We start from the raw sequence: 230,686 nt of genomic DNA, 5'->3' as shown, positions 1-230,686 counted from the left end.
TCCGTTTATTTTTAATTGACGCTTCTCCTTTTGCAGATGATGAGAATTTATCAGAGGAAGATAGAAAAGCTTTCGAAAACTTTAATCGTGTATTTATTAATGCTAAAATTATTAAAGAAGAAGGTGAAGAATGGGCTTTTAACGAAGGTTGTTTAAGTATTCCTTCTGTTAATGAAGATGTTTTTCGTCAAGAAAAAATTACAATTGAATACCAAGATGAAAACTTCGAAAAGCATACGGAAATTTTAAGTGGTTTAACAGCAAGAGTTTTTCAACACGAATACGATCATATTGAAGGTATATTGTTTACGGATAAATTATCTTCTTTAAAGAAAAGGTTAATTAAGAAAAAATTAGAAAATATTTCTAAAGGAAAAGTTAATGCTGATTATAGAATGCGCTTTCCTAATGCAAAGAAAAAATAAAATATAAAGACATTAAAACATATGGAATTTAACAAAATTATATCTGTAACAGGAAAACCTGGTTTATTTGAAATTTTATCACAAACAAAAACTGGTGTAATTGTAAAATCAATTATTGATGGTAAACGTTTTCCTATAACAGCTACTCATAACGTAAGTTTATTAGAAAATATAGCTATCTATACTTATGAAGAAGAAGTTCCTTTAGCTAAAGTGTTAAAAAACATAGCAGATAAAGAAGATGGTAAAGAAGCTATATCTCATAAAGAAAGTGCTAAAAAATTAACATCTTACTTTAGTGAAGTTTTACCTGGATTTGATGAAGAACGTGTATACGCATCAAATATTAAAAAAATTATTCAATGGTATAATACTTTAGCTAATTCTGATTTTGACTTTAGCTCTTTAGTAGAGGTAGCAACAACTGAAGAAGAAGAATAAAATATGAATACTCGTAAGCAACAATTAGACGCTTTTAATCGTTTATTAGATATTATGGACGAACTTCGTGAGAAGTGTCCATGGGATAAAAAACAAACCTTAGAAAGTCTACGTCATTTAACTATTGAAGAAACTTACGAACTAGGAGATGCTATTCTAGAAAATGACTTAGAAGAAATTAAGAATGAATTAGGCGATGTGTTATTACACATCGTCTTTTATGCTAAAATAGGTAGTGAAAAAAAATATTTTGACATTGCTGATGTTGCTAATTCAATTTCTGATAAATTAATTCATCGCCATCCACATATTTACGGCGATGTAGTTGTTGAAAATGAAGAAGAAGTAAAACAAAACTGGGAAAAACTAAAGTTAAAAGAAGGAAAAACATCTGTTTTAGAAGGAGTACCTAAAAGTTTACCTGCCTTAGTAAAAGCTAGTAGAATACAAGAGAAAGTTGCTGGTGTTGGTTTTGACTGGGAAGAACCACAACAAGTTTGGGAAAAAGTACAAGAAGAAATTTCTGAGCTTAATGAAGAAATAAAAGCTGGTAACATAGAAAACACCGAAAAAGAATTTGGCGATGTATTATTTTCTTTGATTAACTATGCCCGCTTTATTAAAGTAAACCCTGAGAATGCTTTAGAGAAAACGAATAAAAAATTTATCAACCGCTTTCAATACTTAGAAAAAGCGGCAAAAAAAGAAGGGAAAGAACTTTCTGATATGACTTTAGGTGAAATGGATATACATTGGAAAAACTCAAAAGAGTTTTTCAATTAATAACCTACACTACTCTTTTTAAGGTTACTCTTTATCTTATTAAATAATTAAACATCACATTTAATAACACTTAAAAATATACATAATTAATCAATTATACTTACAAACTTTCTGTAGGTACTAAATTACTTTAAATGAGTAAATAACCTTATAGAAAATCAACAAAAATGAAATTACAAACAATACTTTTTTTGGTTATAACAATTGTTTCTACATTTCTTTGCGTTAGAAGAATGAATTCTAAAGGATGTATTTCTTTTGGTTATATTGGTTTACTTATTTTAAGTATTAACGCCTTCACTATTTTTTCATGGTTATTTATGTGTAATAGTTTGAAAGATATTTATACTGTATCAGTGTCCGAAAATAAATATTATGCTGAAGTTGTTAGTACAACTAGTGAAGAGCATTATAATGATGAAAGTGGTGAATACCAAACAATGTATACACCTACAGTTAAATTTACGACCAATACAGGGAGTTTAATTCATAAAGAGTTAAATTTTTCTACATCAAATAAAAAAATTGGTAAAACATATAAAGTCCATTATGATGAAACAAATGATACTATCATTACTCTTGGCTTTACAATGATTATTAAAACTGTTGGCGCTTTTATTTTTTGCTTTGTTTTTTCGTTCTTATTTATAGGACTTTTATTTTTTATTTTAAATCACCCGATGGATAATTATAAAAACCTAGCATCATTAATTGGTTTTTATTTTTTCGTTCCTTTTCTAATGATTGGTTTTGATTCATTACTTATTTACAGTATTTTTTATGGTAATTCTGTTCCTTTCTTTGTAATAATTTTATTACTCTTCTTTATTTCTATTTTATCCTTAGCTATAGTCGGTTATATAAAAATGTTATTATCAGAAGGTATGCCTAAAATGAAACGTGCTGGGCCTGGTAAATGGGTAAGTCGATAATATTATTTTACTCTTTTCTAACCGTTTTCAAGCTTAATAAATCAATAGGATTAATACCTAAACCTTTTATATTTTTTTGACTAAAACGAATTACTTCATCATAATATAGTGGTATTATCGGCGCTTCTTCAATTATGATACTATCCATTTTTTGATATAATTGATAACGTTTTTTAACATCAACTTCTTTTATTGACTCTTCATATAGATTATCGAAAATTTCATTTTTAAAATGAGTGTAATTTGGCCCATTTGGGGTAAAATTCTTACTATAAAACAATGAAACATAATTTTCTGCATCAGGATAATCAGCAATCCAACTCGCTCTAAAAACAGGTAATTTACCACTCGCCTTCCCTTGTCGTAAAGTAGAAGGTGGAATTACATCTACCTTTGTTTGTAATCCTATATTTTGTAATTCACGTTGAATAAATTCACATAAATCTAAATAATTTCCATTTGTAGTTATAGTTATTTCAGGGTTTTCATCTCCCGTTTCTTTTACATATTGTAAAACTAAAGCAGCAGCTTTTTCAGGTTGATATGTATATCCTTTTTGGTTATTAAATGACGGTAATCCTTTAGGGATAAATCCACTCGTAGCAGGTGTTCCTATTCCATTACGTAAAAATTTAATCATTTTTTTACGGTCAAATCCGTAATTTATAGCCTGTCGTATTAATTTTGATTTTGTTGGATATTTAACTTCCCCCTCCATATAAACACCTAAATACTCTGTATTTAAATAAGCTCCCGTTTGCATTATAATTTTACCTTTATGCTTTTCCTTTAATGTTCCATTAGTATTTAAAATATCATCTTTATAAGAAGCGTCTAAACTTTTCATAAAATCGATATTCCCTTGAATAAACTGTAAAAATTCACTTTGTTTATCTGGTAAAAAAGTAATTGCAACTGCTTCTAAATATGGCAATTGTTTTCCTTTTATATCTTTTTCATAATATAATGGGTTTTTACGTAAAACTAACTTGGTGTTTTCAACCCATAATTTAAACTTAAAAGGTCCTGTACCAATAGGATTTGCTCTAAAATTATTACCAAAATACCTTACCGCTTCTTTAGGAACTACTGAACAATATTTCATTGCTAGTAAACCTAAGAAAGGCGGAAAAGCTTGCTTTAAATTTATGATAAAAGTAGAATCATTTTCTGCTTTAAAACTAGCTACATTTTGTAATACCCAACCTCCAGGAGAAGCTACTTTTTTATTTAATAATCTATTAAATGAAAATTCAAAATCATTTGCCTTAACTATTCTTGTTGAATCTTTTCCAAATAATAAATGTTTATGAAAATACACATCATTTCTAAGCGTAAATTTATAGGTCTTTCCATCTTCAGAAATCGTCCAAATTCTCGCTATATCAGGTTGTACACGTAAACTATCGTCTAACTGTACTAACCCATTAAATAATTGATTTACCGCCCAAATATTACGCTGATCTTTTGCAAATACAGGGTCTAGTGATGTTATATTTGAATGTTCATTATAACGAAAAACCTGTGAGTCAGCAAATTGATTCTTTTCTTTTGAACAAGAAGAAATTATTATTAAAATAAAAAGTATCCTACTAAATAGCTTACTTCTTTTTACGCTTGTCTTTATAGTATATTTTATCTGCAATGTATATCGTTTTAGAAACTTCTGCATAAACAGTTGAAGCCTCTTTATTTGTTATCTTAATGTTTTTTATTAAATCTATTTCTTTTTCACGAACTACTCGTTCTTTTATTTTTTGAATTTCATCTTTAGTGAAAATAAAATCAACATATGAGTTTTCTTTTGCTGGTCTTTTAAACTTAATACTTGCACTTTTGTCCCAAACTACGTAATCATTCCCTAAAACATTCATTAACTGAATCATAAATATAGGATCAGTAGCTGAGAACAAACTTCCGCCAAATATAGAACCTACATAGTTTTTATTTTTATAACTAATCGAAATTTTAACTTTCACATTAAGTAAATCATCAGATACTTTAATAATCTTACCTGTAGACCGACGATACATTGGTGATATATTAAACCCGTATTTAAAAATAACATGCTGTTTTAAAAACTTATTTAATACTTTTGAAATTGCTGCGTACATTTATTTGTTACTATTTTAAGTCTATATTCACCTTCTACCTTACAAATTCGTAGTTGATATTATTCATATCACTTTTCTCTTCTCATATCTCTAGATTCTGTATGTTACATATTGTTTTTCCTTTGAAAAATTACAGCTAACATAATATGATGACATTAAAAAACTTCTATCATAGGAGTAATTCATATTTTGTTTCAGGTAAGCCTATATCTTCACTTATAAACTTTTTAACTTCTACAAAATTAAATCTTTTTAAGATTTTAGAGGAAGCGATATTAGCATCAACAACATAAGCCACAATTTTTTTCATTCCTACAGATCTACAATAAGTAATTAATCCTTCACAAATTTCAGTAGCATAACCATTACCCCAATATTCTTCAATAAATCGATACCCTATCTCGTCATCTATATTATCCTTTACTAAAGCTACTGTTCCTATAAAAACAGTATCATTTTTTCTTTCTACTGCATAAATAAAAAAATAATTTAATCTCTTTTCATACCTCGCTATTAAATTTTTTAATTCTTTTTCACATGTAATAATTGTTTTTATATCGCCTGTTGCATATTTTAAAACTAACGGATTACTTTCTAATTTAAAAAAGCTGTCTAAATCAAACATAGTAAGTTTTCTAATCAGTAGTCTTTCAGTTTCAAAAATCATGAATAAAATTGTAATTTTGCAGTTAATAAATGCTGTATAAAGCAGGTTTATAAAAATACACTATACGAACTTCTAAAAAAATAAAGACTTATACAAGACTTTTGCTTTTTATTAAGGATATTAAAAGAATGAATGCAGATAAAAAAGTAGCTTTTTATACGTTAGGATGTAAATTAAATTTTTCTGAAACCTCTACCATTGCTAGAAGCTTTGTAAACGAAGGATTTGATCGTGTTGAATTTGATGAAAAAGCAGATGTATATGTAATTAATACATGTTCTGTTACAGATAACGCTGATAAACGTTTTAAATCGATTGTAAAATCTGCTTTAAAACAAAACGATGATGCTTTTATAATTGGTGTTGGTTGCTATGCACAATTAAAGCCTGAAGAGTTAGCAAATGTTAATGGGGTTGATTTAGTTCTAGGAGCTACCGAAAAATTTAACGTTACTAGCTATATTAATGACTTAACCAAAAATGATATTGGTGAGGTACATTCTTGCGAAATTGAAGAAGCTGATTCTTACGTAGGTGCTTATTCTATTGGAGATCGTACACGTGCTTTCTTAAAGGTACAAGATGGTTGTGATTATAAATGTACTTACTGTACTATTCCACTTGCTCGTGGTATTTCTAGATCTGATACTTTAGAGAATGTGTTAAAAAACGCCAAAGAAATTTCAGAAAAAGGAATTAAAGAAATCGTTTTAACTGGTGTTAATATTGGTGATTATGGTAAAGGTGAGTTTGGTAATAAAAAACACGAACATACTTTTTTAGAACTCGTAAGAGAATTAGATAAAGTTAATGGAATTAATCGTTTGCGTATTTCATCTATTGAACCAAATTTATTAAAAGATGAAACAATTGATTTTGTTTCAAATTCTAAAACATTTGTTCCTCATTTTCATATCCCATTACAATCAGGTAGCGATGATTTATTAAAAAGAATGAAGCGCCGTTATTTAACGAGAACCTACACTAATAGAGTTTTTAAAATAAAAGAAGTAATGCCAAATGCTTGTATTGGTGTTGATGTTATTGTTGGTTTTCCTGGTGAAACAGATGAATTATTTTTAGAGACTTACAATTATTTAAACGAAATGGATATTTCGTATTTACATGTATTTACCTATTCTGAAAGACCAAATACTGAAGCCGTTGAAATGGATGGTACAATTCCTAAAAAAACACGTGCAAAACGCAGTAAAATGTTACGTGGCTTATCCGTTAAAAAGCGTAGAGCTTTTTATGAAACTCAAATAGGAAATACATTAACAGTACTTTTTGAAAGTGAAAATAAAGAAGGTTACATATATGGTTTTACAGAAAATTATGTAAAAGTAAAAACCCCTTGGAATCCTGAATTAATAAATACCTTACATACAGTAACTTTAACTAAAATTGATGAAGATGGTTTAGTTCGCTTTAACTTTGTTAAAAACCAAGTTATTGCTTAAATTGTGAGTAGTTATTAAATTACTAAAAATAAAAATATGAGATATTTATTACTATTATCTTTTGCTTTAACATTAGCTTGTAGTGTTCCTAAAAAGGAAACAAAAATAAAATCTACAAAAATTGAAGAAAAAAAAGTTATACTAAAGAAAACTGTTGATATACCTAAAACAATAGAAAACGAACTTATTGTTATTTTTAAAAACCCTAAAAATATTGAAGGTGCTAAATCTTTAATTGAAGATAGTGGTTTATCTTTTCAAAAAATGGTGTATGATAAAAATACATCAAAAATTGGAGTTATTACTGTACCTGAAGGTAAAAGAGCTTTTTGGTTAGAGAAATTAAAAAAAACAAACGCTTTTAAATTGGTTAATATCAATACTGATAAAACAGTAAGTAATTTAATTAAAATAGAAGAAAATACTCTTGTAAGTATAAAAAAAACACCCTGTTCCGGTGATTGTGCTGTATATGAACTTTCTATTGATAAACAAGGAAATGTAATCTACAAAGGTATAAAATACGTACTTAAAGAAGGAAAACATGAATTTAAGCTTTCTGAGAAAGAATTTGAAAAGCTAAATACTATGTTTAGTGCAAAAGGCTTTGAAAACTTTAAAGATGAATATGACGACCCTAGTATTGTAGGTTTAGCAAATACTTTTATAACCTATAATGACAAACAAGTTAAAATTCGTTTATGGAGAGATATTCCTGATGAGTTAATTAATATTCATGAATATATTGAAAGTATTTTGTTAAATAAAAAAATGATAGAATAATGCAAAAAACTCACGTGTATTTTGTGCCTGGTTTAGCTGCCAATTCAAAAATATTTGAGTATATTTCTTTGTCTGAAGATCATTTTGAACTTCACTTTTTAGAATGGTTATTACCTAACTCTATAAATGAAAGCATACAAGAATATGCACAGAGAATGTGTAATAACATTCAACATACAAATATTATACTCGTAGGTGTTTCTTTTGGAGGTATTATGGCACAAGAAATGAGTAAGCTAATTCCTTATGAAAAGTTAATTATAATCTCTAGTATAAAAAGCAATAGTGAATTACCTAAACGCTTAAAATTAGCTCAAATAACAGGTGTCTACAAACTTTTTCCTTCAAAAATCATAGCTAATATTGAAAGTTATGAGCATTATTTTTTTAATGATTATTTAAAAAAAAGAGCCGAATTATACAAAATATACTTATCAATAAGAGACAAACAGTATTTACAATGGGCTATTTATAATGTATTACACTGGCAACAGGAAAAAGCAATACAAAACATAATTCATATACACGGAAATGATGATGAAGTTTTTCCTGCAAAACATATAGAGAATTACATTGAAATTGAGAATGGAACTCATATCATGATTTTAAATAAAGCTAAAAGTATTTCTAAAATTATAGAAAAGGAATGTTTTAATTTATTAACTTGTTAATTGAAAAGAAAAATTAAATAAAATGAAAAAATATATACGATTATTCTCATTTATAGCCATTGTTTTTGTAACGATTTTATTTACAAATACAATAAGTAAATCTAATGAGCCTGAAATAAAAAATGTGGCTGAGAGTTATGAAATTAGAGCTGTTAAAACACCTGATAATATGGAACTCGCAGGAGAACCTGTACCCTTAAATAAAGCTGATATTAAAGAGCGCATGGATCGTGAACTATTAGTAAATACCTATTGGCAATCTAACGGGCTACTACTTATAAAGCGTGCAAATAAGTTTTTTCCTATTATCGAACCTTTATTAGAAAAATATGGTTTGCCTGATGATTTTAAATACTTATGCGTTGCTGAAAGTGGTTTGATTAATATTCCTTCATCAAAAGGAGCTGCTGGATATTGGCATTTTATGCCTGCCACTGGTCGTGAGTATGGTTTAGAGGTAAACAAAAATGTTGATGAGCGTTATAATCTAGAAAAATCAACAAGAGTTGCTGCAGAGTATTTAAAAAGGGCAAAAAGAAAATTAGGTTCTTGGACCTTAGCTGCTGCTGCTTATAATGCTGGTAATGGTAGAATATCTCAACGTATGAGACAACAACAAACCAATAATTATTATGATTTACTTTTAAATGCTGAAACAGGTAGGTATATTTTTAGAATTTTGGCTTTAAAAGAAGTATTATCAAATCCAAAAAAATATGGTTTTGTTTACGATCAAGAAGATTTATATACATTCCCTCATACCTATGAAGTTAAAGTAGATACTACTATAACTAATATTGCAAACTTTGCTAAAAATTGCGGAATTACTTATAAAGATTTAAAGCTAGTGAATCCTTGGTTACGAGAAATAAGGCTTAATAATAAAAGTAGAAAAACTTATACTATAAAAATCCCTGTTCATTAATGAAGAAAGTAATGCCTTATGTATATCTAATTATAGGTTTTTTTATTTTATTTGGAACTATTTCTATTTTTTTTAATAATCAAGAAGAATACAGAGTCTTATTCAATTTTAAAACAGATAATAAATATATATTCTTACTTGTAAGACTATTATTTGCAAGTTGGTTTTTAATAGATGGTGTAAAAAAACTAAAACAACACAAGGTTTAATAATAAAAGCTCATTCTATATAGAATGAGCTTTTATTATATATTTCATTAACAAAGTAAAAATATTAAACTTATTCTTCTAATACCTTTTTTACTCTCCCTACAATACCTGATTCTAGTTGAACTTTAATTCCGTGAGGATGTTGTGCTGAGTTTGTTAATATTCTACTCACAATTCCTGAGGTTAATTCTCCCGTTCTTTGGTGATTTTTTTGCACCACATCAACGCTCCCCCCTATTTTTATATTAGTTCTATTTTTCCCGTCCTTCATTATAACTATTTACTTATTAAAAATAAGGAAGCCTATCAACTAATTGATAGGCTTCTCTTAAAAGTTTATTCTGATAATAATAATATATTATAATACTCTTACGTCTACAGCGTTTAATCCTTTTTTTCCGTCTTGTAATTCAAATTCAACTTCGTCATTCTCGCGAACTTCGTCAATTAATCCTGAAACATGTACAAAATGTTCTTTGTTTGATCCTTCTTCTGTGATAAATCCAAATCCTTTTGATTCGTTGAAGAATTTTACGGTACCTTTATGCATAATAAAAAATTATATGTTGTTTAGCTTAAGTGCTTACAACGTTTATTGAATTGCAAAGATAATGCCAACTTTTTGATTTTCACTTACAAATATTATTTCTTTCTAAAAAAACATACCTAATGTAAAACTTAGGTATCTTACAGAAAACGATAAGTTTATTTAAAAAACAAAAAAGCCTATCAATATTGATAGGCTTTTTTTAAAAAGTTTACTCTGGTAATAAATAATATATATTATAATACTCTTACGTCAACAGCGTTTAATCCTTTTTTTCCTTCTTGTAATTCGAATTCAACTTCGTCATTCTCACGAACTTCGTCGATTAATCCTGAAACATGTACAAAATGTTCTTTGTTTGATCCTTCTTCTGTGATAAATCCAAATCCTTTTGATTCGTTGAAGAATTTTACGGTACCTTTATGCATAATAAAAAATTATATGTTGTTTAGCTTAAGTGCTTACAACGTTTATTGAATTGCAAAGATAATGCCAACTTTTTGATTTTCACTTACAAATATTATTTCTTTCTAAAAAAACATACCTAATGTAAAACTTAGGTATCTTACAGAAAACGATAAGTTTATTTAAAAAACAAAAAAGCCTATCAATATTGATAGGCTTTTTTTAAAAAGTTTACTCTGGTAATAAATAATATATATTATAATACTCTTACGTCAACAGCGTTTAATCCTTTTTTTCCTTCTTGTAATTCGAATTCAACTTCGTCATTCTCACGAACTTCGTCGATTAATCCTGAAACATGTACAAAATGTTCTTTGTTTGATCCTTCTTCTGTGATAAATCCAAATCCTTTTGATTCGTTGAAGAATTTTACGGTACCTTTATGCATAATAAAAAATTATATGTTGTTTAGCTTAAGTGCTTACAACGTTTATTGAATTGCAAATATAATGCCAATATTTTAATTTTCACTTACAAATATTACTTTTTTATAAAAAACATATTTTCTGTAAAACTTAAGTGTCTTACAGAAATAGATTCGTTTATTTAAAAACAAAAAAGGCTATCAATTAATTGATAGCCTTTTTTTAAAAAGTTTACTCTGGTAATAAATAATATATATTATAATACTCTTACGTCAACAGCGTTTAATCCTTTTTTTCCTTCTTGTAATTCAAATTCAACTTCGTCATTCTCACGAACTTCGTCAATTAATCCTGAAACATGTACAAAATGTTCTTTGTTTGATCCTTCTTCTGTAATAAATCCAAATCCTTTTGATTCGTTGAAGAATTTTACGGTACCTTTATGCATAATAAAAAATTATATGTTGCTTACTTAAGTGCAAACAACGTTTATTGAGTTGCAAATATACTGCCTATATTTTAAATTCTACCTATAAAATAATTTTATTTCTATTTATTTTCTAATATGCCTATTTATCTTTTTTAAATTTTTAGAAGAACAGCTATTAAAGCAGCATACTTATAATATAGATTATCAATAATATCATAGACTCTATTTTAAAGTTTACTTTAGTAATACTTATACGTTAACAGCGTTGAACCCTTTTTTTTCTTCTTACAATTTGAATTAAACTTTTTCACTCTCAATAACCTCGTCTATTAATCCTTAAAATTTTACAAAACGTTATCTCTTTAATTCTTCTTCTTAAGTTACAATCCCAAATCCTTTTAATTTATTTAAAAACCTCCTGTATATTATCTTTTATAATATTTATTAAACTTTAAATATAAAACTCATTTTCATTAAAATAAATACTAATTGAATCACAAACACGAATTAAGTATTTCGTAATATTTAAACTATTTATTTCACTTATCAATAATAAAACTAAACTACTCACTACATATAGTCATATTACACAATGTATTAATAAAAATATACCATCATCAGTTTTACCTAAATTGATTAATAAATCATGGAAATTTTGTTAATCTAAACTAAATATTATCTATTACTAATACTATATATCCTTAACAATTACTCAAAGCATTCATATCACAGGTATTTTTGTATCATTATGCATTAACTACCTTTTTATCAGAACAATATCACTCATAACTGAAATGAATTAAATGATAAAAAAAGCATATTAGATTTAATTTAAAAGTTTAATACGTTAAAAATAAATATAACAAAAACCAAAATGTAATCATGATTAAAAACTTTTTATTAGTCGCATTCTTTACCATTTCTGTGAGTGGAACTTTTGCTCAGAAAAAAGAAATTGGATGTGGTGTGAAATTATCACTAAAAGAACAAAAAGCTTACAAAAAAGCAATTTTAAAGAATAAACAACTAAAAAGCAGAAAAAGAGTACAAGGATCATATAAAATACCTGTTGTTTTTCATGTATTAAATAACGGAGGGTCTGTTACTCGAAAAAATATGGAATGTCGAATTAATGATGTCATGGAAGTTGTTAATAAAGATTTTCGTGGAGAATTCCCTGGTTTTAATACAACTGATTCTAGATTTGATGCCGTAAAAAGCAAGATGGATAATATTGAATTTATCTTAGCGAAAGAAGATCCTGATGGTAATTTATTAGAATACCCAGGAATGAATTGGTTAGCAGATAGCAATCTTGTTCAAGATGGTTATGATAACAAAATCACAGGAGATCAATGGTGGTGGGGTAAAAATGGTAAATACTATTTACAAGTATTTATTGTATCACACTCTAACGGAATGGATGAAGGTGAATATCAATCTGGACATGCTTTTTTACCTGTTCAAGATGCATTTCCTAGAGTAGTATTTAATTGGAGATACGTAGGTAGAGCTTCTGCTTGTCCTGATAATCCTTCTGAAAGTAATATTGGTTTTGAAAAAGTTATGACTCATGAATTTGGACACTATTTTGGTTTAAAACATACTTTTAATGACAGTAATAAAACGGAAGGAACGTGGACTGAAGAAAATGATGGTATTGATGATACACCTCCTACTTTAGGCTCTGAAGGTTGTACTAGAGATGTATTAAATGTGCCAGGAGTATATCCTAATTTAGAAAACCACATGGATTATAATACTTCATGTCAAAACATGTTTACTGTTGATCAAGTTGCAATGATGAATATGTGGTTAGAAGATACAAATACAGCTCCACACCCAAGAAGTTTACTTTGGCAATCTAACAACCTTATTGCAACAGGTATAACACCAAGAGTTCCAACAGCTATATTTACTAGTAATGAAACTGCTGTATGTATTAATAAGAATGTTATTTTCAATGATGTATCTACAGGTTTACCTAGTTCTAGATTTTGGACTTTTGAAGGCGGAACACCATCAACGTCTACAGCCATAAACCCTACAGTTACTTATAATACTGTAGGTAAATACAAAGTGACCTTACAAGTAACAAATACCTCTGGAACAAACACTACCGAAGCTGTAAATTATATTGATGTTAACCAATACACAACAACTGATACAACTGAAGACTTCTCTAGTATTTTTCCTGCTAAAGGATGGACTATTACAAATCCTGACGGAAAATTAGCGTGGGAAAAACGTACCGATGTTGGTAATGGTGATTCTTATTGTATTATAATGAATAATGCAGATAATGCAGTTACAGGAGAAGAAGATTATTTAAGATTACCTTTTTATGATTTTACTGGAGCAACAAAGGCGCAAATGTATTTTGATGTAGCTTATGTTAAATTTGACGCTAATAGTCCTGATATTTTAAAAGTAGAAGTATCTACAGATTGTGGAACAAATTGGAATGAAGTGTATTCAAAAACTCATACCGAACTAGAAACTACCATATCTGCATTATCTCCAAATGATTGGATTCCTAATGAAGAATCACATTGGAGAAAAGAAATTGTAGATTTAAGTGCTTATGACGGTTACTCTAATTTAACATTTAGATTTAAAAATATATCTGGATACGGAACTAGAATTTGGTTAGATAACGTTGCTATTTCTTTAAAAAATGATATTGCTCCAGAAACTGGCTTCTATACCAAAACAAGAAACTCATTATGTAGCAGTGAACAGGTCGCATTTTTTGACACATCAAATGCTACTCCAACTTCATGGGCTTGGGAATTTCCTGGAGGAGTACCAGCAACTTCTAACCTTCAAAACCCTATAGTTGATTATAATGGTGCAGGTTCTTATGATGTTACGCTTACAACAACAAACATATATGGTAGTAATTCTGTTACTCAAACAGCTTTTGTTGTTTTAAAAACACCCAAATCACAATCATTTACTGAAGATTTTTCTGGCACCTTCCCTCCTACTGATTGGCAAATTCGAAATTTTGATAGTGGATTACAATTTGAACAAGGAAACGCAGGAAATGGCGATAATTTATGCATGATAATGAATAACGCTGACAACTCTACCATAGGCGAATTAGACGAAATTTTATTGCCTTCATTAGATTTATCAGTAGGTGCTACTGACTTTTATTTTGATGTAGCTTATACTAAATTCGATAATGATAGCCCTGATAAACTAAAAGTTTTAATATCTAAAGATTGTGGTGTTACTTGGGTTACATTGTATGAAAAAACTCATACCGAACTAGAAACGACAGAAGTTTTAGATAATCCAGAAACACCAAATAATGAAGCCAACGACTGGGTTCCTTCGCTACCTGAACATTGGAGAAAAGAAAGAATTATTCTTAATGACTATCAAGGAGAATCGAATGTATTAGTAAAATTTGTAAATGAATCGGGATACGGAACTCGTATTTGGATTGACAATGTAAGTATTACAACTGACAGTCAAGAAACACCTTCTTCTGATTTTGAAAAAGAAGACAAAGGAGTTTGTCAAGAAAGTAATGTTCAGTTTACCGATTTATCTACAGGAATACCTACCGCATGGACCTGGATACTTGAAGGGGGAACACCTGCTACTTCTACAGAACAAAACCCTTTAATTACTTATAGCCAATCTGGTGTTTACAAAGTTGAATTAACAGCTAGTAATACTTTTGGTACAGGAACAACTACTATTAAAACATCATACATTACCGTAAAAGGAACTAACTCTTTACCATATACTGAAAGCTTTGAAGGAGCATTTCCTATTTCAGACTGGGAAATTATTAACCCAGATGATGATGCTATTCTTTGGGAAAAAAGAAGTGATGCTGGTAACGGAGATTCTTCATGTTTAGTTATTAACAATGCAGATAGTCCTACTGGTAAAGTAGATGAATTAATATTAAAACCTTTTGACTTTTCAGTTATTGGAGATAAAAAAATGGAATTTGATATAGCATACACTAAGTACAACAATACACATACACCTGGTGTTATTAGCCCTGATAACTTAATCATTCTAATTTCGACAAATTGTGGTGCAACATGGACTGAAGCATACAACAAAGATCAAAATGAATTACAAACTTTTGAAGTTTTGGATGATGTTTCAACTCCAGATATAACAGAACCTAATGACTGGATTCCTACATTGCCAGAACACTGGAGAAAAGAAACTATCGATTTAAACACTTTTGATGGTAACCCTAATGTTTTAGTAAAATTCAAAAATATTTCGGGATATGGAACAAGAATTTGGATTGACAACTTAAGTTTAAATTCTACCATTGACGCTACTTATATAACTTGGACAGGGAATACTGATAATGATTGGAATACATCAAGTAATTGGAGTAGCAATACAGTACCAACAGCTACAAGTATTATTACTATTCCTAATGGTTTAACTAATTACCCAACAGCAAATACGGCTGTAAATTTTAATACTTTAACGATTAACTCTGGTGCTTCTTTTATTCCACAAAGTACAGTTACAGGTTCAGTAACATACAGAAGAAATATACCAAGTACTAATTGGTATTTAATTTCTTCACCTCTTGCTGGTCAAACTATTGAAGATTTCATTACAAATCCAAATCATACTTTAGCCTCGGGAACAAGCACCAACATAGGTATTGCTCCTTTTAATAATAATAGTCTTACAAGTGCTTGGGATTATCAATCAGCAACCTCAACTGGAGCTATTCAAAATGCTAAAGGCTATTCTTTAAAATTAGCTAACACTGGTGATATTTCATTTACGGGAACATTAAACACTTCTAATGTAAATATTAATATCAATAACGGCGCTAGAAACGATTTTAATTTACTTGGTAATCCTTTTGCAGCATATCTTAGTTCATCAATATTAGCATCAACGAATACACTTGAACTTTCAGAAGAAACAGTTTGGTTATGGAATGGTACTCAATATGTAGCTCATAATACTTTAAACCCTATTCAAATTGCACCTGCACAAGGTTTCTTTATAGAAGCAAACGTAAGCCCTAATACGAGTACTATTTCTTTTGCTGCTTCTAATCAAACACACCAAAATACTAATACATTTAAAAGAGAAATTCCTAAACAATCTTTAGAGCTATTTGTAGAAAACGGGACTCATAAAAAATCGACTAAAGTGTTTTATATTGATAATAAAACTACTGGTTTTGACAATGGTTATGATTCTAAATTGTTTGGAGGAACTACTAATGAATTTGAATTATTTACAGAATTATTATCAAATAATACAGGAAATAAACTAGAGATTCAATCTTTACCAAATAGTAATATTGAAACAATGGTAGTTCCTGTTGGTTTAACAACTGAAGCTGGTAAAGAATTAACATTTTCTATTAATTCTAAAAATTTCCCTGAAGGAATTAATGTTTACTTAGAAGATAGGTTAACGAATACATTTATTAACCTATCAGAACAAAGTCATAAAATAGTTCTAGAAAATGCAGCCAAAGGAATTGGGCAGTTTTACATTCATACTACATCTAAAAAATTAGAAAACATAATTATTACACAAGATTTGCAAAATGTAAGCATTTATAAATCGGGTAATGATAATTTAACTATTGCGGGGTTACAAACAGATAAAGCATCATTAAGTATGTACTCTATATTAGGTAAGAAAATTATAAGTACACAGTTTAAATCAACTGGAGTTCATGTAATTCAACTACCAAAAACTTCTGTAGGTATTTACATTATTGAATTAACGTCTAGTTTAGGTAAAATTAATAAGAAAATTATTATAGAGTAATTAAACACAATCTCATGAAAAAACAAACTAAACATAAAGATGAAAAGATCTCTAGAAAAGATGCCTTAAAAAAGATAGGAGGTTATGGTAAATATGCTACTTTAACCGCCTTAGGAACTTATATGATTTTAAACCCTCAAAAGGCACAAGCCCAAAGTCCAGAAGCTCCTGGAGGCGGTTTTTAATATTCGCATACTTCTGTATAAATAATAAAACCCCGATTATTTCGGGGTTTTATTATTTATACAACTTTCGATTTCACAAAAAAGAGAAGACAAAACTCCTTTTGGTTAATATTCAATATATCTAAGATTAGAGAAGCTATTTTAATATAAACATCTTTAATTTAGGCCTCTTAAAATGAAATTTTTATTTTACTTTAGTTTAAAAATACACTATGAATGATTTCTTAATTGGTATTGGTAAACGAATCAAAACCATCAGAAAAAAACAAAAGCTAACTATCAGCCAAGTAGCCGCTAATGCAGGTGTTTCCAACGGACTGATTTCTAGAGTTGAAAATGGTAGAACTATTCCATCTTTACCTGTTTTATTGGAAGTCATTGGTGCTTTAGAAATTGATCCTAGTACTTTTTTTGAAGGTGTCGAAAAAAGAACTAATGAAAAGTTTATTCACGTCAAAAAGGAGAATCTACAATTAATAGAAAAAGAAGTAGAAGCAGAAGGTTTTACTTATTTTCAAATTTTCGGAAAAAGTTTAAATGCGGTGGGCTTTGAAGCTGTATTATTAAATGTATCTCCAGGGTCTAAAAGAGAAAAAGTTATTACAGATGCTTGGGAATTTAAATATGTTATTAAAGGAGAATGTACTTATTTAATAGATGACACGGAAGTAACCGTTTCGGAAGGTGATTCTCTTTATTTTAATGGAAGGTTACCACATGTTCCCGAAAATAGAAGCAAAGAAGATTGCCTAATGTTGGTGTTCTACTTTTATTCTGAAAATAACTAACAGGGCTATTTTTAGTATATTTAATAACCCTGTTTTATAAATATTATTTAAGTAGCCCTGGCCAAGTACGATTATTCGTCGGCCTTGGATAGTTTAACTCTGCTCTATCTAATGTTTTGCTATATTTCACGTACGTATTATCATTTAAAAATAAATAGCAGTGCACTGAATTCCAGTTAACTGCTGCGGTAATTTTACTAGCTACACTTCCTAAGCCTGGCCACGTTGTATTATTAATTGGTTTTGGGTATCCAGAATCTACTCTATCATTAGCTATACTATATCGAAGATAGGTACCATCATTTAAAAAGAAATATGCTTTTTTATTATTCCATTTAAAAGCTGCTCGAATTTTATTCTTATGTGCCTCTAAACCTGGCCAATTAGAATTATTTATTTCTAAAGGATATCCTGAATCTATACTATCACTATTCATATCATATCGAATATACCTTCCATCTTTCAAAAAGAAAATGCATTTTGAACTATTCCATTTAAAGGCTGCAGAAATTAAATTTTTATAACTTTCTAAACCTGGCCAATTAGAGTTATCTATTTCCACAGGATAGCCATTATCGGCCTTGTCAAGAATTTTATTGTAACGAACATACTTATTATCTCCTCTAAAAAAATATGCTTTATTATTTAAACCATCATTCCAATCTAAACCTGCAGTAATCGTTAAGTTATTTATAGTTGTAGTTGCTGTTTGGCCATTTAAAACTAGTGTATAATTGAGTAATCCATCTGGCTGATCATTATCTAAAAAATATCCTTGAGATGCGTTAACGCTATTTATATACTCGTTATTACGATACACTTCTATGCTTCCTAACGAATTTGAATCCCAATAAATAGTATTGTTATTTTCCATCATTACCTTTCTAGCACCAACATTTCCTATTAATGATGTTGATGATAATTGCCATTCTTTTTTAATAGGAATTTCTAAATGAGTTAAAATAGTTGGTACTATTGAAGTTTGTGATACATGCCCATACAATCCATTAAAACCTTTATTAGGAACCGAAGAAGTATATGAAGTAAATTCTTCATTCCCAATTTTATTCATTCCTATAAAAATAGTTTTCTCTGAATTTGACTGGCTTCCATGCCCATAACCACTTGGCTGTCTTCCATGGTCTGTTGTTAAAATAATTAACCAATCTTCATTTCGTTCCTTAGCTCTATTTTTAACAGCCGCTACCAAAGTACCTAATCGTTCATCTGCTCTTTTAATTGCATTATTATAGAGTCCTCCAAATCCATTTCCATGACCAACTGAATCGGGTTCATCTATATCAATAAATAAAAAATCAGGATTATGGTTGTTAATTTCATTTACGGCATTCATAATAGCCTTATCATCTCCATATCCTTCAATTTTATAATCTATATAATTTAATTGCTCTCTTAAAAAGTCATGGATGGTTTTCCAAGTAACAATACTTGTTGTTTCTAGATTTGGATTATGTTCTTTAATTCTTTGAAAAATACTTTTTGTAGCTGATTTAAAAGAACTATTATTATCTAAAACACGGTGTTTATTAGCCCAAACACCTGTTAGAATAGTTGTCCAACCTGGTCCACTATTTGTTTTTTGTTCTGAAATAGCTCCTTTAATTCCACCTGTGTAGGCTTTTACAATATTAAATTCATCTAAGTTAGGTGTAAATACATTCACCATTTTTTCAAATTGAAGACCATCTATACCTAATAATAAAACTTTCTTCTTAGCCACACCTCTGGAAGACAACTTTCCTTTTCCTAACTTTAAAACGGCTTCTTGTTCTTCTAAATTGTTCTGACAATTCGATAGTAAAACCACAAAAGTTAATACGACTAATTTTATGAAGGGTAATTTTTTCATGTTTAAATATTTTAATATTAGTTAATAATCAAATCAAAAATATACTATTAGTAAACAAAAATTACCCTTTAAAATCATCCTTAAAAGAATGATAAACTACATAACATTAAAAAAACATTATACATACAAATGATTTACAATTAACTAACTTTTAAATCTGCTAATGAATCAATTATAAAATCTGGTTTCATAACAGCTATCTGCTCTTTAGTTTGTGCACCAGATAAAACTCCTATTGTTACACCACATTTTGCATTTTTTCCTTCTTCGATATCAATTGCAGAATCTCCTGCTTTTAAAACTGAGGAAGCATCATCAATTTGAAACATTTTCATTGCCTTTTCTATCATTTCTGGATAAGGTCTACCAACCTCTACATCACTTGCAGTAATTAATGCATCATAATGCACTCCTTCTTTCCATTTCATTTTACCTAACAATAAGCTTGCTATTTCTCTATTATACCCTGTATTTAAAACAACAATGATATTCTTCGAACGTAACTCTAATATTACTTTTTGTACTCCCTTTATTGGTTTCACCTCTAGAACCTCATAAGCTACATTCAACATCTTTTTAAAGTTTTCAAAAATCACATTTGAATTATTTACGTCATAATTCAAATGATTTAATATATCTTTAATTGCCTGATGTTTTTCTTTACCTGCACCGAATTCTAAAACTGTTGCTAAACTTGTCTCAATTCCGTAAGCTACAATAGCTTTATGTAATGTTTTATAAACTACATTTTGTTCATCTACCGTTGTTCCTGCCATGTCAAAAACAACCATTTTTATCGTATCTTTTATCATTTAATAATTAAATATTTTATTTATATTTTCTTTTGAATAACCAGCACTACCTGTCATTCCCTTACCTCCTATACCAGTAACTATATGTATATTATTACTTATGGTATGTTCAAAAATATCTTTTGTTTTACATTGGCTGTAAAAACCTGCCCAACGATGTTGAATTTGATATGTAGGCAGGTTTATGATTTTTTTCGCTTCTTCAATCATAAAACTATCTATGTCTTCTTTTAAATCAAACCCTAAATCATCTACATTTTTTGCATCTGCATACTCATGAGAATCTCCTATAATCACAGAACCATCTAATGCTTGTTTGAATAAAATATGTATCCCATATTTCTTACCAAAACAATTTGGATCTTCCTTAATCTTTATACTTTCCCAAGAAGCACATTCTTCAAAAGCCTCATATCTACGAATTGTTAATCCTGTTAAAATGGAACCATCTAATTTATAGCTCCCTTGTGATTTTGTTTGTAGCATTTGTAATTTAGAGACAATTAAATCACTCTCATTATAAATTTTTGGATAAAGTGTTTTAAAATCACTTCCATTACAAACAAGTATCTTATTGCCTTTATATATTTTCCCTTCGGAAGTAATAGCAATTGTTTCTACTGTAAGTTCCTCTACATCTATAACTGTTGTATTATAATAGATATCTACAGTTAAATTTTTCGTCATAAAAGTATGTAGTCTATGTATCATTGCTCTTGGCTCCACCGTTACTTCTTCTGGAAAAAACAGACCTGCTTTACAATAATCATTTCTCAAACCACTATACTTTTCTAAACATTGATTTTTAGTTAATAATTGTGATTTATAATTATTCGCTTTGTTTATTTGATGTAGCTCTTCAATCAATTGTACCTCCTCGTCATTTGAGGCTAGATATACTGTTCCATTCTGACGAATCGTAATATCAAACTCTTTTTGTATTGACTTGTAAATGTTTAAACTTTCTCTTCCATAATTTTGCCATTTTTGATTCATTCCAGAAGGCACTACTTGTCCGAAATTTCTCACAGTCGCTCCTTGTGGTTCACTATTTTTTTCTAAAATAGCCACGGTTAACCCTTTTTGTGCTGCGTGATACGCATGAAATGTTCCTAAAACACCTCCTCCAACAATAATAAGATCGTATTTATTGTTCATATATTAATTCGTTAATTTTTACTGGTTGTTTATATTTTTTCTTAAAGAAATGGTAGCAATACAGTGTTATTCCCAAGCCTGAGAAAGCTAAAAAGTATAAGCTTGTAGTAAAAAAGGATAACCAAGAAAGTTCCTCTTTAGCAAAGTTTTTGAATAGTAAAATAAAAATGCTTCCTAAATAACCGAAAGCATCTGCTATATATATTAAGAAACCTACATTTCCTTCTATTTTGAAAGTTGCTATCATTCTATCAAAAAAGATTCCATTAAAAGGTACATAACAACTATACAGTCCCAAGCCTGAAATCATCATCCAAGCAATTGGTGATATTAATTCTAATTGAAATAAATAGGTAGAAATTAAAATAGATAAGCATCCAATAAACAATACATAATGATAAAAGATAAAAGCTTTATAGTTTTTAGTAATACTACCAATAATTCCCAAAACTATTAATACTATTACCGCTATTGGAATTTCAGAAATACTATAAATAGAAGCATCCTTATAATTTAAGGTATCCCATATTTCACGAGCAAAATTATCTCTAAAATCTCTAATGGATGTTAACATCATAAAGAAAATAACAATTATTATTAAGGGTACTGAAAACTGTCTAAATAGTTCTTTCCGTCCTTCTTTATCTAATGGTTTCCTAGCTATTTTCAACGCATTATCTTCCTCTGTGGGCTTTGGCAATTTTTCTAATAAGTAGGTAAAAAAAACCAATGGTATTATAAAAAACAATCCTGTAATAAAAGGCATCCAATACTCATTAAATTGCAATTTATCCATGACTAATTTACCTACCGATTTTACTGCTCCTGAAGAAACTATAAAGCTTGATGATAATATAACACCTAATAACTCCGTTGCTTTTCTCCCTTCTAAGTAAGAAAAAATAATTCCCCAAATCATTCCAAGTGGTAATCCGTTTAAAAATAAAAACAAGATATTATATGGAGCTGGAACTAATGCAAAACCTAACAATGCTAGTTCAGCAAATAAGATAAATGCTATTAAAGCTATCATTCTTTTTGAAGATGTCATTTCAGAAATAACTTTTATACCTATAAACTTTGACAAAGTGTACCCTAGAACTTGTGCTATAATCAATAAAATTTTATAATCTATTCCGAAAAAAAGCTCATTAGAGAAGGTAGCTACTGTAAATGGTTTTCTAAAAGCATACATACAGAAATAAGTACCGAATGCCGCTAAAGAAGCTTGTATTATGAAACGTAAATTCATATTCTTTTTTTAATAAGACAAGCTCTCTTTAATAAAAAGAGACTTGCCTAACATTTAATTCAAACAACACAACTTGAGTTTATCATTCCTGAATGAATGGTAAGCTTTTTTTATTTGCCTTACTCCCTAAAACACTAATATTCAAAGTTTTTTCTATAGTAGAAGCTATTTGACTTGTATATAGTTGGCTTTTTATTTTCATTTCTCCTTGCTTTTTTACGCCATTACCAAAAGCAGCGATCCAAACTTCATCAGCTCCCTTAATTGTATATGTATTTCCGTGATATTGTAAATTATTACCATGATGTTTCCATGTTTCTAAAGGTTGTGTACCACGCCCATGATCTGTAGTTATAATAAAAGTAGTATTGTCTTTATAGTATGTTTCCTTCTGTACAAAATCCCATAGATTTTTTATAAACGCATCCGATCTTTTTATAGCATTTAAATATTGATCATACTCCCCATCATGTGCAAAATCATCAGTTTCTCCGTAGGCTATATATATTAAATCAGGGTGTTTCTCTTTCATATAATTAATAGCATAATTATGTGTAAAAACATCTAATCGTACATTGTGCCATGGACTCGGTGTTTGAGATTGATATCTATTTAATTGTTTTTCTTCTTCGGAAGCATCTTCTCTCAGAGCAGTTTCAAATCCTGCATTAAGATGTATTTTACTTCTTGTTCTATTAATAATACTAGGAAAAACATCCCAACTACCAAAAGCAGCTACTTTATTTTTATAGTCATTAGAATTATTTACTAATTCTAAAATAGTTTTATTCGGGTTATCAATTTTATCATTACTTTTTACGCTTTCATCATCAGCAAAACCGCAAAGAATTTCACTATATCCTGGATACGAAAACCAATGATTATTGGTTAGGTTTACATTGTTTTCATAATTTCTATTTCCGTAGACAACACCATTTTTTGCTATATGGTTCCAAAAAAAAGGCAATAATGTTTCTCTTCTTTTATTTGGAGTGTTTTTCCAAAAATCAGCAGCTAATGCAACGGTATCTTTTACATATTTACTATTTGTAACTAACAATGAATCGGCTCCTGAAAATAATTCTTGCCAACGAACTCCATCTAAAGTTATTAAAACAACTTTGGGTTTTATTATTTTTTCAGGTATTGATTCCTTATTATTTTTTTTACTACAAGCTGTTAGTATAATAATAAACAGCGCTAATAATACTCTTATTTTTACCATAATTTTTGTTATTTGATAAACCTGTTGCTATTGTTAGGGGAAACAAAAATTGCAACAGGTTATCTTAAAAATCTTATTAATTATTTATCCCACCACGATTTAGCATCGTAATTATTACCTCCTAACCAAGAAACAGCCTCTGCATTGTTTATCTTATTTGTAAACGTTTCTTCTGATGGATATTTAAATCGTACTGGTATTTTATTTGAGTTTGTATTATTTAAAGCAGGCGTTAAAGTCGGGTAACCCGTTCTTCTATAATCAAACCAAGCCTCATGCCCTAACATTATATTCGCTAAATATTTTTGTGTAATTACATTCTCTACCGTACCCTTAAACGCTCCTTTTGATACTGCTGTTAAATAATTTACTGGAAGACTAATATTTCTATACTCAAAATTGGCTTTTATGGCATTTTCATAATGCATTTTAGATTCTGAAACATCAATAAGACCTTTTATAGCTGCTTCTGCTAAAATAAACTCTTGTTCAAAATAGGTAGCAAAAACCATATCTAATACATTATCAGCTCTCATTACATCTCCCAATCCTGTATAATTACCAGACCTATCATTTGAACCAGGTATAATTCCTACGTAAGTATTGGTCATATTGGGCTTATAGTAAAAAGAAATTCTAGGGTCTTCTCTATCACTTAACATTTCTAAAATAGTTGTTGTAATACTGTATATTTTAAAATCACCTTCTCTTACTTTTGATAAAAACCAATTATTTGGTTCTGAAGTAAATGGTAAAATGGCATTATCAGCATTCGAATTAAAAATATTTCCCGAAGCAATTATCTGATTCATTTCTATAGCTGCATTTGCATATTTATCGCTAACTCTAAGTAAGTATCGCAATCTTAAAACATTTGCAAACTTTATCCATGCATTATTATCACCATTAAATAATACATCACCAGTTATTGCTGCATTACTGTTAGATAAAGTAATAACTGCCTGAGAAAGTAAATCTAACACACCATTTGAAGCCGTATATATTTCTTCTTGGGTATTATATTTGGGTGTTAAATTATTGATATCACCAGCTTCTAAAAAAGGAACAGGCCCATACAAATCGGTAAGCTGCGCCCCTATATAGGCTTTCATAATTTTTGTTACAGCTTTCATTGATGTATTTACCTTTTCTTCTTTTAAAATATCATTCATATCACCCAAAAGCCTATTGTTAGTAACCCAGAGTGAATTATTTGAATCTATTTTATATTGATCTATTGTATTAAAATCATACTTTCCTTGGTACTGCATTAATATACTAGCATAGTTAAACCCACTAGTAGCAGTTTGGTTTCCTAAGGTATAAATAGCATTGGTTATTAAGTACGTTGCTTCAGCAGCTGTAGGTTCGTTTGGGTTTATATTAATATTGTCAAAATTATCGCAAGAAATAAAGGTGGTTATTGCAACAATCAATAATCCTTTAAAAATTTTAGTAAGTTTCATAGTTTCTAAGTTTCTTTTAATTAAAATTTGAATAAAAAGTTAACACCATAACTTCTTGATGATGGATACGAAACATCCTCTATACCAGGAACAATATTAGATCCTTGCATCGCTAACGTTTCTGGATCGAAATGAGGATTTGAAGACGGTGTCCATAAACCTAAATTTCTACCTACAATAGATATTTTTAATGATTCCATTCCTAATTTTTGTACGAAGCTAGTAGGAACATCATATCCAAATTTAACCTCTCTTAGCTTTACATACGTTGCATCTACAATTCCTGTTTCTTGTTGATTTCTTCTATCGTACATTGGCTTATAATAAGTCCACCAACCTACAGCATCAGCATCTGTTAAAGCAACATATTCATCACCTACTTGCTTTACACCATCAGGTACAATATCTTCATAGTTGTTTCTATTCTCTGACCCTTCTAGATTACCAGCATACGTTGCTATTTGTTTTGTTCTAGAAATAATAGTTCCCCCTTGTTTCCAATCTACTAAAAAAGAAAAATCGAAGTTTTTATACTTAAAGCTATTTTTAAAACCTAAAGAAAAATCAGGATTATAATTGCCTAATAACTGTAACTCATCATTAACCAACGGCTTACCATCTTTATAAACTATTTTACCGTTATAACGTTCAAACTTTCTTCCGTACATGTTACCTAAACGTTCTCCTTTTCTTGCCTGTACAAATACTTTTGATGTTTCTGCTCCATATACAGAAGCATATCCCATTGTTAAAACATCTGTGTTTTCTGCTAACGCTAATACTTTGCCTTCATTTTTAGAAAAATTGATACTAGAGGTCCATGCAAAGTTTTCGTTTCTTATTGGTTTTAATGTTAATAAAGCTTCAATTCCTTTATTTTCAATTTTACCTGCATTAATTACCTGTGCACTATAACCAACTGTATTGGTAATTGGCACTGTCATGATTTGATTTTCTGAAGTAGATTTGTAATATGTAAAATCTACACCTACTGCTCCATTAAACATTTTTAAATCTGTACCCACCTCAAATGAAGTACTCATTTCTGGTTTTAAATTTTCATTTAACAATATGGTACTTCTACTTAATGTTTTATTACCAGCATATGGTGTTTGGTATGAATATGGTGTTTTTAAATTATAAGGAGAAGTGTCATTACCTACCTTAGCCAAAGAACCTCTTATTTTAAAGAAACTAAACGCTGCTGGCATTTCAAAAATTTCATTCATTAATAAACTAACAGATGCTGAGGGATAGAAATATGAATTGTTTTTTTCTGGCAATGTAGAAGACCAGTCGTTTCTTGCTGTTATATCAACAAATACTTTATTATCATATGAAATGCCTAGAGTACCATATAAACTATTAATTTCTTTTTCTTCCTTATACTGTTCTGTTACCAAATTAGATACAGAGTTTTGAAGATTATAAAGTTCTGGTATAACCAAACCATTGGCAATATTTGACAAAAAATTAATTTCTTGCTTCATTTGATTACCTCCAAAATTTGCATTCAATCCCCAAACATCATTTAAGTTTTTATCATAAGAAAACAAAAAATCTGTATTTACTTCTTTAAAATCAGCCCTTTCATCTTTATAAGCGCCTTTTAAAAATCGTTGAGTACTATATGCTCTTTTAGATTCTCTTCTATCAGTATAATAATCCATACCGCTTTTTGCTTGAAATTTTAAATTTTCAGAAAATTGATATTCTAATTTAATATTTCCTAAAACTCTATGTTTATTAAAAGCATTGGTATTTTCATTCAACATAAAATATGGATTATCATGCCATGCATAATTATAATTATACTGCTCTAACCCTTCATAACCTCTTTGCCAATATTCTTTTAAAGCCTCTGTATTTACAGTTCTTCCATACCAAGTAAACATATACATTGCCGATTCTGAACCGTATCCAGAGCTTGGTCGATTAGTACTATTTGAATTTATATAATTAGATTTTAATGAAATTTTTAATTTATCTGTTACATCAATACTTCCATTAACTCTATATGATCTTCTTTTTAATCCAGTATTGGGAATAATACCTTCGTTATCTAGCAATCCGAAGCTGAATAAAAAATCTGATTTATCTGATCCGAAACCAATTGCGGTACTAAATGTTGTAGTATGCCCTGTTCTGTAGAAATTTTCAACATTATTTGGCCTTGCTGTAAAAGGAGTTGCTGTTACATCATTAGGTATGCTCGTTGGTGATATTACTTTACCATTAGCATCTCTTACCCATCCTCTAGAAAATATATCTCCTGCTCTTAACCCTCCTTCTGCAGGACTATCGAATTGAGTAATTAACTGACCGTTGGCTTCTGGTCCCCAAGAAACATCTTCTTGATCATTTTTTCCTAAACTATTATTTAAACCATCAGCGTATTCAAATTCTCCTGACCAGCCTTGCCCATATTTATTTTGATATTTAGGCAATCTTAACGCCTCTTCTAAAGTAGTACCCGTATTTATAGATATACTTAAACCTTTATTACGCCTTGCTGTTTTGGTATTTATTAATATAACTCCGTTAGAACCACGTGAACCATATAATGCTGCTGCGTTTGCTCCTTTTAAGACACTAATACTCTCTACACTATCTGGATCTATTTCGGAAGCACCATTACCATAATCGACCTCTTGCATTTCACTACCTCCGGTATTTTCACCACTTCCAAAAATGGTATTATTATGTATTGGTACTCCATCAACCACAAATAAAGGGCCATTACCACCTAAAGTTAAAGAAGATTCTCCACGAATTACAACTCTTGATGTTGACCCTACTCCCGTAGATCCGTTTGTAATTTGTACTCCTGCAATTTTTCCATTTAAAGCATTCACTAAATTGGTTTCCTTAGCTTCATTCAATTCCTTTGCCTTTAAGTTTGAAACCGAATACCCTAGTGATTTTTCTTCTTTTTTAATTCCTAACGCAGTAATAACAACTTCTTCTAATTGTTGTGCAGATTCTTTTAAAATAATCGTTCCTACATTTGTATTTTCTCCTTTATTTAATTGTAATGGTACTAACTTATTTACATAGCCTATAAAAGATATTTTTAGCGTTACTTTTTCTGATGTTATTTTCTTTAATGTAAATTTACCATCAAAATCTGTATTCACTCCAGTAGTCGTTCCATCTAGTATTACACTAGCTCCTGGTAACGGAAAACTACCATCGGTAATTACACCTGAAATAGAAGTATTTTGTGCTAAAATTGTTCCCCCAATAAAAACACTAATTAATATGCTTACAAAAAGCCTAAAATCATTCATTTGTTTAAATTTTACAATAGTTAAATATTAAAGACCAAATTAAATGATATTTTTACTATTTGTAAACTTATAGAAGTTAAGAAAACTTATACAAAAAGATACTTTCTTGTAAGATAATTGTTAATTACAGCATGCTAAAATTAAGTTAATGTTGTCGTTTCAATTAAACATTTGACCAACAAAAATTTAACAAAAAAAAGCTCTTAACTGTATAGTTAAGAGCTTTTCCTTTTATTATTTATTAGTTTAAAAATTAATCAAAACTTGTGTTTAGTTTTAAGTAATCTAAAAACTCACGTTTTGTATCTTTTTCTTTAAATTTACCGCCAAATTCTGCCGTAACCGTAGAACTTTCAATATCTTTTATTCCACGAGAGTTTACACATAAATGCTTTGCATCAATAACACAAGCAACATCATCAGTACCTAATGCTTCTTGCATTGCTTGTACTATTTGCATTGTTAAACGCTCTTGTACTTGTGGTCGTTTTGAAAAATACTCCACAATACGATTCATTTTAGAAAGTCCTATAACTTTTCCATCAGAAATATAAGCAACATGCGCACGACCTACAATTGGTAATAAATGATGTTCACAGGTAGAATATACAACGATATTCTTTTCTACCAACATTTCACCATAATTATAATTATTATCAAATGTTGATGCCTTTGGCATATTTGCAGGATTTAATCCCATAAAAATTTCATTTACAAATGATTTTGCTACACGCTTAGGTGTTCCTTGCATACTATCATCTGTTAAGTCCATTCCTAAAGTGATTAAAATATCTTTAACACTTTCTTCAATTCTTTTAATTTTTTCATCATCAGATATATCAAAAGCATCTGCACGTATTGGTGACTTTGCTGATGTACCTATGTGATTCTCTCCTATCTCCTCTATCCTTTCGTCATTCATTTTGTTGTTGTTAACTTCAAACATTTCTTTCAATTATTTGGGCGCAAATTTACACTTTTGTTGTTAATTTACTGTACTTTACTTATCAATTCATCTAAAGAGCAAGTAGTTTGCTCTCCGTTTATCATGTTTTTTAAAACATATATATTATTATCTACATCTGTTACAACAAACTCTATGCCCCTATTACTAACATATTTCCATTGTCTCTTCTCTTGCTTATTACTTGTTGCTGAATCAGGATATAATTCTGATTTAATATTATTTTCTCTTAATTTTTTAATTGCTATAATCTTTAAAAGATTCTGATCTTCTTTAAAATTTAAGAACAATACTTTTGGTTTTGGCAGTTCAACAGTTTTAAACAAACCTAATTCTTCCATTACCAAGTAAATTCTATCTAATCCGAAAGAAATACCAACACCACTTACATCTTTTAAACCAAAGATACCTGTTAAATCATCATAACGACCTCCACCACCGATAGAGCCCATTTTTACACCTTCTGGAGCCGATACTTCGTAAATAGCACCTGTATAATAATTTAATCCACGAGCCAAAGTAACATCTAGTTCTAGGCTTGCAGATGCTAAACCGATTTCTTCTACCATACTTACAACAGTACGTAATTCTTGTACGCCTGCTTGTCCTTCTTCCGAAGACTGTAACATACCTTCTAAAGAAGCTAATTTATCTTGATTCGTTCCTGAAAAACTAAATAAAGGGTCTACTTTAAGAATTGCATCTTCTGAGATTCCTTTCTCTAACATTTCTTTTACAACCCCTTCTTTACCAATCTTATCTAACTTATCTAAAGCTACCGTAAAATCAATTAATTTATCTTTTGCACCAATTACTTCGGCGATACCAGATAATATTTTTCGATTATTAATTTTGATAGTCGTACCGTTTAAACCTAACTTACTAAAAACAGTATCATATAATTGTACAAACTCTACTTCTTGTAATAATGATTTACTCCCTACTACATCTGCATCACATTGATAAAATTCTCGAAAACGTCCTTTTTGTGGACGATCCGCTCTCCAAACTGGTTGAATTTGATATCTTTTAAAAGGAAAAGTAATGTCGTTTTGATGTTGTACTACGTAACGTGCAAATGGTACCGTTAAATCGTAACGAAGTGCTTTTTCAGATATTTTTGATATTATTTTTTGACTATTTTTTTCTTCTAATAAATTTCCATCAACCTTTTTTAAATAATCTCCAGAGTTTAAAATCTTAAAAATTAAACGATCACCTTCTTCTCCATACTTTCCCATTAAAGTTGAAGAGTTTTCGAAACTTGGTGTTTCGATAGGCTGAAATCCAAAATTTTCAAACGAATGTTTTATTATATTAAAAATATAATTTCTTTTTGCTACTTCGTTTGACGAAAAATCTCTAGTTCCTTTTGGGATTGATGGCTTCATTATTAATTATGAATTATAAAAATGATTATTTATGAGTTTTAATTTTTACATCAGTAAATACTTAAACACGCTGTGATGGCAAATATCTGAATTTAATAACAAATTATAACGTTTTATTTCTACGTTTTAATCGATAAATAGATGCATTTAATTCGAAGCCTAAAAGTAAAATAATTGCGTTTAACCAAACGAATAACATTAAAATTAACAAAGTACCAATAGAACCATATAATTCATTGTAAGTTGCAAATTTAACAACATAAATTCCGAAAAGATAAAATGTAAAAAGCGATAAAAGCGTTGTTAAAATTGCACCTGGAGAAAAGAACTTTACTTCTTTACCTTGCGTTGTCCCAAAACGAAACAACAGTGAAACAATGGTAAAAATCATAATTAAAAACAACACCCCTCTACCCCAATACAGTAAATCTAAATCACCTGTATCTAACCAACCTACATTACCTATTCTAACCAAAGCTACTTGGTAAAAAATAATTGCAACAACGGTTATTATTAAGAAAAAAGACATTAATAATGAAACCCCTAATGAAACAATGTAAGCTCTAAATACATTTCTCATTTCGGTTACATGATATGAATATTCAAATCCTCCGAAAATAGCATTTACCCCATTTGTCATTAAAAAAATAGACGCTAAGAAACCAAAAGATAATAAACCTCCATATTGGTTGTTTATAATATCTTTTAAAACTAAATCTACAGCGTCAAAAGTTTTTGGCGGTAACATTTCTTGAATTAACCAAAAGAGATTGTCTTGAAACCCCTCAATAGGTATGTAAGGAATCAATGATAAAATAAATAGCATAAATGGAAATATTGCCATGAAAAAACTAAACGCAATTCCACCTGCTCTTGTCGTTAAAGCGCCTTTTACAATACCAATAACATACATTTCTAACACATCATATAAAGACATACCTTGCAGTCCAGGAATTTTTATTTTCTTCCCGAAAGCTACCAGTAAATTTAGTACAGGTATTTTATCTAATTTTATTTCTATTTTTTTTGTCATTCAACAATTATATTATACTGCTGTAATAATCCAATTATATTTTCTTTTGAGAATTTTGCTTTTTTTAACCTATTGCTATCAGGGTTTATTAAAAAACCAGCAGCCGTTTTAAAATCAGACTTCTCTAAAATTGTATTCTCGAATATTGCTTTTTGTAAATCACAATTATCAAAAAGTGAATTTGTGACATCAGTTTCAGTAAAATCCACTTCTTGTAAATTACAATTAACAAATTTCGTGTTTTGCATTTTTAATTTATAAAATGAAGAAAAATTTAATTGACATTCTTTAAAGCTAAACTGCAATAAAAACGGATCACATTCATTAAACTTCACCCCTATCATCTTACAGTTTATAAAAAAAACTTCTTTAAATGCTGCATTTGTTACAATTGCGTTACTAAAATTACAATCGATGAACTCACATTCTATAAACTGAATATTTGATGCATGTACATTTTCGAAATTACAGTTTGTAAACGTACAATTATCATACTCTCCTTTTTTTATTTTAGTCGTATTAAAATCAAGTTTTGTAAACACCTCACTATCAAAATAATTATTCACGATATAAATATTAACCTCTTTGTTTGTACTTATTTAACACTTCTAAACTATGCAAAACATCTTTAACTGGTTCTTTAGATTTAACACTAAGAGGATAATAAGAATTAGGTGCTATCACTAATTCAACCTCTTGCTTTTTATATAAAAGAGGTAAATTATCATACCCAATAAACTCAATTCTATTTACATTTTTATACGCTGGTTTAAAATAAACTTCTACCTCTTTAGGACCTTGTCCTTTCTTAGGAATTACATTCATTATTACCACATTAAGAGTTACCTTTTTTAAATCTACAAGGTCTTTTAAAATTTTTAAATATTTGTAAGTATAAAGTAAATAAAGAGTTATTATTCCTGAAATAACTGACATGATTAGTATTGTCTGAAAAACACCCATAGATTCAAAAATACTCATATCAGGATTTGATAAAACAACTCTTCTCTTATTAGGTATTAAGCCCATAGGAATAATTGAGATAAACAAGAATAATATAAAACTACCCCCTCCCCAACTTACTATTAAGTTCGTTATCTTTTTTTTGTAACCTTCTAGTTTTACTTTCTCTAAAAACGTTAGTTTTTCTAACTTCATATAATTTACTTTAATCCTCTAGCTTTTAACATTGGCGCTGCTTTTGGATCTCTTCCGGCAAAAGTTTTATACATTTTTGCATAATCCATTGTATTTCCTTTTGATAAAATTTGCTCACGGAATTTCTGTCCATTTTCACGAGTTAATAATCCGTTATTCTTAAACCAATCATAAGCATCATGACTTAACATTTCTGTCCATAAATAAGAATAATATCCGGCTGCGTAACCACCACTAAAAATGTGTGCAAAATATGTTGAACGGTATCTTGGTGGTACTTCAGATACTTTTAATTTCATTTTAGCTAAAGCTTCCTCTTCAAATTTGGCAACATCTGCAATATTTTCATCAACTGATACTGTGTGCCATTTCATATCTAAACTAGATGAACATAAGTTCTCTATCATAGAATACCCTTGATTAAAAGTACCAGCATCTTTAATTTTCTTTAATAACGCTGCAGGAATAACTTCTCCTGTTTTATAATGTAGCGCGTAATTATTTAAAACTTCTGGATGTGTAGACCAGTTTTCGTTAAATTGAGATGGAAACTCCACAAAATCTCTTGCAGTACTTGTTCCTGAAATTGATGCGTATTTTTGATTCCCGAATAAACCATGTAAAGCATGTCCAAATTCATGAAACATAGTTTCTACTTCATCAAAGCTTATTAAAGCAGGTTCTCCTGCTGCTGGTTTAGGTGAATTACACACATTGTAAATAACAGGTTTCTGATCGCGTAACTTAGATTGTTTTACAAAAGCACTCATCCATGCTCCTCCACGTTTACTATCTCTAGCAAAAAAGTCTCCGTAGTATAATCCTAACTTACTACCATCTTCTTCAAATAATTCATAAACAACTACATCTGGGTGGTATACTGGTATATCAGTACGTTTTTTAAAAGTAATTCCGTATAATTTTGTTGCGGCATAAAAAACTCCTTTTTCTAATACATTTGTAACCTCAAAATAAGGTTTTACTTCCTCTTCATTTAAATTGTATTTTGATTTACGAACTTTTTCAGCATAGTGATTCCAATCATATGGACTTAGTTTAAAGTCTTTTCCTTCTTTAGTTATTTCTGCTTGAATCTCTTTCGTTTCTGAAGCTACTTTTTCTAAAGATCCTGGAATTAATCCATTAAACATCTCAAAAACTTTATCTGGTGTTGCTGCCATTGTACCTTGTAAACTCCAGCTTGCATAATTATCAAAACCTAAAATTTGTGCTTTTTTTGCTCGTAAAGCAACCATTTCTTGCACTAATTTACTTGTATTATATTCACCCGCATCTGACCTATGAATAGATTTATTGAACAATTCTTTACGAATTTCTCTATTTTCTAATGTTTGTAATGAAGGTTGTTGTGTTGTGTTTATTAACTGAATTTCATACGTACCATCTTTTTCTAAAGATTTAATTTTCTCTTCTGAAAATCCTTTTAATTTTTCTTTATCAGAAACTACAACGCCACCTTTTTTACTTGCATCTAGTAACTTCTTTCCAAACTCGTTAGATAAACTTGCTATTTGTGAATTTATATCTTTTAACTGACTCTTTTTATCTTCTGATAAGTTTGCTCCTGCTTTTGTAAAATTTTTATAATATTCTTTTACTAAATGATTAGATTCTGCATCTAATTTAAAATTTTCTAAATCATTATATACTTTTTGTATTCTAGCAAACAATGCTGTGTTTAATAAAATATCATCATTATGCTTAGAAAATTTAGGCGCTAACTCTTTTTCGATCGTTTTAATAACATCGTTTGTATGTGCCCCTGCTAATCCATAAAAAACAGCCGTTACATTATCTAAAGTACTACTACTTTCCTCTAGTGCTAAAATTGTATTTTTAAAAGTTGGGCTTTCAGTATTTTTAATAATTACCTGTATCGTTTCATTTTGCAATTTCATTCCTTCTAAAATAGCAGGCATAAAATGCTCATTCTTTATTTTAGTAAAATCAGGAGCACCATAATCTAATGTACTCTTAACTAATAATGGGTTCTCTACAGCCATACTTTTTTCACTTTCTTTTTTTGTTTCTTTAGTTTTATCTGTGTTACAGGCTATTGCTAAGACTAAAACTGCCCCCAAAATTATATGTTTTTTCATTTTACTTATTTTTAATTAAAATTGAATCATCTATTAAAAAAACATTACATGCTAAAAAAAAACATGCTTTTTTTTATAAATCACTATTTATATTTTCGTTTAATTTTTTATAACCTCTTTTAAATTTTATGGTTCTATCAAATACTTTATTGACAAATCCATGTATTTTTTTCTATTTCCGACCCATTTATCAATAATAATTCCGTCTTTATTTATTATAAAAAAAGTAGGATATTGTTTTATTTTATAAATCTCTTTTATCTTCTCTTTTTCCTGTATATCCCATATAGTTGCAGCTTCAAAATTTATTTTTAAACGTTTCGCTATCCTATACCATGTATCTTTCTTTTCATCTCCATGTATAGAAATCACTTTTAAATCTGCTGCATATTTTTTTTGAATTTTATCCATCTGAGGATATGTTTTCCAACATGGCCCACAATAAGTTGCTGTAAAGTTTAACAACACATTTTTTTTATTTTTAAACTGAGAAAGTTTAATTTGTTTTTTTGATTTGACATCATATCCCTTAATATCAACAGCTTCACTACCTATATCAATATTCTGACTAGTTAACGGAAAACAAAAACCTAACATAAATAAAAAATTAAAAAGGATACTTACTCTTTTTATCATCTGACTTTGATTTTTATACTAATTTATAAATTATACAACTTATTAAAATTAAAACATTCTTTTTTAAACATAGTATAATTTTATTTACTAAAATTATTTCCTTTTCTAAAAATTGCAAAAATATAAAATATTAATTTACAGCCTTTAAACTTAGGTCTAAATTATATACCGAATGTGTTAATGCACCTGATGAAATAAAATCTACCCCACACTCTGCATACTTACGAATAGTTTCTTCGTTTATTCCGCCTGAAGATTCAGTTAAACATGTGTCTCCTATTAAGGCTACTGCTTTACAAGTATCTTCATAATTAAAATTATCTATTAAAATTCTATACACACCTTCATTAGCTAAAATTTCTTTAATTTCCTCTAAACTACGTGCTTCTACTATAATTTTAATATCTAATCCTTTGTTAGCTAAGTATTTCTTTGTTTTAGTTATTGCTTGTGTTATTCCACCTGCAAAATCAATATGATTGTCTTTTATCATTATCATATCATATAACGCAAATCGATGGTTTTTTCCTCCACCTATTTTTACTGCCCATTTTTCTAAAGCACGAATACCTGGTGTTGTTTTACGTGTATCTAATACTTTGGTCTTAGTACCTTCTAATAAATTTGCAAAAAACTTAGTTTTAGTTGCAATTGCACTCATACGTTGCATTGCATTTAAAACCAAACGCTCTGCCATTAAAATTGATTGTGATTTTCCTGACACGTAAAAAACGATATCTCCATATTTTACTTCATCACCATCATTAATTAATGTTTCTATTTCTAAATCAGCATCTACATAATTAAAAACCTTTTTAGCAAACTCTACTCCTGCAATAATACCTTCATCTTTAACTAACAATTTAGCTTTTCCTATTGCTTCATTGGGGATACATGATAAAGATGTATGATCTCCATCTCCAATATCTTCACGAATAGCATTGGTTATTATTAGCTCTAGCTCTTTATTAAATTGTTCTTTTGATATCATTCTTCTCTTTTATTATACTGTAAAAATACGGATTGATTTTATTCTATGGAATTATTTTGTTAATTCAACTGAATTTATGCTTTAAAACAAATAAATTTGCGCCTATTATTACTTTAAAAACGTTTTGAAATAAATTTATTTCAGAAAACATTTCGAAATGAAAGCTTATGAAAATAAAACTAATCGCTATTGGTAAAACTGATGACAAAAATTTGATTCAGTTAATTAATAACTATCAAAATAGATTAAAACATTACGTTAAATTTGAGTTAGATATTATACCTGACATAAAAAACGTAAAGAATCTTAGCGAATCTCAGCAAAAAGAAAAAGAAGGTGAATTAATTTTATCTAAACTTCAAAATACTGATCAGTTAGTTTTACTTGACGATAAAGGGAAACATTTTTCATCTATTGAGTTCTCTCAATATTTACAAAAAAAAATGAATTCAGGTATTAAACAATTAGTATTAGTTATAGGTGGGCCTTATGGGTTTTCTGAGGCAATATATAAAAAAGCATTAGGCAAAATATCACTTTCTAAGATGACTTTTTCACATCAAATGATTCGATTATTTATTGTTGAACAAATATATCGAGGTTTTACAATTCTACGAAACGAACCTTATCATCACGAGTAGTGATTGTTACCTACTTATAACGCTTCTATCAAACACTTTTTTTCATAAAAACAAATCTATACTTTTTTTTAAAAAAATATTTTCTATATTAATAGCCTTTTTCTATTCTAAATTTTATAATTTTGTCGCCCCTAAAAACACACAAAATTAAATTAAAATGAAAACATTAAAATTTTTAATATTTGCTATTTTATTTACTAGCTTAGTTACTGTACAAGAAGCATCTGCACAAGATGAAATTAAAGTTTTAAAGAATAAAGTTAAGGATAAGAAAAACCAAATTAGTGCTAATGAAGAATTCTTAATTAGTGGAATTAGTGCTCTAAAACGTGTAAACTCAAATTTAGAGAACTTTAAAAAAGATAAAAAAGCAACTAAAAAAGAGGTTAAAAGAAAAGAAAAAATCGTAGCTAATGTTCAAACGAGGTTAACGAATTTAAAGAATTTGATTAATGATCGAAAAGGTGAATTAGTTGCTCTTGAAAAAAAGTTAGCAAGAAAACAAAAAAGAGCTACTCCTAAAGAAGTTAAGACTGTTCAAGAAACAGAAACTGAATCAGCTGCTCCTTTAACGGATGCTAAAAGCGAATTAGCTTTACGTAAACAAAAATTAGAAAACGCTCGTAAGAAACTAGAAGATGAACGTAAAGCTAAAGAAATAGCTTACTTAAATCAGCAAGAAGAACTACGTTTAGAAGCAGATAAACTAGCACAATTAGATAATCAAATTAAAGCTGAAGAAGAATCTATTATTAATGAAAACAAAACTTTAATAAGCGATTATGAAGATGACATTAGTATTAATGAAGAAATCTTAATTAGTGGTAAGAAGGATTAGCTAGAATGAAAACAAAGTTAAATAGCTAAAAAGACTCTACAACTTCTAAAGTATTTCGTAAAGAATCTATTATTTTAAAAATTCAGGACCGTTTAAATAAAATAGAAAAGAAATATATTAAAAGTAGAAATGAATAAATTAAAGTCTTAAAACTTATAACCTTTTATTCTTAAAAACGAAATTTAGAAACTTCTAAATTTCGTTTTTGTTTATACTTCACTACGCTATTCTTTATAAAGAAAATATAATATTTAGGCATAATTGCTACCTTACTCTTTCACTTACTAAACATTTTGCACTTTTATAAATAAATTAATTAGCTTTTAGCAAACTTATATAAAACTACAACTTCTATAATTATAGTAGGTATTAAAAAAAATAATCCAATAGAAGACAAAACTACTGTTGCAACACAAATACCTGTTATAATCTCCAAAATTCCATTAACCTTTATAAGGCTATCAAATTTTGTTTTTAATTGCAATAAAGATAATCCGAATATTATTTGAATTGTTCCAAAAATAATTAGCTCAACAATACTCATTAGTTCAACAATACTCGTTACAATTATTGTTTCGTTAGACGAACTAATTAAAAAGATATCGTATAGTTCTGAAAAAACATAAGTAATCATAAAAACATATACAATTACCTCTAATAATTTACTTGAGTATTTTTTTGCTAATTTTATAAACCCCATAAAAAAGAGCACAAATGTTATTGCAGAAATTACTTTAATACATGCATAAGATGTTATTCCAAAAATCATTTCATTTTGAGTAATATGATATACATCTGCAATTGTTTCAATAACTCCAAAAACAAAATATATAATTCCAAAAATCCAAGCTAAGTTTAACACCTTTCTATCATTATTGCTTATTTCAATTTCATTTATAATGTTATCTACATTAATATCTGCATCCAAAGCTTGCAATATTGTTTTAATAGTAAAACTTCTAGGTATTGTTTCTCCTGCCTCTATTCGTTGAATAGTACGCACATTTATATTGCATTTTTCTACTAATTCTTCTTGAGTTAATCCTTTTTGTTTTCTTAATTCGGAAATCCTTTTTCCTAATGCTGGTTGTTTCATGGTAAGTAAATTTTTATTTTCCATACAATGTTACTTTAGCTTTTCTTTTTGATGAAACATTTTAATTGATTTTAACCCGACATTCACACGACATTCCTTTAAATTCAATGGATGTAAGGTTTTTTAAGTTTTTTATAAAAACAAGAATATTAATTACAAAGATGATAAAAATTGATACATTTGTTTCTATAATTTCTGAACAAATGAAACTCGTTTTCGCTACGAATAACAAAAATAAGTTAGCTGAAGTACAAAAAATGCTTCCAGACACTGTAGAATTACTTTCTTTAAATGACATTAATTGTTTTGATGATATAGAAGAGACCGCGACTACATTAGATGGAAATGCAAAAATTAAAGCCAATCATATTACCGAAAAATTCGAATATAATTGTTTTGCTGATGATACCGGTTTAGAAGTTGAAAGTTTAAACGGTGCTCCAGGAGTATATTCTGCACGTTATGCTGGTGAACCGGCAAATACAGAAAATAACATGCAAAAATTACTTACCGAACTAAATGAAAAAGACAATAGGTCTGCACAGTTTAGAACCTCTCTTTGTTTAAATTTAAATGGAGAACAATTTTTATTTAATGGTATTTGTAAAGGTAAAATATTAACTCAAAAGCAAGGTGAAAAAGGTTTTGGGTACGATCCTATATTTCAACCTGAAGGATTTGATAAATCATTTGCACAAATGACTTCTGAAGAAAAAAATATTATTAGCCATCGTGGATTGGCTATTCAACAATTGATTACTTTTTTAATTAATTTAAAATGAAAAATAAAATTTTATTTTTTGCTTTTTGGATTATTGCACCACTCCTCTTTTCTCAAAAAACAATAACAGGAACTGTATTAGATAAACTAACCTTAGAACCGATTGAGTTTGTTGATATTTACAATAAAGATAGTTTTACAATTACAAATGAAGAAGGGAAGTTTGATTTCGTTTCAAAAAGCGATTCTATTAAATTTCATTTTCTAGGTTATGAAAATATAAAATTAAGAATAACCGATTTCCCTTCTAACTCAATAATTTATCTTGATCCTAAATCTTTTAATTTAGAAGAGGTTATTGTAAATAACAAAGATTCTTTTTTTAAGAAGATGGTTTCAACTATAAAAAAAGGTTTTTCACCAAAAAGTTACAATGAAGAGTTTTTTTTAAGAACTATTTTAAAAAGAAACGATTCTATCATTAAAATTCAAGATTTAAATGGGATCGTAAATAGAAAAGTTCTTTTTTCGACAACTGAAAACCCAATTTCTAAAAAAAATTATACTGTATATATTAACAATATGCGTAAAGCAGCATATGATAAAAATGATGTGTATTTTAAATTATTGAGCTTTAATGAGCTTTTAACAAACTTTGTTAGAATTTCTGTATCTCCAAAATATTTTAAAATTAAAAAATCATTTTTGAAAGAAGACTCTTTAATTAAATTAGATTTTAACTCCAAGTCTAATAACGATTCAACAAAAGGTTATTATATTTTAAATTCAAACGACTACTCTTTAAGTAAAGTGATGTGGTCAAATAATAATAAATCTAAATTTACAGTAAAAAGACATATTAAATATAGAGATTTAAAAAATAGTTTATTTATAACTTTTATTAAAAAAGAGATAACAAATAAATATCGCATAGATAACGCCAAATTAAAGTATTCTGTAGAGTGTTTTTATAAAGGCAGAGAAAACCCTATAAATTATGATATAACGTATATTTATAAAACAGCTACAGAAAATCATAAAAAAATCAATAAAAAGAATAAAATATCTAATAGAAAAGATATATTTAAAATAAAACACCCTTTTAATAAAAATTATTGGAATAATAATGAGCAGTTAAAATTGACTAGTGAAATGGTTGAATTTTTAAAAACACTTGAAACAACGAATTCTAAGACTATTACTAATTTCCAAAAATAAAACTCTTTTTTGAACACACACCAAAAAAAATACACAAATCAATTTATACTTTTATCAATATTATTGGTTGTTTTTTTATTTCTTAATATTAGCTTAGGTTCGGTGACAATTCCTTTTAAAGAAATTTTAAATTCGTTAACTGGCGGTATTGCTTCTAAAGCTAGCTGGGAAACAATTATTATAAATTTTCGTTTACCAAAAGCAATGACTGCTATTATGGTAGGTTCTGGCTTATCTATTTGCGGGCTACTAATGCAAACATTATTTCGAAATCCTTTAGCAGGTCCTTTTGTACTTGGTATTTCTTCAGGATCAAGTTTGGGAGTAGCCTTACTTATTTTAGGTTCTGGATTATTTGGAGGTGTTATTTCTGCTATTTCTTTTTCTAGCTGGGCATTACCTATAGCTGCTAGTTTGGGTTCTTTTCTCGTATTATCTGCAGTAATTATTGCTGCTAATAGGGTTCGAAATACCATGTCTATTTTAATTATTGGATTAATGTTTGGTTCATTAACTTCCGCTATAATAAGTGTATTATCCTATTTTAGTGAAGCAGAACAAATTCAACAATATCAATTTTGGAACTTTGGAAGTTTAGGTAATTTAACTTGGAAACAACTTATCGTTTTTGGAATTATTTATACCATCTCTGTTTTTGGTACATTCACTGTAATTAAACCTTTAAATAGTTTTTTACTAGGTGAAAGTTATGCAAAAAGCTTAGGTATAAACATTAAAAAAAGCAGAAATATTATTTTATTAATTACAAGTTTACTTACTGGTGTTATCACTGCTTTTTCAGGTCCAATAGCTTTTATTGGTCTAGCTGTACCGCATATAGCTAAAATATTTTTTTCAACATCTAATCACAAAATATTATTACCTGCAGTTGCACTAATTGGTGCAATTGTATTATTAATTTGCGATTCAATCGCTCAATTACCAACAAGTGAATATACCTTACCTATTAATGCCATAACATCATTATTTGGAGCACCTGTAGTAATTTGGCTATTAATTCGTAAGAAGAAAATATATGTATAGGTTTGACTGATTCTAAAAAAAATATCGTTCTTAAAACTGATAATCTATCAATAGGTTATCAAACAAAAAAAAAGCAAACAATAATTGCTTCAAATATCAATCTATCTGTTGAAAAAGGGACGTTTGTTGCTCTTTTAGGTAAAAACGGAATAGGAAAATCAACTTTATTGCGCACTTTATCTAAGGTTCAAGAACCATTAAGTGGAACCATAGAGATTAATCAAAAGAATAGTGCTGATTATTCATATCAAGAATTAGCAACCAAGTTAAGTTTAGTTTTAACCGAACGTATACCACAAAGTCAATTAACAGTATTTGAATTAATTGCTTTAGGAAGACAACCATACACAAATTGGATAGATCAATTATCAGCAAAAGATATTAAAAAAATTCTTTGGGCAATTGAAGAAACAGCAATTAGTCATTTAAAAAATAACAGATTTTATGAGTTAAGTGACGGACAGCTTCAACGAGTTCTTATTGCTCGTGCTTTAGCACAAGATACTGAAATTATTATTTTAGATGAACCTACTGCCCACCTAGATATTCACCATACTTTTAAAGTATTCTCATTATTAAAAAAGCTAGTTAAAAATACGGGGAAAACTATTATTATTTCAACACACGAGGTAAATCTTGCCATTCAGCTTGCTGATGAATTTATTTTACTTTCTGAAAAACAGATATATAGTGGAACTTCAGAAGAATTAATCAATAATAATGCATTTGAACAATTATTTCCTAAAGAACTCATAAGTTTTAACAAAACATTAGAACAATTCGTTATAAAGAAAAATTAAATTTGAACCTCTGTAACAATTTGTTATTTTTAAGAATTAAATAAAACCTAATTTCAATTAAATATCGATGAAAAAATTACTTTATATAGCAAGTGCCGTAGTACTTGCAGCTTGTGGAGTTAGTAAAGACACTACTACGAGTATTAATAATGATTCTAATATAGATTATGCTGCTAAATTTGCAAAAACGATTACAGCTAAAGATTTAGGTAAACATTTATTTATATATGCCTCAGATGAATTTGAAGGCCGTGACACAGGTGAACCTGGTCAAAAAAAAGCGGTTAATTATTTAAAAGATTTTTATATAAATCAAGGTATTAAATCACCTTTAGGTGGTACTAAATATTTTCAAGAAGTACCTTCTGCTTACTTAAGTAACAACCGTAGAGGAATGATTTTAAAAGATTCTGAAAACGTAGTTGCTTTTATTAAAGGAACAGAAAAACCAGATGAAATTGTAGTAATTTCTGCCCATTTAGATCATGAAGGTGTTAAAAACGGAGAAATTTATAATGGTGCTGATGATGATGGTTCTGGTACTGTTGCTATTTTAGAAATTGCTGAAGCTTTTAAAAAAGCTGCAGATGCTGGTAAAGGACCAAAACGTTCTTTACTTTTTTTACATGTAACAGGAGAAGAAAAAGGATTGTTAGGTTCTAAATATTATACAGAAAATCCAATTTTTCCATTAGCAAATACTGTTACAGATTTAAATATTGATATGATTGGTAGAGTTGATGACCGTCATAAAGGAAAACCTAATTACATCTATTTAATTGGAGCTGATAAGTTGAGTACTGAGTTACACAATATATCTGAAGCTATGAATAAAAAATATACCAATGTTAACTTAGATTATAAGTATAATGAAGAGAACGATCCTAATCGTTTTTATTATCGTTCAGATCACTATAATTTTGCAAAGCATAACATTCCTGTTATATTCTATTTTAACGGAACACATGCTGATTATCACCAACCTACCGATACGCCTGATAAAATTAACTATGAGCTATTAGAAAGCAGAACTCGTTTAGTTTTTCATACTGCTTGGGAGGTAGCTAATCGTGAAAATCGCTTGATTGTTGATAAAGTAGTAACTGAAAAATAAATAACTATAAATAAAACAAAAGACTCGCTAATTGGCGAGTCTTTTGTTTTATCTATAAGTTTTGTACTGAAATAACCTTAGACTAACATAGTTTGTTAAATCGTTATATTTCTTTTTAAATAGTAATCCTTTATTTATTAGTCTTAAAATTACTCTTTATTCACAAGACTTATGACAGAAAATTATTTCAATAAAAAACCACAACTTTCGTTATGGTTTTATTTTTTATTATGCTAATTAACTTTTGCTACCAGTAATATTCTTAGGTTATCAAAAGTTGCTACTACTCTTCGTCGTCACCTTTACCAAAAAAACGATCATAAATACCGTACAGTATAAACAAAGCCAAAATACCTAAAAGTCCTTTTCCTACGAATTTGTCAAAAAACGAAACTTCTCCTTTTTTCGGAATAAGAACTCCTGTTATTTCTTCTATTTTTTTTAAATCCTCAGCACTCAATTTTAAAAAAGTATTTTCATCTCCTTTTATAAAACCTACTATTTCAGGCTCTGTATTACTATAAGACAGCCATAATAAATGACTTTTAGTATACTTACTTCCAATATCAAAATATCTCCCGTCTTTTAACTTAAAATCTTCTGTATCTGGTAAATCTTGTATTTTTATAATCTTTTCTACTGTTCCGTAAGGAACTGGTATTCTAGCTTTTGAGAATACACTTAGTGAACTTAATGAGCATATTAAAAGTAAGGTTGTAATTTTCATGTTTTTTCTTTTTTATTGGTTATTTTTCTTTTTATTTACTTAATCATTTACGGTAGAATTATAAATTCTACCAAGAACTTAATTTCTTAATTTTTTTTATCTCTTCATAAGAAGAAATTCTATCAGTAATTGCAATTGTTTTTAGTATTTAAAATCACATTTTTGGTTATAACTTATTTTTTATCATAGTTGATCCTTACAGTAAACTAATACCAATGTGAACAAAAAAATATTTTATCAATAAACGTAAGATTTACTTATTTTTTAACACCATTTATTTCGTTGGCTACTTCCAAAAACTTAAATGAATTAAGTTTTTGGAGAATAAAAAATAATTTTTACTGTGGTTTTATATTATGCTATTGAAAAACAACTTTTTTAAAGTGTTTCATATAATAAGTTGCTATTCTATTTGCTATTTTTTTGCGTTGCTTTTTACTTGTTTTTTTGCCTGTGTCCCATCTTTTTGGTAAACATTCAGTAAAAATATCTTTATTCATTAAATGGTGTAATTCTAACCTTGCTATTAAGGCTCTATCTTTTTTTTTGTCATGATAAAATAAAAAAGAACCATCAAGTATCGATTTTATACGATATTCTTTTTCTAAATTTTCTTCTACTGTATCATCTACAGAAGTATCCGATTTTAACGAAGCTAATCGTTCTTTTTTCTTTAATTTGATCTGTTCTTCTATTGTATTGAAATCCATATACTAATTGTTACTTTTCTTAATCATTTTTTTTATTTTATAATATTAATAAAAAAACATAACTTTTACATTATACTTCTTACCTTTTATTAATACTTTGCATATTTACTATCAATACTAGTTATAATGAAAACATAAAAATTAAGTCATCCATTTCCTAGTTTAATAGGATACTAAGAAATGTACTCAGCAATATCAGAGATATACTATTTAAAGGTGTTAGACCTCTATTGCTTTTAAAGAACCTTTTTTTTAATAATATTATAACAAAGTAAAAACCACAATTTTTATATTGTGGTTTTTATCTTTTAATACATATTACAAACTAAGAAATATCTTTTTTTGCAAAACTAGAAAAATCTGAATCATCTAAAAATAATTTTAAAATATTATTCTTATCAAGCTCATTATTAATCCTTAGAACACCTGAATAAGCATTATGTCGTATATCAATATCTTCTTTTGATAAAACTATTTCACTAATCAAATTCTTAATTTCTTCACTATCATTAATCAAATTTCTCGAAGCTATAAAAGCATAATTTCTTACGTCATAATCTTCTTCATTTTTTAATAATTTTAAAATTAACTTACATCATTTATTTAGTATAATTTTATGTACATCAATTATTTCTATAACTTTTAACGCTTCAATCCTTACTAAATCATATTCATTTTTATCCTCTATAACCTCCAAAATTAAATCCCACTTATCTTCATAATCATCAAAATTCAAACTATTAATTAATTCAACTTTATCATCATCATCTTTTGATAAAAAAATTTCTTTTATTTTCATATTTATTTATATTTTATTTAAAAATATCAATGTCCATAAGTTTCTAACTCTGTAAATAATTCATCTGCATTTTGCTTTATTTCCTCTCTAAACTTTGCTGGTATTTTACTACTACAACGTTCGTACCAATCAAAAAAAATTACTTTCCATTCTTGAACTCGGTCTTTTTTGATACTTAAATTAGCATCAGTTCTAAATTTTCGTGATAATAACAAAAGTATGTCAATATGAGCCAAAACTGCTTGTACTGGTTTTTTAGCAGTTTTTAGCCATTCAATATGTTCTTCTATCTGTTTTAATGCTAAGTTAAAATACCTAGCATTCGCCATATCAGCCATTTCGTTACCATCTGGTGCTACACTATATATTTTCATAATCTTTTATTCTTGTTTTTTAGTATTTATTAATTATAATCGGCAGGGGTTATAAATCTGCGCTATCGGGTTTTGATTTAATTTATTCATTATATATTAAATTTGACAATTATAAATTAGTATAAATACTATGCCCTTCTTCTATAAATTCAATTCCTTTTAGTTTAGCTTCTTTACAACGTTTTTTAAACTCTTCTGAAACTATAATGTATGATTTATGTTCTTCCATTCTTACAATAGAATATTCTTTTAATGAATTAGGTTCTATGTATAATTCCTTAATACTAATTGTCTCATAACGAGTCTTTTCAACAATATATTTTTCATTATCCATACAAGAAATAGAATTTATTATATTAAAGCAATAAAAATCTTTATTTATATTTCCTTTTTCGTCTTTAATTTCTACTTCAAAAAAATCAATTTTTTCTCTCAATAAATGATTAAATGTATTTTTAAATTTTTCACTAACCAATGGAGCACCCATTGTTGGAAGAATATCATAATCATTAATATATTTATCTAATTTATCAACATCATAATAAATCACCTTTTCATAATTAACCTTATCCCCATTCATTAAGCCAAAATAATCTAATCCATTAGTTTCTTCATTAAAAACGAAACTAACATCTCTTTTATAAAATTCTGATAATTGATAATACATATTTAATGACATTTAATTTTACCTTTCCTTAATCCTTGTTTTGTATCCCCTCTTAACCCTTCTATTGCTTCTGAATATTGGGCCTTATTCCAATTACTAGCTTTTCCAATTTCATCTATTTCTTTTAATTTCCCTAAAATACTTTTGTTATAATCGAAATGCCCCTTATTCCATCCTTTATGCTTACTTCTCGTTGGGTGTGTACCGTTTTCTTTTGGCAAATAAATTAAATTACTTGGTTTATTTACATCTAAACCAGCTGCTTTAATAGCGAAAAGATAATTCACTTAATTAAACGTCCTTAATATTTACCAAAATAAAACTAAAGCATTACTAAATAAAAACCACAACTTTTACATTGTGGTTTTATCCTTTATTATTTATAACTCTTCGTTTAGTTAGAAAACTCTTCTACTAATTCTAAGTAATAATTTTTTCCGCCCTCACTATTAGCTATTTTTACTTTATCTCTAAAAAATTCAGCAACATTTTTTTTATATTCAACAGGTAACTCATCTTTCTTATTTAATACAATAGTTTGAAATGATGATTCCCCTATTTTTTTAGGTTTCATGTCTTTTATCGACATAACGTAGCTCCATTTATCAGGATAATTTACAAAATATTTCAAATCAGTAAAAAATAAAGAGACATAAACAGAAAGTCCTTTTTCATGTAAATTTCCTAAAAAATATTCATAAATATTTTTTGTTTCTTTTAGTTTGTATCTACTCATCATGTTACCTAAAGAGGAAATTATATAAACATTCATTTTAGTATTAAGTTTATACTTTACTGATATATCTAATAAAACTTGAGCAAATTTACTATCCGTAAAAACTTCATGATAAAATGAAGAACCTTCATCTCTTGGTGTTTTTTCAAATTCTTTTATCAACTTAAAAGTTTCTTCTTCGCTCAAATCTCTCCAAGATAAAAGCTTAGTTTTTAAATTATTTATATTATCAAGTTTTCTTTTTATTTTCGTACTTATTTTATTTAATGACATTTTATTTTCCCTTTACCATCGACATCCGCTACTTTTGCATTTTTCATTTTAGCATCTATTTCTGCTTGTGACATGAACTTACGTCCTGGTTTTACATTATCTGGATCATAAGAATGGTAGAAACCTCTATCTAATCGCCTTTTATTCAATTGACCTCTATTTCCTTTATTATGGGCAAGCGAGGAACCTTCCATATTTCTGGATGCTATACGATTATCCAAATCATCAACATATTTTACTTTTGAAACCCCCTTACCGTCACCTACATGTTCAGTTAATCTATCTTGTATATTTCTTTCTGTAATTCCTTCATAGACTAAATCTCCACTATTATTAAAAAGTTGGTAAAATGTATCTAATCCAAAGACATCAATCCATGAATTAATATCCTTTACATAAGCATAAAAATTAGGTTCTCCTGAAGCCAATCCAATCGGGTCTTGATTTATATAAGTTCCGCTATCAGGATTATAATATCTAAAACGATTATAAGCTAAGCCTGTTTCTTCATCGTGATACTGCCCTTGGTATAAGAAAGGTATAAAATGATTATCGCCTTTACGAACATTACCATAAATATCTAACTCTCGCTCCCAAACCTTATTTCCTTTTTCATCAAACGATAAAATAGGTGTGCCTAAGTAATCAGAAATAATACTAAATGTACCTTCATCAAACTTCCAAGTAATTAGGTTTATTGTTGGTTCTTCTTTACCAAAAGACAGTCTACCTACATCATCCGCTATTAGCCTAGCAGGAGGGCTTACTCTTTTATTCTTTTTAACTATTATCGGTACTAATTACAAAATAGCACTAATAAAGTTTTTTTTTATTTCCAAAATTTTTCTAATTGAGGATACTCCCCAAACCAAAATCTAAATGCTTCTTTATTAATACCATCTTTACCTAACCAAAGATCTACTGGATAACTCCAATCTGAACTATGTGATTTTTTAGGAGCAGAAGCAAAATTAGTATACTTTTTAAGAAAACCTTTATGTTCATCCGTTTCTAAAATACTACAATACCCTAAAGTTTCTAATGAAGCCTGTCTTTGCTCTTTATCTGACTTAAAGCCTTTTATTTTACCAATTTTTGATAAAACAATTTTCTTAACAGTCTCTTTTTCATCCGCTTCTAACAGAATAGTAAGAACTTCTGAAAAAATCCGAAAATCTTCTTCTTTTGGCTCTAGATAAATCAACTCATTAGATTGCTGTAAGTAATAATAATAGTCAAATAAGCTAAATCCTGTAATCCCTCCAACATCATTAAAACACTCAATTATAAATTCTTTTCTGTCAACGGGATCTTTAACATCAGCACAAAATTTACAAGGAAGACGGCTTAATCTAAATTATTTATCAGAAGGGCTCATCTTTTCAAAAAAAGCATTATTCAAAGAATTGTCCTCTCTAAGTGTGTATTCATGTTTTGGAAAAGTTTGCATAATAGCATATGCAGATAGTCCACTACGCCAGTTTAAATTTTTAGAACTAAAACTTGATAAAAATAAAGATGTAATTTTATGCTTGTCTATTGCTTTGTATTGTTCAAATATTTTATTTATTAATAAATTGTGAGTCATTTTTTCCTCTAAAAAAATTTCATTCATAATTATTTACAACCTAAGTCTTTAAATTCTAATTCGTCTAAAGAAGGCATTTTACTTGGTTTTTTACCACCTAATTCAGCATCCGCGAGATTAAGCCTATTCTTCCCTTTTGCTTTTCCTTGTTTAGCTTCAGCAACTCCCCTCTGCTCTACACCTCTAACAGCATTAGCATCAGTCCCAACTTCTGTAATTCTTCTCATTTTATCTCCTTTTCCAAACCTAGCTCCGTCAGTACCATTAGTATTAGCATATCTTCTCCCCACATCTTTCATACTAGCATTATCAGAGGCTCTACCGTGATAATAAGAATTTCCATTAGAATCTGTTAAAACATAATTCCAATCTAATCCAAAAGGATCAATGATTGAGTTAGTATCAGATACATAGGTGTATAAATTATATTCTCTACTATTAAGCCCAATCGGGTCTTAACTTATATAAGTTCCGCTATCAGGATTATAATATCTAAACCTATTATAAGCTAAGCCTGTTTCTTCATCGTAATATTACTATATTACCAAATTTATGCATTATTAATTTTTAATAAATCATAATTTTTTAATTTAAAGGGCTCTTTATCCTTAAAAGGGTTCTTACAATTTAAAACAGAAATACTTTTTAAAGTTTTTATTTCAAGTAATCGATCTATATTAAGTATATTACTTACATTTAAAATTTCTATTTCAATAAGTTCAGAGAGATCTAATAACCAACTACAATCGAAATCAACTGTAATGTTATTAATACGTATGTATTTTAAACCCTTTAACTTTTTGATATTCTCAATAGGAAATTTTTTCCCCTTACATGCAAAAAGTTCTAATGTTTCTATATTATGATTTGAGAAATATGTGAATACATCAAAATTTTTGGCTTGTTTAAAATTTAAATGTTTTAATGTTTTAATACTCGCTAATTCTTCTAATTTAGAATCTTTTTTTTCAGATTTTAAATCTATTTCAATCCATTCTAGGTTTGGAACATTATCAAAATTGATATCAAATGGTTTTATTTGTTCTGGAATACTTAAAAATTTTAAACTCTCTAATGCTAAATCTTCACACCAATGGAACTTATCTTTTAATCGTATTGAATTTACAAGAGAAATTGCTTTAATATTAGGTGGTATATCTAAAGAACAGAGCCAATCTATTGGAATATCTAATATTTCTAAATTTAATAATTCATTCAAAAAATCTGGTTGTTGCTTTACATTATCTAAATCATCTTCAAATACTAAAAAACTAATAGCCTCAATTTTTGGGTATGATTCTTTTTTAGGGAAATTATTAAATTCTCTATATATAATTCCATTTTCTTCTCTTTCATCTTCTACAAAAGAAAATGACCATTTATTTTTTCTGGATTTTAAAAAATCCATTTTTAATCTACTAAAAAATGTTTGCATTATTTAATTACATTTTATACGTTTACCTGCTGAAGCTCCTTTGTCCTTAGCAATACCTTTATTTCTTGCGTTTTTACTAGTTGCTTCAGGGTTATTTGAATTTGTCATATCAAAACCTGCATTTTCCATCCTCATCTTTTCTTTTTGTTCATAATGCCTCAGTATCCTATTTTGATCTTTCCACTTATCTGCATCTCCCAAATCCACAGGAGTAAACTCAACCTTTGTATCTGGATGCCCCAGTAAATCTTGTGCCTTTGTATGGCTAGTATTTGACATTCTTCCGTTTGCATCTAAAGCAGAACCCGCATAAGCTTGATTTGTTGTTGTATTTGATAAAGAATAGATACCTGGAGAATTTGGTACAGTAGAAGGAGCTCCAATTAAACCTAATGGATCTATCCAACTATTACTATCATGCGTATATGCATACATATTCGGCATACCTCCAGCCAACCCAATCGGATCTTGAGAGATATAACTTCCTGTATCTGGAGAATAGTATCTAAACCTGTTATAAGCTAATTCAGTTTCTTCATCGTAATATTGACCTTGGTACAAGAACGGAATAAACTTATTATCTCCTCTACGTACTTTACCATAAATATCTAATTCACGCTCCCAAACTTTATTCCCTTTGCTATCAAAACTTAGTATTGGAGTACCTAAATGATCGCTTATTATACTATAAGTTTCTCCATTTACTATTTTTGCTTGTGGTATAAAAGTACCTTCTTCAAATACCCAAGTAATAAGATTCTCTGTTACTTCTTCTTTATCAAAAGAAAGCCTGCCTAAATCGTCTGCTATAACCTTTGGCTTATCTGCTATCTTGTAGCTAAACTCATGTAAAAGAACGTTGTTACGTAAATATAATGGTTAATTTATTTTTTAACAACATTTATTTTAAATGTTCGATACTCCAAGACTTTAAAACAAAATTAGCTTTTGTAAAGTAAAAACCACAACTTTTACATTGTGGTTCTTCTCTTTTATTATTACTTAAACTTACACACTTGGCACAAGCAAAATGCTTACGCTAGCGAGGGCTTTTGTTTTATTTCCAAAATTTTTCTAATTGAGGATATTCCCCAAACCAAAACTTAAAAGCTTCTTTATTAATACCCTCTTTACCTAACCAAAAATCTACTGGATAATTCCAATCTGAACTATGTGATTTCTTAGGAGCAGAAGCAAAATTAGTGTACTTTTTAAGAAAACCTTTATGTTCATCCGTTTCTAAAATACTACAATACCCTAAAGTTTCTAATAAAGCCTGTCTTTGCTCTTTATCCGACTTAAAGCCTTTTATTTTACCAATTTTAGATAAAACCGTTTTCTTAACGGTATCTTTTTCATCTGCCTCTAACAAAATAGTTATAATTTCAGAAAATATTCTAAAATCTTCATTACTTGGTTTCGCATCTATAAACTCATTAAATTGTTCTAAATTATAATAATAGTCAAATAGACTAAATCCAATAATTCCTCCTACCTCATTAAAACACTCAATAGTAAACTCCTTATTACCAGCAAGTTGATTGACATCAGCACAAAACTTACAAGGAAACCGACTTAATGTAAACTCTTTATCAGATGGGCTCATCTTTTTAAAAAAAGCATTGTTTATTGAAGCATCTTCTCTAAGTGTATATTCATGTTTTGGAAAAGATTGCATTATAGCATATACAGATAATCCACTACGCCATTTTAAATTTTTAGAACTAAGACTTGATAAAAATAGAGACGTAATTTTATGTTTATTTATAACCTCATATTGTTCAAATATTTTTTCTATTAGTATGTTATGAGTCATTTTTTCTTCTAAAATACTTTTATTCATGATTATTTACAACCTAAGTCTTTAAAGTTTAATTCATCTAATGAAGGTTTTTGACTTGGTTTTTTACCTTTTAATTCAGCATCAGCAAGATTAAGTCTATTCTTTCCTTTAACTTTTCCTTGCTTAGCTTCAGAAACACCATTAATTTTATTTCCTCTTGCCTTATCGCTTCCTCTACCTAATAAATCATTTTCAGCAATACCTCTTTGTTCTACTCCTCTCACAGCATTTGGATTCGTTCCAACATCCGTAACTCTTCTCATTTTATCTCCTTCTCAAAATCTAGCCCCATCTGTTCCATTTGTTTTAGCATGTCTTCTTCCTACATCTTTCATACTTTGATTATCAGACGCTCTACCATGATAGTATGAATCTCCATTTGCATCTTGCAAAACATAATTCCAATCTAAACCAAAAATATCTATAATTGAATTTGTATCTGAAACATAAGCATACAAGTTATATTCTCTACTATTTAGTCCTACAGGATCTTGAGAAATATAACCACCTGTTTCAGTATTATAATATCTAAACCTATTATAAGCTAAGCTGATTTATACATCATATATAAACTAACATTACATCAATTTTATTCCAAGGAAATTTGAACTTCTCCTTTTTTTGAAACTAATTTTAAACACTGGTATTTAACCTGTAACTCCTTTATATTTTCAATATATTTATAGGGAATAAAATTAGTTTTTATTTTAAAATTTTCTTTTTCATTTATTCCCCTGGAAATATTCAAAATACTATCTTGTAGTTCAAGTTTTTTTCGTGCAAAAAACACAAACTTTTTTTTATCAATAAAATTGATTTTTGGTACAACAAACAAATCAGCTTCTTCAAATAATAAATCGTCTTTATCATCTATTACTAAAAAATCTACTAATTTTAAATCATCTTCAAGCCAATTAAAAAAGTTTTTTCCTGTCTTATATAAATCTATCGAACCTATAGCTCCTAAATCAAGATAATATACTTTTAATTCACCATCTGCTTTATTAATGAATATTCCTTGACCAGAACCATCATCACCAATTAGAACGAAGCTAGGTAAGTAATTTGATATTTCATATTGTAAATTTCGTTCTTTAGCCAATTCAAATCCATAAATTGAAATACCGCTATCAAATAAAATATGTTCATAAGTATTCCAAAAAGATAGCATATCATTACTTATCTCAAAATTTAAATCTTGTAATACTTGTTCCTTATTTATTTCAAATTCTTTCTTACAAAAGATTATTGAATCAGGCTTTTCTTTTAAATTAAAATTCATTTTTTATTAATACTATGACATATCAATTACATCTGCGCAACATTAAAATTATATTTCTCGTCTTCTCTTGGATCTTTATATCCATCAAAATTTTCTATTTTTTCTAATTCAAATAAAAAACCAAAATTAGCCTCTGGGTATTCTAATGCCACTTTACGTTTAAAACCTTTAACATTCACTAAGTACCTTCCTTTAGAAATATTGAACCTAAATGAAGAATAAAGTGTTTCATCATCTAATGTTTCATAAGAATTATAATCTTTAGAATTATCATAATCTTTCTTGTTCCATGTATGTAAATTACTTAAAGAACCTATCCATAGATCATTATCTTCTTCTATTTCAATATTAAATCCTTTAATTTCAAATAATTCAATCCAATTATCATTAAACTTTTCATTCAGTTTAATAACATACTCTATTGAATCAATAGGCAAAATTGGTAACCAAACTCCTTCTTGGATAGATTCAATATAAGTTTCTTGGTTCTTTTGAAAATAATTTAGAATTTTTTTACTCTTATTTTTTTTGTTTTTAAAAAAAGAAACTACTTTTTTAGGTGATAATATATAAATTCCATAATCACTTATTTCTAATTTTCTCTCTTTTATATCATTTACTTGCATGGTATTTTCCCTTTTTTATGTAAATCTTGTAACTTTTCTAATCCTTCAAGTGGAGTTACGTTTTTAAGTAATTTGTTATCCGTTCCTGGTATTTTCATAAACCCTTTAGTATCCATATCTTTGTAAGCTTTCTTAGCTGCTTCAAAAAACTCATCAGATGTTCCTTTAAATTTTGATCCATGAAAAGGAATTCCTTCATCTATTAAATTCCTATGCATTTGTTTATGTAAATCTGCCGTTCCAACTCCATTATTTGGATACCATGCTATTGCATGGTTAGGAGATAAGTCAGCTATACCTAAAGATTTTGCAATACTTCTTGGCATTAAATGATGTCCCATACCAGAACCTAATAAATCTGAGTATAATCCAAATTTATCTATATAAGCATTAGAATTACGTACATAACTATACATATTCGGCATTCCACCTGCCAACCCAACCGGGTCTTGACTTATGTAAGTCCCACTATCAGGCTTATAATATCTAAACCTATTATAAGCTAAGCCTGTTTCTTGGTCGTAATATTGCCTTTGATAGAGGAATGGTATAAAATGATTATCGCCTTTACGAACATTACCATAAATATCTAGCTCTCGCTCCCAAACCTTATTTCCTTTTTCATCAAATGATAAAATAGGGGTACCTAAGTAATCAGAAATAATACTAAATGTACCTTCTGATGTAATTTTTGCAGAGGATATAAAAGTACCTTCATCAAACACCCAAGTAATTAGGTTTGTTGTTGGCTCTTCTTTATCAAAAGACAACCTACCTACATCATCGGCAATAGGTTTAGGCTTTTCTGAAATAGCATACGCAAACTCGTGTAACAGCACGTTTCCGTCGTAAATGTAACGGTTTATTTCTTTTTTACCAATATTTATTTTAGCTGATAATCAAGCTAATGCACATCCTTTACTGTTATTAAAAAACAGAATATTATAATTGTAATGTTTTAAATAAAGAGTTTTGTAACAAACAAAAACCACAACTTACATTGTGGTTTTTATTCTTCTTAAAATACTAGTTATAAACTAGCATCAACAAAGATTTTGATTTAAATTTATTAATTTTCTTAGCTATTAAATTTGACAATTATAAATCAGTATAAATACTATGCCCTTCTTCTATAAATTCAATTCCCTTTAGCTTAGCTTCTTCGCAACGTTTTTTAAAGTCCTCTGAGACTATTATATAAGACTTTTTTTCTTCCATTCTTATTAAACTCAAATTATTTAATGAGTTAGGCAAAATGTATAATTTTTTAATATTCATTAAAACAGCCTCACCATAAGTCTTTGTTTCAATAATACTATTTTTTTTATCCATACAAGGAATAATATTTAATATATTAAGCAACAAGAAATTTTTATTTTCATTTCCTTTTTCATCAAAAATACTAGTTTTTATAAATTGGATCTGTTTAGCATCAACCAACTCTTGAAAAATAGCAGCAAATTTCTGACTCACTAAAGGCGTATTGAAAGTTGGTAATATATCATAATTACCTATATAATTATCTAACTTGTCAATATTAAATACTAATGGTTTTGAAACTTCTAGTTCTTCACCGCAATTAAAATTATTGTTCTGAATAGGACTCTTTTCATTATCGTATTCAAAGTAAATATCTCTTTTATAAAATTCTGATAATTGATAATACATATTTAATGACATTTAATTTTACCTTTCCTTAATCCTTGTTTTGTATCTCCTCTTAATCCTTCTATTGCTTCTGAATATTGGGCCTTATTCCAATTACTAGCTTTTCCAATTTCATCTATCTCTTTTAATTTCCCTAAAATACTTTTGTTATAATCGGAATGCCCCTTATTCCATCCTTTATGCCTACTTCTCGTTGGGTGTGTACCATTTTCTTTTGGCAAATAAATTAAATTACTTGGTTTATTTACATCAAAACCAGCTGCTTTAATTGCTGGTTGATTAGCCATTGACTTTGGAATTACGTGATGATTTTGATAACCATCAATTTTTGGCATATTACTATAATTCCAACCATTTTTTGGCATTCCCGCTAACCCAAGTGGGTCAATAAAATAATTTGGATTATTTACATACGCATAAAGATTAGCACCACCTTGCAACCCAATCGGGTCTTGACTTATGTAAGTCCCACTATCAGGATTATAATATCTAAACCTATTATAAGCTAAACCTGTTTCTTCATCGTAATACTGCCCTTGATATAAGAAAGGTATAAAATGATTATCGCCTTTACGAACATTACCATAAATATCTAGCTCTCGCTCCCAAACCTTATTTCCTTTTTCATCAAACGATAAAATAGGGGTACCTAGGTAATCAGAAATAATACTAAATGTACCTTCTGATGTAATTTTTGCAGAGGGTACAAATGTACCTTCGTCAAACACCCAAGTAACTAGATTTATTGTTGGCTCTTCTTTATCAAAAGACAACCTACCTACATCATCGGCAATAGGTTTAGGCCTTTCTGAAATAGCATACGCAAACTCGTGTAACAGCACGTTTCCGTCGTAAATGTAACGGTTTATTTCTTTTTTACCAATATTTATTTTAGCCGTTCGCCTACCCAAAGCATCGTACTCAAAAACAGTTGTTTTTCCCTTGGGATCTTTTACCTGTTTTAACATACCATTGGCTTGCCAAGTGTAAAACCACTCTCCATACTTCCAATGTGTTAATGGAGTATCTGGTTTTAAATTTGGTTGTGGTGCTTCATCAGTGTAGCCCAAAACTTTATCGAACCAAGTATTTTTTGTTGGAGGATTTTCTTTTTGTTCTTTTTTAAAGTCTGCTACTATTTGATCTGTATTATTTTTTGTTTTCTTAATTAGGTTTCCTTCGGAATCGTACAAATATTGCCAATTTTTATCTTGTAGTAATTGTCCTCCTTTTCCGTATTTAAGTTTGTCTTTTTCTTTATTCTTGTATAAGTTACCTACCTCATCAGGTAATTTATAATCATAACTATTATCTACATATTGTGCACTAGCAAGGCTACCAAAAGCGTCGTAAGTAAATTGGGTGTTGGTACGGCTTGTTACATCAAAAATTTGTTCTAATTGATGATTCGGGTTCCAAGTATATCGAGTACTTCGGTAACGTTGTTTTTTACCGTGTACTTCATGACTATTCTGCCTACCTTTCCAATCATAACCTCGGCTAGAGGTAATACCACCTGTTACTACACGTTCTATTTCTTGCCCTAACGGATTGTATTTTTTTTGCGCTGTATAGGCATTTCCCTCATTTTCTGCTTGGGTATTTACACATTGCCCTTGGGTATTATACTTATGCTGTATGTTAGCGCCTAAACTAGAGGTTAATGCAATACGGTTACCATTGGCATTATAGGCACTTTGCATGGTATACCCTTTTTCGTTAGGCAGCCCTGTACTTTGCTTTTCTGTTACAATACGCCCTACATTATCGCGCTCTAAACTTACGGCGCTGTTTTGGTTTCGGGCTGCTATTAATTGTCCGTTTTTATTATAAGAAAAGGTTTCCCAAGTGCCATCGCTATACTCAGTACGAGTTATTTGCCCTAAAGCATTGTATTCGTATTCGGTAAATTGATTGTTAGGGCGTTCTACTTTTATTACTTTACCTGCACGGTCTCTTCTATAAGTACGTTGCAATGCATCAAAACCTGTTTCGGTAATTATTTCACCATTTTTATTGCGTTTAAAATTATAGGTTTCGTTGTGTTCGTTTTTAATACTTTTTAACTGCTCCATTTTGTCGTAGCTAAAAAATACTTTGGTACCGTTTTCTTGGCGCATTTTTAAGCTACCCATTGGGGTATATTCAAAATCTACCTTTGTTTTATTATTAAAGGCTTGTAATACCTCGTTATAGGCATTGTATTTTAACTGAGTTTCTTCTTGCCCTATATTTTCTACACGTATTACACGTCCTAAATTATCATAACCAAAATTTTGTTGTATATGTCCGTTTGCAGTAATATTTAATACTTGCCCTCTACGATTATAAACCCAACTAGTTATGTTACCATCTTGATTGGTAAAGGTTTCTAAATTGTGTTGTTTATCGTATTTTAAATTGCTTTTTTGGTCGTTGTTTTTTACTTCGCTAACAAGTTGCTTGTTATTGTAAGTAAAAACAGTCATACTATTGTCTGGCTCTACAATACTATTTACTAAGTGCGGAGCTTCTTTTTTATAGGTATAATTACGTTTGTTTCCTTCAGGATCTATAGTTATTAGTAACCGTCCTTCTTCATTGTACATGTATTGTGAGGCTGCTCCGTTTGGATACACGACGCTTGTTTGGTTACCTTGTTCGTCATAAGTATATCCGGTAACATTACCTTCTTGGTCTATATCTCTATAAACTTCCCTAAATTCGGTATACTCAGTATACTCACTATCTCCTTCTCCGTTTTTAATTTCGGTAACCAAGCCTTCGGGTGTGTAATAGTAATAAGTTACGATGCCATTAGCATCTGTAATTTTATTATAGCCTTCGTCTGTGTGGTATTCCATCCAACCTTCTTGCCAACCGTTATCTCCCCAAGTATGTATACATTTTGCTGCGGTACCTTCTCCTTCATATTCCCAATAAAAAGCTTGTCCGTTACGGTCTACTTTTTTAATCATTAAATGATCTTGGTACTCCATGATGGTTTGCTGTTCTAAAGCATCAGCAATACCAATCATATTACCCAAAGTATCGTATTGGTAAGCTACTAAAAGTTCTTTGTCTGCATTTTTATTTAAATAAATATTACTTACAAAGCCTTCTGTAGTATACGCTAATGTTAATTCTCTATTTGATGCATCAATAATTTGAGTTAATTGATGGTGTTTAAAAATAAACTGGGTTTTAAAACCTCGTAAATCTTCAATTTTTGTCAGTTTATATAAGGTTTGTTCCTCTTTAACTGTTTTATGCTCGAAATAATAATGTAATTCTTCGGTATGTGAATAAGCTACAAAATGTCCTTTTAATGTTCTGGTTAGGGTAGTTTTTTCTTGACGCATGTAATACGACTCTCCTAAATCTAATAACGGAAAGGCTAACATTCTTCCGTCATCAAATCGTAATCCGACCGCCTCTTCTTCATGAAAAATTTGTACTGCTCTATCGTATTTACAGTGCACGCCATGCCCAAGTATACCTACGTAATCTGAATCTGAATCCCATGTGCGTTCCCATGCAAATGGTATAGGACTTGGTAATTCAAAATCTAATCCGTCATACACTACAGCTCCTGTAACTAAATTAATTGGTTCGAAACCTAATTTACACAGCCATTTGCTCATTTTATTAGAGCCATTTCCTATTTTTTTTGCTAGTTTATTTAACAACTTACCAGCGTAACGCATAATGGCTCCAAAACCAAAACTCATTGCTAGTCCCATAACCATACCCATCATATCAGGGCCATAAGGTGCGCCAACAATAACAGGTTTTCCTGTCGGAATAGGTAAAGAATATGAAGTGGGTGCAAATATGGTAGGTACTAATTTTGTAAATTTCTTTTTTCCTGGTTGTATTGATAATGGTATTCCTACATCATTACAACTCATTACCATATATCCTTTTGGACTTAAACGTGTACCATCTGCTTTTACGGTTTCACTTGCAAAAAAATTCATGCTTTCGTGCCCAATAATAGGTGCTGCTGCAAATGGCCCAACAATAGGTATATGAAATAATGTAGCTAAAACGCCACTGGTATCTGAGACCCCTCTTTTAGATCCGTTAATGTTTACAGTAGCTCCGATAAACGGAATATAATCCATAGGATCCATTACAACTCCTATAAAGGGTTGAAACGGATTAAAGGGCGGTAAGGTTGTAAAATGTATATCTATACCTACAATAGGTGTAAAATGATTGTCTGCTAGTAACATAGTTTTTTTTGGTTATGACACAAGTTCTTTATTTTTTATTTGTTTTCTTAAGTTGATAACTTGTGTTTCCCAAGTATCACCAAATAAGAATGACATACGTGTGTTTATTGCTGTTAGTTCCTTTTTAATTTCAATGGTTTCCTTTTCTTCTCTTAAGGTATTAACATAATGACTTGCGATGTAAGCAAACTCAGTAGTCTTTAATAATTCATCGTCAATCGCAAAACCTAATTTAAAAGCTGTAGGAATTGTATCCTCTACGGCACTCATCATACTACTTTGTTCTGCTAATAATAGTGCATTTTTATAAGCAGTTATCATTACCAGTTTTTCATCATTTTCATTGGCAAGTGTGGCTTGTTTTATAAACCATTCTAAAGCTGCTTCTTTTTTATTTATAAAACTATAATAAGCTGCTTTGTAACTGTATAATTGCAAGGTAACGCCTAACAGTGCTTTATCTTTTGGTTCTTTTTGCCCTATTCGTATACCTTTATCTAATAAGTTAGTAATACGATCGGTATCTCTAAAACCAAATAAATAGCCTGCATAAATTAAATGTGCCGATGCCCAAAAAGGTAAATTTGTAGTTTGTTTTGTTATGTTCAACCCTTTTTCTCCCCAAGATATTAATTCGTTTTTTTCTTGGTTGCCTGCTGCCTCTCCCATTTTTACCATGCACTTTCTAAAAGCAACTTGTGGATCATTAGGATTTCCCTGAGTCATTAAATTAGTATAAGCTCCTTGTATATCTTGATTTTTTAAACGGAGAGTTTGCTTTTCAAAAAAAGCATCTTCGTTACTAAATATCTCTTCAAAAAAGGCATCTTTTTTATAGTCTACCACCACAAGGCCTATATTTTTAGGTAATTGTGCTATCAAACTACAAATCCAACTACATAAAGCATCATAAGCTGCTACTTTTCTTGGATGTATACCTATATACATACTGTTTTCTTTTCCTTCGTAGTCTTTAAATTGCTTTAATAACTTTACAAAAAATGTAGTTGCTTGTATGGTGTTATCGCCATCTATCTTGTTAAACTCAGTTTGTAAACTTTCATATGCTGGCCATTGTAATTCGGGGTATTTTTCTGTATCTTTTTTATAAGCCGCTAACCAGTCGTTGGCTAATTGATATGAAAAAGAATCTTCAGAATCAAAATCAGTAAGCATTACTACAATTGTTTCTTCTATTTTACCATAAGGTGACGATTCTAATTTATAAAATCCATTAATTAACGGTATGTCTTGTTCATCAACCATCCATCGTACAAATTGTGCTTTTGGTTTTAATGATCGTTGCTGCATCCAAAAATTTTGAAGATAATTAATGCGCTGTGCTATAGGATTGTGCTCATTACTCATAAAAACATCTAGTTTAAATTAACAATAGTTCCTTTTACATTGGTCATTAACTTTCCTTCAATATCTACTGTCATTTTAGCAATTATTTCTGTTGTATCTGAACTTGCTGTTATTTTTGGTGATTGAATATCAACTAAAGTATCACTTGTTTCTTTAATACTATTTGTACCAACAATGGTTACTTCTTTGCTTTCTATATGTACTTTGTCTTTTCCTAAAAGTGTAATTTCTGCTGCATCTAATAAAATACTTTTTGGTGCAGATATGGTAATAGTTTCGTCACCATTTAACGTTATAGTGTTTCCACTAGGGTCGCTTACTGTTATTTTTCCATCTCCTTCATTATCATCTATTGTTATAGTTGCTCCACTACGTGTCGTAAGGCTTTTTGTTTTATTTGCTTCACTACCTCCTGCCCCTGTAGTACCATTAAACATACTTCCCATTACAAAAGGCCTGTTTGGATCGCTATAACGAAAGCCTACCATAACTTGATCATCGACCTCTGGTACAAAAACAAATCCTCGGTTTGTTCCTACTAAATCACTTTTTCCGGCATCTGGTGTCATTACGCGAAGCCAAGAGGTTTTCATTTGATTTTTTTGCCATTGAAATTGCACTTGAACACGTCCTTTATTTTTTGGGTCTTCATTAGATAAGACGGTTGCAATTTGTGGCTGTGCAATTGGTAACGCTACATCTGGTGCTGGTAATACTTCTACTCCCGATGATATCGCTTCGAAGGTATTACTATACACTCCTTGAGAAGTAGCTGTGTGCGTTATACCAATAATCATATACTCACCATAGCTTTTTACATCATAATTCTTTTTATCATATTTAGCTGAGCTAACCTTTATAGTACTTCCAATACCTAATCCTTGTTTTTTACTACATGCAGTAAGTGTACTTAAAGAAGCAACTGCTTCAGTTTGTACCTTTTTCATTTGCATGTCTATTTGACTTTTGTCTAATACACGAGCAGATGCTATATTATTAGGTACTATTTTAAAAATTTCATTTGAAACATTAAAAGAGTGTACTCCTAACTCATTAAGCCCTCCAAGAACATCATCTTTAGATTTCACCTCACTTCTTGCATCGTCTAATGCATTATATGAAAACATATTAGCTTTATTAGGCACTGCTTTTATAGCTATTTTAACATTAGATAAATCGCTACCATACTCAACTTTTATTGGGTCTGATGGTGATGGTTTACCAAAAATAAGTTTAAGCCCATCGTAATAGAAAAATTCACCATATTGTTTTGCCAATCTTTGAATAAATTGATAATGAGTTTCATTATATTGTGATTGGTATTCAATTGTAGATGTAAACTCTGGTGAAATATTAGCATCTACACCAGCTGCATCAATGGTTTCTGTAACAATATTAACTAATGTTTTATCTAACCAAGAATGCATATGCTTACCTGATTCTAGTAATATAGTTTTAGAATAACCGCTTACTATTAACTCACCACTATGCCCGTCTTCATGACTTAGTGCTATATCTGTGGCTACACCAATAAATTCTTTTTCTTCAAAAGAAATAATTACCGGTTTACCAAGCCAATCTTTTGATTTATCAATGGTGTGACCTCCAACTTCTTCTATTGTTTCTTGGTCTAAAATAATTTTAAAAAAATGATGACTATTTATATGCTGTACAAGGTTTGCGCTTTTAAAAACATCTATTTGTTTATTGTCTATAATTATTCTTGTTTTTACTTCCATTTTTTCTATTTTCTTTTTAATAGTTTTAAAAACTAAATATCTTTTCTTTTTTAAGTTTATTTTTTACTCAAAATAATATCCCTAAAATTATACATTATTTAAAAAAGCATATTTAGATATATGTACTGTTTTAATAACAAAACATTGTTTTACTATTGTATCATATATAAAAAATATAGTAAGATAAAACACAAAATAAGACTTGCTATTGCAATATTATAGTGCTTCATTTAAATGTGAAGAAATAAAAAAATCTACATAAGAATAATACAAAACAATGGTATTATCAACTATTTTGTTTTCATCTTTATTATTAATTAACTGAATATATAGTGCAGTTAAGGATAAGGATTAAGCAATGTTTTTTTTATATAAACACGAATACATGTTTATTTCATCACTCATTCTTGTGAGTATTTTATATTCTTTTTCTTATACATATTTTACAGTAACTTTTTGCTTTTGCTTTTTTTTAAAATTTTAACTAAAGGTATGAAAAATAATTAAATACAGATTCTATAAAAATCTAAAATAATTTAAAAACACTAAATCTTATATTTAGTTTTTTTATGCAGTTTTCCTTACGTATAATAAAATCATATACGTATAGTAGTTTAATAAATAAAGTTTACTTTTTTTTTACAGGCTTCTATTCTTAGTCAAGAACACACCTGATTGTAGTAATATACTAACAAGTAGTAAAGAGCAAACCCATAAGATTTGCTCTTTCTAAAATAATATTTATGCTACTGGCCAACGGTTGTCGATAGCTGCATTACCAATAGTCATTTCTTCTGCTGAAATAGTAAAATTAATAGTCATTGGTACGTCTCCGTTTACGTTTAAAGTTTCTTTATAATATACGATATACGCATTCTTCAACTTCTTTCATTTTTGAATCTTCTTCAGATTTCTTAAAAATGATTTTTCCTTCAATAGCTTTAAATTGGCTATTTAACATCGCTTCGATTACAGATGAATCTGCTGTAGACTCTATTGTTACATTGATTCTTCCTCCGTAAACATTAGATGCAATTTTACCTTTCTTATCAGTATCTCTACTAAAAGCGTATTCTGTTGCTAATACGTCAAATTCTTTACCTAACTCTAATGATGCTCTAAATGATCCCATAATGTTTGTTCTTTTTAATTAATAATTTTTAAATTTTCCTTTTGCTTTATGCATAGCGTAACTAGTATTATACAAACATAAAACTAACTCTCTACAACAATAGATAATTCTCTAAACTAAAAAAAATAAACGTGTTTTACTGGGAGAAAATCCCGAATAGGTATACTTCATTATACAGATTAAGAAATCTATATATATACAAGTATGACAGTTTATTTTACAAAGAAGAAGAAAATTCTAAATTGTCATTTGTGCTGTAAATATAATCACTTTTTCTTTATAAAAAAATAAATTTGTGTTTTTTTTATATTATTGCCTAATTCCTTTCAAAAACCTTATTTACAACTTATTAATTTCTTATAATTCTATTTTTAAGTATTGGTATGATTAAAATGTAGTTTTTTTAACTGCTATTTAGTTTACATATAAAAATGTGCCTTACACCATAATTACTTACACTTTTCGCTTATGCAACAACAAAATAATATTCTCTATAAATTAAAATAAAACACACTAAAGTGTATCGTTTTAATTATTTTTGAGATTCATAAATTAACCCTCGTATTTTATACAAAAGGTTTCTAAAAAATGGAAAAAAATGGAAAAATTCACTCTTGCTAGAGTAATACATATAATTGCAGTTATATTATGGATTGGTGGAGTATCTATGGTTACTACAGTTATCATTCCTGCTATTAAAAAACTAAAATCAAAAGAAGATCAAATAAATACCTTTGAACAAATAGAAGGAAGATTCGCAACACAGGCTAAAGTCACAACATTACTAACAGCTTTAACAGGGTTTTACATGTTGTACGAACTTAATGCCTGGGACAGATACTTTGATTATAGATTTTGGTGGATACACGCAATGACTTTAGTTTGGATACTATTTACATTAGTTTTGTATGTTTTAGAGCCTCTTGTATTGCATAAATTATTCAAAAAATATGCTAAAAAGAATCCTGAAAAAACATTTTCATTTATGCACAGAGCTCATTGGGTATTACTTATACTAAGTTTAATAACCACCGCAGGAGCTGTTGCTGGTAGTCATGGATGGTTTTTAATTAAGTAAACTAAATTTACTTAGCTAGAAAAAAGGTTAGTAAAGTGGTTATGAAAATAGCTAAGTAAAAATTAATACTCTCTTTACTCCTACTCTAAAATTTATAAATTAGTTTTCAGATAATATCCAAAATCTTCAAACTTATTCACTTTTAATTCATTCTTTGAAAAGTATTCAATAATTTTTAAAATTGCAGGGTTCCCTAAACTCTTTCTCGGATATGATAAACCAACTTCTCTAAAATATTTTGGCCCTTTAAATTTTTTCACTTCAAAACCATACCAACCATCAACAAATGCTTTAGGTAAAAAAGTAACACCTAAACCAGCCATAAGCATTGTTAAAGTTTCTGTTTTTGAAGAACAATTAGCAACTGTTACCATTTTATTAGTTTCATTATTTAAAATAGATAAACACTGTTGATGTGCTTCACATGATGGACAATGAATAAAGGTTTCTTTTTCTAAATCTTTTAAATTAATAACCTCTTTATTTAGTAAATGATGCCCATTTGGAATACACAATACATAATCTTCTTTCCAAAGTGGTAAGAATAAATCTTCTTCATTCTTCCATTCTCTAACCAATAGATTTATTTCATTTTCTCTTCCAATCCCGTTTGTCGTCCATGCTATAGATTCACATAGATTAGATACAGTTCTAAAAAATTGCTGCTTATGTTCTTGTGGTAAACCATCAGCGACACCTATTTTAATTTTATTTTTAAATTCTTGCTCATTAAAAATACTATTTAAAGAATTTAACTCCCCTACCAAACGCTTAGCAATTGGATATAAATAATGTGCTTCTGTTTTTAATTCAACTCCTTTTTTATGACGCTCAAAAAGTATTTGACCTAGTTCTTCTTCCAGTTGCTTTATTCCATTTGAAATATTTGGTTGTGATACAAAACATTGCTTTGCTGCTCGTGTTAAATTTTTCTGTTCATAAACAGCTATAAAAAATTTCAACAATCTTCCATCCATAATTAAAAGTTATGATTAACATAAAAAAATAGTATTTCCATTAATCCAATCAACACTATAAATTTGCATTAACAAATGTAATCAAAGGAATTACAACAAAAACATCATTTAAATTAACTATAATAAAAAACACATAAATGTTAAATAAAAAATTGATTATCATTACAGGGGCAAGTTCTGGAATAGGTGAAGCTACCGCAAAATTATTTTCAAAAAAAGGACATCCTCTTTTATTGTTAGCTAGACGTATAGACATAATTAAAGCATTTAATTTACCTAATGCTTTATGCGAAAAAGTTGATGTTACAGATATTAATGCTGTTAAGAATGCCGTTATTAAGGCAGAGACACAATTTGGAAATGCAGATTGTATAATTAATAATGCAGGTTTAATGCTTTTAGGAGATATAGCAACACAGGATCCTTTGGAGTGGAAAAAAATGTTTGATGTAAATATTCTTGGCTTATTAAATGGTATGCAAGTTGTGCTTCCAAAAATGAAAGCAAACCAAAGCGGAACAATTATCAATATAAGCTCTATTGCTGGAAGGAAAACATTCCCCAACCATGCTGCATATTGCGGAACAAAATTTGGAGTACATGCTATAACAGAGAATGCTCGTGAAGAAGCTGCTTCTGCAAATGTTCGAATGGTAACTATTGCGCCTGGTGCAGTAGAAACAGAATTATTATCACATACAACTTCTAACGAAATTAAAAATGGTTATGAAGCTTGGAAAAATGATATGGGAGGAGTATTAAACCCTAATGATATCTCTAATGCAATATGGTATGCTTATAAACAACCACAAGGTGTAAATATTAGAGAAATTGTTATTGCAGCAACTAAACAACAACCATAAATTTTATTATAATCTAGCGACTAAAGCCAATATTTATTTTCTTTATAAAATAAATATTGGCTTTTACTGTATTTAACTTTTCCTCTTTCTTTTGTTCTTTCTAAATTATACTTTACATTTATAAAATGTAAAACTTAAGCTATCGTATAATTATAAATCTTAGTTAAGTTTTAAATACATTTAATCCTTTTTTTCTTGATATCTAAAGGATATAAATTATCTCTTTACTTAAAAAAATAAAAGCATGATCGAAAATAGCATTGATGTTTTCAAAGCAATACTAAATGGTGATATTACAAAAATTAAACAAGCGCTCATTAATGGAGAAAATGTAAATATAACAAGGGTCATTGATGCCAATCAATCTATGCTTCATTATGCTACGAATGATAAAAATACTGAACTTATTAAATTACTTATTGAGCATAAAATTAATATTAACATAAAAGATGAATACGGAACAACCGCACTTCATAAGGCTGCTAAAAAAGGATTTATTTCAATAGTAAAAATGTTGATTGAGAATGGTGCACTGGTTGATATAAAAGATAACAAAAAAGTAACTCCCTTTAATGATGCCATTTATAATAATGAAATAGAATGTGCTGAATTCTTATTAAAAAATGGTGCTAATATTGATAATAAATACGACTCAAATTATGTTAAAGGAATCACTTCCCTTCTATTTGCTGTTGAAGATAGTTTTGTTTATTCAAAAAAATTGGTTGAATTCCTTACAGCGAACGGAGCTAATCCTGATATAAAAGATAGTAAAGATAATTTACTTTTAACAAGTGCAGTTGAACAGAATACATTAACAGATGAACTAGTTAAAGCTACTTCAAACATAAATATTCAAGATAAAGATGGTAAAACAGTACTTCATCATGCTGCTGCTTCAGATAGTATAAATCCTTTAAAAAAATTAGTTAAACACGATAGTCTAGACTTTAAAATTTTAGATAACGATGGTAAAGTTCCATTATACTATTCAATAAACGAAGCTAGAGCTGCTTTCTTTATAAAAAATGGTGCTGCATATGATAAAACTAATGAATATAGCGATTTATTTAGGAGCTTATACGGCGAGCAACATATTGATTTAGAAAAGCTAAATAAGTTAATTGACTCAGGCGAAGAAGAAAAATTTGAAATACCTAAATTAACAAATCAATTAAAGAACGCTATAAAAGATTTTGCAAAGAAGCATCAAAACGAAACATTTTATATTTTAACAATAGAAGGAAACTCAATATCTTTAAATTCGGAAGAAGCGTTTAAAAAAACTTTAAAAGAATATCAAAACAAATATCCTGAATTTTATAATGAAAAAGATGCCATTGAAAATTTAAAATTCAATACCGGAGATTTTAAGTATCAAGGGGTTTGTTTTCTCCAAGAGGGCTATATTCATCATTATTATGAAGAACATTGTAGCTTACCTGATGAAGAACAAAATACTAGTGAGTATACTATTGCTATGGAAACTTTATTAAAAGAACTACAAGATAAAGATACTTTTAAACCTTTAAAAATATCTCGCGATTTTAAAGCTACTCAAGTAGCACATACATATTAAAAATAATTATTCAGAAATAATTAATATATAGTAGCATGAATAATAAACAAATAATTGCTGAAATAAAAGAAATAACACTATCATTATTAGAACCATCACTTGAGCAAGTTAAAGTAGAAAAAGGATTAAACGATATTCATCTTCATTTTCAAAAACTTACAGAAATTACTGGTTTTGATACTAAAATTGAACATTTAGCAGCGATTCCTTCTTCTAAAGGAAAAGCTTTAGGGTTAAATCATGCAGCACAATGTTTGTTAGATTATAAGAGAACTGTTAAATTTTTAAATGCTGTTATCTTAGCTATTAAAGAAAAACAAAAAGAATATCCTAATGAGGTTATCCATTTTTTTTATGCAGGCTGTGGACCGTATGCGCCATTTATAACTTTAATAGCACCTCATTTTTCTCCTGAAGAAATACAATTTTCTTTATTAGAAATAAATAAAGCATCACTTGAATCTGCTAAAAAATTAATTCATTCATTAAATTTAACCACATACATTCAAGAATTTCATTTAGCAGATGCAGTAACATTTAAAGTTCCAAAAGCTACTAAGTTTCATATTCTTTTTAGTGAAACTCTTGATGCCTTACTCTATAGAGAAAGCTATGTTCCTATACTTTATAACTTACTTCCTCAATTTAACAAAGAAGTTGCCTTAATTCCCGAAAATGTGCTTATAAACATGAGTCTTTCAAATAAACCTGAAACAAACTCAAGCTATCAGGAACATAATATAGCTACTATTTTAAATGTAAGAGAATCAATCTCATTACATAAAAAAGAGCAACCTATTCCGTTACAATTACCTGATAAAAAAATAGATTTAGCCCCATTAGATATGAGTAAATATGATCGTATGATATTAGATACACAAGTTCATGTTTATAATAATATTTGGTTAAACAGAAGTGAATCTTCCTTAACACTTCCTCTAAAAATGACTTTAGAACAACCTTTTAAAAATAAAGCTATCCTTTTTACCTACTTTATAGAACCTAACATAGAGTTAAAATGTAAATTAGAATAAACGGAATCCAAATTTATATTCAAGTAAAATAAATACATGAAGAACAACTTACTCTTAAATTTAATGAAGAAGTGTTTGTTACCAATAGTTTTAAAATACTATTTTATAGATTGTAAACTCCAATTATGTATAAAAATTTGCTATTTTAGTAGTTAACCAAGCGCTTTTATTAATTTTGTGAAAAAATACTATTTCCTACAATTAATTATTTTGTAAAAATGGTACAAATAATACAAAATTGCTTGAATAATTCTTAAAATATTAAGATTACTAATGCAAAATAATACAAAATTTTTAAAACTACCTTTTCAATTTAACATAAAAAAGTTGATAAGTGATTTATCTTTAATTCTTGATAAAAACTGGGTTTCTCATTTTAACACCGATGGCTATAATGGAGACTGGAAAGCTATTTCTTTATATGCTCATAACGGTGAAGAGTCTAATATATTTGCCTTATCTACAGCCACTTCAATAATATCAGAAACCTCAATTCTTAAAAAATGTCACTATTTTAAAGAAGTTATAAATTCTTTTAAATGCACTATACTAACTGCACGTATTTTACGACTTAATGTTGGTGCAGAAATTAAATCCCATAGAGATTATGAATTAGGCTACGAAGACGGTAATTTCCGTTTACACATACCAATTATTACCAATTCTGGTGTTCAATTTATTTTAGATAATACCCAATTAACAATGTTACCTGGTGAATGCTGGTATACCAATGTAAATTACGTGCATTCTGTTAAAAATACAGGACAAGAAGACCGTATTCATTTAGTAATAGATTTAATTAGAAATAAATGGACAGATGAATTATTCTTTTCATTAGCTCCTAAAGACAGTTTTAAACCTATACCCAAAGAAAATGATTCTCCTGAAACTATTAGACAAGTTATTGAAGAATTAAAACGTAGTAAGGAACCCGCTGCGAAACAATTGATTAATGAACTACAGCATAAATTAGATAACCTAAACATTATTTAAACGGTAATTATAAAAACTTATGGAGACAAAGCAACATTTTAAAGATAGAATACGATTACCTTTTAAGTTTGATGTAGAAAAAATGCTTAAAGAAGCAAATGCTTTTAAACAAGGAAATTACGAATATTATAAAGTTATTTCATTACGTGGTCCTGCACATTTAGTTGATAAATCACTCCCCTTCCCTCCGCCTGCAAATGATTATGCTGATGGTTCATGGACAGATTGGATGAATACACCAAACTTAGAAAAATCACCTTATTTAAAAAGTATTGTTAACCAATTTAGTGAATATACAACTGTAAATTTGGTAAGGTTATTATTTTTAGCTCCAGATTCTGTTGTTAAAGAACATACAGATCCTACTTTAGCTTTAGAAGAAGAAAAATCGATGATTCGACTTACCATTCCTATAGATAATAATGATGGTGTTGAATTCTTCTTGAATAATAAATTAGTAGAAATGAAAGTTGGGGAGTGTTGGTATTTACGTTTATCTGACTCTCACCGCGTTATTAATAAAGGAACCTTCGATCGTATTAATTTAACGATAGATGTTATACCTAATGACAAAATTATTGAAATGATTAACAATGCTCGTTAAACCACGAATATCTATAATTTAATCTATGAAAGGAAAAATACCTTCATTAATCTTCTTACAAAAACATATTAAAATTGGGTTAGCATACTTTCTTATGATTGCCTTTTTAGGGGTGTTGCTTCGTTTTTTTTCAATAATAGATTTGCCTATAAACTATCGTTTTACAGTACACTCACATTCTCATGTTGCCTTATTAGGTTGGATTTATACTGCTTTAACTACACTTATTTTTAAAATGTATTTAAGTAAAACAAATGTTTATATTAAATACAAACGGTTATTTTGGGCTACACAACTTACCATTATTGGTATGTTAATTAGTTTTCCTTTTACAGGATATGCACTATTTTCTATTGTATTCTCTACGCTTTTTTTAATAGCTTCTTATTTTTTTGCTTATTTTATTTTTAAATATACTCCAATATCATACAAGCAAACAAATTCTTATAAGTGTATTCGTGTTGCATTATGGTACATGATTATTTCGAGTATTGGTCCTTGGGCTTTAGGTATTATTATAAAAACTGTAGGAAATGATTCTGATTTATATAGAAATGCCATTTATTTTTATCTTCACTTTCAATACAATGGTTGGTTTATTTTAGCTTTATTAGGAATTTTCTTATACATTTTAGAGCAACAAAAAATTACACTTACAAAGAAAACGTTTCAATCATTTTTTTGGTTGCTAAATAGTGGCGTTCTTTTAACTTTCGGTATTTCTTTATTATGGATGAAGCCTACTATTACCATTTATATTATTTCTGGTTTAGGCGCTCTATTTCAGCTAGTTGCTTTTTATTTTTTATTAGAAGAATTACGTTCTTTTAAACAACAATTAATTACCTTTTTTTCTAAATTTTATTTTCAATTATTAAAAATTACTGGGTTATTATTTTTCTTAAAATTGGTATTTCAAATAATTGGGTCAACTCCCTATTTTGCAAAAGTAATCTCATCAAATGTTGATTTAATTATAGGATATTTACATTGGACATTTTTAGGGGTTGTTAGTATTGCTATTTTACTTTTTTTATATCAATTTAAATTGATACAACTATCTAAAAAAAGTGTTTATATTTATTTGATAGGCTTTATTTTAACTGAAGCATTTATATTTTATAAAGGTATTGTTGTTTGGGGCAACTTTTCTTTAGCTAATAATTATTTTGAATATTTAGTAATTGTAAGCTGTGTTCTTTTAATCGGAATTTTCAACCTTTTTATAAATCAGTTTAAAAGAAAATAATTAGGATTAAAAACATCTTTTTTACTACTTTTATATAAAAATTATAAATGCTATCTAACGCTTGTAAATATGCTATTCGGTCGGTACTTTACCTATCAATTCACAATACAGAAAATAAAAAAGTTGGGGTTAAAAAAATTGCAGAAGAACTAGAAGTACCTCAACCTTTTTTAGCTAAATTATTACAACAACTTACTAAAAATAAATTGGTTTCTTCTTCAAAAGGACCAACTGGTGGTTTTTATTTGAACGAAACTAATTTAAAAAATACAGTTTGGGATATTATAATATGCATAGATGGCTCTACAAAATTTGATAATTGTTTTATGGGACTGTCATCTTGTAGCGACTCAAATCCTTGCCCTGTACATTTTACTGTTGCTCCGTTTAAACAAAAGTTAATGGCAGATTTTAAAGACAAAAACATTAAAGAATTTACAGAGAATATCAAATTAAAAGGAAGGTATATTTCCTTAAAAGATTTTGAAGTTTAATGAATTATCAAAATTAAAGCAGTAAAAATCAGTACAAAAATTACAATAGATGACTTCCAAAAAGAATGTGCTTTTTTTAATTCCATAAATTGAAAAGCAACCCCTAAAAACTTCATAGCTGCTAACCCTATAATTAAAAATACTACAAACCTGTTTTCAAAACCAGAAAACAACGCTGCTATAATTGTTAACATCAATAAAATAACCCAAGTAATAATCGCTGATTTATTCATAATTAAAAAAGTAAATAGATTATTGGAAATAATAACAACCAAATTAAATCGCACATGTGCCAAAAAGTAGCACTTGCTTCTACATCTTCAATATTAGTAGTACTTTTTTCTTTTTTTATTCCAAAATACACAGAAATTAAGATCACTAATCCTACAATAACATGAATTACGTGAAATAAAGTAAGCATCCAATAAAAGCTAAAAAAGGTATTATAACTCATGTTTAAACCTGCTTCAATTTTATCGTAATATTCTATACTTTTCAATCCTAAAAACAGCATTCCAAAAAACATTGTTACTAATAAATATTGTTGTGCTTTTTGCTTGTTTTTATGCTTTAATTCTTTTACTGTAACTGCCATAAAAAACCCACTAGTTAACAAAAAAATCGTATTAATAATTCCGTAAGTTGGATTCAATAATTTACTAGAATCAGCAAAAACTACTGGTTCTTCAGTTCCATAGTAAACCATTGCAATTAATGCCATTCCAAAAGTAAATAACTCTAAATAAATAATAATCCACATAAGAATTCCTCCTGGTGGATAATAAATATTTTTATGATCTATAACTGAAGTATTCATTTATTGTTGATGTTTTATTTTTTCGTACAGTTTCACTAATGATTGTAATAGTTCTACAGGTGTTGTTAAAATTTGATAATGGTTTTCTCCAAACATTTGTGGTAAATAATACTTTGCCTGTGCTTCAATAGCCAATGCATACGAGTTTATTTGACGTTCGTTCAATTCTCTTAAAGCTTGTTTAACATCATTCACTCCATATGCACCTTCATACTTGTCATAATCATTTGGCTTACCATCAGAAATTAAAATAATCCATTTGTTTTTGGTGTCTCGTTTATCTAATAAAGCTCCAGAATGTCTAAGTGCAGGACCAATACGAGTGTAACCACTAGGTTCTATAGCACCTATTCTATGTTTAGCTTTATTCCAATCTTCATCAAAATCTTTCATTGTTATATAACTAGAATGATTTCTAGTTTTTGAGTAAAAAGAATTGATAGAAAAATCGATATTAAACTCCTCTAAAATCTCCCCAAAAAGAATAGAAACCTGTTTTTCTACATCAATTACTCTATTATTAGCTGCGTAACCATCACTTGATAAACTTGAGTCTAATAATAATAAAATAGATAAATCTTTTTCCTTTTTTCGTTTCGATAAATAGATTTTCTCTGAAGGTGTAATTTTAGAATGTACATCAACAAACAAATCAGTAATAGCATCTAAATCAAATTCTTCTCCTTGGCTCTGTCTTCGTTGTAATTGATACTTATTATTAACATTCGTTAGCATTTTACGCAACCCTAATAAAGTAGAACGGTTTTTAGAAATTGTATTTTTATAGTACGAAACATCTGTTTTTAAGATACTTTTAGGATACACTTTACAAAAACGATCTTTATAAGCACGTTTATTATAGTCCCATTCATCATAAGGTACAAAATATCCCTTTTCATTTGTTTCAGCACTTTCTGCAATTGTTGTATTCTCTACAAAATCTGCCTGATACACAGAATGAGCAACATCATCTACACGAACCGTATATTTCATATTTAAATCTTCTAAAGCATTAGCATGATCATCTAACTCATCTTCACCGTCCATGTCTCTAAAATTACCTCCAAATTCATCTGCTGTTTCTACTTTTTCAAATTGATGTTGTAAAACGGCATCTTCTAATTGTTTTTCATCTACTTGAACAGAAATAATTTCTTCTACTGCTCTTGCTTTTAAAATTGTTTTTGCTTGATCTTGATTCGCTTCTTTTACTTTCTCTGAAAAGTTTTTTAAAGTATCTTTTGATGCTTCTTCTTTCGAATTCACCATCCATTTTCCGTAGATAAAAGAATAATCTACTGCATCTTTTTTAGAAGACTTCTCTACATAGTGAGTATTAAATTTCTGATAATATTTTTCTGTAATCGGGAATTCTTTAAATAATTGTTGCAATACCTTAGTTGAATTTTCTTTCGCTTTTTCTTGAGATTCTACTAATGAATATTCACTTATTATCTTCCAGTTTAGTTCTAAATTTTTCTGAACAGACAAGTATAAAATTCTGAATAAATAGAAAGAAGTATTTTCTTCTATGGTTAGAAATTCAGCAAATTTTGAAGGCAAAAAAAAGTTATTATTTTTATAACCACCTTCTCTTTCAGCATCATAAATTTCAATGGTCTTACCAGTAATTGCACGTGCAAAAATCGTTAATCGAGGTTTTACCTCTTGTAAAGTTACCGCATGTGCTAAATTTGCTTCTTTATTTTTACGACGTCGTTTAAAATAATGAGCAAACTTGGTAAATATGTATTCATCTGGTTCAAATTCAAACATAATTTAGTTTTCAGTATGTAGTAAGTAATTAAATAGTTGGAATGACTACCAACTGTAAACTGTTTTACTACCTACTTAGTTATTATATCATTAAATCACATAAATCATTCAGAGCACTTACTACATCTGTATCATCGGTAAGTGGTTCTACAACCGCAACATGAACTGCTAATCGTTTTGGTAAGCCTGAAGTTATTAATTTGGCTGCATCAATTAACAATCGTGTAGAAACAGTTTCTGTTAAACCTAATTCTGTTAAGTTTCTAATCTTATTGGAGATGTTAACGAGTTTCTTTGCATCAGATTCCTGAATTTTAGTTTCATTTACCAAAATTTCTATTTCAGATTTCATTTCAGGATAATTGAAAGAAACTGCAACAAAACGTTGCCTTGTTGATGGTTTTAACTCTTTAAATCCGCGTTGATAACCAGGATTAAAAGAAGCTACCAAAGTAAAATCTTCGTGTGCTTTTATAGTGATTCCCAATTTATCAATAAATAACTCTCGTCTATGATCAGTAAGTGAGTGAATAGCTACAATTACATCAGGTCTTGCTTCTGCAATTTCATCTAAATATAAAATTGCTCCTGTTTTTACAGCAATGGTTAACGGGCCATCTAACCAAACTGTTTCAGCTCCTTTTATAATGTAACGTCCAATCAAATCTGTTGATGAAGTTTCTTCGTGACAGCTAACAGTAATTAAATTTTTATTGAGTTTATACGCCATAAACTCAATAAATCTAGATTTACCAGTTCCTGTTGGTCCTTTTAATAAAAATGGTATTTTTTGCTTGTAAGAGTGCTCGAAAACGTCAACTTCTTTACCTATCGATTTATAATAAGGTGCTTTTTTTACTCCGTTTAAAGTAGTGATTTTTTCAACTGAATTCATATAGAGTTTATTTAGTAACTGTTTCCTTAATTTTTAAAATTGTCTCTTTGTTATCAACTCCTAATCCTTCTTGTTGATGTACCAACTCTCCTTCTGAATTGAAAACACTTATTATATTTGAATGTGAAAAATCTAACGGAGATATTTCTTTATATTTTACAGCTAACACATTAGCAAATTCTCTAACACTTGTTTTTGTTCCTTGTAAAAACGTCCAATGTTCATCATCCATTAAATTCTCTTTCGCAAAAGCTTTTAGTTTTTCTGGAGTATCCGTTTCTGGATCTATACTTACCAATACATAACGTAAATCATTATTATATTCTTTCGGAACTTGTTTTTCTATATTTCTCATATCAGCAACTAATCTTGGACAAGCTGCTTTACAAGTTGTATAAATCATTACCATTACCAATGTTTTCCCCCTTAAGTCTTTTAACTCAATCACATTTCCTTCTTCCGTGTTCCATTTAGAAGTTAAATTGAAAATAGACTCATCAGAAATTTCATTGCTAACTACTTTTTTTGAAACAGTTGCTACTAGTTTTAAATCCATTTTACAAACCGAACAACTTCCTTTATCTGTAAATGTTTTTTCGCCTTCACATTTCATCGGACATTGATACGTTATATCCTTATTCGTAATTGATTCAGTTGTACTATTTTTGCATGACACAAAAGTTATGAATAACAGTAGTACAACTAATATTGTTTTATTTTTTTTCATCTTTTAAATCTTTTACACAACGAAATCCTAAGTTTTTCATAGTGTATTTTGCTTTTAAACTTCCTCTAATTGCATAGCGCATAAAAGCGGCATAATTCATTAAATCTGTTGCATTTATTGCCGCACTTCCACAGAATAAATTACTATCATTATCTACATCTTTTCTTGACTCACCTGATACTAAAACCGAATTAAAGTCTGATGTCCATTCCCAAACTAAACCGTGTAAATCATATACATTCCAATAATTCTTAAAGGTAGAACCGATATCATTATTAAAAGTTTTAGGTTTTTCATACCAACTTAAAATAAATTCATTATACGTTTTTAATTTTCTTGCATCTGGCATTTTTTTGTTTGCCATCGCTACATATTCCCATTCATCAATAGTAGGTAATCGCTTTCCTTGGCATTCACAGTACGCATTTGCTACAAACCAACTAATACTAGTTATTGGTGCTTTTACTGATTGATTTCTGCCTAATTCTGTATCTGATTTCCAATTTCTAAGATAACTAGCATCTGCAAATATTTTTTTTACAGCTGATTTTCTCCACTTCGGATTTTCTTTTACAAACTGTACAAATTCTTGATTCGTAACCGGATATACATCCATAAAAAAATCTGAAATACTAACTTTTAAAGAATCTCTACCGTATAAAGGGATATAACTATCTCCTTTAATTTTAACCATTTTAGATTGACAATTCACATTGACTGTAAAAAATAGTAACATACAAATTGCCAATCTTAAAATGGTTTTCATTGAATTTGAATTTAGTGAGCGTTTTTAACTTCTTGTACTGTTGATACTTTTACGTTTGTTTTATTATTATCCCAAGAGTTATATACATATGTTAGTACATCAGCAACCTCTTCATTTGTTAAGGTTTGTTTAGTCATAACACTATTGTATTTTTTACCATTTACTGTAATTTCTCCTGTTTTACCATGTATAACAGTTGCAATAGCTCTTTTTACATCAGCATTTAAATAATCCGATTTTGCTAAAGGAGGAAAAGCATTCGCTATTCCTTCTCCGTTTGCTTGGTGACATGCAAAACACGTTTGTGTATATATTTGCTTACCTGAAGCTATTTTTTCTGCTAATGTTTTATCAGAACTTTTCTTAACAACTACTTTTTTACCATCATCTGGCATTTCTTGAAGCGTTCCTCCTTCTGGATTATAGATACCTTCTTGTTTTACACCAGAATATAATTTTTTATCTTCTACTCCTTTTACTTTTAACATTCCTAAAGCTCCTTTATTGAAAGCTCTAAAAATTGCATGATCAACTAATATAAAAGTTCCAGGAACATCTACTTTAAAATCTACAATTGCTGCTCCTCCTGCTGGTATTGATGTTGTTTGCACATTTGTATTAATTAAATCTCCTCCTTCAACATGAACATTGTCAAAAATTTCTCCAATAACATGAAAAGACGATGTTAGGTTCGGTCCACCGTTACCAACGAATAAACGAACTGTTTCACCAACATTTGCTGTAATAGCATTGTCTCCTGTTAAAGCTCCTACTTTACCGTTAAACACTACATAATCAGCATCTTCATCAACTGCTTTTTTCATATCGAATGCTTGTAACCCAGGTTCTCCATTTTCACCTTTCGTATAAAAATCACCTTGCATTATATAATACTCTTTATCAACTTTAGGCAAACCTCCTTCTGGTTCAACTAAAATTAACCCATACATACCATTCGCAATATGCATCCCTACAGGAGCTGTTGCACAGTGATATACATATAGCCCAGGATTTAACGTTTTGAATGAAAATACTTTTTCATGACCTGGAGCTACAAATGATGATGTTGCTCCACCACCTGGACCTGTAACGGCATGTAAATCTATATTATGAGGTAGTTTATTATCTGGGTGATTTGATAAAGTAAATTCGACTTCATCTCCTACTCTTGTTCTAATAAAACTTCCAGGAACTGAACCTCCAAAAGTCCAATATACATACTTAACCCCATCGGTCATTGTACCCTCTTTTTCAATAATTTCCATGTTTACCAGCAGTTTTTTTGCACGTCTATCTCCCACTGGTGCTGGTACATTTGGTGGAGCTGTTAATTCTGCTTCCATAGTACCTTTAACAACTATTTCTGCAGAGTTTGTCATTGCTAAACTGTGTCCTTCTTTTTTATCACTATTACAACTAGTAACTAATGTAGTTGCTGCTAGTAATAATAAACCTAATTTTAAATGTTTCATTTTTTAACTTTTTTAGTTTTGATTAACTTCTAATGCTTCGTCTGTAGGTCTTCCGTGTTTATAAAAATCTATGAAGTATAAAATAATACCTGTCATGAATAATGTTGCACAAAGAATAAGTACTATAAAATGAACTTCAACTTCTTTCTGAACTTCCATAAATTCCATTTTCAATTTTCGTTCTAAATACACTTGAACAACTCCAGCAACACCAAAAGCAACTGTCATACCTATCATACCTATATTAGAGAACCAAAAAGCCATTCGTCCTCTTGTACTTTCATACAATTTTCTACCTGTCATGTTTGGTAAACTATAACTAATAATAGCTAAAACAATCATAGCATAAGCTCCCCAAAATGCAAGATGACCGTGCATTGCAGTAACTAAAGTTCCGTGAGTATATAAATTTGTTTGTGGTAATGTATGTGCAAAACCTAGCAAACCTGCTCCTATAAAAGATACAATTGCGGCTCCAAGTGTCCAATACAATGCTAATTTATTTGGGTGCTTCTTTTCTCCTTTTCTATACATATTAACAGCAAATAATGCCATTGCCAAAAATGCTAAAGGCTCTAAAGCAGAGAATATTCCACCAACAATTAACCAAATTTTATTTACTCCAATATAATAGTAGTGGTGACCTGTACCTAAAACTCCAGATAAAAAAGTTAATCCAACAATTACATATAACCATTTTTCAATTACTTCTCTATCAACACCGGTTAATTTTATTAATAAGAACGATAAAATACCTCCCATTATTAATTCCCAAACACCTTCTACCCATAAGTGAACAACCCACCATCTAAAGAAAGAATCTGTTACTTGACTATCAAATGGTAACATACCTGGTAAGTATAATAAAGCTGCAAATAATAACCCCATTGATAGTACTAAAGATGTTGTCGTTCTCCGTTTTCCTTTAAATAAGGTTAATAAAATAATCCCTAAAAACAGCAACACATTTACTACCACTAAATAATCTAAGGGTCTTGGAATTTCTAAAAACTTACGTCCTTCCCAAATATTAAAGTGAAAACCAATAATAGCTACAACACCTACTAATGCTAATGATATTAATTGTACATAGGCTAATTTTACACTTACTAATTCTCGTTGTGCTTCTTCTGGTATAATGTAATAAGCGGCTCCCATAAAACCAGATAATAACCATACTACTAATAAATTAGTGTGTACAGCTCTTGCTGTATTAAAAGGTATAATACTATGCAGTCCATCGAATCCTGCATGTGCAAATCCCATTATAAAACCGTATATAATTTGAAGACCAAACAGTAACATTGAAAGGGCAAAAAACCAATACGCAACTTTTTGTGATTTATATTTCATAATTTCTTTAGTTTAGTTATTGTCTTTTGATAATGGAGATACAACTCTATCAAACCCGTTTAAATCAATATCATCAATCCAGTCAAAAAAGTTGATTACATCGTTTGCTTCTTCTTCTGAAAAACCATAGGCTACCATTTTTCTTCCATTTGGTGCCCAATCTACAGGCGTCATTAAAACGGCTTTAATATAGCCCTTACCTCGTCGGTCTATTACTTTAGTTAGTTCAGGAGCATAATAGGCTCCTTCTCCTAAAATTGTATGGCACCCCATACAGTTGTTTTCTTCCCATATTTTCTTTCCGCGAACTACAGATTCTGTTATTTTCCCATAATTTGATTGGTCTTGTCCTTTACTAAAAGAATAAATGGTAAGACCAATAAAAATTAAAAAAGTAACCACTGTTCCGCCAAGAAAAAATGCACGTGCTTGTTTTTTTGATAACATAGTTAATTAGTTTTTGTACAGTAAAAGACCTTTTTATCTTTTACTTGATAAAACTAACACTATCCTAAAAAAAAAATCATGATATTTATCATGATTTTTAAGTTTATAATAATAACGAGGTTAAAAATCTTTCTTTTTAGATTTTGAAACAATTCTCCAAGTAGGCAAAACAGTCCATAGCATTAAAACCATTGTAGATAACACCATTCCGATATTTGTTCCAAAAAACTTTTGAAATACCGCACCTGTATAACCTAATAAGGCAGAAATATCTAATTTTAAAAGTATTAGTATTCGCGATAAATCTACAGGGTTAAACATCGTAGCTATTAAAGAAAATTTATCCAACGGGTATTCTTGTAACATTACTAAAGAAATTAAAAATAAGCCATCATAGATTACAGCCAAAAACAGCCATAATAAAATAGCATATCCGAAGCCTTTAATTTTATTTTCATTTGATAATGCAATATTAAATGCCAAAGCCACAAAAATAAAAGTCAAAAAAGCTCCTACGGCTATAAGAGATACAAAGTTAAAAATATCATTAGATTCTAGTAAACCATAAGCTAAAAATGGAATACCTAAACCTATAACTAAACTTAATGAAAGCGATATAGAAACGCCTAAATACTGCCCCATAAAGATTGTAGATCTTTTTAAAGGTTGTGCTAATAATAACTCAGTAAATTCACGCGAATTATAATAATACATTACTCCAAAAATTGTTCCGATTAAAGGTGTAAGCACTACAATAACATTCATTAAAGTAATTACAGCTTTTGAAACATCGTTATTTAAAAACAATAACACAAAACCGAGTGCTAAATAGAATAAGAAGTACACATAACTCCAACTACTACGCATTAAATCGTAAAAACTATATTTTAATATTTTAAACATCTTCTTTAATTAAAATTGCTGCAATAGCATGTTCAAGATCATTTTGTTTGGTTTGTTCTTTAATAGCAGTTAATGTACCTTTAAAATAGATTTTACCATCTAATAAAAAAACTATTTCATCTGCCATTTCTTCAACAAAACTCATAATATGAGAGGTTATTAAAATGGTTTTACCCTTTTTCTTTTCAGCTAGAATTATTTTTTTTAAATTTAATAAAGAGATTGGGTCTAAACCCGTAGTTGGTTCGTCTAATATGATTAATTCACTATCAAACATAAAAGTTAATACTAGATTTACTTTTTGTTTGGTTCCTCCTGATAAGTTACCTAATTTTTTATCTAAAAATGGTTGCAAACGAAACAACTCAATCAAATCTTGATCTACTGCTGGTTTAGATCGCAAATTTTTGACCATTTTTATTAATTCATTTACACTTAAGTTACTAGGAAAATTAGCTATCTGTGGTAAATAATTAATGTTATTTCTGTATTCATGCTTTTTTAAAACACTATTGCCATCAATAACAATATCTCCTTTATTAGGAATTACCATTCCTAAAACACTTTTTATTAAAGTTGTTTTACCTGAACCGTTGGGTCCTAATACAGCAAAAATTCCACCAGATTTAATACTTAAATCCAATCCTTTAAGGACTTCTACTTTTCCGAATTTTTTATATAAATTTCTTATTTCAATCATTTAAATGGCTTCATTAATGGGTTACTGTCAACCAATTCATCTGGTGTAAATACAGGTGATACTTTTTCTGAGAAGTTAATAATATCAACAAACAAACTTCTCATTAAAATAATTGTTTCAGGTGTTTTATTAACTATATAAGAAAATAACTTTACTGGTCTATATGGTATATCTCCAACACCGTTTTTATCTAAATCGTACCCTGTGTATGAACTCCAGTAATTATTATCAAATTTATTATCGTTTATTTTACTATTGTAAGAGATATCAAATGAGTTGTTCAAAAAATTATTGTCTTTAAAAATATTAGTGTAACATGCCCCTGCAATTTTTATTGACCAGCCATTACTTATAAAATTATTTTTAAAATAATTAATTCTTGTAGATCCCTCTACGTTAATACCTATTGTATTTTCTTTAAAAGTATTATTCTCTATTTCTGCATCATATATCTCTTTTAATAACAATCCGTATGAAGCTGTTCCCCAATTTTTTGTAAATGTATTTCCTGTCATTTTTATAAATTTAGAAAACATTACAGCAACTCCTGCCCCATTATTTTTAAAAATATTGTTATGGTATTCGTTTTTATTAGAAAACATGAAGTGCAAACCATAGCGCATATTATCATGACTATTGTTATTTAAAACTTTACTCTCTTTAACAAATTCTAGATAAATACCATCTCTTAAATTATGTGCCTCATTATTTTCAATAAGCATGTTCGAACAATTCCATAAATGAATACCATTTCCTGATGCTGATTGATCTACTGCTTGACTTGAAACATGATTATTAATAATTTTTCCATGATGAGATTTTTCAATTAAAAAACCAAAAAATACACTTTCCAATCTATTATTTTTAAAAGTAAAATGATTGCTTTTAGAAATATAAACTGCTGCATAATCTTTGGTATAACTTTTCCCTGGATTTATAACATTTAATCCTGATACCGAAACACTATCAGATTTTACTACAAGTACATATCCTTTATATTCACCATCAATAATAGGTTTACCCTTACCAATTATTTGCAAAGGTTTATCTATTAATATATTGCTTTCTAAATAAGTACCTTTTTGTATAATAATTTTATCATGAGGTTTTGCTTTAACAATGGCATCAGTTAAAGTTTTCACCTTACAAGATTTACATACTTCAATAGTTTGAGCGTAACCATTTAAAGTAAAAAATATGATTCCTAAAAGTTGAACTATTTTATTTTGCATTTTGTTATCTAATATTCAAAGATTAGTATCTTCATTACCTGAAACATTTGCCTTTTTTTAAACTACAACAGCATTTATGTTTCTATTATTTTAAAAATCTGCCCTAAAAATTAAATTTCAAGACAGATTTATTTAATTTTAAAAATATATTCTATTTAGAAAACCAACTCGTTTTAATTTCTTGCCAGTTAAATATTTTGTCTGCATCAACTTTAACAAATTTCTCTGCATCTTTTTTTGATAAAAATGCTGATAAATTAGCTCCCATTGGGCTTTTTATTGATGGACTCACTAAATATGTTGCTGTTTTTGCATCAATTAATAGTGTTGGTTTTAAATAATCTGTAACTAAAAACAATGCAATTTTATCAATCTTTCTATCATCTAAATCATTTAACATACATTCAATAGCATCATATTTATAAGGTTTCCCTTTTTTTGTTACTATTTGTGCTGCATGTGCTTTCTCTACAATATTCATTTTACAAAAAGAGCAAGCGTCTTTACCGTATTCAATTTTTGAGGGCGCTATTGAACAAGCTAGAATTAAAGTTAACATCAATAAAAATATGATTCCTTTTCTCATAGGTGTTTGGTTTCTTTTTTTCCAACAAAAAATGCAACAATAGTAAGCGTCATACCAACAAACATTAAATAACCTCCTGTGTGTGGTAAAGAAGTAACATCAAAATTTAACATTTTTTGATATCCTAATAATGGTGGCTTATAGCTCATAGGGCTACCATCTGGATTTACTACTTTTATAATAGCATGTGGGTCTAAATCACTTCCATATGCTGTTAACCATTGATTAAAATCATACATACCTAGCACTCCTAAAACAGTCATTAATATAAACCAACCAATAAACCATTTATAGGAAACTTTACCAAAAAAACCAAGTAAACCAATTAACACACCCAATCCTGCCATACCTCCAATTACTTTCGGAAAAACCGAAAATTCCCACATATCTGCTGGTTTAGGTATTACTTTCATACCAATGTAATGATTAAGGCCATCAATATTTGTTAAATCAAATTCAGAAACTCCTTTAATACCGTCTATATGAATGTTCATTCCTAAAGGGTCTGGATATTGCGGAGCACCAAGCATAATGTTCCATAAAGGAAACTTGAATAAACTCAATAATAGTAAAGAGCCGATAATCATAATAATACCTGCTTTTTTCATCTGTGTGTTTTTTAAACCTAAAAAAGTTTTTATTTAGTATCTTTAGTTTTTTAAAAAGGCTGCTTGATAACTAAATATCAACCTATAAAATCAAGCAGCCAAATCAACTAAAAATCAATTATAATTTATTATTCACCATCTAAAGACCAAGATAATTTTATGTCTGAGTTTTTTGGTGAAACTCTAATATATCCTTGCATTTCTTGATGTAATGCTGAACAGAAATCTGTACAATAAAAAGGCCAAACACCTACTTTTTTAGGATACCATGTAAGCGTTTTTGTTTGCCCTGGCATTATTAATAATTCCGAATTATTAGCTCCAATCATTGCAAATCCATGCGGTACATCAAAATCTTGTTCATGATTTGTAATATGAAAGTATACTTTATCTCCTACTTTAACACCTTCAATATTATCTGGCGTAAAGTGAGATCTAATCATAGACATATAAATGTGTACGTCTTTCCCTTCTCTTACTACTTTTGCATCTGCTGGAGACGTAATAGCGTATGGATGCTTATTTTCATCTAATCTATAGAATTTTTTAGAATTGTTTTTTATAATATCTGCTGGTATTGCAGCAGCATAATGTGGCTCTCCATGGGTTGGAAAATCTAATAATAATTCCATTTTATCACCTGATATATCATATAATTGCGCAGAATGTTCTAATTCTGGACCCGTTGGTAAATAACGGTCTTTTGTAATCTTATTCATCGCAAACATATACTTACCAAAAGGTTTTCTTGAGTTTCCTCCAGGAATTGTTAAGTGACCAACTGAATAATATGTTGGTTTTCTATCAATTACTTCCCATGTTCCTATTTTCCATTTTACAACTTCAGAAGAAATAAAGAAAGTAGTATACGCGTTACCTAAACCATCAAACTCTGTATGTAACGGTCCTAAACCTCCAGACTTAACAGAACCGGCTAAAACATCTTCATAATTTAAAATAGGAATTCCATAAGCTTCACCATCAAATTTTTTATTTTCGATAGCTTCTAACATTTTAGAAAAAGAGTGAATTGTTAAATCTGCCGATAACTTTCCATTACCAATAATATACTCACCTGTTGGGTCTACATCACAACCATGTGGTGATTTTGGAGTTGGTAAAAAATAAATAGCTCCAGGAATATCTGCCGGATTAACCGTTAATACTTCTTTTACCATTGTAGAAGTTGCAGTATGTGTATGCTCATCATATACATTATGCGCATAGTTTGTTGGCATTTTAGTACCACCTCCATTATCTACATATTCTTCAATTTTTTTCCAGTTAATAGCTGCAATAAAATCTTTATCATTTTGTGAAGCATTTACTTCTAATAAAGTACTTGCTTCCTCAGTATTATAGGTAGTAAAGAAAAACCATCCATGAGATTTATCTCTACCAGGGTGAGAAAGATCGTAGTTAAAACCTGGCATTAGTATTTGGAATTTAATTCCCATTCTACCTGTTTCTTTATCTACTTTTATAAAAGATAAAGCTCCTTTAAAATTCCCTTTATATTCATTAATAGGCACATCAACCTGTGGTACTGGAACAGAAAAACGTGTTCCTGCAACGACATACTCTGTATTTTCAGTAATAAATGAAGAGCTATGGTTACCTGCACTATTAGGTACTTCTATAATTTCTTCAGTCTCAAAAGTTGTAAGACTAATCCTTGCAATACGTGGTGTGTTATTACCATTTATAAATATCCAACGTCCGTCTAAAACTCCATTCGTTTGAGAAATATCTGGATGATGAGAATCATCCCAAGGTATTTGACCAAAAGAAGTATTTAACATTGGTTTTGTTTCTTCAGAATATCCATAACCTGTAGTTGGGAATTGAGAAAAAACAGGAATTTCTTTAAACATTCTACCTGAAGGTAAACCGTAAACTGTTAAGTTACCACTATAACCTCCTGATATAAATGCATAATGCGAATCGTGTTCACCTGGTGCAACATATACCTTTTCTGCTTTACTACTATTTAAAGCACTTTTATTACTATTATTACCTTTATTACCACAACTTACAAACAAAAAAGAAGTTGATAAAATTAATATTAAAAATTTAAAACTTGTTCTCATCAGTGTTTATTTTATAATTAATTATTATAATGTTCTAAAAAACTCTAGAACCTGCCTCGCTTCTTCTTTAGAAAGATTTTGATTGGCCATAGGTGAACCATTAAACTTCATTAATAACTCTTTTGCTATTGGATCATTCTTAACCATTTCGTCAGGATTTAAAATCATATTCATTACCCATTCAGGTGAACGTCTTTTTAAAATACCTGTAGGGTTTGGTCCAATAAATTTTCTATTTGTTCTATGACAAGCTGAACATTTACTTTTAAAAACTTTAGCCCCTTTATCTGCCATAGCTTTATCTATTGTTTCAGTTAATTCTACCGATTTAATAGGACCAATACCTTTGTTATTTAAATCTACAATTCCTTCTTCTTTAACTTTTTTAGTTGCTACTGTTTTAGTTACTGTTTTTTTTACTGCCGCTTTTTTTGCAGGTTTTTTATTATTTGAGGTATCCTTTTTTTCTCCACCTCCACAACTAACAAATAATGTAATTAACATTATCATTAACACATTTTGTAATCTCATTTTATATTGATTTTTTAATTATTATTTATCATTAGGCACTAATACATCTCCAATAACATGTATCCAACCATTACTAACTTTTACTGATTTTAAAATTTTGGTCCCCCCAACAAATAAACCATCTTCCTTTTTAGTAACTTCTAAATATTTGCCAGATGCCATATATAATTTTCTATTTTTACGTACATTTTTCTCTAAAGTAGCAACTGTATAATTTGCAGGAGCTACATGATTTTTTAAAATGAACGATAGTTTTGATTTATTTTCAGGCTTTAATAATGTTGCTACAGTTCCTTCTGGTAGTTTATCAAAAGCTGCATTTACAGGAGCAAAAACAGTTAATGGACCTGCATTTACTAAAGTATTTTCTAAATCAGCAGCTTTAACAGCAACAACCAATGTTTTAAAGTCTTCTAAAGAAGCTGCTACTTGTAACGCATTAGGTTCAGAATCTTCATCTACCACAGCTGATTGCCCTTTATCTACTTTCTCTGTAGTTGCATTAGTACTATTAATAGTTTCTTTTTTTGTCTCTTTACATGAAAAAAATGCAAAACATATAAATAGTGTTAAAATTGAAATTTTTGTTCTCATCAGTTGACTTTTTAAATTCTATACAAAATTAAAGCAGCTGATTCTTTAAAAATATGATTAATATCATATAAAAAGACTTTTTTATCTTTTATTAATTTATAAAAATTTTAATACTTGTTTATCTAAATGTTTCCATGAATTAACATTGATAGTTTCAAAAACAGCTATCATTTTAACTCCATAAGGTGTTAATTTTGTACCTCCCCCACTAACTCCTCCAACACTTTTAATAACCACAGGTTCAATTGCATTATTATTAACAGATTCGATCAAGATCCAAGCTTTTTTATATGAAATTCCCAGCTCTTTTGCCGATTTAGATAAAGACTTAGTAGTGTTTATCGACTTTAATAATTTAACCCTTCCGTCTCCCAAAAAAACATTACCATCTACTTCAATCCAAATCTTACTTTTAATTTTATACTCCATAAATAAATATTAGTTCATCAAAAATAATAATACAGATAAACCTAAACTATGACATAAATCATGCATTAGGCTACTTATTTATAATCATAACAAATTGAATACTTATCTCTTTTTCAAATAATTGCTAAACACCTACTAAACAAAGGGATTAGATAGTTTTCGTTATTTCTAAAAAAACATAACGACTTGACTTAATGATAAATATCATGTAAATTATGTTTTTAAAGTCTCTAATTTGTACTAGAATTAAACATCTATTTTATGCCTATTAAAAGTTATTTAGCACACCCTCATGACGGAAAGAAGGAAGAACTTCAACAAGCAATTTCTATTTTAAAAGGATGTGAAATAATTCCTGCAGAAAATGAAAATTTACTTGTTGTTCTTACTGAAACACAAGATGATGCAGAAGATAAAAGTTTAAAAGAAACTATAGAGACCATAAAGAGTTTAAAATTACTTGCATTGGTTTCTGGATTTAATACACCAATAAAATAAATAAGATATGAGCGCCTCTTTAACAAGTAGACGAAGTTTTATAAAAAAAATGGCTGCTACAGCAGCAATGACAGCTGCAGCAACTATGTTTCCTGGAATTATTTTTGCTAATGAACAATTAGCAGGAATCTCAAATGGAAATTTAGATTGGAAAAAAGGACCTTGTCGTTTTTGCGGTGTAGGTTGTGGAATTTTAGTTGGTGTAGAAAATGGAAAAGCAATAGCCGTAAAAGGAGATCCTAATTCTAGCGTTAATAAAGGATTACTTTGTGTAAAAGGATACCATCAAATTATGTGTATTCAAGCCAAAGATAGATTAGAGTATGCTTTAGTTAAAAAAAACGGTACCTATGTAAAAACTCCAATTAGTGAGGCATTAGATATAGTTGCTAACAAGATGAAAGAAACCATTGAGAAACATGGTAAAGATTCTGTTGCTATGTACACTTCTGGTCAATCTACAATTCCAGAAGGCTATGTAGCTTCAAAGTTTATGAAAGGAGCTATTGGTACAAATAACTTAGATTGTAATGCTCGTTTATGTATGGCCAGTGCTGTTACAGGTTTTTTAACCACTTTTGGAGCTGATGAACCAATGGGCTGTTATGAAGATTTTGATCATGCAGATTACTACATTACTTGGGGAAATAATATGGCTGAAATGCACCCTGTATTATTTTCTAGAATGTTAGAGCAAAAAAATACGAGAGGTGCTAAAATTATCGATTTTGCTACTAGAACAACACGTTCTAGTATGGCTGCAGATAAATCTATTCTATTTGAACCTCAAACAGATTTAGCTGTTGGTAATGCTATTTGTTATGAAATAATTAATAATGGCTGGGTTAATAAGTCATTTGTAGAGAAACATTGTAACTTTAGTAAAGGACTTACTAAAATGGGGTATGGTTTAGAAGATAATTATAAATTTAAAGACAAACCTACCAAAATAAATTTTGACGATTATAAAACCTTTTTAGAAGATTATTCTCCTGAGAAAGTTTCAAAACTCACAAAGGTTTCTGTTAAAGACATAAAATATTTGGCAGCTATTTATGGTGATCCAAACAAAAAAGTAATGTCACTTTGGTGTATGGGGGTTAATCAACACACAAGAGGTACCTGGATGAATAATATTATTTATAACATTCACTTATTAACAGGTAAAATATCGCAACCAGGTAATAGCCCGTTTTCTTTAACAGGTCAACCTTCTGCTTGTGGTACTGCTCGTGAGGTAGGGACTTTTACACATAAACTACCGAAAGGGGTTGTAATGAATCCAAAGCATAGAGCTAAAGCTGCTAAAATTTGGAAAGTTCCTGTAGAAAAGATTCCATCAAAACCAACCTACCATGCTACTGAAATGTTTAGAGCTGTTGATAGAGGTGATATTAAATTTATTTGGACACAAGCTGTAAACCCATTAGTGTCTTTACCAAGAACAAGTAGATTCCGCCCAGCAATGGAAAAAGATTCTTGTTTTGTTGTAGTTTCTGACGTCTTCCCTACTCCAACTTCAGATGTTGCTGATGTAATATTACCTGCATCTTGGCACATAGAAAAATCTGGGCTTTATGGAAACTCAGAAAGAAGAACGCAACACTGGGATCAAATGGTAGAAGGACCTGGCGATACTACTCCTGATGCTTGGATGTTTATAGAGGTTGCTAAACGTATGGGATATGGAGATTTATTCCCATATTCTAAAGAAAATCATGTAGAAGAAATTTATAATGAATACCGTCAGTTTCATGAAGGAAAAAAACACGGTATGGCGCCTCTTGAAGTTCTAAAAAAGGAATCTGGAGTAATATGGCCATATGTAGACGGTAAATCAACTCAATGGCGTTTTAATTCTAAATATGATCCTGCATGTACAAATGGTGAAGAGTTTCATTTTTATGGAAAACCAGATGGTAAAGCAATTATTTGGCAACGTCCTTATGAACCAGCACCAGAAATGCCTGATAAAGAATATCCTTTTTGGTTAAATACTGGTCGTGTTATTGAACACTGGCATACAGGTTCTATGACACGTAGAATTCCTGTATTACATCAAGGAATGCCAAATGCATACCTTGAATTTCATCCAGATGATGCAAAAGCTTTAGGTATTAGAAATGGTGAAAAAGTAAAGGTATCATCACGAAGAGGTTCTTGTATTATGCCTGCTTCAATTAACGAAAGAGGTTTACCTACCAAAGGACAGGTTTTTGCTCCTTTCTTTGATGAAAGCATGTTAATTAACGATGTAACTCTAGATGCTTTTTGTCCTATTTCTAAAGAACCAGATTATAAAAAGTGTGCAGTTAAAGTAGAAAAAGCATAAATTATGAGAAAACGATTAGGTATCATATCGCTATTTGTAGTGCTATTCATTGCTTTTATTACTATTTGGAATTATAGTTATTACCAAGGACAAGAAGAAGCTTATATTCCTATAAAAAAGAGTAACGTTATTCCTACAATCCCTACAGAAGCTGGTGTTTTTAAACGTTCTGAACATGCATTAGACTATACTAATATGCCTGTAGATTTTGAACATCAAAGAACATTAGAAACATATTATGATAATAGAGCATATCATGGAGCACCACCTAGTATTCCGCATCCTGTAAACGAGCATCAAAGCTTAGGAGCAAATGATTGTTTAAAATGTCATGAAAACGGTGGTTTTGTTGAAAAATATAAGGCATACACACCTGTTACACCGCATCCTGAATTGGTTAATTGTAGACAATGTCATGTTACTCAAAAATCTAAAACATTATTTAAAGCAGGTAATTTTGCAAAAGTACATGCACCGAAAGTAGGAAATAATAATGCTTTAATTACGAGTCCACCTGTTATACCTCATCAAACACAATTACGCGAAAACTGTTTAGCATGTCATGCAGGCCCAAGTGCTCCAAAAGAAATAAGAGTATCACACCCTGAACGAGTTAATTGCAGACAATGTCATGTACCAAACACTAAAGAACTTACAGAGATAAAAGCTTTTATACGAGAACAATGATAAATACAAATTACATAAAACAAGGTTGGTTTTTAAGTATCGCATTTTTATTTATTGCTACATCTTGTAAGCATAAAGAAGACGAATATCATAGCGTTACTGATAAAATTGAGGCTAAAAGTAAACATTATAAAGGTATTTCTATTTCTTCAGAAAAATATACAGGGAATTTAAAGTTATTAGAAATAACTGAAAATGGAATTACCTTCTCTATCCCTGAACGAAAAGGTGAGATAAAATCATATGCCTGTACTGAATGTCATTCTAAACCTTTACAGCAAATGCAACGTAAAGATTTAAAAAAAGCGCATTGGAATATTAAATTAAACCATGCTAATGCTAATACAATGAACTGTACTACTTGTCATGATGGAAACAATATGGACAATCTTAAAAGTATAACAGGACATAGTATTGATCTTAATAATAGCTATAAACTGTGTAGTCAATGTCATCAAAAACAATATAAAGATTGGACAGGTGGTGCGCATGGAAAACGAATTGGTAGCTGGGCTCCTCCAAGAGCTTCTTTAACTTGTGTGAATTGTCATAATCCACATTCACCAGGTTTCGATACCAAATGGCCTGCAAGATTTAACACACAAGTAGCTAAAGAACGAAAATAACCTAACATTTCTTTAATATCAATTTATTTGATGTTGATGATTTTATAGAAAATATAATATTATGAGTGGAATTGGTAAATATTTTAGGTTGAACTTAAACAGCACAACCAAACAAGAATCTTCAGGTGGCGGTTGTGGTTGTGGTAGTACTTCTGGAGGTTGTAACTCTCATGCTCCAAAAGAAGAATTAAATAATGAAGAATTTTTTGAAGCTGCTGTAGATGCTTCTATAGGAGAAGAAAGACATAAAGATGGATTTGAACAGGTTTTTGATGTAAAAATGGATCGTAGATCTGCATTTAAAAAACTAACTGCTAGTTTATTAATCGGTGCTGGAGCTGCTGCTTCTTGTACAAGTGTTACTTCAAGTGAAGAATCTAAAGAAAAAGCACAAATAGATTGGGAAGAGCAATTTAAAGGAAACTATAAAATGATGGATGATAAAGAAAAGAACGCAACTGTAGATAGGTTGGTTCGATCTTATCAACTACGAACAGGTAAAAATGTTAGTATGTCATCTAAAAATGCCGAAGATGATGTGTTATTCGGTTATGCATTCAATATATCAAAATGTCAAGGGTATATGGATTGTGTGAGTGCTTGTGTTGAAGAAAATAATCAAGATAGAAATTCACAAATGGAATATATCCGTATTCATGAAATGAAAGACGGAAAAGGATTTAATTTTAATGAAGCGGATGATAATTATTATCATGAAGTTCCAGCCGAAGGTCATTTTTATATGGGAACTCAATGTTTTCATTGTGATAACCCTCCATGTGTAGAAGTATGCCCTGTACAAGCTACTTGGAGAGAAGAAGATGGTATTGTGGTAGTAGATTACGATTGGTGTGTAGGTTGTAGATATTGTATGGCTGCCTGCCCTTACGATGGTCGTCGTTTTAACTGGAGTAAACCTGAAGTTCCTGAAGAAGAAGTAAACAAAAATCAGCATTATTTAGGAAATAGAATGCGTAAGAAAGGTGTAATGGAAAAATGTACTTTTTGTGTACAACGTTCTAGAGCTGGTAAAAACCCCGCATGTGTTGAGGCTTGCCCTACTGGTGCACGTATTTTTGGTAATTTACTAGATCCTGAAAGTACGATTCGTTGGGTACTAGAAAACAAAAAAGTATTCAGATTAAAAGAAGATTTAGGTACAGAACCTAAGTTCTGGTACTTTATGGATTAAATACTATTGCGTTAGGGATTGCAGTGATATCCTTTTATTTGTCTCTTTGAGCGGAGTCGAAAAGTTGTCAAATAAAAGATTTAACGGAAAGCCCGACCTTTAGGAGACGGCCTAAAATAAGATATATACTAAGAGTTATAATAAAAAATAAAATGAGAAGACTTAAAGTTTTTGGAAGTTTAATTAAAGACAGTCTAGATGTTATTACACATGGATCTAAGAAGTATCATTTATGGATGGCTTTTTTAACCTTTATAATGTTAATTGGAATGTACTGCTATTCTATTCAGTTAGAACACGGTTTAAGTGTTACTGGAATGACAGATCGTGTAAGTTGGGGTTTGTATATTTCTAATTTTACATTTTTAGTAGGTGTAGCAGCAGCAGCTGTTATGTTAGTTATGCCAACCTATGTTTTAAAAGATGTAGATTTTAAGCAAGCGGTACTTATTGGTGAAGGCTTAGCTGTTGCAGCACTTATAATGTGTTTAGCTTTTGTTGTTGCCGATATGGGAGGGCCTTCTGTTTTATGGCATATGATGCCTATTGTGGGTGTTTTTAATTTCCCTAATTCTATGTTAACTTGGGATGTTATTGCTTTAAATGGATACTTATTTATTAATATTAGTATTCCTTTTTACATATTATTTAGACATTATCAAGGTAAAGAGTCTAAAAAGAAAGTATACCTTCCTGGTGCAATCATTTCAGTTTTTTGGGCTGTTGGTATTCATTTAGTTACTGCCTTTTTATATCAAGGTTTACAAGCAAAACCTTTTTGGAACACAGCATTACTTGGGCCTCGTTTTTTAGCATCAGCTTTTGCTGCTGGTCCTGCACTAATTATTTTGGTATTGGCTATTATTAGATCACATACCGAATTTAAAATAGAAGATAAGACTATTAAAAAATTAGCTTTAGTTGTTACTGTTGCCGCTCAAATTAACTTAATTATGTTAATTTCTGAATTATTTAAAGAGTTTTATGCACCAACTCATCATAGTGAAAGTGCTTATTATTTATTCTTTGGTTTAGATGGTAAAACAGCGTTGTTACCTTGGATTTGGACGGCAATAACCTTAAATGTTATAGCAACTGTTATATTAACTTTTCATAAACTTCGAAATAATTTTAAAGTACTATTCTTTGCTTGTATTATTTTGTTTATAGCTATTTGGATTGAAAAAGGTTTTGGTTTAATTATTCCTGGATTTATACCTGGTCCTTACGGTAAAATAGCAGAATATACTCCTACTGGAATAGAGATTGGAGTTACTATAGGTATTTGGGCTATGGGAGCGCTAATTTTCACAATACTAGCTAGAACTGCTATTCAAATAGAAATAGGTAAGTTGAGGTATAAAAAATAAAATATTATATACTTTATAAGTAGTTTTAGTGTTGTTTACCAAATAAAAGTAAAGAACACTAAAACTATTTTAGTTCTGGCACACTTGCTTTATATATCTCGACTCCTTTAGTAGATACTATTGTGTAATTAGCATTTGCTTTTATTAAAACTGATTGTCCCTTTTCTATATTAATACGATTCCCTTTTTGTATAACAGTAACCGAACCTTCTAAAATAATTAGTATTTCTACTGATTTTGATTTAGACTTATAATTTAAAGGTGTTTCTGATTGGATTTTACTTAATTTAAAATCCTTCACTTTTGTTCTATAAACCAATTCACAATTACTCGGATCTTCAAGACCATATAAAATATTTGGTATGGTCTCTTCAAATTTTGTGTTTTTTAAAAGTTCTTTAACATCAATATGCTTCGTTGTTAAACCACCTCTTAATACATTATCTGAATTAGCCATTAACTCAATGTTTCTTCCCTCTAAATAAGAATGCGGAACTCCTGCATCCTGAAAAATTGCTTCTCCTTTAGATAAGCTTACTATATTAAAAAAATAGATAGAAAATATGCCCCTATCAATATCTTTAGACTTTTTATTATTCAATACTTTCGCCGACCAATATTCAGGAGATGATTTATCTAGTTCGTTATTTAAAAACTTTGGTAAAATTTTTTCTGCCAACGGTTTTAAAATGGTATTTACTTCTTTCTGCGGAAATTCCATAACCTTTTTATACAATTCGAAATAATTCCCCTCTTTAAAAGTATCTAATAAAAAGTTTAATTCATTCGTTTTTTTTAAGTTTTCTAGTAGCTGTTTTTTTTTTAAAAAACCATGTAGCAACCAAAAATCACCTAAAGCTACCATTATCTCTGGCTTATGATTTTTATCTTTATAGTTTCTATTTTTTGCTGTTAAGGCAATCCCTTTTTTATTTTCAAGTTCAAACCCAATTTCTGCCGCTTCTTTTGTTGGATGTACTTGTATTGATAACATTTTGTTTACATCTAAAACTTTAAATAAATAGGGTAGTTTACCAAAAGTATTCGCAACTCTTACCCCTAAAGTTTCAATTGGTTTTTGTCGTAAAAAGAAATCTAAAGTAAAATTACCTCTTTTTGTTTTTATAATCGAAGGAGCTTTTAAGTGTGCTCCTAACCAATATTCTGCGCAAATGGCAACCTTTTTATTTCTACGAAGTAAATTTGATATAAATTTTCTCCCTCCCCAATCATAGTTTTGTATTTTTCCTTCAATTAAGAAAATTTTCTTAATAGTTTTTTTTAAAATTATCATAGTATTTTTATATTATTGTAATTTCAAGAGACGTAGTTACAAATCTTATTTTTACAAATCTTTTATTCTTTTTTCATACTATACTTTGAAGTAAAGATTGGTTTTCTTTATTGAATTTTATATTTTGAATTTCTTCTTCTTTTACTATTATAATACCAAGCTATTTGACCTAACTGCCCAATAATTTTCACAGAATCTCTCATTGATAATTTAGATCCATCTGCATGCACCCATCTTTTAAGTGGTTGTTCACACAATATTTCTTTTGCTTTTTTTAATCCAAAATGAAGTGTAATTCTTCTAAAAATTTCTACATCAAAAATCCATTGTGTTATAAACTTTTTACCGAATGAAATTTCGATAACATCTTTCTTAAAAATTTTTGCTCCACATTGTGTGTCGTTAAAGTCCATTGAAAGAATTTTTCTAATGACATAGTTTATTGTTAAGCTGATTATCTTCCTTGCAGATTCTTTTGTAATGTTTGCTCCCATTCTACTCATTCTAGAGCCACTTACTATTTTATACTTAGAGCTTTCGATAGTTGAAACTAAATCATCAAAATCTGTTAAATCTGTAGATAAATCTGCATCTAAAAAACCTATATAATCTAAATCTTCTTGCTTAGCCATATATAGCATTCCTTGTCTTACTGCTTCTGCCTTCCCTCCGTTTTTTTCACAGTTATACACCGTAATAAAATCTTCTTTTCCTTTTCTTAAGCTATTTAAAACCTCTAATGTTTTATCTTTACTACCATCATTTACAAAACATAAATGATACCCTGAATTTTTACCTATAAAATCTATAAACTCTTTACTTAGTAATCTTTTTTCTTCGTTATAACAAGGTATTACTACCCCAACACATCGTTGTTGTATAATTACACTATTATATTTTATATCTTTATTTGTTGTTTCTGGTATCCCTATTAATCTTTTTACTCTAGCACAGACTTCAGATAAACTTAAAGGTTTTTTCATATAGTCATTTACCCCTAAATCAAAACCTTTTGTTATCATTTGATCATCAGTATTACCTGACAAAATCATAATAGGTGTAGAAGATTTTTTAAAATCTCTAATATGCTTTACAACCTCCATTCCAGAAACTAAAGGCATATTTAAATCTACAATTACTAAATCTGGCTCAAAAGAATCATATAATTCAATTCCTCTTAACGCATTAGATTCTGTAATAACTTCATATCCTAATTTTTTTAATCGACTTTCTAAAGGAATTAATACTAATTTTTGGTCATCTATAGCTAATATTTTCATAGTTAAGTTTATATAACTGTTGGTAATGTACTAATATAGCGTATTTTATACATTTATTAATATAATTTACTATAATTATAATTTACTATAGATGAATGGTAATTTGCTTCTGTTTAATGTATGTTATACTTTAATTAAAAAATTATATATTTACTAATAAGAACCATTTGAAATAATTAACAAACAATTATTTACTAAAAATTATTAAATTTTAGTAAAAACTATAAGTCAAAAAAAACAGCTTATATCTAAGACAATTTATTTAAATAAAAAAAGCCTTTTGAAAGAAACTTCTAATAAGTATTTAATTACCGCTTTGCTATTAGGGCTTGCATTTCATGGTACTTCTATCTTCTTTACTTTAGAAACCACCTATGATGCATTAATTCATTTATTTTTTGCAGATCATTACGCTAACAGTTGGTTTGAACCCTGGAATTATAAATGGTACACAGGGTTTACCGTTATGAGTTACCCTCCTTTAGTACATCAATCTATTGCCGCTTTATCATTTATTGGTGGTTTAAAGTTTGGAATGTTCTCAGTAGCACTTATTGCTATTGTTTTGTTTATTACAGGTGTATATCGATTTTCTTTATTAATTACCTCTCATAAACAATCGGCAGGGTATGCAGCTATATTAGCTGTATTTTCTTCCTCTTTTATAGAAACCTTGCATATTTACGGGCAATTACCAAGTATTATCGGAATTTCCGTCTTAATGCATGCCTTACCCGAAGTCTATTTATGGTTAAAAACAGGTAAATACTGGTATTTAGCAACGTCACTTTCTTTAATTTCGGTAACGGTTACCTCACACCATGTAACTCCTATATTTGGAATGATTTTTTTTATTTTTCCATTGATAGGTTTAGTTATTATGGACGCTTCTAAAGAAGAAGTAAAAACCATGGAAGCAGTAAATTTTAAAGTGTTCTTAAAATATTTCACAAAGCTTTTTAAGCGTATGATTGCTTTTGGAGGTTTATCTTTAGTAATTATTATTGGTTGTTTACTACCCTATTGGATCAATTCTAAAAAGAATCCAATTACCCAGGTTCCTATTCCGCATGGGTCACGTGATAATTTTTTAGAAATCACCTCCTCTGGATTGGTGTTTTTTGTAATTCCTTGGGGAATACTATTAATTCTTTTACCTTATTTTTTTTACAGATATTATAGTAAACGATACTTATTTTTTGGTCTTTCATTTACTATCTGTGTTGTTTTAGGTACCGGTGGTACGACCCCTATTCCAAGAATGGTTTTAGGAGAAACAGCTTTTAATATTTTAACATTAGATCGTTTTACTTTATGGGCATCTATAATGGCACTGCCTTTATTAGGTGAATTTACTTTTCGGTTTGTAAACGGTGATTTAAAAACATTAATTCAGGCTAAATTTGGTGCAATATATCATCGTATTATTGGTGGAATTTTGGCATGCTTATTTGTATTCATGACTATTTTCACCATGAGTTTAGGCCATTTTAGACCATCACAACCTCAGAAAATAAAAATGTTACCTATTGTTAATTTTTTAAACCAAGATGATCATGATCAATGGCGCTTTTTAACTTTAGGATTTGGTGACCAAATGGCTTGGTTAAGTTCCTTAACAAACGGATTATCTGTAGACGGGAATTATCATTCTGCAAGACGACTACCTGAGCTAACTACACGACCTATTGAGCGTTTAGAGAATTCAAAATTTAAAGGAGTCGCAGGTATTGGCTCTTTACAGCAATTTTTAACCACCCCTGCAAAATATAATTTAAAGTATATTTTTTCTAACGACAAATTTTACGATCCCGCCCTTTATTTTTGTGGCTGGCAGCGATTACGACAGTTAGAAAACGGTATTATGGTTTGGGAACGTTTAGACATCCCTCCACTTTCTTCTATTTTACCAAAAGAAGACGTAAGTAAATGGCAAAAAATTATTTGGGGACTAATGCCTTTTATAACTGTGCTTATTGCTTTTATCCTAAACATACAAATGTTATGGGTAAACACCTTAAAATCAAAACCTAGAAAATATCTTGAGTTTTTAAAGTTTCAGAATAAGTATACTAATTTCTCGAAAGGTCTTTTAAAATTCACACATATTTGGTCTGTTTTTTTAGCCATTATTTTAAGCTATGGTTTTTATTATTTCTATATTAAGAATGATGTACACCGAAATCCTGAAAACGCAATTATTGCCTATTATGATGCGTTAGATTTTAAAGAATTTGAAAAAGCTTATAGCATAATAGATCCGAAGAGTAATGTAACCATTGCGCAATTTATGCTCGAAACTTCTGTTACCGATGGTTTATTAAGTAGTTATGCAAAACTAAATGCGATTACCACTACAACACTTCATAAAACAGACAGTTCTGCTATTGTTAAAATAGCTACAGATTGGATTACTCCGCTAGAAAAAATTAGCAAAGAGGAATATAAATCGCTCATCAAACAAAAAGGAAAATGGTATATACAGCCTCAAGAATTAAACAACGATTTACCCCCCGACCAATTGTATTCTAATAATAGTACTAGCTATTTTAACCAAGGAAGAAGACGTATTACTACCGAACAGACACTACATGAAGATGTACTAAAACAACCTGTATTAGAAGTACTCTCTGCTAAACTGGTGAAATTTAAACAGCATTATGCGATTATAGGTGAGCTCCAAAATATAGATAATGTTCCAGCTGATATTGTATTAAAAGGAACTTTGTATAATGATGCGAATAAACAACTAGCAACCTATGATGCTAAATACCATGTAAAACATAAATTAATGCCTAAAGAAACCAGTTCTTTTAAAATTAATTTTGAAGGTATCGCTTGGTCTAACACCAAAGATTCGATTCCAAAAATATTTAATCCTGATGAGTTTACGCCAGTTGCTTTTGAAGAACAACCTACCAAATTCAATTTACATATTGCAGGAAATGTTTCTGGGTCTGATTTATACAAAAATATTGTTTTAAGCGATATTGAAATACAGCCAAAAACCATTACAGGAAGTATTTTTAACAGCGGTTTACAAGAAATTACGGTACCACAACTTTTAGTTAGTTATTATTCTGAAAATAAAGACTTACTTTGGGTAGACCATCTATTTGTTAAAGAAGGCATTCGTCAACAACGCAAACACCCCTTTGAATACAAAGTATTAGCATGCGATTCTATAAAAACCATTTATACATATATGAAAAATGTTTTTGTAAACGGTTTACCTAATAAAATAATAGCCCGAAAAATTGCAGGTAAAAGAATAAAAAAACACTCATCTAAAGAATTACAAACGATACAACATCCGTATTTTAAATATATAAATATTGAAATGAACACATATATTGGCAATCCGAATTAATGAAACTTAAATACACATATCTTTTTTTTATAGGATTGGTACTTTTATCATCCTTTTCTATCGTACAAAAAACAGAAACTTCATCAGTAATAGAACTACTCACTAGTGCTACAAATTTTGAAGCAGGAAATGATATTGTCTTAAAATTCTCAACCTCTAATAGTGCTCAACCATTTTTGTATTGCACAAATAGTTATGGTACAACACTTGTTAAACCTCGTTTAAAAAATAACATCCTATCCTATAAACTACCTAAAATTATCTGTAAAAAAAGAGGTATTATTCATTGGAAATTAAACAAAACTTCTCTTATAGGTAAATTGACTATTCACCCCATACAAAAGGTAGCAACTATGGAAACTTATATTGGCCCACCAAGTATTGAAGCTGGTAGAAAAGATTATAGTATGCATATTATTATTCCTACAGATTCATTAGACAATCCGTTAGCAGAAAAAACCCTAGTCACAACTAAACACCAATTTTTACGTCAAGAAAAAAAGGACGCTATCTATATTAAAAACTTAATTGCTTATAAAAACTTGTATTCTCCATTAAAAAGTGGACGTATTTTGGCTTCTTCTGAATGTTTAGCTGAAAATTCTAAAGAGTTTACAATAATTGTATACCCTACAAACCCTACTAATTTCACGATTTCAGCAGCAAGGCACCATTCGTATGCTGATGGAAATCAAATCACTACTTTTTATTCTTCTATTATTAAAGACGCCTATAATAACATTGTAAGCGATGGTACCTTTGTTAATTTTTTTATCAAAAATAAAAAAGGTAATACTTTAAAAACATCTGGAACTACCATTAAAGGTATTGCTGCTGCAAAAATGATTCATCCTGATTATAAAACTACCTGGAGTATTAAAGCCTATGTAGAAGGTATGGCTGAAAGTAATACGATTAGTGTAAACTATCAACAAGTTTTAAACGATTTTAAAGTTGATTTCTCTAAAAATAACAGAATTATTACAATAGGCCCTTTACAAAGTTTTATGCAACAGATGATTCCTGATGGATTGGTAGTGCGCCTTTTTGTTTATAAAAACAATGTGCTTATAAATTCTGAAATAAAAACTTCGTATAACGGCTTTGTAAATTTTAACTTGAATACGGCTGTTTATAAGAAAAGAAGCTATACTATAAAAATTACAACTGCAGGATTAGAAAAAGAATTTAAAACAATAACGCTATGGTAGGTCTTAATAGAAACATCATTCGTGTCATTTTAATAACATCATACATTATGATTACAGCTTTCATTATTGCTGGTGTCAGCGCACTTTTTAGTTATTTAAATACAGGAGCAGACAGAAGTATGATGTTGCATACCGAAATTAAAAAAGAAGTTCAATACACTCCTAAAATCACATGGGCTCCTTTACAAAATGAAGGTAGAGAAATGGATATGGAAAATTTGAAAAATCTAGAACGAGATTATTTAAACGCTTGGTATGTAAAGCATATTGCTTATAAAACGAATACAACTATTGGTATTGAAGATTATTATACAGATCATGCACGTGAAAATATATATAAGATTATTAAAAACAACAAAGAACAAAAAACAGTTATTGATGCTACAACTTTACAGCATCAACTTACTTTAGATTTTTTTAGTGAAGATGGACAGTTAATAGTAGTTACAGATACGGATGTTATTGAATACAAACGTGTTTTAAAAAACAAGCAACTCATTTTAGATACTTCTGAAAAATCGACTTACAAAATTATTTTTTTATTAGAAGACGGTTTTTGGCGTATTCGGCACTTAGTTAAAGAGAATAGTGAAAATCACATTCTTAAAAATAAAGCTACCCCAACAGATAGTTTACATATAAAAGGTATTAATTATTACCCCAAAAATACTCCTTGGAATATGTTTGGTAACACTTTTAATAAAGAGACTATTAACAATGATTTTAAAATAATTAAAGAAGCTGGTTTAAATTCGGTACGTATTTTTATACAGTATGAAGATTTTGGAAAAGCAACTGTTAAAAATGATAAACTAACCAAACTAATACAAACTTTAGACCTTGCAAAAGCTAATAACTTAAAGGTTGTATTAACACTCTTTGATTTTTATGGTAATTATTTTGTACTAGATTGGACTTTAAACCAACAACATGCGACGACTATTATTAAAGCTGTAAAAGACCACGATGCTTTACTTGCTTGGGATATTAAAAACGAACCTAATTTAGATTTTAAAACAAGGGGAAAAGAAATTGTAATAGCTTGGTTAAATAATATGATTAACTTAGTAAAATCAATAGATACTAAACACCCTGTTACTATTGGTTGGTCTAACACTAAAAGTGCTGTTATTTTAAAAGAAAAAGTTGATTTTATTTCTTTTCATTATTATGAAAGTTTAGAAAACCTATCAACTTCTATACAAGAACTAAGAAATAAAATTCCGAATAAACCTTTAGTTATGCAAGAGTTTGGAATTTCTTCTTATAATGGTTTTTGGAAACCCTTTGGAAGCTCTAAAAAAGATCAAGCTAATTACCATAAAAAAGCCCAAGAACTTATTGAATTGAATAATTTACAATTTATGTCTTGGACTTTATATGATTTTGAAAAAATTCCTAAAAGTGTTGTAGGTAGTCTTCCTTGGAGAAAAAACCCTCAAAGAAAGTTTGGTTTTATTACTAAATCTGGTAAGAAAAAAGCTGCTTTTAAATATATTTCAGGTTCTAAATAGTTTATATCTATACTTTAACCTTTTTATTTATAATTTTTTCAAACTCATCTATATAAATTTTTGTTATTTTTTTCATTGGGTATGCCGTTGCCGCTTTATAATTAGCATCTTCTAAATACTTTCTATGACTATTATTTGTTACTATTTTTTCAATAGCACTTGCTAAACTTGTTATACTTGTCGGTTCAAAATACTCTCCTTTATACCCTTCATCTTCTATTAAAGTTTTTAAATCTCCTAAATTTGGCATAACAACAGCTTTTGCATAGCTACCTGCTTGGTGTAAAACTCCTGAACTACCTGTTGTTGATGTATAAGGAAAAACAACGACTGCGCTTTCATTAAAAATTCTTGCAACATCACTTTCTTCAACATACCCTGTAAATGTTAATTGTGGTATCTGTTTATATTTTTCTGCTACTTCTGCTAAATAGCCCTTTACATTTGGGTTATCAGTACCTGCTATTACAATTTCTAAATCTAACCCTGTTTTTTTTCTAATTTCCACGACAGCTTCAATCATATTTTCTACCTTTTTATAGGTACCAAACTTACCAAATGTCATAATTTTTAAAGGTCCCTCAGGTAAATCTTCTTCAGGTTTATCCGGAATCTCAAACGTTCCATGCGGAATCATTTTTATATTACTAACTTTATATTTATTTTCTAATGTTGTAACATATTTATGCATTGTTACAGCAACTAAATCTGCTTTTAAAATTAACTTTGTTAAAGTCGTACCTATAAAATTGTATATTTTTTGAGCTACTTTATTTTCTGTAAATCCTGCGCTTTTTAAATCTACTTGCTCTAAAATATTATGCAATAATACTATCGTTGGTATTTTTTTTATCTTACAAACTAAAGGTAATAGTAGTCCCAAAGCTGCTGCTATTTTTTTGTCTCCAAACTTCATAAACTGTAAATTAAACAATACAGCATCTGGTTTTGTTTGGTTTATTGCTTTATTAACTGATCGTATCGTTTTATAACTATTAAATTTCCAACATTCTTTAACTGTTATTTTACACCCCTCTTCTGTAAACTCAATGTCCTTTGCCCCTGATGTAACATCAGTTAATAAAATTAATTCTGTTATTCTTTCATGCTGCCTAAAATGCTTTGTTAAATAATAAGCATATTCGTTTAACGTTACTTTGCTTGGTGGGTATGCTGTTACAATTGCTAATTTCATGGCTATTCTTTTTTAATTATAGTTTATAATACAACTACATATAGTTGAAGGGAAAAAGATTTAAGTATTTTGTTTTATTAATATAGTATTATCCTTTAAGAAAAAGAAGCTTAATTGAATAAGTAATAATAAAATCATAGTAAATATTTGCATATGTACTACTTGTTCTAAAGTTTTGTGGAATAAAATTATTAAAATTATTTGTAACATCCCAAAAACACCAGAAACAATTACTGGAATATATTTATCTAATGACAAATAATAATATGCAAAAATATTAGAGATTGCAAAAACACCTGTGGCCAAAGCATATTTCCATAATAAAGGTGCTATTTCAAAGTAATCGTTACCAAACAAAATAGTTATAATTTGTTCTGGAAAAATAAAGCTCACAACTATAATTAAAGTTGCAATAATAGAAATATAACCAACATATTTTAATAGAATAGGTAATGTTGGTTTTCCTTCTTTTTTTAATTCAACAACAGTTGGTAATAATAACATTACAAACATCCAAGCAATAAAATAAACAACTCTACCAATTAATGCTAAAGAAGCATATAAACCTGCATCATAAGATTCGAAATAATGTTTTACCAGTAAAATATCACTATTATTTATAATAATTTGTGTTAATTCATAAAATGCAGTAATTATAAAAAAATTACGAACCATTTTTTTTTGAGAATTATCTAATGGTGTTTTTTTAGAAAAAGAAATACTTTTAAAACTAAATGGTATTAAACCAAATACAAAAGACCCTAAAATTCCTATAGCAATTAATATTGACGATTCAATATTAAAAAAATACAATAACCCGAAAGTAATTAATAAACGACTTATCATTTCTAACTGATAAGTAATTGATAATGATGTTAACCGTTTTTTACCTTGAAAAATACCTCTATTTACACTCATTAAAAAATAAAGAGGAACTCCTAAACCAAATATAACAAACATATTATAGGAAGTTGTTCTAAAAAAATATTGTAATTCTTTAGAAAAAACTATAATTAATAATCCTAAAAATATACTTGTAATAAAAGCATTTTTATAAACTTTTAATATAAATTTTTCAAAAATTAATCCTTCAAAAATTACTGAAAATTTTGCTGTTACTAACTGAAAAGTCATTGCAACAAAAGAAAGTACTAATAAAAAAGTGACCATAATGGCTGCATCAGCAAATTTTTCAGGCCCTAAAAACCTACCTAATAATAAATTATATAAATAGTTACCTCCATTTACTAGTAAAACACTTATCATAAACAATTGTTCTGACGAAATTTTATACTTTAAAACTTTAGGCATCTTTTTCTTAATTTAATATACGTATCTCTTCAAAATTATTTTTTCTAATTCAGTTTATTTCTTATTAAGAACCTAATTATATTTTAGAGATCAGTAGATAGTTACTTCTATTTTAATTGAAATATCTTTAAAATGTCTCGTTGAGCGCAGTCGAAACCTATTTTTAGCAGGCTAATAGTTCTCGAAACTTCGTTTGCTACTTTCAATCAAATTGTCATTTGATTTCAGTAATGCTCGAACAGATAATAAGAATTACATAAATCTTCTTAAAATTATATATCTATTGATGAGTATTTAACTACTTACCTCTTTCTCATTTAATACATTAGCTCAAAAATCAAGATTTATTATAGTTTATTTCTAATCAATCTAAAAACACAAATAATATTACACACCTTTTAAACCAACAATTGTTTATAAACAACTGAATATCAAATTCAAAATGTAAGTAACAAAAAAAAAATAAAACATAACTGTTTTATTTTTTTTATTTCATGGGGATATATTCTAACATCTAGAAAAATAAGTTTTCTTATTTTTTTCATTAAAAGAGCTGTAAGGATGTACTTTTATAAAATTAATATCTTAATTTTTATTTAACTCATTATGCTACATTTATTTCATTAAAATGATCATAAATATCTTTACATCCATAACCTGTAACAGAAAATAGCTTATCATTTTTTAAGGCAATAGCTGTTAGTGTACTTATTGCATCTAAACCTTCTTTACTTATTTCTTTTACATTATCAATATTTATAGTTACATCTTTACATTGCTGTAAATTATGTTCAAAATAGACAATAAAAAATCTAGAGGTTGTGTTATTTAATTTTCCGTTTAAATAAAAATTTCCTTTTTTTTGTGAGATCTGTAAAGCCATAATTTTATAGTTTAATGATTAATTACATTACAAATATCATCTTTAAACTCCTAAAAAAGTATCGATTATCGATGAAAAACCATTTTATATCGTTCAATGTGTGGATGCTATTCCTTAACTTGCATATAACAAAAAAATGAAAATGAAAATTAAAAATATCATACTTCTATTTTTCTTTCTTATTACCGCTTCTCTATATTCTCAGAATATGAAAGAAGGTTTTACCTATTTAGAGACTGGTAAATACGAACAAGCTGAAACCTTTTTTAAGCTTATTTTAAAATCATATCCAAACAATAAAACAGCAAGGCTTTGTTACGGTAGAGCCGTTGGTTTAAAAGGGAATGCTAAAAAATCAGTTTCTTTATTTACAAATCTTTTAAAAGATTTTCCTACAGATTTTGAGGTGAAATTAAATTATGCTGAATCTTTACTTTGGTATAAAAAATATAAAAAAGCTAAAAAATATTATAAAGCTCTTCTAGAAGAAAATAACAAAAGTTTTCCTACTCTTTTAGGCTATGCCAACACATTATCGAATCTAAAAGATTATGATAATGCTATTATTTATGTTGATAAAGCTTTAACTGTTTTACCTAAAAATAAAAATGCGCTAATTTCTAAAAAATACATGCGTTTAGGTTTAGCTAATAATAAGGTCAATGCTCAAAATTATCTTGAAGCTGAAAAAATATTGAAAGAAAATTTTAAGGACTTTAAAAACGATAAAGAAACTTTATTAAACTTAGCAAACCTATACTTAATCTCAAACCAAATAGATAAAGCTAAAAAAACGTACAAAACTATTGGTGAAACCCCTGAAAACAAATTACTCTCTTTAAATGGAATTTCTCTAGCCCATCATCTTGATAGTGATAATAAAAAAGCATTAGAAATTAGCAAAAAAGCAATTAACCTTTTAAATGCAACAACAAATACAAATATTAAAAACCAAACAAAAGAACGTTTTATACAAGCTTTAATTTGGAATAAGAAATACTCGTTAGCTAAAAAAGAAATTAACTCTTTAATTTTAAACAATAAAAATCCAGAAAGTTGGATATTATCATTAAGAGCTACTTTAAACATTTACAAAAGTGATTTTAAAAAAAGTATCGCTGATTATAATTTAATTTTAAAGAAAGATAGCACTTCTTTTGATGGGAATTTAGGAAAAGCAAATGCCCTAAAAGCTTCTGGATATTTTGTTAATGCTTATAAGAGTGCTGAAAAGACGTTGTCTTTTTATAAAAATCAAAAAGATGCGACTAATTTCATCAAAAAATTAGATAGAAGTTTCACTCCTTTTGTAAAAGTAAAAAGCTCTTATTCTTTTGATAATGGAAATAACGAAACATATTTATACGCTGCTAATTCTGAGTTTTCATTTACAACAAAGCTCAAACTATTAGGTAATTATAGCTACAGAACAACTGCAAATACTGTTACTAATGTAAATGCACACTCTAATAATTTTTTATTAGGATTATCATATCAACTATTAAACAATTTAACTTTTAAAGGTAGTTTAGGTATTACAGCTTCTAATACTGAATCGAAAAACTATAAGGAATTACTAGCAGATTTATCTTTAAATATAAAACCTTTTAAACTTCAAAACTTAGAATTAGGGTATAAAAGAGAAATTCAGAATTTTAATGCTGACTTGTTAGATAGACAAATTGTTCAAAATAATTTTTTAGTAAATTATAGTTTAAATACAAATTTTAAATTAGGGTGGTATACACAATATTACTACACTACTCAAAACGATAATAATACTCGAAATTTACTTTTCACCTCATTATATTACAATATTTTAGAGAAGCCTTCTTTAAAAGCAGGGCTTAACTATCAGAATATATCTTTTAAAAATCAAGTTCCTTCAATTTACTTTAGCCCTAGTAAATTTAGCGCAGTAGAAGTTTTCTTTAATATTATAAAAGATGAAACTATTGCTAAAAATAAAGAATGGTTTTATGAATTAACTGCTGCAACTGGTTTTCAATATATTGAAGATGGTAAAAAACAAAGTACTTATAGAGTACAAGCTAAATTAGGTTATAAATTCTCAGAACGTAGTTTATTAAACATTTATGGTACTCAAAGTAATATAGCCTCAGCAACAGCTACTGCTTCAAATAATGGCTTTACTTTTACAGAAGTAGGTTTGCAGTTTAAATGGTATTTTCTTAAAAAACCTTTCTTTAAAAAGTAAGAGCAAAAGAATTAACTTTTGCTCTTACTTTTATTCTTTCAACTTACTAAGTTAATTAATAAGTAGTTTTAAAGAATTATACTTTTTATTATTGCTTATTATTTTACATATATACATTCCAGAAGTTAGATTTTCTCTACTAACAGGTATTAAATTGCTACCAATCTCTGTTGTATAATTAGTTTTATACACTAACTGCCCTAAGTAATTATATATAATTAATGTAACTTCTTCATTTTGATCTGCTGTAAAGTAAATATTCCCAGAACTGTTTATTGGATTCGGTATTGCTAAAATTTTATTTGTTGTTACTAAATTTTCATCAAACTGATTAGCTTTCAATCCAAAAGATACATCATTAACTGCTATTGTAAATGGAACATAGGTAGCGTAATCTCCTTGTAATGAAAAAACAATTGTTTTTATATCTGTAATTTCTCCAGGGTTTCCATTTTTATCAAGAAAATCATTAAAAGAAATGGTGTATAATTTTTCATTGTCATTTACTGGTATTGTTATTCTTAATCGATTCTCCCAATCAGCTATTCCATCTTGAACTAATATAACCTCTACTGGTTTTGTATTCTGAATTTTAAACTGAATTGATTCATAACCTGATACATCTAATGTTTGGTCTCCAGCCAATACGTGTCTAAATAAATTAAGAGTTCCTTTTATTTCACCACTTACTATTGGCTCTCTTTCTATTTGATAAATATCTTCACCATTATCTTTATCATTATCATTATTTTCAATACTAAAAGAATTTACACGTACATTTTCTTCTAAATAATCAATCCCCCAAGGACCATCGGCTAAATACAATGCATCTTGTTGTTTTGACGTATTTGTACTTAAAGAAAGTCCTATATCAAATAATTGACCTGTAGGAATAATTATAGTTTCATTCCATGCACCTGTTAAATTAATAACTTCTGACATATTTATTCTATCTGAAACTTCTGTTCTGGCTAAAACAGCTTCAAAATTTAAAGAGCTTGCTTTTGTTTTATTAATAATGTTTAAATGTATGTTTCCGTTTTTGTAGTAACCAGAGCTAACAAATACTGATGGTACTACATCTTCTAACGTTGAGCTTTTTAATGGTTTTATTGATTTGAATGTATCTAAAATATGATTACTAATCGTAAAAACCTGAGAGAATGAGCTTCCCCATATCTGAAAATTATAATAATCTCCTCCTGGATATTGTTCTATATTCCAAAAACTATACAATTCATTTGCTGTAGCTCCTAATTTAATCGAAAAACCTAATGTGTATTCTACTTCACCGGTAGCTCTTTTTATTTTAGAACTTATTACTTGATGCCCTCTAACGGTTACTGTTCTTACATCTTCTAAAACCGAATTATTTAATCGATCGCATATTTCTTTTGAATGATCATAAACATCTCCTTTTGTTGCTGTAGCCAAAACCGCTGAGGTTCTCTCTTCTCCGGTATATAAATCAACTGAGAATATTTCCTTTGCATTTGTAATACCTAATAAATCTTCAGGCGTAGATACGAATGCCTTTTCTGTACCGTACATTCCTGTAGCTGGTAAAAAAGCTTCTATGCTAGATGGATTTACTCCTTTTGATAATAATGTAGCTTTCTTTTTATACCTTCTCTGTAACCTTTTTTTATTAAATAAGTTACCATTTTTCTTACGTTTGAAATTTCTTTGTGCTATTAAATTTGCTAACTTACCATTACTTTCTAACCCTCCATCGAATGCTGATGTTACATCTGTTGCACTAGATACGTCTGCATAATTTGAAGTTGTTAACGCTGAAAAAGAACTTGCTGTTACAAAAAAAACTGCATCATTAAAATCATTATCACAATTACCATAATCACGTCTAATATCTTCAAACCCTAGAATAAGACGTTCATTTGTTGGGTCATTCAGAAACACATTATGATGTCTTAAATTTCCATCCGCTTCAGGATTATAATCTGGGTTTGAATATAACTGCCAATATCCATTTAAAACTTTTACTTGACTATAACTCCACGCATTAGCTAGTAATACCCACCCAATACCTGTACCTGCTGGGAAATTTCCTATTTTCACTTTATCTCCTACCTGAAGTCCTCCTCCACTTCCTAATGCAGAAGCATTGGGAAATATAATCGTAATATCTTCTGCGTTTGGTACTGTTGCTGGTAGATTATTAATATCATAAGTGTAAAATCCTAACGAGTTTCTATACCCAGCTCCTTCACTAACAAAAGTAACCCAAACATCTGCTGTTTCACTTAAAACAACATTAGTCTCATATCCTGAAGATATATAATGCGGATTGTAGTCTGGTACGGGGTAACTTTCTGGAAGAGAATAACTAATCATATCTAATGTAGGATACGATATATTATCTCCTGGAGATTCTAAATAAAGAGGTGTTCCGTTTGATGTATACTCCCCAAGATATTGATAATTTTGAGCATAAATCGTAGCTGTTGTTATTACTAACAAAAATAGTAGTTTTTTCATAGTATATGTGTTTAGTGTTTATACTATAAATTTAACCACTTATTAAAAACAAACTTAAACCACTAGTTATATGGTAATTAAAAATAGATGAGATGCAAATATCTTATGTTTAAACAATATTTATTTTTAAAACCTAATAAGTATATATAAAGTTTTAGCTTTATATATTTGATTTAACAAAAGGACGTCAATTATTATTTACCTATTACATTTTATTGAGTTAATCCCATTAAAATAGATTCTATGAAACAATTTGAGGGGGGGTAGATATATTAAACTTTATAAAAGAACTACCCAATGATGAAGCTTGTAGGGCTTATTTGGCAAAAACAAAATGGCAAGATGGCTTTAAATGTATGAAATGTGGTCATACAAAAGAATGTAAAAAGTCAAGTTACAACTATCATTGCTATAATTGTCATCACGTAGAAAGTGCAACGCGAACACACTGTTTCATAAAGTCAAATTTGGTTTACAAGAAGCCTTTTGTGTCGCTTTTAAGATGAGTATTAGTAGCAAAAGTTGAGTATTCAAATGGGAAAACGTTTTAGTATACGACAAGGTAGGTACAGCGTGGTATTTTATGCAAAAAGTACGTAAATCAATGAAAAGTAGCCAAAAATATCCTTTTAAAAAAAAAAATCCATGTTGATGAATTTACTGTAGGTGGAAAAGAAGAAGGAAAAGCAGTGACAACAGTAGAATTGACTGATAACAACAAAGTAAAAAGAGTTTACGTAAAGTCTTATTGAAGATTATTCTGCTAAGTCATTAACGCCAATATTTGAAGAACATATAAATACGTCTACTAAAGTAATAACAGACAAATGGAGAGGATACGAACCATTAAAATAAATTTATGATAGTTGACTCAAAAACATGGTAATAACGGTAAGAATTTTAAGTAATTACACATTATGATTATGCAAGTTAAATCATGGCTTAGAGCAATACCAACACATGTAAGTAAATGGCATATTCATGCTTATCTTGATGAGTTTTGTTTTAGAATTAATCGTTCTCAATTTAATAACAGTATTTTTCATAAAACGATTTGTAAGATGGAAGAGGATAAACCAATATCTAAAAATCAATTAAAACAGAAATTAAACGTATAACTCAAACATTTCATTCAAAAAACCTCATTAACTCCTATCAAACAATGAAGTTTCACCTTTAAAACCAGTTGAAAACCAATTCTAAAAGTGAAATATATTTTATGTAATTAGGTAATGAATCTTTTTTAATGAATCAATAACTTAACATTCTTGTAAGGTAATTTTTCACTTATTATTTTACAAAAATATAACCCTGCTTGTAATGACTGTCTATTTAAAATTATTCTATTTTCTCCTGTCTTCGCTTTAAAATCTGTTTTATATACTAATTTTCCTAATTGGTCATATATAACAAACTTTAAATTATCTTCTTCTTTTGCGTTAAAATGAAAACTTGTTTGTGCCGTCATCGGGTTTGGAGCTATAACCACATTATTTTGATCTCCTACTATTACTACAGATGGTTTTTCTTCTTTAGAAAAGCGAATATCAGACAAGTTCATTTCTTTCGTTACATTACTACCATCTTTAGATGTCATGGTAAATACAATTGTTACTACATCATCTAATATTAATTCATCTCCATTTGATGATTTAAAATCTTTAAATGATATTACATAATTCTCTAAAGAATTATTTAATACGATGGTTGATTTGTATTGCTTATTAAATGAAGAGATACTTTTCTTTACAAACGTAATTTCTAAACTTCCAGTTCCTTTAGCTTTTAATTTAAAACTATTATAATCTGTTAAATCTACTGGTTTAAAACGAGGTGTTAAAGCTCTGTATGCTGCAAAATAAGTACTTGTTGTTGCTAACAGTTGAACATTTCTTTCTACAGGAAATTCGTTATCTTCAAATGTAAAGTCATTAGGTAATATATTATAACTTATTACTGATGTAGATGTTTCAGAGTCATCTACACCCCAAGGACCGTCTGACATGAACAAATCATCTGGAGTAGCAATACCATCACCAATTCTAAAACCAATATCAAATAAATTTCCTGTTGGTACTTGTAAATTTGTTATGTATTCTTTACTTAAATCGATTGTTGATGTTGAGTTTTTAAAATCACTTGTTTCTGTTATTCTATAACCTGCATCAAATTTTACGTTTTCACTTGCATTTGTGTTTACCACTTGTAAATCTAATGCGCCATTGTTATACTTCCCTTTTCTTATAAATACTGTAGGTGGTGTTGAAATTTTATAAGTTGAAATTGGCTTTTCTATATTTAATAAACTCACGACTTCTTTACCTAATAAATATAAATCATCTAAAGAGTTTGACCATATTTGAAAATTATAAAAAGTAACATCTGTTTCATACTTATCTAAATTCCAATGACTTTCTATTTCGAAATTAGTTTCGCTGTTTACAACCTTTGCCGAAAGGCTTAATACAAACTCTACTGTATTATCAGCATTTTTAATTAAAGATTTAATGAACTGTTGTCCGTTTATTTCTATTGTTGATACAGAAATTAATTGTGCTCCAAGCAAACGATCACATATGTATTTAGTATGTTCATATACACCGTTTTCTGTTTTTAAAGCCATAATTGACGCTATAGCAGTTCCGCTTTTCATATAATCTACTGCATAAATAGCTGTTGCATTTGTTATTGCTACTAAATCTAAAGGCGTAGATTCAATTGTTACATCTTCATTTATAATTCCTAAGGGTATAAAGTCTTTTAACTCAAAACCTGTTACTTTTTTTCTTTTGTAATCTTTTGTTTTTATAACTCTAGCTGCTTTACTACGATCAAATTTATAATTGATTTTTGTACGATTATAATTTCTTTTATTTATGAGCTCTGATAACCTGCTATTACTTTCTAAACCCCCTTCATTTCCTCCTGAAGTTGGTGGTAAAATAACATCACATTCTCCATATCCTGAACATGAAGGATCCTCACAATCAATTAATCCATCACCATCATCATCTATTCCGTTATCACAAATCTCTTGAAGTACTGGTGCTGTAGGACAACGTGCTCCATCATTACTCGCACTCGATGGTCCAAAAGCAAATAAGTTTGAATCCATATCATCTGAAGGACTTAAATCTTGAACACTTTGTATAACGTATATTGTACCTGTTTGATTTGCTGATACATAAAAACGACCTGAAAGATCAAAATAAACAGCTCCGTACGTATAATTCAAGCCTGATAAAATTGGTACCTCTCCTAACGACTCAACAATACTCGTTGCTGGGTTAATACGATATAATATATTAGAGCTTTTTTCAACTGCATATAAATTTCCGTCTACTGCATTAAATGCCCAGTCATGTATACTTAAATTTTGAGATAAATTTTCTGTTGCTAAATGTTGGCTATATGTTGCTGAATTCGGATCTAGATCTATTTTATAGTAAGTTGTTCCTCCTCCTTTAAGGTAATAAACACCTGTAGGACTTATATCTCCAACATATCTATTATTACTAGGTAATTCATCTACATAAAAGCTTGTTGTAGCAAAATCATTACCAATTCGTACTATTGTTTTTTCTGGTGTACTTAACGAGCCCCATATAAAACCATCTGCAGGGTTATAAGCTGCTGCATTTATACTTCCTGGTGTAACGTCTTCTGCGACAAGATATGAGCTACCTGAAGCTAGATCAATAGAATATACATCGTTATATTGAAATAAGTATGCATCATAAACACAATTAAAAGGAGTATTTTGCGCATTTAGTCCTATACAGAATAAGAGTAATAATAACAGTAAATTGGGGGTAGATTTAGTAGTTCTTCTTTTCATGATATTATATTTATACCATCAATTTAAGAAATCTCTATCAAAAAAACACTTTTATTCGTTATAAACAACTGATTTATAGATGAGTTGTAATTTTTTAACGTTTATGTTACAATAAATTTAAACGTTTCATTAATTCTGGCCTGTTAGAACGACTTACCGGAATAACTTCTCTTTTTATAAGGACACTATTATCTTCAATATCAATAATTTTTAACATTAATAATATATGAACGGTGTATTTTAAGAAATAATGATTCTGGTAACTTTCTTCTTCATCTTTTTAAGGTAGAATGTACAACGTAATTTTTATTCTCTGTTTTTATATTAATATAATCACCTTTGGCCTCTATAAGGTAAATACTTGGTAAATCAATCTTTATAAGTCGCCTATCTATATTTACATAAAAATCATTTATGTTTTCTGAAATTATTTCTGAAACTTTTTCACTCTCATGTTTTTGAGCTTTCTTAATAGCCTTTTCAAACCTTGGTAACTCAACAGGTTTCAATAAATAATCTACAATAAAATCATATTCAAAAGCTTCTATAGCAAATTTAGGATCAGAAGTAGTTAAAATTATTTTTGGAGGATTTTTAAGCGTTTTTATAAAATCTAAACCATTAAAACTTGGCATATGAATATCTAGAAAAATAAGGTCTATATCATTCGAATTCAAAAACTTTATTGCATCCATTGCATTAGAAAATTCGTCAATAACTTTTAAAGAGTTTATCTGATTGCAAAGGGTTTTAATAATAACTCTTGCTGTTTTTTCATCATCTACAATAATACAATTCATAATCTTAAATAGTTTTCAAGTATACTGAAATAACTATTAAAATTTTCTCAAAATCTTCAACCTTATCTAAACTAAGCTCTCTTAGATTATGTTCAAATTCATTAGCTATTTTATAACTTTTTTCAAGTCCTAAAATACTAATTTTATGTTTAAGTCTGTGAACATTTTCTTCAATTTTTTTATAATTCTTATTTTTTAAACTGTCATAATAGTCTTTTTTCTCTTCAGGAAATTCAGTTTTAATAACATCTATAAGCATTTTACTTACAGATTCGTCTCCATTTGCTAACTTAGCAACATACTCTAAATTAGGTTTTTCCATAATTATTTTTTTATTGTAAAATGAAAGATAGATCCTACTTTTAGTTGAGATTCTATCCAAATATTACCTTTATAAAGGTCTATAATTTTTTTAACAATAGATAATCCTATTCCTGCAGACTTGTAATCATTTTCTAATTTAGAAAAAGCTATAAAAATTTTCTGAAAGTATTTCTCATCAATTCCCTTTCCATTATCTTTTATATAAAATTTCCAAAAAGTAGCGTCTTCAGAGAAACCTATTTCTATTTCTATATTCTCTTTCTCATTAAATTTAATTGAATTATCTATTAAATTTAAAAACAATTGTTCTATTCTTTTATCATCTCCCTTTATGTTCGGTAATTTTTCAGGAATGTTTACATTTATATTATCAGGTAAGTTTAATTCTTTTATAATCGTTTTTAATAATTTATCTAAATCTAAATTATATCGTTTAACTTCTTCTTTATCAATTGTAGAGTACCTATGAATCGCTCTTACTAAAGTATCAATTTTCTGAGTATTCTCTCTTATTAATTCTATCCTATCTTTTCCTTCACCATCTAACAAATCTCCATAATCTTCTCTAATCCAAACAGATAATGCATCAATGTTTTGTATTGGTGTTTTTAAATCATGAGAAATCATATGAGTATAATCATTTAACTCTTGATTTTGCTGTTCTAAACTTTTTAATAATGAATCTTTTTGTTTATTTATTTTAATAATCTCTTTCGTTTGATTATCAATAAAATCAACTAGTTTTAATGAATCTGAATTTTCTATAGGCTTATCTTGTTCTAGATCGTAAAACTTAAGAGTGTCAATTACACTTTTAAGTTTCTCTATAACTTTTCTTTGAGAATTAGTTTCTTCCTTTAATTTTTCATTTGCATCAAAAAGCTCTTCAGAACTTATCGCTGTGGCTCTTTGCAACATTGCAAATTGATTTTCTGATGTCTTATAAGATTTATCTATAGCATCCAAAAAAGTTTCTAACTTTTTATCTGATAGCAATTCTTCAGGTAAATACTTTCTAATTTGTCTTTTTAAAAGTGAGTTCATTATTCGCTTATTAGCGTTACCGTCATTGTTTGATTATGTAATTGACAATTATTTTCTCCATTAAACGGAGCTATCTCTCCATAGGAATAAAACCCACAAAAAGTGGTTTGATTACCAATAACTTCTATTACCTCTTCTACTTCTTCTTCTACTCTTTGATCTAACACTAATTTTCTACCAATACAACTAACTAAAATAGCTAATTGTGGCTTATTTTGTCTATATTTATTTGCATTTATAGCTGCTATTTCTGCTGCATTAACAATATTATCAACATTAGTCATCATTAACTGTACTTTAGAATTCTCTAAAATATCTCCTGCCAATATCATTGAATTATCCTCTTCATTTATATTTAGAATTGTTCTAACAATAGATTGTTTATCATTTGTTGACTTTACTTTTAACGGATATAATAAAGCTGCTCCAGGTAGCTCTTTAGAGTTTTCTCCTAAATATTTTTTGTATAAATCTAATGCTAATAAATTATCTAATTCATATAAAATATTCCCTTTAGATTTTGTGACTATTCTTTCTGGACCAAAAGGAGTCCAACCTCCATTAATAGAAAAAGTTACTTCTAAAGATTCTCCATATAAACCAATCGCAACTATTTCTCCAGGTTTAGGATTTTCATTATAAGATGATATTGTTTTCTCAAACCTTGCATCATCACCACACAAAGCTCCTGTAATTAACAAATTATCATTTGTAGCAGCATTCATTCCTTTTGTTAATTGACTACCATTTATAAAGCTTCCTTCTGAAACAATAAATACATGTTTTAATCCTTCTTCAGAAAATTGATTAATTAATTCTTTACCTACTAAAAAACTATCTATTTTTGAATCTAAACCCGAATCTAAAAAATTAGTCGTCTTTATTACAAAATTACTTTTCTCAAATTCAATAGCTGTAATGGTTATAGTATTTTCATCAATAGATTCTGAAGAAATGTCTCCACAAGAAGAACCAAATACAATATGACCATCTTTAAAAATAGTTCTTATTTCTTCATAAATAGTTTCACCTTCTAATAAAAATCTATTTCCAAAAACTAAAACTAAAGGCTCTTTCAATTTTATTTCTTCTGATAAATATTTCCAATCAGAATTATTTTTTCTTTTAAGTTGTACTGTTTTCATTTAATCCTTTTTTATGGTAAAGTAAAATGTAGTTCCTTTATTAGGTTCACTTTCTAACCAAATATCTCCCTCATTTAAATCAATTATTTTTCGAACAATAGATAATCCAATACCTGTAGAGTCTTCTCTTTTATTTAATGAATGAAATACTTGAAAAATTTTATCATGATATTTTTTTTCAATCCCTATCCCATTATCTTTTATAGAAAACTGATGAAAAGTTTTCTTTTCACTGTAATCTACCTCTATAATTCCAACTTCTTTATCACTAAACTTAATCGCATTGCTTAAAAAATTCTGAAACAATTGTTGATACTTAGTTTTATCACCCTTAACTATAGGAAGTTTTTTTAATATGCTAATTGATATATTTTCAGGTATAAATAATATTTTTCTTAAATCATTTAAAGTAATATTTAAATCAACATCTTCTTTTTCATTTGTATCTGAACCTGCACTAGAGTATTCTAAAACATTAGAAATTAACTTTTCCATAGTTTCAAGTGTAGTACCAATTAAATCAAAATTTTCTAATGTTGCTTTATCAAGCTGATCTTCATTATCTGATTTAATCCAAGAAACTAAAGCATCGATACTTCTTAACGGAGATTTTAAATCGTGAGAAACAATATGTGCGTATTCATGTAATTGATCATTACTCTTTTCTAATTGATTTAAAAGTTTAATATTTTTTAATTCTATTATTTTTCTCTCTTTTATATTTATTGCACTTTTTAACTGTATAGAAACTAAGCTTGCAATATTTTCTAAAGCTTTTAAATGTTCTTCTCTATAGTAGTTTTTATTAATATGTTCTGAATCTATAACTCCTATAACCTTACCTTCGCTTATTATTGGTACTGATATTTCAGAAAAACGTCTTTCATCTTCTATAATATACCTGCCATCTTTAGAAGTATCATTAACAATTTCTCCTTTTCCCGATTTTACGACACTTCCTACAATTCCTTTGTCAATGGGTAAAACATAATTTTTCACCATTTCTTTATTCAATTGCAAATTATATGATGCAATTTGTTCTAGTGTATTATTTTTATCATTTACTAAATAAATAACACAATCTTTAGAATCTAAATATTTTGCTATTTTTTGAGTTACTTCCCATGCTATCTCATAAACATTGTCCTTTCCAAGAATAGATTTTGCTAGATCATTAATCATATCAATAATCAATGTTCTCTCTCTATCTAAAGTAACATCTTCAACAAGTGCTACTTGATATTTTATTTCACCAAAAGAATCTCTTACTGCATTAACATTCGCTTTTGCCCATAAAATAGATCCGTTTTTTCTTTTATATCTTTTATCTAGTACGAAATGATCAATCTCACCACTTATCATTTCTTCTAAATACTTTTTAGACTGCGGATAATCCTCTTTAAAAGAAACATCCTTTATCGTTAACTCAAGGAATTCATCTTCTGAATACCCTAAAAAATTTTGAAAAACACTGTTAGTTTTTAAAAAATTACCATGCTGTGTAAGTGCAATACCTAATGATGAATTCTCGACAATTACATCTAATTCTTTTTTTTGTTCTTCTATTAATTCAGTCGTTTTTTTTGAAGCAGTAATGTTTCTAATTATTCCTTGAGCTGCAATTTTTTTACCCTTTTTATCATATATTAAACTAGCATTTATTTGAACCCATTTAACTTCTTTCTCTTTAGTTAAAATTCTAGCGGTATAATTTGAAAAGGCTCCTGTTTTATACAATTCATTAAAAGATTCAAAAGCATAAATATTATCTTCTGGATAAATAAGATTTACTACATTTAATTTTTCTTTTGAAATATCATACCCAAAAAACGCTACAGCTGTTTCATTCATTTTAAGAACATTTCCTGTTAAGTCCATTATTAAATAAGAGTCATTGATATTCTCAAAGACTCCTTTTAATTGTGATGATTTTTCTTTTAATAATTCTTCTAATTTTAAATTTGTTTCTTTTAATTCTTCAGATATTGAATATAACTCTCTTGATTTATCTTCTAAGATTTTTTCAGCTATTTTTCTTGCAGCCTTCTCTCTTTTTAGAGCCCTTTCTAGTATATCAATTTTATCCTGACTCATTAATCTTGGTTAATAATAAATTTTACTTCAGTACCATCTTCTTTTATTTTTTCTAAAACAATTGTTGCCGTAGCATTAAAGTGTTCAAATGTTTTATTCATTAAACCAAGTCCAAAATGATGCATAGCTCTACTAGACTTATAAATCATTACTAATGATTTATCTTTTCTATCTTTAATTACAAAAGTAGGTAGCTCTGCTTCTGGATAAATTTTTCTTACCTCTATATGAATATGATCTTCAATAGAAGCTAACATTTCTATTGGGTCTTTATAAGTTGCCAAAAGACCTGGGTAACTCTTTTCTATGACACCAAAAAAATGTTCAGCATACACTAATAATAAATCATCTATAGATATAGCTGTATTACCACTTAAATTTTCTAATAATTGTAACATTTCAGAAAAGCTGTAAGTTCCTATTGATGTATATATACCTTCAGATTCTAATGTTGATTGAGAAATAATTTTATCTACCATCTCTAAACCAAATTTATCCTCTACCAAGTCTAAAAATTCAGTAAAAACTATGCCTTTCATATTTAATATTTTTTTAATTCATTCATGCTCCAATAAGATAAAACTATTTCTATTTTCTCTACATAGTCTTCATATTTTAAAGGCTTTAGAATATAACCAGAAACTCCAATTCTATAACATTCTTCTAAATCTTTTTGATTATCTGAGGTTGTTAGAATCACTGTTGGAATGTGTTTTAAATCATCGTTATTTTTTAATATTGCTAAAAATTCTATACCGTTAATTTTTGGCATGTTTAAATCTAGTAAAATTAAATCAGGTAAACTACTTTTTTCTTCTAAAACCTCAAGAGCTTCTTCTCCATTTTTTGCTTCACTAATATCATGCTTAATATCTAAGGATGAATTAGTTCGTTTCATTTTCATTATTTCAATAATGTTGTCTTCAATTAGTAAAATATTTAGTTTTTTTTTCAAAATATATAGAATAATAGGGTTATTACCATAAAAATACCTTTTTATACAAAAGGTATTAATAACATATGTTTAATTAATCTTTTCTATAGTTAAAATGCATCTAAGTATAGATGAATAGTTTTCTCATTTAAATAAATTTCTTGTAGAAACACTTTTAATAAAGTTTAACTAATATAGGAGAATCTTCTTTTATGCTCTTTTGTTGTCTATATAAAAATAGTGTAATTTTACATTTTTTTAAGAAAATGACAATTCAAGACTTAGTTGGAAAATATAATATTATTGGGAATAATCAAGATGCTGAAAAACATACTTATAAAGGCATACTTTCTTTAAATCTTGACGTTAATAACAGAATCATTGCTACATGGATTATTAATAATGAGCAAGAACAAGTCGGAACAGGTTTTTATAATGATAATATATTAGTCATTAATTTCAAATATAAAGGAATTGATTGTAATACTTATAAGGGAGTTGTTGTTTATAAATGTATATCTAAGGACATTTTGGATGGTTTTTGGTCTGAAAAACATGGAAATCCTTTATATATAGGTAAAGAACGTTGTTTTAGAATAGCTAAAAAAAAAGAACTATTAAATTAAATTAATATAACAATCATATGCAATGCCCTTGTAATTCTAGTAAAACATATAACGAATGCTGTAAAATAGCACACCAAAATATTCAATCGATAGCAACTGCTGAATCCTTAATGAGATCTAGATACAGTGCCTTTGCCTTAGCTAACATTAACTACTTACAAGAAAGTCATCATTCAAAAACACGCCCTTCTAATCGAGAAAAAAAAGAAATTCTTATTTGGGCAAAATCTGTTCAATGGATTAAATTAGAGATCATTAATATAACTAAAGGTCGTTATACTGATTTGATTGGAACTGTTGAATTCAAAGCTTTTTTCATGGAAAATGGTAAAATTGATATTATACATGAAAATTCTTCTTTTTGTAAAGAAAATAACCATTGGACATACCTTAAAGCAAGGTAGTTTTTATTTATGATTTACTACTTTATTTAGTTTTTTTTAAAAAAATATGTAATGTTTTAAAAAAAAGTTTACATTTGCCATAATAATGTTAATCAACAAAAGAAATATAAACTCATTACCTATCGTAAACTTTACGACAGACTTCATGGGCACTACTTTTATTTCTAATACAATTATTATTACCCTTTAGGGGTCTACTTTATACATATAATCCACTCGTCTTATTTATATTTTCAAAAAATTGAAAACAGATAAATAACAACTAAAATTCTATAATTAATTATTTTTTATACCTTTTAAAATGAAAATTTTAAAATTTGGAGGTTCATCAGTAGCCAATAGTCAAAACATTACTAAAGTAGTTCAAATCGTTTCAAACACCGCTGCTAAAGAAAAAGTAGCCGTAGTCGTTTCTGCTTTTGGTAAAACTACCAATAAACTAATAGCTTCAGCAAATAAAGCCGCTAATAATGAAGCTAATTACATTGAACTTTTTAAAGAAGTAAAACAACATCATACACAGGTTGTTACTGATCTTGTAAATAAAAATGCACAAGATGAAGTTTTACATAAAGTAAATACTTTATTTAGTCAATTACAAACTTTATTAGAGGGGTGTTTTTTACTAAAAGAAGTAACTCCTAAAACAATGGCAGCTATAAGTGGGTTTGGAGAATTACTATCTTCATATATAATTTCAGAAGTAGCAAAGAATGATTTAGATGCAACTTATAAAGACAGTAGAGAGCTTATTAGTACTTCAAATGTTTTTGATAAAGCACAAGTAAATTTTAAGTTAACTAATAAAAATTCTCAAGAATACTTTAATCAAAATCCACACCAAATTACTGTTTTACCTGGTTTTATAGCTAAATCAGAAAATGGCTTATCTACAACTTTAGGTAGAGGTGGCTCTGATTATACTGCTGCAATTTACGCCGCTGCTTTAAATACTAGTGAATTACAAATATGGACCGATGTTAGTGGAATGTTTACTGCAAACCCAAGTGTTGTAAAACAAGCTTTTCCTATACCACAAATATCATATCAGGAAGCCATGGAGCTTTCACATTTTGGTGCCAAAGTAATCTACCCTCCTACTATACAACCTGTATTAGAAAAAGAAATTCCTATCGTTATTAAAAATACTTTTGAACCAGATAATATAGGAACTTTAATTACCAAAGAAGCAAAAAGTTCTAATCTTGTAAAAGGGATTAGTCATATAGAAAACATTACTTTATTAACCTTAGAAGGTAGCGGCATGGTTGGTGTTTCTGGCGTTTCAAAACGTTTATTTGAAACACTTTCTAATCAAAACATTAATATTGTATTAATTACTCAAGCGTCTTCTGAACATTCTATTTGTGTTGGTATTTACGATGAGGATGCAGAAAAAGCTACTAAAGCAATTAATGATGCCTTTGAAATTGAAATAGAACGTAAAAAAGTAAAACCTGTTATTGTAGAACAAGGTCTTGCTATTTTAGCTTTAGTTGGTGATAATATGAAAAATCATCAAGGTTTAAGCGGACAAATGTTTAGTGCTTTAGGGAAAAATAATGTAAATATTAGAGCCATTGCTCAAGGAGCTTCTCAAAAAAACATATCAGCTGTAATAGATAGTAACGATGCTAAAAAAGGGCTAAACACATTACATGAACAATTCTTTGAAGAAAAAATAAAACAACTTAATTTATTTGTTACTGGTGTTGGTAATGTAGGTGAACGTTTTTTAGCTCAAATACATCAACAGCAACAATACTTAAGAGAACATTTAAAAATGAATATTCGTGTTGTTGGTATTGCTAATTCTAAAAAAATGGCTTTTGATACTGATGGAATCAATTTAACTAATTGGAAAGATTTATTGGCAAATGGAGAGCCTACAACTTTAGATGAGTTTTTTAACAAAACTAAAATGTACAACCTTCGTAATTCTGTTTTTGTAGATAACACAGCAAATCAAAAAGTATCAGAAGTTTATGAAAAATATTTACGCACTAATATTGCCGTAGTTACCTGTAATAAAATAGCTTGTGCTTCTGATTTAGAAAATTACAGAACACTAAAAAAAGTATCTAGAAAATATAATGCTCCGTTTTTATTTGAGACCAATGTTGGTGCAGGTTTACCTATTATTGACACACTAAAAAACTTAATAGCCTCAGGTGATAGGGTTCATAAAATACAAGCCGTACTATCAGGTAGTTTAAATTTTGTTTTTAACAACTTTAATGCTTCATCAACTTTTCATGATGTGGTGGGAGAAGCTCAAAAACAAGGATATACCGAACCTGATCCTAAAATTGATTTAAGTGGTATTGATGTAGCTAGAAAAATATTAATTCTTGCTCGTGAAAGTGGATATGAGTTAGAATTATCTGACATTGAAAATAACTCTTTCTTACCTGAGAAAAGTTTAAATACGACTAATAATGATGATTTTTACGCAAGTTTAACTGAATTTGAAGCTCATTTTCAAAAAATATTTAAAGAAGCTAATGATGAAAGCTATCGTTTAAAATATGTAGCTGAATTTTCTGATGGTAAAGCAAAAGTTGGTTTACAACACATTCCGTCTGATCATCCTTTTTATAATTTAGAAGGAAGTGATAACATTGTATTATTTTTTACAGATAGATACCCTATTAATCCTTTAATTATAAAAGGTGCAGGTGCAGGTGCTGATGTTACAGCATCAGGGATTTTTGCTGATGTAATTAGAATAGGTAATAATTAATAGCTCTATAATTACACTTTTAAAATAGTAGAAAATTATACAAAATAATATCAAGAAGGGACTGTGAATACAACTTACCTACTTGTTTTTAATTGCAAAAAAATGAATTATATAAAAATATTTGCTCCTGCAACTGTTGCCAATGTTTCTTGCGGATTTGACTCAATGGGATTCGCTGTAGATACCATGGGTGATGAAATGACTTTCACAAAAACAGCTGAAAGAGGAGTACAAATAACAGAAATTACAGGTGCAGATGGTTTAAGTTTAAATCCTACAGAAAATGCTGCTGGTGTAGTGGCTTTAGCAATGTTAGCAAAACATCCTGTTAATTTTGGTATTAAAATAACCATGCATAAAGGTTTTTCTCCAGGTAGTGGTTTGGGTAGTAGTGCTGCGAGTTCTGCAGGTGCTGCTTTTGGTGTAAACGAATTACTAAATAAGCCTTTTTCAACATTAGAACTAACAAAATTCTCTATGTTAGGTGAAGAAGCTGCTTGTGGTACTCCAATAGCTGATAATGTAGCAGCAGCTGTTTATGGTGGTTTTGTTCTTATTAGAAGTTACGACCCTTTAGATATTATAAAACTACCAGTACCTGATGAATTACAACTGGTTGCTATTCACCCGCAGATTGAAGTAAAAACCAAAGATGCTCGTGAAGTTTTACCTGATAATGTACCTTTAAAAAGTGCGGTTACGCAATGGGCAAATGTTGGTGGATTAGTAAGTGGCTTACACACCAGTGATTATCAACTGATAAGTAATTCTTTAACTGATGTTATTGTTGAACCTGCACGTAAACATTTAATTCCACATTTTGATTTAGTTAAAAGTGAAGCTATTAAAGCTGGTGCTTTAGGGGCAGGAATTTCAGGGTCGGGGCCAACTATTTTTGCTTTATGCAAAGGAGAAGAAATTGCTAAAAAAGTACAAGCTGCTATACAAAATGCGTATGCTGATAAAAATATTGATTTCACTTTGTTTTCATCAAAAATAAATACACAAGGTGTTCGAATTTTAGATTCAAAATAAAATGCTTTTTTGTTTAGAATCGAAATTACTTCGGTAGTAAAAAACAAAATAATATTATAAAAAAACTACATTGCTAGCTGCAATGCAACACACAAACAACACAAAAATGAACTATTATAGTCTTAATAAAAAATCACCCAACGTAAGCTTCCAAGAAGCTGTAGTTAATGGATTAGCACCAGATAGAGGTTTGTACTTCCCTGAAAATATTACACCCTTGCCTAAAGGTTTCATTGATAATATCGGAAACTATTCTAACGAAGAAATAGCTTATGAAGCTATTAAACAATTTGTAGGCGATGAAATTCCTACTGAAATATTAAAGAAAATTATTTCAGAAACCTTATCATTTGACTTTCCTGTTGTAGAAATAGAAGAAAATGTAAGTACTTTAGAACTCTTTCACGGCCCTACAATGGCTTTTAAAGATGTTGGTGCTCGATTTATGGCGCGTTGTTTAGGTTATTTTAACAGAAATAATGACAATGAAGTTACTGTATTGGTTGCCACTTCTGGAGATACAGGAGGAGCGGTAGCTGATGGTTTTTTAGGAGTTAAAGGTGTAGATGTTGTTATTTTATATCCTTCTGGAAAAGTTAGTCATGTACAAGAAAAACAATTAACTACACTCGGACAAAACATTACCGCTTTAGAAGTAGATGGTGTTTTTGATGATTGTCAAGAGATGGTAAAAACTGCTTTTTTAGATAATGAAATCAATCCTATTTTAACTTCGGCCAACTCTATCAATGTTGCACGTTGGTTACCGCAAATGTTTTACTTTTTCTTTGCTTATAAACAAGTATACAAGCAACAAAAAGAAGTTGTTTTTTCAGTACCAAGTGGAAATTTCGGAAATATCTGTGCTGGTATTATGGCAAAAAAATTAGGGTTACCTGTCAAGCATTTTGTCGCTTCCACTAATATAAATGATACCGTACCTAATTATTTGATAAATGGATTGTATGAACCGAAGCCTTCAAAAGCAACCATTTCAAATGCTATGGATGTAGGAAATCCGAGTAATTTTATACGTATTCAAGAACTATTTGCAAATAATATTGAAGCTTTAAAAAATGTATTCTCATCATTCTCTTTTACAGATGATGAAACTCGTGAAGCGATGGAATTAATCTACAAAAAAAATGGTTATGTTGCAGATCCACATGGAGCAGTAGGATATTTAGGTTCTAAAGAATACCAAAAAGAGTACCCTAATGATTTGTGTATTTTTCTAGAAACTGCTCATCCTGTTAAGTTTTTAGATATAGTTGAAGGTACATTAAAAATTAAAGTAGCTATACCAGAACAAATTAAATCTGTAATAAATAAAGAAAAAAGCACTATTAAAGTAAGTAATTACAATGATTTAAAAAACTATTTAAACTCGTAGAAAATTAACTTTTTTTAATAACATAATATTAGCCACTTTTTAATGTGTTAGTTACCTGTAAACAGGCAGTAAATTATTAAATCTACTACAAACTTCCTCTATAAAAGTGGCTAATACTCTATTATAACTTGTTACTTAAAGTCTATTAAAATTCACGAAAAATGTCAATATTAATCAACAAATCACTTGTTCTCAATTAGTTTAATCTATTCTGTTGATTTTAATTTTAATTGATGCTGATGAATTTGTATACTCATCAGAAAGTATAAATATTTTATAATTCTTAAAATTAAAACTAAACTTATTTTTGTGTTTTATATCAGAACTGTAAAAGCTATATATTTTTTCAACATCTTTTACTTGAACTCTTAAAGTATATTGCACATCAGAATAATAATTACGATTCTCAACTCCTGGAGGTGCATCATACCCCCACTCTTCAATAAAATTTATTAGCTCTATTTTTAAATGTTCATCATAATTATCAACTATAGTCTTTTTAGTATTAGATACTAAAAAAACGTCCCCAAATTGAATTGGTAATTCCTTCATCTTTGTTTGTGCAATTATATTTACTTGCATTAATGAAATAACTATGAATAAAATTATTGTGCCTTTATTTATCAAGATGTCTTATTACGTAAAATTAAAAAAATAATTTTTATGATTTCTCCTTACTTATTTGTTTACATTTTCATTGTTTAAAAATAAATATTTTTCTTGTATCCTTTACTGTATAAGGTGTTTGTATCTTTATAAAATTGCTTTTAATAAATAGAACTCTAATTTTCTCCTGTCATTTCGTAGCTAACTCTAATGTCTGTAATCATAATCACAAAAAATAGCTAGCATTTTACGGCTCTTATTTTCTTTTTCTAAATAAAGCATTGCTTCTTTTATGTGTTGCTCTACTCCTTCTGAATCAATAACGTCAAATTCTAACGAAACATCAATCATTCCTGTATCTCCTATCGGCGTTATTTCTCCAATAGTAAGATTCTTAATTTTGGCATTTTTCGCTATTTTTTTTGCTTTACAGTAACCATTAGATATTTTTTCATAAACATCTTTCTTTATCTGATCTTCAAAAGTCATCTTTTTGCCGCACGAATTTGCAAACATTATAAATAATACAATCATTAATGAATAAACTATTTTTTTCATTTCTTATTTATTTTTTATATTCAATTCAATTTTTAGAAACCGATTTTCTTTATAATTTATTTATATAAGTACTAAAATAGTTAAAAAAATTAAACAATTAATTCGTGGTAATTATCACGAAGACCATACGAAATTATTGGAGTAGACAAAATGACTAAAAACATTATTATAATATATAACAGTTTAGGTACAATCACCCTTCACTACTAATAATAAAATTCATAATAGCGATTCAGTAAAACTATTTATTTATACTTTTTAAAATACTTATTATATACTTAATGGTTAAATAAAAAAAGCCCAAAAAGGACTTACTTTACTTCTCTAAATCATTAAATTTATACGATTATTACTATATTAACCATCATTTTTAATTAACTACTTCATTAAATTTCTGCCAAAAAATAGTATCGAAAGATGACAGCTCAAAATTATCTCCAGATCCCGTTGCTTCTCCCATTCTAATAATTACTATATTCTTACTAGGTACTATATAAATGCGTTGCCCATTTTTCCCCATAGCTGCAATCATATCTTCAGGTGCATTAGAAACCAGTTCACCTGTAAACTTTGTTTGAGAAGATGGTAGCATATATTCGCTTTTTCCGTTTAACCACCATAAATACCCATAAGATGGATTAATACTTTGAGATGTTGTTTTACTTTCTTTAAAGAAGTTTTCGTTAATAATTTGCTCTCCTTCCCATTTTCCATTTTGAGAAGCCAATAATTCAAATCTAGCCATACTCCTTGCATCACTATTATAAATATGATAGATTAAACCATTATTCCAAGATCCTGTCATACCAATTTTGTTACGTAACTCATTATTGAAATAAATTTCAAACTCTGCATCATTTGTCTTTTCAATAATATCCATCAATCGTTGAAATACATTAGCATATGCCCATCTTGTACCTGCATTAGCTAGATAAGTTAAATTAGGTTTAACAACTAACTGTGGTTCATCATTTAGTCCAGATGTCATCGATAGTAAATTCTTTACTGTAATTAAATTTTCTTGTTGAACTGTTGTGTTCGTCCATCCAATACCTAGGTATTCTGATACTTTATTATCAATATTTATTAATCCATTTTGTTGAGCAATACCTGTAGTCGCTGTAACCAAAGTTTTTCCTGCGCTATTCCATTGCCAAGTATCATTAGCTGTATGTCCATTATAATATTCTTCTACCGCAATTTTCCCATCAACCAATACCATAAAAGATTTCGTTTTCTAATTAATAAGAAAACGCTCTAATTCTTCCAACTTAGTCAAGTTCCAATTTAATCTATTAGGCAGTGTAGTTTCCCAATCACTGGTATTAATTGGCGGAAAATAAAAAGCTTTTTCTGGTATATTCAATGTGATTAATTCATCAGACTGACATCCTAAAATTGTAGAGAAAATAAATATCACAAATAATCTATAAGCCATAAATGTTTTTATTTTTTGACAATATTTATCTAAAAAAGTTTAATATAATTAATTATAGACGCTATCTAAATTAGATTAATCTAAATACAATACCTATATATTTTTAAAAGCTCACTTGATTTTTTTTAGAAAAATGAATGGAAAGCATATCTTTTTATTTGAAGCAAAATAAAAAATTAAGTATTCTCAAACAATAAAAAAATACCAAATAGTATGTTTTTATTTTAACTTTGCTTTTAATAAAACCTCAATATAAAATGTTTTCAACTTTATTAACTCTGCATTCTATAACTCGCTGGATTGTATTAGTTTTTTTGCTCTATTCTATTTATCGGGCACTAGTTGGTTACACAACTAATAAAGCTTTTTCAAAAATAGATAATGCTTTTCGACATTGGACAACGACTTTTGCCCATATTCAATTAATGATTGGTATGACCCTTTACACTCAAAGCGCTATTGTAAAATATTTTTGGTCAAATACTAAATTAGCTATAAGAAATTTAGACTTAACATTTTATAGTTTAATACATATTATTTTGATGACAACTGCTATAGTATTATTAACAATTGGCTCTGCTATAACAAAAAAACAAACAAATGATAAAGATAAATTTAAAACAATGTTTGTATGGTTTTCCATTGTACTAATCATTATTTTTATTTCAATTCCTTGGCCATTTTCTTCGTTGTCAAGCAGACCTAATTTTAGAATATTTTAATTTTGAAAATACCTTACATTTTTATATTCCAACAACTGAATACGTATGATAGTAAAAAAAACACCCCAATAACCTATTAATCTAAAAACGATAATAAAACAAGTTCCTTTTAATACAATCATTCTAAATTTAATAGAACTCAAACACTCTTTCTTTTTAAAGAAATTTTCTTAATTTATTTTATGTTTTGTATAACATAAAATAACTCTTTTTTAACTATTTTCGATCTGTGAACGCATGTTTATTCACTTTAAATAAATTAAACCTTAATACTAAAAGTTAACTTATATTTATTAAAAACATGCCCCTTTATTATCACTAATAAAGACAATAACATACAAATTAATCAGAAGCGTAAAATTTAAAACCGTTAAAGATTATGAAATTAATTTTAATAAAAATTACAACAAATAATAGAAGTAAAAAAATGTAGTTACGTTATAAAATGTTTAATGTATTTTAAACATAAAACTTATAAAGTCGCAGCTATTCTTATTTCATAAACTCACTTAAAAATTATGTTACAACTATTTTCTCAAAAAAACATTACAGATTTTGTAAATCCCCGAGAAGGAGAAACAAAATTAGGTGAACATGCACAAACCATTTTATCTATTGAAAAAATCACAGATTCTACAACTAAGTTTGTTATTATTGGTGTTCCTGAAGATATTGGTGTAAAAATGAATTATGGAAACGGAGGTGCGCACACCGCTTTTGTTCCTGCTTTAAAATCGTTTTTAAATACCCAAGAAAATCAATTTATAAAAGGAGAAGACATTCTTGTTTTAGGCTATTTAGATTACCTTGATGAAGTTTCAAATTTTGATGGTTCTGATAGAGAAAAAGGTGATTTATTAGTAAAAGCAATTGATAAAGAATTATCAGCAATTATTAAGATAATTGTTAAAAGTAATAAAATCCCCATTATTATTGGAGGAGGACACAACAACTCTTACGGGAATTTAAAAGGATTATCTGAAGGGAAAAACCAACCTATAAATGTTATCAATTTAGATGCTCATACCGATTTACGTCGTTTAGAAGAACGCCACAGTGGTAACGGATTTTCTTATGCTATTGAGCATAATTATTTAGATAAATATTTCATGTTTGGTTTACATGAAAACTATACGCCTCAATATGTTTTTGATATTATTCATAGTAATACAAATATAGATTATAATACCTATGAAGAATTAGAAGTATACAAATCAATTCCGTTTGAAAATGAATTATTACGTGCTAAAAACTTTATTAAAGATAAATCTTTTGGTATTGAAATTGATTTAGATTGTATTCAAAATTTTCCAAGTAGTGCAATGACTCCAAGTGGATTTACAACGCAACAAACAAGAGAATTTGTTCATTATTTTGCTAAAAACACCAATGCTAGTTATATTCATATATGTGAAGGTGCCCCTGCAGTAGTACAAGATCCTACTGCTATAAACCAAGTTGGAAAATTTATTAGTTATTTAATTTCTGACTTTATAAAAGCAAAAAATAATATCTAATCTCTTTTTTAATTATACAACTCAATAAACTATATTTAATATTTAAATAAAATGAAAAATGTAATAGTAGCGCAAATAAGCGTTAAAAAAGAATTTAATACTGAGTTTTTAGATTTTGCAGAAATAATGGTTACTAAAAGTAATAATGAAGATGGTTGTATTACATATCGTTTAAATAAAGATGTGTATAATGATAATGAATACCTTTTTTACGAAGAGTATATAAATAAAGAAGCTATCGATTTTCATAATACATCTAGTCATTTTATTGATTTTATCAATAAAATTTCACCTATGCTTTTAAAAGAACCTATTATTAATATTTATTAATTTATAGATAATTTTATAAACTTAAAACAGCGATTAACATATATGATCGCTGTTTTTTTTAAAAATTTAATGCATTTAACCATTAATCAATCCAGTTTTTGAATTCTTTTACACGTTCTCTACTTACAATAATTTCATCAGTATAGTAAGAATATAGTTTTAACTGTAAACAGGAATTTGTATAAGAAACGATATCTTTTATTGCATTTATATGTATTATAAAAACACTTAATCTTAGCCTCTTTAAAAATTTTAACCTTATTGCCGTTTTTTATAGCAAATGATGTTTTATATATCTTACTTTTATAAGTATAAAAAATAATTTAAAAATGAAACATAGATTTATCAATTTAAAAATCTAGTATAAATCATAGAAAATTGTCTGATTTTATATTGTAAATCATTTATTATAAAATTATAGAGATCAGTAGTTAAATGCATATCATTAAGTACCTGGATTTAAGTAGAGTGGCGAAATTTTTGTTGTCAGTTTGAGCGCTGTCGAGAACTATTAGCCTGTTAAAAATAGGTTTCGACTGCGCTCAACCAGACACTCCTCAAGATGTTTCAATTAAAATATAAGTAATTATCTACTGACCTCTATAAAATTAATATGATTTAGAAATAAATTTCGAAGGAGATGTACCAGTTATCATTTTAAAATTTTTATAAAACGAAGCTCTTGAATTGTACCCTACTTCACATGATAATGCTTCTATACTATAATTTTTATAGTTTTCTTCTTTTATTATTTTTTTAAACTCATCAACTCTATAAGTGTGAATTAAGTAATTAAAACTTGTGCCGTTAATTTGATATATACAGTTAGAAACTGCTCTACTAGGAAGGCTTATTCTTTCTGCAAACGTTTTTAAATTTAATGAAGGGTTTAAAAAAATCTTTTCCTCTAACAGATATTTTTCTACTATATCAAAATATGCCTCTAGCTCGTCTTTAGAATATAACTTTTTATTATTTAAAGCATTTAGCTTATCTCTATCTGTTAAATTATAAATGTTAATTTGAACTAAACTTACAATAGTTACATAATAAAGAGGAATTAAAAACACAGATAAATCAATAACAATAATTGTGTAATTATTTTTAAAAACTAAATGACTTATATGATAAAAAATATTAACTACAATGCAAATAACACAAAATATAGTTAACCAAGTTAACTTTTTATACTTAATGTTTTTATATGAATAAGGTAGCAGTTTATTATGTACATTAATTACTCTAATCATAAAAATACATATAAATATTATATAAGTAGAAGCCAGTACGGATCGAATAAGAATATAATGGGAATTATTAACTATTTTCAAATAATTTGAATCATAAATCGCTAAAACTGTAATTACAAAATGAAAGAAAAACTCTATTAAAGCGGGCACAAACAGTAAAAACTTATTTTTAAGTTTTAAACCTGCTGTTTCTGTAGCATATAAGTATAGAAACACTATGTCTAATGTAGTTAAATAAAATGGTGAGAGAGTAAATATTTGACTTTTAAAAATTACTGAAATAATTTCTGATATAAGTTGTATAAATAATACAATAAAAAAATACCCCAAATAACTATTAACATGCTTTTTTTCAGATTTGTAAAATAGCATTATTAATCCAATAATTAAAGATTGTACTGCTCCAATTGAAAATAATGTGGTATATAGGCTCATCTTATGGTTAAATATTAAATGAAACGTTAAATGAAAATTAATATTTTAACAAAAAAAAAGATTATTACTAGTGTTTATTTAATTTTACAAAGGTCAGTAGATAGATACGTGTTTTAAAATGAATTTTCGACCAACTATTTCAGGTCGAGCGCAGTCAAGACCTATTCACCATAGTTTAAAAGTTCTCGACTGCGCTCGAACAGACAAATAATTTACTTATTATATACTAGAGATTAACACTTCAGACATATTTATACAATACGTAATTACTTACTGACCTCTATAATTCTTAATTTTTTTAATAACCAATCCTTTATAAAAAAGACATATATGTTTCTAATTAAATCTTAGCGACTTTAAATGAATATTCTTATATTTTTAGGGTTTATTTCATCAGTAAACTTGAAAATTTTAATTGGTAATATCTACTACAAAAACCTATTACATCAACCATAAAATTCATGTCTTAAAACATATTTTAAGACATCTTATATACTCTAAGAGACATCTATTATTTTATTATTTTAGTTATTTTACGGAATTTAGCGGTGCGCAAAACACATGTAAATCAATTAATTGAATTTAACATTAATCAAGGCTATGCCTTACAAACAAAACTCTTTTATTATGAGAACTTTAAAATTATTTATGCTTTTTAGCATAATTACAGTTGGATCATTTTTTTCTTGTCAAGAAAATGAAACTCCAGAAAATGAAATTCCAGTAGACAATCAACCAACTCAAAAACAATTAGAAAAACTGCATGACTTGGGCATTAATAATAAAAATGTTACATTTAAAAGTATTACTGATTTAGATGGAATAGCTAAAGACTATTTTGTAAACGACGCAGGTATATCTATTTCTGTTAAAGAAGTAAATAACCATCAAATAACTGAAGCTAGTGCAAGACAATATCATACCAGAAATTTAGTATCTAGTAGTAATAGAACTATTAATGTATTAGGATACACTGGTCTAGGATCAAAAGGATTAGACACTACTAATCAAAAAGCATTAATAAGAGCTGTTGAAAATTATAATAATTTAAATTCATCAATACACATGAATTTAACTTTCGGTACAAATCAAGAAGCAGCTGACATAGTAGTGTATGTACGTTCTGACTTAGGTACTGGTGGATTAGCAGGATTCCCTTCAAACGGTAGAGCTTACAAATGGGCTAGAATTGGACCAGGTGTTTCAAAAAAAGGAACTACGTATGCAACACACGTAATTACACATGAAATGGGGCATTGTGTAGGTTTACGCCATACAGATTGGTTTAACAGAGTTTGTAATGGAAAAGACGAAGGTGAAGGTTCAAACGGAGCATACCATATACCAGGTACTCCTACGGAAATAGATAGAGGATCTATTATGATTTCTTGTGGTACTGGTAACGAAAATGGAGTATTTAATCGTTATGACAAAGTGGCTCTAGAATATTTATACTAGTCAATTATTTAATATAATTGATTTTAAAAAGTAATTTTTAGTAGAAATAACTGTAAAACTCGGTTATTTCTACTTTTTTTCATTCAAAAGTAGAAGTAAGTTCGTTTAGAAACCCTATTTTTTGATACATTCATTTTTAAAAAATGTGTAGAATAATAAAATAGAAGTAAGTTTTACCGATAATATTAATTTTACTACAAAAAAATTAACTTCTTTTTAATCAATCCAGTTTTTAAACTCTTTTACGCGCTCTCTACTTACTATTATTTCTGTATCTGTATAAGAATGTAATACTATCTTTAAACGAGAATTTGTGTATGCTATAATATCTTTGATAGCATTTATATGAACTATAAAAGTTCTATTGACTCTAAAAAAGTGCTCAGGATTTAATTGTTCTTGCCAGTGTTCAAGAGAATGGTCTATTAAATAATTTCGGTTTGCATTTGTATGAATGTATGTTGATTTATTTTCTGAGTAGAAACACTCTATTTCATCTACATGTATAATTTTTATATGCTGACCTACTTTAATTGTAAAGCGCTTTTTAAACTTCCTATCAACAGGGTTTATTAATAGTTTTCTAATGTCATCAATATTAACCTGTACATCAGATTGTTTTGGATTATTCTCTTTAAATTTATCTACTGCAACCTTTAATTCATCTTCATCAAGCGGCTTTAATAAATAATCGATTGAATTTAATTTAAATGCTTTTAAAGCATATTCATCGTAAGCTGTCGTAAAAATAATAGCCGATTTCACTTCTATTTCTTCAAATATTTCAAATGATAATCCGTCAGATAACTGAATGTCTAAAAAGATTAAGTCTGGATGTTTGTTATCTTGAAACCAATTAATAGATTCTTCAACAGAATGTAACATTGTTTGCACTTCTATATTCAATCCAGAAAGCATTCTACTTAATCGTCTTGCTGCTGGCTTCTCATCCTCTATAATAATAACATTCATATCCTTACCTAATTAATTCTTATCCATATACTCTTTAACCTTACGCTCTTCCCAATTTTTACTGAATAAATTTTCTTTCCCAAACACATTGAACGCGTGTATTAGTAAACCTATTCCCCACCAAAAGAAAAAATGATAGTTGTCCATATCAAAAAAAGCTTCTACAAATGAATCTCCGTACTTAATGTCTTTATAAATTCTTCTTCCAATGAAAAACAAATTTACAAGTATATATAAAACCAAATGCTTATAAAATTGTTTAATTTCTGTTACTCTTTGTTGAGCTTTTATATATTTTTCTGACTCACTTGTTAATTCCATACTGCTTTTATTTTTCATTCATTAATTCTTCTACTTTATCTTTTTCCCATTTTTCTATAAAAGTAATTTTATATCTAAAAGTATAGATGCCATGTATTAAAAGTCCGAAAGCCCATAATAAGCTGTTTACCCAAATATTAGCTCTCGCCCATTTTAATGTGCCTGGATTATGGATATTGTTTTCAAATAAATCAAATATCTTATTTGAAAAAAGTAATAAAACAACCATCATAATTGCAAAAACCTGAAGATGGTTATAAAACTTCTTAATTCTTTTTACTCTTTTTTCAACTTGTGTATAATTTTCCATTATTAAAATTTATTGTCATCCATATACTTTTCAACTTGTTTTTTTTCCCATTTTTTACCAAAAAATAAATTAGATCCAAAAACTCCTAACCAGTGAAAAAACACTCCTATTCCCCAAAATAACCAAGTTGAGTAGGTTCCGAAATGAGTTGCTGCTTCTTTAAAGTTTAACTCATTCTCTTGAGTTAATCCAAAAATAATAACCCCAGAAATAAAGATATTCACAAGTATATAAACAGCTAAATGAATATAAAACCCTTTTATTTTTTCTACTCTTTTTTTTGCTAATAAATATTTATGCTCTTCTGTAAAATCTCTTTCCATTTTAGCTCTCATTTTGTTCGTTGATTAATTCTTTAATCTTCTTTTCTTCCCAACCTTTTCCTAAGCCTATCATCTTAAATCCAAAAACATTTAACCAGTGTGAGAAAAGTCCTATTCCCCAACCTACTACAGAAAACCAAAACCAATGAAAGTGTGGCTCAAAATTTAAGTTTGTAAAAATAATAATAGGTATAACTATACAATAAATTGTAAAATGTGTATAAAACCCTTTTATCTTCTTTACTCTTTTCTTAGCTAATTGATACGTATATTCAGGAGTATTATATTTTTCCATTTTATTCATATTTTTTAGTTTTATCTTCTTTCATCATTTCTTTAATTTTTCGTTCTTCCCAGCCTTTACCTAAGAAGATATTGTAATTATTTACTTCTAAAAAATGAAAAGTTAACCCTATTCCCCAACCAAATATCGGAAACCAAAACCAATGAAAGCCTGGTGAAAATTTTAAGTTGATGAATATTAAAAAAGGGATTACCACACAATATGATGCTAAATTTTGATAAAATTCTTTTAATTTCTCTACTCGTTCTATAGCTCTTACATATTTGCTATTTTCAATATTATTTGTACTAAATGACATATCTCTTGTTTTTGTTAACAGTGGTAAACTCACTGTAAATATTTTATTATTATTTGTTATTTCAACACTTTTATTGGTTATTAAACCATAACGATCTGCAATATTTCTCAATCCAACCTTCGTACTTTTTCCTAGAGTTTCTTTAGGATTGATATTGTTACTAATCTTTAAAAAACCATCTTCTTCAAAAATATTTATCTCTAATGGTTTTGATGATGATACCACGTTGTGTTTTACTGCATTTTCTAATAGCAATTGTAATGATAATGGCACAATTTTTAATTCTGAATTACTTACCTCACTAGGTATATTAAATTGTACTGCATCTTCAAACCGCATTTGTAATAATTCCATATACGCTCTAGCAAATTTCAGTTCTTCTTCTAACGGAATTAACTCTTTATTACGCTGCTCTAAAACATATCTGTAAATTTTAGATAGTTTGGTTGTAAATTTTTCTGCTTGCTTTGGATTTTCTCCGATTAAAGAAGTTAATACATTTAAGCTATTGAATAAAAAATGTGGATCTATCTGGTTTTTTAAAGTCTCAAATTTTGCTGTTTCTGTCTTCGCTACAATTTCATGTTGTGTCGTTTCTTGTTTTATTGATGCTTTCCAGTTTTTCATAAAACCACGTGCATGTAAGAAAGCCGATATTGCAAACGCAAAAATTATCCAGAATAAGTGATTCCAAATCATTCTTTCAGAAAAAAAGTACTTCGGGTGATTATCTTTTAGAATAAAAAACAAGAAATAGTGAATCCCTAATATTACAGGAACAGTATACAAAACAGTTCCTATTATACCTGCCCAAACTCGTTTATTTGTTTCAGTAACCCAACTCCATTGGGTACTTAAATAATCATTTAAAAAACCATTTCCCAATCCTAATCCAAAAGAATACATTGCTGAGACAAAAAATGTAAAGGCTATATCTTTTAATGTAAATTGTTGATTTATGAACATAAAAAATATTCCAAATATTAAAGTAATTTTTAAGCAAGCAATCACTCCCTCTTTTATTTTCTCTAAAGTAAAAACACCTTTTGCAGACTTCATTTTCTATTCTTTTTAATTACTAAAACTTAATTTCTAAAGATACATTTTTATCTACAACACTAAATTTTGCATCTTCAAATTCAGGAGGGCCAAAACGATTTATATTATTTGTTGAAACCCCATAATCTTCAATTGGCATTCCATTCGGTTGAAAATCCATTTTATCATTATCATTTTTATCATGAAAACAAATAACAGCGTATTCACCTTTAGGTACATTATTAAAAACAACAATACTTTTACCTTCTTTTATAACAGATGATTTTGCCTCTATAGGCTCTTTTCTAAAATTTTCTTTGTCGTATAACGCATAACTTACTTTTCCTGCATCAGAAGTAGCATTAATAACAATAGCTGTTATTTTATTATTTTGAGCAGTCAATTTTTCTGTTACAAAGAATACAATAATTAGTAAAGAGATAGTTAAGAATTTCATGATTTTAATTTTATTGGTTAAACACATTACAAATATGCTTCTGAAGTCTCGTTTTTAAAACTAAAAAGAACTCAATTGTATTTTTTTTAGGATGAACTGTAACAATTCGTATTTTTGAGCTACTTATAGATAATCAACTGTACTAAACTTAGTGAAAAAAGAACTAGAAAATAAATTTTTAGCAGATTTCGAAGCCAATCAAAACATTGTGCACAAGATATGTAGGCTTTACACTACTAATCAAGACGCACATAACGATTTGTTTCAAGAGATAACTATTCAGTTATGGAAAAACTATAGTAAATTTAGAGGAGACGCTAAATTTAGTACTTGGATGTATCGAGTGGCTTTAAACACCGCAATTTCTTTATATAGAAAATCTACGAGAACTGTAAAAACGCAAGATATTGCCGATTATGCTTTTAAAATAAAAGCTGAAGATTATGATGAAACTGAAGAACTACAATTAAAAGCATTATACAATGCAATTCGTAAACTAAATGATATTGATAAAGCACTTATTTTCTTATACTTAGAAGATAAACCTTACAAGGAAATATCTGTAACTTTAGGTATTAGTGAAGTAAATGCTAGAGTTAAAATGAACAGAGCAAAAGATAAATTAAGAAAAGTATTAAACCCATAATCAGAGATGGATTTAGATAAATATAAAAAAGCATGGGATAATCAACCTAAAGAAACAGATACTGTTTCTAAAGTTGATATCTATAAAATGGCACATTCCAAGTCATCATCAATAGTAAAATGGATTTTTATTATTGGAATATTAGAGTTTTTAATATTAAACTCTATGTATCTTTTTATTGATATGGATGAAACAAATAAAGAGTATGAAAAGTTAGGGTTAAGTGAGTTTATGATTTATTCTCAGGTAATAGCTTATCTTATATTATTATATTTTTTAGTTATGTTTTATTTGAATTATAAAAACATTTCAGTTACTGATTCTACAAAACAATTAATGTCTAAAATTGTAAAAACACGAAAAACTGTAAAATATTATGTTTTATTTAATTTATTATTCATGTTTATCGTTGCTATTTCTGTTTCAATAGCTTCAGTAAAGTCTCAACCAGAGTTAAACTCATCTCAAATACTAGTTTTTGTTTTAATTACTACCTTTATTTTATTAGTGCTACTGGCCTTATTATGGTTGTTCTACCAACTACTTTATGGAATTTTATTAAAAAAATTAAACAAAAATTACAAAGAATTGACTAAATTGGAGGAATTAAATTAATTTCTCATGAAAAAAATAATTTTGTTTTGTTTTCTTTTATCATCAATAGTAAGTTTTTCTCAAGAATCTAATTTTTGGGACAATGTTCGTTTTGGTGGTTCTTTTGGTCTTAGCTTTGGTTCTAACAGTACCACAATCGCTGTTTCACCTAGTGCTATTTATGATTTTAATGAAGAATTTTCTTTAGGTGGTAGTATTGGATATCTATATAATAAGAGTAAAAATTATAGTGCAAATGTCTATTCTGCTAGTATTATTACTTTATACAGACCTATTCGTACAATAGAATTTTCTGGTGAATTAATACAATCTTATGTTAATAAAACTATCGGAATTATTAAAGACAATTATAGTTATCCTTCTTTAAATCTTGGTGCTGCATATGTCACAGGGAAAATTGCGTTTGGAGTTCAATATGACGTCTTACATAAAGAAGATAAGAGCATATATTCAAACCCCTTATCTCCTTTTGTAAGAGTTTTCTTCTAAAAGTTTTTAAGTTCCTTTAATAGTTTTTCTAGCATTTCATTTGTAAAATCTAAATGGGTAACAATACGTATTTTACCTTCTCCCATAGAAATTAATAAAATACCCTTTTCCTCCATTTTATTAATAAAACCTATTGGATCAATGGTATCATTTACATAAAAAATGATAATATTAGTTTCAATAGTTTCAACTTTTTTCACATAAGAACAGTTCACTAAGATTTCCCCTATTTGTTGTGCTTTTTTATGATCTTCTGCTAAACGATTTACATTATTGTCTAGAGCATAAATTGCTGCTGCAGCTAAAAAACCCGCTTGTCGCATTCCTCCTCCAAATAACTTACGCACTCGTAATGCTTTTTCTATATGTTGCTTGGTTCCGATAAGTATAGATCCTACTGGTGCCCCTAATCCTTTTGATAAACAAATAGAAATCGTATCAAATAACTCACCGTACTGTTCTGTTGTTTCATTTTTAGCCACCAATGCATTAAACAAACGTGCTCCATCTAAATGAAATGCTAAATCATTATCCTTTGTTATTTTTTGAATTTTCTTTAATTCTTCAAAATCCCAACAAGCTCCTCCTCCTTTATTTGTTGTGTTTTCAATACAAACCAATCTATTAAATGGAACATGAATATCTCCTCTACCTATAACAGCCTTTGCTAATTGACTTGCCGTAAACATTCCTCTATCTCCATCTATTAAATGAGATGTTACTCCAGAATTAAAAGCAGCTCCTCCACCTTCATAATTATATACATGTGCCCATTTATCACAAAACATTTTATCACCTGGCTGAGTATGTATTTTTATAGCAACTTGATTAGCCATTGTTCCTGAAGGAAAAAACAAAGCCGCTTCCATATTAAACATTTTAGCAACCTTTTCTTGTAACTCATTCACAGTTGGGTCAGCTCCAAAAACATCATCACCAACCTTTGCGTTCATCATTGCATCCAACATCTCTTTTGTTGGCTTGGTAACTGTATCGCTTATTAAGTTTATTTCCATTTTTATCTACGATTTTAAAATGTATTTTTGTTCTATGATTACACACGAACAGCTTAAAAATATTACTGAACGAATTGGCAAGTTAAAAGGATATTTAGAGATTGACAAGAAGTTGATTGAAATTAATAATGAAGAAGAAAAAACTGTTGATCCAAATTTCTGGAATAAACCAAAGGAGGCTGAAGTTTTAATGAAATCTCTCCGTTTAAAAAAGAGATGGGTTAGTGATTACAATTCAGTAATCTTAATGAATGATGATCTTACAATTTTGTATGATTTTTATAAAGAAGATGAAGTTGACGAAACTGAAGTAATTGAACAATTTGATAAAACAAGTACTTTTTTAGAAGATATTGAATTTAAAAATATGCTTTCTGAAGAAGGTGATAATTTAAGCGCTACTATTCAAATAACAGCCGGTGCAGGTGGTACCGAAAGTTGTGACTGGGTAGAAATGCTAATGCGTATGTATACCATGTGGGCAGAAAAACAAGGTTTTAAATTAAAAACTTTAAATTATCAGGCTGGTGATATTGCGGGTGTAAAAACAGTTACCATAGAGTTTGATGGCGATTATGCCTTCGGATGGTTAAAAGGTGAAAACGGCGTACATCGTTTAGTTAGAATTTCTCCTTTTGATAGTAACGGTAAACGACATACTACTTTTGGCTCTGTATATGTGTATCCTGTAGCAGATGATACTATTGAAATAGAAATAAATCCTGCTGATATTGAAATCGTTACTGCAAGATCAAGTGGTGCTGGTGGACAAAATGTAAATAAAGTTGAAACTAAAGTTCAATTAACGCATAAACCAAGTGGTATTCAAATTCAATGTTCTAACTCGCGCTCACAACATGATAATAGAGCTACTGCTTTAAAAATGTTAAAATCACAATTGTACGAAATTGAATTACAAAAAAGATTAGCTACAAGAGAAAATATAGAAGCAGGGAAACTTAAAACCGAATGGGGAAGCCAAATTCGAAATTATGTAATGCATCCTTATAAATTAGTAAAAGATGTACGTACAGGCCATGAAACAGGAAATGTTGCAGCAGTAATGGATGGAAACATCAATCCTTTTTTAAAATCTTATTTAATGTTAAACGGACAAAAAGATAACTAAGTTGTTATTTATTAAAATAAACCATACTTAATAATGATAAAAATATACCACAATAGCAGATGCAGCAAATCACGTTGCGGATTAGAAATTTTAGAAAACTCTGGAAAAGAATTTGAAGTTGTAAAATACTTAGAAAACATTCCTACTGAAAATGAATTAACAGCCATTATTAATTTACTGAAAATCACTCCAATTGAACTTGTTCGTAAGAATGAAAAAATTTGGAAAGAGGAATTTAAAGGAAAAGAATTATCTGATGCTGATGTTATAAAAGCTATGGTTGATAATCCTAAGTTAATAGAACGTCCGATCGTTATAAACGGTAATAAAGCTGTTATTGGTCGTCCTTCTGAAAATATTTTAGCCATTATTTAATATTAAATCGTCATTACGATTAAAGAGGAAGTAATCTATTCTAAAATAAATTACTTACTCATTCTTCCCCGTAATGACGTTTATTTTTTTAAAAACTTCGACTCCAAAAAACCCAAACCATAACCATAAAACTGTGTAAAAGTCGTTATAATACTTAAAAAAGCAACTTTACTATTTTTATTCTGACTTAATGAGTCTATAAAAATAAATAAGAAATAAAAGCTATAAAAAACTAAGAATTGCCAGTAACCAAAAAAACTTAAGATTATACTTGTATCAAAACCTATAATAAACATACTAGGAAACCAATAGGTAATTTTTGCTGTTTTTGGATACTTTTTATTTAAAATTGGTCTTGCAGTACCAAAAGCAAAAGTCTGCTTAAAAAACTGTTTTATAGTACTTCTACGCTTATGATACACAAATGCTTTTTCAATTAATTGAGTTTCAAATTCATTTTCCCATAAACGAAACGTTAAATCAATATCTTCTCCTGCCTTCATCTTAGAAAAACCTGATGTTTTTTCAAAAGCTTCTTTAGAGATCCCTAAATTAAAACTTCTTGGTTGAAATTTTCCTACTCCTTTCTTCTTTCCTCTAATCCCCCCTGTTGTTAATACCGAAGTCATCGAGTAATTAATTGCTTTTTGCAGTGGAGTAAAACTATGATGTGCTGCATCAGGGCCTCCAAAAGCATCTGTATAGTTTTCTTGTAATGTTTTTTTAACCTTTGATAAATAATGAGGTGGCACAATTACATCTGAATCTAAAATAATAAAATAATTACCATTAGCACGTTCCATTCCGAAATTACGACTTGCCCCTGCACCACTATTATCTTTATAAAAATATTGTATACTTAGTTTATTCTTATAACTCTTCACAACATCCTCTGAAGAATTTTGTGATCCATCTTCAACAATAACTATCTCAAAACTATCTATGAATTCTTGCTCTACAAGACTTTTAAGCAATTCATCAATTTCTTGTGGACGGTTATAAACTGGAACAATTATGGAGAATTTTAATTTCATTACACTAAAATACTTTTGTTTATTTTTTTAGCAATACCATTCCATAAATTAATTCTCTTTTGTAGAGATTCTTTTGCATAATACAATACATCATCCCATTTTTGTTGGTCTTCTCCACACAATTCTTCTATCATTTGTAGAGATAGTGGCCCATGTTCATCACCATCTAATTCTATATGTCTTTTTAAATAATACGTTAATTTATTATAACTAAAGTTCGCTTTCTCTTCGGTATTCTTAACTATTTCAAAAAACATATCAGGTATTACATCTTCTCTACCAAAGGTAAAACTAGATGCAATAATATGTGGTTCTGAAGTGTTTATAACATCAAACGTAAATTTTATAAATTCCTTTACTTCATCAATAACTAAACTATTACTTACTACTTCATTAATATTTTTATCTTCTATTAATTTAAAGATAAAAGAAGTAATTTCAGAAATATCAGCACCTGCTTCTTTCATGGCGTCAATATACATTTCGAAATGACTTTTAGGTTCTCCTAACTCATTTACATCCGTTTCCTCACAAAGCACAATTTCATTAATAAATCGTGCTGTTTTTGGATTTACAACAGGAATCCATGGTAAACTCACACAAGTTAATTGTTGTTGTAATACTTTTAGTAACGACATAAAATCCCAAACTGCAAAAACATGAGACTCCATAAATGTTTTTATATCATCAATCTTTTTTAATGATGTATATAAAGTATGTTCTTTTAATTGTTTTCTTAAAGGTGCTAATTCCTTTTCAATATGTAAAGTCGTATTCATTTTTTAATAGTTATAAATAAAAAATGCAAATCTAGTGATTTGCATTTTATAATTTTTCTATGATTTAAAAATTACTCTTCAGTAAATTTATCCATTACCGCTTCACTAACTCCCATATTAGAGAATCCTCCATCATGAAATAAGTTTTGAAGTGTTACTTTTTTAGTTAAATCAGAAAACAATGAAATCGTATAATCTGCACATTCTAATGCTGTTGCATTTCCTAAAGGAGACATTTTTTCAGCATACGAAATAAACCCATCAAAACCTTTTACCCCTTGTCCAGCAGTAGTTGGCGTTGGTGATTGAGAAATCGTATTTACACGTACTTTATGATCACGTCCAAAAAAATATCCAAAACTACGAGCTATAGATTCTAAATATGCTTTATTATCAGCCATATCATTATAATCAGGAAATACTCTCTGAGCTGCCATATATGTTAACGCAACAACACTTCCCCATTCGTTCATGGCTTGTTTGTTATATAAAACATTCATTACTTTATGAAAAGAAACTGCTGAAACATCCCATCCTTTTGTTGTAAAATCATATTTAGAATCTGTATAATGACGCCCTTTACGTACATTAACTGACATACCAATTGAGTGCAAAACAAAATCTATTTTACCTCCCAAAATCTCCATTGATTTTTCAACTAAATTTGTTATGTCATCCATAGAAGTAGCATCTGCTGGTATAATCTCAGATCCTGTTTTTTCTGCTAATTCTTTAATCTGTCCCATACGCATTGCAATAGGCGCATTCGTCAATACAAACTCTGCTCCTTCCTCATGTGCACGTTCAGCAACCTTCCATGCAATAGAGTTTTCATCTAATGCTCCAAAAATAATTCCTTTTTTACCCTTTAATAAGTTGTACATATTTTACTTTTTAATGTATGTAGTTGTTTGTTTTATACTTAATTCAATAATTCTTTTGCATGTGTTAACGCGCTTTCTGAAATGTCTTTACCACTTAACATTTCTGCTATTTCAATTACACGTTCGTCATTAGATAATAATTTTAAGTTTGATGTTGTAACTCCGTCTTCCTCTCCCTTATACACCTTATAATGCTGTAATCCTTTTGCTGCAATTTGCGGTAAATGTGTAATTGTTATTACTTGCATATTCGCTCCCATATCTTGCATTATTTTTGCAATTTTATTCGATACTTCTCCAGATACTCCTGTGTCAATTTCATCAAAAATAATAGTAGGTAATTTTGTATTTTCTGATAGAATTTTTTTTATTGATAGCATTATTCTAGATAATTCTCCTCCTGATGCTACTTTTTTAAGTTCACCAAAACTCCCTCCTTTATTAGCTGAAAACAAAAATGATAAAACATCTTTACCATTCGTAAAATAATCATCTGAATGGCTTAAATCGATAGAAAAACGAGCATTTGGCATCCCCAATTCTGTCAATAAATACTCTAATTCTTTTTGCAACTTAGGTATTGCTTTGTTTCGAGATTTAGTAATCATACCAGCAACTTCATCTAACTTTATAGATACTCCTTTTATTTCAGCATTTTTAGCATCAATCAATGTTTCTGCTCCTTCTACTTGTGCAACTTTATCTGATAATGATTTATGAATAATTAGTAGTTCTTTGATCGACTCAACAGAATGCTTCTTTTGTAAATTATATATTAATTGTAATCTATCATTTAATTCTTCAATCTCATTTGGATTGAATTCTACTTCTTCATTAGCACTTTCTAATTCTGAAATTACGTCGTCTAATTCAATTTTTATACTTGAAATTCTTTTTGATAGGTCATCATAATTTTTAGAAAAAGAACTAATTTTTTGTAGATTATTTTCTACCCCATTAAATAAGCTTTGTAAGCCAACATCTTCATTTATTGAAACTTGTAGGGCTTCTGATAAATTTAACTTTATCTCTTCAATATTATTTAATCTGTCTAATTTTTCTTCTAAAACTTCTTGTTCACCTGTTTTTAAACTAGCTTCTTCTAACTCATTAAATAAATGTAAATTATACTCATATTGCTCATTAGATTTTTCAGTTTCTTCTTGAAGAGCCTTTAAATCTTTTTTTAATAGCGAATATTTACGCATACCTCTTTTATAAGAAGCTATTTTGGTTTGATTCTTTCCCAAGGCATCAATAACAGAAAACTGAAACGCAGCATCTGATAATTGTAATGTTTGATGTTGTGAATGAATATCTATCAATTTACTCTTTAAAGCAGATAAAACTGATAAATTCACAGGAGTGTCGTTTACAAACGCTCTTGACTTACCTGAAGGTAAAATTTCTCTACGAATAATAGTTTCTTCTTCGTAATCAATATCTAACTTTTCAAATAAACTTTGCAAAGAATATTCGTTAACAGCAAACTTAGCCTCAATAACACATTTTTTTTCTGTGTTCTTTAAGGAAGATAAATCAGCACGATTACCCATTACCAAGCCTAATGCTCCTAATAAAATGGATTTCCCTGCTCCTGTTTCACCTGTTATGATAGATAAACCTTTTGTAAAGTCAATCGATAAATGATTGATTAACGCGTAATTATGTATGGATAAGTGTGTCAGCAAATTCTATTCTTTATAAGTAATAAAAATACAAATTTTCAATGAATTATATAACTAAAAAAAGAATGGAAGTTTAGATATAAAATAACTAAGAAAACAGAGGTCGTAACTATACTAAAAAAGTATCAAATACAATTACTTAATCACTTTTAACAAAGAGGTACTAAAAGTAATTTTATTTAATTTTTTTCCATTTATCTTTATAAGTAGGTGCAATTTTGCTCAATACACTAAGCATTTTTTGTGTACTTTTCGCAGGTTTTCCATCAGAAAATACATTTGAAATTTCATCACCTTTAGCATCTAAAAAAACACGAATCATATAATTACCTATCGTAATGTTATGCAATTTATCTAATGCTATAACATTATCTTGAATTGTTTGTTTTGCTGTTTCTTTATTCTCTGAAAAATTATCAAATCCCTTTCTGTGATACTCGTAAAAAATAGTTCGTAAAGGATTAAATTTAGAAGACAATAAATTATCAATTAACGCAAAACGATTTTGTTTTCCTACTTGGTTTTGCCATCCTGTTTCACCACTAGATTGCGCTTGTAGCATAACATTTTCTGCTTTTTTAAAATAATTCGTTCCTGATTTTAATGCAAAAGTATCAGCATCTACACCTAAAATCGTATACACATAAAAAGCAATTGTTGATACTAAATTAGATTCATAATTATTTGGGTTAAAAATTAACGGTGCAAACTCACTATAACTAAAATTAAAATTAGTGTCGTTAATATTTAAAACAGGAGTAGCATAAGAAGAGTTGTATACAGGTCTTGTAGATTGTACTTGTATTGTTGCATTAAAATTATTACCACTCTGCTCGTTTACAATAATGGTAAAGGCACAATTAATTCGTTCTTGTTGTTTGTAATTTTTGTTAGTCCATTGTTTTTCATTAATAAACTCAGTTAATGATTTTTCTAATGTTTCATAAACTTGTTTATTACTACTCTGAACTTTATCTGTATTTATCGTTACAAAAGCGTTTAATTCTTGCGATTGCATTGTAAAAACTGATAATGTGATAAAAAGAAAAAAGAAAAAATTACGCATTTATTATAATTTTATTTGTCTGGTCAAGCGCAGTCGAGACCTATTAAAACCTCTCGAAAAACTGCGTTTGTATCTTCAAAGTAAAAAACATTTCACTTTTCAATAATACCCGAGAAGATAATATAATTATTATTTAATTTTATTGATAATTTCATTAATTATATCTACTGACACTTCCTTTTTAGACTTTAAACCGAATACTTTTTGGTTAAATTCAGCATCAATAATAGTAACTTTATTAGTATCTGTAGCAAAACCAGCTCCCTTATCTTGTAACGAATTTAAGATAATTAAATCTAAGTTCTTACGTGTAATTTTATTTTTTGCATTTTCAACTTCATTATTTGTTTCTAATGCAAATCCTACCAATAATTGATTTGTTTTAATAGCTCCTAATGATTTTAAAATATCTTTTGTAGGCTCTAATTCTATAGTTAACGTTGAATCTTTCTTTTTTATTTTCTGCGTTGCAATATTTTTTGGTCTATAATCTGCAACAGCAGCAGATAAAATTGCAATATCGACATCATTATAATAGGTATGACAAGCATCATACATATCTTGAGCTGATTTTACATCAACTCTTTTAATAAAAGAATGTGTTACTTTTTGATAAGAAGGTCCTGATACTAAAACAACTTCAGCTCCTAAATTAGCTGCCGTTTTAGCTATTTCAAATCCCATTTTACCCGAAGAATGATTTCCAATAAAACGAACAGGATCAATCGCTTCATATGTTGGACCAGCTGTTATTAGTATTTTTTTTCCACGAAGTGGTAATTTAGATGCAATATCTTTTTCTATAAAAGCAATAATATCTTCAGGTTCTGCCATACGACCTTCACCAACCAATCCGCTTGCTAACTCACCAGAAGTAGCTGGGATTAAAATATTACCAAAATTTTGTAAACTTTCAAAACTCTTTTTTGTTGACGGATGCTTATACATATCCAGATCCATTGCTGGTGCAAAATAAACTGGGCATTTTGCTGATAAATATGTTGCTAACAACAAATTATCACAAGTACCGTTTGTCATTTTAGACATCGTATTTGCAGTTGCTGGTGCGATTATCATTAAATCTGCCCAAAGCCCTAAATCAACATGATTGTTCCAAAGTTCATTTTCATCTTCTTTTTCGTAAAAAGTAGAATGAACCGGGTTTTTAGATAAGGTGGAAAGTGTAAGAGGTGTAATAAAATCTTTTGACGCAGGAGTCATTACGACCATAACTTCTGCGCCAGATTTTATAAATAAACGAACTAAGTTCGCTGTTTTATATGCGGCAATACCTGCAGTAACGCCAAGTAATACTTTTTTACCGCTTAATACAGACATCTTATTCGGTTTCTGGAGTTCTATAATATATTTCCCCATTTAACCATTCATCTACAGCAATAGCATGAGGCTTTGGTAAACGTTCGTAAAACTTAGAAACTTCTATTTGTTCTTTATTTTCAAAAACTTCTTCTAAACTATCGTTATAAGTAGCAAATTCATCTAACTTATCAACTAATTCTTTCTTTAAATCAGAATTAATTTGATTCGCTCTTTTAGCTATAATTGAAATAGCTTCATAGATATTCTCTGTTGGAGCTTCGATAGCTTCTTTATTATAAGTAATAGTACTTAATGGTGCTTTCGTTTCTTTATAATCCATTTTTTAACTTTTAACTAATTGTTCTTGTTCTTTATTTAATGCTGCTAACATTTCATTCGAGTCTTTCATAAATTTCGATTCAGGAAAGCTTCTCTTTAATTTATCGTACGCCTTTTTAGCTGTTTTAATTCTATCAGCTTTTCTACGCGACGTACTCTTCATAACAAAATCATGTGCTGCTTTTAAACGATAATATAATGCTTCTTCTTTATATTTCGTTCCTAAATAATCTGATAGTAAATTATCAAAAGCTGTAATAGCTGCCCTATAATTTCTAGAATCATAGCCTGCAGTTTTATAATATGTTTTTGCTATTTCAAATGCTTTTTTTTCTAATTTACTTCTTAATTCAGCATAATACTTATTAGCTTCATCTAATTTATCTGAATTTGGATATCGATCAATAAATGATTGAAACGATTCTAACGCTTTTCTTGTATTTGTTGGATCTAAACTAAAACCTGGTGAATCTTTATAATAACTCAATGCCGATAAAAAAGCAGCTTCTTCTCGTTTAGAACTTTTAGGGTAGTTTTTTGTAAACCTATTAAAATAATAACCAGCTAAACCATAATTTTTCTCGTTAAAATTCGATTGGGATACCATAAACTGTATACGTTCCATCTGAGGTTTACCTCTATAAGATGGTGTTATTTTTTCAAACAAACGTAATGCTTTACTGTACTTTTGTGTTTCGTACATTTTGGTAGCCATCTTGTATTGTTCTTCAATACTTCCCTTATTCAATACTTTTTGATATTCTCCACATGAAGACAAGATCAATAGCATTACAATTATATACGCTAAATTTTTCATTTTTTGCATTTGGCAAAATTAGTAATTAATTATGGATTATTAAAACGATTTTTCACTCTAAATAGAGTATTGCAATAAACCATTAAATCTATTATAAAAACTCGTAATAGTTATTAAATGTTTGTTAATCTTATTCTGCAGTATTTGTAGCTCCTTGTGCAACGATTTGTTTTACATCATTATCAAACAAATATAAACCTCCTTTATCATCACCAATTAAATTAATTTTATCTAAAATATTTCTAGCTAAAGCTTCTTCTTCTATTTGTTCTGCAACATACCATTGTAAAAAATTATGTGTTGCATAATCTCTTTCTTCTAGAGTAATATGTACTAAATCATTTATAGATTTTGATACCATTACTTCATGATTAAACAATGTTTGAAACATCTCTTTAAATGATCCAAACTCAGTTGGTGGTGCTGCTAAATCAGAAACTTGAGCATGCCCTCCTCTCTCATTTACAAATTTCACTAACTTTAACATATGCATACGTTCTTCATCTGAATGTGCATACATAAACTGTGATACTCCTTCAAACCCTTGAGTTTCTGCCCAACATGCCATTGATAAGTATACTTGAGATGATTCTGCTTCTATTTTTATTTGCTTATTTAAAGCATTTTCTATTTTTTTTGATAACATTATTTATTTTTTTAAGAGTTTTTTTAAAGAGGTATTCTAAAATTTTAAACAAAGATGCTAAAAAAAGACTACAATTAAAAAATTGTAGTCTTTTATAACTCTTGTCTTTTTATAAAATTATAAATTGTCTATAAAATCCGATATTTTTGTTTGTAAATTTTCTGTTGCTTTTACTAATGGTAATCGAACTTCGTCTAAGCAAATTCCTTTTTTTAATAGTAATGCCTTAATTCCTGCAGGATTGTTTTCTTCAAAAATATAAGATACAACATCCATAAGTTTGTAATGAATTTCATAAGACTCTTTAATTTCTCCTGCCAAACCTAATTGAATCATTTTTGAAAATTCTTTTGGTAATCCTTGCCCTATTACAGAAATTACTCCTGCTGCTCCTGCTAAAATAACTCCTAACGCTAGGTCATCATCACCAGAAATTATTAAAAAATCTTTTGGTTTGTTCTTTAACAATTCTAAGTATTGTTGTTGATTGTTACCTGCTTCTTTCACAGCTACAATATTTTCAAAATCGTTTGCTAAGCGTAAAGTTGTAGCTGGCTCCATATTCTTAGCAGTTCTACCAGGTACATTATATAATATAATTGGTTTTGTACTTACTAAAGAAATTGCTTTAAAGTGTTGATAAAAACCTTCTTGCGTTGGCTTACTATAATAAGGAGCTACAGATAAAACACCATCAATATTTGATAAGTCTAATGATGTTAATTCATCAATTACTGTTTGTGTATTATTGCCTCCAACACCTAACACTAAAGGTAATCTTCCTTTATTTTCATCCGAAATCACTTTAATAATTTCTTCTTTCTCTTCTTTTGTTATTGTACCACTTTCTCCTGTTGTTCCATTGATAACTAAATAATTTACACCGTTATCAATATTGTAATTTACTAACTTTCTAAGTGCATTAAAATCTACACTTAAATCTTCGCTAAATGGAGTAACTAAAGCAACTCCAGTACCAACAAATTTTTGCATTATATTTTATTTAAAATCGTTAAATATTTTTTTAATTCTTTATTTAAAACTGCCTCATTTAAGCCTTCATCAGCTACAACAATATCATACAATCTATCATCAATATCTGCGAAACCAGCTTTTAAGTTTGCTTTAGACAACAAAGTTATCATATTAGTATATAAATTAGGCGTTTTTATATAGTTAATCAATAAATCATAATCGTTTCTAACGAAATTTTTTAAATTGTCTGATTTTAAACTAGCATTTAATCCAATATCTTTTTTTGTGAAAAAAAGAGGAGAAATATCTTCTTTCTTTAAAAACTCTTTATAAACTAATACATCTATACTTTCTTTTTTAAAAGAAAGTACATTTACTAAATTAGCTATCATTACATTTTCTAAAGATTCGTTATCTAGTAAAATTAAAACTTTTTGAACCTTATTTAAATTATGATTTTTATTTACTTTTTTATCAATAGTTTTATTGTAAATTTTTTCTATTGACCTTTGTTTAAGTTTACCTATCATTTTTAATAATTACTATTGCTAATGTACATTATTTATGCTGGATTTCTAACAATATAAATTGATTCAATTGCTTACCATATACTTGAAAATTATCATCAGAAACTACTATTAACGATTGATTACCGTTTGACAATTGAGGACCAAAAGTAATCCCTTCAATATTATCTATAATATTATTTGTTAATTTATCTTGTATTGATTCAAAATCAAATAATAATTCTTTTTTAAGCGCTATATATTCTTGTTTTTTTAAAGACTCAATATTTAAAGAATTTGTTGATTCTTCATCAATAGTCGCTTTAAAAACCTTTATAGTATTCCCTTGAGTTCCATATCCGCTTTGATAAATTCTTTCTATAACAAAAAAACTATTCTTTGTATATTCTAAAATAGCCGTTACTCCATTTAAATTGACTGTTCCTTTGGCTGGTTTTGTTATTTTTTCTAATTGATATGTAAATTGCTTCGTCGCTTTTTTAGTTTCATGATTAAAATACGTAATTCGTATTGGTGATTTTGTTTTATAAAACGTTGGCTCTTCTCCATCTGCAGCCAATGGTCCTTCCATTGCCACCCAATAACCTTTTTTATCAATACTTTTCGAAGAGCTTTCAAAAGTTGCATTATGTTTTGGTTTTGCTAAAGAATTAGCTTTAAAATAAGAAGGTATCTCAATACTTTCTTGTATTTTACCTAAACTGTTTAATGTAAAAATAGCTGGACTCTTACCTTTTCTTATAGATCCTTCGCTTACCAAGTTTATTTGATCATTTACAACGAAAATAGATTCTAAATCTAATACATTATCTTTATAAAACTGACTCGTTGAATCTATCCTAATTGTTTGTTTAAAATCTACTGATTTTATAGAATCATTCTTCATTAAAATATCTCCAACTAAAATTCTTGGATTTTTTGAGTCATCAACTACCATATAATATTGATCATTACTAAAATCAATACCTGAAATACCTCCAACAATTGTATTTTCAAATACTAATGAATCTTTAACTATAAATTCATTTAAAAATTTTAATGATATTTTCTCTGTTTTACATCCTGTAAAAACTAAGAATACGGCAATATAAAATAACTTTATTTTCATATTGCAAAAATACTATTTAATATAGATGTAAGGGTACAAAAAACACTTCGTCTAAAAATAAAAATGAATACAAATGAAAAAATATTTTCCTTTAATATTAAAAATTATCGCTGCATTTATAATGCTACAAACATTGTTTTTTAAATTTACAGGAGCTGAAGAGAGTGTTAACCTATTTACAAAAATAGCAGGAAATAACGAAGCTTTTGTTAGAATAGGAACTGGTATCTTAGAGCTAATTGCTTCAATTTTATTATTTGTACCAAAAAAAACTTGGTTAGGAGCTATTTTAACTGTCGGACTAATGGGGGGGGCAATTATAGGCCACTTAACAAAATTAGGAATAAATCATAATAACGATAATGGACTTTTATTTTTTAGTGCAATAATCACATTTATTTCTGGTGCTTTTTTATTGTTTTTTAATAAAAACTATATCCCCTTTATTAAAAGAAAATTTTAAATTATAATTTATTTACTTAAAAAGCAGCTTTAAATTACATAAAACTGCTTTTAAGTACTTCTATTATTTTACATTTATGTAAATTTCTGCTTCTCCATCAGTAGGGTTCTGTGCCTTTTCTCCATACACTTCAAAATCTGACACGTAAGTACGTTTAAGATCAGATTCCCATATTTTTATCCACTCTTCTACTACAGCATTTTTTGTTAAATCTCCTTTTGCCACATATTTCTGATAATTAGCTGTTTCAATTTCCTTACCTACAAACCCCAAAGGAACATTTTCAATATCACTTACTTTATATCCTAAAATCATTGTGTAAGGTTTTGTATGATCACTTTCATAGTCAGTATATACAGCATACGTACTATCCTCAAGTCTATTCGTAACTTTATCTATTAAGTTATCTGACATAAATTTCTGCCATAATTTAGGAATATCTTGCATTGCTTGTCCGTTTTCATTGGTCGTTCTAATTGAAATTCCAACTACATAAAATCCTTCTTTCTTTAATGTATTCATTTTTATATTTTTTAATATTTATACAAAAGTAAAAGTGAGTTATGACAAAGGAGTGTCAGGGGTAGTTCTGTTTTTTTTCAAAAATTAAAACAATCTTATAAAACTATATCTCTGTACAATTCTATAAGTAAAAGTAATTACTCTAGCCTATCTCGACTTATCGCGCTCTATTACCTAAAAATCAAACTATTACATAACCCATAGGATGAATAATTTATGTAATTTTAAACTCAATTATCTATTTGTTGTAGTTTCACTTCAACTAATTTTTTTAAACACATATAATTCCATAAAGAAAGTAGTATCAAAATGGGGGAAGAAAAAACAATAGCAAATAAAAAAACAACAGATATACCTTTTAATCCCGCCGTAAGTATACTATCTGTTGAAAGTCTCATTGAAATTGCAGTAAACATGCAAACTAATAATAAAACAAAAAGACAAATACTTACCGAAACCAACACTATTTTAAATTTAGATTGTAGCTGTTTCTTTTTTGATATTTTAATGAAAGCAAAAGAATGAACGATTAATATAGAGGTGTTAATTAACACATCGTATACGATGGGCATTTCATCTAAATAAAACCTAATCGAAACATTACCTATAAATACATTAACCAGTATATAAATAATATAAAGGTTTAAATTATGCTTTATTATAGTTGAATTTAATTTATTGTACATTCCCTAAAATCTGTTTAAGTAAAAATAAATGTTTATAATTTTACTTATTTTTAATCAGCACATGCATTAGCTCCTCACCTAATTCGCTAGATTAGCCTTATCAACATCTGCCTTATATTTTTCTTCACAAATTTTAAAATATTCTTCTAAGCTCATATCATGTGGTTCAAAATTACTTTCTGTATTTCTCATATTAGTAATGCAATCTATTCGAAAAGCTCTAAACTCATTACGTAATCTACAAAAAGCAATTAATAGCCAATTTAAATTAGTACTATACATCGCAAATGGTTCTACTATTCTTTTTGTTGTGTTTTTTTGAAGCGAATGGTATTCAATTTCTAATAACTGAAAATTAGTGATTGCTGTTTGCAATTTCATTAAATGATTACTCGATTTTTCTTTTTCTTGATTAAACCGAAATACAATTCTTTTAGATAATAAATCTGCCCTATCTTTTTGTGAATATTTTAGAACAGCTTTAATTTTAGTAATAGCATTTGTATAATTATCAACAAAAGAAGCGTCTTTATTTTTTAAAATTAACTGCTCTGCTGTAATTAAAGCATTTGCTTCTTCTTCAGAAAACATTATAGGTGGTAATTGATACCCTTCTTGTAAAAAATAACCTTTTCCTTCTTCTGTAACAACTGGTATTCCTGAACTTTCTAACGTTCTAATATCTCTATAAATCGTTCGAATACTTACATTAAATTTCTCTGCTAATTCTCTTGCTGTAATTAATCGCTTAGATTGTAATATTGTTACAATTTGTGATAATCTAGAAATTCTTGGTTTTTCCATTTTAAAAAATTATACTTTCTTTAAAATCACTGCTTTTACTATTAAATACTGAGAAACAACATATAATGTAATAATAGCAATATCGAAAAAATGCTTTGGACTGTAAAAATTATTTAAAGCAATTAAGCTATCTGATGCTATAAATAAAATACTTCCTAATAACAACCAAGTGTTAGCTGTAGATTTTTCTTGTAAATAATTTAACAATGTGCAGGTACCAAAAGTAGAAATTGCAATTCCATATACAATTACAGGTACTAACATTTCTCCTAAATTATCTTTTATTAAAAATAATACAACTGAAAATAGTGCTACAAAAACAATTGATGTTTTTAATATTTTAACAATTGATGCTGTTTTTAAAAATTTAGTTGTCATTTTTATATACATAATATGTGCTATTAAAAATGACCCTAACCCAAATACAAAATAATTGGTTTTATCTAATAAAAATACATCTCCCCAAAAAGAGAAAAACAATGCTGAAACCAACCAAAAATTAGCTTTTTTAACCGATAACAAATAGACAATCACTAACGTTGTCATTAGTAAAGGTTTAAAAATAAATTCTAAACTTTTATTTTGAATGATAACTGCATAGATATCAGTAATAGCAACTAATAAAAACACGATTGATGCTACTGTAATTTTTGTTTGTTTGGTCATAAAAAATGTTTTTAGTAAATTATTAACACAAAAGTAAATACTAAAATCAGAATAGTCTATGTAAAACTAATAGAATATTTTTTTTTAGATTTACATAAATAAAAACCTCAATAATGATAATAATCATTATTGAGGTTAAAACTAATAGAATATAAAACTCTTTTTTACTTACAAGGACCGATCGTTTTCCACCAGTGCTCTCCGCTACCTGGAGTTATCCAAATAGGACCTGTTTGTGCTTCATATATAGTATTATTATATACAACTCTATCTCCTGTATTATATATTACAGGGTATACTTTCCATGCTGAAATACCAACACATGAAGAACCTCCAGTTCCTCCTGTAGATACATCAACAGTTATGGTAATTGGTTCTGAAGTTGTATTTGCTCCATCATTATCAGTTGCTAATGCTGTTACAGTATAATTACCTTCCACTACATTTGACCAACTAAAAGCATACGGACTTGTGGTATCTTCTCCTAATTTAGTAGTTCCTGTAAAAAACTCTACTTTAACAACACTACCATCACTATCTGATGCTGTAGCTGATAACAACACAGTATCTCCTTCTGTTACCGAAGTATTATTAGAAGGTGCTGTTAAAGTTACTGAAGGTGTTACATTAGTAGTTCCACCACCTGTACCGTCTCCGCAATCTTGAAGATACTCCCAAGGCTGCCCACTTTTTGTATTTTCAGAAGGAACATCTCCTTTTGTCCACCATTTAGCTTTATAAAGTTTATTTTGATACGAAGCCTCTTGCCCTTCTGTATATGCTTTTGATACTAACCATTGAGCAGTGCTACATCCATTACCATCAGTACTACCGCCGTCTGTATAAGGAGATCTAGGGTAATTTTCAGCATTTGCAATTGCTTGTGATTGAGAAACTCCACCAAGTACCTGACTTGCTGTATATAAATATCCGTAAGCTGAAGAATTATTTGCACCTAATAGTAATTGCCATATCATTACACCATCATTGTTGCTATTACTCGCAGCAATATGCCCAGAAAGATCTGCCATATTCTGATAAGTATAGGTATAATATGGCCCCCATGGTTCATTCGGAAAATGTGTTCCTGCTGCAATAGCAAACCCGTATATATTTGCATAATACTTATATGAATCATACATTATTTTTCTATTACTTGCTGCTCCCGTATTATATCCTTGATAAGCTATTAGATCTATTTTATCTCCAACAGCTTTCAATACTGGAATCATATGACCTGTAGTTGCAAAACCATATAAACTAATAGCTTCATTAGGTGATGTTGCACTGTATAATCCTGCATCTGACTCGCCTGTAACCGTATTTCTTTTACTATAAGCAAAAGGAGAAGTAGAATCATCATTATTTAATCCTCCCAAAGCACCAACTCCAGCAGGTGCACAGGCTAATAAATATTCACCCTTAGGCATAATTGCTCTAGAGTTTATAAAAAAATCTTTAAATCGTTGTACATTAATTGGACTCCCTATTGTAGCAAAACTTCCGTTAGGCTCAAAATCCCAATCAATCCCTTCAAACCCCATATCATCTACCAAATCTTTAATTTGTTGATAATTAATATCATAAGCAGCATCTGAACCCCAATAAGTTTCTCCTCCTATTGATAGAATTACTTTTGTTCCTTTAGATTTTAAAGCAGCTACAGATTCTTTTAAAATATCTCCTTCATAAGGAGTTTGAATTCCTGTACCAGTAATATCAAGAGATCCTTTTTGATATGTTAAATTAGGTTTTGCAAATGCTAAAAAAACATGAGTTACGTGTTCTGGAATATCTCTTAATTTTGTTCCTCCATTTGCGGCTGGAAAACTCTCTGACCACGAAGGAAAATAACCAAGAATAACAGGTTTTTCAAGCGTTGTAGTTCTTGCATTTACAGCCGAACCTCCAGTAGATTTTTCTGGTTCTAAAGCTAAATTTTTATCAACAAAATTTTCGTTGCTACTACAGGAAAAAAGCATAATAAATATTATAGCAGAAACTGTAATGCTTTTTAATAATTTCATAATGTATAGATTTTTGGGGGGTTACGTAGTTTTTTCTATAGACGTTATGTTTTTTTAATAAAATTATTATAATAAAAATTATTTTTACTTATGACAAAAGCTATAATCGCTTTAACTATTTGTTTATACAAAGTTTTTACTATTTGTCCTTTTAAAAAAAATAAATCTACAAACAGCAACAAAAAATCCACAAACAACACTTTATCGCATAAAACAGCTTTTGTTAACAAACCATAATTACATTTTTTTTAATTCATTAACCTCACTATGTATAATTTACAGTAGATTAAACAACCAAAATAAAAACCTTTAGTATGATAACAAACAATATCGTTAGTTATTTCATTATGCATATTAAAAAAAATAGAGCATTCATTAATGAATGCTCTATTATATATCAAAATACTTAACAAATGTATCAACGAACTATAACATATCAATAAAATTTTGCTCTGTAATTATTGGAATTTCTAAACTTTCAGCTTTCTCTAGCTTACTTGGTCCCATGTTATCTCCTGCAATAATAAAACTTGTTTTTTTAGATATTGATGAACTAACTTTCCCGCCATTATCTTCAATAGCTTTCTTTAATTCATTTCTACTCATTTGATGAAAAACTCCTGAAACTACAAATACTTTTCCTGTAAGCTTATCAGTTTGACCTTCTAAACTTTCTGCAGAAACCTGTAATTGTACTCCGTGTGATTTTAATCGACTTACTAACTGAATATTCCCTAAATCATTAGAGAAATCGATAATACTCTGAGCAATCCTACCTCCTATTTCATCTACTGAAATTAGCGTTTCCAAATCGGCAGTCATCAAATTATCTATAGATTTAAAATGCTTTGCCAATTTTTTTGCCACTGTTTCTCCTACAAAACGGATTCCTAGAGCAAACAAGACTTTTTCAAACGGAATTTCTTTTGATTTTAAAATTCCTGCTACCATATTTTGAGCAGATTTCTCTGCCATTCTTTCTAGCGGAATTACTTGCTCTACCGTTAAGTCATATAAATCAGCATAATTTTGAATAAGACCTTCTTTTCTTAATAAATCAACAGTTTCTCCTCCTAATCCATCAATATCCATCGCTTTACGACTGATGTAATGTTGAATTCTACCAGTAATTTGTGGAGCGCAACCAAATTCATTAGGGCAATAATGTTTTGCATCACCTTCACTTCTTACCAAGATAGTATTACATTCAGGGCAATTAGTTGCATATATTGTAGGCTCAGAATTATTAGGTCTTTTAGGTAAATCAACCGCAATAATTTTCGGAATAATCTCTCCTCCTTTTTCTACAAAAACGGTATCGTTTATACGGATATCTAATTTTTCAATTTGATCAGCATTGTGTAATGAAGCTCTTTTTACAACAGTTCCCGCTAATTGCACTGGGGCTAAATTAGCAACAGGTGTTATAGCTCCTGTTCGTCCTACTTGGTATGTTATTTCATGCAATACGGTTGAAACCTGTTCTGCTTTAAATTTATAAGCAATTGCCCAACGTGGTGATTTTGATGTATAACCAATCTCTTCTTGTTGCTGTAAATTGTTTACTTTAACTACAACTCCATCTGTTTCGTAAGGTAAATCATGTCGTTTAGCATCCCAGTGGTTTACAAAATCAAAAACTTCTTCAATCGATTTTGCCAATGCAATTGTTTCAGGTACTTTAAACCCTACTTTTCTTGCATTTTCTAAATTCTCAAAATGTGTTTTATATTTACGTTCTTCTGTAACTACTTGATACAATAAACAATCTAACGGTCGTTTTGCTACTTCTGCACTATCTTGTAATTTCAAACTACCGCTTGCAGTATTCCTAGGATTCTTATATTCTTCTTCTCCATTCGCTACACGCTCTTCATTCATTTTAGTAAATCCAGCGAGTGGTAAAATAATTTCTCCTCGCATCTCAAAATCACTTACGAAGTCCGATTTTAAACTTAACGGAATTGAACGAATTGTTTTAATATTTGTTGTTACATTATCGCCTTGAAAACCATCTCCACGAGTTACTGCTTTTACAAACTGTCCTTTTTCAAATGTTAAATTGATAGATGCTCCGTCATATTTTAGCTCACACGTATATTCAATATCATCAGAACCTAACATTTTTTGAATACGTTTTTCCCAATCTAATAAATCGTCTTTAGAATAAGAGTTATCTAAAGAGTACATTCTATTTTTATGAACAACTGTTTCAAAATTCTTTGTTATTCCTCCTCCAACTCTTTGTGTTGGTGAATTCGCATCAAAAAACTGTGTGTTTTCAGCTTCTAATTCTTCTAATTCTTTCAGCTTAATATCAAAATCATAATCTGAAATAGTTGCATTATCTAACACATAATAGTTATGATTATGTATTCTTAACTCATCGCGAAGCGATTGTATTTTTTCTTCTATTGTCATTTAATCTTTCTTCAAAAAATTCTCTACCTGTCTTCTGTGTCTTAATATGTGTACAATGGCGTGCTCTAACAATTGTTCTAAGTCATAAGTTACATTCCAACGTGTTTTAAATGAATGTTTCTCTAACTCTTTATTTGTTTTATACCAATTATCATGAAATGAGTCTTCAGTATATTCCAACATTTTTTTTATTTCTTGAATAGCTGTTTTTGTGGTATTTATGAGAAACTTATATTCTAACCAAGTATCATTACTTAATGACTGTATATAATTTGCATAAGTATAACCTGATTGAATTATATGAAATATTACTGTTTGTATTGACTTACAATCTGAATCTTCTGTTTTATAATCTCTAGCTATTAAAAAATCTTCTTCTGATATATCACTTAATACTTTAATATAATCTTTAGATGCTCTTTTGTATTCATCCATTAAAGCTACTAACATTTTATTTTTATTCATATTACCTCTTAACTGTCCCTGTTAAAAAACTAACACCTTTAGGTAATGGATTTCCTGAAGAACGACGGAAAGAAACTATTTGACCAACATGCCAAGTAGCATCTGCAATTGGTCCATTTATTGCATTCCAAAAAGGAAATTCTTTTTCTCCAAAAATTATTTTGTATTGCGATAAATCTTTACTTAACTTTAAAATATCACTTGCTTTTTTAAAATTTTCTAATGTTTTTTTACGCTTTTCGGTAAATGTCATTTCTGGTTGTTTCTCTCCATTCGATTTATTCAATACAGCATTTAAAGTTACTTGAGACAAGTCTAGAATATGGTTTATGGTTTCTATAGTTGTTCTTGCATCATTATTAGGCTTAAAACCTAAATCTTTTTCTATTAAACCTTCTGTTGCCCAATAGTAACGGAAACCTAAACCATCTACCATTCTGCTCGCTACTGTACCTGCTGTAAATTCAGCTGAAGCTTCAGGAATCTCATAATATGGTAATTTCGATTGAGAACTTGCTGTTGCCATTAATAACACTGTTAAAAGTGAAGAAAAAAGTAATTTCATTTTTAAAAATTTTACGCTAAATTAAGGAAAAAAATCAGGTATAAATAACGTATTACTTAGCTTTTTTCAACAAAAAAACCGAAGCGAAAGCTTCGGTTTAAACACAATATACATTTACTATGTTATTTTTTTAATTTCATTGTATAAACAACATCTCCTTCGGTAGCTGAGAATAAAAGTTCTTTATCATTTAGCAGTTCAACTTTTAAACCATTTACTAAACTCTCATCACCTTCAAACTTAATTACCTTAGTTAATTCTTCAAATTTCCAAATACCTTGCTTTTCGTTATTATTCATAACAACTTGGTATTTTCCATCTGAATGAAAAACCATCCAACTAGCATCTTCTGAATAGCTTTGAATTTCTTCACCAATCTGAACTGACTCTACAAGCCATTTACCTGATGTTAAAAAATTTAATTCGTTAATTTCTTGGGAAAAAGATAGTGATGTTACACTAAGTAACAATAAAAGTATAGGGAATACTTTTTTCATATTTTAGGGGCGTTAGGGGATTAAATATGTTCCGAATATAATAAAAAAAGCTGAAATAAAAAATATCTCAGCTTCTTTCTTGTTTATTACTTTAGTTTAATAGTAAGTATAACGACGTACTTTAGCTATATGCTTTGCTAAACGCATAACTTGGTGAGAATACCCATATTCATTATCATACCAAACATATATTACGATGGTATCTCCATCAACAATAGTTGCCTTGCTATCAAAGATTGATGGGGCTGTAGTACCTACAATATCAGAAGATACTAATTCATTATTTACCGAATATTGAATTTGCTCTACTAAATCACCTTCTAAAGCATATTGCTTCATTATAGCGTTTACCGCTTCTACGGTAGTTGTAGAATTTAATTGTAAGTTTAAAATTGCTAACGATCCATTTGGTACTGGTACTCTAATAGCATTTGATGTTAATTTACCTTCTAAAGCTGGCAATGCTTTTGCAACTGCTTTACCAGCTCCTGTTTCGGTAATCACCATATTTAAAGCTGCTGCTCTACCTCTACGGTACTTTTTATGCATATTATCTACTAAATTTTGATCATTAGTATATGCATGAATAGTTTCTAAGTGTCCTTTCTTAATACCGAAATTATCTTCTAATACTTTTAATACTGGTGTAATAGCATTTGTAGTACATGAAGCTGCAGAGAATATATCTACTTTATCAGGGTTGTTTTCTGAATGATTTACTCCGTGTACAATATTCGGAATTCCTTTTCCTGGTGCAGTTAATAAAACTTTACTTGCTCCCTTTGGTACTAAATGACGACTTAAAGCTTCTTTATCTTTAAAAGCACCTGTGTTATCTATAATTAATGCATCGTTAATTCCGTAAGTTGTATAATCAATATCTTCTGGTTTACCAGCAGAAATCATATATACTGTTGTTCCGTTTATAATTAATGCATTGTTATCCACATCTACCTGAACAGTTCCTAAAAAGTCACCATGGACAGAATCGATACTTAATAATGATGCTCTTTTCTCTAATACTGCTTCATTTATTTCTCCACGAGTAACTACAGCTCTTAACCTTAATTGAGAACCTTTACCCATTTTACTCATTAACTCACGAGCTAATAAACGACCTATACGACCAAAACCATATAAAACAACATCTTTTGGCTGAATACTTTCTGCTTCAGTAGCGTCTTTTAATTGATTTTTTACAAAAGTTAATTTATCTACAGTAACATCATCTTGTAATTGATATTCGTACGCTAGTTTACCTATATCCAATTTTGATGCAGGTAAATCAATTGATTGTATTGCTTTTGCAATTTCTAAAGCATCGTTAATTAAGATTGGTTTAGCGACAAACTCTTTCGAATAATCAATTAAATTTAAAACCTCACTAGCTCTTTTATCGACTAATTGATTTCTAAATAAAACTAATTCTATTGATTTATCGTACCATAAATCATTAACGATATTAATAAATTCAACCGTAGCTCTTCGAACTTGGGCTTGATCTACTACTTCTTTTTCGTAATTTGTTATTGTTGACATAGTTGTGTGTTAACTAAATTTTAAAAAATTTGCTGCAAAAATAAGTATTTCAAACGGTTTCGTAAATGTTTTTACCAAAGAAAAAACTCGTTAAATAATTTTTAACGAGTTTTTATTACTTAATAATAAACCATCTTCATAACATTCATCATTCTATAAATTAAAATAGGAATAAAGTAATTTAATATTAAAACCTAAATCTTTCAATTTGACCTGAAGGACTTATCATTTCCAAAAGGAGTCTTCTATTAGAGCCTTTATCTAATAATTCAACAGCATTTAAAGGCGAGCTTATATTTTCACCATTTACTTTAGTTAAAATATAACCTTTACCAACTTCAAATTCTTTGAAGGCTCTATTTTCAGTTCTTTTAATCTTTGCTCCTCCCTTTATATTGAACCTTTTTTTATCTTCAGAATTTATATTCTCAAACTCAGTCTGTAAGACGTTACTTATTGGCAGTTTAATCACCTTAGTAAGCTTAACAACCTTGGTTAAGAGTTCTCCATTTCTATCAATGTTTACGTTTACCGATTCTCCAGGGCGTTTAGCCGTTAATTGCCCTTTTAAATCAGAATATTTCGTAATTTTAACATCATTTAATTTAATAATAACATCACCTTGCTGTAATCCTGCTTTTTTTGCGCCACTATCTTCAAAAACTTCTGCTATCTTTACACCTTGTAGTTCTTCTGTGTTTTTAAAATCTGGTTTAAATCCTATTAAAGCTTGTTGTACTGAACCATACTCTAACAAATCGTCTACTACCTTTTTAGCTATATTAGATGGCACTGCAAATGAATACCCTATAAAAGAGCCTGTTTTTGACGAAATAGCCGTGTTAATACCTATTAATTCTCCTCTCGTATTTACTAACGCTCCTCCACTATTACCAGGATTTACCGCGGCATCTGTTTGAATAAAGGCTTCAATATTTCTGTTACCATCTAAATCTCTACCTTTTGCACTTACAATACCAGCAGTAACTGTAGACGTTAAATTATAAGGATTTCCTACCGCTAGAACCCATTCTCCTATTTTTGCATTATCAGAATTCCCAAACGGTAAATTTGGTAAATCTTCATCTGTTTCAACTTTTAATAAAGCAATATCGTTGTCTTTATCTGCACCTACTAAAACAGCTTTTAGTTTCTTCCTATTATTTAACGTAATTTCAATTTCACTCGCCCCATCTATTACATGATTATTTGTTACAATGTAACCATCTGGTGAAATTATAACCCCACTCCCTGTTCCTACCTGCTCGTATTTTCTTGTTTCATTTCTTCCAAAAAGTCGTGCATACGGATTTTGCTGTGTTCTTACAGCAGTATTTTTTACATGTACTACTGCATGTACAGTTTTATCTGCTGCGTCAGTAAAATCAGTTGGCGTAGATGATGAATTTATAACTGTCGGTGTGTAATTTGCTTTTACTGTTTGTAGTGTTGGTTCTATATTTCTCTCTACAATTACTTGAGGGCTCTCTATCATTGCCTTATATCCTGCAAGTGATATCACTCCTCCTAAAAACGCTATTCCTAATGTTCCTAATATTTTTTTCATATTCTTACAAAATTTAATATAATCAAAGATAACATTTTAACATTCTAAACAAATCTGTTTAACTTTGTTTAACTCATTTTAACCCCTTTTTAACACTCTTTATTACTCAATAAAATATGTATATTTGCTTTATATGAGTACAACTTTTTATAAATATCAAGGAACTGGAAACGATTTTATTATTATTGATAATCGTGAAAAAACCTTTCCAAAAAACAACACTCCTTTAATTACTGAATTATGCGATAGGCATTTTGGTATTGGAGCGGACGGTTTAATTCTTTTAGAAAATGATGTTAGTACTGATTTTAAAATGATTTATTTTAATGCTGACGGCACCCAAGCAATGTGTGGTAATGGCGCTAGATGTGCTGTCGCTTTTGCTAAAAAACTACATATAATTAATTCTGAAACAACTTTCACTGCTGTTGATGGTGCACATTATGCAGAAATCACAAATAAACTTGTTTCATTACAAATGATTGATGTTAATGAGCTTATATTAAATAACGGATATACTTTTGCTAACACAGGCACACAACATCATGTTGAAGTTGTAGATAGTTTAGATAATTATCCTGTTTTTGAAAAAGGAAAAGATATTAGATATAATATTTACGGTGAAAAGGGTAGTAATGTAAATTTTGTTGAGCAACTAAACTCAAATACTTTTAGAGTTAGGACCTACGAAAAAGGTGTAGAAAATGAAACTTTAGCTTGTGGTACTGGGGTTACTGCAGTTGCTATTGCAATGTATGCAACAAAAAAAACAACAGACACCTCAATTAACTTACCTGTAGAGGGTGGTTTGTTAGAAGTTACTTTTAATGAAAAAAATGGAGATTACACCAATATTTTCCTAAAAGGACCAGCCGTTTGTGTGTTTAAAGGGACTATTGATTTATAATGAATACTTTGCAAGGAACATATATAAATTTAAGAGCTCTTGAACCAGAAGATTTAAAGTTTCTATTTCAAATAGAAAACAATGAATCTTTTTGGGAAGTTAGTCATACACAAACTCCATTTTCGAAATTTATTTTAAAACAATATTTAGAAAATGCACATTTAGATATTTACGAAGCTAAACAATTACGATTAGCTATAAAAGATAATCTCTCTTCAAACACTATTGGCATGATTGATCTTTTTGATTTTAATCCGCAGCATAAAAGGGCTGGTATCGGAATTTTAATCCATCCAGATTATCAACAAAAAGGATTTGCTTCTGAAGCTTTACAACTCTTAATTAATTATAGCTTTACACATTTACAACTACATCAGTTATACGCAAATATTACTGATGACAATACGAATAGCATTCGTCTTTTTACAAAACATGACTTTAAAGAAATAGGTGTTAAAAAAGATTGGATTTTAACTAACAAAATTTATAAAAACGAAATTTTATTTCAACTAATCAATGAATAAAAAAATAATATACGGCATTATTGCCATAGTAATTTTAATTGGAGGTATTATTGCTTTTAATTTTTATCAAAAGATTTTTAGTAAAGCTGTCACTAAAAATGGTGCTATTTACATAAAATCTAACGATACATTTAATAATTTAAAAACACAACTCTCTAATTATATTGATAACCCTGAAAATTTTATTTGGGTAGCTGAAAAGAAAAAATTTACAAAACCAAAAGGGGGTAAATATCTACTTAAAAAAGGTATGAGTTTAAACGATGTCGTAAATTTACTTAGAAGTGGAAATCAAACACCTATAAAACTATCTTTTAATAATCAAGACTCTCTAGAGAAATTAGCGGGAAGAATTTCACAACAAATTGAAACTGATTCAATTTCTTTATTAAAAGTAATGTCAGATAAATCTTTTCTTACAAAAAACAATTTTAATGAGAAAACTGCTTTAGGAATGTATATTCCGAATAGTTATGAATTTTATTGGAACACTTCTGCTGAAAAATTCCGTAATAAAATATTACGTGAATACAATCGCTTTTGGAATACAGCTAGATTAGAAAAAGCTAAGATGCTGAATTTATCTAAAAAAGAAGTTATTACTTTGGCTTCTATAGTTCAAAAAGAAACAGCTCAAAAAAGCGAGCGCCCAATTGTAGCTGGTTTGTATTTAAATAGATTAAGAGATAGCTGGCCACTACAAGCTGACCCAACTGTTATTTACGCGATTAAGGAACTTAAAGGACAAGATTTTGTTGTTAAACGTGTTTTAAATAAAGACCTTAAAATTCAGTCTCTTTATAATACTTACCAAAATACAGGTTTACCACCATCATTAATATCAATGCCTGATGTTTCATCTATAGATGCTGTTTTAAATTATAAAAAACACAATTATTACTATATGTGTGCTAGCGTTGAAAAAATTGGATTTCATGATTTTGCAAATTCTTTAGCACAACACAATAGAAATGCTACTAAATACCAAAGATGGATTACAGAACGTGGAATAAATAGATAATTTATTCTTGATAAAATATTTATACAGTTTATCTCATATTCTTTTTAATAGTATCTTTTCTTACAATATTACTCTAACTTTAAGCATCATTAATTAATTTACATAATAAGTTAACTAATGATGCTTTTTTATAAAAACATTGCAAGAAAAGCTACCTTTAACAAGTAAAATAAGATTAGCTACTAAATTATTCTTAAACATCTATAACACAGCAACTCATAAGATAAATTATCTTCATCAACAAAAATTAACAAATATTTAATTCACATAAAAAAAACTGAAAAACAGTCAAATAACTAAAAAAAAAAACAAAAAACTAACTTTACAATAAATAAAACAAACAAGTATAGTGATATCAATAATCATAACATTTTAAGACAATACTGGCTATTAGTATTTTAATATATAATTGTCTTATATTTGCACCCGCAAAACAGAAAGTAATTAACTATCAAGTATTTAAGTTTTATATTAATCGGATTTATAACACTTACTAGCTTTAAAACGCTAAGTGTTAAAACAGATAAAAATATCACTACTCCAACAGCATATTTTGCTAAAAACATTAACATTCCTTTTTTACTAAAAGATTTCGTAGGCTTTAAAGAAGCTTTAGCTTTTAAAGAATCTCAAGGTAAATACCGCGTAGTAAATAAACTAGGATATTTAGGTAAATACCAATTTGGAAAAGAAACTTTAAAGAGATTTAGAATTTACAATACCACTTACTTCCTTAAAACTCCAGAGTTACAAGAAAAAGCTTTCATAGCTTATTGTAAAGTAAATAAATGGATTTTAAGAAAAGATATAAAACGAAGCGTAGGAAAAACCATTAATGGTACTAAAATTACTGAATCTGGTATTTTAGCAGCCGCTCATTTAAGTGGTGCCGGAAATGTTAAGAAGTATTTACGGTCAAACGGAACTTTAAAATTTAATGACGCTTTTGGTACTTCTATAAAATCTTATATGAAAAAATTTGCTGGTTATGATACATCTAATGTAAGTGCAAATAAAAATCCTCGAATTTAAAATATCAAATTATATTGTGACGTCCTGAAATAGCGTTACATGATTAATAATTTAAAGGTAGTGATTTTATATCGCTACCTTTCTTGTTTTTATAGGTTTTTCTTTTTAATTGCATTTTTGACCAAATCAGTTTTAATTTTTAACCGTATCATATTTATCAATATCAAATTCTTGTTTGAGTATTCCATTAATCCTTTCTGCTATTGCATTTTCATAAGGATCATATTGTTCTGTCATACTTGGTAATATATTATTATCTATCAAAAGCTTTTGATAATCATTAGCACAATATTGTAATCCTCTATCAGAATGATGAATTAACGGTTCTTGTTTGTGTTTTCTAGTTTTTAGTGCCATTTCTAAAGCACCTAAAGAACCCGATACATTTAAACTGTTAGAAACATTATAGCCTACAATTTTTTTAGAATACGCGTCAGTTATTAAAGCTAAATAACTTAGATTCTTTCGATTTCCTATATAAGTGATATCACTTACCCAAACCTCTTCTGGCCTACTAATTTCTAAGGTTTTAATTTGATTTTTATGCTTTCTAAATCGATGATGAGAATCCGTAGTAATATGATAACTTCTTTTAGGTTTTATCAACATCTGATTAGCTTTTAAGATTCTAAATAATTTATCGCGCCCTATTTTTAGATCCTTTAGTTCATTCTCTAATAAATAATAGAGTTTACGAGTTCCTATTTTAGGCATTTTAATACGAACTTCATTTACTAAACATAGCACCTGCCGCGCTAAAGCTCTTTTGTGTTTTGATCTTTTTACAGATAGATAGTATACCTGTCTATTTAGCACGAGTAATTCACAGGAAGAAACTAATGTTTCTTTGCGTTCCGCTTTGTAGAAATCGATAACTCGGGTGTGTAATTTTTTCTGATATCAATACTATATTCTTTTTCTGCTAAATCAACTAGCATATCAAAGATGATAACTTTTTTATCAGCTCGTTCAGCTAAATGCTCTGCTCGGTTCTTTTGTTTCTCTAGCAATTTAATCTTTGCTTCAAGTTCTAATATTTTTTGTTCAGGTGTTTTTGACATAGCAGTAATAGATTCATGTTCCCAATCAAAGTTACCATATTTTTTTAACCAATTAAGAATCGTTGAACCCGCTTGAATACCGTATTTAACTTTTGCTTGACTCTTTGTAAGAAATCCTTGTTCTATTTCTGAAACTAATTGAAGTTTAAAAGAAATCGAATAATCTTTTTGTGTACGCTTTACATAACCCAAATTTACTGAGTTTTTCTGTATACTAAGTTTTTAGTGTAACGCTATTTCAGGGCGAGACATATTTTACATAAAAAAAAGACAGCTTAATTAAGCTGTCTTTTTTTTATGATTTATGTACTATAAAAATAGTTGGTCGTTTATGTAAATCTGTTTTTATATTTCCCCACTCCTTTATCGTAAATGTTTTTATGTATTCTGACGGAAGCGTTATATCACAAGCTACACAAACTCTCGTATCTGGTGATAAAGTAGCTCGTAAATCATCTAGCATTTTCTCGTTTCGATACGGTGTCTCTATAAAGATTTGAGATTGATTTTTATCTCTCGAAATTTTTTCTAATTCTTTAATTGTTCTTTTCCTATCTGATTTATCAATAGGTAGATAACCATTAAACGCAAAATTTTGACCATTCATTCCTGATCCCATCATAGCCATTAAAATTGAACATGGCCCAACTAAAGGTACCACTTGAATTCCTTTTTCATGTGCCAACTTTACAATACTTGCTCCAGGATCTGCAACCGCAGGAACACCTGCTTCTGACAACAAACCAATTGAAACCCCTTTATCGCATGTATCTAAGTAATTTTGAATTTCAATATCATTAGAATACTTATCTAATAATAATAACTCTAAAGATGGTTGTGCTTTATTAGGTGTAATTCTTTTTATAAATCTTCTTGCTGATTTTTCATTTTCTACAATAAAAAAATCAAGATGCTCAATTACTTTTTTAACAGATATAGGCATTACCTCTAAAGGTTCAGTATCTCCTAATGTTGTTGGTATTAAGTATAATTTACCTTTCATTTAGTTTTCTAATTTTGATGCTATATTTTCACAAGCTTCATCTAACATTTTATATACATTTTCAAAACCTTGATCACCCCCATAATATGGGTCTGGTACACTTCTATCTTCAGATGGATATAATTCATTTAAAATAAGCTTTACTTTTGGAACATCATTATTATCATCTATCATCGAAATGATGTTATCATAATTACTCTCATCCATAGCAAAAATTAAATCGAAATCTTTAAAATCTGATTTCACAAATTTTCTTGATCGTTGATTTGTAATATCAACTCCATATTCTCTTGCAACAGCTATCGATCTTTTATCTGGTAATTCACCTACATGATATCCTGCAGTACCTGCAGAATCAATCTCAAAAGAATCAGCAGATAATTTAGACTGTAAAATACCTTCAGCTAATGGAGAACGACAAATATTCCCCAAACAAACCATTAGTATTTTTTTCATAATTACATTGTTAATTTCTTAGTTAAATCTTCAACATACTTCTTAAATTGCTTATCTGTCTCTGTTAAATTATCAACAGTCTTACAAGCGTGCAATACTGTAGCATGATCTCTTTTACCTATTTGACTACCAATACTTGCTAATGAAGATTTAGTCATACGTTTAGCAAAAAACATTGCTAATTGACGTGCCTGAACAATGTGTCTTTTACGTGTTTTAGATTGTAAAGTAGCAACATCCATATCAAAATATTTAGATACCACTTTTTGAATATAATCAATTGAAACTTCTCTTTTAGTATTCTTAACAAACTTATCGACGATCTCTTTTGCTAACTCAACACTAAATTCTTTTCTATTAAAAGAAGCTTGAGCAATCATAGAAATAATAACACCTTCTAATTCTCGAACATTAGATTTAATATTCTTAGCAATATATTCAACTATTTCTTCTGGCATTTCAACACCATCTCTATATAATTTATTTTGAAGTATAGAAATACGCGTTTCAAAGTCGGGAGCTTGTAGCTCTGCAGATAACCCCCATTTAAAACGAGATAACAAACGTTGTTCAATATCTTGCATATCAACAGGTGCTTTATCCGAAGTTAAAATTACCTGTTTTCCATTTTGATGTAAATGATTAAATATATGAAAAAACACATCTTGAGTACCTGATTTACCTGATAAAAATTGAACATCATCAATAATTAACACGTCAATCATTTGATAGAAATGAATAAAATCATTTCTTGTGTTTGATTTAACTGAATCTATAAATTGCTGTGTAAATTTCTCTGAAGAAATATACAAAACTGTTTTATCTGGATATTTATCTTTAATCTCAACTCCAATAGCATGAGATAAATGTGTTTTACCTAAACCTACTCCTCCATATATTAATAATGGGTTAAATGATGTCCCTCCAGGTTTATTAGCAACAGCCATACCTGCAGATCGAGCTAGTCTATTTGCGTCTCCCTCAATAAAATTTTCAAAATTGTAATTAGGGTTTAATTGAGATTCAATTTTCACCTTTTGTAAACCAGGAATAATAAAAGGATTTTTTAACTCTCTTTTAGATTCTAAAGGAATAGTTACTCTTTGTGGTTTTAACGGGTTACGATTCGAACTAGGAATTTTAACCGTTTGTGGACTATTACTACTATACGTATTTTCCATACGCACATCATAAATTAATTTTGCATCACTCCCCAATTCTCTAACCAAAGCAACTCTTAATAATTTAATATAATGCTCTTCTAACCATTCGTAGAAAAATCTACTTGGCACTTGAACAGTAAGGGCTTCCCCTGCTAGTTTAATCGGTTTAATTGGCTCAAACCAAGTTTTGTATGCTTGAGGTTTAATATTATCTTTTATAAAAGATAAACATTCCTTCCATACTGAATCAGCAGTTTTAATCATGTTGGTTTAAAACAGTTTTAGTTGTTAATTTTTACTCAGTTTTTTGGGGACTCCAAATACGCTTATTTGGGTTAACAAAAATGTGAATAAAATTCAGTATAAAAAAATCAAATCACTATTGGTTTTTAATTATTATTTACGTAATGTTATTTCTAAATATAATGTAGTATGCTTTTTATAAAAAAGCACAACCATCACCTTGTTTTATATAGTTAAAAAAACTAAACAAGTGCTTTATTCTCAGTAAAACATGATAGAATAACAAAGACCACATAAAAGTAACTTATTATATAACTGAATATTACACATCAAAATATAAACAAAATAATGCAACATTACAAGTAACTTCATTTTTATTTAATGAAATAAAAAATTCCTTATATAATATACAAAACAATCTTTATAATTCACTAAAAAACACCTTCTATTAAATTTTCTTTTAAGCATAAAACAAATAAATATATCAACCAATTATTTACACAGATAACACATTTTAATGTTTATAAGTTCATTACTAAAAAAAAATAATAGGTTACCTTAAATTATATCTATAGAAAAACTAAATTTACAAAATAACTAAATCACTGAAATTTAATGAAAATATATACAAAAACTGGTGATAAAGGAACTACGGCTCTTTTTGGAGGTACACGAGTACCTAAACACCATTTACGAATAGAAAGCTACGGCACAGTAGATGAATTAAATTCATATATTGGATTAGTAAGAGATCTTAACACTGAAGATTTCTTAAAATCAAACCTTTCAAAAATTCAAAGTGATTTATTTATATTGGGAGCTATGCTTGCAACTCCTCCTGAAAAGGAAACTTTAAAAAATGGTAAAGAAAGATTGAATATTCATAAAATAACAGACACTTCTATTCAATTTTTAGAAGACGAGATTGATTTAATGAATAAAAGCTTACCTCAAATGACTCATTTTATTTTACCTGGAGGTCATCAAGCCGTGTCATTTTGTCACATAGCTCGTTGCGTCTGTCGTAGAGCTGAACGTTTATCAGTAGCTTTAAATGAAGAAGAACATGTTAATAGTGTTGTTTTAATGTATTTAAACCGCCTTTCTGACTATCTTTTTGTACTGGCACGAAAATTGACCCAAGACTTAAAAGCAGAGGAGGTTAAATGGATTCCTGAAAAACTGTAACATTAAGTTCTTTTTTTTATTGACTCAACATTTTTAAAAAAAAACTTGCTTTTTTAAAAAAAAAAATTATTTTTGCGAAAATCTTATTTAAACAGATAAAGAAATGTATTGGACACTTGAACTAGCATCATATTTAGCAGATGCACCTTGGCCTGCAACTAAAGACGAACTAATCGATTACGCTATTCGTACAGGTGCACCCTTAGAAGTGGTTGAAAATTTACAAGATATTGAAGATGAAGGAGACTCATACGATTCGATAATCGAAATTTGGCCAGACTATCCGACCGAAGAAGATTATCTTTGGAACGAAGACGAATATTAAACAAACACATAAAAAAGTCTCTCTTTAGAGGCTTTTTTTTTGCTTACTTTTAAGCACTAAAACTATATATAATAATGTTGATTAGTTAAAACTAACCAACTATAAAATAACACACTAAAAATGAGCGTTTTAAACTCGATTATAAAACTTTTTGTTGGAGACAAACAACAAAAAGACCTAAAATCTCTACAACCTATTATTGATAAAGTGCGATCTTTTGAAAATTCATTAAGTAGTTTATCTAATGATGAGTTACGAGCTAAAACAATCGAATTTAAATCAAAAATTAAAGAGGCTACAAAAATATTTATCGATAAAATAGCTGTATTAGAAGAAGAAGTATTAACTGCAGATATTGATAGACAAGAAGATGCTTATGCTGAAATAGATGGTTTAAAAGATGAAGCTTATAAAGCTTCTGAAGCTATTTTATTAGATATTATGGGTGAAGCTTTTGCTGTAGTTAAAGAAACTGCCAAACGTTTTACAAAAGAAGATAAATTAGAAGTTACTGCAACCTCTTTTGATAGAGAGTTATCTGCGACAAGAGAACATATTACTTTAGATAACGACAAAGCATATTGGGATAGCTCATGGGATGCTGCAGGTAAAGAAGTAACTTGGGATATGATACACTATGATGTACAGTTAATCGGTGGATCTGTTTTACATAATGGTAAAATTGCCGAAATGATGACAGGTGAAGGTAAAACCTTAGTATCTACCCTACCTGTATTCTTAAACGCTTTAACAGGTAACGGTGTACATGTTGTAACTGTAAATGATTACCTTGCAAAACGTGACCGTGCATGGATGGCTCCCGTTTTTGAATTTCATGGTTTAAGTACAGATTGTATTGACTTTCATCAACCAAATTCAGAAGAACGTAGAAAAGCATATAATGCAGATATTACTTACGGTACAAATAACGAATTTGGTTTTGATTATTTACGTGATAATATGGCTAGTTCTAAAGAGGATTTAGTTCAAAGAGCACCTAACTATGCAATTATTGATGAAGTAGATTCTGTTTTAATTGATGATGCTCGTACTCCTTTAATAATTTCAGGTCCAGTACCACAGGGAGATCGTCATGAATTTAACGAATTAAAACCTTTAGTTGCTGATTTAGTATCTCTTCAAAGTAAATATTTAGTAGGAATTTTAGCAGAGGCTAAAGCTTTATTAAAAGAAGGAAATTCTAAAGATGGTGGATTCTTATTGTTAAGAGTTTATCGTGGACTTCCAAAAAACAAAGCTTTAATTAAGTTTTTATCTCAAGAAGGAATAAAACAAATTCTTCAAAAGACCGAAAACTTTTACATGCAAGACAATAATAAGTTGATGCCTGAGGTTGATGCTGAATTATGGTTTACTGTTGAAGAAAAAAATAATCAAATTGATTTAAGCGATAAAGGTATTGCTCATTTATCTGAAAAAACAGCAAACGACACTTTCTTCGTTTTACCAGATATTAGTGTTATTGTAGGTCAAATTGATAGTAGTGAAGATAGCTCTGAAGATAAAGCAAGTCAGAAAGAAGAATTATATCGTGATTTTAGTATAAAAAGCGAACGCATTCATACAATGAATCAACTTTTAAAAGCATACACTGTTTTTGAAAAAGACGTTGAGTATGTTGTAATGGATAATAAAGTAATGATTGTTGATGAGCAAACAGGTCGTATTATGGACGGTCGTCGTTACTCTGACGGATTACACCAAGCTATTGAAGCAAAAGAAGATGTAAAGATTGAAGATGCAACACAAACATTTGCAACAGTTACTTTACAAAACTACTTTAGAATGTATCGCAAGTTATCTGGTATGACAGGTACTGCAATTACTGAATCTGGTGAATTCTGGGAAATTTACAAATTAGATGTTGTTGAAATTCCTACAAACAGACCAATACAAAGAGATGATAAAGAAGATTTAGTTTATAAAACTACTCGTGAAAAATACAACGCAGTTATTGATGATGTTGTTGTATTATCTAACCAAGGACGTCCGGTTCTTATTGGAACAACTTCTGTAGAAATCTCTGAATTATTAGGAAGAATGCTACAAATGCGTAAGATTCCTCATAATATTTTAAATGCAAAATTACACAAACGTGAAGCTGATGTTGTTGCTGAAGCAGGTAATGCTGGAATAGTAACAATTGCAACAAATATGGCTGGTCGTGGTACCGATATTAAATTATCAGACGAAGTAAAAACTTCTGGTGGTTTAGCAATCGTAGGTACTGAGCGTCATGATTCTCGTCGTGTAGACCGCCAGTTACGTGGTCGTGCAGGTCGTCAAGGAGATGTTGGTTCAACTCAATTCTATGTAGCTTTAGACGATAACTTAATGCGTTTATTTGGATCTGAAAGGATTGCAAAAATGATGGACAGAATGGGATTAAAAGAGGGAGAAGTAATTCAACACTCTATGATTTCTAAATCTATTGAAAGAGCACAAAAGAAAGTTGAAGAAAATAACTTTGGTATTCGTAAACGTTTATTAGAGTACGATGATATTATGAACGCTCAACGTGAGTTTGTTTACAAACGTCGTCGCCATGCTTTAGATGGTAAGCGCTTACAAGTTGATATTGCAAATATGATTTATGATACTTGTGTTTCAATTGTAAAGCAAAATAAAATGAATAGCAATTATCAGAACTTTGAGTTTGAATTAATTCGTTTTTCATCAATGACTTCTCCTTTCTCAGAAGAAGAGTTTAATAAATTAACAGAAGAAGAATTAACAGATAAATTATATGTAATTGTTTCTGATCATTATAAAAATGATACTGAAAGACACGCTGATAGTGCTTTTCCTGTAATTAAAAATGTTTATGAAAATGAAGGAGATCGTTACGAACGTATCGTAGTTCCTTTTACTGATGGTGTTAAAACTCTTCAGGTTGTTACCAATTTAAAAGAAGCTTACGAATCTGAAGGAAAATCTTTAGTTAACGATTTTGAAAAGAACATTACGTTATCTATTATAGATGAGAACTGGAAAGATCATTTACGTAAAATGGATGAGTTAAAACAAACTGTTCAGAACGCAACATATGAACAGAAAGATCCACTATTAGTTTATAAATTTGAAGCTTTTGAATTATTTCAAGAAACAGTTGATAAAGTAAATAAAGAAGTTTTATCTTTCTTATTTAAAGGTCAATTACCAAGTCAAGATGCCTCACAAGTATCAGAAGCTGTTGAACAAAAAAGAGAACAATTAGATACTCGTAAAGATGAAGTTCAAAATTCATCTGAACAAGCAATGAGTAGAGCTCGTAATAGCCAAACACAAGAACAACAAGTTATTGAAACAGTTGTTCGTGAACAACCAAAAATTGGACGTAACGAAAAAGTTACTATTAAGAACGTTATGTCTGGTGAAGAAAAAGAAGTTAAATATAAACAAGCTATCCCTTTACTAGAAAAAGGTACTTGGGTCTTATATAACAAATAAGTATTTCTTTACAAGAATAAATAAAAAAGCTCGGTTTTAACCGAGCTTTTTACATTAAAAAAACATTCACCTCACAATTTAATAAAACACGACATAACAACACTTTACAATTTATTTAATTTTAAAACACATTAGAAAAGTATTTTTACTAAGATTATTTAGCATACTTTAAAATGAAAAAAAGAAAATTAGATATTGCTGTTATTTCTGATGTGCATTTAGGTACTTATGGGTGTAGGGCTACCGAATTACATAATTATTTAAAATCTATAAATCCCAAAATATTAATCTTAAATGGAGACATCATTGATATTTGGCAGTTTAAAAAAAGATACTTTCCTAAACCACACATGAAGATTATAAAACAGCTAATGTCTTATATTACTTCTGGTACAAAAGTATATTACATTACTGGAAATCATGATGAAATGCTACGGAAATTTAAAGGATTTCGTCTTGGTAGTTTTGAAATTGTAAACAAATTAGTTCTTGATATTGACGGTAAGAAAGGTTGGTTTTTTCATGGTGATGTTTTTGATGTAACGATGCAACACTCTAAATGGTTAGCAAAACTTGGTAGTATTGGGTATGATACTTTAATTATTATAAATACAGCCGTAAACTGGACAAGTAATAAACTTGGTTACGGAAAATTATCTTTTTCTAAAAAAATAAAAAACAGTGTTAAAAGTGCTGTGAAATTCATTAATAATTTTGAAAAAATAGTTTCAGAAATAGCGATATCAAAAAAATATGATTATGTGGTTTGCGGACACATACATCATCCCGAAATAAAATCAATCCAAAATAAAAACGGAGGTACTACCTATTTAAACTCTGGAGATTGGATTGAGAACTTAACCTCTTTAGAATATCATAACAAATCTTGGTCGCTGTATGAATATGAAAAAGATGAAATTGCTAAGAATATTTATAAAAATACAAACGCTAATGATCCTGATTTTATGAATACTGAAAGTAGTAACCATAAAATTTTTGAAGAACTTTTAAAAGAATTTAATATTAATTAAAAACACATGAAAATTTTATATGCTTTTCAAGGTACGGGAAACGGGCACGCAAGTAGAGCAATCGAAATAATACCTTATTTACAGCAAAAAGGAGATGTTGATGTGTTAATTAGTGGTTATCAATGTGATTTAGATCTTCCTTTTAACGTAAAATATAAATATTATGGATTAAGTTTCATTTTTGGAAAAAAAGGCGGTATTTCTTTTTGGAAGACAATAAAAAAAATGAAACTTAAAAATTTATTAAAAGAAATAAAATCTGTCCCCTTAGAAAAATACGATCTAATTATCAATGATTTCGAACCTGTTACAGCTTGGGCATCTAAATTTAAACGTAGTCAAATAATATCTTTGAGTCATCAAAATGCTGTTTTAGACGCGAATGCTCCTAAACAAGGAATCTACAGAATAGAACGATTGATTTTAAAATATTATGCTCCTGTAAAAATAAAATTTGGTTTCCATTTTAATATATATTCATCTAGTACTTTTACTCCAATCATCCGTAAAGAAATAAGGTATAGTAATATTACAAATAAGAAGCATTATACCGTTTACCTTCCTTCATATAGTGATAAAAAAATTATTAAGATACTTTCTAAAATTAAAAACACAAAATGGGAGGTTTTTTCAAAAAACACAAAAGAATACATTTTCAAAAACAATGTTATAATAAAACCAATCAATGGTCCCAATTTTATTAAAAGTATTTGTTCTAGTGAAGGTGTTATATGTGGTGCTGGTTTTGAAACACCCGCGGAAGCATTGTATCTACAAAAAAAATTATTGGTTATACCTATGAGAAACCAATATGAACAACAATGTAATGCATTGTCTTTAAAACAAATGGGAATACCTGTTTTAAAAAAATTTAATAAAAGACAAGTTATAAAAATTTCATCATGGGTAAACGCTAAACAATCGATAAAAGTTAATTATCCCGATATTACTAAAGATATATTAAATACAGTTATGATACCATACTATAAGCAAATCCATATACCTATTACTACCATTGTATGATTTTTTTATTTTTTGCATTTAAGAAAGTATTTGTTTTAGAAAAATGCTTAGAATTAAACCACCCTCTCCACGCTCCTAAAGGAGACGGATGTGGAGCTGTAAATACAGTATGTTTTTTACGATCTATAATGCTACCTTTATTTTCTGCAAATTTTCCCCAGAGTAAAAAAACTACACCTTCTTTATCATCTGATATCTTTTTTATAACCTCATCTGTAAATTGTTCCCAACCTTGTTTCTGGTGACTTCCTGCCTCCCCTTCTCTAACGGTTAAAGTTGCATTTAATAATAAAACTCCTTGTTTTGCCCAACGAGATAAATCTCCTGAAATAGGATACGGTATTTCTAAATCCGTTTCAATTTCTTTAAAAATATTTTTTAATGACGGAGGATGCTTAATCTTATCATGAACAGAAAAACAGAGTCCGTTTGCTTGCCCGATACCATGATATGGATCTTGACCAATAATTACTACTTTTAAATCATTAAAAGAACAATAATTAAACGCCGCAAAAATAGCTTCTTCCTTCGGATAACATTTGTTACTATTGTATTCATCTTTTATGAAACTTTGTAATTTCTTAAAATATGTTTTCTCAAATTCTAAGTCTAAAACATGTTTCCATGCATCTGAAATTTCTACCAGCATTGTACTATGATCTATTTTATATGTAATCAAATATACAATATCAAATTTATTTTATGAAAAAGAACATTCCTTACATCAAACAAGTAGTTCGTTAAATGCTCTCTTACCTGTTTGGTATTACCAGTTAGTTTTGTTCAAAAAAATAATTATGCTTAAAACAAAACAAAGAACCTACTTAATTCAATTAATAATCAGTTTATTTATTTTAATCAGTTGCAGTAATAACGATACGATTACCCCTACATTAAATACTGATGAATATTTCAAATACACTTTAAACAGTGGTACTGAAAGAGTTTTTGATGGTAATATAACAGCATACCATGTACTAAACCCAAGTCCCAATTACCAACGCTTTTACTTTAGAGCTTCTGCAAATACATCAAACGGAGGTAGTATTTTTGTTGATGGTGATTTTATATTCCCTAATTATACTTCTTTTATTACCACAAACTTGGTTCCATGGGGATCCTCGCCTATTTTACCCATTACCAATCAATTTTACTTTTCAGAACTTCTTTCTGATGATGGTTTTAAATTTTTACCACATTTTTCATATAGTTCTAGCCCTATAAACTGTACCATCATATCACATGCAACAAACGTTGGAGAATATTTGGAGTTTACATTTACAGGAAGTTATACTCATATTACAGATGCTAGCATTACAGGTACAATAACAGGTTCTGCTAGAATGAAAAGAGGAAATGATAGATAAAACAATAAATTATGTATCCAAAACTATTCGAGATTCAAAATACAACTATTTATACTTATGCTATTTGTATTGTATTCGGTACACTATTGGCTGTACTATACACTAAATGGCAGGCTAAAAAAAGACTAGAAACATACCTACCTAATTCATTTTTTTATATTGTATTTATAATCGGTTTTATTGGTGGCAAGTTGTTTTTGTTTTTTGAAAAGCCTTTATCCTATATACAAAACCCACAAAGTATACTTTCCGTTTTTTCTGGAGGTTTTGTTTTCTATGGTTCCTTTATATGCATTACAATAACAATTATTTTGTACCTAAAAAAACATAAAGTTCCTGTTTTGCCAATGTTAGATATCTTAGCTATTACTACAACAATTGTTCACTCTATTGGACGCATTGGTTGTTTTTTTGCAGGATGCTGTCATGGAAAAGAAACAAATTCTGTATTTGGAATTACTTTTCCCAATACAAAATCAATTGCAGTTCATCCTACACAACTTTATGAAGTTTTTTCTATTCTAATTATTATGGTTTTGCTTTTTATTATCAAACAAAAGAAAAAATTTAATGGTCAGATATTTATGTCTTATGTTGTTTTATATGCCATCACCAGAAGTTTTTTAGAATTTTTTAGAGGGGATAAAAGAGGATTCATAATTGAAAATATACTATCGCATTCACAATTTATAGCCTTCTCTCTATTATTACTTATGGCTTTTTTCTATTTAAAATTAAAAAAAACAATAACTATTTAATACTATAACTATGAAAAAAACACTTTTTTATTTAATAGCAAGCATCCTTTTTACAACATTTTATAACTGTGATAATGATAACGGAAATGCTCCAAATGAAACCCAATGTAATTACGAAGGGCTTACATATTCTTTAGACTCCAATAATAGTACACAAACAGTAATTCCCGAAGTAGACTTAACCACAGAGCTGTTTCCCAATAATGGAGGAACTGGAATTGCTGCTGTAGAAATATATGGAGGAACTCCATTTGTTGTATTTACAACAAATGCTGTTACCCTCGGAGCTACTGAAAATATAAATATTTTAATAGATGGTACTCCTTACCCAGCAACAGTTACCTGCCAACGTGCAGGAATAGCTGTCGGTGATGAATTTAGATACGATATAACATCTAACAGTCTTGAAGCTGAATATTGCGTAATAATTGATGCCGTAACTCCTTAATAAATTATTCTCATTCAAATTAAAATTATGAAAAAATTAATATTACAAATTTTTATTCCACTGGTCTTAATTTCAATAGCAATCTTGATTACAGGTTCTGGATGCTCTGGACATCCTGACCCTGATGAAGCTAGATGGTATATAGACGTCGATGGGGATAGTTTTGGTAAAGACGGTCTTCCTGTATACGCAATACAACAACCAGTTGGTTATGTTGATAATTTTCTAGATTGCGATGACGACGATGCTAATGCCCATCCAAACGGTACAGAAATCACAGATAATTTAATAGATGAAGATTGCAACGGAAAGTTTTCTTACACTTTTTATAGCGATAAAGATGGTGATGGATTTGGAAGCCCTGATCCTATAATCATAGAAATTAACAATCATACCACAGCTCCTAATAATTATTCTTGGTTTGCTGGTGACTGCAATGATAATGATGTTGAAGTTCATCCAAAGGCAGACGAAATTGCAAATAATGGAATTGATGATAATTGTGATGGAGAAACAGACACTGTTGAGCGCTATATCGATGCTGACGGTGATGGGTATGGTTCACAAAATGCATCAGCTGCTCAAGGAGTATTTAATAATTTAGATTGTGATGATACAGATAGTGCGATTCATCCATACATAAGAGAAATACCAAATGATGGAAAAGATAGCAATTGTGATGGAAATGATAATACATAAAAACATTATGAACCTATTAAAATACTTAACAATAATAACTACCTTCTTTTTTTTTAGTTGTAGTAGTGGAAATACTCAAGGAGGTATTCCAATAACCCCATGTGATGTTGAAGAGCAAGGAGTGTCAATGAGCCAAGGTAATGGAAATTTACAATACACTTTTAATTATTTTTATGATGACGCCAAAACAATTGTACAATATGTTACAGGGCATCCACAGGGAGATTATTATCATATATATAGTACACAATCTTCTCCTTTTCTGGATTTTTACACCTTTGCTATAAATGCAGGTGACACTTCTACCTTCGATCAATCATGGAATACCACTGCTGGTAGTTATTATGCCGTTGATGGAACTCCATTTCCTCAACACAACACTATTGTATTAAATACAATAACTGGAGGTACTCAAGTAGGTGATGCTATTAAAATAACATACAATGGAGGGTTTTCTTACCTACCAAGTATTGCGCTTACCCCTGTTCAAGGTGATTTTTGTGTAACAATTGACGAAGTAATAAATTTAGCAGAATATGTATATATTACAGACGGTACTAATCTAAAAGTTATTAATGCTTCTAACCCGTTAGCACCAAGCTTAACACACACTATTCCTGCACCAACCTCTTATTATGTAAATACTTTTAATAGTGTTGCCTATGTTGGTTATTTTGATGCTATCGAACCTTTTGTCAGTTTTGTAAATATATCTAACCCTCCTACTTCAAATATTTTTGGTTCAATAGCTAAAGGAGGTAATTACGGTAGGTTAACCGATGTAGTACAAGTTGATAATCTCACCTATATTTCTGACGAACATAAGGGCTTTCATAAACTACATATAGCTAATACAGATTATGCCAGAGTAGATATACACGATGTAATGAGTATGGTAAAAAAAGGCAATAGTTTAGCCATAATAGATTTTTCTGTTGGTTTACGTAAAATTGATGTTACCAATGCAAACACTCCTGTTATTACAAATACTTTTAATTTAACTGATGTTGATATTGCCTCTTACCCTCATACATCAGGTAGTTATCATAGTTGGACGAGAACTGATGGAACTGATTTTTATATTGCCAATATAAACGACAAAAAGTTTAAAAAATTCAAAGAAACAAACTTTGGTTATAACCTTATTAATGAAGTAAATATTAACGGATACGTTACTGCACTTACCATAGAAGGAAACTATGCATATATTACGACTAAAGCTAGTTCCCTAGCACCTCTACAAACAAGTTTTGATGGTGTTACAATGGTTAACCTCGCAACGATGACAGTAATAGATAGTAAACCTTTAAATGCTGCCAGCGGTGTCGTAATTAAAGCAAATTACGCTTATGTAACCGATGCAAACGGACTTCATATTTACGATATAAGTAGTTCCAATTTAAATTTAGTACAAACCTATAGTAATGGGTTTGGAAACTATATTTCTTTATAAAAATAAAAACCTTGATAATGAAAACAGCAAAAAAAATTATAGTATTACTAACACTTATATTATCTATTACTAGTTGCGATAATAACGATGATATTGCAACGCCTACAAATATTTTTACAGTAGGAACACAAACCTATGAAACCACAAATTGTTATATTGAATTTGATTCTGATGCTCCTGTAGACCATTTAAATATATTTTTATTAGATGGAAGAATGTATGATAATGATTTAAACGTGAATGGTTCATCTGGCGATTATCTATTTAGTTTAAATACTTCTAATTTCGTGTTTTTACAATTAGATTTCGGTAGTAATTCTTCCTTAATAAATAACGGGCCTGTTGCAGGAAACACATACATTGTTTCTAGTACAGACAGTACTATTGGTCATAATTTATCAATTGATCCACTTACTCCTAACTTTAATACAAATGGAAGTGATTTTGGAATGGGAAATGAAAATACAGGTACATTTCACTCTCCAGGAACAGGTGCACTTACAGTTACTTTAAATAACTACACTTTTAATAGCAACACAAATACTGGCACAATAGATCTAGATTATAGTTTCATGAATCAAAACGGAATGGTAATTACAGGCCATTATGATGGAAACTTAGGTATTATTTTAGATTAAAATTTTATAGGAGTTAACCGAAAATCCATAACAGAGTAGGTACTTTAAAACAGAATACTATGAAATATTTCAAACTATTTATTTTATGCTTTATCTTTATGGGTACAAGCTTAACAGCTCAGAATGCAAAAAAAAGACAGTCAATTAAAAAAGCGACTAAACAATTGTCAAATACTAGCAACCATAAAATTGAACAATTTGGATGTATCTCTCCAAAATTAAAAAAAGTCACTTTACTTTGTAAAAGAAGAACTGGTTTTAATAATTCTAGTCAAACATCTTTAATTTCATTACAAAAATGTACAAAAGAAGACTTAATTTTAAAAATTGACAATACCCCTTCAAACCCTCTACTTGCATTACAAGAATGGACTAAATTTTCAATTACAATATCTAGAAAAGTATCTCCTAGCCACTGGGAAGGTGTAACATCAAGTTTTATTAATATGAGTCCTGTTGTAAATAACGTTAATATTAATGTTGCAAATATAAGTTTATACACTACTTTATATAGTCCTGTTACAAATAACAATCTTTTATATTTTAACTTATATAATGACCCTATTCTTAAAACATTTCTTGATTCATTTTTCTCTAGTAATTATGACAACGATTTGAGAATTTCAGTTAAAGCATATCATAACAATATTGAAAAGTGCGCCAAAATAATGGAAGTATCTCCTTTTTATTTATATCAGATTTCAAATAAATATAAGCAAGGTGGACTTTTAGAGTATTCAAAAGAAGCTAAAGAAAAGTTTTAACTTTTAGTTCTTTTTTAAGTTTACTAGAGTTGTTTCTACTATTTCTTATAATGGGATAAGTAAGCTAATTTTAATATACTTTCAAAACCATTACTTTTGTCATAAACACTTAATAAAGTATCCTTGAAACAAAAAAAAATCCATATCACTTTACTATTAATTCTGATATGGAGTTTTTCATTTGCCCAACAATATATCAATTATTCTATAAAAGATGGTTTACCAAGTAACCATGTGTATAGAATAACTCAAGATTACAAAGGTTTTATTTGGATAATTACCGATAAAGGTATTTCTAAATTCGATGGTAAAACATTTAAAAACTTCACTGTAAAAGACGGCTTACCCTCTAATGATATTTGGAGTATAAGAATAACTCCAGATAATAAAATTTGGTACTTCTCTAAAGCAAATAAGTTAGGCTATATTTTAAATGATAAAGTATATGCCTTTTCTTCAAAAAAGAAAAAGGTACTATACCCTAGAGCTATTTTACAAGCAAAAGATTCAATTATTTTTAATGACGGAATTTCCTCTTTTGCTTTAAAAGATAGCATTTGGGAAACAACATTAAACCTTACTCTAAAAAATAAAATTACCCCAACACTAAAAATAATACACCCTATTATTCATTCTACGGGTATTAATAATTCTAGAGACAGCATTTTTTTTTATAAAAAAAATAAAGAAAAAAAACTTTCTACAGATAGTAAAGTACTTAATACGATATCAGAACATGGGCAAATAAACGATAGTTTATATATAAACATTGGAGCACATAATTATTTTATAGAAAATTTTAATAAAGAGGAAGTATATTCATTCTCTTACACATCACAAAATTTACCTCACAACCTTAAATATTTCAGATATCATAATGTAAATAATCAGGTACAATTTACAGGAATGAACTTTATTAGTTATTTAGGTGAAAAAGGAGTATTAAAGAATACAGTATCTATTCCTAAAAACCTAAATGCTCATTTTTCATTTATAGATAATATGGGTAATATCTGGTCGGCAACCTTTAATAAAGGTGTTTTTATGCTTCCTAAAGAAAAACAACAGGTAAAAACGGTAGGAAAAAATAAAAAAGTACAGCGCCTAAAACTCATTAAAGACAACATATATGCAAGCATATATAAAGAAGGTTTTTTTAAAATTATAGATACTTTACAACCTATTATAAAAAACAACGGTTTTCAATATAGCGTTACTCATATAACCTCTTTACAAACTACTTTTTTTTCTTCAGAATATAATATTTTCTCATATAAAAACGACAAAATAACAAAACTAAATACACCACATGAAACACTAGGCAGAAATACTTTTGCTCGTAAAATTATAGCGTTTAATGGTTTTTTATATGGAAACAACTCCTTTGGAATTCGTAAAATAAATAGTAAAAAATTTACAACAGAAAAAGAATACCAACTCAATGGTGCTTCTTCATTTTCAAAAACAACATCACAATTATTTATAGGAAATCAAGCTGGATTGTTTAGACTAAAAAATGACAGCATTGTAAAACTTAACAGCAACAAATTATTTAATAAACCGGTACTAAGTCAAGTGAATTTAAACAACACTTTTACGGTTATAGGTACTGATGGTTTCGGAGCCTATATAACCGATGGAAACACAGCTATCTTTATTAATAAAACAACCGATTTAAGTGTTCAAAATATCTTTATTGATTCTAACAAAAGTATCTGGTTAGCTACACAAAAAGGTATTTACAAAGTCATAAAAAACAAAAAAACATATACTATTTTACATTCCTATTTTGAATCTGATGGGTTACTTTCTAATAATACCAATAGTGTTGTTAAAAAAAATGATTCTCTTTATGTGGCTACAGATTTAGGTATTTCTATTCTAGATTTAAAGCAACGAAGAACAAATCAATTACAAGGTTTATATATAAAATCAATTATAGTAAACACCAAAAATTATATAACCGATAGTATTTCTATTCCTTATAAAAACAATAACTACACAACCGTTTCTTTTGGTGCAATAAATTATGGCAGTCAACAAAACCTAACCTATCAATATAAACTAGAACCAATTCATAATAAATGGATCACTACAAATACTCCTGAAATTAATTTCACCGATTTAAAGCCAAACACCTATCATTTAGAACTAAAAGTTACGAATCATCAAGAAAATGAAATATTAAAAACAGTTGTTATAGTAATTACACCATTATGGTGGCAAACCTTATGGTGTAAAATTGGTCTGTTTTTATTTATATCTTTTGGTATTATCTTATTTAATAGATGGACTAAACAAAGCATAAAAGAAAGTACTCGAAAAAATATTTTAAAAAAACAAAAAGATATTGAGTATCAACTTTATGCATTACGTTCACAAATGAATCCTCATTTTGTATTCAATTCCTTAAATGCAATTCAATATTTCATGACCAAAAATGAAATGGAATTATCTGAAAAATATTTAGTTAAATTTTCAAGATTAATACGAATGTTTTTCGATTATTCAAGAGAAAAGAATATTACTTTAGAGCAAGAAATTTTATTATTAAAAAGTTATTTAGAAATAGAAAAAATGAGATTTGGAGATGATTTTAAATTTAACTTCAATATTGATGAATCTCTAAATTTAGACACCAAAATACCTACAATGTTATTACAACCTATTGTAGAAAATGCTGTAAATCATGGATTATTTCATAAAAACGGAAAAGGGTTTATCGATATTTCTTTAAAAAAATCTCCTTTTAAAAATGAATTTATTATAGCTATAAAAGATAATGGTGTTGGTTTTCTAAAATCTAAAGAAATTCAAAAAAAATCAATTAAAAAACATACTTCAAGATCTACATTAATAATTGCTGATAAAATTAAATTAATAAATGAATCTTTAGAATGGCATATCTCTCAAGAAACTATTGATTTAAAAGGTAAAAACAGCTCTGGAACCTTAGTATTATTAACCTTTAAAAAAATTAAATATGATAGAAGCAATATTAATTGACGATGAATACAAAGCTTTAGAAGGGTTACTATTAAAAATAAAACTATTTTTTCCTGAAATTGAAATAACAAAAACATTCCAAAACCCGCAAGAAGCCATAAAATTTATCAATCTAAATAAACCAGACATTCTTTTTTTAGATATTGAAATGCCTGTTCTTAATGGTTTTGATGTATTGTCCCAAATTGAAAATCCTAATTTTGAAATTATTTTTGTCACAGCATATAATAATTATGCCATAGAAGCTTTTCAGCATTGTGCTATTGGATATATTTTAAAACCAATAGATAATGATGAACTTAAGACTACTATTAATAATGCGATGAAAAATGTTAACCAAAAAAATACCTTACAAAAAAATGAAAAGCTATTAAATAAGTTAATTTCTATTAATTCTAAAGCAAACAAGTTAATTATACCTACTAATAAAGGCTTATTATTTATACCTTATAATGAAATTTTGCATATTGAGGGTTATGAAGGTTACACCAAAATACACACAACTAATACTTCTGAAATTATAAGCTCATACAATATTGGTAAATATGAAAAAATGCTAAATAACAACTTTTATAAGTGTCATAAATCGCACATTATTAATCTACAAAAAATACGTGCTTTTGAAAACGAAGGTTATATTTTATTAGATGATAAAAAAAGAGTTCCTGTTTCTAAAACCAAACGAAAAGAATTTATAGATTTGTTCTCTACTTAAAAACATTTTTTTTGACTAAGAATATTTCAAATAAGACACTTCAAGATTTAGAATTCACAACAGTTTTAGAACAAGTTGCTGAACATTGTATTACTAATTTAGGAAAAGAAAAGACACTACAAGTTTTGCCTATTTCAAATAAGAGGGATTTATTCTTCGAATTAAATTTAGTAAACGAATACTTATCTTCATTTGAAAATGAAAATAGACTTCCAAATCATTTTTTTGAAGATATTACAGAAGAGACTAAACGATTAGCTATAGAAAATAGTTTTTTAGAAACCGAAGCTTTTTTAAGAGTCGCTACAGTTACTGAAACTGTAAATGAAATGAAAAAGTTTTTAAAAAAATTTCAAACCTACTACCCTACACTGTTTGCATTAAGTGACAAAATAGAACTTACTTCTTTTGTTTCTGATAGTATAAAAGAGGTAATTACTTCTTATGGTAAAGTTGCCGACAACGCCTCTCCTATTTTAAAACAAATAAGAAAAGACATTAACGGTATTCGTGGTAAAATATCAGAAAGTTTTACGCATGCTTTAACTAGAAATATTTCTAATGGTTATTTAGATGATATAAAAGAAACCGTTATAGATAATCAACGGGTTTTAGCCGTTACAGCAATGCATCGTCGAAAAATAAAAGGAAGTTTATTAGGTTCATCAAAATCTGGAAACATTGTTTATATCGCTCCGCAAGCAACCTTAGCCTATAGCCGAGAATTACAAAACTTAATTTACGAAGAGAAACAAGAAGTTATAAAGATATTAAGAGCTTTGGCTAGTAAAATTCATCCTTATACTCCTTTATTAAACGAATACATTACTTTTTTAACTCATTTAGATGTAGTTGGTTCAAAAGCCAAGTATGCAAGAAGTATAAATGGTTTATTACCAAAAATAACAAAAGAGAAGAAAATATTTTTTAAAGATGCCTTTCATCCTGTTTTATGGAAAAAAAATAAAGAACAAAATATAAAGACTTTTTCTCAAACTATTCGATTAGACGAGAAGCAACAAATTATTGTTATTTCAGGACCAAATGCTGGTGGAAAAAGTATTACACTAAAAACTATTGGTTTATTACAGCTTATGTTACAAAGCGGTTTATTAATACCCGTTCATGAACGTAGCGAAACCACTTTATTTAACACTATCTTAACAGATATAGGTGATAATCAATCTATAGAAAACCAACTAAGTACTTATAGCTACAGATTAAAAAACATGCGTTCTTTTTTAAAGAAATGTGATGATAGTACATTGTTTTTAATTGATGAGTTTGGAACAGGTTCTGACCCTGAATTAGGTGGAGCTTTAGCTGAAATTTTCTTAGAAGAGTTTTATGAAAGAAAAGCTTTTGGTATTATCACAACACATTATGCTAATTTAAAAGTATTAGCAAACGAGTTAGATAATGTAACTAACGCAAACATGCAGTTTGATGAACGCACCTTAGAACCTTTATATAATTTATTTATAGGACAAGCAGGTAGTTCTTTTACTTTTGAGGTAGCTCAGAAAAACGGAATTCCATATAGTTTAATTAACAGAGCAAAGAAAAGAGTAGAAACCGAAAAAATAAGGTTAGATAAAACGATATCTAATCTACAAAAAGAACGTAACCGTTTACAAAAAACCTCTGATAGCTTAGTTAAACAAAAATCTAAAGGTCAAGAACACATTGAAAGTTTACAAGAGAAAGAACAAAAATTACAAAGTAAACTTTCTGGTTTTCAAGAACTATACGATAACAATCAACGAATGTTATCTTTAGGTAGAAAAACAAATGAATTATTAAATAAATATTTTCAAACCAATAACAAAAAAGAACTATCTACTGAATTTTTAAAGTGGGTTACTGCAGAAAAAACAAAACACATAAAAAAAAGCCCACTAAAAAAGCTAACTAAAACAGAAAAAAAACAAGATGAAGTTACAGCAAAGAAACAAAAAGAAGCTATAAAAAAAGTAGAAGAAGAAGTACTTCAAAAAGTAATAAAAGTTAGAGCTGAAAAGAAAGAGGAAGCAAAAAAAATAGCAATCGAAAAAGCTGCTTATGCATATCAAATTAATGATCGTGTTCGATTAATTGATGGTACTTCTGTTGGTACAATTGATAAAATTGAAAAGAAAACAGTTTTTATTAATTATGGTGTATTTACCACCAAAGCAAAATTAATACAGTTAGAATTGGTAGAAAAATTTAAAAAAAAGAAATAAATAATAGCCTCTCGATTATTTAATATGGTTTAGTTAAAAATAAAATTATATATTTAGCAAATCAATTTAGTAATTAAATCCCCATTAAATAATGAGAAACTTTTTTCAAGCTTTTCTCGCTTTTTTGATATTTGCTATTATTGCTCAATTTTTTTTTACTAAAAAAGACGAATTAGTAAAAGATAATAATAATAATACGCAAAGCATTAAAGCGAAACCGCTAAATATAATAACTGCTGAAATTTCAGTAAAAAAAGATTCTGTTATAAAAAAGAGTTTTAGTCCTAAATTTAATTATAATTTAACGCTACTAAAATTCAAACATAAATTTATTACCTCTTCAAAAAAAACTAGAGTTCTTTTTCCTAAAAATTTTTATTATTTTAAAGATTCAATCTTAAATTTCTTGAAAAATAATAAGCAAAAAGAAATTATTATTACAGCCAGTTATCTTAAAAATGAAATAACAAAAAACAACTCAAATTTAGGAATGTCTCGTGCTGTTTATTTAAAAAACAAGCTCGTGAAACATGGTATTAATCCAAATAAAATTATTACAAAAAATAAATTAGCTATTTATAAATACGATTCTAATGGCTTCTATGCTGATGGAATTACAATTCAACATCAAAATATACCTATAAAAAAGATAGAACAAACTACAGAAGAATTAAAATAATTATAAACTAAAAAATTACCCAACCATGTTTTTTAACGACATAACTTTATCTTTTTCTATCGAGCTATTTTTTTGGATGTTAGGTTCTTTTTTAATTGGATATTTTTTTGCAATACAATTTTATGATAAAAAAAACTCAAATACCGTAAAAAAGACTACCATAGAAGACAATATACTAGACGAACCTGAAGAGTTAGTTATAAGAGCTATTAAAACTTTTGAGAGAGGTGGTATAGAAATAAAAAGAACAACAAAATTAAATTTTGATTCTATTGGTATTGCTTCAAAAAACGATAAAGATGATTTATGTAAAATTAAAGGAATTGGAACTGTTATTGAAAAAAAATTAAATAGAATAGGAATTTTTACTTATAAACAACTTTCGAACTCTTCTGATATTGACTTAGAAGCAATTACTCGCTTGATTCAGTTTTTTCCTGGAAGAATTGAAAGTGATGACTGGAGAGGTCAAGCCAATAAGCTTTTAAATAACAAAAAATCTTAAGAGGTTTTCTTTTTGGTATATTTGTTTACAATCAAAAAACAAAACCATGAATAAAATTTTCTTAACAATTGTAGCTGCTACTATCTTACTTACCTCATGTAAGCAAGAAAAAAAAGACACCGTTACAGTTCCTACAAAAGAAAACATAGCTTTTAATCAATTCTTAAAAGAGTACAACGAAGGAAAATTAAAACTAAACCCTATCAATGCTACTTTTGCTGGTGACAACCGTTTTAATGATCAATTCCCTAACACACTATCTAGTGCTTATCAGATAAAAAATAACGCTTTTTATAAAAACTACAAATCTCAATTAGCTAATTTTAAAAATATTGACCTCAACCAAAGTCAAAAAATGAGTAAGGCTGTTTTAAATTGGGATTGTGATATGGCTTTAGCACAAGTAAGTTTTAAGAATGACTTTTTAATGCCTATTAACCAAATGTGGACAATTAATTTAACAATGGGTCAATTAGGTAGCGGTAGTAGCGCACAACCTTTTAAAACGGTTAAAGATTACCAAAACTGGTTAAGTAGATTAGCAAAATATAATGTTTGGTTACAAGCTGCAGAAAGTAGGATGAAGCAAGGGATTAAAGAAGGTTATGTATTGCCTAAATCATTAATAAAAAAAATAATTCCCCAGTTTGAATTATTAGCAAATACTCCTTTTGAAAATCACCTATTCAATACACCTTTTAAAGATTTACCTAAAGGTTTTGAACCAGTAGATATTAAAATTATTTCAACACAAATTTATAATCTTTTAGATACTAAATTAATTCCTTCTTTTAAATCAATTTATAATTTCTTAAAAACAGATTATTTAAACGCCGGTAGAGAAAGTAGTGGTATCTCTGATGTTCCTAATGGAGAAGCATATTATAATCATTCTATTAAAAATTATACAACTACAAAAATGACTGCCGATGAAATTCATAAACTTGGTTTAAGTGAAGTTGCTAGAATTTTATCAGAAATGGAAAAAGTAAAAGAACAAGTGGCTTTTAAAGGAAGTTTAAAGGCCTTTTTTAATAATGTTCGAGAGAACAAAAATTTGATGCCTTATACCAACCCTAAACAAATTATCGATAATTTTAATGCAATTCATGAAAAAATGAAACCGCAATTAGAAAAATTATTTGATAATAAACCTGAAACAGATTTTATTGTTAAACAAACAGAAAAGTTTAGAGAAGCTTCTGCGAGTGCTGAATATAACGCTGGTTCTTTAGACGGAACACGTCCTGGAGTTTTTTACACACCAATTCCTGATGCTACAAAGTACAATGTATTTTCAGACGAAGCTTTATTTTTACATGAAGCAATACCAGGGCATCATTATCAAATTTCTTTAACACAAGAAAATAAAGATTTACCTGACTTTAGAAAAACATTATGGTACAGTGCTTATGGTGAGGGCTGGGCTTTATACACCGAAAACTTAGGTAAAGAGTTAGGTTTATATACCGATCCTTATCAGTATTTCGGAATGTTGGGGATGGAAATGCATAGAGCTATTCGTTTAGTTGTTGATACAGGAATACACGCTAAAGGTTGGAGTCGTGAAAAAGCGATTGAATATTCATTAGAAAACGAAGCAGAAAGTAAAGCTAGTATTGTTTCTGAAATTGAACGCTACATGGCAAACCCAGGGCAAGCATTATCTTATAAAATTGGTCAATTAAAAATTAGAGAGTTGCGTGCTAAAGCTAAGAAGGAATTAGGTGATAAGTTTGATATCAGAGAGTTTCATAATCAAGTTTTAGAAACAGGCTGTATCCCTTTAGCCTTGTTAGAAAATAAAATTAATAAATGGATTACAAGTAAAAAGTAATCTTTCTTATTTATTTTTTTTAAAACCTCTTCAGAAATTTCTTAAGAGGTTTTTTTAGTATTTTTAGAGTTCTAAAAGAACATATAATGAAAAAAATATTCTTATTTCTACTTGTATCAAACATAACATTTGCGCAAACTAATACAGAAATACACTTATTTGATATTACTAAAAAAGAAGGTAAATTTATTATCACTAATGGGAAAAATATTTCTAATAACGAAGGTTATGATAGTCAACCACATTTTTATGATGATGAAAATATTTTATTTGCTTCAACAAGAAACAACCAAACTGATATAATTAAATATAATACGAATACAGGAGAAAAAAATTTTATAAATAACACACCAAATGGAAGTGAGTATTCCCCACAAAGAATACCTAGTTCTAAAAATGTATCGGCTGTTAGATTAGATAAAGACGGATTGCAACGCTTTTATCAATACTTTGTCAAAACAGGTAAAAGTAAAGAATTAATCGAAAATTTGGTTGTTGCATATCCATATTGGTATGATAAAAATACTTTAATTTCTTCAGTAATTGTAAATGATACTTTAGAGCTTTTTGTTAGTAATTTAAAAAAGAAAACAAATAGTTCTATTACAAAACAAACAGGGCGTTCTTTACATAAAATACCAAACTCTAACTTAGTGAGTTTCATGAAAAAAAATGGTAAAACATGGGAAGTTTGGTCTTTAAACCCTATAACAAAAGAAACTAAAAAAATTACCTCTACAAGAACTAGAGAAGATATTTGCTGGCTCCCAAATGGAACGATACTGGTCGCTAATCAAAATATGATTTTACAATTTAATCTAAAAAAAGATAAAAACTGGAGTGTTTTTCATAGGTTTAAAGATGAAAACATTAACAATATATCTAGAATTACCGTAAACCATAATGGCACCAAATTAGCTATTGTTGCCGAAGTTTCTCCTAAAATTTTGGCTCAAGAGCAGTTAGAAGGATATAATAAAAGAGACATTGATGCCTTTTTAAAACCATATGCTAAAAACGTAAAGGTATACACTTTTCCTGATAAATTAAACTATAAAGGTATCGATGAAATGCGAAAACGTTATGCCCCAATGTTTGAAAAAACGACCGATTTACATTGTAAAATACTAAATAGAATTGTAAAAGGTACTATAGTTATAGATGAAGAGTTGGTTACTGCAAACGGTAATACATTTAAAGCAGTAGCTATTTATGAAATTACTAATGGTAAAATTAGCTCAGTTAGATTTGTACGTTAATTTATTTTTTAAAATAAAACACATACCTAAAACATTTATTATACTCTATTAGCCATATTAGAAAATTAATATCATAGATTGGCTACCTTAAAGAAACCACTTTTGAATATTCAAAAGTGGTTTCTTTTTTTATTCTCGGAAGATAGAATAAACCATTCGGAAATAATTTCCCTTCTATTAAACTGAAGTAAACTTACTTTGTTTATATAAAAATATACGAACCAAAAACTTTATTAAAAATGGAAAAGAAAAAATTACTTTTAACTATAAGAATCCTTTTAAAAACTATCTAAGCATTACTTATTAAAAAACATTTTAGAAGCTATCTGCTTCTATACAAAACATTAAAATTATGAAAGAAAAAAAAATAATTCTAGGAATTTTATTCGCCTTATTATTCCTAAACAAAGTGGTAGCCCAACAATCATTTAATTGGGGTAATTCAATACCTTATAGTGCCCCTGGAATGGTAGGTGTTAGCTCAGGAAACGATATTGCTAAAGATGAAAATGGTGATTTAATAACCACAGGGTTTTCTTGGGGAAACTCAGATTTTGACCCTAGTCCTACTAATCAGGCATTTTCCAATGGAGATAACTCAGCAAATTTGTACGTACAAAAATTAGATGAAAATGGTAATTATATATGGCATAAAAACTTTGGAAATCAAGGAATCGTTATAGGAAATTCTATTACAACCGATACTAACAATAATATTTATGTTGTAGGTGCTTTTAGTGGAGTATTAGTTTTTGATGCTTCTACAAGCATTACTTCTAATGGGGGTACAGATATCTTTGTTCTAAAATTAAATGCTATTGGAAATGTATTATGGGCAAGAAACTTTGGCCTTTCTGGAGGTGATGATGGACGTTCAATTTTTTTCAATAAAAACACCAATGAATTGTATTTTACAGGAAATTATACAACTGTTCAAACACCATCTTCTGTCACATCCGATTTTTTTCTGTATAAATTAAATCCAATAACTGGCGCGGATATTTGGGTGGAAACTTTTGGTAGTAATAAAAGTGAGTCTAGTTACGGGTTGACTGGAGACGATGCAGGAAACGTATACATGACTGGAACTTACATTCATAAGCTAGATCAACGTGCATTCCCATCAACAAACGTAATTTCAAATTTACTTACTACCCCTTATACTCCTTCTCCTTGGTATGGTATAAATACGTTTGTCTTAAAAATTAATAACGGAGGTCATGTATTATGGGCAAAAGGAATTAACAAAAATAAAAACACTAAGGGCTCTGTAATAGCTAAAGCCATTGAGGTAGATAATAATAACAATGTCTATTTAATTGGTGATTTTAATGGAATTATTGATTTTGACCCAAATAATTCTCAATACGTGACTTCAAACCAAGGACATAAAGATGTATTTATTACCTCTTTAAATAATAATGGAGCATTTAGATGGTTTCAAAGAATTGCAGGTTTAAATAATAATTATGCATATGACAGAGGAAATGCTATTGCTATCGATAATCAAGGAGGAATAGTTGTTGGTGGTCTTTCAGTTAATGGCGGGCTATTTATAGGAAGATATGGTGCTACAGATGGAGCTCTTGGTTGGTTACATAAAGGAGGCGATGGTGGTTCTGTTAAATCAATAGTTATTAATGATTGCGATACTATATTTGCAACTGGAGATCTTTCTGGCACCATCGATTTAAACCCTGATACAAATGTCAACTTTCCTATTAATGCTATCGGGCACACCAATGCTTTTAACCTTTCATGGGGAAATTCAACTACTAATTTTGATACTTCTTTTACATACACCGTATGTACTAATACATTAAGCGTTGTAGGAGCAAACCAACCTTTTGGAGTTAATCCAAATTCAGATTGGTATTTAATTAAATATTACGATCCTAATATACCTAATATGACTCCAGCAACTGTGAGTTCTATTGGCTGGTGGCAACAACCAACTCCTTATATATATAATACAGATGCACTTACATTTAATTATCAATTAGAACCAGGTTGTTTGTATTATGTAAAGCATGGTATGTATTTAAATAATAACTGTGCGCCTTGGCAAGAAGCTAGAGAGTACGGAATTCAGTCTAACTTAATTTCTTGTCGCCTTAAAAACGAAAAACAAGAATTAACGAAATCTAAAAAAGGTATAAATACACTTAAGGTTACTAGTAATGATTTAAAAATATTTCCTAATCCTGCAACAGAAATTTTACAAATAAAATCTACATCATCAAAAGTTACTGCTTATCAAATTTTTGATCTAATAGGTAAAAATATTTCTAGTGGTAAATATAATAATGAACCAATAAATGTTTCAACATTAAAACAAGGAAATTATATTATACAGATAACCACTCCAGAAGGTGTTTACGCTAAGAAATTTATAAAAAAATAAAAGAACTTTATATCTTTTAAGATTATTAAAAATAGAAAACCACCAATTTTTTCATTCAGAAATAATTGGTGGTTTTATTTATATTTAATGTGATTTTCAAAGAACAAACATTCTTATTTTAAAATTTATTCAACTCATTAAAAGACCTTACACATTTAAATTCTTTGTGAAATGGTTTTTTAATAAGTAAATCTGTCCAAAGAACATTAATGTAAAAAAGAAACAAGCAAATAGCATTGTATTAGAAACAGTAATACCTTCAAATAAATTAGGAATTTGAATTCTAGAGAAAAAATCTAAATTAACTTTAGGCATTTTCATCCATGTTAAAGAAGTTCCTCTTGATACATATAAAATACATACTCCTAAAACCCCTACAAGAACAAACCACACTTTTTTTGATATTAAAGCAGTGGCTTTATAAATTTCAGAATTTTCTTTTTGTAATAATGTATCCATCAAATTAGCTGTAAAATCTATTGATGGTGTTTCTATCTTTATTTCCTTAATATACTTTTTAGAAAAAGCATCTAATTCATTTATGTTTTTATCTTCTCCCATAATGATTTATTAATTCGGGTTCAACTTTTTGTTTTACAATATTTAACAACCTTTTTCTAGCCCTATGTAACTTTACTTTTACATTTGCTTCTGAAAAGTCTGTTATAGCTATAATTTCCTTTAAACTCAATTCTTCAAAATAAAACATCCATAAAATAGAACGTTCGTCTTCTGGTAAACTTAACATACATTTATTTATTATCTCTGCACGTTCTTTTCGTTCAATACCTTCTAAAATACCTTCTGTAGATTTTATTTTATTAATTGTAATTTCATCTATAGTATCAGTATTATATTTCTCTTTATTCTTTTTTAAACTATCTAAACAAGTTCTGTAACCAATTTTATACAACCATGTCGAAAACTTTGATTCTCCTTTAAACTTATTTAAATTTTTAAAAGCTTTAATAAAAGTATCCTGAGAAATTTCTTCTGCCTCTTCCCTACTCTTTACCATTTTTAAAGCCAAAGTAAATACCATAACCTTATACTTTTCTATTAAAATAGAAAATGCATTGGTATTACCATTTAGCACTTCATTAATATATGTTTGGTCGTTTTTAGTAGTCATTTTAATCTTTGACTGTATATTGTTTTAAAAGGTTACATTATTTTCGAAAAAAGTTTTTTAATTTTTCTGTAACCTTTTTTATAAGTCTATGGTCATACTTGCAAACACATTAAAAATAATCATTTAAAATTAAAAATATGGAAGTAGCAATTGTATTTATGTTCTTATTCGCAATAATTTTCGGAATCTTTTATTTATTCTACTCTACACGTAATAAAGAGCGTTTAGCATTAATTGAAAAAGGAGTAGATGCTAAAATTTTTATGCAAGGAGAAAGAAAAAAATCAACATTAACAGGAAGAGTAATTGTTTTAAACTTAGCACTACTATTAATGGGAATTGGTTTAGGTGTATTTTTGGCACTTATAATAGATACTTATACAACTATGGATGCTGAAGCTATTTACCCTGCAATGATATTTTTTATGGCTGGATTAGGTTTATTTGCTGGTTTTAACTTAACAAAAAAATTAGATAACGAATAATTAGTAAGCATATTACGTTTTTAAAAAGAGGATGAAATTAAATTTCATCCTCTTTTCTTTTGTATTTTAGTTGTCTAAAATCTATTAAATGAAAAAAATATTCTTTTTTTTATGCTGTTTACTTTCAATAGCAGTACTTCAAGCACAAACAGATACTAAAATGTATGATATTATTAATACAATATCTACTAATAGAATTAAAGCTGATATAACAACTCTTGTTAATTTTGGTACTCGTCATACACTAAGTGATACACTTTCAAACACCAGAGGTATTGGTGCTGCTCGTCGTTGGATTAAATATGAACTAGAAACTATTTCTAAAGATTGTAATAACTGTTTAACTGTTTTTAACCAAAAAGATTTGGTTAAAAAAGGAGCTAATAAAAGAATTACTAAAGATGTTTGGGTTGTTAATGTAGTTGCTATTCAAAAAGGAACAAAAAATCCTAATAATTATATAATTATGAGTGGTGATATTGATTCTAGAATTACTGATCCTAATAATTATACTGATGATGCTCCTGGCGCAAATGATAACGCTTCTGGTATAGCTGGTACAATTGAAGCTGCTCGTATATTAAGCAAGTATAAATTTGATAATAGTATTGTCTATGTTGGTTTATCCGGTGAAGAACAAGGTTTGTTCGGAGGAAAAGGCTTAGCTAATTATGCGAAAAACAAGAATTGGAATATCATCGGCGTTATTAATAATGATATGATTGGTAATATAAAAGGTGTAGATGGCGTAATAGATAATCGCACATTTAGAATTTTTTCTGAACCAACACCAACTACCGAAACTGAACAACAACGAAAAGCACGTCGATTTTATGGTGGTGAAGTTGATGGAATTTCTCGTCAGTTAGCTCGTTACGTTTATAAAACTACCAAAACATATATGCCTGAGATGAATCCTAAAATGATTTATCGTTTAGACAGGTTTGGTCGTGGCGGACATCATCGCCCTTTTAACGATGCTGGTTTTTCAGGTATCAGAATTATGGAAGCTCATGAAAATTACACACAACAACATCAAAATATTCGTATAGAAAATGGCATTGAATATGGTGATAGACTTAAGTTTGTGAATTTTAATTATGTTAAAAAATTAACTGCTGTTAATGCTATTAATTTAGCAAGTATCGCATCTGCCCCTCCTTCTCCCAAAAATGTAGCTATTGGAGGAATTGTAGAAGCTGCTGCAAAATTAAAATGGGATAAAGTTTCAAATGTAAAAGGCTACAAAATTTATTGGAGAGATACTACTTCTCCTACTTGGGATAATAGTAGGTATGTGAAAAATAATATTAATGAATTTACTTTAGAAGGAATTGTACTTGACAATTACTTTTTTGGAGTTGCTGCTGTTGGTGAAAACGGACATGAAAGCATCGTTAGTTTTCCTTCAAAAATTATTAGAAAATAATGGCTTCTAAAAAGATTCAACTCTATTTTAAAACGGATATCGAATGGAGAACTTGGCTTTCAGAAAATTATGATAAATACCAGGGTATATATCTTATATTTTATAAAGTTGAAAACCCTGAACCTTCAATGCGTTGGGAGGAAGCTGTTAAAGTTGCTTTATGCTACGGGTGGATAGATTCTACCGTAAAAAGTTTAGGAGATGGTAAACGTCAACAATACTTTTGTCCTAGAAAACCTAAAAGTGTTTGGAGTGCTTTAAATAAAAAATACATCATAGAATTAACTACAAATAAATTAATTCATGAAACTGGCGTGAAATCTGTAGAAATTGCCAAAAAAAATGGTTCTTGGACAGCTTTAGATAATGTAGATAATTTAATTATTCCTGATGATCTACAAATTGAGTTTGATAAAAACTCAATAGCTTTTAACAACTATAACAAATTTGCAAAATCATATAAAAAAGGATACTTATATTGGTTAGATCAAGCAAAGAGAGAAACAACACGTTTAAAAAGAATTACAGAAATCATTCGACTTTGTGAAGAGAATATAAAAATGAGAGGAACATGGTAAAGGTTTTAATTACTGGTGGAACAGGTTTGGTTGGAAAATATCTTCAAAAAAAATTAAAAGATAAAAATTACGAAGTTGCTATTCTTACCCGTACTCCTACTTTAAAAAATGAGTTTGGATGGAATATTACGGAAGAATATATTGATGATAATGCCTTTAAAAACATTACACATATTATTCATTTAGCTGGTGCAGGAATTGCTGATAAACGTTGGACGAATAAACGTAAAAAAGAACTTATTAATAGTAGAGTACTATCTACAGATTTGTTACTTAAAAAAGTAAAAGAATTAAATATTGATTTGAAAGGTTTTATTTCGGCATCAGGAATTGGCTATTATGGTGCTGTTACTTCACCACAAATTTTCACAGAAACCGATGCTCCTGAAAATGATTTTATTTCTAAAGTTTGTGTTGAATGGGAAAAGTCTGCACTTAATTTTAACCAATTAAATGTTCCTGTAACTATTTTACGTACCGGAGTTGTACTTGCTAAATCAGGTGGAGCTTTATCTAAAATGAATACTCCTTTGTTTTTAGCTGCATTAGGAAACGGAAAACAATACATGCCATGGATTCATATTGATGATTTATGTAATCTTTATATAAAAGCTATAAAAGACACTAATTTTACAGGAATATACAATGCTATAGCTCCAGAGCATCATACTAATGAAACTTTTACCAAAACAATAGCTGAAGTTATTAATAAACCAATGTTCCCATTTAAAGCACCTTCTTTTATATTAAAAGTAATTTTAGGTGAAATGTCGAGTATCCTTATTAAAGGTAGTAGAGTTTCATCAAAAAAAGTAAATGAATTATACTCTTTTAACTTTCCTAATTTAAAGACTTCCTTAAAAAATATTTATAACAATGAATAATAAACTAATAAATCCAGTTTGGCATTCTTTAAATGAAACTCATAAAAAATTTGCTATCAATTATGATGGTGTGCAATTTTATGACCCTGAAATTTGTCCTTTTGGTGCATTCTCAGATATATCAAAAACAGCGAATGCTTTAAATGAGTATGCAAAACTTACTGATAGTTTCTTCTTAGTAACCGAAAATGAAACTCCAATTTTTGATGATAGATTTGTTTCTTTAGATAGAAAAATTGACGGTTGTCAAATGGTATTGCAAAGTTTAATTGAAGTGGATATTACTGAAAACATTGTTCCACTTACAAACGAACATATTAACGAAATATATAATTTAGTTTGGTTGGTAATGCCTGGATACTTCAAAAAAAGAACTTTTGAAATGGGAGATTTTTTTGGGATTTTTAAAGACAATAAATTAGTTTCTATTACTGGCCAGCGTATGCAAACTAATGACTTTGTAGAAATTAGTGCTGTAGTTACACATCCTGAATACACTCGTAGAGGATACGCTAAACAATTAACAACTCATGTTACCAAAGAAATTATAAAAGATAATAAACATCCTATTTTACACACTACAAAAGGAAATAGTGCAATTCCCCTTTATGAAAAATTAGGTTATAAATTAACTCGTGATATGAATTGGTGGCATTTTAATAGAAAATAAAAAAGGCTTAAGAAATTTCTTAAGCCTTTTTAGTAAAATATAGTTTAATTTAAAAATCTTGATTTACATCCCAAGATTCTAATATTTCTTTTAATGTTTTTATAAACATTCCTCCTAAAGCACCATTAACAACTCTATGGTCATAAGAGTGTGCTACAATCATTCTTTGACGAATACCTATAAAGTCTCCCTCTGGTGTTTCAATTACTGCAGGTTTCTTTACAATAGCTCCTAAGGCTAAAATAGCTACTTGTGGTTGGTTTATAATTGGTGTTCCTGTAATACTTCCAAAACTACCTACATTTGTTACGGTATAAGTACCACCTTGAATATCGTCTGGCTTTAATTTATTAGCACGTGAACGTCCTGCTAAATCATTTACTTGTTTAGTCATACCAACTAAACTTAATTGATCAGCGTTTTTAATTACTGGTACAATTAAATTACCATCAGGTAAAGCTGCTGCCATACCTAAATTAACATTTCCTCTTTTAATGATTTTATCACCATCAACAGCAATATTAATCATTGGGTGTTTTTTTATTGTTTGTGCAACTGCTTGCATAAAGATTGGAGTAAATGTTAACTTTTCTCCTTCTCTTTTTTGGTAAGCGTTTTTTACTTTATTTCTCCAAGTAACAATATTTGTAACATCTATTTCAATAAACGACTGAACATGAGCTGAGGTTTGTACAGAGTCAACCATATGTTTGGCTACTAATTTACCCATACGACTCATTTCAATAATCTCGTCTTGTCCGCTTAATGTAACAGGTGCTGCTTGAGCTTTGGCTTTCGGCTTTTCTACTTTTGCAGGAGATACAACAGCTTTTGGCTGACTTCCTCTATTTTCTATATAAGAAAGCATATCTGCTTTAGTTACTCTTCCTTCTTTACCTGTCCCTTTTATTTTTTCTAATTCTTCAAGAAAAATACCTTCAGTTTTTGCTATATTTTTTACTAAAGGTGAATAAAAACGATCACTAGATGAAGTATCAATTGCTTCTGAAGTAGTATCTTTAGCAACTTCTATCGATTTTTCAACCGCAACAACTGCCTCTTTTACTTCTACATTAGCTGATGAACTATCGTTTGTTGTTTCTGTACCACCTTCTGTTTCTATAATAGCGATAGTTTGTCCTACCTGAATAACAGTGTCTTTTTCAAATAATATTTCAACTAGAGTTCCTTCAACTTCACTAGGCACTTCACTATCTACTTTATCGGTTGCTACTTCAACAACTGTTTCATCAATATCAATAGTTTCTCCAATCTCTTTAACCCAAGATGTAATAGTTGCTTCAGCAACACTTTCTCCCATTTTAGGTAACTTCAATTCGTATCTAGCCATAATGTAAAATTTTTAAACGTTTGCGAAGTTACTAAAAACCTAGCATTTTTTTCAACTTTTAGCGACTAAAAAAACACTGTGATTTATTTTTATTTGAACAATTCATAAAAAACAGCTCATAATTAAGATTTTATTAAACTAAAACTCGCTAAATCAATTTTATTTTAAATATTTCGCATTAAAAACAACTTTACTGATTATCAGTACATACTATTTAATAGTAAGCACTATTGTATCCAGTCTTTAGGAGTTGCTAAAACCTCAAGTAATTTTGCTTCTTCACTTCCTTTTTCAGGATGATGATTATATTTCCATTGTACAACTGGTGGTAAACTCATTAAAATACTTTCTATGCGTCCATTTGTTTTTAATCCAAATAAGGTTCCTCTATCATGCACTAAATTAAACTCTACATAACGACCTCTTCTAACTTCTTGCCAATCTTTATGCTCTTGAGTATATATTATATCTTTTCTTTTTTCTGCAATGGGCACATATGAATTCAAAAAACTATTTCCGACCTCGGTTACAAAATCATATCTGTCTTGCATTGAAAACTCATCAGTTTCTTTTAAATAATCAAAGAATAAACCTCCTATTCCGCGAGCTTCATTACGGTGATCATTCCAAAAATAGGTATCACATGTTTCTTTAAACTTCGGGTAAAACTCAGCACTATGCTTATCACAAGCGTCTTTACAAACTGAATGAAAATGAGTTGCATCTTCGTTAAATAAGTAATAAGGTGTTAAATCTTGACCTCCACCAAACCATTGAGTTACAATATTCCCTTCTCCGTCATACATTTCAAAATAACGCCAATTTGCATGTACTGTAGGTACAAATGGATTTTTCGGGTGTAGCACTAAACTTAATCCACAGGCAAAGAAATCACCGCTATCTACCCCAAACTGTTTACGTAAAGCTTCTGGTAACTCACCAAATACCTTAGAAATATTAACTCCTCCTTTTTCAAATATATTTCCATTTTCTATTACACGTGTTCTTCCTCCACCTCCTTCTGTACGCTTCCAGTTATCTTCGTTAAACTTTGCAACACCATCAACTTCTTCAAGTTTAGAAGTTATACTATCTTGTAAATTTTGAATATATGTGTAAAACTGATCTTTCATTTATTTAATTCTTGGTAAGCAAAAATACTTATTCTAATAATTCTTTTCTTTTAATATTCTTAATAGTTTCTGTAGTTGCTGCTGTTACTGACAATGGTAAAACTAAAATAACTCCAATAATTGGTATTAATAAAAATAACATAAATACAATACCATTACCTATTGCTAATCCTTTATTGTTTTTTACAAATTGAATACTCTCTTTATATTTAAAATGACGTTCTAAAGTATAATCCATATTTCCAAAACCAGCATAATATGCTTGCATAAGAAATAACAATACTGTCGATAGTATACCTATAACTGGTATTATACCAATTAGTAAGATTGGAATTGTTAAAAAAAGCTCTCTTAAAAGATTTCTTACATTTATTCTTATACCTCTTATTAGCTGTTCTTGAAATGAAGTTATTCTATGCTCATGTTTTTCTTCGCTTAAATGAGCTTCAATTTTTTCTGATACTGGACTCATAAAAGGAGCCGATAAAGCCATTACAATGTGCTTGTATAAAACTAAGCCAATAACAACTATTAATACCCCACTAAAGAAAGTACTAATCATTTCAAATACACTCCTTCCAAATTCCCATTTCCAAAAACTAGAAACATAATGTCCAACGTTATCAGATAAACTATAGGCTAGAATTATTATTAAAGTTGATATTAAAACACTAATCGTTATTGGTATAATAAAGTACTTCCATAATTTTAACTTCGATATTAATTGAAATGCTCCGAAATAAGCTTTTACTCCTTTTATTATATTTTTAATCATATTTATTTTTTTGTCTAAAGTAAAAAACCTCTTTCCGATAAGAAAGAGGTTTTTTATATTTTTTATAAAAATCTATTTAACTACATGTTTAATAAAATCATCTAGTTCTTTTTCATTAATTTTATTAGCTTCATCTTTAGATCTACTTTTAGTTGGAGTTAAAGCACCTCTTTTAAAATCTAATATTTTTTTGTTTTCTGTTATTAAATACGCTGAAGGATAATCTAATTTATGAATAAACCCAGAAATTCTTATTGAAGATTTATTTTTTAATTTTTCTTTAGATGGAACTAAGAATATTCTTTTATCTAGTTTTTCTGCCATTCTTTTAACACCTTTTTCCATATCCCAAAAAAGCATTATAAATTTCACTTTACCATCATATTTTTCTACCATTTTATTCAATGCAGGTATTTCTCCCCAACAAGGTGCACACCAGGTAGCAGCCGTAAGTAAAACAATAGGTACATTAATGTCTTTTGTACTAATCGTTTCTCCGTTTATTGATGTAAAATCATAATTAGAAATATACTTATCTTTTATGCAATTATACACAACATCATCTAGCATTGCCGCATCTGTGCTTGATGTCGTTATACAATCATCTACTATATCTTTATAATATATTTTCTTTTGTGAGAAAGTTTGTGTTACAAACAACAAGGTTAATAAAAGTAATAATTTATTCATTTTCAGTAATTTAAAGGGATTAAATTAGACTTTGTACTCTTTTACCGCATCTACAAATGCCTTTGCATTTTCAAGCGGAATATTAGGTAAAATTCCGTGCCCTAAGTTAACAATATATTTATCTTTACCAAACTCATTTATCATTTGGTGTACCATTCTTTTAATTTCATCTGGTGGAGACAATAATCTAGAGGGGTCAAAATTACCTTGCAATGTAATATTCCCACCTGATAAATAACGTGCATTTCTAGCTGAACAGGTCCAATCTATTCCTAAAGCTGACGCATTTGATTTAGCCATTTTGTCTAAAGCAAACCAACATCCTTTTCCGAAAGCTATAACTGGCGCATCATCTTTTAATGCTTCTATTATTTGATTAATGTATTGCCATGAAAATTCATGATAGTCAGTTGGAGATAACATTCCTCCCCAAGAATCAAAAATCTGAACAGCATTTACACCTGCTTTTACTTTTGCTTTTAAATAAGCAATTGTGGTCTCTGTTATCTTACTAAGCAATTGGTGTGCCAAAACTGGTTTTGTAAAACAAAATTCTTTTGCCTTATCGAAATTTTTAGAACCTTGACCTTGCACTACATAACATAATATTGTCCATGGAGATCCTGCAAAACCTATTAAAGGAACCTCATCATTTAACTTTTCTTTGGTTGCTTTTATAGCTTCCATCACATAACCTAAAGATTCATTAACATCAGGTACTATTACAGTATCTAACCCTTTTTGATCTCTAATTGGGTTTGGTAAATAAGGGCCAAAATCTGGTTTCATTTGCACCTCGATATTCATAGCTTGTGGAATTACTAAAATATCAGAAAATAAAATAGCAGCATCCATACCATACCTTCTAATAGGTTGTACAGTAATTTCTGATGCTAGTTCTGGTGTTTGACAACGTGTAAAGAAATCATATTTCTTTTTGATTTCTTGAAATTCTGGTAAATATCTTCCTGCTTGACGCATCATCCATACTGGTGGGCGATCAACAGTTTCTCCTTTTAATGCTCTTAAAAATAAATCGTTTTTTATCATCTTATATTGTTACAAAGATTATTTCTTTGTTTGTTTTATTAATCTTTATTACTTGAAAAGGTTGCTCTATTGCCATTGTAACCATATCTGTTGGTTTTGGGCCAGCATGCTTTACGTTAATTATTAATTTACGCTCTTGAATGCTAATTTTTTCAACCCCAATATCAAACCCTCCTGTGTTCCTTACTTTATCTATTAATACAATTAATGTATTTTTAGAGAAATCAACAACAGGAATATTGTTCTTATCGATATTTAATGTTGATAGGAAATACTGCCATTCATTTACTGATGTAATAACTTTATTCTTCTCTTTAATATTTTCTGAACCATTCATTTTTCCTTTATATAAAGAAGTAAATGAATCTTCTTCTTGTAAATTTATTTGATTTTTATTAGGACAAGAGGTTAACATTATACTAAATAAAATAGTTATTACTAATTTCATATATCTATTACATTTTAGCAACAGCCTCCATTGCTTTATCAATAGCTTTTGTTATTTTCTTAAGGTCTTTTTCTGTTAAAGCTGATGATAAGAACCATGCTTCAAATTGTGACGGTGGTAAGAATACACCGTTATTCATCATTTCCCAAAAAAATGTTGCAAACTTTTTAGTATCTGAAGTCTGAGCTTCTTTAAAATTAGTTACTGTTACATTTGTGAAAAATGGATTAATCATAGACCCAAATCTATTCACGGTAATTTCTACGCCATGTTTTTTAGCTGACTCTAATAAGAATACTTCAATAATTTGAGCTACCTCATTAAATTTCTCATACGGGTTTTGCTTTTTCAATTCTCTTAAAGTCGCAATTCCTCCTGCCATAGCAATCGGATTCCCAGATAAAGTTCCTGCTTGATACATTCCGCCTAAAGGTGCTACTTCTTCCATTATTTCATTACGCGCTCCGTAAGCCCCCACCGGAAAACCACCTCCTATTACTTTCCCTAAGCAAGTAATATCAGCTTCTACCCCTAATAGTTCTTGTGCTCCACCAAATTTAGAACGGAAACCTGTCATTACTTCATCAACAATTAACAACGCTCCCTTAGACTCTAAATACGCTTTTAGTTCTGGTAAAAAGTTATCTTGAGGAATTACAACTCCCATATTACCAGCAACTGGTTCTAAAATAACTCCAGCAATATCATCATGGGCTGAAAAATGTGCTTTTACACTATCTAAATCGTTATAATTTGCAATTAAAGTGTTTTTAACGGCTCCTTCAGGAACCCCTTTAGAACCAGGTAAACTTAATGTTGCTAAACCAGAACCTGCTGCTACTAATAAAGCATCTTGATGCCCATGATAACAACCTGCAAATTTTATAATTTTATCTTTTCCTGTAAAAGCTCTTGCTAAACGAACTCCGCTTAATACAGCTTCTGTACCAGAGTTTACAAAACGAACCTTATCCATTCCAGGAAAAGCATCACAAACAATTTTTGCGAGCTTAATTTCATTTTCAGTCGATGCTCCGAATGAATATCCGTTTTTTAACGCCTTTGTTATTGCTTTTTGTACTTTTTTATGACGGTGACCTAAAATCATTGGTCCATAAGACAATACTAAATCTACGTAGGTATTATTATCTACATCAGTAATTTTAGTTCCTTTTGCTTTTTTTATAAATAAAGGGTTACCTCCTACTGAAGTAAATGCTCTTACAGGAGAATTTACTGCTCCTACTAAGTTTACTAATCCTTTAGTATATAATTTTTGTGATTTTTTAAATTCCATAACTTAATTTCAGTTATCTTTTTTATTAACTAATTACTTTTAGTGACCTAAGTGTTTTGATTTAACTCTAACAAATCCCAAAGGTTACCATATAAATCTTTAAATACCGCAACGGTACCATAGTCTGCTTCTTTAGGAGCTCTAACAAATTCAATTTCATTAGAAACCATTTGGTTATAATCTCTCCAAAAATCATCCGTACTTAAAAACAAAAAAACTCTACCTCCTGTTTGATTTCCTATAAATTTTTTCTGCTCTTCTTTAGATGCTTTTGCTAATAATATTGTTGTTCCTTTTGAATTTGGAGGGGCAACAACAACCCATCGCTTATTTTCAGCTGATTGGTACGTATCTTCTATCAATTCAAAATTTAATTTTTTAGTATAAAATTGAATTGCTTCATCATAATCATCAACTACCAAAGCAATATGCACTATTGATTGCCTCATTTTTTTACCTATTTAAAACTCTTGCTGCTTCTTTTGCAAAATAGGTAATAATAATATCTGCTCCTGCTCTTTTCATAGATAGTAAACTTTCCATCATTATTTTTTCACCATCAATCCAACCTTTTTCTGACCCTGCTTTAACCATTGAATATTCACCACTCACATTATAACATGCAATTGGTTTATCAAAATTATTTTTTAAATCTCTTATAATATCTAAATATGACAATGCAGGTTTTACAATTAAAACATCAGCTCCTTCCTGATCATCAAAAGTTGCTCTCCTTATTGCTTCATCTCTATTAGCTGCATCCATTTGATATGTTCTTCTATCTCCAAAACTTGGAGAAGAATCTACAGCTTCTCTAAAAGGTCCGTAAAATGCTGATGCATATTTAACTGAATATGCCATAATTGGTAAGTCAACAAAACCTGTATTATCTAAAGACTCCCTTAGCATTGCTACGATTCCGTCCATCATACCTGAAGGAGCTAACATATCTACTCCTGCTTTTGCATGAGAGACTGCTTGCTTTGCTAGATTTACAATTGTTGCATCGTTATCTACATCGTTATCGTGAATTACACCACAATGACCATGTGAAGTGTATTCACAAAAACAAACATCTGTAATTACATATAAACTCGGGTATTTTTTTTTAATGAATCGGATTGCTTGCTGCATAATTCCATTATCATTCCAAGTTTCTGTTCCAATAGCATCTTTTTTTAAAGGAACACCAAACAACATTACCGCTGGAATATTTAAAGAAACTAATTCTTCTAATTCCTCTGAAATTAAATCCAAGGAATATCTAAAAATCCCAGGCATTGAAGAAATTTCTGTTTTTATATTTTCCCCTTCTTCAATAAATAAAGGATATACAAAATCATCTACAGATAGTTTAGTTTCTCTTACTAATCTACGAATTCCTTCTGTTTTTCTAAGTCTTCTTGTTCTGAACATTACTTATTTTTTTGTCTAATCGAGCGCAGTCGAGATAATTTCATTGAAACCTCTCGACTGCGCTCGAAGTGACAATATTTTTATATACGTCATTACCAGGAGGAAAGTGACCTTACTCTTTTACAAAATGTAAATTCACTAATTCAATAATACTTTCTACTGTTGGTAAATTAGCTACTTGTACATCTTCAAAATGTTTTCTTGCTTCTTTTGCAGTACTCTCGCCTATACAAAATGCTACTTTATCAGCTTTATTTTCTTGCATATAACTTTCTACAGTTGATGGACTGTAAAACAATACTCCATTTACAGTATCAGCTACTTTAGAAGGGCTATACAATGTTTTATACGCTTCTACTTCATTTACTGTAATATCATTTACTTTTAAAGCATTTGGCAAAGTATCTAAACGTAAATCACTACAGAAGTAAGTTACTTCTTTTCCTTTGATCTCTTTAGAGAGATACTTTGATAATTTCTCTGCGTTTCTTTCAGATTTTACTACCGCACCTATTTTTTGCTCTATTAACTTTTTGGTTCTACGACCAACGCAATAAATATTCTTAAATTTTAATTCATCAGAAGTAAAAGAATTAGCAATTGCTTCTACGCCATTTTTACTTGTAATAATTACGTTTTCAATTTCGTTTTTAATTACTTTAGGAGCAATTCTATTAAAACGAATTTTGATAAAATCACTATCGGCTACACCTACCGATTTTGGTAATAATTTCTTTTGAAGCTCAGATAATTTTTTAGTAGAATAAATAGAAAACTCTTTTTGTTCTTCTACATCATCTAACATTAATTCTTTACCTCCCCTATTTATTACATAATCAGCACAATCTTTAGCCAAAAGACGGTGACGACCTACTTTTTCGTTTTTTGTTACTGTTATTTTCTTTTTACCATCTTTACTTAATAATAAACCTTTAAAGTTTATTTCTTCTGTTTTAGGATCAATGTATGCTAAAGCTCCTATTGGTGCTGTACATCCGCCTTCTAATAAATTTAAAAACTCACGCTCAATACCTACACAAACTTGTGTTTCGTAATGATTTAATTGTTCACATGCATCTGTAGAAAATTCATCTTCCTTTAAAACTGTAATCATAATAGCACCTTGAGCTGGTGCAGGTATCATCCAAGAAAGGTTAATTGCACCTTCAGGACGCTTACCTAATCTTTCTAACCCTGCTGCTGCAAAAATAGCACCATCCCAATCGTTATTTTCTAATTTTTCTAATCTCGTATTTACGTTTCCTCGTACACCAACAACCTCATGTGTTGGATAACGATTTAACCATTGTGCTTTTCTACGCAAACTACCCGTCGCTATAACACCGTTTGGCTGTCCGAAAAATTCTTCGTTATCTTTTAATACTAAGATATCATTATAATTTGCTCGTTTTAAAACGGCTCCTTGAATGATTCCTTCTGGTAAAACTGTTGGAACATCTTTTAAAGAATGTACTGCAATATCAATATCGCCATTTAACATCGCGATATCTAAATTTTTAGTAAAAATCCCTGTAATTCCTAACTCATATAAAGGCTTATCTAAAATAAGGTCTCCTGTAGATTTAATTGGAACTATTTCACATTTATACTCTAACGCTTCTAATTCTTTACGAACTTTGTTTGCTTGCCACATAGCCAATTGGCTATCACGTGTACCTATTCTAATTGTCTTCTGCATGGATAGTTTCTAAATTTGCACCAAACACTTTTGCCATTACTTCTATACTATTACTTACAGAAGTTTCTTCAGCTTTTAAGTGTTTTACAAATTGGGTGGTTATTTTCTGGATGAATCTTGATGTGATTACTTCTGCTTGAGATTCATCAAAATCTTTTATTTTTTTCTTATGAAAAGCTATTTCGTCTTGTTGAATTGTTTTTAACGATTCTTTTAATGCTGTAATAGCTGGAGTAAATTTTCTATGATTTAACCACTCACTAAATTCAGTTTTATGAGTTTCTATAATTAATTCGGCTGTTGGTATTTCTTGTTGACGAATTGCTAATGTTTCATCTGTAATCTTCGATAATTCATCTACATTTATCAAAGTAACATTTGCTAAATTTGCTACTTCTTTTGAAACATTTGCAGGCATTGATAAATCTAAAATCAACAACTCATTGTTTGTTAAAATATGATCTCTTGTAATAGTAGCTTCAGAAGCTCCTGTAGAAACGATTAATACATCTGTATTTGCAATTTCTTTATTTAAGTTTTCAAACTTAGCTTTTTTAATAGAAGGGTGTTCTTTAACAAACTCTTTTGCTTTCTGCTCTGTTCTATTAATTAAACTTACCGATTTATTTTGAGTATACTCTGCTAAGTTTTTACAAGTATGCTTTCCCATTTTACCTAATCCAAAAACTAAAATATTTTTCGAATTATAACATGGTGAATTTTTAATAATATATTGAACTGCTGCGTAAGAAACTGATGTTGTTCCTGAGCTTAACTTAGTTTCATTCTTTACGCGTTTACTAGCTTGCATCACATGATTTAACAAGCGCTCAAAATATGCATTGGTAGTACCTACTTCTTTTGCTAATTTAAATGCTTGACGCAATTGACCAACAATTTCGTAATCTCCTAATATTTGGCTATCTAAACCTGTACCCATTCTAAACAAATGGTTTATAGCTTCATTATTCTTATAAACATTAGATACTTCTGCAAATTCTTCAACTGCTCCGTTTGAATACTTACATAACAAACTAATTAATTGAAAAGGATGCTCTGCAAAACCAGTAATTTCAGTTCTATTGCAAGTAGATAATACAAAGATACCATCCATCCCATTTTGTTTAGCTTCTTTTAAAAGTTCAACTTGGTTTTCTTTAGAAATACTAAACTTCCCTCTAATAGTTGCGTCAGCTTTTTTGTAACTAACACCTATGTTATATAAATTCTTATTATGTATATCTGCTGTCATTCAGTCTTATTCAATAAGGTGGTTCAAAAATATAAAGATTAAATAAATAAAAATGTCGCTGAAAGAACTTTTAATGTCGCTATCAGTTTTTTAGCATAAAAACATCTCTAAAACGCAGATAAAGTGTATTTTTGCAATGAAATCAACTATTAGAGACATCTCAATTTAGACTCGTTCTAAATAAATTATTTTTAAATACATTTTCAATCATGTCAAAAAACATCGCAGAAAGTTCATTTAGAGAAATAGTATTAGAAAAAGGTTTTTTTGTATTAAAATTCCAAAATAATTCAAACGAAACAGAACTATATAAAAGAGATATTGACAACTCTTATATACAGTTACATTACTGTATAAAAGGTAATTGTAAATTTCATTTTAACAATAACAGTTATACTTTTAATGTATTAGATAAACATTCTATCTTTCTATACAACCCCCAACAAAACTTACCAATAAATTTAGAAATTCTACCTAAAACATCTTTAGTTTCGATTATAATATCAATCGAAAAATTTCATGCTTTATTTTCAAAAGAAGCCAGCTATATTCCTTTTCTAAGCGAAGACAATAAAAACAAAAAATATTACGACAATACCGAAATTAAGTCTAACGCACTAATGGTTCTTCATCAAATTTTAACAGCAAAGAACCATAGCAGTATGAAAGACCTTTATATTAAAGGAAAAACATACGAACTTTTAAGTCTTCATTTCGATACTGGTGAAAATACAGAAAATGAATACTGTCCGTTTTTAGTTGATGATCGTGAAGTTTTAAAAATTAGGCAAGCTAAAGATATTATTATCTCTAAAATGAGCGAACCTCCAACCCTACAAGAATTAGCAAATGAAGTTGGTTTAAATTTAAAAAAATTAAAAGAAGTATTTAAACAAATATACGGTGACACTGTTTATAGTTTTCTTTTTGATTATAAGATGGAACATGCTCGTAAACTTTTAGAAAGCAATCAGTTTAATGTAAATGAAGTTGGCTTACAAGTTGGCTACAGTACTTCCAGTCATTTTATAGCTGCATTTAAAAAGAAATTTGGCACAACACCAAAGCAATACGTAATGAACTTACAAAAAGAGAGTTAAAATTTTGATTAAGGCTAGGATTTTTGATTTAAATACCCCACTAGGACATAAGGTTTCTGTTACCGAGTTTCCTTCAATTAATAGTAACGATATTGTTATTATTTTATCTGCTACAGGTGTATTACAAAAATATTATGCTAAGTTTTCACAATTTTTACAATCAAAAAACCACACTGTTTTTACCTTTGACTATAGTGGTATTGGTCGATCAAAAAAGAAACCACTTACTCAATTCAACATCACTCTTTCTAATTGGGCTACCAATGATATCGAAACTGTTCTTTCGTATATAAAAAAACAATATCCTTTAAAAAAAATTAATTGTATAGCACATAGTCTAGGTGGTCAATTATTAGGCTTAACTCCCTCAAGTAAAACTTTAAACAACATAATATTAGTAGCTTCACAAACGAATCATTATTCTTTTTGGAATGGCCTTAATAAAATAAGAATATTTTTTAATTGGTTTATTATCTTTCCCTTTTTTACAACTTTTTTTAAATATTTCCCAAGTAAACATTTTATTAAAATGGAAAATTTACCAAAAGATGTAGCTCGTGAATTTAGTAAATGGTCTCAACAAAAAGAATATTATTTCAATTTAAAAACAAATAACGAACTATATCACCACCAAATTTATTCAAATTTAGTTGGCTATAGTTGTACTAATGATAAATTTGCACCTGAAAAAGCAGTAGACTGGATGGTTTATAAATTTAACAATGCAAATATTACACGCAAACATCTAATTCCAAGTAATTATAATGTAAAAAAAATAGGGCATTTTGGATTTTTTAGAACACATTTTAAAGATTCAATTTGGCAAGAATTCTTAACTGATTTACAAAAATAAATGAAACAACTTACACATTACGATATCGAAAACAAGCAACAAAAATTCCCTATAACGATTGTTTGTGACGCCATTAGGACTCCTGAAAATATTGGAATGTGTTTCCGTATTTCTGAGAGTTTTGGTGTTGAAAAGATATTTTTACACGAAAATTCTCCATCTATCGAGAATAGAAATGTAAAACGTACCGCTCGAAATACGGATACTCAAATTGAACATGAAATATATACTGATTTTGATTTACTAATCAATAAATTAAAAGAAGAAGGGAATACTATTATAGGTATTGAAATTGCTGATGAGAGTATAAGAATTCAAGATTTTGATTTTACGACAAAAGAAAAAATAGTTTTACTTTTGGGAAGTGAAAGAAACGGGATTGAGAACATAAACCTTGCAGACGCTACAATTGCTATACCTATGTATGGACGTAATTCATCAATGAATGTAATACATAGTTTAAGTATTGCCCTATATGAAACAACAAATCAATTAAATAAAAAATAGCATTATAAAGATTGTAAAATAATTTTAAAATCAAATTACTTTACTTTATTCGTAATAGATAAATAAAATAATGAAAGGAGCTTTATTAGTAAACTTAGGATCACCAGAAAGTACATCTCCAAAGGATGTAAAAAAATATTTAGGCGAATTTTTAATGGACGAACGTGTAATTGATGTTCCATATTGGTTTCGAGCTTTTTTAGTAAAAGGAATCATATTAAATACACGCCCTAAAAAATCTGCAGCAGCTTATAAAAAGATTTGGTGGAAAGAAGGCTCTCCTTTAATTGTTTTATCTGAACGCCTACAAAATAAGGTTCAACAAAAAACAGAACTTCCTGTTGCACTAGCAATGCGTTATGGTACAATGACCATCAAAAAAGGATTACAAGAATTACATAATAAAGGAGTTACTGAAGTTATGTTAATCCCTTTATATCCTCAATTTGCTATGGCAACTACTGAAACAATTGTGGTTTTAGCTGAAGAAATACGTGCTGCCTATTTTCCTGAAATGAAGATTACAGATGTTCCTGCTTTTTACAAGAAACCTGAATACATTAAAGCCCTATCAAATAGCATTAAAGATTATTTAACTGATAAAGATTATGATCATATCTTATTCTCATACCACGGAGTTCCAGAGCGACACATTGGTAAATCTGACATTACAAAGAGTCATTGTAAAATTGATGGTAGTTGTTGCAATACTCCTTCAAAAGCACATGAGTTTTGTTACCGTCACCAATGTCTTCAAACCACAAAAAATGTAATTTCTGAATTAGGTTTGAATGAAACTACGGTATCAACATCTTTTCAGTCTCGCTTAGGAGTTGATCCTTGGCTACAACCATATACTGACAGAACCATTGTAAATAAAGCTGAGAAAGATGGAGTTAAAAAATTAGCTATCGTTACCCCAGCTTTTGTTTCTGACTGTTTAGAAACTTTAGAAGAAATAGCTATGGAAGGAAAACATGAGTTTTTAGAAGCTGGTGGTGAAGAATTTTACACAGTACCTTGTATTAATGATAATGAAGAATGGGTAGATGTTTTAGCTGGATGGATTAACGAATTTTAAAATAAATCAATTATGGATTTTTTATACATAAAAGCATTACATATTATTTTTGTAGTTACTTGGTTTGCTGGTTTGTTTTACATAGGTAGGTTATTTATTTATCATGTAGAAGCTGAATCAAAAGAAGAACCTGCTAAATCAATTTTACAAACTCAATATAAATTAATGTCAAAACGCTTGTGGTATATTATTACTTGGCCTTCATTATTTTTAGCAAGCTTCTTTGCTTTTTGGTTACTTTGGAAAAACCCTATTTATTTAGAAATGCCTTGGATGCATGTTAAATTAGCATTTGTTTTAGCTTTATATTTTTACCATGGGTTTTGTCATAAAATATATAAAGAATTGCAGCGTGATGAAATTAAATATTCTCCTACAAAACTTAGAATATTTAACGAAGCTCCCACAGTAATTTTATTCGCTGTAGTATTTTTAGTAGTTTTAAAAAATGCAATTAATTGGATTTGGGGTGTTGTAGGTATTATCCTCTTTGGCGTTTTACTAATGATAGGTATTCGCTTTTACAAAAAAGTAAGAGCAAAAAAATCTTGGGATAAGTTTGAAAAAGAATTAATTGAAGAGGATGAGGAATTATAAAGTTAAAAAAGCGAAGTTTTAAAACTTCGCTTTTAATGGCTGATAAAAAACAAATATACTCACATATTTCTACCTAAGATAACTTCATCGGCATACTCTAATTCATCACCAACAGAAACTCCACAAGCAATAAATAGTTGAAGTTGTTATATTACATTTTTCAACCTACTTATAAACTTAACAATATCTTCTTATTTAGCAAAAAAACAATACAATAAGAAATTCTCTTCCTTACTTGTAAAGCCACTAAAATCCAATCTTTTTAGTTTTCAAAAAGTGTACTAAAAACATCTTCTAAACTTTTTCTTCTATAATAGCTAAAAGCTTATCAGACCAAAGCATTTTAAAATGACCGGTTTTCTCTAACTCAATAAACATTGCATTTTTCATTTGACTACAAACCTGCTTTGAGTTTTCTATCTTAACAACCCTATCTTTTTTATCATGAATAAAAAAAGCATTGTCAAATGAAATATTTTTCACAAAAAGACTCGCCTCCATATCTAGAGGTTCATAATTGGTCGTCTTTCTTATTAACTTAATAAAAGCATTTTTTGTTTTATCTGTCAACCCGAAATACCGTATTGTTTCTTGAATATAATCTACAAATTTATCTGGAGTTGTGCATTGTATCAATGTATCTCCTTTATATTTCAAAGAACTCATTGCCATTAAAGCCAACACACTTCCTATTGAATGTGTTACAACAAGATTATAGGTTTCTCTCTTTAAAAGAACTTCTATTAATTCAGGGATATCAAAAAAATTTGTTTTTCTTTTGGTACTATTTCCATGACTTGGAGCATCAAAACTAATAACTCTATATCCTTTTTTAACTAAAACCGGAATTATCGCGCCAAAATTAGAAGCTCTTCCTTCCCATCCATGAACAAGTAATGCTGTTTTTTCTCCTTTACCCCATTCGTACATAGCAATATCAAACTTCTTGAACACTATACTACTCCTTTTAGATTGCTCAATAATAGATTTTTCAAAAGACCTAAATTTCTTAACTCTTGGATTTGAGATAAAATGAAATGCTATTTTTGCTGTTACTTTAGGCGAAACACGTTCTATTAGTCTAAAAAACTTCTTTGTATTCATATTTCTATATTGATTAAATAATTAATGAAACAAAGAAAAAAAAATACGCTTAGAAATTCATTGACCTCGGTTAAGAAAAGTTAATTTTAGTAATTCTTTTTCGAATACGGCTTAAACTCTCTGGCTGAACACCAATATACTGAGCGATGTGATATTGCGGAATTCTATTCAGTAATTTAGGTCTATTTTTCAACAAATCAGTATACCATTGCTCAGGTGTATTTGTTAATAAAGCCTGGGTGTGTTTATCTTTTTCAATAAGTATTTTTTCATAAAAAAACTCTCTAAGTTTTCCCCAATTACAAATTTGAGTAGATAAAGTATTAATCGTTTCTTTTGAAAAAAGAATTAACTCACAATTTTCTAAAGCTTGAATCGTAAATTTAGATGGACTAGAAGATAAAAAACTTTCTAAATCTCCCACCCATTGCCCTTCTTCAAAAAATTGAATAATACGTTCTGTTCCGTTCTCAATGGTATAGAAACTTCGTAGTACTCCTTTTTGAACATACGCTTCAAAATTACAAACACTTCCTTTTAAATTTAATATTTCAGAAATTTTAAGTGTTTTTTTTTTAAAAGTATCTTTTAATACAGATAATTCCTTTTCTGTAATAGAAATTATCTTTGATATTTGATTAAATAGCTCTGAACTCATATACCTCAAATTTACACTATTATATTAACTTTTTATACTTTGCTCAAAAGGGATTCAATAAAACAGAATAAACAACTTTTAATCAACTAATTAAGCAATACATAAAATTAAAAGTGAAGTATAAGTGAAACTACAAACTTCTTTTCACCTAGTTTAAGACCATAATAAGTTTCTAGCACATAAAAATCGTAAAACAAATTTACTTTTATTTTATGTTTAAAAAACTATAGCTATTGTTTGTTAACACAAGTATTTATTTCTCGACATTATATTTAGCCTTAAATTTTTCAGCGCTTTTAATTAAATATATGCTATAAATAAGACTTCCAATAATCATTAATTTGACCATAATTCCTCTAGTAAAAAAGGTTGGGTCAAATATGAGGTTAAAAGTATAAACAGTCAATAATAAAATTAAAGGTATTATTGTATAGCGTATAGGGTTTTCCATAATCTTATACCCACAAAAAGCTATTATTGATGTGATTGTTAAATTGATAATTATGGTAATATAATCACTACCAATTGAAAAAAAACCAATAATCATAAAAAGAAGATTAATTCCTGCAATTCCATATAGGATTTGTTGACTCCTTTCTATTGAGTCACCAGAATCAAATAAGACCCCTTTTTTATTTATAAATTTCCCAATATGAATGGCTCTTTCTTTTTCTGTTCCCTTGAAAGGAAACTCACAATTTTTACAAAATTCAATATTTTCAGTCTGTTCAGATTTACAAGCTGGGCAATTTACTTTTTCCATTTTTCTTTATTTGTGTTAACGTTTAGGCTCGTATGGTTAGTACGGGAATTAAAAGTAGTGAACTTTCGATCTAGCACTTAGCCAAAACTTTTTATTTTATTTTATTTTTTTCTTTATAAAGCCAAATCAAAAGATTTGGCGGGCTTTATTAAAAAGTACTAAACTTAATTTTAAGCACAAAACCCCTTATTAATTATAGATTTTGTTAGCTATAGTTTTATATTTAGTGTTTTTGAAGTCAAATTCTTAGGGCTTGATTTGAGGTATATAAATAAATTTTCAATGATTCCACTTGTTTTATATATCAATATTTGTGGCTCCTCTTTGAAATCTTTTATAGTCAAATTATCTATTAATGATTTTGTTAATTTTTCAGTAATATTATCTCCAATAGCATAGTCATAAACACTTTTAGGTATATTTATATTAAAATTTCCACCAATGTATTCTTCACCTGTTTTACTTGTTCCAGAGATTTTTATGTTTTCATCTAATTTCGGTAAATAAACGTAAGCCTTGTCTTGCTGTATTTTTAAAAGCTTTAATCCTTTAAAATCACCTAAATTAAAAGATTTGTTTTTATCATTTTCTCTAAACTCTTTATAAGAGATTTTTTGGTATTCGACCAATGTTAAACTTATCGTTCCATTTATGGTATCATATTTTTTTTGGAGAGGAAATTCGATATTTATACCAGCACTATGAAACGATAACTCGGTGTCTTGATTTATTTTTACTTTTCTTTCTTCTGTTTCTATAACAGGTATTCTGTTTCTATCTAATAATTCAATATTTGAAATTGACACAATTATATTTGATAGAAGGTTATCAGTATTGGAAGTCTCTTCTATGGCACTATTTAAATTTAAAGTAGAGTGAAAATCAAGATTCCATTTTTTTCTATAATCTTGTTCAACATGTAAAGTATGATTGTCAATTAATGTATTAATAGTCTTTTTAATAGTCTCTTTATCTAATTTTTCTACATCCCAGGGCTTATTAAACTTTTTACCTATTTTGCTTTCTATATGAGGAGATTTTTTTTGTGTTTTATTTTCTTGAATATCTTTTATTACATATGGTAAGAATTGTTTGTATTGATTTAATTCCTCAGAGCTTTTTTGTCCAATTATTAAATTAGGTAAAGCAATTAAAGTTATTATTAGGAATAGTTTTTTTTTCATTTTTTTTTTGAATTATAGCTAACGTTGCTATATATGGTTTGTTGCGTGTTTAAAGCAACTAATTCAGTAAATAATTACCGCCCAAGAAAGTCCGTGAGGACTTTCGCAAGTAGGCAAGAAGCCAGCAATAAATTATATATGGTATTGGGTGGCGTTATTGCTTTTTCATTGCCATTATCATTTCAGAACCTTGCTCTTTTATTGAAACAATTAATTTGTTTTTTGTAACAGAAATTAATTTTTGTTCAGCTATTCCGTCTAAATCATTTGTTTTTATTATTCTCCTTTTTTTGTCAAATTCCCATTTCCCAACATATTTCTGACCGTTTTCCATTCCTTCTTGTTTTCCACCTTTATGAAACATTACCCAATTCATTTTTTGCATTTCTGAAGGTAAATCCATTTTTTTTCCACCCATTTCCATATATTCAATATGCCATTTTCCAGATGAAATTAAAGCTTCCTCATTTTTTTCTTGAGAGTTAATTGTTTGAAATGAAGAAATGATTAAGAATGTTATAAGTACAAGTTTTTTCATATTATTTATTTTTCGATTTTTCTTTTATGTTCGGTTTTTAATGACACCCAACGTTTCGGGCTATGGTTAGTACGGGATTAAAAAACAATTAATTTCCGATTAAGCACTTAGCTAAAACTTTTTATTTTGTTTTATCTTTTTCTTTATAAAGCCAAATCAAAAAAATTTGGCGGACTTGGTTTAAGCGACTAAACTTTGGGTTAAGCACCAAAACCCGTATTAATTATAGCCATTGTTAGCAGTAGTCTTTTCATTCTACATTCACTTTCACAAGTCCCGAATATGTTCCAATCCATAAATCTCCATTTTTGTCAAGTTGTAAATCGGAAAGATAAACACTTGGGATTTTTGAATTTTCAATAGTATATAAAAACCAATCTTTACCATCATATTTGGCAAGTCCAACCTTCCAAACACCTACCCAAATTATGTTTCGTTTTTCGTCAACCACGAAGTCAGAAATTGAATTTGAAGGTATTTTTGAATTATTTATGTTTAAAATACTCCATTCATTTTCAGTAGTTAATTTTGCCAAACCAGAATATTTATCTCCTTCGCTATGAAGTGAAAACCATAAGTTTCCTTTTTTGTCTTCAAATCCATTCAATATTGAATTATTGTCAAGTGGAGTTCCTGAATTATTGAATTGAGTGGTTTCTCCATTTTCAATCATTGCATTTCCATCATACGTACCAACCCATATTCTTTCTTTACTATCTACAAACACTCCGCTAATTCGATTACTCGGTAGGTTACTTTTTTCTTTGTTTAGAACAGTCCAAGTTTTGTTTTTATATTTTGCTAAACCTTTTCCAGATGCAGCCCAAACGTTGTTCTTATTATCAGCATGGAATCCTCTAATCCAACCTAAGGGAGAATTTATCGAGTCAAAGACCGTCCAGTTTTGATTATCAAATAGATATGTGTTATAGCCTGCGCTAAACCACTTGTTATTTAAACTGTCAACCATTGCGTGTCTAATAGTAGATGTTAAATTTTTATTATATTTTGTGGCTTTCAATGCAGAATTTTTTGAATTGTAAAGTTCCATTTTGTTATCCTGTATTTTAATAAGTCCGTTATCGGTACCTAACCATAAAATTCCTTCTTTATCGATAGTTACTGCTCTGGAATAATTGTGTCTGATTTTTGAGTTTTTACTATTGTAAATATTGAAATTACTGTCTGTTAAGTCATTTTTATAACCTTTAAAGGAATTGGTTATTTCTAATTCTGTTTTCTCGGATTTGATTTTTTTCATAAAAGAGTTATCAAAAAAATCTTGATACTTTGTAGTTACTTTTCCTTTTCTGAATTCAAAATTTAAGAATACAGTTGCATTTGTTGCATTGTTATTCTTGTCAATTGACGGAAGCCAAATAGGCATTGAATTAATTGTTTCTCTAATCTTTAGGTTTTCCGTGCTTATATTTACATCTCTTTGTATGCTTTTTACACATTGATTTCCTATACTGTCTACAAGTATTTGAACATAAATATTACCTTTTAGTTTCTTTGAAAAATCAGTCAACTCTTTTTTGAAGTAACTATCAATATCATTTGCAAATTTGGCTTTCGGACTTCCACAATCAAGGCAAAATTTTCCAATATGACAATCATCATATTTTTCAATAAAGATATTTTGAGAGTATAAATTTGTTGTAATTAGTAGAATTGTAATTACAAGTAAGTTTTTCATTCGGTTTTCGTTTTTTTTTTAGATTACTGCCAACAATGGGATATATGTACTAGTACATATATTTTCATTATACTTTTTTACAAATTTAATTGATTTTTTATCAATTAAAAATTTACTAACCACAATTATCTCTAAGAACTTTTTCAGTTCTAGGATATAAAAACCTATAGTATAAATTAATTTGTTGCAACAAAAACGAATTATTGTTGCAGCACGCTTACAACACTGCAACACCAATAAACACAGTACTTTTAAAAAATATTATAGAAAATTAAACACCCTGTTGCAACAAGCAACAACAAAACTGCAACAAAACTGCAACAGAATTTAAAGTTGTTGCAACAAAAATCCCACTCAAAAACTGAGTGGGTTTTTTATCATAAAAAAATAAATAGTGTAGTAGAATTTATAAATCTATAACGATTTCT

The 230,686-nt window shown here is 28.9% G+C and carries 228 protein-coding genes and 4 pseudogenes (2 of these 232 only partly in view); 88 read left to right on the top strand and 144 right to left on the bottom strand.

Annotated features, from left to right (window positions below):
- The 4 genes from def to CXF68_RS13525 form a co-directional block, all read left to right on the top strand.
- Window positions 1-425 carry the 3' portion of a peptide deformylase gene (gene def / locus CXF68_RS13540; RefSeq protein ID WP_101045518.1) on the top strand. 163 nt of this gene lie to the left of the window's left edge, so the window shows 425 of its 588 coding nt (coding positions 164-588); the start codon falls outside the window, past its left edge; the stop codon is at window positions 423-425.
- Between the two features lie 21 nt (window positions 426-446).
- Window positions 447-866, top strand: a complete 420-nt coding sequence (locus CXF68_RS13535) for a DUF5606 domain-containing protein (protein ID WP_101045516.1) — start codon at window positions 447-449, stop codon at window positions 864-866.
- 3 nt (window positions 867-869) lie between these two features.
- Window positions 870-1,649: a nucleoside triphosphate pyrophosphohydrolase gene (mazG, locus tag CXF68_RS13530; RefSeq protein WP_101045514.1), complete on the top strand. Its 780-nt coding sequence runs from the start codon at window positions 870-872 to the stop codon at window positions 1,647-1,649.
- Window positions 1,650-1,816: 167 nt separating this feature from the next.
- Complete coding sequence (locus tag CXF68_RS13525) at window positions 1,817-2,581, top strand: hypothetical protein (RefSeq protein WP_157821934.1); 765 nt, start codon at window positions 1,817-1,819, stop codon at window positions 2,579-2,581.
- A 7-nt stretch (window positions 2,582-2,588) separates the two neighbouring features.
- On the opposite strand, the gene CXF68_RS13520 is transcribed toward CXF68_RS13525, so the two are convergent.
- From CXF68_RS13520 to CXF68_RS13510, 3 genes are all read right to left on the bottom strand, one after another.
- A complete protein-coding gene (locus CXF68_RS13520; RefSeq protein WP_101045507.1) occupies window positions 2,589-4,253 on the bottom strand; it encodes an ABC transporter substrate-binding protein in 1,665 nt (554 codons plus the stop codon).
- Window positions 4,183-4,695 carry a PaaI family thioesterase gene (locus CXF68_RS13515; RefSeq protein WP_101045505.1) on the bottom strand — a complete coding sequence of 171 codons (513 nt, stop codon included), beginning with the start codon at window positions 4,693-4,695 and terminating at the stop codon, window positions 4,183-4,185. Before CXF68_RS13515 ends, CXF68_RS13520 begins: the two co-directional genes overlap by 71 nt.
- 169 nt (window positions 4,696-4,864) lie before the next feature.
- Window positions 4,865-5,362 (bottom strand): GNAT family N-acetyltransferase, encoded by a 498-nt coding sequence (locus CXF68_RS13510; protein ID WP_101045502.1) that lies wholly within the window; start codon window positions 5,360-5,362, stop codon window positions 4,865-4,867.
- A 128-nt stretch (window positions 5,363-5,490) separates the two neighbouring features.
- On the opposite strand from CXF68_RS13510, the gene mtaB reads away from it, so the two are divergent.
- Genes mtaB through CXF68_RS13485 form a run of 5 tightly spaced genes read left to right on the top strand, consistent with a single transcriptional unit; the run spans window position 5,491 to window position 9,413 of the window.
- Window positions 5,491-6,825 carry a tRNA (N(6)-L-threonylcarbamoyladenosine(37)-C(2))-methylthiotransferase MtaB gene (mtaB, locus tag CXF68_RS13505; RefSeq protein ID WP_101045499.1) on the top strand — a complete coding sequence of 445 codons (1,335 nt, stop codon included), beginning with the start codon at window positions 5,491-5,493 and terminating at the stop codon, window positions 6,823-6,825.
- 36 nt (window positions 6,826-6,861) lie between these two features.
- On the top strand, window positions 6,862-7,608 hold the full coding sequence (locus CXF68_RS13500) for a DUF6438 domain-containing protein (protein ID WP_101045496.1): 747 nt from the start codon (window positions 6,862-6,864) through the stop codon (window positions 7,606-7,608).
- Window positions 7,608-8,279 carry an alpha/beta hydrolase gene (locus tag CXF68_RS13495; protein WP_101045493.1) on the top strand — a complete coding sequence of 224 codons (672 nt, stop codon included), beginning with the start codon at window positions 7,608-7,610 and terminating at the stop codon, window positions 8,277-8,279. The genes CXF68_RS13500 and CXF68_RS13495 overlap by 1 nt, the downstream gene beginning before the upstream one ends.
- 22 nt (window positions 8,280-8,301) lie before the next feature.
- Window positions 8,302-9,204, top strand: coding sequence for a lytic transglycosylase domain-containing protein (locus CXF68_RS13490; RefSeq protein ID WP_101045490.1), 903 nt, complete (start codon window positions 8,302-8,304; stop codon window positions 9,202-9,204).
- Entirely contained in the window at window positions 9,204-9,413 is a 210-nt protein-coding gene (locus tag CXF68_RS13485) for a hypothetical protein (RefSeq protein WP_101045487.1), read from the top strand. Before CXF68_RS13490 ends, CXF68_RS13485 begins: the two co-directional genes overlap by 1 nt.
- Window positions 9,414-9,483: 70 nt before the next feature.
- Here CXF68_RS13485 and CXF68_RS13480 read toward each other — a convergent pair whose 3' ends face one another.
- The 5 genes from CXF68_RS13480 to CXF68_RS13460 form a co-directional block, all read right to left on the bottom strand.
- Complete coding sequence (locus tag CXF68_RS13480; RefSeq protein ID WP_101045485.1) at window positions 9,484-9,684, bottom strand: YwbE family protein; 201 nt, start codon at window positions 9,682-9,684, stop codon at window positions 9,484-9,486.
- A gap of 87 nt (window positions 9,685-9,771) precedes the next feature.
- Window positions 9,772-9,963, bottom strand: a complete 192-nt coding sequence (locus CXF68_RS13475; RefSeq protein ID WP_101045483.1) for a cold-shock protein — start codon at window positions 9,961-9,963, stop codon at window positions 9,772-9,774.
- Between the two features lie 233 nt (window positions 9,964-10,196).
- Complete coding sequence (locus CXF68_RS13470) at window positions 10,197-10,388, bottom strand: cold-shock protein (protein WP_064968137.1); 192 nt, start codon at window positions 10,386-10,388, stop codon at window positions 10,197-10,199.
- Between the two features lie 233 nt (window positions 10,389-10,621).
- Window positions 10,622-10,813 carry a cold-shock protein gene (locus tag CXF68_RS13465; RefSeq protein ID WP_064968137.1) on the bottom strand — a complete coding sequence of 64 codons (192 nt, stop codon included), beginning with the start codon at window positions 10,811-10,813 and terminating at the stop codon, window positions 10,622-10,624.
- Between the two features lie 233 nt (window positions 10,814-11,046).
- The gene (locus CXF68_RS13460) at window positions 11,047-11,238 is read right to left on the bottom strand and encodes a cold-shock protein (protein ID WP_064968137.1); all 192 of its coding nucleotides are present in this window, start codon (window positions 11,236-11,238) and stop codon (window positions 11,047-11,049) included.
- An 864-nt stretch (window positions 11,239-12,102) separates the two neighbouring features.
- Between CXF68_RS13460 and CXF68_RS13455 the strand changes: the two genes are divergently transcribed.
- The 3 genes from CXF68_RS13455 (at window position 12,103) to CXF68_RS13450 (ending at window position 17,989) form a co-directional block, all read left to right on the top strand.
- Window positions 12,103-17,016, top strand: a complete 4,914-nt coding sequence (locus CXF68_RS13455) for a PKD domain-containing protein (RefSeq protein ID WP_101045481.1) — start codon at window positions 12,103-12,105, stop codon at window positions 17,014-17,016.
- 14 nt (window positions 17,017-17,030) lie between these two features.
- Window positions 17,031-17,201 carry a hypothetical protein gene (locus CXF68_RS20875; protein WP_198553823.1) on the top strand — a complete coding sequence of 57 codons (171 nt, stop codon included), beginning with the start codon at window positions 17,031-17,033 and terminating at the stop codon, window positions 17,199-17,201.
- Window positions 17,202-17,413: 212 nt separating this feature from the next.
- A complete protein-coding gene (locus CXF68_RS13450) occupies window positions 17,414-17,989 on the top strand; it encodes an XRE family transcriptional regulator (RefSeq protein ID WP_101045479.1) in 576 nt (191 codons plus the stop codon).
- Window positions 17,990-18,032: 43 nt separating this feature from the next.
- Here CXF68_RS13450 and CXF68_RS13445 read toward each other — a convergent pair whose 3' ends face one another.
- The 15 genes from CXF68_RS13445 to nadC all read right to left on the bottom strand — a co-directional run bounded on the left by CXF68_RS13445 (window position 18,033) and on the right by nadC (window position 37,355).
- Entirely contained in the window at window positions 18,033-19,859 is a 1,827-nt protein-coding gene (locus CXF68_RS13445) for a hemopexin repeat-containing protein (RefSeq protein WP_101045477.1), read from the bottom strand.
- 140 nt (window positions 19,860-19,999) lie between these two features.
- A complete protein-coding gene (locus CXF68_RS13440) occupies window positions 20,000-20,671 on the bottom strand; it encodes a phosphonatase-like hydrolase (RefSeq protein WP_198553822.1) in 672 nt (223 codons plus the stop codon).
- Window positions 20,672-21,829, bottom strand: coding sequence for a TIGR03364 family FAD-dependent oxidoreductase (locus CXF68_RS13435; RefSeq protein ID WP_101045475.1), 1,158 nt, complete (start codon window positions 21,827-21,829; stop codon window positions 20,672-20,674).
- Complete coding sequence (locus CXF68_RS13430) at window positions 21,819-23,081, bottom strand: DUF5690 family protein (protein ID WP_198553821.1); 1,263 nt, start codon at window positions 23,079-23,081, stop codon at window positions 21,819-21,821. Before CXF68_RS13430 ends, CXF68_RS13435 begins: the two co-directional genes overlap by 11 nt.
- Before the next feature lie 82 nt (window positions 23,082-23,163).
- On the bottom strand, window positions 23,164-24,306 hold the full coding sequence (locus CXF68_RS13425) for an alkaline phosphatase family protein (RefSeq protein WP_101045473.1): 1,143 nt from the start codon (window positions 24,304-24,306) through the stop codon (window positions 23,164-23,166).
- An 80-nt stretch (window positions 24,307-24,386) separates the two neighbouring features.
- Window positions 24,387-25,772, bottom strand: a complete 1,386-nt coding sequence (locus tag CXF68_RS13420) for a SusD/RagB family nutrient-binding outer membrane lipoprotein (RefSeq protein WP_101045471.1) — start codon at window positions 25,770-25,772, stop codon at window positions 24,387-24,389.
- Window positions 25,773-25,792: 20 nt separating this feature from the next.
- Entirely contained in the window at window positions 25,793-29,062 is a 3,270-nt protein-coding gene (locus CXF68_RS13415) for a SusC/RagA family TonB-linked outer membrane protein (protein WP_101045469.1), read from the bottom strand.
- A 253-nt stretch (window positions 29,063-29,315) separates the two neighbouring features.
- A complete protein-coding gene (gene folE, locus CXF68_RS13410; RefSeq protein WP_369800510.1) occupies window positions 29,316-29,984 on the bottom strand; it encodes a GTP cyclohydrolase I FolE in 669 nt (222 codons plus the stop codon).
- 68 nt (window positions 29,985-30,052) lie between these two features.
- Window positions 30,053-31,417, bottom strand: coding sequence for a histidine--tRNA ligase (hisS, locus tag CXF68_RS13405; RefSeq protein WP_101045467.1), 1,365 nt, complete (start codon window positions 31,415-31,417; stop codon window positions 30,053-30,055).
- 103 nt (window positions 31,418-31,520) lie between these two features.
- A complete protein-coding gene (locus CXF68_RS13400) occupies window positions 31,521-32,450 on the bottom strand; it encodes a YihY/virulence factor BrkB family protein (protein WP_101045465.1) in 930 nt (309 codons plus the stop codon).
- Window positions 32,447-33,016, bottom strand: a complete 570-nt coding sequence (locus CXF68_RS13395) for a pentapeptide repeat-containing protein (RefSeq protein WP_198553820.1) — start codon at window positions 33,014-33,016, stop codon at window positions 32,447-32,449. Before CXF68_RS13395 ends, CXF68_RS13400 begins: the two co-directional genes overlap by 4 nt.
- Window positions 33,017-33,026: 10 nt before the next feature.
- Window positions 33,027-33,608 (bottom strand): hypothetical protein, encoded by a 582-nt coding sequence (locus CXF68_RS13390; RefSeq protein ID WP_101045461.1) that lies wholly within the window; start codon window positions 33,606-33,608, stop codon window positions 33,027-33,029.
- A gap of 5 nt (window positions 33,609-33,613) precedes the next feature.
- The gene (locus CXF68_RS13385; RefSeq protein WP_101045446.1) at window positions 33,614-35,728 is read right to left on the bottom strand and encodes a M3 family metallopeptidase; all 2,115 of its coding nucleotides are present in this window, start codon (window positions 35,726-35,728) and stop codon (window positions 33,614-33,616) included.
- A 126-nt stretch (window positions 35,729-35,854) separates the two neighbouring features.
- Entirely contained in the window at window positions 35,855-36,364 is a 510-nt protein-coding gene (locus tag CXF68_RS13380) for a TlpA disulfide reductase family protein (protein WP_101045444.1), read from the bottom strand.
- 130 nt (window positions 36,365-36,494) lie between these two features.
- Entirely contained in the window at window positions 36,495-37,355 is an 861-nt protein-coding gene (nadC, locus tag CXF68_RS13375) for a carboxylating nicotinate-nucleotide diphosphorylase (RefSeq protein WP_101045442.1), read from the bottom strand.
- A 167-nt stretch (window positions 37,356-37,522) separates the two neighbouring features.
- Between nadC and rlmH the strand changes: the two genes are divergently transcribed.
- Entirely contained in the window at window positions 37,523-37,996 is a 474-nt protein-coding gene (rlmH, locus tag CXF68_RS13370) for a 23S rRNA (pseudouridine(1915)-N(3))-methyltransferase RlmH (protein WP_101045440.1), read from the top strand.
- A gap of 157 nt (window positions 37,997-38,153) precedes the next feature.
- A complete protein-coding gene (locus CXF68_RS13365; protein WP_101045437.1) occupies window positions 38,154-38,834 on the top strand; it encodes a hypothetical protein in 681 nt (226 codons plus the stop codon).
- A gap of 316 nt (window positions 38,835-39,150) precedes the next feature.
- On the opposite strand, the gene CXF68_RS13360 is transcribed toward CXF68_RS13365, so the two are convergent.
- Window positions 39,151-39,954, bottom strand: a complete 804-nt coding sequence (locus tag CXF68_RS13360) for a helix-turn-helix domain-containing protein (protein WP_101045434.1) — start codon at window positions 39,952-39,954, stop codon at window positions 39,151-39,153.
- A 179-nt stretch (window positions 39,955-40,133) separates the two neighbouring features.
- On the opposite strand from CXF68_RS13360, the gene CXF68_RS13355 reads away from it, so the two are divergent.
- From CXF68_RS13355 to CXF68_RS13335, 5 genes are all read left to right on the top strand, one after another.
- Window positions 40,134-40,712: a non-canonical purine NTP diphosphatase gene (locus CXF68_RS13355; RefSeq protein WP_101047527.1), complete on the top strand. Its 579-nt coding sequence runs from the start codon at window positions 40,134-40,136 to the stop codon at window positions 40,710-40,712.
- Window positions 40,709-41,869: a carboxypeptidase-like regulatory domain-containing protein gene (locus CXF68_RS13350; protein ID WP_101045431.1), complete on the top strand. Its 1,161-nt coding sequence runs from the start codon at window positions 40,709-40,711 to the stop codon at window positions 41,867-41,869. The genes CXF68_RS13355 and CXF68_RS13350 overlap by 4 nt, the downstream gene beginning before the upstream one ends.
- A gap of 9 nt (window positions 41,870-41,878) precedes the next feature.
- Window positions 41,879-42,913 (top strand): iron ABC transporter permease, encoded by a 1,035-nt coding sequence (locus CXF68_RS13345; protein WP_101045420.1) that lies wholly within the window; start codon window positions 41,879-41,881, stop codon window positions 42,911-42,913.
- A 2-nt stretch (window positions 42,914-42,915) separates the two neighbouring features.
- Window positions 42,916-43,713 carry an ABC transporter ATP-binding protein gene (locus CXF68_RS13340; RefSeq protein ID WP_101045418.1) on the top strand — a complete coding sequence of 266 codons (798 nt, stop codon included), beginning with the start codon at window positions 42,916-42,918 and terminating at the stop codon, window positions 43,711-43,713.
- 67 nt (window positions 43,714-43,780) lie between these two features.
- Complete coding sequence (locus CXF68_RS13335) at window positions 43,781-44,827, top strand: M28 family metallopeptidase (protein ID WP_101045416.1); 1,047 nt, start codon at window positions 43,781-43,783, stop codon at window positions 44,825-44,827.
- A gap of 283 nt (window positions 44,828-45,110) precedes the next feature.
- Here CXF68_RS13335 and CXF68_RS13330 read toward each other — a convergent pair whose 3' ends face one another.
- The 25 genes and pseudogenes from CXF68_RS13330 to tssD form a co-directional block, all read right to left on the bottom strand.
- Window positions 45,111-45,554 carry a hypothetical protein gene (locus CXF68_RS13330; protein WP_101045410.1) on the bottom strand — a complete coding sequence of 148 codons (444 nt, stop codon included), beginning with the start codon at window positions 45,552-45,554 and terminating at the stop codon, window positions 45,111-45,113.
- Window positions 45,555-45,913: 359 nt separating this feature from the next.
- Window positions 45,914-46,264 (bottom strand): hypothetical protein, encoded by a 351-nt coding sequence (locus tag CXF68_RS13325; protein WP_101045407.1) that lies wholly within the window; start codon window positions 46,262-46,264, stop codon window positions 45,914-45,916.
- A gap of 325 nt (window positions 46,265-46,589) precedes the next feature.
- Window positions 46,590-46,751: a hypothetical protein gene (locus CXF68_RS13320; protein WP_157821933.1), complete on the bottom strand. Its 162-nt coding sequence runs from the start codon at window positions 46,749-46,751 to the stop codon at window positions 46,590-46,592.
- 108 nt (window positions 46,752-46,859) lie between these two features.
- On the bottom strand, window positions 46,860-47,063 hold the full coding sequence (locus CXF68_RS13315; RefSeq protein ID WP_101045401.1) for a hypothetical protein: 204 nt from the start codon (window positions 47,061-47,063) through the stop codon (window positions 46,860-46,862).
- Between the two features lie 26 nt (window positions 47,064-47,089).
- On the bottom strand, window positions 47,090-47,437 hold the full coding sequence (locus CXF68_RS13310; RefSeq protein WP_101045399.1) for a hypothetical protein: 348 nt from the start codon (window positions 47,435-47,437) through the stop codon (window positions 47,090-47,092).
- A gap of 109 nt (window positions 47,438-47,546) precedes the next feature.
- Complete coding sequence (locus CXF68_RS13305) at window positions 47,547-48,104, bottom strand: imm11 family protein (RefSeq protein WP_101047525.1); 558 nt, start codon at window positions 48,102-48,104, stop codon at window positions 47,547-47,549.
- A 2-nt stretch (window positions 48,105-48,106) separates the two neighbouring features.
- Window positions 48,107-48,391, bottom strand: coding sequence for an AHH domain-containing protein (locus tag CXF68_RS13300; RefSeq protein ID WP_101045397.1), 285 nt, complete (start codon window positions 48,389-48,391; stop codon window positions 48,107-48,109).
- 107 nt (window positions 48,392-48,498) lie between these two features.
- Window positions 48,499-49,113 (bottom strand): hypothetical protein, encoded by a 615-nt coding sequence (locus CXF68_RS13295; RefSeq protein WP_101045395.1) that lies wholly within the window; start codon window positions 49,111-49,113, stop codon window positions 48,499-48,501.
- A complete protein-coding gene (locus CXF68_RS21145) occupies window positions 49,104-49,691 on the bottom strand; it encodes an RHS repeat-associated core domain-containing protein (protein WP_304442569.1) in 588 nt (195 codons plus the stop codon). Before CXF68_RS21145 ends, CXF68_RS13295 begins: the two co-directional genes overlap by 10 nt.
- Before the next feature lie 251 nt (window positions 49,692-49,942).
- Window positions 49,943-50,317: a hypothetical protein gene (locus tag CXF68_RS20870; protein WP_198553819.1), complete on the bottom strand. Its 375-nt coding sequence runs from the start codon at window positions 50,315-50,317 to the stop codon at window positions 49,943-49,945.
- Between the two features lie 153 nt (window positions 50,318-50,470).
- Window positions 50,471-50,728 (bottom strand): hypothetical protein, encoded by a 258-nt coding sequence (locus CXF68_RS20865; protein WP_198553818.1) that lies wholly within the window; start codon window positions 50,726-50,728, stop codon window positions 50,471-50,473.
- A 2-nt stretch (window positions 50,729-50,730) separates the two neighbouring features.
- A complete protein-coding gene (locus CXF68_RS13280; protein WP_101045391.1) occupies window positions 50,731-51,000 on the bottom strand; it encodes a hypothetical protein in 270 nt (89 codons plus the stop codon).
- 251 nt (window positions 51,001-51,251) lie between these two features.
- Window positions 51,252-52,109, bottom strand: coding sequence for a hypothetical protein (locus CXF68_RS13270; protein ID WP_101045389.1), 858 nt, complete (start codon window positions 52,107-52,109; stop codon window positions 51,252-51,254).
- 30 nt (window positions 52,110-52,139) lie between these two features.
- A complete protein-coding gene (locus CXF68_RS21140) occupies window positions 52,140-52,742 on the bottom strand; it encodes an RHS repeat-associated core domain-containing protein (RefSeq protein ID WP_304442568.1) in 603 nt (200 codons plus the stop codon).
- A gap of 451 nt (window positions 52,743-53,193) precedes the next feature.
- Entirely contained in the window at window positions 53,194-53,979 is a 786-nt protein-coding gene (locus tag CXF68_RS13260) for a hypothetical protein (protein ID WP_101045382.1), read from the bottom strand.
- A 2-nt stretch (window positions 53,980-53,981) separates the two neighbouring features.
- The gene (locus tag CXF68_RS13255; RefSeq protein WP_101045379.1) at window positions 53,982-54,242 is read right to left on the bottom strand and encodes a hypothetical protein; all 261 of its coding nucleotides are present in this window, start codon (window positions 54,240-54,242) and stop codon (window positions 53,982-53,984) included.
- 12 nt (window positions 54,243-54,254) lie between these two features.
- Window positions 54,255-54,533 (bottom strand): RHS repeat-associated core domain-containing protein, encoded by a 279-nt coding sequence (locus tag CXF68_RS13250; RefSeq protein ID WP_101045378.1) that lies wholly within the window; start codon window positions 54,531-54,533, stop codon window positions 54,255-54,257.
- 35 nt (window positions 54,534-54,568) lie between these two features.
- Window positions 54,569-55,261, bottom strand: coding sequence for a hypothetical protein (locus CXF68_RS13245; protein ID WP_101045377.1), 693 nt, complete (start codon window positions 55,259-55,261; stop codon window positions 54,569-54,571).
- A gap of 26 nt (window positions 55,262-55,287) precedes the next feature.
- Complete coding sequence (locus tag CXF68_RS13240; protein ID WP_101045376.1) at window positions 55,288-55,887, bottom strand: hypothetical protein; 600 nt, start codon at window positions 55,885-55,887, stop codon at window positions 55,288-55,290.
- Window positions 55,878-56,726: an RHS repeat domain-containing protein gene (locus CXF68_RS21105; RefSeq protein ID WP_304442561.1), complete on the bottom strand. Its 849-nt coding sequence runs from the start codon at window positions 56,724-56,726 to the stop codon at window positions 55,878-55,880. The genes CXF68_RS13240 and CXF68_RS21105 overlap by 10 nt, the downstream gene beginning before the upstream one ends.
- Window positions 56,727-56,985: 259 nt before the next feature.
- Window positions 56,986-57,555 (bottom strand): imm11 family protein, encoded by a 570-nt coding sequence (locus CXF68_RS13230; protein WP_101047523.1) that lies wholly within the window; start codon window positions 57,553-57,555, stop codon window positions 56,986-56,988.
- 2 nt (window positions 57,556-57,557) lie between these two features.
- Window positions 57,558-61,772 carry an RHS repeat-associated core domain-containing protein gene (locus CXF68_RS13225; RefSeq protein WP_101045372.1) on the bottom strand — a complete coding sequence of 1,405 codons (4,215 nt, stop codon included), beginning with the start codon at window positions 61,770-61,772 and terminating at the stop codon, window positions 57,558-57,560.
- Between the two features lie 12 nt (window positions 61,773-61,784).
- The gene (locus tag CXF68_RS13220; protein WP_101045370.1) at window positions 61,785-63,140 is read right to left on the bottom strand and encodes a hypothetical protein; all 1,356 of its coding nucleotides are present in this window, start codon (window positions 63,138-63,140) and stop codon (window positions 61,785-61,787) included.
- Window positions 63,141-63,148: 8 nt separating this feature from the next.
- Entirely contained in the window at window positions 63,149-64,879 is a 1,731-nt protein-coding gene (locus CXF68_RS13215) for a type VI secretion system Vgr family protein (RefSeq protein WP_101045367.1), read from the bottom strand.
- A 741-nt stretch (window positions 64,880-65,620) separates the two neighbouring features.
- Window positions 65,621-66,011 (bottom strand): annotated as a pseudogene (gene tssD / locus CXF68_RS13210) (type VI secretion system tube protein TssD).
- 598 nt (window positions 66,012-66,609) lie between these two features.
- On the opposite strand from tssD, the gene CXF68_RS13205 reads away from it, so the two are divergent.
- Window positions 66,610-67,089, top strand: a complete 480-nt coding sequence (locus tag CXF68_RS13205) for a hypothetical protein (RefSeq protein ID WP_101045365.1) — start codon at window positions 66,610-66,612, stop codon at window positions 67,087-67,089.
- A gap of 92 nt (window positions 67,090-67,181) precedes the next feature.
- Here CXF68_RS13205 and CXF68_RS13200 read toward each other — a convergent pair whose 3' ends face one another.
- Window positions 67,182-68,066 (bottom strand): LysR family transcriptional regulator, encoded by an 885-nt coding sequence (locus tag CXF68_RS13200; RefSeq protein ID WP_101045361.1) that lies wholly within the window; start codon window positions 68,064-68,066, stop codon window positions 67,182-67,184.
- Window positions 68,067-68,203: 137 nt separating this feature from the next.
- Here CXF68_RS13200 and CXF68_RS13195 point away from each other — a divergent pair, with 137 nt between their 5' ends.
- The 7 genes from CXF68_RS13195 to CXF68_RS13165 all read left to right on the top strand — a co-directional run bounded on the left by CXF68_RS13195 (window position 68,204) and on the right by CXF68_RS13165 (window position 74,882).
- The gene (locus CXF68_RS13195) at window positions 68,204-68,929 is read left to right on the top strand and encodes an SDR family oxidoreductase (protein WP_101045353.1); all 726 of its coding nucleotides are present in this window, start codon (window positions 68,204-68,206) and stop codon (window positions 68,927-68,929) included.
- A 244-nt stretch (window positions 68,930-69,173) separates the two neighbouring features.
- Window positions 69,174-70,508, top strand: a complete 1,335-nt coding sequence (locus CXF68_RS13190) for an ankyrin repeat domain-containing protein (RefSeq protein ID WP_101045343.1) — start codon at window positions 69,174-69,176, stop codon at window positions 70,506-70,508.
- 35 nt (window positions 70,509-70,543) lie between these two features.
- Window positions 70,544-71,542, top strand: a complete 999-nt coding sequence (locus tag CXF68_RS13185) for a phytanoyl-CoA dioxygenase (RefSeq protein ID WP_101045342.1) — start codon at window positions 70,544-70,546, stop codon at window positions 71,540-71,542.
- Window positions 71,543-71,815: 273 nt separating this feature from the next.
- A complete protein-coding gene (locus CXF68_RS13180; protein WP_101045341.1) occupies window positions 71,816-72,535 on the top strand; it encodes an aspartyl/asparaginyl beta-hydroxylase domain-containing protein in 720 nt (239 codons plus the stop codon).
- A 19-nt stretch (window positions 72,536-72,554) separates the two neighbouring features.
- Window positions 72,555-73,139 carry an aspartyl/asparaginyl beta-hydroxylase domain-containing protein gene (locus CXF68_RS13175; RefSeq protein WP_101045340.1) on the top strand — a complete coding sequence of 195 codons (585 nt, stop codon included), beginning with the start codon at window positions 72,555-72,557 and terminating at the stop codon, window positions 73,137-73,139.
- A 25-nt stretch (window positions 73,140-73,164) separates the two neighbouring features.
- Window positions 73,165-74,388 (top strand): hypothetical protein, encoded by a 1,224-nt coding sequence (locus CXF68_RS13170; protein ID WP_101045339.1) that lies wholly within the window; start codon window positions 73,165-73,167, stop codon window positions 74,386-74,388.
- Window positions 74,389-74,435: 47 nt separating this feature from the next.
- Entirely contained in the window at window positions 74,436-74,882 is a 447-nt protein-coding gene (locus CXF68_RS13165) for an Rrf2 family transcriptional regulator (RefSeq protein ID WP_101045338.1), read from the top strand.
- Here CXF68_RS13165 and CXF68_RS13160 read toward each other — a convergent pair.
- The 18 genes from CXF68_RS13160 to CXF68_RS13075 all read right to left on the bottom strand — a co-directional run bounded on the left by CXF68_RS13160 (window position 74,879) and on the right by CXF68_RS13075 (window position 90,808).
- Window positions 74,879-75,115, bottom strand: a complete 237-nt coding sequence (locus CXF68_RS13160) for a cytochrome C oxidase subunit IV family protein (RefSeq protein ID WP_101045337.1) — start codon at window positions 75,113-75,115, stop codon at window positions 74,879-74,881. The genes CXF68_RS13165 and CXF68_RS13160 overlap by 4 nt on opposite strands.
- 2 nt (window positions 75,116-75,117) lie before the next feature.
- On the bottom strand, window positions 75,118-75,699 hold the full coding sequence (locus CXF68_RS13155) for a cytochrome c oxidase subunit 3 (protein WP_101045336.1): 582 nt from the start codon (window positions 75,697-75,699) through the stop codon (window positions 75,118-75,120).
- The gene (locus tag CXF68_RS13150) at window positions 75,700-77,475 is read right to left on the bottom strand and encodes a nitric oxide reductase activation protein NorD (protein ID WP_101045335.1); all 1,776 of its coding nucleotides are present in this window, start codon (window positions 77,473-77,475) and stop codon (window positions 75,700-75,702) included.
- An 82-nt stretch (window positions 77,476-77,557) separates the two neighbouring features.
- Complete coding sequence (locus CXF68_RS13145) at window positions 77,558-78,370, bottom strand: CbbQ/NirQ/NorQ/GpvN family protein (protein ID WP_101045334.1); 813 nt, start codon at window positions 78,368-78,370, stop codon at window positions 77,558-77,560.
- 7 nt (window positions 78,371-78,377) lie between these two features.
- Window positions 78,378-79,097 carry an SCO family protein gene (locus CXF68_RS13140; protein ID WP_101045333.1) on the bottom strand — a complete coding sequence of 240 codons (720 nt, stop codon included), beginning with the start codon at window positions 79,095-79,097 and terminating at the stop codon, window positions 78,378-78,380.
- Window positions 79,084-79,863: a formylglycine-generating enzyme family protein gene (locus CXF68_RS13135; protein ID WP_198553817.1), complete on the bottom strand. Its 780-nt coding sequence runs from the start codon at window positions 79,861-79,863 to the stop codon at window positions 79,084-79,086. Before CXF68_RS13135 ends, CXF68_RS13140 begins: the two co-directional genes overlap by 14 nt.
- A gap of 11 nt (window positions 79,864-79,874) precedes the next feature.
- The gene (gene nirK / locus CXF68_RS13130) at window positions 79,875-81,335 is read right to left on the bottom strand and encodes a copper-containing nitrite reductase (RefSeq protein WP_101045329.1); all 1,461 of its coding nucleotides are present in this window, start codon (window positions 81,333-81,335) and stop codon (window positions 79,875-79,877) included.
- Window positions 81,336-81,347: 12 nt separating this feature from the next.
- Window positions 81,348-82,688 carry a cbb3-type cytochrome c oxidase subunit I gene (locus CXF68_RS13125; protein ID WP_101045328.1) on the bottom strand — a complete coding sequence of 447 codons (1,341 nt, stop codon included), beginning with the start codon at window positions 82,686-82,688 and terminating at the stop codon, window positions 81,348-81,350.
- A gap of 12 nt (window positions 82,689-82,700) precedes the next feature.
- Window positions 82,701-83,135 carry a cytochrome c gene (locus CXF68_RS13120; protein ID WP_101045326.1) on the bottom strand — a complete coding sequence of 145 codons (435 nt, stop codon included), beginning with the start codon at window positions 83,133-83,135 and terminating at the stop codon, window positions 82,701-82,703.
- A 120-nt stretch (window positions 83,136-83,255) separates the two neighbouring features.
- Complete coding sequence (locus tag CXF68_RS13115; protein ID WP_101045324.1) at window positions 83,256-84,038, bottom strand: ABC transporter permease; 783 nt, start codon at window positions 84,036-84,038, stop codon at window positions 83,256-83,258.
- Window positions 84,031-84,738, bottom strand: coding sequence for an ABC transporter ATP-binding protein (locus tag CXF68_RS13110; protein ID WP_101045322.1), 708 nt, complete (start codon window positions 84,736-84,738; stop codon window positions 84,031-84,033). Before CXF68_RS13110 ends, CXF68_RS13115 begins: the two co-directional genes overlap by 8 nt.
- The gene (locus CXF68_RS13105; RefSeq protein ID WP_101045321.1) at window positions 84,735-85,970 is read right to left on the bottom strand and encodes a nitrous oxide reductase family maturation protein NosD; all 1,236 of its coding nucleotides are present in this window, start codon (window positions 85,968-85,970) and stop codon (window positions 84,735-84,737) included. The genes CXF68_RS13110 and CXF68_RS13105 overlap by 4 nt, the downstream gene beginning before the upstream one ends.
- 151 nt (window positions 85,971-86,121) lie before the next feature.
- Window positions 86,122-86,556 carry a nitrous oxide reductase accessory protein NosL gene (locus CXF68_RS13100; RefSeq protein ID WP_101045320.1) on the bottom strand — a complete coding sequence of 145 codons (435 nt, stop codon included), beginning with the start codon at window positions 86,554-86,556 and terminating at the stop codon, window positions 86,122-86,124.
- A complete protein-coding gene (locus tag CXF68_RS13095) occupies window positions 86,553-87,164 on the bottom strand; it encodes a hypothetical protein (protein ID WP_101045319.1) in 612 nt (203 codons plus the stop codon). The genes CXF68_RS13100 and CXF68_RS13095 overlap by 4 nt, the downstream gene beginning before the upstream one ends.
- A gap of 128 nt (window positions 87,165-87,292) precedes the next feature.
- Window positions 87,293-89,254: a Sec-dependent nitrous-oxide reductase gene (gene nosZ, locus CXF68_RS13090; RefSeq protein WP_101045318.1), complete on the bottom strand. Its 1,962-nt coding sequence runs from the start codon at window positions 89,252-89,254 to the stop codon at window positions 87,293-87,295.
- Between the two features lie 24 nt (window positions 89,255-89,278).
- Window positions 89,279-89,785 (bottom strand): c-type cytochrome, encoded by a 507-nt coding sequence (locus tag CXF68_RS13085; protein ID WP_101045316.1) that lies wholly within the window; start codon window positions 89,783-89,785, stop codon window positions 89,279-89,281.
- Between the two features lie 21 nt (window positions 89,786-89,806).
- Complete coding sequence (locus tag CXF68_RS13080; protein WP_101045315.1) at window positions 89,807-90,379, bottom strand: fasciclin domain-containing protein; 573 nt, start codon at window positions 90,377-90,379, stop codon at window positions 89,807-89,809.
- A gap of 96 nt (window positions 90,380-90,475) precedes the next feature.
- Complete coding sequence (locus CXF68_RS13075) at window positions 90,476-90,808, bottom strand: winged helix-turn-helix domain-containing protein (RefSeq protein WP_101045314.1); 333 nt, start codon at window positions 90,806-90,808, stop codon at window positions 90,476-90,478.
- Window positions 90,809-91,069: 261 nt separating this feature from the next.
- Here CXF68_RS13075 and CXF68_RS13070 point away from each other — a divergent pair, with 261 nt between their 5' ends.
- The 6 genes from CXF68_RS13070 to dsrP all read left to right on the top strand — a co-directional run bounded on the left by CXF68_RS13070 (window position 91,070) and on the right by dsrP (window position 97,513).
- Window positions 91,070-91,306 (top strand): hypothetical protein, encoded by a 237-nt coding sequence (locus CXF68_RS13070; RefSeq protein WP_101045313.1) that lies wholly within the window; start codon window positions 91,070-91,072, stop codon window positions 91,304-91,306.
- Between the two features lie 7 nt (window positions 91,307-91,313).
- Window positions 91,314-93,638 carry a molybdopterin-dependent oxidoreductase gene (locus CXF68_RS13065; protein ID WP_101045310.1) on the top strand — a complete coding sequence of 775 codons (2,325 nt, stop codon included), beginning with the start codon at window positions 91,314-91,316 and terminating at the stop codon, window positions 93,636-93,638.
- Window positions 93,639-93,641: 3 nt separating this feature from the next.
- Window positions 93,642-94,325 (top strand): nitrate reductase cytochrome c-type subunit, encoded by a 684-nt coding sequence (locus tag CXF68_RS13060; RefSeq protein ID WP_101045309.1) that lies wholly within the window; start codon window positions 93,642-93,644, stop codon window positions 94,323-94,325.
- A complete protein-coding gene (locus tag CXF68_RS13055; protein ID WP_101045308.1) occupies window positions 94,322-94,951 on the top strand; it encodes a cytochrome c3 family protein in 630 nt (209 codons plus the stop codon). The genes CXF68_RS13060 and CXF68_RS13055 overlap by 4 nt, the downstream gene beginning before the upstream one ends.
- Window positions 94,952-95,012: 61 nt before the next feature.
- A complete protein-coding gene (locus CXF68_RS13050; protein ID WP_101045307.1) occupies window positions 95,013-96,143 on the top strand; it encodes a 4Fe-4S dicluster domain-containing protein in 1,131 nt (376 codons plus the stop codon).
- Window positions 96,144-96,295: 152 nt separating this feature from the next.
- Window positions 96,296-97,513, top strand: a complete 1,218-nt coding sequence (dsrP, locus tag CXF68_RS13045) for a sulfate reduction electron transfer complex DsrMKJOP subunit DsrP (protein WP_101045306.1) — start codon at window positions 96,296-96,298, stop codon at window positions 97,511-97,513.
- Window positions 97,514-97,577: 64 nt separating this feature from the next.
- On the opposite strand, the gene manA is transcribed toward dsrP, so the two are convergent.
- Window positions 97,578-98,807: a mannose-6-phosphate isomerase, class I gene (manA, locus tag CXF68_RS13040; protein WP_232771657.1), complete on the bottom strand. Its 1,230-nt coding sequence runs from the start codon at window positions 98,805-98,807 to the stop codon at window positions 97,578-97,580.
- 107 nt (window positions 98,808-98,914) lie between these two features.
- Complete coding sequence (locus CXF68_RS13035) at window positions 98,915-100,087, bottom strand: response regulator (protein WP_101045304.1); 1,173 nt, start codon at window positions 100,085-100,087, stop codon at window positions 98,915-98,917.
- A gap of 280 nt (window positions 100,088-100,367) precedes the next feature.
- Between CXF68_RS13035 and CXF68_RS13030 the strand changes: the two genes are divergently transcribed.
- From CXF68_RS13030 to CXF68_RS13020, 3 genes are read left to right on the top strand one after another with little or no spacing between them, the layout of a single operon-like run.
- Window positions 100,368-103,457, top strand: a complete 3,090-nt coding sequence (locus tag CXF68_RS13030) for a hypothetical protein (protein ID WP_101045303.1) — start codon at window positions 100,368-100,370, stop codon at window positions 103,455-103,457.
- Complete coding sequence (locus tag CXF68_RS13025; protein WP_101045302.1) at window positions 103,457-104,668, top strand: hypothetical protein; 1,212 nt, start codon at window positions 103,457-103,459, stop codon at window positions 104,666-104,668. Before CXF68_RS13030 ends, CXF68_RS13025 begins: the two co-directional genes overlap by 1 nt.
- A complete protein-coding gene (locus CXF68_RS13020) occupies window positions 104,662-106,182 on the top strand; it encodes a glycoside hydrolase family 2 TIM barrel-domain containing protein (protein ID WP_101045301.1) in 1,521 nt (506 codons plus the stop codon). Before CXF68_RS13025 ends, CXF68_RS13020 begins: the two co-directional genes overlap by 7 nt.
- 7 nt (window positions 106,183-106,189) lie before the next feature.
- Here CXF68_RS13020 and CXF68_RS13015 read toward each other — a convergent pair whose 3' ends face one another.
- The 3 genes from CXF68_RS13015 to CXF68_RS13005 form a co-directional block, all read right to left on the bottom strand.
- Window positions 106,190-107,377 (bottom strand): glycosyltransferase, encoded by a 1,188-nt coding sequence (locus CXF68_RS13015; RefSeq protein ID WP_101045299.1) that lies wholly within the window; start codon window positions 107,375-107,377, stop codon window positions 106,190-106,192.
- A gap of 60 nt (window positions 107,378-107,437) precedes the next feature.
- A complete protein-coding gene (locus CXF68_RS13010) occupies window positions 107,438-108,688 on the bottom strand; it encodes an oligosaccharide flippase family protein (protein ID WP_101045297.1) in 1,251 nt (416 codons plus the stop codon).
- 604 nt (window positions 108,689-109,292) lie between these two features.
- The gene (locus tag CXF68_RS13005; RefSeq protein ID WP_101045295.1) at window positions 109,293-109,571 is read right to left on the bottom strand and encodes a hypothetical protein; all 279 of its coding nucleotides are present in this window, start codon (window positions 109,569-109,571) and stop codon (window positions 109,293-109,295) included.
- Window positions 109,572-109,713: 142 nt separating this feature from the next.
- Here CXF68_RS13005 and CXF68_RS13000 point away from each other — a divergent pair, with 142 nt between their 5' ends.
- Window positions 109,714-111,789, top strand: a complete 2,076-nt coding sequence (locus CXF68_RS13000; RefSeq protein WP_101045294.1) for a tetratricopeptide repeat protein — start codon at window positions 109,714-109,716, stop codon at window positions 111,787-111,789.
- A 51-nt stretch (window positions 111,790-111,840) separates the two neighbouring features.
- On the opposite strand, the gene CXF68_RS12995 is transcribed toward CXF68_RS13000, so the two are convergent.
- Complete coding sequence (locus CXF68_RS12995) at window positions 111,841-114,288, bottom strand: DUF4114 domain-containing protein (RefSeq protein WP_101045293.1); 2,448 nt, start codon at window positions 114,286-114,288, stop codon at window positions 111,841-111,843.
- A gap of 269 nt (window positions 114,289-114,557) precedes the next feature.
- On the opposite strand from CXF68_RS12995, the pseudogene CXF68_RS12990 reads away from it, so the two are divergent.
- A pseudogene (locus CXF68_RS12990) lies at window positions 114,558-115,406 on the top strand (IS1595 family transposase).
- 125 nt (window positions 115,407-115,531) lie between these two features.
- Here the strand turns inward: CXF68_RS12990 and CXF68_RS12985 are convergent.
- The 8 genes and pseudogenes from CXF68_RS12985 to CXF68_RS12950 form a co-directional block, all read right to left on the bottom strand.
- A complete protein-coding gene (locus CXF68_RS12985; RefSeq protein WP_101045292.1) occupies window positions 115,532-118,126 on the bottom strand; it encodes a T9SS type A sorting domain-containing protein in 2,595 nt (864 codons plus the stop codon).
- 106 nt (window positions 118,127-118,232) lie between these two features.
- Window positions 118,233-118,926 (bottom strand): annotated as a pseudogene (locus CXF68_RS12980) (LytR/AlgR family response regulator transcription factor).
- 4 nt (window positions 118,927-118,930) lie between these two features.
- Window positions 118,931-119,248: a histidine kinase gene (locus tag CXF68_RS12975; RefSeq protein WP_101045291.1), complete on the bottom strand. Its 318-nt coding sequence runs from the start codon at window positions 119,246-119,248 to the stop codon at window positions 118,931-118,933.
- Between the two features lie 2 nt (window positions 119,249-119,250).
- Entirely contained in the window at window positions 119,251-120,294 is a 1,044-nt protein-coding gene (locus tag CXF68_RS12970) for an ATP-binding protein (RefSeq protein WP_101045288.1), read from the bottom strand.
- Window positions 120,294-121,439, bottom strand: coding sequence for an FIST signal transduction protein (locus CXF68_RS12965; protein ID WP_101045287.1), 1,146 nt, complete (start codon window positions 121,437-121,439; stop codon window positions 120,294-120,296). The genes CXF68_RS12970 and CXF68_RS12965 overlap by 1 nt, the downstream gene beginning before the upstream one ends.
- Window positions 121,440-123,533, bottom strand: coding sequence for a PAS domain S-box protein (locus CXF68_RS12960; RefSeq protein WP_101045284.1), 2,094 nt, complete (start codon window positions 123,531-123,533; stop codon window positions 121,440-121,442).
- A complete protein-coding gene (locus CXF68_RS12955) occupies window positions 123,533-124,072 on the bottom strand; it encodes a heme NO-binding domain-containing protein (RefSeq protein ID WP_101045274.1) in 540 nt (179 codons plus the stop codon). Before CXF68_RS12955 ends, CXF68_RS12960 begins: the two co-directional genes overlap by 1 nt.
- Window positions 124,073-124,074: 2 nt before the next feature.
- Window positions 124,075-124,488 (bottom strand): response regulator, encoded by a 414-nt coding sequence (locus CXF68_RS12950; protein WP_101045273.1) that lies wholly within the window; start codon window positions 124,486-124,488, stop codon window positions 124,075-124,077.
- 245 nt (window positions 124,489-124,733) lie between these two features.
- On the opposite strand from CXF68_RS12950, the gene CXF68_RS12945 reads away from it, so the two are divergent.
- From CXF68_RS12945 to thrC, 5 genes are all read left to right on the top strand, one after another.
- A complete protein-coding gene (locus tag CXF68_RS12945) occupies window positions 124,734-125,093 on the top strand; it encodes a hypothetical protein (protein WP_101045272.1) in 360 nt (119 codons plus the stop codon).
- Window positions 125,094-125,110: 17 nt separating this feature from the next.
- A complete protein-coding gene (locus tag CXF68_RS12940) occupies window positions 125,111-125,497 on the top strand; it encodes a YchJ family protein (protein WP_101045270.1) in 387 nt (128 codons plus the stop codon).
- A 301-nt stretch (window positions 125,498-125,798) separates the two neighbouring features.
- Window positions 125,799-128,240 (top strand): bifunctional aspartate kinase/homoserine dehydrogenase I, encoded by a 2,442-nt coding sequence (thrA, locus tag CXF68_RS12935; protein WP_101045268.1) that lies wholly within the window; start codon window positions 125,799-125,801, stop codon window positions 128,238-128,240.
- A gap of 102 nt (window positions 128,241-128,342) precedes the next feature.
- Window positions 128,343-129,275: a homoserine kinase gene (locus CXF68_RS12930; protein WP_101045267.1), complete on the top strand. Its 933-nt coding sequence runs from the start codon at window positions 128,343-128,345 to the stop codon at window positions 129,273-129,275.
- A gap of 106 nt (window positions 129,276-129,381) precedes the next feature.
- Window positions 129,382-130,668 (top strand): threonine synthase, encoded by a 1,287-nt coding sequence (thrC, locus tag CXF68_RS12925; protein ID WP_101047517.1) that lies wholly within the window; start codon window positions 129,382-129,384, stop codon window positions 130,666-130,668.
- A 201-nt stretch (window positions 130,669-130,869) separates the two neighbouring features.
- On the opposite strand, the gene CXF68_RS12920 is transcribed toward thrC, so the two are convergent.
- The 4 genes from CXF68_RS12920 to CXF68_RS21010 all read right to left on the bottom strand — a co-directional run bounded on the left by CXF68_RS12920 (window position 130,870) and on the right by CXF68_RS21010 (window position 133,270).
- Window positions 130,870-131,250, bottom strand: a complete 381-nt coding sequence (locus CXF68_RS12920) for a hypothetical protein (protein WP_101045265.1) — start codon at window positions 131,248-131,250, stop codon at window positions 130,870-130,872.
- Window positions 131,251-131,481: 231 nt separating this feature from the next.
- A complete protein-coding gene (locus CXF68_RS12915; protein WP_157821932.1) occupies window positions 131,482-131,832 on the bottom strand; it encodes a hypothetical protein in 351 nt (116 codons plus the stop codon).
- Between the two features lie 370 nt (window positions 131,833-132,202).
- On the bottom strand, window positions 132,203-133,054 hold the full coding sequence (locus tag CXF68_RS12910; protein WP_232771656.1) for a serine hydrolase: 852 nt from the start codon (window positions 133,052-133,054) through the stop codon (window positions 132,203-132,205).
- A gap of 15 nt (window positions 133,055-133,069) precedes the next feature.
- Complete coding sequence (locus CXF68_RS21010; protein WP_232771655.1) at window positions 133,070-133,270, bottom strand: hypothetical protein; 201 nt, start codon at window positions 133,268-133,270, stop codon at window positions 133,070-133,072.
- Window positions 133,271-133,527: 257 nt separating this feature from the next.
- Here CXF68_RS21010 and CXF68_RS12905 point away from each other — a divergent pair, with 257 nt between their 5' ends.
- The 3 genes from CXF68_RS12905 to CXF68_RS12895 all read left to right on the top strand — a co-directional run bounded on the left by CXF68_RS12905 (window position 133,528) and on the right by CXF68_RS12895 (window position 135,839).
- Window positions 133,528-133,992, top strand: a complete 465-nt coding sequence (locus tag CXF68_RS12905) for a hypothetical protein (RefSeq protein WP_101045261.1) — start codon at window positions 133,528-133,530, stop codon at window positions 133,990-133,992.
- Window positions 133,993-134,510: 518 nt separating this feature from the next.
- A complete protein-coding gene (locus CXF68_RS12900; protein WP_101045260.1) occupies window positions 134,511-135,509 on the top strand; it encodes a formimidoylglutamase in 999 nt (332 codons plus the stop codon).
- A 51-nt stretch (window positions 135,510-135,560) separates the two neighbouring features.
- Window positions 135,561-135,839, top strand: a complete 279-nt coding sequence (locus tag CXF68_RS12895; protein ID WP_101045259.1) for a putative quinol monooxygenase — start codon at window positions 135,561-135,563, stop codon at window positions 135,837-135,839.
- 82 nt (window positions 135,840-135,921) lie between these two features.
- On the opposite strand, the pseudogene CXF68_RS12890 reads toward CXF68_RS12895, so the two are convergent.
- Window positions 135,922-136,062, bottom strand: a pseudogene (locus tag CXF68_RS12890) (LytTR family transcriptional regulator DNA-binding domain-containing protein); the annotation flags it as partial.
- Between the two features lie 385 nt (window positions 136,063-136,447).
- Window positions 136,448-137,089 (bottom strand): AraC family transcriptional regulator, encoded by a 642-nt coding sequence (locus CXF68_RS20860; protein WP_198553816.1) that lies wholly within the window; start codon window positions 137,087-137,089, stop codon window positions 136,448-136,450.
- A gap of 1,062 nt (window positions 137,090-138,151) precedes the next feature.
- On the opposite strand from CXF68_RS20860, the gene CXF68_RS12880 reads away from it, so the two are divergent.
- Window positions 138,152-138,982, top strand: a complete 831-nt coding sequence (locus CXF68_RS12880; RefSeq protein WP_157821931.1) for a M57 family metalloprotease — start codon at window positions 138,152-138,154, stop codon at window positions 138,980-138,982.
- A gap of 216 nt (window positions 138,983-139,198) precedes the next feature.
- Here CXF68_RS12880 and CXF68_RS12875 read toward each other — a convergent pair whose 3' ends face one another.
- From CXF68_RS12875 to CXF68_RS12845, 7 genes are read right to left on the bottom strand one after another with little or no spacing between them, the layout of a single operon-like run.
- A complete protein-coding gene (locus CXF68_RS12875; protein WP_101045255.1) occupies window positions 139,199-139,954 on the bottom strand; it encodes a LytTR family DNA-binding domain-containing protein in 756 nt (251 codons plus the stop codon).
- Window positions 139,955-139,966: 12 nt separating this feature from the next.
- Window positions 139,967-140,293: a 2TM domain-containing protein gene (locus CXF68_RS12870; RefSeq protein ID WP_101045254.1), complete on the bottom strand. Its 327-nt coding sequence runs from the start codon at window positions 140,291-140,293 to the stop codon at window positions 139,967-139,969.
- Window positions 140,283-140,585, bottom strand: a complete 303-nt coding sequence (locus CXF68_RS12865) for a 2TM domain-containing protein (RefSeq protein WP_101045253.1) — start codon at window positions 140,583-140,585, stop codon at window positions 140,283-140,285. Before CXF68_RS12865 ends, CXF68_RS12870 begins: the two co-directional genes overlap by 11 nt.
- 2 nt (window positions 140,586-140,587) lie before the next feature.
- Window positions 140,588-140,908, bottom strand: coding sequence for a 2TM domain-containing protein (locus CXF68_RS12860; protein WP_101047513.1), 321 nt, complete (start codon window positions 140,906-140,908; stop codon window positions 140,588-140,590).
- A 1-nt stretch (window position 140,909) separates the two neighbouring features.
- Window positions 140,910-141,203, bottom strand: coding sequence for a 2TM domain-containing protein (locus CXF68_RS12855; RefSeq protein WP_101047511.1), 294 nt, complete (start codon window positions 141,201-141,203; stop codon window positions 140,910-140,912).
- Window position 141,204: 1 nt separating this feature from the next.
- The gene (locus CXF68_RS12850; protein ID WP_101045252.1) at window positions 141,205-142,569 is read right to left on the bottom strand and encodes a 2TM domain-containing protein; all 1,365 of its coding nucleotides are present in this window, start codon (window positions 142,567-142,569) and stop codon (window positions 141,205-141,207) included.
- Window positions 142,570-142,588: 19 nt separating this feature from the next.
- A complete protein-coding gene (locus CXF68_RS12845; RefSeq protein ID WP_101045251.1) occupies window positions 142,589-143,005 on the bottom strand; it encodes a DUF2141 domain-containing protein in 417 nt (138 codons plus the stop codon).
- 151 nt (window positions 143,006-143,156) lie between these two features.
- Between CXF68_RS12845 and CXF68_RS12840 the strand changes: the two genes are divergently transcribed.
- The 3 genes from CXF68_RS12840 to CXF68_RS12830 are packed head-to-tail and all read left to right on the top strand — an operon-like array spanning window position 143,157 to window position 144,755.
- Window positions 143,157-143,651, top strand: coding sequence for an RNA polymerase sigma factor (locus CXF68_RS12840; RefSeq protein ID WP_028889292.1), 495 nt, complete (start codon window positions 143,157-143,159; stop codon window positions 143,649-143,651).
- 6 nt (window positions 143,652-143,657) lie between these two features.
- Window positions 143,658-144,266 (top strand): hypothetical protein, encoded by a 609-nt coding sequence (locus CXF68_RS12835; protein ID WP_101045249.1) that lies wholly within the window; start codon window positions 143,658-143,660, stop codon window positions 144,264-144,266.
- Between the two features lie 6 nt (window positions 144,267-144,272).
- Entirely contained in the window at window positions 144,273-144,755 is a 483-nt protein-coding gene (locus tag CXF68_RS12830; RefSeq protein WP_101045247.1) for a hypothetical protein, read from the top strand.
- Here the strand turns inward: CXF68_RS12830 and CXF68_RS12825 are convergent.
- A complete protein-coding gene (locus tag CXF68_RS12825) occupies window positions 144,752-145,771 on the bottom strand; it encodes a low specificity L-threonine aldolase (protein ID WP_101045246.1) in 1,020 nt (339 codons plus the stop codon). The two genes, CXF68_RS12830 and CXF68_RS12825, sit on opposite strands and share 4 nt — an antisense overlap.
- 34 nt (window positions 145,772-145,805) lie before the next feature.
- On the opposite strand from CXF68_RS12825, the gene prfB reads away from it, so the two are divergent.
- On the top strand, window positions 145,806-146,900 hold the full coding sequence (gene prfB / locus CXF68_RS12820; protein ID WP_101045245.1) for a peptide chain release factor 2: 1,095 nt from the start codon (window positions 145,806-145,808) through the stop codon (window positions 146,898-146,900).
- 33 nt (window positions 146,901-146,933) lie between these two features.
- Window positions 146,934-147,275: an arsenate reductase (glutaredoxin) gene (gene arsC / locus CXF68_RS12815; protein WP_101045243.1), complete on the top strand. Its 342-nt coding sequence runs from the start codon at window positions 146,934-146,936 to the stop codon at window positions 147,273-147,275.
- Between the two features lie 80 nt (window positions 147,276-147,355).
- Here the strand turns inward: arsC and CXF68_RS12810 are convergent, their stop codons facing one another.
- From CXF68_RS12810 to CXF68_RS12755, 12 genes are all read right to left on the bottom strand, one after another.
- Window positions 147,356-148,309, bottom strand: a complete 954-nt coding sequence (locus tag CXF68_RS12810; RefSeq protein WP_101045242.1) for a glycosyltransferase family 2 protein — start codon at window positions 148,307-148,309, stop codon at window positions 147,356-147,358.
- The gene (locus CXF68_RS12805; RefSeq protein WP_101045241.1) at window positions 148,309-149,088 is read right to left on the bottom strand and encodes a DUF3050 domain-containing protein; all 780 of its coding nucleotides are present in this window, start codon (window positions 149,086-149,088) and stop codon (window positions 148,309-148,311) included. The genes CXF68_RS12810 and CXF68_RS12805 overlap by 1 nt, the downstream gene beginning before the upstream one ends.
- 71 nt (window positions 149,089-149,159) lie before the next feature.
- Window positions 149,160-149,972: an enoyl-ACP reductase gene (locus CXF68_RS12800; protein WP_101045240.1), complete on the bottom strand. Its 813-nt coding sequence runs from the start codon at window positions 149,970-149,972 to the stop codon at window positions 149,160-149,162.
- Window positions 149,973-150,010: 38 nt separating this feature from the next.
- Entirely contained in the window at window positions 150,011-151,663 is a 1,653-nt protein-coding gene (gene recN, locus CXF68_RS12795) for a DNA repair protein RecN (protein ID WP_101045239.1), read from the bottom strand.
- A 172-nt stretch (window positions 151,664-151,835) separates the two neighbouring features.
- Complete coding sequence (locus CXF68_RS12790; RefSeq protein WP_101045238.1) at window positions 151,836-152,726, bottom strand: DUF4835 family protein; 891 nt, start codon at window positions 152,724-152,726, stop codon at window positions 151,836-151,838.
- A gap of 129 nt (window positions 152,727-152,855) precedes the next feature.
- Window positions 152,856-154,064: a bifunctional phosphopantothenoylcysteine decarboxylase/phosphopantothenate--cysteine ligase CoaBC gene (gene coaBC / locus CXF68_RS12785; protein WP_101045235.1), complete on the bottom strand. Its 1,209-nt coding sequence runs from the start codon at window positions 154,062-154,064 to the stop codon at window positions 152,856-152,858.
- Between the two features lies 1 nt (window position 154,065).
- Entirely contained in the window at window positions 154,066-154,386 is a 321-nt protein-coding gene (locus tag CXF68_RS12780) for a DNA-directed RNA polymerase subunit omega (RefSeq protein ID WP_101045234.1), read from the bottom strand.
- Window positions 154,387-154,389: 3 nt separating this feature from the next.
- Window positions 154,390-155,202 carry an outer membrane protein assembly factor BamD gene (locus tag CXF68_RS12775; protein WP_232771654.1) on the bottom strand — a complete coding sequence of 271 codons (813 nt, stop codon included), beginning with the start codon at window positions 155,200-155,202 and terminating at the stop codon, window positions 154,390-154,392.
- Between the two features lie 130 nt (window positions 155,203-155,332).
- The gene (locus CXF68_RS12770; protein ID WP_101045232.1) at window positions 155,333-155,848 is read right to left on the bottom strand and encodes a ferritin; all 516 of its coding nucleotides are present in this window, start codon (window positions 155,846-155,848) and stop codon (window positions 155,333-155,335) included.
- A gap of 117 nt (window positions 155,849-155,965) precedes the next feature.
- On the bottom strand, window positions 155,966-156,841 hold the full coding sequence (dapA, locus tag CXF68_RS12765; RefSeq protein WP_101045231.1) for a 4-hydroxy-tetrahydrodipicolinate synthase: 876 nt from the start codon (window positions 156,839-156,841) through the stop codon (window positions 155,966-155,968).
- Window positions 156,841-157,353: a hypothetical protein gene (locus CXF68_RS12760; RefSeq protein ID WP_101045230.1), complete on the bottom strand. Its 513-nt coding sequence runs from the start codon at window positions 157,351-157,353 to the stop codon at window positions 156,841-156,843. Before CXF68_RS12760 ends, dapA begins: the two co-directional genes overlap by 1 nt.
- Window positions 157,354-157,381: 28 nt before the next feature.
- A complete protein-coding gene (locus CXF68_RS12755; protein ID WP_101045229.1) occupies window positions 157,382-158,458 on the bottom strand; it encodes an esterase-like activity of phytase family protein in 1,077 nt (358 codons plus the stop codon).
- A gap of 73 nt (window positions 158,459-158,531) precedes the next feature.
- On the opposite strand from CXF68_RS12755, the gene CXF68_RS12750 reads away from it, so the two are divergent.
- Entirely contained in the window at window positions 158,532-158,921 is a 390-nt protein-coding gene (locus tag CXF68_RS12750; protein ID WP_101045228.1) for a DoxX family protein, read from the top strand.
- 63 nt (window positions 158,922-158,984) lie between these two features.
- Here the strand turns inward: CXF68_RS12750 and CXF68_RS12745 are convergent, their stop codons facing one another.
- A complete protein-coding gene (locus CXF68_RS12745; protein WP_101045227.1) occupies window positions 158,985-159,443 on the bottom strand; it encodes a GyrI-like domain-containing protein in 459 nt (152 codons plus the stop codon).
- A 309-nt stretch (window positions 159,444-159,752) separates the two neighbouring features.
- On the opposite strand from CXF68_RS12745, the gene CXF68_RS12740 reads away from it, so the two are divergent.
- Window positions 159,753-159,968 carry a hypothetical protein gene (locus CXF68_RS12740; RefSeq protein WP_101045226.1) on the top strand — a complete coding sequence of 72 codons (216 nt, stop codon included), beginning with the start codon at window positions 159,753-159,755 and terminating at the stop codon, window positions 159,966-159,968.
- 239 nt (window positions 159,969-160,207) lie between these two features.
- Here the strand turns inward: CXF68_RS12740 and CXF68_RS12735 are convergent, their stop codons facing one another.
- From CXF68_RS12735 to CXF68_RS12695, 9 genes are all read right to left on the bottom strand, one after another.
- The gene (locus tag CXF68_RS12735; protein WP_101045225.1) at window positions 160,208-160,933 is read right to left on the bottom strand and encodes a YafY family protein; all 726 of its coding nucleotides are present in this window, start codon (window positions 160,931-160,933) and stop codon (window positions 160,208-160,210) included.
- A gap of 9 nt (window positions 160,934-160,942) precedes the next feature.
- Window positions 160,943-161,599: a lysoplasmalogenase gene (locus CXF68_RS12730; protein WP_101045224.1), complete on the bottom strand. Its 657-nt coding sequence runs from the start codon at window positions 161,597-161,599 to the stop codon at window positions 160,943-160,945.
- A 164-nt stretch (window positions 161,600-161,763) separates the two neighbouring features.
- Window positions 161,764-163,626 (bottom strand): Ig-like domain-containing protein, encoded by a 1,863-nt coding sequence (locus tag CXF68_RS12725; RefSeq protein WP_101045223.1) that lies wholly within the window; start codon window positions 163,624-163,626, stop codon window positions 161,764-161,766.
- A 426-nt stretch (window positions 163,627-164,052) separates the two neighbouring features.
- Window positions 164,053-166,047 (bottom strand): NAD-dependent DNA ligase LigA, encoded by a 1,995-nt coding sequence (gene ligA / locus CXF68_RS12720; protein WP_101045222.1) that lies wholly within the window; start codon window positions 166,045-166,047, stop codon window positions 164,053-164,055.
- Window positions 166,048-166,512 (bottom strand): DinB family protein, encoded by a 465-nt coding sequence (locus CXF68_RS12715; protein WP_101045221.1) that lies wholly within the window; start codon window positions 166,510-166,512, stop codon window positions 166,048-166,050. It abuts the gene before it with no gap.
- A gap of 1 nt (window position 166,513) precedes the next feature.
- Window positions 166,514-167,077, bottom strand: coding sequence for a hypothetical protein (locus CXF68_RS12710; RefSeq protein ID WP_101045220.1), 564 nt, complete (start codon window positions 167,075-167,077; stop codon window positions 166,514-166,516).
- A 122-nt stretch (window positions 167,078-167,199) separates the two neighbouring features.
- Window positions 167,200-167,574, bottom strand: a complete 375-nt coding sequence (locus tag CXF68_RS12705) for a hypothetical protein (RefSeq protein WP_101045218.1) — start codon at window positions 167,572-167,574, stop codon at window positions 167,200-167,202.
- A gap of 96 nt (window positions 167,575-167,670) precedes the next feature.
- On the bottom strand, window positions 167,671-169,113 hold the full coding sequence (locus CXF68_RS12700; RefSeq protein ID WP_101045217.1) for a glyceraldehyde-3-phosphate dehydrogenase: 1,443 nt from the start codon (window positions 169,111-169,113) through the stop codon (window positions 167,671-167,673).
- 187 nt (window positions 169,114-169,300) lie between these two features.
- Window positions 169,301-170,680: a trypsin-like peptidase domain-containing protein gene (locus CXF68_RS12695; protein WP_101045216.1), complete on the bottom strand. Its 1,380-nt coding sequence runs from the start codon at window positions 170,678-170,680 to the stop codon at window positions 169,301-169,303.
- 133 nt (window positions 170,681-170,813) lie between these two features.
- Between CXF68_RS12695 and dapF the strand changes: the two genes are divergently transcribed.
- The 4 genes from dapF to CXF68_RS21005 all read left to right on the top strand — a co-directional run bounded on the left by dapF (window position 170,814) and on the right by CXF68_RS21005 (window position 174,164).
- Complete coding sequence (gene dapF / locus CXF68_RS12690; RefSeq protein ID WP_101045215.1) at window positions 170,814-171,587, top strand: diaminopimelate epimerase; 774 nt, start codon at window positions 170,814-170,816, stop codon at window positions 171,585-171,587.
- Window positions 171,587-172,111, top strand: a complete 525-nt coding sequence (locus CXF68_RS12685) for a GNAT family N-acetyltransferase (RefSeq protein WP_101045214.1) — start codon at window positions 171,587-171,589, stop codon at window positions 172,109-172,111. The genes dapF and CXF68_RS12685 overlap by 1 nt, the downstream gene beginning before the upstream one ends.
- Window positions 172,104-173,132 (top strand): endolytic transglycosylase MltG, encoded by a 1,029-nt coding sequence (mltG, locus tag CXF68_RS12680; protein ID WP_101045213.1) that lies wholly within the window; start codon window positions 172,104-172,106, stop codon window positions 173,130-173,132. The genes CXF68_RS12685 and mltG overlap by 8 nt, the downstream gene beginning before the upstream one ends.
- A 450-nt stretch (window positions 173,133-173,582) precedes the next feature.
- Window positions 173,583-174,164 (top strand): peptidoglycan-binding protein LysM, encoded by a 582-nt coding sequence (locus CXF68_RS21005; RefSeq protein WP_101047509.1) that lies wholly within the window; start codon window positions 173,583-173,585, stop codon window positions 174,162-174,164.
- A gap of 132 nt (window positions 174,165-174,296) precedes the next feature.
- Here the strand turns inward: CXF68_RS21005 and CXF68_RS12670 are convergent, their stop codons facing one another.
- The 5 genes from CXF68_RS12670 to dnaA all read right to left on the bottom strand — a co-directional run bounded on the left by CXF68_RS12670 (window position 174,297) and on the right by dnaA (window position 178,111).
- Window positions 174,297-174,980: an IS3 family transposase gene (locus CXF68_RS12670; RefSeq protein WP_232771653.1), complete on the bottom strand. Its 684-nt coding sequence runs from the start codon at window positions 174,978-174,980 to the stop codon at window positions 174,297-174,299.
- 20 nt (window positions 174,981-175,000) lie between these two features.
- On the bottom strand, window positions 175,001-175,417 hold the full coding sequence (locus CXF68_RS12665) for a transposase (protein WP_101045211.1): 417 nt from the start codon (window positions 175,415-175,417) through the stop codon (window positions 175,001-175,003).
- Between the two features lie 103 nt (window positions 175,418-175,520).
- Window positions 175,521-176,228, bottom strand: coding sequence for an SAM-dependent methyltransferase (locus tag CXF68_RS12660; RefSeq protein ID WP_101045210.1), 708 nt, complete (start codon window positions 176,226-176,228; stop codon window positions 175,521-175,523).
- Window positions 176,229-176,684 (bottom strand): low molecular weight protein-tyrosine-phosphatase, encoded by a 456-nt coding sequence (locus CXF68_RS12655; protein WP_198553815.1) that lies wholly within the window; start codon window positions 176,682-176,684, stop codon window positions 176,229-176,231.
- Window positions 176,685-176,686: 2 nt separating this feature from the next.
- Entirely contained in the window at window positions 176,687-178,111 is a 1,425-nt protein-coding gene (dnaA, locus tag CXF68_RS12650) for a chromosomal replication initiator protein DnaA (RefSeq protein ID WP_101045208.1), read from the bottom strand.
- 594 nt (window positions 178,112-178,705) lie between these two features.
- Here dnaA and CXF68_RS12645 point away from each other — a divergent pair.
- From CXF68_RS12645 to CXF68_RS12625, 5 genes are all read left to right on the top strand, one after another.
- Entirely contained in the window at window positions 178,706-179,278 is a 573-nt protein-coding gene (locus CXF68_RS12645) for a cob(I)yrinic acid a,c-diamide adenosyltransferase (protein WP_101045207.1), read from the top strand.
- Window positions 179,279-179,381: 103 nt separating this feature from the next.
- Window positions 179,382-179,603, top strand: coding sequence for a DUF2795 domain-containing protein (locus CXF68_RS12640; RefSeq protein ID WP_028889331.1), 222 nt, complete (start codon window positions 179,382-179,384; stop codon window positions 179,601-179,603).
- A gap of 120 nt (window positions 179,604-179,723) precedes the next feature.
- Window positions 179,724-183,074, top strand: coding sequence for a preprotein translocase subunit SecA (gene secA / locus CXF68_RS12635; protein WP_101045206.1), 3,351 nt, complete (start codon window positions 179,724-179,726; stop codon window positions 183,072-183,074).
- A gap of 173 nt (window positions 183,075-183,247) precedes the next feature.
- Window positions 183,248-184,105, top strand: a complete 858-nt coding sequence (locus tag CXF68_RS12630; RefSeq protein WP_101045205.1) for a UDP-2,3-diacylglucosamine diphosphatase — start codon at window positions 183,248-183,250, stop codon at window positions 184,103-184,105.
- A gap of 6 nt (window positions 184,106-184,111) precedes the next feature.
- Window positions 184,112-185,128 (top strand): glycosyltransferase family protein, encoded by a 1,017-nt coding sequence (locus tag CXF68_RS12625; RefSeq protein ID WP_101045204.1) that lies wholly within the window; start codon window positions 184,112-184,114, stop codon window positions 185,126-185,128.
- On the opposite strand, the gene CXF68_RS12620 is transcribed toward CXF68_RS12625, so the two are convergent.
- Window positions 185,115-185,777, bottom strand: coding sequence for a uracil-DNA glycosylase (locus CXF68_RS12620; protein ID WP_101045203.1), 663 nt, complete (start codon window positions 185,775-185,777; stop codon window positions 185,115-185,117). The genes CXF68_RS12625 and CXF68_RS12620 overlap by 14 nt on opposite strands.
- Before the next feature lie 148 nt (window positions 185,778-185,925).
- Here CXF68_RS12620 and CXF68_RS12615 point away from each other — a divergent pair, with 148 nt between their 5' ends.
- From CXF68_RS12615 to CXF68_RS12545, 15 genes are all read left to right on the top strand, one after another.
- Window positions 185,926-186,495 carry a hypothetical protein gene (locus tag CXF68_RS12615; protein WP_101045202.1) on the top strand — a complete coding sequence of 190 codons (570 nt, stop codon included), beginning with the start codon at window positions 185,926-185,928 and terminating at the stop codon, window positions 186,493-186,495.
- An 11-nt stretch (window positions 186,496-186,506) separates the two neighbouring features.
- Complete coding sequence (locus CXF68_RS12610) at window positions 186,507-187,253, top strand: prolipoprotein diacylglyceryl transferase (protein ID WP_101045201.1); 747 nt, start codon at window positions 186,507-186,509, stop codon at window positions 187,251-187,253.
- Between the two features lie 10 nt (window positions 187,254-187,263).
- A complete protein-coding gene (locus CXF68_RS12605) occupies window positions 187,264-187,701 on the top strand; it encodes a hypothetical protein (RefSeq protein ID WP_101045199.1) in 438 nt (145 codons plus the stop codon).
- Between the two features lie 27 nt (window positions 187,702-187,728).
- On the top strand, window positions 187,729-188,400 hold the full coding sequence (locus CXF68_RS12600) for a putative metal-binding motif-containing protein (protein ID WP_101045198.1): 672 nt from the start codon (window positions 187,729-187,731) through the stop codon (window positions 188,398-188,400).
- Window positions 188,360-189,853, top strand: coding sequence for a hypothetical protein (locus tag CXF68_RS12595; protein WP_198553814.1), 1,494 nt, complete (start codon window positions 188,360-188,362; stop codon window positions 189,851-189,853). The genes CXF68_RS12600 and CXF68_RS12595 overlap by 41 nt, the downstream gene beginning before the upstream one ends.
- A 17-nt stretch (window positions 189,854-189,870) precedes the next feature.
- The gene (locus tag CXF68_RS12590) at window positions 189,871-190,491 is read left to right on the top strand and encodes a hypothetical protein (RefSeq protein ID WP_101045196.1); all 621 of its coding nucleotides are present in this window, start codon (window positions 189,871-189,873) and stop codon (window positions 190,489-190,491) included.
- A gap of 59 nt (window positions 190,492-190,550) precedes the next feature.
- Window positions 190,551-191,255, top strand: coding sequence for a hypothetical protein (locus tag CXF68_RS12585; RefSeq protein ID WP_157821929.1), 705 nt, complete (start codon window positions 190,551-190,553; stop codon window positions 191,253-191,255).
- A gap of 123 nt (window positions 191,256-191,378) precedes the next feature.
- Window positions 191,379-194,261, top strand: coding sequence for a histidine kinase (locus CXF68_RS12580; RefSeq protein ID WP_101045194.1), 2,883 nt, complete (start codon window positions 191,379-191,381; stop codon window positions 194,259-194,261).
- Entirely contained in the window at window positions 194,239-194,976 is a 738-nt protein-coding gene (locus CXF68_RS12575) for a LytTR family DNA-binding domain-containing protein (RefSeq protein WP_101045193.1), read from the top strand. Before CXF68_RS12580 ends, CXF68_RS12575 begins: the two co-directional genes overlap by 23 nt.
- Window positions 194,977-194,987: 11 nt before the next feature.
- Window positions 194,988-197,201 (top strand): DNA mismatch repair protein MutS, encoded by a 2,214-nt coding sequence (locus CXF68_RS12570; protein WP_101045192.1) that lies wholly within the window; start codon window positions 194,988-194,990, stop codon window positions 197,199-197,201.
- 91 nt (window positions 197,202-197,292) lie between these two features.
- Window positions 197,293-197,880: an OmpA family protein gene (locus tag CXF68_RS12565; RefSeq protein WP_101045191.1), complete on the top strand. Its 588-nt coding sequence runs from the start codon at window positions 197,293-197,295 to the stop codon at window positions 197,878-197,880.
- A 25-nt stretch (window positions 197,881-197,905) separates the two neighbouring features.
- Window positions 197,906-198,385, top strand: coding sequence for a hypothetical protein (locus CXF68_RS12560; protein WP_157821928.1), 480 nt, complete (start codon window positions 197,906-197,908; stop codon window positions 198,383-198,385).
- A gap of 46 nt (window positions 198,386-198,431) precedes the next feature.
- Window positions 198,432-200,222 carry a DUF885 family protein gene (locus CXF68_RS12555; RefSeq protein ID WP_101045183.1) on the top strand — a complete coding sequence of 597 codons (1,791 nt, stop codon included), beginning with the start codon at window positions 198,432-198,434 and terminating at the stop codon, window positions 200,220-200,222.
- 86 nt (window positions 200,223-200,308) lie between these two features.
- Window positions 200,309-201,481 carry a nuclear transport factor 2 family protein gene (locus CXF68_RS20855; RefSeq protein ID WP_198553813.1) on the top strand — a complete coding sequence of 391 codons (1,173 nt, stop codon included), beginning with the start codon at window positions 200,309-200,311 and terminating at the stop codon, window positions 201,479-201,481.
- Window positions 201,482-201,833: 352 nt separating this feature from the next.
- On the top strand, window positions 201,834-203,885 hold the full coding sequence (locus tag CXF68_RS12545) for a T9SS type A sorting domain-containing protein (RefSeq protein ID WP_101045182.1): 2,052 nt from the start codon (window positions 201,834-201,836) through the stop codon (window positions 203,883-203,885).
- Between the two features lie 147 nt (window positions 203,886-204,032).
- Here the strand turns inward: CXF68_RS12545 and CXF68_RS12540 are convergent, their stop codons facing one another.
- Complete coding sequence (locus tag CXF68_RS12540) at window positions 204,033-204,446, bottom strand: hypothetical protein (protein WP_101045181.1); 414 nt, start codon at window positions 204,444-204,446, stop codon at window positions 204,033-204,035.
- Window positions 204,433-205,017 carry an RNA polymerase sigma factor gene (locus CXF68_RS12535; RefSeq protein ID WP_101045179.1) on the bottom strand — a complete coding sequence of 195 codons (585 nt, stop codon included), beginning with the start codon at window positions 205,015-205,017 and terminating at the stop codon, window positions 204,433-204,435. The genes CXF68_RS12540 and CXF68_RS12535 overlap by 14 nt, the downstream gene beginning before the upstream one ends.
- Window positions 205,018-205,154: 137 nt before the next feature.
- Between CXF68_RS12535 and CXF68_RS12530 the strand changes: the two genes are divergently transcribed.
- The 5 genes from CXF68_RS12530 to CXF68_RS12510 all read left to right on the top strand — a co-directional run bounded on the left by CXF68_RS12530 (window position 205,155) and on the right by CXF68_RS12510 (window position 209,063).
- Window positions 205,155-205,502 carry a DUF6249 domain-containing protein gene (locus CXF68_RS12530; RefSeq protein ID WP_101045175.1) on the top strand — a complete coding sequence of 116 codons (348 nt, stop codon included), beginning with the start codon at window positions 205,155-205,157 and terminating at the stop codon, window positions 205,500-205,502.
- 88 nt (window positions 205,503-205,590) lie between these two features.
- Window positions 205,591-206,931 carry a M28 family metallopeptidase gene (locus CXF68_RS12525; RefSeq protein WP_101045174.1) on the top strand — a complete coding sequence of 447 codons (1,341 nt, stop codon included), beginning with the start codon at window positions 205,591-205,593 and terminating at the stop codon, window positions 206,929-206,931.
- The gene (locus tag CXF68_RS12520) at window positions 206,931-207,509 is read left to right on the top strand and encodes a YdeI family protein (protein WP_101045173.1); all 579 of its coding nucleotides are present in this window, start codon (window positions 206,931-206,933) and stop codon (window positions 207,507-207,509) included. The genes CXF68_RS12525 and CXF68_RS12520 overlap by 1 nt, the downstream gene beginning before the upstream one ends.
- A complete protein-coding gene (locus CXF68_RS12515) occupies window positions 207,503-208,393 on the top strand; it encodes a TIGR01777 family oxidoreductase (RefSeq protein WP_101045171.1) in 891 nt (296 codons plus the stop codon). The genes CXF68_RS12520 and CXF68_RS12515 overlap by 7 nt, the downstream gene beginning before the upstream one ends.
- A complete protein-coding gene (locus CXF68_RS12510; protein WP_101045169.1) occupies window positions 208,386-209,063 on the top strand; it encodes a GNAT family N-acetyltransferase in 678 nt (225 codons plus the stop codon). The genes CXF68_RS12515 and CXF68_RS12510 overlap by 8 nt, the downstream gene beginning before the upstream one ends.
- Before the next feature lie 49 nt (window positions 209,064-209,112).
- On the opposite strand, the gene CXF68_RS12505 is transcribed toward CXF68_RS12510, so the two are convergent.
- From CXF68_RS12505 to hemA, 11 genes are all read right to left on the bottom strand, one after another.
- Window positions 209,113-210,414, bottom strand: a complete 1,302-nt coding sequence (locus tag CXF68_RS12505) for a dihydrolipoamide acetyltransferase family protein (protein WP_101045167.1) — start codon at window positions 210,412-210,414, stop codon at window positions 209,113-209,115.
- A 227-nt stretch (window positions 210,415-210,641) separates the two neighbouring features.
- Window positions 210,642-211,547, bottom strand: coding sequence for an oxygen-dependent coproporphyrinogen oxidase (gene hemF, locus CXF68_RS12500; RefSeq protein ID WP_101045166.1), 906 nt, complete (start codon window positions 211,545-211,547; stop codon window positions 210,642-210,644).
- A gap of 28 nt (window positions 211,548-211,575) precedes the next feature.
- Window positions 211,576-212,322, bottom strand: coding sequence for an EI24 domain-containing protein (locus tag CXF68_RS12495; RefSeq protein WP_101045165.1), 747 nt, complete (start codon window positions 212,320-212,322; stop codon window positions 211,576-211,578).
- A 72-nt stretch (window positions 212,323-212,394) separates the two neighbouring features.
- Window positions 212,395-213,012: a thioredoxin family protein gene (locus CXF68_RS12490; RefSeq protein ID WP_101045164.1), complete on the bottom strand. Its 618-nt coding sequence runs from the start codon at window positions 213,010-213,012 to the stop codon at window positions 212,395-212,397.
- A gap of 24 nt (window positions 213,013-213,036) precedes the next feature.
- A complete protein-coding gene (gene hemE, locus CXF68_RS12485; RefSeq protein ID WP_101045163.1) occupies window positions 213,037-214,062 on the bottom strand; it encodes a uroporphyrinogen decarboxylase in 1,026 nt (341 codons plus the stop codon).
- 1 nt (window position 214,063) lies between these two features.
- Complete coding sequence (locus CXF68_RS12480; RefSeq protein ID WP_101045162.1) at window positions 214,064-214,510, bottom strand: protease complex subunit PrcB family protein; 447 nt, start codon at window positions 214,508-214,510, stop codon at window positions 214,064-214,066.
- Between the two features lie 7 nt (window positions 214,511-214,517).
- On the bottom strand, window positions 214,518-215,807 hold the full coding sequence (gene hemL, locus CXF68_RS12475) for a glutamate-1-semialdehyde 2,1-aminomutase (protein WP_101045161.1): 1,290 nt from the start codon (window positions 215,805-215,807) through the stop codon (window positions 214,518-214,520).
- A 47-nt stretch (window positions 215,808-215,854) separates the two neighbouring features.
- Window positions 215,855-216,256 (bottom strand): VOC family protein, encoded by a 402-nt coding sequence (locus CXF68_RS12470; protein WP_101045160.1) that lies wholly within the window; start codon window positions 216,254-216,256, stop codon window positions 215,855-215,857.
- 4 nt (window positions 216,257-216,260) lie between these two features.
- Window positions 216,261-217,223 (bottom strand): porphobilinogen synthase, encoded by a 963-nt coding sequence (gene hemB / locus CXF68_RS12465; protein ID WP_101045159.1) that lies wholly within the window; start codon window positions 217,221-217,223, stop codon window positions 216,261-216,263.
- Window positions 217,224-217,335: 112 nt separating this feature from the next.
- A complete protein-coding gene (gene hemC, locus CXF68_RS12460) occupies window positions 217,336-218,922 on the bottom strand; it encodes a hydroxymethylbilane synthase (protein WP_101045158.1) in 1,587 nt (528 codons plus the stop codon).
- Entirely contained in the window at window positions 218,906-220,174 is a 1,269-nt protein-coding gene (gene hemA / locus CXF68_RS12455; protein WP_101045157.1) for a glutamyl-tRNA reductase, read from the bottom strand. The genes hemC and hemA overlap by 17 nt, the downstream gene beginning before the upstream one ends.
- A gap of 209 nt (window positions 220,175-220,383) precedes the next feature.
- On the opposite strand from hemA, the gene CXF68_RS12450 reads away from it, so the two are divergent.
- The 5 genes from CXF68_RS12450 (at window position 220,384) to CXF68_RS12430 (ending at window position 224,312) form a co-directional block, all read left to right on the top strand.
- A complete protein-coding gene (locus CXF68_RS12450) occupies window positions 220,384-221,274 on the top strand; it encodes a helix-turn-helix domain-containing protein (protein ID WP_101045156.1) in 891 nt (296 codons plus the stop codon).
- A gap of 4 nt (window positions 221,275-221,278) precedes the next feature.
- Window positions 221,279-222,127 (top strand): alpha/beta fold hydrolase, encoded by an 849-nt coding sequence (locus CXF68_RS12445; RefSeq protein WP_157821927.1) that lies wholly within the window; start codon window positions 221,279-221,281, stop codon window positions 222,125-222,127.
- Entirely contained in the window at window positions 222,128-222,634 is a 507-nt protein-coding gene (locus CXF68_RS12440) for a TrmH family RNA methyltransferase (RefSeq protein WP_101045153.1), read from the top strand.
- 67 nt (window positions 222,635-222,701) lie between these two features.
- Window positions 222,702-223,715, top strand: a complete 1,014-nt coding sequence (gene hemH, locus CXF68_RS12435) for a ferrochelatase (RefSeq protein ID WP_101045152.1) — start codon at window positions 222,702-222,704, stop codon at window positions 223,713-223,715.
- 12 nt (window positions 223,716-223,727) lie between these two features.
- Window positions 223,728-224,312, top strand: a complete 585-nt coding sequence (locus CXF68_RS12430) for a CopD family protein (RefSeq protein WP_101045151.1) — start codon at window positions 223,728-223,730, stop codon at window positions 224,310-224,312.
- 294 nt (window positions 224,313-224,606) lie between these two features.
- Here CXF68_RS12430 and CXF68_RS12420 read toward each other — a convergent pair whose 3' ends face one another.
- The 7 genes from CXF68_RS12420 to CXF68_RS12390 all read right to left on the bottom strand — a co-directional run.
- Window positions 224,607-225,416 (bottom strand): alpha/beta fold hydrolase, encoded by an 810-nt coding sequence (locus tag CXF68_RS12420; RefSeq protein WP_101045150.1) that lies wholly within the window; start codon window positions 225,414-225,416, stop codon window positions 224,607-224,609.
- 70 nt (window positions 225,417-225,486) lie between these two features.
- A complete protein-coding gene (locus tag CXF68_RS12415; protein ID WP_101045149.1) occupies window positions 225,487-226,074 on the bottom strand; it encodes a Crp/Fnr family transcriptional regulator in 588 nt (195 codons plus the stop codon).
- Between the two features lie 253 nt (window positions 226,075-226,327).
- A complete protein-coding gene (locus CXF68_RS12410) occupies window positions 226,328-226,837 on the bottom strand; it encodes a hypothetical protein (RefSeq protein ID WP_101045141.1) in 510 nt (169 codons plus the stop codon).
- Between the two features lie 209 nt (window positions 226,838-227,046).
- The gene (locus CXF68_RS12405; RefSeq protein WP_101045140.1) at window positions 227,047-228,021 is read right to left on the bottom strand and encodes a hypothetical protein; all 975 of its coding nucleotides are present in this window, start codon (window positions 228,019-228,021) and stop codon (window positions 227,047-227,049) included.
- 154 nt (window positions 228,022-228,175) lie between these two features.
- Window positions 228,176-228,559 (bottom strand): hypothetical protein, encoded by a 384-nt coding sequence (locus CXF68_RS12400; protein ID WP_101045139.1) that lies wholly within the window; start codon window positions 228,557-228,559, stop codon window positions 228,176-228,178.
- 250 nt (window positions 228,560-228,809) lie between these two features.
- Window positions 228,810-230,258, bottom strand: coding sequence for a two-component regulator propeller domain-containing protein (locus CXF68_RS12395; RefSeq protein WP_101045138.1), 1,449 nt, complete (start codon window positions 230,256-230,258; stop codon window positions 228,810-228,812).
- 406 nt (window positions 230,259-230,664) lie between these two features.
- On the bottom strand, window positions 230,665-230,686 hold the end of the coding sequence (locus tag CXF68_RS12390) for an ArdC family protein (protein ID WP_101045137.1). 2,285 nt of this gene lie beyond the right edge of the window; 22 of the gene's 2,307 nt are visible here — the last part of the coding sequence; the start codon falls outside the window, past its right edge; the stop codon is at window positions 230,665-230,667.

Origin of the sequence: Tenacibaculum sp. Bg11-29, assembly GCF_002836595.1 — a bacterium.
Taxonomy (GTDB): Bacteria; Bacteroidota; Bacteroidia; order Flavobacteriales; family Flavobacteriaceae; genus Polaribacter.
The sequence above is the reverse complement of the archived record's forward strand: the minus strand, read 5'-3'. Positions and strand labels throughout refer to the sequence as shown.

Excerpts from the sequence above, each read along its gene's own strand:
- CXF68_RS12970 (WP_101045288.1), bottom strand. The coding sequence starts at position 120,294 with ATGAACTCACTTTTAAAAAGACAAATTAGAAAGTATTTACCTGAAGAA.
- CXF68_RS12575 (WP_101045193.1), top strand. The coding sequence starts at position 194,239 with ATGATAGAAGCAATATTAATTGACGATGAATACAAAGCTTTAGAAGGG.
- hemB (WP_101045159.1), bottom strand. The coding sequence starts at position 217,223 with ATGTTCAGAACAAGAAGACTTAGAAAAACAGAAGGAATTCGTAGATTA.
- CXF68_RS13165 (WP_101045338.1), top strand. The coding sequence starts at position 74,436 with ATGCTATCTAACGCTTGTAAATATGCTATTCGGTCGGTACTTTACCTA.
- CXF68_RS13380 (WP_101045444.1), bottom strand. The coding sequence starts at position 36,364 with ATGATAAAAAGAGTAAGTATCCTTTTTAATTTTTTATTTATGTTAGGT.
- CXF68_RS12905 (WP_101045261.1), top strand. The coding sequence starts at position 133,528 with ATGTTTTCAACTTTATTAACTCTGCATTCTATAACTCGCTGGATTGTA.
- CXF68_RS12855 (WP_101047511.1), bottom strand. The coding sequence starts at position 141,203 with ATGGAAAAATATAATACTCCTGAATATACGTATCAATTAGCTAAGAAA.
- CXF68_RS12695 (WP_101045216.1), bottom strand. The coding sequence starts at position 170,680 with ATGAAAAAAATATTAGGAACATTAGGAATAGCGTTTTTAGGAGGAGTG.
- CXF68_RS12585 (WP_157821929.1), top strand. The coding sequence starts at position 190,551 with ATGAAATATTTCAAACTATTTATTTTATGCTTTATCTTTATGGGTACA.
- CXF68_RS13200 (WP_101045361.1), bottom strand. The coding sequence starts at position 68,066 with ATGGATGGAAGATTGTTGAAATTTTTTATAGCTGTTTATGAACAGAAA.
- CXF68_RS20875 (WP_198553823.1), top strand. The coding sequence starts at position 17,031 with ATGAAAAAACAAACTAAACATAAAGATGAAAAGATCTCTAGAAAAGAT.
- CXF68_RS13445 (WP_101045477.1), bottom strand. The coding sequence starts at position 19,859 with ATGAAAAAATTACCCTTCATAAAATTAGTCGTATTAACTTTTGTGGTT.
- CXF68_RS13105 (WP_101045321.1), bottom strand. The coding sequence starts at position 85,970 with ATGCAAAATAAAATAGTTCAACTTTTAGGAATCATATTTTTTACTTTA.
- CXF68_RS13255 (WP_101045379.1), bottom strand. The coding sequence starts at position 54,242 with ATGAGAAGAGTTACGGATGTTGGAACGAATCCAAATGCTGTGAGAGGA.
- CXF68_RS12830 (WP_101045247.1), top strand. The coding sequence starts at position 144,273 with ATGAAAAAAATAATTTTGTTTTGTTTTCTTTTATCATCAATAGTAAGT.
- CXF68_RS12590 (WP_101045196.1), top strand. The coding sequence starts at position 189,871 with ATGAAAACAGCAAAAAAAATTATAGTATTACTAACACTTATATTATCT.
- CXF68_RS12450 (WP_101045156.1), top strand. The coding sequence starts at position 220,384 with ATGTCAAAAAACATCGCAGAAAGTTCATTTAGAGAAATAGTATTAGAA.
- CXF68_RS13360 (WP_101045434.1), bottom strand. The coding sequence starts at position 39,954 with ATGGAAAATAAAAATTTACTTACCATGAAACAACCAGCATTAGGAAAA.
- CXF68_RS12810 (WP_101045242.1), bottom strand. The coding sequence starts at position 148,309 with ATGAAATTAAAATTCTCCATAATTGTTCCAGTTTATAACCGTCCACAA.
- prfB (WP_101045245.1), top strand. The coding sequence starts at position 145,806 with ATGATTACACACGAACAGCTTAAAAATATTACTGAACGAATTGGCAAG.
- CXF68_RS13205 (WP_101045365.1), top strand. The coding sequence starts at position 66,610 with ATGGAAAAATTCACTCTTGCTAGAGTAATACATATAATTGCAGTTATA.
- CXF68_RS13335 (WP_101045416.1), top strand. The coding sequence starts at position 43,781 with ATGAAAAAATTACTTTATATAGCAAGTGCCGTAGTACTTGCAGCTTGT.
- CXF68_RS12895 (WP_101045259.1), top strand. The coding sequence starts at position 135,561 with ATGAAAAATGTAATAGTAGCGCAAATAAGCGTTAAAAAAGAATTTAAT.
- CXF68_RS13260 (WP_101045382.1), bottom strand. The coding sequence starts at position 53,979 with ATGAATAAAAGTATTTTAGAAGAAAAAATGACTCATAACATACTAATA.
- CXF68_RS13520 (WP_101045507.1), bottom strand. The coding sequence starts at position 4,253 with ATGCAGAAGTTTCTAAAACGATATACATTGCAGATAAAATATACTATA.
- CXF68_RS13190 (WP_101045343.1), top strand. The coding sequence starts at position 69,174 with ATGATCGAAAATAGCATTGATGTTTTCAAAGCAATACTAAATGGTGAT.
- CXF68_RS12705 (WP_101045218.1), bottom strand. The coding sequence starts at position 167,574 with ATGAAAAAAGTATTCCCTATACTTTTATTGTTACTTAGTGTAACATCA.
- CXF68_RS12860 (WP_101047513.1), bottom strand. The coding sequence starts at position 140,908 with ATGGAAAGAGATTTTACAGAAGAGCATAAATATTTATTAGCAAAAAAA.
- CXF68_RS13225 (WP_101045372.1), bottom strand. The coding sequence starts at position 61,772 with ATGTTACTAGCAGACAATCATTTTACACCTATTGTAGGTATAGATATA.
- hemE (WP_101045163.1), bottom strand. The coding sequence starts at position 214,062 with ATGATAAAAAACGATTTATTTTTAAGAGCATTAAAAGGAGAAACTGTT.
- CXF68_RS12985 (WP_101045292.1), bottom strand. The coding sequence starts at position 118,126 with ATGAAAAGAAGAACTACTAAATCTACCCCCAATTTACTGTTATTATTA.
- CXF68_RS12965 (WP_101045287.1), bottom strand. The coding sequence starts at position 121,439 with ATGAAAACAGTACAACTTAAAAGAAAAAATAATTCTGATTGGAAATAT.
- CXF68_RS12645 (WP_101045207.1), top strand. The coding sequence starts at position 178,706 with ATGAAAATATATACAAAAACTGGTGATAAAGGAACTACGGCTCTTTTT.
- nosZ (WP_101045318.1), bottom strand. The coding sequence starts at position 89,254 with ATGAGAACAAGTTTTAAATTTTTAATATTAATTTTATCAACTTCTTTT.
- CXF68_RS13025 (WP_101045302.1), top strand. The coding sequence starts at position 103,457 with ATGAAACTTAAATACACATATCTTTTTTTTATAGGATTGGTACTTTTA.
- CXF68_RS12440 (WP_101045153.1), top strand. The coding sequence starts at position 222,128 with ATGAAACAACTTACACATTACGATATCGAAAACAAGCAACAAAAATTC.
- CXF68_RS12400 (WP_101045139.1), bottom strand. The coding sequence starts at position 228,559 with ATGAAAAAACTTGTACTTATAACATTCTTAATCATTTCTTCATTTCAA.
- CXF68_RS13195 (WP_101045353.1), top strand. The coding sequence starts at position 68,204 with ATGTTAAATAAAAAATTGATTATCATTACAGGGGCAAGTTCTGGAATA.
- folE (WP_369800510.1), bottom strand. The coding sequence starts at position 29,984 with ATGAATGACGAAAGGATAGAGGAGATAGGAGAGAATCACATAGGTACA.
- CXF68_RS13425 (WP_101045473.1), bottom strand. The coding sequence starts at position 24,306 with ATGGTAAAAATAAGAGTATTATTAGCGCTGTTTATTATTATACTAACA.
- CXF68_RS12920 (WP_101045265.1), bottom strand. The coding sequence starts at position 131,250 with ATGCAAGTAAATATAATTGCACAAACAAAGATGAAGGAATTACCAATT.
- CXF68_RS12910 (WP_232771656.1), bottom strand. The coding sequence starts at position 133,054 with ATGGTATTGGTTGATGGGAAAATTGCGGTAGAAGAATATTATAATGGA.
- CXF68_RS12940 (WP_101045270.1), top strand. The coding sequence starts at position 125,111 with ATGCAATGCCCTTGTAATTCTAGTAAAACATATAACGAATGCTGTAAA.
- hisS (WP_101045467.1), bottom strand. The coding sequence starts at position 31,417 with ATGAAGCCATCAATCCCAAAAGGAACTAGAGATTTTTCGTCAAACGAA.
- CXF68_RS13390 (WP_101045461.1), bottom strand. The coding sequence starts at position 33,608 with ATGAAGTTAGAAAAACTAACGTTTTTAGAGAAAGTAAAACTAGAAGGT.
- CXF68_RS13365 (WP_101045437.1), top strand. The coding sequence starts at position 38,154 with ATGAAAACATTAAAATTTTTAATATTTGCTATTTTATTTACTAGCTTA.
- CXF68_RS13330 (WP_101045410.1), bottom strand. The coding sequence starts at position 45,554 with ATGAAAATTACAACCTTACTTTTAATATGCTCATTAAGTTCACTAAGT.
- CXF68_RS13465 (WP_064968137.1), bottom strand. The coding sequence starts at position 10,813 with ATGCATAAAGGTACCGTAAAATTCTTCAACGAATCAAAAGGATTTGGA.
- CXF68_RS12415 (WP_101045149.1), bottom strand. The coding sequence starts at position 226,074 with ATGAGTTCAGAGCTATTTAATCAAATATCAAAGATAATTTCTATTACA.
- CXF68_RS13535 (WP_101045516.1), top strand. The coding sequence starts at position 447 with ATGGAATTTAACAAAATTATATCTGTAACAGGAAAACCTGGTTTATTT.
- CXF68_RS12805 (WP_101045241.1), bottom strand. The coding sequence starts at position 149,088 with ATGAATACGACTTTACATATTGAAAAGGAATTAGCACCTTTAAGAAAA.
- CXF68_RS20855 (WP_198553813.1), top strand. The coding sequence starts at position 200,309 with ATGAAAAAAATATTCTTATTTCTACTTGTATCAAACATAACATTTGCG.
- CXF68_RS12630 (WP_101045205.1), top strand. The coding sequence starts at position 183,248 with ATGAAAAAAAGAAAATTAGATATTGCTGTTATTTCTGATGTGCATTTA.
- CXF68_RS12685 (WP_101045214.1), top strand. The coding sequence starts at position 171,587 with ATGAATACTTTGCAAGGAACATATATAAATTTAAGAGCTCTTGAACCA.
- rlmH (WP_101045440.1), top strand. The coding sequence starts at position 37,523 with ATGAAAATAAAACTAATCGCTATTGGTAAAACTGATGACAAAAATTTG.
- CXF68_RS12915 (WP_157821932.1), bottom strand. The coding sequence starts at position 131,832 with ATGAAAAAAATAGTTTATTCATTAATGATTGTATTATTTATAATGTTT.
- dsrP (WP_101045306.1), top strand. The coding sequence starts at position 96,296 with ATGAGAAGACTTAAAGTTTTTGGAAGTTTAATTAAAGACAGTCTAGAT.
- CXF68_RS13015 (WP_101045299.1), bottom strand. The coding sequence starts at position 107,377 with ATGAAATTAGCAATTGTAACAGCATACCCACCAAGCAAAGTAACGTTA.
- CXF68_RS12790 (WP_101045238.1), bottom strand. The coding sequence starts at position 152,726 with ATGCGTAATTTTTTCTTTTTTCTTTTTATCACATTATCAGTTTTTACA.
- CXF68_RS13115 (WP_101045324.1), bottom strand. The coding sequence starts at position 84,038 with ATGTTTAAAATATTAAAATATAGTTTTTACGATTTAATGCGTAGTAGT.
- CXF68_RS12750 (WP_101045228.1), top strand. The coding sequence starts at position 158,532 with ATGAAAAAATATTTTCCTTTAATATTAAAAATTATCGCTGCATTTATA.
- CXF68_RS13515 (WP_101045505.1), bottom strand. The coding sequence starts at position 4,695 with ATGTACGCAGCAATTTCAAAAGTATTAAATAAGTTTTTAAAACAGCAT.
- CXF68_RS13430 (WP_198553821.1), bottom strand. The coding sequence starts at position 23,081 with ATGAATTTACGTTTCATAATACAAGCTTCTTTAGCGGCATTCGGTACT.
- CXF68_RS12555 (WP_101045183.1), top strand. The coding sequence starts at position 198,432 with ATGAATAAAATTTTCTTAACAATTGTAGCTGCTACTATCTTACTTACC.
- CXF68_RS12780 (WP_101045234.1), bottom strand. The coding sequence starts at position 154,386 with ATGGATTATAAAGAAACGAAAGCACCATTAAGTACTATTACTTATAAT.
- CXF68_RS13385 (WP_101045446.1), bottom strand. The coding sequence starts at position 35,728 with ATGAAAAAACATATAATTTTGGGGGCAGTTTTAGTCTTAGCAATAGCC.
- CXF68_RS13035 (WP_101045304.1), bottom strand. The coding sequence starts at position 100,087 with ATGAAAATATTAGCTATAGATGACCAAAAATTAGTATTAATTCCTTTA.
- CXF68_RS12530 (WP_101045175.1), top strand. The coding sequence starts at position 205,155 with ATGGAAGTAGCAATTGTATTTATGTTCTTATTCGCAATAATTTTCGGA.
- CXF68_RS12945 (WP_101045272.1), top strand. The coding sequence starts at position 124,734 with ATGACAATTCAAGACTTAGTTGGAAAATATAATATTATTGGGAATAAT.
- CXF68_RS13005 (WP_101045295.1), bottom strand. The coding sequence starts at position 109,571 with ATGGCTTTACAGATCTCACAAAAAAAAGGAAATTTTTATTTAAACGGA.
- CXF68_RS12660 (WP_101045210.1), bottom strand. The coding sequence starts at position 176,228 with ATGAAAGGTAAATTATACTTAATACCAACAACATTAGGAGATACTGAA.
- CXF68_RS13475 (WP_101045483.1), bottom strand. The coding sequence starts at position 9,963 with ATGCATAAAGGTACCGTAAAATTCTTCAACGAATCAAAAGGATTTGGA.
- CXF68_RS12825 (WP_101045246.1), bottom strand. The coding sequence starts at position 145,771 with ATGGAAATAAACTTAATAAGCGATACAGTTACCAAGCCAACAAAAGAG.
- CXF68_RS12865 (WP_101045253.1), bottom strand. The coding sequence starts at position 140,585 with ATGGAAAATTATACACAAGTTGAAAAAAGAGTAAAAAGAATTAAGAAG.
- CXF68_RS12420 (WP_101045150.1), bottom strand. The coding sequence starts at position 225,416 with ATGAATACAAAGAAGTTTTTTAGACTAATAGAACGTGTTTCGCCTAAA.
- CXF68_RS13350 (WP_101045431.1), top strand. The coding sequence starts at position 40,709 with ATGAAAAATAAAATTTTATTTTTTGCTTTTTGGATTATTGCACCACTC.
- CXF68_RS13170 (WP_101045339.1), top strand. The coding sequence starts at position 73,165 with ATGAAAGGAAAAATACCTTCATTAATCTTCTTACAAAAACATATTAAA.
- CXF68_RS12760 (WP_101045230.1), bottom strand. The coding sequence starts at position 157,353 with ATGATAGGTAAACTTAAACAAAGGTCAATAGAAAAAATTTACAATAAA.
- CXF68_RS12725 (WP_101045223.1), bottom strand. The coding sequence starts at position 163,626 with ATGAAATTATTAAAAAGCATTACAGTTTCTGCTATAATATTTATTATG.
- CXF68_RS12490 (WP_101045164.1), bottom strand. The coding sequence starts at position 213,012 with ATGAATAAATTATTACTTTTATTAACCTTGTTGTTTGTAACACAAACT.
- CXF68_RS21010 (WP_232771655.1), bottom strand. The coding sequence starts at position 133,270 with ATGGCTTATAGATTATTTGTGATATTTATTTTCTCTACAATTTTAGGA.
- CXF68_RS13050 (WP_101045307.1), top strand. The coding sequence starts at position 95,013 with ATGAGTGGAATTGGTAAATATTTTAGGTTGAACTTAAACAGCACAACC.
- CXF68_RS12515 (WP_101045171.1), top strand. The coding sequence starts at position 207,503 with ATGGTAAAGGTTTTAATTACTGGTGGAACAGGTTTGGTTGGAAAATAT.
- CXF68_RS13175 (WP_101045340.1), top strand. The coding sequence starts at position 72,555 with ATGGAGACAAAGCAACATTTTAAAGATAGAATACGATTACCTTTTAAG.
- CXF68_RS13420 (WP_101045471.1), bottom strand. The coding sequence starts at position 25,772 with ATGAAACTTACTAAAATTTTTAAAGGATTATTGATTGTTGCAATAACC.
- dapA (WP_101045231.1), bottom strand. The coding sequence starts at position 156,841 with ATGCAAAAATTTGTTGGTACTGGAGTTGCTTTAGTTACTCCATTTAGC.
- CXF68_RS13065 (WP_101045310.1), top strand. The coding sequence starts at position 91,314 with ATGAGCGCCTCTTTAACAAGTAGACGAAGTTTTATAAAAAAAATGGCT.
- CXF68_RS12730 (WP_101045224.1), bottom strand. The coding sequence starts at position 161,599 with ATGACCAAACAAACAAAAATTACAGTAGCATCAATCGTGTTTTTATTA.
- CXF68_RS20865 (WP_198553818.1), bottom strand. The coding sequence starts at position 50,728 with ATGAATGAAATTTTTTTAGAGGAAAAAATGACTCACAATTTATTAATA.
- CXF68_RS12875 (WP_101045255.1), bottom strand. The coding sequence starts at position 139,954 with ATGAATGTTATTATTATAGAGGATGAGAAGCCAGCAGCAAGACGATTA.
- hemL (WP_101045161.1), bottom strand. The coding sequence starts at position 215,807 with ATGGAATTTAAAAAATCACAAAAATTATATACTAAAGGATTAGTAAAC.
- CXF68_RS13440 (WP_198553822.1), bottom strand. The coding sequence starts at position 20,671 with ATGATAAAAGATACGATAAAAATGGTTGTTTTTGACATGGCAGGAACA.
- CXF68_RS13000 (WP_101045294.1), top strand. The coding sequence starts at position 109,714 with ATGAAAATTAAAAATATCATACTTCTATTTTTCTTTCTTATTACCGCT.
- thrA (WP_101045268.1), top strand. The coding sequence starts at position 125,799 with ATGAAAATTTTAAAATTTGGAGGTTCATCAGTAGCCAATAGTCAAAAC.
- CXF68_RS13095 (WP_101045319.1), bottom strand. The coding sequence starts at position 87,164 with ATGAAAAAAGCAGGTATTATTATGATTATCGGCTCTTTACTATTATTG.
- CXF68_RS13415 (WP_101045469.1), bottom strand. The coding sequence starts at position 29,062 with ATGAATGATTTTAGGCTTTTTGTAAGCATATTAATTAGTGTTTTTATT.
- mazG (WP_101045514.1), top strand. The coding sequence starts at position 870 with ATGAATACTCGTAAGCAACAATTAGACGCTTTTAATCGTTTATTAGAT.
- CXF68_RS12955 (WP_101045274.1), bottom strand. The coding sequence starts at position 124,072 with ATGAAAGGCATAGTTTTTACTGAATTTTTAGACTTGGTAGAGGATAAA.
- CXF68_RS12640 (WP_028889331.1), top strand. The coding sequence starts at position 179,382 with ATGTATTGGACACTTGAACTAGCATCATATTTAGCAGATGCACCTTGG.
- CXF68_RS13110 (WP_101045322.1), bottom strand. The coding sequence starts at position 84,738 with ATGATTGAAATAAGAAATTTATATAAAAAATTCGGAAAAGTAGAAGTC.
- CXF68_RS13140 (WP_101045333.1), bottom strand. The coding sequence starts at position 79,097 with ATGAAAAAAAATAAAACAATATTAGTTGTACTACTGTTATTCATAACT.
- CXF68_RS12880 (WP_157821931.1), top strand. The coding sequence starts at position 138,152 with ATGAGAACTTTAAAATTATTTATGCTTTTTAGCATAATTACAGTTGGA.
- CXF68_RS13150 (WP_101045335.1), bottom strand. The coding sequence starts at position 77,475 with ATGTTTGAATTTGAACCAGATGAATACATATTTACCAAGTTTGCTCAT.
- CXF68_RS12655 (WP_198553815.1), bottom strand. The coding sequence starts at position 176,684 with ATGAAAAAAATACTAATGGTTTGTTTGGGGAATATTTGTCGTTCTCCA.
- CXF68_RS12845 (WP_101045251.1), bottom strand. The coding sequence starts at position 143,005 with ATGAAATTCTTAACTATCTCTTTACTAATTATTGTATTCTTTGTAACA.
- CXF68_RS12740 (WP_101045226.1), top strand. The coding sequence starts at position 159,753 with ATGGGGGAAGAAAAAACAATAGCAAATAAAAAAACAACAGATATACCT.
- CXF68_RS13080 (WP_101045315.1), bottom strand. The coding sequence starts at position 90,379 with ATGAGAACAAAAATTTCAATTTTAACACTATTTATATGTTTTGCATTT.
- CXF68_RS13510 (WP_101045502.1), bottom strand. The coding sequence starts at position 5,362 with ATGATTTTTGAAACTGAAAGACTACTGATTAGAAAACTTACTATGTTT.
- CXF68_RS13270 (WP_101045389.1), bottom strand. The coding sequence starts at position 52,109 with ATGGATTTTTTAAAATCCAGAAAAAATAAATGGTCATTTTCTTTTGTA.
- CXF68_RS12900 (WP_101045260.1), top strand. The coding sequence starts at position 134,511 with ATGTTACAACTATTTTCTCAAAAAAACATTACAGATTTTGTAAATCCC.
- ligA (WP_101045222.1), bottom strand. The coding sequence starts at position 166,047 with ATGACAATAGAAGAAAAAATACAATCGCTTCGCGATGAGTTAAGAATA.
- hemF (WP_101045166.1), bottom strand. The coding sequence starts at position 211,547 with ATGAAAGATCAGTTTTACACATATATTCAAAATTTACAAGATAGTATA.
- CXF68_RS13325 (WP_101045407.1), bottom strand. The coding sequence starts at position 46,264 with ATGGATTTCAATACAATAGAAGAACAGATCAAATTAAAGAAAAAAGAA.
- CXF68_RS12430 (WP_101045151.1), top strand. The coding sequence starts at position 223,728 with ATGGATTTTTTATACATAAAAGCATTACATATTATTTTTGTAGTTACT.
- CXF68_RS12755 (WP_101045229.1), bottom strand. The coding sequence starts at position 158,458 with ATGAAAATAAAGTTATTTTATATTGCCGTATTCTTAGTTTTTACAGGA.
- CXF68_RS13525 (WP_157821934.1), top strand. The coding sequence starts at position 1,817 with ATGAAATTACAAACAATACTTTTTTTGGTTATAACAATTGTTTCTACA.
- mtaB (WP_101045499.1), top strand. The coding sequence starts at position 5,491 with ATGAATGCAGATAAAAAAGTAGCTTTTTATACGTTAGGATGTAAATTA.
- CXF68_RS12480 (WP_101045162.1), bottom strand. The coding sequence starts at position 214,510 with ATGAAATTAGTAATAACTATTTTATTTAGTATAATGTTAACCTCTTGT.
- CXF68_RS12540 (WP_101045181.1), bottom strand. The coding sequence starts at position 204,446 with ATGGGAGAAGATAAAAACATAAATGAATTAGATGCTTTTTCTAAAAAG.
- CXF68_RS13280 (WP_101045391.1), bottom strand. The coding sequence starts at position 51,000 with ATGAAAGATGTGGGGAGAAGATATGCTAATACTAATGGTACTGACGGA.
- CXF68_RS12800 (WP_101045240.1), bottom strand. The coding sequence starts at position 149,972 with ATGTACAACTTATTAAAGGGTAAAAAAGGAATTATTTTTGGAGCATTA.
- CXF68_RS12770 (WP_101045232.1), bottom strand. The coding sequence starts at position 155,848 with ATGTTATCAAAAAAAATAGAAAATGCTTTAAATAAGCAAATAAAAATA.
- CXF68_RS13020 (WP_101045301.1), top strand. The coding sequence starts at position 104,662 with ATGGTAGGTCTTAATAGAAACATCATTCGTGTCATTTTAATAACATCA.
- CXF68_RS12395 (WP_101045138.1), bottom strand. The coding sequence starts at position 230,258 with ATGAAAAACTTACTTGTAATTACAATTCTACTAATTACAACAAATTTA.
- CXF68_RS13060 (WP_101045309.1), top strand. The coding sequence starts at position 93,642 with ATGAGAAAACGATTAGGTATCATATCGCTATTTGTAGTGCTATTCATT.
- CXF68_RS20860 (WP_198553816.1), bottom strand. The coding sequence starts at position 137,089 with ATGATTAGAGTAATTAATGTACATAATAAACTGCTACCTTATTCATAT.
- CXF68_RS12715 (WP_101045221.1), bottom strand. The coding sequence starts at position 166,512 with ATGAATAAAAATAAAATGTTAGTAGCTTTAATGGATGAATACAAAAGA.
- CXF68_RS12610 (WP_101045201.1), top strand. The coding sequence starts at position 186,507 with ATGTATCCAAAACTATTCGAGATTCAAAATACAACTATTTATACTTAT.
- CXF68_RS13185 (WP_101045342.1), top strand. The coding sequence starts at position 70,544 with ATGAATAATAAACAAATAATTGCTGAAATAAAAGAAATAACACTATCA.
- CXF68_RS13215 (WP_101045367.1), bottom strand. The coding sequence starts at position 64,879 with ATGGAAGTAAAAACAAGAATAATTATAGACAATAAACAAATAGATGTT.
- thrC (WP_101047517.1), top strand. The coding sequence starts at position 129,382 with ATGAACTATTATAGTCTTAATAAAAAATCACCCAACGTAAGCTTCCAA.
- CXF68_RS13450 (WP_101045479.1), top strand. The coding sequence starts at position 17,414 with ATGAATGATTTCTTAATTGGTATTGGTAAACGAATCAAAACCATCAGA.
- CXF68_RS12520 (WP_101045173.1), top strand. The coding sequence starts at position 206,931 with ATGGCTTCTAAAAAGATTCAACTCTATTTTAAAACGGATATCGAATGG.
- CXF68_RS13295 (WP_101045395.1), bottom strand. The coding sequence starts at position 49,113 with ATGTCATTAAATAAAATAAGTACGAAAATAAAAAGAAAACTTGATAAT.
- CXF68_RS12600 (WP_101045198.1), top strand. The coding sequence starts at position 187,729 with ATGAAAAAATTAATATTACAAATTTTTATTCCACTGGTCTTAATTTCA.
- CXF68_RS13145 (WP_101045334.1), bottom strand. The coding sequence starts at position 78,370 with ATGAATTCAGTTGAAAAAATCACTACTTTAAACGGAGTAAAAAAAGCA.
- CXF68_RS12735 (WP_101045225.1), bottom strand. The coding sequence starts at position 160,933 with ATGGAAAAACCAAGAATTTCTAGATTATCACAAATTGTAACAATATTA.
- manA (WP_232771657.1), bottom strand. The coding sequence starts at position 98,807 with ATGATAATTTTAAAAAAAACTATTAAGAAAATTTTCTTAATTGAAGGA.
- secA (WP_101045206.1), top strand. The coding sequence starts at position 179,724 with ATGAGCGTTTTAAACTCGATTATAAAACTTTTTGTTGGAGACAAACAA.
- CXF68_RS12995 (WP_101045293.1), bottom strand. The coding sequence starts at position 114,288 with ATGAAAAAACTACTATTTTTGTTAGTAATAACAACAGCTACGATTTAT.
- CXF68_RS12850 (WP_101045252.1), bottom strand. The coding sequence starts at position 142,569 with ATGAAGTCTGCAAAAGGTGTTTTTACTTTAGAGAAAATAAAAGAGGGA.
- CXF68_RS13075 (WP_101045314.1), bottom strand. The coding sequence starts at position 90,808 with ATGGAGTATAAAATTAAAAGTAAGATTTGGATTGAAGTAGATGGTAAT.
- CXF68_RS12775 (WP_232771654.1), bottom strand. The coding sequence starts at position 155,202 with ATGAAAAATTTAGCGTATATAATTGTAATGCTATTGATCTTGTCTTCA.
- CXF68_RS12930 (WP_101045267.1), top strand. The coding sequence starts at position 128,343 with ATGAATTATATAAAAATATTTGCTCCTGCAACTGTTGCCAATGTTTCT.
- CXF68_RS12525 (WP_101045174.1), top strand. The coding sequence starts at position 205,591 with ATGAAAAAAATATTCTTTTTTTTATGCTGTTTACTTTCAATAGCAGTA.
- CXF68_RS12510 (WP_101045169.1), top strand. The coding sequence starts at position 208,386 with ATGAATAATAAACTAATAAATCCAGTTTGGCATTCTTTAAATGAAACT.
- CXF68_RS12565 (WP_101045191.1), top strand. The coding sequence starts at position 197,293 with ATGAGAAACTTTTTTCAAGCTTTTCTCGCTTTTTTGATATTTGCTATT.
- nirK (WP_101045329.1), bottom strand. The coding sequence starts at position 81,335 with ATGAAACATTTAAAATTAGGTTTATTATTACTAGCAGCAACTACATTA.
- CXF68_RS13500 (WP_101045496.1), top strand. The coding sequence starts at position 6,862 with ATGAGATATTTATTACTATTATCTTTTGCTTTAACATTAGCTTGTAGT.
- nadC (WP_101045442.1), bottom strand. The coding sequence starts at position 37,355 with ATGATATCAAAAGAACAATTTAATAAAGAGCTAGAGCTAATAATAACC.
- mltG (WP_101045213.1), top strand. The coding sequence starts at position 172,104 with ATGAATAAAAAAATAATATACGGCATTATTGCCATAGTAATTTTAATT.
- CXF68_RS12505 (WP_101045167.1), bottom strand. The coding sequence starts at position 210,414 with ATGGCTAGATACGAATTGAAGTTACCTAAAATGGGAGAAAGTGTTGCT.
- CXF68_RS13490 (WP_101045490.1), top strand. The coding sequence starts at position 8,302 with ATGAAAAAATATATACGATTATTCTCATTTATAGCCATTGTTTTTGTA.
- CXF68_RS12620 (WP_101045203.1), bottom strand. The coding sequence starts at position 185,777 with ATGCTGGTAGAAATTTCAGATGCATGGAAACATGTTTTAGACTTAGAA.
- CXF68_RS12405 (WP_101045140.1), bottom strand. The coding sequence starts at position 228,021 with ATGAAAAAAAAACTATTCCTAATAATAACTTTAATTGCTTTACCTAAT.
- CXF68_RS12535 (WP_101045179.1), bottom strand. The coding sequence starts at position 205,017 with ATGACTACTAAAAACGACCAAACATATATTAATGAAGTGCTAAATGGT.
- CXF68_RS12595 (WP_198553814.1), top strand. The coding sequence starts at position 188,360 with ATGGAAAAGATAGCAATTGTGATGGAAATGATAATACATAAAAACATT.
- CXF68_RS13055 (WP_101045308.1), top strand. The coding sequence starts at position 94,322 with ATGATAAATACAAATTACATAAAACAAGGTTGGTTTTTAAGTATCGCA.
- CXF68_RS13480 (WP_101045485.1), bottom strand. The coding sequence starts at position 9,684 with ATGAAGGACGGGAAAAATAGAACTAATATAAAAATAGGGGGGAGCGTT.
- CXF68_RS13120 (WP_101045326.1), bottom strand. The coding sequence starts at position 83,135 with ATGTTATCAAAAAAACAAGCACGTGCATTTTTTCTTGGCGGAACAGTG.
- CXF68_RS13495 (WP_101045493.1), top strand. The coding sequence starts at position 7,608 with ATGCAAAAAACTCACGTGTATTTTGTGCCTGGTTTAGCTGCCAATTCA.
- CXF68_RS12615 (WP_101045202.1), top strand. The coding sequence starts at position 185,926 with ATGCTTAAAACAAAACAAAGAACCTACTTAATTCAATTAATAATCAGT.
- CXF68_RS13100 (WP_101045320.1), bottom strand. The coding sequence starts at position 86,556 with ATGAGAAAAGGAATCATATTTTTATTGATGTTAACTTTAATTCTAGCT.
- CXF68_RS13435 (WP_101045475.1), bottom strand. The coding sequence starts at position 21,829 with ATGAACAATAAATACGATCTTATTATTGTTGGAGGAGGTGTTTTAGGA.
- CXF68_RS13455 (WP_101045481.1), top strand. The coding sequence starts at position 12,103 with ATGATTAAAAACTTTTTATTAGTCGCATTCTTTACCATTTCTGTGAGT.
- CXF68_RS13470 (WP_064968137.1), bottom strand. The coding sequence starts at position 10,388 with ATGCATAAAGGTACCGTAAAATTCTTCAACGAATCAAAAGGATTTGGA.
- CXF68_RS12745 (WP_101045227.1), bottom strand. The coding sequence starts at position 159,443 with ATGAATACATTAAAGAAAGAAGGATTTTATGTAGTTGGAATTTCAATT.
- CXF68_RS13245 (WP_101045377.1), bottom strand. The coding sequence starts at position 55,261 with ATGAATTTTAATTTAAAAGAAAAGCCTGATTCAATAATCTTTTGTAAG.
- CXF68_RS13310 (WP_101045399.1), bottom strand. The coding sequence starts at position 47,437 with ATGAAAATATATAGTGTAGCACCAGATGGTAACGAAATGGCTGATATG.
- hemC (WP_101045158.1), bottom strand. The coding sequence starts at position 218,922 with ATGCAGAAGACAATTAGAATAGGTACACGTGATAGCCAATTGGCTATG.
- CXF68_RS13315 (WP_101045401.1), bottom strand. The coding sequence starts at position 47,063 with ATGAAAATAAAAGAAATTTTTTTATCAAAAGATGATGATGATAAAGTT.
- CXF68_RS12700 (WP_101045217.1), bottom strand. The coding sequence starts at position 169,113 with ATGTCAACAATAACAAATTACGAAAAAGAAGTAGTAGATCAAGCCCAA.
- CXF68_RS13180 (WP_101045341.1), top strand. The coding sequence starts at position 71,816 with ATGCAAAATAATACAAAATTTTTAAAACTACCTTTTCAATTTAACATA.
- hemA (WP_101045157.1), bottom strand. The coding sequence starts at position 220,174 with ATGACAGCAGATATACATAATAAGAATTTATATAACATAGGTGTTAGT.
- dnaA (WP_101045208.1), bottom strand. The coding sequence starts at position 178,111 with ATGATTAAAACTGCTGATTCAGTATGGAAGGAATGTTTATCTTTTATA.
- CXF68_RS13220 (WP_101045370.1), bottom strand. The coding sequence starts at position 63,140 with ATGAGTAATGAGCACAATCCTATAGCACAGCGCATTAATTATCTTCAA.
- CXF68_RS13135 (WP_198553817.1), bottom strand. The coding sequence starts at position 79,863 with ATGAAAACCATTTTAAGATTGGCAATTTGTATGTTACTATTTTTTACA.
- CXF68_RS12835 (WP_101045249.1), top strand. The coding sequence starts at position 143,658 with ATGGATTTAGATAAATATAAAAAAGCATGGGATAATCAACCTAAAGAA.
- CXF68_RS13085 (WP_101045316.1), bottom strand. The coding sequence starts at position 89,785 with ATGAGATTACAAAATGTGTTAATGATAATGTTAATTACATTATTTGTT.
- CXF68_RS12470 (WP_101045160.1), bottom strand. The coding sequence starts at position 216,256 with ATGAGGCAATCAATAGTGCATATTGCTTTGGTAGTTGATGATTATGAT.
- CXF68_RS13460 (WP_064968137.1), bottom strand. The coding sequence starts at position 11,238 with ATGCATAAAGGTACCGTAAAATTCTTCAACGAATCAAAAGGATTTGGA.
- CXF68_RS13485 (WP_101045487.1), top strand. The coding sequence starts at position 9,204 with ATGAAGAAAGTAATGCCTTATGTATATCTAATTATAGGTTTTTTTATT.
- CXF68_RS12410 (WP_101045141.1), bottom strand. The coding sequence starts at position 226,837 with ATGGAAAAAGTAAATTGCCCAGCTTGTAAATCTGAACAGACTGAAAAT.
- CXF68_RS12495 (WP_101045165.1), bottom strand. The coding sequence starts at position 212,322 with ATGATTAAAAATATAATAAAAGGAGTAAAAGCTTATTTCGGAGCATTT.
- CXF68_RS12870 (WP_101045254.1), bottom strand. The coding sequence starts at position 140,293 with ATGAAAAATAAAAGCAGTATGGAATTAACAAGTGAGTCAGAAAAATAT.
- CXF68_RS13305 (WP_101047525.1), bottom strand. The coding sequence starts at position 48,104 with ATGTATTATCAATTATCAGAATTTTATAAAAGAGATGTTAGTTTCGTT.
- CXF68_RS13230 (WP_101047523.1), bottom strand. The coding sequence starts at position 57,555 with ATGTATTATCAATTATCAGAATTTTATAAAAGAGATATTTACTTTGAA.
- CXF68_RS12975 (WP_101045291.1), bottom strand. The coding sequence starts at position 119,248 with ATGGAAAAACCTAATTTAGAGTATGTTGCTAAGTTAGCAAATGGAGAC.
- CXF68_RS13010 (WP_101045297.1), bottom strand. The coding sequence starts at position 108,688 with ATGCCTAAAGTTTTAAAGTATAAAATTTCGTCAGAACAATTGTTTATG.
- CXF68_RS12625 (WP_101045204.1), top strand. The coding sequence starts at position 184,112 with ATGAAAATTTTATATGCTTTTCAAGGTACGGGAAACGGGCACGCAAGT.
- CXF68_RS12960 (WP_101045284.1), bottom strand. The coding sequence starts at position 123,533 with ATGAGTCAGGATAAAATTGATATACTAGAAAGGGCTCTAAAAAGAGAG.
- CXF68_RS12605 (WP_101045199.1), top strand. The coding sequence starts at position 187,264 with ATGAAAAAAACACTTTTTTATTTAATAGCAAGCATCCTTTTTACAACA.
- CXF68_RS12710 (WP_101045220.1), bottom strand. The coding sequence starts at position 167,077 with ATGAAATTACTTTTTTCTTCACTTTTAACAGTGTTATTAATGGCAACA.
- CXF68_RS13355 (WP_101047527.1), top strand. The coding sequence starts at position 40,134 with ATGAAACTCGTTTTCGCTACGAATAACAAAAATAAGTTAGCTGAAGTA.
- CXF68_RS13400 (WP_101045465.1), bottom strand. The coding sequence starts at position 32,450 with ATGACAAAAAAAATAGAAATAAAATTAGATAAAATACCTGTACTAAAT.
- CXF68_RS13155 (WP_101045336.1), bottom strand. The coding sequence starts at position 75,699 with ATGAATACTTCAGTTATAGATCATAAAAATATTTATTATCCACCAGGA.
- CXF68_RS13240 (WP_101045376.1), bottom strand. The coding sequence starts at position 55,887 with ATGCAAGTAAATGATATAAAAGAGAGAAAATTAGAAATAAGTGATTAT.
- arsC (WP_101045243.1), top strand. The coding sequence starts at position 146,934 with ATGATAAAAATATACCACAATAGCAGATGCAGCAAATCACGTTGCGGA.
- CXF68_RS13070 (WP_101045313.1), top strand. The coding sequence starts at position 91,070 with ATGCCTATTAAAAGTTATTTAGCACACCCTCATGACGGAAAGAAGGAA.
- coaBC (WP_101045235.1), bottom strand. The coding sequence starts at position 154,064 with ATGTCTGTATTAAGCGGTAAAAAAGTATTACTTGGCGTTACTGCAGGT.
- dapF (WP_101045215.1), top strand. The coding sequence starts at position 170,814 with ATGAGTACAACTTTTTATAAATATCAAGGAACTGGAAACGATTTTATT.
- CXF68_RS12560 (WP_157821928.1), top strand. The coding sequence starts at position 197,906 with ATGTTTTTTAACGACATAACTTTATCTTTTTCTATCGAGCTATTTTTT.
- CXF68_RS13160 (WP_101045337.1), bottom strand. The coding sequence starts at position 75,115 with ATGAATAAATCAGCGATTATTACTTGGGTTATTTTATTGATGTTAACA.
- CXF68_RS12545 (WP_101045182.1), top strand. The coding sequence starts at position 201,834 with ATGAAAGAAAAAAAAATAATTCTAGGAATTTTATTCGCCTTATTATTC.
- CXF68_RS13125 (WP_101045328.1), bottom strand. The coding sequence starts at position 82,688 with ATGAAATATAAATCACAAAAAGTTGCGTATTGGTTTTTTGCCCTTTCA.